This window comes from Methylomonas koyamae (assembly GCF_019669905.1).
In the GTDB taxonomy this organism is placed as follows: domain Bacteria; phylum Pseudomonadota; class Gammaproteobacteria; order Methylococcales; family Methylomonadaceae; genus Methylomonas; species Methylomonas koyamae.
In genome coordinates, this window is the sequence record NZ_AP019777.1 from 169,676 (window position 1) to 398,963 (window position 229,288).

The 229,288-nt window shown below is 57.3% G+C and carries 207 protein-coding genes, 1 pseudogene and 3 riboswitches (2 of these 211 cut by a window edge); of the genes and pseudogenes, 98 read left to right on the forward strand and 110 right to left on the reverse strand.

The window, feature by feature from the left end:
• Window positions 1-468: the beginning of a phosphomethylpyrimidine synthase ThiC gene (thiC, locus tag MKFW12EY_RS00825; RefSeq protein WP_221053834.1), read on the reverse strand. 1,401 nt of this gene lie to the left of the window's left edge; 468 of the gene's 1,869 nt are visible here — the first part of the coding sequence; it begins with the start codon at window positions 466-468; its stop codon lies beyond the left edge, outside the window.
• Between the two features lie 33 nt (window positions 469-501).
• Window positions 502-607, reverse strand: a riboswitch (TPP riboswitch).
• A gap of 154 nt (window positions 608-761) precedes the next feature.
• On the opposite strand from thiC, the gene recD reads away from it, so the two are divergent.
• Together recD and MKFW12EY_RS00835 are read left to right on the forward strand one after the other, a co-directional pair.
• Window positions 762-2,402 (forward strand): exodeoxyribonuclease V subunit alpha, encoded by a 1,641-nt coding sequence (recD, locus tag MKFW12EY_RS00830; RefSeq protein WP_221053835.1) that lies wholly within the window; start codon window positions 762-764, stop codon window positions 2,400-2,402.
• Window positions 2,399-2,812, forward strand: a complete 414-nt coding sequence (locus MKFW12EY_RS00835) for a hypothetical protein (RefSeq protein ID WP_221053836.1) — start codon at window positions 2,399-2,401, stop codon at window positions 2,810-2,812. The genes recD and MKFW12EY_RS00835 overlap by 4 nt, the downstream gene beginning before the upstream one ends.
• Here MKFW12EY_RS00835 and ispB read toward each other — a convergent pair.
• Entirely contained in the window at window positions 2,809-3,813 is a 1,005-nt protein-coding gene (gene ispB, locus MKFW12EY_RS00840) for an octaprenyl diphosphate synthase (protein ID WP_064028408.1), read from the reverse strand. The genes MKFW12EY_RS00835 and ispB overlap by 4 nt on opposite strands.
• Window positions 3,814-4,016: 203 nt before the next feature.
• On the opposite strand from ispB, the gene rplU reads away from it, so the two are divergent.
• The 4 genes from rplU (at window position 4,017) to proB (ending at window position 6,846) form a co-directional block, all read left to right on the forward strand.
• Window positions 4,017-4,328, forward strand: coding sequence for a 50S ribosomal protein L21 (rplU, locus tag MKFW12EY_RS00845; protein ID WP_054759526.1), 312 nt, complete (start codon window positions 4,017-4,019; stop codon window positions 4,326-4,328).
• A 15-nt stretch (window positions 4,329-4,343) separates the two neighbouring features.
• Entirely contained in the window at window positions 4,344-4,601 is a 258-nt protein-coding gene (rpmA, locus tag MKFW12EY_RS00850) for a 50S ribosomal protein L27 (RefSeq protein ID WP_054759493.1), read from the forward strand.
• A gap of 78 nt (window positions 4,602-4,679) precedes the next feature.
• Window positions 4,680-5,738: an Obg family GTPase CgtA gene (cgtA, locus tag MKFW12EY_RS00855; RefSeq protein ID WP_054759494.1), complete on the forward strand. Its 1,059-nt coding sequence runs from the start codon at window positions 4,680-4,682 to the stop codon at window positions 5,736-5,738.
• Entirely contained in the window at window positions 5,725-6,846 is a 1,122-nt protein-coding gene (proB, locus tag MKFW12EY_RS00860; protein ID WP_221053837.1) for a glutamate 5-kinase, read from the forward strand. The genes cgtA and proB overlap by 14 nt, the downstream gene beginning before the upstream one ends.
• A 43-nt stretch (window positions 6,847-6,889) precedes the next feature.
• On the opposite strand, the gene apbC is transcribed toward proB, so the two are convergent.
• Entirely contained in the window at window positions 6,890-7,981 is a 1,092-nt protein-coding gene (gene apbC / locus MKFW12EY_RS00865) for an iron-sulfur cluster carrier protein ApbC (RefSeq protein ID WP_054759496.1), read from the reverse strand.
• A gap of 350 nt (window positions 7,982-8,331) precedes the next feature.
• Here apbC and MKFW12EY_RS00870 point away from each other — a divergent pair, with 350 nt between their 5' ends.
• Window positions 8,332-9,675, forward strand: a complete 1,344-nt coding sequence (locus MKFW12EY_RS00870; protein WP_054759498.1) for a L,D-transpeptidase family protein — start codon at window positions 8,332-8,334, stop codon at window positions 9,673-9,675.
• A gap of 369 nt (window positions 9,676-10,044) precedes the next feature.
• On the opposite strand, the gene MKFW12EY_RS00875 is transcribed toward MKFW12EY_RS00870, so the two are convergent.
• Entirely contained in the window at window positions 10,045-10,677 is a 633-nt protein-coding gene (locus tag MKFW12EY_RS00875; RefSeq protein WP_054759500.1) for a PilZ domain-containing protein, read from the reverse strand.
• A 94-nt stretch (window positions 10,678-10,771) separates the two neighbouring features.
• Here MKFW12EY_RS00875 and MKFW12EY_RS00880 point away from each other — a divergent pair, with 94 nt between their 5' ends.
• Window positions 10,772-11,362: a transglycosylase SLT domain-containing protein gene (locus MKFW12EY_RS00880; protein WP_064028419.1), complete on the forward strand. Its 591-nt coding sequence runs from the start codon at window positions 10,772-10,774 to the stop codon at window positions 11,360-11,362.
• Between the two features lie 110 nt (window positions 11,363-11,472).
• The gene (gene bamJ, locus MKFW12EY_RS00885; protein ID WP_064020109.1) at window positions 11,473-11,952 is read left to right on the forward strand and encodes a BamJ family beta-barrel-assembly machinery protein; all 480 of its coding nucleotides are present in this window, start codon (window positions 11,473-11,475) and stop codon (window positions 11,950-11,952) included.
• 79 nt (window positions 11,953-12,031) lie between these two features.
• On the opposite strand, the gene MKFW12EY_RS00890 is transcribed toward bamJ, so the two are convergent.
• The 13 genes and pseudogenes from MKFW12EY_RS00890 to MKFW12EY_RS00950 form a co-directional block, all read right to left on the reverse strand.
• On the reverse strand, window positions 12,032-13,261 hold the full coding sequence (locus MKFW12EY_RS00890) for a glycosyltransferase WbuB (RefSeq protein ID WP_221053838.1): 1,230 nt from the start codon (window positions 13,259-13,261) through the stop codon (window positions 12,032-12,034).
• A 292-nt stretch (window positions 13,262-13,553) separates the two neighbouring features.
• Window positions 13,554-14,468 (reverse strand): glycosyltransferase family 2 protein, encoded by a 915-nt coding sequence (locus MKFW12EY_RS00895; protein WP_054759527.1) that lies wholly within the window; start codon window positions 14,466-14,468, stop codon window positions 13,554-13,556.
• 24 nt (window positions 14,469-14,492) lie between these two features.
• On the reverse strand, window positions 14,493-15,452 hold the full coding sequence (locus tag MKFW12EY_RS00900) for a nitroreductase family protein (protein WP_221053839.1): 960 nt from the start codon (window positions 15,450-15,452) through the stop codon (window positions 14,493-14,495).
• A 29-nt stretch (window positions 15,453-15,481) separates the two neighbouring features.
• Window positions 15,482-15,637, reverse strand: a pseudogene (locus MKFW12EY_RS23235) (LbetaH domain-containing protein); the annotation flags it as partial.
• A gap of 390 nt (window positions 15,638-16,027) precedes the next feature.
• Window positions 16,028-17,170 carry a polysaccharide pyruvyl transferase family protein gene (locus tag MKFW12EY_RS00910; protein ID WP_054759506.1) on the reverse strand — a complete coding sequence of 381 codons (1,143 nt, stop codon included), beginning with the start codon at window positions 17,168-17,170 and terminating at the stop codon, window positions 16,028-16,030.
• A 59-nt stretch (window positions 17,171-17,229) separates the two neighbouring features.
• Complete coding sequence (locus tag MKFW12EY_RS00915; protein ID WP_054759508.1) at window positions 17,230-18,375, reverse strand: glycosyltransferase; 1,146 nt, start codon at window positions 18,373-18,375, stop codon at window positions 17,230-17,232.
• Window positions 18,372-19,520 carry a glycosyltransferase family 4 protein gene (locus MKFW12EY_RS00920; RefSeq protein WP_054759510.1) on the reverse strand — a complete coding sequence of 383 codons (1,149 nt, stop codon included), beginning with the start codon at window positions 19,518-19,520 and terminating at the stop codon, window positions 18,372-18,374. The genes MKFW12EY_RS00915 and MKFW12EY_RS00920 overlap by 4 nt, the downstream gene beginning before the upstream one ends.
• A gap of 104 nt (window positions 19,521-19,624) precedes the next feature.
• Entirely contained in the window at window positions 19,625-20,626 is a 1,002-nt protein-coding gene (locus tag MKFW12EY_RS00925; RefSeq protein ID WP_054759512.1) for a glycosyltransferase family 2 protein, read from the reverse strand.
• A gap of 98 nt (window positions 20,627-20,724) precedes the next feature.
• Entirely contained in the window at window positions 20,725-21,975 is a 1,251-nt protein-coding gene (locus MKFW12EY_RS00930) for a polysaccharide biosynthesis protein (protein ID WP_221053840.1), read from the reverse strand.
• A 261-nt stretch (window positions 21,976-22,236) separates the two neighbouring features.
• Window positions 22,237-23,631: a hypothetical protein gene (locus tag MKFW12EY_RS00935; protein ID WP_054759516.1), complete on the reverse strand. Its 1,395-nt coding sequence runs from the start codon at window positions 23,629-23,631 to the stop codon at window positions 22,237-22,239.
• 43 nt (window positions 23,632-23,674) lie between these two features.
• Entirely contained in the window at window positions 23,675-25,747 is a 2,073-nt protein-coding gene (locus MKFW12EY_RS00940; RefSeq protein WP_157199203.1) for a hypothetical protein, read from the reverse strand.
• A gap of 136 nt (window positions 25,748-25,883) precedes the next feature.
• Window positions 25,884-26,300 (reverse strand): VanZ family protein, encoded by a 417-nt coding sequence (locus tag MKFW12EY_RS00945; protein WP_054759520.1) that lies wholly within the window; start codon window positions 26,298-26,300, stop codon window positions 25,884-25,886.
• A gap of 345 nt (window positions 26,301-26,645) precedes the next feature.
• Window positions 26,646-28,067 carry an undecaprenyl-phosphate glucose phosphotransferase gene (locus MKFW12EY_RS00950; protein ID WP_221053841.1) on the reverse strand — a complete coding sequence of 474 codons (1,422 nt, stop codon included), beginning with the start codon at window positions 28,065-28,067 and terminating at the stop codon, window positions 26,646-26,648.
• Between the two features lie 437 nt (window positions 28,068-28,504).
• Here MKFW12EY_RS00950 and pyrF point away from each other — a divergent pair, with 437 nt between their 5' ends.
• From pyrF to MKFW12EY_RS01000, 10 genes are all read left to right on the forward strand, one after another.
• Window positions 28,505-29,230, forward strand: a complete 726-nt coding sequence (gene pyrF / locus MKFW12EY_RS00955) for an orotidine-5'-phosphate decarboxylase (RefSeq protein WP_054759522.1) — start codon at window positions 28,505-28,507, stop codon at window positions 29,228-29,230.
• Window positions 29,231-29,478: 248 nt separating this feature from the next.
• Window positions 29,479-30,024, forward strand: a complete 546-nt coding sequence (gene aroK / locus MKFW12EY_RS00960) for a shikimate kinase AroK (RefSeq protein WP_064020123.1) — start codon at window positions 29,479-29,481, stop codon at window positions 30,022-30,024.
• Window positions 30,005-31,087, forward strand: a complete 1,083-nt coding sequence (gene aroB / locus MKFW12EY_RS00965) for a 3-dehydroquinate synthase (RefSeq protein ID WP_221053842.1) — start codon at window positions 30,005-30,007, stop codon at window positions 31,085-31,087. The genes aroK and aroB overlap by 20 nt, the downstream gene beginning before the upstream one ends.
• Window positions 31,077-32,663 (forward strand): AAA family ATPase, encoded by a 1,587-nt coding sequence (locus MKFW12EY_RS00970; protein ID WP_221053843.1) that lies wholly within the window; start codon window positions 31,077-31,079, stop codon window positions 32,661-32,663. Before aroB ends, MKFW12EY_RS00970 begins: the two co-directional genes overlap by 11 nt.
• Window positions 32,664-32,683: 20 nt before the next feature.
• Window positions 32,684-33,757, forward strand: coding sequence for a uroporphyrinogen decarboxylase (gene hemE, locus MKFW12EY_RS00975; protein WP_054763719.1), 1,074 nt, complete (start codon window positions 32,684-32,686; stop codon window positions 33,755-33,757).
• A 27-nt stretch (window positions 33,758-33,784) separates the two neighbouring features.
• Window positions 33,785-34,204, forward strand: coding sequence for a secondary thiamine-phosphate synthase enzyme YjbQ (locus MKFW12EY_RS00980; protein ID WP_054763718.1), 420 nt, complete (start codon window positions 33,785-33,787; stop codon window positions 34,202-34,204).
• Between the two features lie 10 nt (window positions 34,205-34,214).
• On the forward strand, window positions 34,215-34,679 hold the full coding sequence (locus MKFW12EY_RS00985; RefSeq protein ID WP_054763717.1) for a DUF411 domain-containing protein: 465 nt from the start codon (window positions 34,215-34,217) through the stop codon (window positions 34,677-34,679).
• 66 nt (window positions 34,680-34,745) lie between these two features.
• The gene (locus MKFW12EY_RS00990) at window positions 34,746-35,705 is read left to right on the forward strand and encodes an NAD-dependent epimerase/dehydratase family protein (protein WP_054763720.1); all 960 of its coding nucleotides are present in this window, start codon (window positions 34,746-34,748) and stop codon (window positions 35,703-35,705) included.
• Complete coding sequence (locus tag MKFW12EY_RS00995; RefSeq protein ID WP_310757622.1) at window positions 35,705-36,733, forward strand: MraY family glycosyltransferase; 1,029 nt, start codon at window positions 35,705-35,707, stop codon at window positions 36,731-36,733. The genes MKFW12EY_RS00990 and MKFW12EY_RS00995 overlap by 1 nt, the downstream gene beginning before the upstream one ends.
• Complete coding sequence (locus MKFW12EY_RS01000) at window positions 36,730-38,559, forward strand: polysaccharide biosynthesis protein (protein WP_221053845.1); 1,830 nt, start codon at window positions 36,730-36,732, stop codon at window positions 38,557-38,559. The genes MKFW12EY_RS00995 and MKFW12EY_RS01000 overlap by 4 nt, the downstream gene beginning before the upstream one ends.
• A 17-nt stretch (window positions 38,560-38,576) precedes the next feature.
• Here the strand turns inward: MKFW12EY_RS01000 and MKFW12EY_RS01005 are convergent, their stop codons facing one another.
• The 6 genes from MKFW12EY_RS01005 to MKFW12EY_RS01030 all read right to left on the reverse strand — a co-directional run bounded on the left by MKFW12EY_RS01005 (window position 38,577) and on the right by MKFW12EY_RS01030 (window position 45,821).
• Window positions 38,577-39,347, reverse strand: a complete 771-nt coding sequence (locus MKFW12EY_RS01005) for a hypothetical protein (RefSeq protein ID WP_221053846.1) — start codon at window positions 39,345-39,347, stop codon at window positions 38,577-38,579.
• Window positions 39,348-39,374: 27 nt separating this feature from the next.
• Window positions 39,375-40,334 (reverse strand): flagellar motor protein MotB, encoded by a 960-nt coding sequence (gene motB / locus MKFW12EY_RS01010; RefSeq protein ID WP_221053847.1) that lies wholly within the window; start codon window positions 40,332-40,334, stop codon window positions 39,375-39,377.
• A 13-nt stretch (window positions 40,335-40,347) separates the two neighbouring features.
• Entirely contained in the window at window positions 40,348-41,193 is an 846-nt protein-coding gene (gene motA, locus MKFW12EY_RS01015) for a flagellar motor stator protein MotA (RefSeq protein ID WP_064020133.1), read from the reverse strand.
• Window positions 41,194-41,288: 95 nt separating this feature from the next.
• On the reverse strand, window positions 41,289-43,955 hold the full coding sequence (locus MKFW12EY_RS01020; protein ID WP_221053848.1) for an MMPL family transporter: 2,667 nt from the start codon (window positions 43,953-43,955) through the stop codon (window positions 41,289-41,291).
• Between the two features lie 2 nt (window positions 43,956-43,957).
• Window positions 43,958-44,932, reverse strand: coding sequence for a calcium/sodium antiporter (locus MKFW12EY_RS01025; protein ID WP_054763364.1), 975 nt, complete (start codon window positions 44,930-44,932; stop codon window positions 43,958-43,960).
• A gap of 61 nt (window positions 44,933-44,993) precedes the next feature.
• A complete protein-coding gene (locus MKFW12EY_RS01030; RefSeq protein WP_221053849.1) occupies window positions 44,994-45,821 on the reverse strand; it encodes an undecaprenyl-diphosphate phosphatase in 828 nt (275 codons plus the stop codon).
• A gap of 258 nt (window positions 45,822-46,079) precedes the next feature.
• Here MKFW12EY_RS01030 and MKFW12EY_RS01035 point away from each other — a divergent pair, with 258 nt between their 5' ends.
• The 3 genes from MKFW12EY_RS01035 to MKFW12EY_RS01045 all read left to right on the forward strand — a co-directional run bounded on the left by MKFW12EY_RS01035 (window position 46,080) and on the right by MKFW12EY_RS01045 (window position 49,249).
• A complete protein-coding gene (locus MKFW12EY_RS01035) occupies window positions 46,080-47,651 on the forward strand; it encodes a bifunctional aminoglycoside phosphotransferase/ATP-binding protein (RefSeq protein WP_221053850.1) in 1,572 nt (523 codons plus the stop codon).
• Window positions 47,652-47,653: 2 nt separating this feature from the next.
• Window positions 47,654-48,637, forward strand: a complete 984-nt coding sequence (locus MKFW12EY_RS01040; protein ID WP_221053851.1) for a zinc-dependent alcohol dehydrogenase family protein — start codon at window positions 47,654-47,656, stop codon at window positions 48,635-48,637.
• A gap of 177 nt (window positions 48,638-48,814) precedes the next feature.
• Window positions 48,815-49,249 (forward strand): hypothetical protein, encoded by a 435-nt coding sequence (locus tag MKFW12EY_RS01045; RefSeq protein WP_221053852.1) that lies wholly within the window; start codon window positions 48,815-48,817, stop codon window positions 49,247-49,249.
• Between the two features lie 96 nt (window positions 49,250-49,345).
• Here MKFW12EY_RS01045 and MKFW12EY_RS01050 read toward each other — a convergent pair whose 3' ends face one another.
• The 8 genes from MKFW12EY_RS01050 to nikR form a co-directional block, all read right to left on the reverse strand.
• Window positions 49,346-51,670, reverse strand: a complete 2,325-nt coding sequence (locus MKFW12EY_RS01050) for a TonB-dependent receptor (protein WP_157199398.1) — start codon at window positions 51,668-51,670, stop codon at window positions 49,346-49,348.
• Between the two features lie 183 nt (window positions 51,671-51,853).
• Entirely contained in the window at window positions 51,854-55,819 is a 3,966-nt protein-coding gene (locus MKFW12EY_RS01055; protein ID WP_221053853.1) for a cobaltochelatase subunit CobN, read from the reverse strand.
• On the reverse strand, window positions 55,806-56,141 hold the full coding sequence (locus tag MKFW12EY_RS01060; protein ID WP_054761954.1) for a DUF2149 domain-containing protein: 336 nt from the start codon (window positions 56,139-56,141) through the stop codon (window positions 55,806-55,808). Before MKFW12EY_RS01060 ends, MKFW12EY_RS01055 begins: the two co-directional genes overlap by 14 nt.
• On the reverse strand, window positions 56,119-56,724 hold the full coding sequence (locus MKFW12EY_RS01065) for a MotA/TolQ/ExbB proton channel family protein (protein ID WP_054761940.1): 606 nt from the start codon (window positions 56,722-56,724) through the stop codon (window positions 56,119-56,121). Before MKFW12EY_RS01065 ends, MKFW12EY_RS01060 begins: the two co-directional genes overlap by 23 nt.
• A 217-nt stretch (window positions 56,725-56,941) precedes the next feature.
• The gene (locus tag MKFW12EY_RS01070; protein ID WP_221053854.1) at window positions 56,942-58,039 is read right to left on the reverse strand and encodes a HupE/UreJ family protein; all 1,098 of its coding nucleotides are present in this window, start codon (window positions 58,037-58,039) and stop codon (window positions 56,942-56,944) included.
• 10 nt (window positions 58,040-58,049) lie between these two features.
• Window positions 58,050-60,272, reverse strand: a complete 2,223-nt coding sequence (locus tag MKFW12EY_RS01075; protein WP_245006402.1) for a TonB-dependent receptor — start codon at window positions 60,270-60,272, stop codon at window positions 58,050-58,052.
• A gap of 8 nt (window positions 60,273-60,280) precedes the next feature.
• Window positions 60,281-61,648: a HupE/UreJ family protein gene (locus MKFW12EY_RS01080; protein WP_221053855.1), complete on the reverse strand. Its 1,368-nt coding sequence runs from the start codon at window positions 61,646-61,648 to the stop codon at window positions 60,281-60,283.
• 152 nt (window positions 61,649-61,800) lie between these two features.
• The gene (gene nikR, locus MKFW12EY_RS01085) at window positions 61,801-62,268 is read right to left on the reverse strand and encodes a nickel-responsive transcriptional regulator NikR (protein ID WP_054761934.1); all 468 of its coding nucleotides are present in this window, start codon (window positions 62,266-62,268) and stop codon (window positions 61,801-61,803) included.
• Window positions 62,269-62,413: 145 nt separating this feature from the next.
• On the opposite strand from nikR, the gene MKFW12EY_RS01090 reads away from it, so the two are divergent.
• The 6 genes from MKFW12EY_RS01090 to MKFW12EY_RS01115 all read left to right on the forward strand — a co-directional run bounded on the left by MKFW12EY_RS01090 (window position 62,414) and on the right by MKFW12EY_RS01115 (window position 65,784).
• Entirely contained in the window at window positions 62,414-62,992 is a 579-nt protein-coding gene (locus MKFW12EY_RS01090) for a hypothetical protein (RefSeq protein WP_054761932.1), read from the forward strand.
• A 16-nt stretch (window positions 62,993-63,008) separates the two neighbouring features.
• The gene (locus MKFW12EY_RS01095; RefSeq protein WP_221053856.1) at window positions 63,009-63,419 is read left to right on the forward strand and encodes a hypothetical protein; all 411 of its coding nucleotides are present in this window, start codon (window positions 63,009-63,011) and stop codon (window positions 63,417-63,419) included.
• Between the two features lie 10 nt (window positions 63,420-63,429).
• Window positions 63,430-63,819, forward strand: a complete 390-nt coding sequence (locus MKFW12EY_RS01100; RefSeq protein ID WP_221053857.1) for a copper resistance CopC family protein — start codon at window positions 63,430-63,432, stop codon at window positions 63,817-63,819.
• Complete coding sequence (locus tag MKFW12EY_RS01105) at window positions 63,816-64,439, forward strand: hypothetical protein (RefSeq protein WP_054761930.1); 624 nt, start codon at window positions 63,816-63,818, stop codon at window positions 64,437-64,439. The genes MKFW12EY_RS01100 and MKFW12EY_RS01105 overlap by 4 nt, the downstream gene beginning before the upstream one ends.
• Before the next feature lie 81 nt (window positions 64,440-64,520).
• Window positions 64,521-64,994 carry a hypothetical protein gene (locus tag MKFW12EY_RS01110; protein WP_064026459.1) on the forward strand — a complete coding sequence of 158 codons (474 nt, stop codon included), beginning with the start codon at window positions 64,521-64,523 and terminating at the stop codon, window positions 64,992-64,994.
• Between the two features lie 82 nt (window positions 64,995-65,076).
• Entirely contained in the window at window positions 65,077-65,784 is a 708-nt protein-coding gene (locus tag MKFW12EY_RS01115) for a DUF2490 domain-containing protein (protein ID WP_221053858.1), read from the forward strand.
• A gap of 77 nt (window positions 65,785-65,861) precedes the next feature.
• On the opposite strand, the gene MKFW12EY_RS01120 is transcribed toward MKFW12EY_RS01115, so the two are convergent.
• From MKFW12EY_RS01120 to aroG, 18 genes are all read right to left on the reverse strand, one after another.
• Window positions 65,862-66,230 (reverse strand): hypothetical protein, encoded by a 369-nt coding sequence (locus MKFW12EY_RS01120; RefSeq protein ID WP_054761928.1) that lies wholly within the window; start codon window positions 66,228-66,230, stop codon window positions 65,862-65,864.
• Window positions 66,231-66,340: 110 nt separating this feature from the next.
• Window positions 66,341-66,907, reverse strand: coding sequence for a HupE/UreJ family protein (locus MKFW12EY_RS01125; RefSeq protein ID WP_221053859.1), 567 nt, complete (start codon window positions 66,905-66,907; stop codon window positions 66,341-66,343).
• Window positions 66,908-67,440: 533 nt separating this feature from the next.
• The gene (locus MKFW12EY_RS01130) at window positions 67,441-69,720 is read right to left on the reverse strand and encodes a TonB-dependent receptor family protein (RefSeq protein ID WP_221053860.1); all 2,280 of its coding nucleotides are present in this window, start codon (window positions 69,718-69,720) and stop codon (window positions 67,441-67,443) included.
• Window positions 69,721-69,850: 130 nt separating this feature from the next.
• The gene (locus tag MKFW12EY_RS01135) at window positions 69,851-71,173 is read right to left on the reverse strand and encodes a sensor histidine kinase (RefSeq protein ID WP_245006403.1); all 1,323 of its coding nucleotides are present in this window, start codon (window positions 71,171-71,173) and stop codon (window positions 69,851-69,853) included.
• Complete coding sequence (locus MKFW12EY_RS01140; RefSeq protein WP_054761919.1) at window positions 71,173-71,838, reverse strand: response regulator transcription factor; 666 nt, start codon at window positions 71,836-71,838, stop codon at window positions 71,173-71,175. The genes MKFW12EY_RS01135 and MKFW12EY_RS01140 overlap by 1 nt, the downstream gene beginning before the upstream one ends.
• 13 nt (window positions 71,839-71,851) lie before the next feature.
• Window positions 71,852-72,289 (reverse strand): hypothetical protein, encoded by a 438-nt coding sequence (locus MKFW12EY_RS01145; protein ID WP_245006404.1) that lies wholly within the window; start codon window positions 72,287-72,289, stop codon window positions 71,852-71,854.
• A 204-nt stretch (window positions 72,290-72,493) separates the two neighbouring features.
• Window positions 72,494-73,282 carry an energy transducer TonB gene (locus MKFW12EY_RS01150; RefSeq protein WP_221053862.1) on the reverse strand — a complete coding sequence of 263 codons (789 nt, stop codon included), beginning with the start codon at window positions 73,280-73,282 and terminating at the stop codon, window positions 72,494-72,496.
• A 139-nt stretch (window positions 73,283-73,421) separates the two neighbouring features.
• On the reverse strand, window positions 73,422-74,540 hold the full coding sequence (locus tag MKFW12EY_RS01155; protein WP_054761220.1) for a HupE/UreJ family protein: 1,119 nt from the start codon (window positions 74,538-74,540) through the stop codon (window positions 73,422-73,424).
• 5 nt (window positions 74,541-74,545) lie between these two features.
• Window positions 74,546-75,199, reverse strand: coding sequence for an LPXTG cell wall anchor domain-containing protein (locus MKFW12EY_RS01160; protein ID WP_054761222.1), 654 nt, complete (start codon window positions 75,197-75,199; stop codon window positions 74,546-74,548).
• A 12-nt stretch (window positions 75,200-75,211) separates the two neighbouring features.
• Window positions 75,212-75,616, reverse strand: a complete 405-nt coding sequence (locus MKFW12EY_RS01165) for a copper resistance CopC family protein (RefSeq protein ID WP_231914826.1) — start codon at window positions 75,614-75,616, stop codon at window positions 75,212-75,214.
• Window positions 75,613-76,833, reverse strand: a complete 1,221-nt coding sequence (locus tag MKFW12EY_RS01170; RefSeq protein WP_221053863.1) for a sialidase family protein — start codon at window positions 76,831-76,833, stop codon at window positions 75,613-75,615. The genes MKFW12EY_RS01165 and MKFW12EY_RS01170 overlap by 4 nt, the downstream gene beginning before the upstream one ends.
• Window positions 76,834-76,955: 122 nt before the next feature.
• Entirely contained in the window at window positions 76,956-78,359 is a 1,404-nt protein-coding gene (locus MKFW12EY_RS01175; RefSeq protein WP_221053864.1) for an ATP-binding protein, read from the reverse strand.
• Window positions 78,359-79,018: a response regulator gene (locus MKFW12EY_RS01180; RefSeq protein WP_054761226.1), complete on the reverse strand. Its 660-nt coding sequence runs from the start codon at window positions 79,016-79,018 to the stop codon at window positions 78,359-78,361. The genes MKFW12EY_RS01175 and MKFW12EY_RS01180 overlap by 1 nt, the downstream gene beginning before the upstream one ends.
• Window positions 79,019-79,111: 93 nt before the next feature.
• Window positions 79,112-79,432, reverse strand: coding sequence for a hypothetical protein (locus MKFW12EY_RS01185; protein WP_054761228.1), 321 nt, complete (start codon window positions 79,430-79,432; stop codon window positions 79,112-79,114).
• Between the two features lie 5 nt (window positions 79,433-79,437).
• The gene (locus MKFW12EY_RS01190) at window positions 79,438-79,638 is read right to left on the reverse strand and encodes a (2Fe-2S)-binding protein (protein ID WP_054761230.1); all 201 of its coding nucleotides are present in this window, start codon (window positions 79,636-79,638) and stop codon (window positions 79,438-79,440) included.
• A gap of 144 nt (window positions 79,639-79,782) precedes the next feature.
• Window positions 79,783-80,001, reverse strand: a complete 219-nt coding sequence (locus MKFW12EY_RS01195; protein WP_054761232.1) for a hypothetical protein — start codon at window positions 79,999-80,001, stop codon at window positions 79,783-79,785.
• 9 nt (window positions 80,002-80,010) lie between these two features.
• The gene (gene thiS / locus MKFW12EY_RS01200; protein WP_221053865.1) at window positions 80,011-80,988 is read right to left on the reverse strand and encodes a sulfur carrier protein ThiS; all 978 of its coding nucleotides are present in this window, start codon (window positions 80,986-80,988) and stop codon (window positions 80,011-80,013) included.
• 4 nt (window positions 80,989-80,992) lie between these two features.
• Window positions 80,993-82,072, reverse strand: coding sequence for a 3-deoxy-7-phosphoheptulonate synthase AroG (gene aroG / locus MKFW12EY_RS01205; protein ID WP_054761235.1), 1,080 nt, complete (start codon window positions 82,070-82,072; stop codon window positions 80,993-80,995).
• A gap of 107 nt (window positions 82,073-82,179) precedes the next feature.
• Here aroG and MKFW12EY_RS01210 point away from each other — a divergent pair, with 107 nt between their 5' ends.
• Window positions 82,180-82,974 carry an RMD1 family protein gene (locus tag MKFW12EY_RS01210; protein WP_221053866.1) on the forward strand — a complete coding sequence of 265 codons (795 nt, stop codon included), beginning with the start codon at window positions 82,180-82,182 and terminating at the stop codon, window positions 82,972-82,974.
• 196 nt (window positions 82,975-83,170) lie between these two features.
• Here the strand turns inward: MKFW12EY_RS01210 and cobD are convergent, their stop codons facing one another.
• The 4 genes from cobD to MKFW12EY_RS01230 all read right to left on the reverse strand — a co-directional run bounded on the left by cobD (window position 83,171) and on the right by MKFW12EY_RS01230 (window position 87,575).
• On the reverse strand, window positions 83,171-84,157 hold the full coding sequence (cobD, locus tag MKFW12EY_RS01215) for a threonine-phosphate decarboxylase CobD (protein WP_221053867.1): 987 nt from the start codon (window positions 84,155-84,157) through the stop codon (window positions 83,171-83,173).
• Window positions 84,150-85,067, reverse strand: a complete 918-nt coding sequence (cbiB, locus tag MKFW12EY_RS01220) for an adenosylcobinamide-phosphate synthase CbiB (protein WP_054761237.1) — start codon at window positions 85,065-85,067, stop codon at window positions 84,150-84,152. The genes cobD and cbiB overlap by 8 nt, the downstream gene beginning before the upstream one ends.
• 91 nt (window positions 85,068-85,158) lie before the next feature.
• Window positions 85,159-85,734 carry a hypothetical protein gene (locus tag MKFW12EY_RS01225; RefSeq protein WP_054761239.1) on the reverse strand — a complete coding sequence of 192 codons (576 nt, stop codon included), beginning with the start codon at window positions 85,732-85,734 and terminating at the stop codon, window positions 85,159-85,161.
• 17 nt (window positions 85,735-85,751) lie between these two features.
• Window positions 85,752-87,575 (reverse strand): TonB-dependent receptor domain-containing protein, encoded by a 1,824-nt coding sequence (locus tag MKFW12EY_RS01230; RefSeq protein ID WP_221053868.1) that lies wholly within the window; start codon window positions 87,573-87,575, stop codon window positions 85,752-85,754.
• Window positions 87,576-87,694: 119 nt separating this feature from the next.
• A riboswitch (cobalamin riboswitch) is annotated at window positions 87,695-87,916 on the reverse strand.
• A gap of 137 nt (window positions 87,917-88,053) precedes the next feature.
• On the opposite strand from MKFW12EY_RS01230, the gene MKFW12EY_RS01235 reads away from it, so the two are divergent.
• Window positions 88,054-88,500 carry a GNAT family N-acetyltransferase gene (locus MKFW12EY_RS01235; RefSeq protein ID WP_054761241.1) on the forward strand — a complete coding sequence of 149 codons (447 nt, stop codon included), beginning with the start codon at window positions 88,054-88,056 and terminating at the stop codon, window positions 88,498-88,500.
• Window positions 88,501-88,527: 27 nt separating this feature from the next.
• Here MKFW12EY_RS01235 and MKFW12EY_RS01240 read toward each other — a convergent pair whose 3' ends face one another.
• Genes MKFW12EY_RS01240 through MKFW12EY_RS01260 form a run of 5 tightly spaced genes read right to left on the reverse strand, consistent with a single transcriptional unit; the run spans window position 88,528 to window position 92,529 of the window.
• Window positions 88,528-88,773, reverse strand: coding sequence for a YfhL family 4Fe-4S dicluster ferredoxin (locus MKFW12EY_RS01240; RefSeq protein WP_054761243.1), 246 nt, complete (start codon window positions 88,771-88,773; stop codon window positions 88,528-88,530).
• A 2-nt stretch (window positions 88,774-88,775) separates the two neighbouring features.
• A complete protein-coding gene (gene coaD, locus MKFW12EY_RS01245; RefSeq protein WP_054761263.1) occupies window positions 88,776-89,261 on the reverse strand; it encodes a pantetheine-phosphate adenylyltransferase in 486 nt (161 codons plus the stop codon).
• Window positions 89,262-89,286: 25 nt separating this feature from the next.
• Window positions 89,287-89,871: a 16S rRNA (guanine(966)-N(2))-methyltransferase RsmD gene (rsmD, locus tag MKFW12EY_RS01250; RefSeq protein ID WP_221053869.1), complete on the reverse strand. Its 585-nt coding sequence runs from the start codon at window positions 89,869-89,871 to the stop codon at window positions 89,287-89,289.
• Window positions 89,871-91,169, reverse strand: a complete 1,299-nt coding sequence (locus MKFW12EY_RS01255; RefSeq protein ID WP_221053870.1) for a M16 family metallopeptidase — start codon at window positions 91,167-91,169, stop codon at window positions 89,871-89,873. The genes rsmD and MKFW12EY_RS01255 overlap by 1 nt, the downstream gene beginning before the upstream one ends.
• A complete protein-coding gene (locus MKFW12EY_RS01260; protein ID WP_054761245.1) occupies window positions 91,159-92,529 on the reverse strand; it encodes a M16 family metallopeptidase in 1,371 nt (456 codons plus the stop codon). Before MKFW12EY_RS01260 ends, MKFW12EY_RS01255 begins: the two co-directional genes overlap by 11 nt.
• Before the next feature lie 107 nt (window positions 92,530-92,636).
• On the opposite strand from MKFW12EY_RS01260, the gene cyoE reads away from it, so the two are divergent.
• The 5 genes from cyoE (at window position 92,637) to MKFW12EY_RS01285 (ending at window position 97,245) form a co-directional block, all read left to right on the forward strand.
• Window positions 92,637-93,527, forward strand: coding sequence for a heme o synthase (cyoE, locus tag MKFW12EY_RS01265; RefSeq protein ID WP_064020176.1), 891 nt, complete (start codon window positions 92,637-92,639; stop codon window positions 93,525-93,527).
• Window positions 93,524-94,522, forward strand: coding sequence for a glycosyl transferase family protein (locus tag MKFW12EY_RS01270; RefSeq protein ID WP_221053871.1), 999 nt, complete (start codon window positions 93,524-93,526; stop codon window positions 94,520-94,522). Before cyoE ends, MKFW12EY_RS01270 begins: the two co-directional genes overlap by 4 nt.
• A gap of 43 nt (window positions 94,523-94,565) precedes the next feature.
• Entirely contained in the window at window positions 94,566-95,798 is a 1,233-nt protein-coding gene (locus MKFW12EY_RS01275; RefSeq protein WP_221053872.1) for a TIGR03862 family flavoprotein, read from the forward strand.
• 151 nt (window positions 95,799-95,949) lie between these two features.
• Window positions 95,950-96,276, forward strand: coding sequence for a hypothetical protein (locus MKFW12EY_RS01280; protein WP_221053873.1), 327 nt, complete (start codon window positions 95,950-95,952; stop codon window positions 96,274-96,276).
• Between the two features lie 123 nt (window positions 96,277-96,399).
• Window positions 96,400-97,245 carry a restriction endonuclease gene (locus MKFW12EY_RS01285; protein WP_054761246.1) on the forward strand — a complete coding sequence of 282 codons (846 nt, stop codon included), beginning with the start codon at window positions 96,400-96,402 and terminating at the stop codon, window positions 97,243-97,245.
• Between the two features lie 172 nt (window positions 97,246-97,417).
• Here the strand turns inward: MKFW12EY_RS01285 and MKFW12EY_RS01290 are convergent, their stop codons facing one another.
• A complete protein-coding gene (locus tag MKFW12EY_RS01290) occupies window positions 97,418-97,897 on the reverse strand; it encodes a DUF805 domain-containing protein (RefSeq protein ID WP_245006405.1) in 480 nt (159 codons plus the stop codon).
• 455 nt (window positions 97,898-98,352) lie between these two features.
• Here MKFW12EY_RS01290 and MKFW12EY_RS01295 point away from each other — a divergent pair, with 455 nt between their 5' ends.
• Both MKFW12EY_RS01295 and MKFW12EY_RS01300 read left to right on the forward strand, forming a co-directional pair.
• Entirely contained in the window at window positions 98,353-98,574 is a 222-nt protein-coding gene (locus MKFW12EY_RS01295) for a hypothetical protein (protein WP_157199339.1), read from the forward strand.
• The gene (locus MKFW12EY_RS01300; protein WP_221053874.1) at window positions 98,558-99,067 is read left to right on the forward strand and encodes a hypothetical protein; all 510 of its coding nucleotides are present in this window, start codon (window positions 98,558-98,560) and stop codon (window positions 99,065-99,067) included. Before MKFW12EY_RS01295 ends, MKFW12EY_RS01300 begins: the two co-directional genes overlap by 17 nt.
• Before the next feature lie 146 nt (window positions 99,068-99,213).
• On the opposite strand, the gene MKFW12EY_RS01305 is transcribed toward MKFW12EY_RS01300, so the two are convergent.
• Entirely contained in the window at window positions 99,214-99,822 is a 609-nt protein-coding gene (locus tag MKFW12EY_RS01305; protein ID WP_221053875.1) for a discoidin domain-containing protein, read from the reverse strand.
• A 294-nt stretch (window positions 99,823-100,116) separates the two neighbouring features.
• On the opposite strand from MKFW12EY_RS01305, the gene fabV reads away from it, so the two are divergent.
• From fabV to mepK, 11 genes are all read left to right on the forward strand, one after another.
• Window positions 100,117-101,307, forward strand: coding sequence for an enoyl-ACP reductase FabV (fabV, locus tag MKFW12EY_RS01310; RefSeq protein WP_221053876.1), 1,191 nt, complete (start codon window positions 100,117-100,119; stop codon window positions 101,305-101,307).
• A gap of 64 nt (window positions 101,308-101,371) precedes the next feature.
• On the forward strand, window positions 101,372-102,379 hold the full coding sequence (gene trpD / locus MKFW12EY_RS01315; RefSeq protein ID WP_054761254.1) for an anthranilate phosphoribosyltransferase: 1,008 nt from the start codon (window positions 101,372-101,374) through the stop codon (window positions 102,377-102,379).
• A 78-nt stretch (window positions 102,380-102,457) separates the two neighbouring features.
• Window positions 102,458-102,745: a BrnT family toxin gene (locus MKFW12EY_RS01320; protein WP_054761256.1), complete on the forward strand. Its 288-nt coding sequence runs from the start codon at window positions 102,458-102,460 to the stop codon at window positions 102,743-102,745.
• On the forward strand, window positions 102,738-103,061 hold the full coding sequence (locus MKFW12EY_RS01325; protein ID WP_054761258.1) for a hypothetical protein: 324 nt from the start codon (window positions 102,738-102,740) through the stop codon (window positions 103,059-103,061). Before MKFW12EY_RS01320 ends, MKFW12EY_RS01325 begins: the two co-directional genes overlap by 8 nt.
• Window positions 103,058-103,231, forward strand: a complete 174-nt coding sequence (locus MKFW12EY_RS01330) for a type II toxin-antitoxin system CcdA family antitoxin (protein WP_172680277.1) — start codon at window positions 103,058-103,060, stop codon at window positions 103,229-103,231. Before MKFW12EY_RS01325 ends, MKFW12EY_RS01330 begins: the two co-directional genes overlap by 4 nt.
• Window positions 103,232-103,718: 487 nt before the next feature.
• Window positions 103,719-104,192, forward strand: a complete 474-nt coding sequence (locus MKFW12EY_RS01335) for a hypothetical protein (protein WP_221053877.1) — start codon at window positions 103,719-103,721, stop codon at window positions 104,190-104,192.
• 70 nt (window positions 104,193-104,262) lie between these two features.
• Window positions 104,263-104,892, forward strand: coding sequence for a DUF2971 domain-containing protein (locus tag MKFW12EY_RS01340; RefSeq protein WP_054761260.1), 630 nt, complete (start codon window positions 104,263-104,265; stop codon window positions 104,890-104,892).
• Window positions 104,893-105,422: 530 nt separating this feature from the next.
• Complete coding sequence (gene trpC / locus MKFW12EY_RS01345) at window positions 105,423-106,220, forward strand: indole-3-glycerol phosphate synthase TrpC (protein ID WP_221053878.1); 798 nt, start codon at window positions 105,423-105,425, stop codon at window positions 106,218-106,220.
• A 47-nt stretch (window positions 106,221-106,267) separates the two neighbouring features.
• Complete coding sequence (locus tag MKFW12EY_RS01350) at window positions 106,268-107,254, forward strand: phosphotransferase (RefSeq protein WP_054761496.1); 987 nt, start codon at window positions 106,268-106,270, stop codon at window positions 107,252-107,254.
• Window positions 107,255-107,256: 2 nt separating this feature from the next.
• Complete coding sequence (locus tag MKFW12EY_RS01355) at window positions 107,257-108,153, forward strand: inositol monophosphatase family protein (protein ID WP_054761494.1); 897 nt, start codon at window positions 107,257-107,259, stop codon at window positions 108,151-108,153.
• Between the two features lie 293 nt (window positions 108,154-108,446).
• A complete protein-coding gene (mepK, locus tag MKFW12EY_RS01360; RefSeq protein ID WP_054761492.1) occupies window positions 108,447-109,412 on the forward strand; it encodes a peptidoglycan L,D-endopeptidase MepK in 966 nt (321 codons plus the stop codon).
• Window positions 109,413-109,482: 70 nt separating this feature from the next.
• Here the strand turns inward: mepK and MKFW12EY_RS01365 are convergent, their stop codons facing one another.
• Window positions 109,483-111,252: a L,D-transpeptidase family protein gene (locus MKFW12EY_RS01365; protein WP_245006406.1), complete on the reverse strand. Its 1,770-nt coding sequence runs from the start codon at window positions 111,250-111,252 to the stop codon at window positions 109,483-109,485.
• Window positions 111,253-111,448: 196 nt separating this feature from the next.
• Window positions 111,449-112,168, reverse strand: a complete 720-nt coding sequence (locus tag MKFW12EY_RS01370; RefSeq protein ID WP_054761484.1) for a hypothetical protein — start codon at window positions 112,166-112,168, stop codon at window positions 111,449-111,451.
• A gap of 155 nt (window positions 112,169-112,323) precedes the next feature.
• Here MKFW12EY_RS01370 and MKFW12EY_RS01375 point away from each other — a divergent pair, with 155 nt between their 5' ends.
• Complete coding sequence (locus tag MKFW12EY_RS01375) at window positions 112,324-115,914, forward strand: hydantoinase B/oxoprolinase family protein (RefSeq protein WP_221053879.1); 3,591 nt, start codon at window positions 112,324-112,326, stop codon at window positions 115,912-115,914.
• A gap of 28 nt (window positions 115,915-115,942) precedes the next feature.
• Window positions 115,943-116,392, forward strand: coding sequence for a thiol-disulfide oxidoreductase DCC family protein (locus MKFW12EY_RS01380; RefSeq protein WP_245006407.1), 450 nt, complete (start codon window positions 115,943-115,945; stop codon window positions 116,390-116,392).
• Between the two features lie 31 nt (window positions 116,393-116,423).
• On the opposite strand, the gene MKFW12EY_RS01385 is transcribed toward MKFW12EY_RS01380, so the two are convergent.
• The 10 genes from MKFW12EY_RS01385 to moaB form a co-directional block, all read right to left on the reverse strand.
• Window positions 116,424-116,888, reverse strand: a complete 465-nt coding sequence (locus tag MKFW12EY_RS01385; protein ID WP_054761482.1) for an RNA recognition motif domain-containing protein — start codon at window positions 116,886-116,888, stop codon at window positions 116,424-116,426.
• Between the two features lie 309 nt (window positions 116,889-117,197).
• The gene (hisI, locus tag MKFW12EY_RS01390) at window positions 117,198-117,584 is read right to left on the reverse strand and encodes a phosphoribosyl-AMP cyclohydrolase (RefSeq protein WP_054761480.1); all 387 of its coding nucleotides are present in this window, start codon (window positions 117,582-117,584) and stop codon (window positions 117,198-117,200) included.
• Window positions 117,581-118,354: an imidazole glycerol phosphate synthase subunit HisF gene (hisF, locus tag MKFW12EY_RS01395; RefSeq protein ID WP_221053880.1), complete on the reverse strand. Its 774-nt coding sequence runs from the start codon at window positions 118,352-118,354 to the stop codon at window positions 117,581-117,583. Before hisF ends, hisI begins: the two co-directional genes overlap by 4 nt.
• Before the next feature lie 13 nt (window positions 118,355-118,367).
• Complete coding sequence (gene hisA, locus MKFW12EY_RS01400) at window positions 118,368-119,111, reverse strand: 1-(5-phosphoribosyl)-5-[(5-phosphoribosylamino)methylideneamino]imidazole-4-carboxamide isomerase (protein ID WP_064020193.1); 744 nt, start codon at window positions 119,109-119,111, stop codon at window positions 118,368-118,370.
• 67 nt (window positions 119,112-119,178) lie between these two features.
• Window positions 119,179-119,820 carry an imidazole glycerol phosphate synthase subunit HisH gene (gene hisH, locus MKFW12EY_RS01405; protein ID WP_054761477.1) on the reverse strand — a complete coding sequence of 214 codons (642 nt, stop codon included), beginning with the start codon at window positions 119,818-119,820 and terminating at the stop codon, window positions 119,179-119,181.
• Between the two features lie 48 nt (window positions 119,821-119,868).
• The gene (hisB, locus tag MKFW12EY_RS01410; protein WP_054761475.1) at window positions 119,869-120,462 is read right to left on the reverse strand and encodes an imidazoleglycerol-phosphate dehydratase HisB; all 594 of its coding nucleotides are present in this window, start codon (window positions 120,460-120,462) and stop codon (window positions 119,869-119,871) included.
• A gap of 48 nt (window positions 120,463-120,510) precedes the next feature.
• Window positions 120,511-123,153, reverse strand: a complete 2,643-nt coding sequence (gene pepN, locus MKFW12EY_RS01415) for an aminopeptidase N (RefSeq protein WP_054761472.1) — start codon at window positions 123,151-123,153, stop codon at window positions 120,511-120,513.
• 3 nt (window positions 123,154-123,156) lie between these two features.
• Entirely contained in the window at window positions 123,157-123,687 is a 531-nt protein-coding gene (locus tag MKFW12EY_RS01420; protein ID WP_082409804.1) for a phosphate-starvation-inducible PsiE family protein, read from the reverse strand.
• Window positions 123,688-123,700: 13 nt separating this feature from the next.
• Window positions 123,701-124,060, reverse strand: a complete 360-nt coding sequence (locus MKFW12EY_RS01425) for a DUF423 domain-containing protein (protein WP_054761471.1) — start codon at window positions 124,058-124,060, stop codon at window positions 123,701-123,703.
• Window positions 124,060-124,581 (reverse strand): molybdenum cofactor biosynthesis protein B, encoded by a 522-nt coding sequence (gene moaB / locus MKFW12EY_RS01430; protein ID WP_054761498.1) that lies wholly within the window; start codon window positions 124,579-124,581, stop codon window positions 124,060-124,062. The genes MKFW12EY_RS01425 and moaB overlap by 1 nt, the downstream gene beginning before the upstream one ends.
• A 154-nt stretch (window positions 124,582-124,735) precedes the next feature.
• Here moaB and MKFW12EY_RS01435 point away from each other — a divergent pair, with 154 nt between their 5' ends.
• Window positions 124,736-125,800, forward strand: a complete 1,065-nt coding sequence (locus tag MKFW12EY_RS01435) for an AI-2E family transporter (RefSeq protein ID WP_054761470.1) — start codon at window positions 124,736-124,738, stop codon at window positions 125,798-125,800.
• A 30-nt stretch (window positions 125,801-125,830) separates the two neighbouring features.
• On the opposite strand, the gene MKFW12EY_RS01440 is transcribed toward MKFW12EY_RS01435, so the two are convergent.
• The 8 genes from MKFW12EY_RS01440 to ubiA form a co-directional block, all read right to left on the reverse strand.
• On the reverse strand, window positions 125,831-127,189 hold the full coding sequence (locus tag MKFW12EY_RS01440) for a cytochrome P450 (RefSeq protein ID WP_221053881.1): 1,359 nt from the start codon (window positions 127,187-127,189) through the stop codon (window positions 125,831-125,833).
• Between the two features lie 116 nt (window positions 127,190-127,305).
• Complete coding sequence (locus tag MKFW12EY_RS01445) at window positions 127,306-128,274, reverse strand: nitrate- and nitrite sensing domain-containing protein (RefSeq protein ID WP_221053882.1); 969 nt, start codon at window positions 128,272-128,274, stop codon at window positions 127,306-127,308.
• 11 nt (window positions 128,275-128,285) lie between these two features.
• A complete protein-coding gene (locus MKFW12EY_RS01450; protein WP_221053883.1) occupies window positions 128,286-129,467 on the reverse strand; it encodes a methyl-accepting chemotaxis protein in 1,182 nt (393 codons plus the stop codon).
• A 192-nt stretch (window positions 129,468-129,659) separates the two neighbouring features.
• Window positions 129,660-132,773 (reverse strand): efflux RND transporter permease subunit, encoded by a 3,114-nt coding sequence (locus MKFW12EY_RS01455; protein WP_221053884.1) that lies wholly within the window; start codon window positions 132,771-132,773, stop codon window positions 129,660-129,662.
• On the reverse strand, window positions 132,770-133,882 hold the full coding sequence (locus MKFW12EY_RS01460; RefSeq protein WP_064020200.1) for an efflux RND transporter periplasmic adaptor subunit: 1,113 nt from the start codon (window positions 133,880-133,882) through the stop codon (window positions 132,770-132,772). Before MKFW12EY_RS01460 ends, MKFW12EY_RS01455 begins: the two co-directional genes overlap by 4 nt.
• Complete coding sequence (locus MKFW12EY_RS01465) at window positions 133,879-135,411, reverse strand: efflux transporter outer membrane subunit (RefSeq protein WP_221053885.1); 1,533 nt, start codon at window positions 135,409-135,411, stop codon at window positions 133,879-133,881. The genes MKFW12EY_RS01460 and MKFW12EY_RS01465 overlap by 4 nt, the downstream gene beginning before the upstream one ends.
• Entirely contained in the window at window positions 135,401-136,069 is a 669-nt protein-coding gene (locus MKFW12EY_RS01470; RefSeq protein WP_221053886.1) for a CerR family C-terminal domain-containing protein, read from the reverse strand. Before MKFW12EY_RS01470 ends, MKFW12EY_RS01465 begins: the two co-directional genes overlap by 11 nt.
• A gap of 393 nt (window positions 136,070-136,462) precedes the next feature.
• On the reverse strand, window positions 136,463-137,323 hold the full coding sequence (gene ubiA / locus MKFW12EY_RS01475) for a 4-hydroxybenzoate octaprenyltransferase (protein WP_054760473.1): 861 nt from the start codon (window positions 137,321-137,323) through the stop codon (window positions 136,463-136,465).
• 251 nt (window positions 137,324-137,574) lie between these two features.
• On the opposite strand from ubiA, the gene glyQ reads away from it, so the two are divergent.
• From glyQ to MKFW12EY_RS01495, 4 genes are read left to right on the forward strand one after another with little or no spacing between them, the layout of a single operon-like run.
• On the forward strand, window positions 137,575-138,489 hold the full coding sequence (glyQ, locus tag MKFW12EY_RS01480; protein ID WP_064023322.1) for a glycine--tRNA ligase subunit alpha: 915 nt from the start codon (window positions 137,575-137,577) through the stop codon (window positions 138,487-138,489).
• Between the two features lie 2 nt (window positions 138,490-138,491).
• Window positions 138,492-140,561, forward strand: a complete 2,070-nt coding sequence (glyS, locus tag MKFW12EY_RS01485; protein WP_221053887.1) for a glycine--tRNA ligase subunit beta — start codon at window positions 138,492-138,494, stop codon at window positions 140,559-140,561.
• Window positions 140,558-141,106, forward strand: a complete 549-nt coding sequence (gmhB, locus tag MKFW12EY_RS01490) for a D-glycero-beta-D-manno-heptose 1,7-bisphosphate 7-phosphatase (RefSeq protein ID WP_221053888.1) — start codon at window positions 140,558-140,560, stop codon at window positions 141,104-141,106. Before glyS ends, gmhB begins: the two co-directional genes overlap by 4 nt.
• A complete protein-coding gene (locus tag MKFW12EY_RS01495) occupies window positions 141,066-141,824 on the forward strand; it encodes a lysophospholipid acyltransferase family protein (RefSeq protein WP_054760471.1) in 759 nt (252 codons plus the stop codon). The genes gmhB and MKFW12EY_RS01495 overlap by 41 nt, the downstream gene beginning before the upstream one ends.
• 66 nt (window positions 141,825-141,890) lie before the next feature.
• Here MKFW12EY_RS01495 and MKFW12EY_RS23150 read toward each other — a convergent pair whose 3' ends face one another.
• The 4 genes from MKFW12EY_RS23150 to MKFW12EY_RS23155 all read right to left on the reverse strand — a co-directional run bounded on the left by MKFW12EY_RS23150 (window position 141,891) and on the right by MKFW12EY_RS23155 (window position 144,614).
• Window positions 141,891-142,013 (reverse strand): hypothetical protein, encoded by a 123-nt coding sequence (locus tag MKFW12EY_RS23150; protein WP_256360698.1) that lies wholly within the window; start codon window positions 142,011-142,013, stop codon window positions 141,891-141,893.
• Window positions 142,014-142,196: 183 nt separating this feature from the next.
• Complete coding sequence (locus MKFW12EY_RS01500) at window positions 142,197-142,334, reverse strand: hypothetical protein (RefSeq protein WP_197484941.1); 138 nt, start codon at window positions 142,332-142,334, stop codon at window positions 142,197-142,199.
• Between the two features lie 100 nt (window positions 142,335-142,434).
• Window positions 142,435-144,342, reverse strand: coding sequence for a DCC1-like thiol-disulfide oxidoreductase family protein (locus tag MKFW12EY_RS01505; RefSeq protein WP_054760470.1), 1,908 nt, complete (start codon window positions 144,340-144,342; stop codon window positions 142,435-142,437).
• Window positions 144,343-144,485: 143 nt separating this feature from the next.
• Window positions 144,486-144,614: a hypothetical protein gene (locus MKFW12EY_RS23155; protein ID WP_255189959.1), complete on the reverse strand. Its 129-nt coding sequence runs from the start codon at window positions 144,612-144,614 to the stop codon at window positions 144,486-144,488.
• A 227-nt stretch (window positions 144,615-144,841) separates the two neighbouring features.
• On the opposite strand from MKFW12EY_RS23155, the gene MKFW12EY_RS01510 reads away from it, so the two are divergent.
• Window positions 144,842-145,246 carry a hypothetical protein gene (locus MKFW12EY_RS01510; RefSeq protein ID WP_231914829.1) on the forward strand — a complete coding sequence of 135 codons (405 nt, stop codon included), beginning with the start codon at window positions 144,842-144,844 and terminating at the stop codon, window positions 145,244-145,246.
• Window positions 145,247-145,297: 51 nt separating this feature from the next.
• On the opposite strand, the gene MKFW12EY_RS01515 is transcribed toward MKFW12EY_RS01510, so the two are convergent.
• Window positions 145,298-145,489, reverse strand: coding sequence for a DUF2970 domain-containing protein (locus MKFW12EY_RS01515; RefSeq protein WP_054760468.1), 192 nt, complete (start codon window positions 145,487-145,489; stop codon window positions 145,298-145,300).
• A gap of 77 nt (window positions 145,490-145,566) precedes the next feature.
• Between MKFW12EY_RS01515 and metH the strand changes: the two genes are divergently transcribed.
• Window positions 145,567-149,238 (forward strand): methionine synthase, encoded by a 3,672-nt coding sequence (gene metH / locus MKFW12EY_RS01520; RefSeq protein ID WP_221053889.1) that lies wholly within the window; start codon window positions 145,567-145,569, stop codon window positions 149,236-149,238.
• A 39-nt stretch (window positions 149,239-149,277) separates the two neighbouring features.
• Window positions 149,278-149,514, forward strand: coding sequence for a glutaredoxin family protein (locus MKFW12EY_RS01525; RefSeq protein ID WP_054760466.1), 237 nt, complete (start codon window positions 149,278-149,280; stop codon window positions 149,512-149,514).
• A 16-nt stretch (window positions 149,515-149,530) separates the two neighbouring features.
• Here MKFW12EY_RS01525 and trmB read toward each other — a convergent pair whose 3' ends face one another.
• The 4 genes from trmB to MKFW12EY_RS01545 form a co-directional block, all read right to left on the reverse strand.
• Entirely contained in the window at window positions 149,531-150,220 is a 690-nt protein-coding gene (gene trmB, locus MKFW12EY_RS01530) for a tRNA (guanosine(46)-N7)-methyltransferase TrmB (RefSeq protein ID WP_221053890.1), read from the reverse strand.
• 102 nt (window positions 150,221-150,322) lie between these two features.
• Window positions 150,323-151,462, reverse strand: a complete 1,140-nt coding sequence (locus tag MKFW12EY_RS01535) for a hypothetical protein (RefSeq protein WP_221053891.1) — start codon at window positions 151,460-151,462, stop codon at window positions 150,323-150,325.
• A gap of 190 nt (window positions 151,463-151,652) precedes the next feature.
• The gene (locus MKFW12EY_RS01540) at window positions 151,653-152,099 is read right to left on the reverse strand and encodes an NfeD family protein (protein ID WP_054760459.1); all 447 of its coding nucleotides are present in this window, start codon (window positions 152,097-152,099) and stop codon (window positions 151,653-151,655) included.
• A gap of 2 nt (window positions 152,100-152,101) precedes the next feature.
• Window positions 152,102-153,022 carry an SPFH domain-containing protein gene (locus tag MKFW12EY_RS01545; RefSeq protein ID WP_054760458.1) on the reverse strand — a complete coding sequence of 307 codons (921 nt, stop codon included), beginning with the start codon at window positions 153,020-153,022 and terminating at the stop codon, window positions 152,102-152,104.
• A 102-nt stretch (window positions 153,023-153,124) separates the two neighbouring features.
• Here MKFW12EY_RS01545 and MKFW12EY_RS01550 point away from each other — a divergent pair, with 102 nt between their 5' ends.
• A complete protein-coding gene (locus MKFW12EY_RS01550; RefSeq protein WP_054760456.1) occupies window positions 153,125-153,388 on the forward strand; it encodes a hypothetical protein in 264 nt (87 codons plus the stop codon).
• A gap of 8 nt (window positions 153,389-153,396) precedes the next feature.
• Here MKFW12EY_RS01550 and MKFW12EY_RS01555 read toward each other — a convergent pair whose 3' ends face one another.
• The 3 genes from MKFW12EY_RS01555 to MKFW12EY_RS01565 form a co-directional block, all read right to left on the reverse strand.
• The gene (locus MKFW12EY_RS01555; RefSeq protein WP_221054552.1) at window positions 153,397-155,349 is read right to left on the reverse strand and encodes a transglutaminase TgpA family protein; all 1,953 of its coding nucleotides are present in this window, start codon (window positions 155,347-155,349) and stop codon (window positions 153,397-153,399) included.
• Between the two features lie 2 nt (window positions 155,350-155,351).
• Window positions 155,352-156,191: a DUF58 domain-containing protein gene (locus MKFW12EY_RS01560; protein WP_342394027.1), complete on the reverse strand. Its 840-nt coding sequence runs from the start codon at window positions 156,189-156,191 to the stop codon at window positions 155,352-155,354.
• 107 nt (window positions 156,192-156,298) lie between these two features.
• Window positions 156,299-157,204 (reverse strand): AAA family ATPase, encoded by a 906-nt coding sequence (locus MKFW12EY_RS01565; protein ID WP_054760454.1) that lies wholly within the window; start codon window positions 157,202-157,204, stop codon window positions 156,299-156,301.
• Between the two features lie 136 nt (window positions 157,205-157,340).
• Between MKFW12EY_RS01565 and MKFW12EY_RS01570 the strand changes: the two genes are divergently transcribed.
• The gene (locus MKFW12EY_RS01570; RefSeq protein WP_054760453.1) at window positions 157,341-157,682 is read left to right on the forward strand and encodes a TraR/DksA family transcriptional regulator; all 342 of its coding nucleotides are present in this window, start codon (window positions 157,341-157,343) and stop codon (window positions 157,680-157,682) included.
• A 92-nt stretch (window positions 157,683-157,774) separates the two neighbouring features.
• Here the strand turns inward: MKFW12EY_RS01570 and yihA are convergent, their stop codons facing one another.
• Window positions 157,775-158,386 carry a ribosome biogenesis GTP-binding protein YihA/YsxC gene (yihA, locus tag MKFW12EY_RS01575; protein ID WP_054760452.1) on the reverse strand — a complete coding sequence of 204 codons (612 nt, stop codon included), beginning with the start codon at window positions 158,384-158,386 and terminating at the stop codon, window positions 157,775-157,777.
• A 110-nt stretch (window positions 158,387-158,496) separates the two neighbouring features.
• Between yihA and MKFW12EY_RS01580 the strand changes: the two genes are divergently transcribed.
• The 4 genes from MKFW12EY_RS01580 to MKFW12EY_RS01595 all read left to right on the forward strand — a co-directional run bounded on the left by MKFW12EY_RS01580 (window position 158,497) and on the right by MKFW12EY_RS01595 (window position 162,989).
• Entirely contained in the window at window positions 158,497-159,174 is a 678-nt protein-coding gene (locus tag MKFW12EY_RS01580; RefSeq protein WP_054760451.1) for a c-type cytochrome, read from the forward strand.
• Between the two features lie 214 nt (window positions 159,175-159,388).
• Window positions 159,389-159,994, forward strand: a complete 606-nt coding sequence (locus tag MKFW12EY_RS01585) for a thiol:disulfide interchange protein DsbA/DsbL (protein WP_054760450.1) — start codon at window positions 159,389-159,391, stop codon at window positions 159,992-159,994.
• Between the two features lie 122 nt (window positions 159,995-160,116).
• Window positions 160,117-161,655: a GGDEF domain-containing protein gene (locus MKFW12EY_RS01590; RefSeq protein ID WP_054760449.1), complete on the forward strand. Its 1,539-nt coding sequence runs from the start codon at window positions 160,117-160,119 to the stop codon at window positions 161,653-161,655.
• Between the two features lie 11 nt (window positions 161,656-161,666).
• The gene (locus tag MKFW12EY_RS01595) at window positions 161,667-162,989 is read left to right on the forward strand and encodes a GGDEF domain-containing protein (RefSeq protein ID WP_054760482.1); all 1,323 of its coding nucleotides are present in this window, start codon (window positions 161,667-161,669) and stop codon (window positions 162,987-162,989) included.
• A 56-nt stretch (window positions 162,990-163,045) separates the two neighbouring features.
• Here MKFW12EY_RS01595 and MKFW12EY_RS01600 read toward each other — a convergent pair whose 3' ends face one another.
• On the reverse strand, window positions 163,046-163,729 hold the full coding sequence (locus tag MKFW12EY_RS01600; RefSeq protein WP_054760479.1) for a hypothetical protein: 684 nt from the start codon (window positions 163,727-163,729) through the stop codon (window positions 163,046-163,048).
• Window positions 163,730-163,962: 233 nt separating this feature from the next.
• Complete coding sequence (locus tag MKFW12EY_RS01605; RefSeq protein WP_342394028.1) at window positions 163,963-165,546, reverse strand: glycoside hydrolase family 17 protein; 1,584 nt, start codon at window positions 165,544-165,546, stop codon at window positions 163,963-163,965.
• A 374-nt stretch (window positions 165,547-165,920) separates the two neighbouring features.
• Between MKFW12EY_RS01605 and MKFW12EY_RS01610 the strand changes: the two genes are divergently transcribed.
• Entirely contained in the window at window positions 165,921-167,645 is a 1,725-nt protein-coding gene (locus MKFW12EY_RS01610) for a multicopper oxidase domain-containing protein (protein WP_054760448.1), read from the forward strand.
• 60 nt (window positions 167,646-167,705) lie between these two features.
• Here the strand turns inward: MKFW12EY_RS01610 and MKFW12EY_RS01615 are convergent, their stop codons facing one another.
• Window positions 167,706-169,358 (reverse strand): multicopper oxidase family protein, encoded by a 1,653-nt coding sequence (locus MKFW12EY_RS01615; protein WP_221053894.1) that lies wholly within the window; start codon window positions 169,356-169,358, stop codon window positions 167,706-167,708.
• A gap of 241 nt (window positions 169,359-169,599) precedes the next feature.
• Here MKFW12EY_RS01615 and MKFW12EY_RS01620 point away from each other — a divergent pair, with 241 nt between their 5' ends.
• Window positions 169,600-172,236 carry a UPF0182 family protein gene (locus tag MKFW12EY_RS01620; protein WP_064020226.1) on the forward strand — a complete coding sequence of 879 codons (2,637 nt, stop codon included), beginning with the start codon at window positions 169,600-169,602 and terminating at the stop codon, window positions 172,234-172,236.
• A gap of 22 nt (window positions 172,237-172,258) precedes the next feature.
• On the opposite strand, the gene MKFW12EY_RS01625 is transcribed toward MKFW12EY_RS01620, so the two are convergent.
• Window positions 172,259-172,705 carry an Rsd/AlgQ family anti-sigma factor gene (locus tag MKFW12EY_RS01625; RefSeq protein ID WP_245006408.1) on the reverse strand — a complete coding sequence of 149 codons (447 nt, stop codon included), beginning with the start codon at window positions 172,703-172,705 and terminating at the stop codon, window positions 172,259-172,261.
• Between the two features lie 230 nt (window positions 172,706-172,935).
• On the opposite strand from MKFW12EY_RS01625, the gene MKFW12EY_RS01630 reads away from it, so the two are divergent.
• On the forward strand, window positions 172,936-173,622 hold the full coding sequence (locus MKFW12EY_RS01630) for a nucleoside phosphorylase-I family protein (protein ID WP_221053895.1): 687 nt from the start codon (window positions 172,936-172,938) through the stop codon (window positions 173,620-173,622).
• A gap of 79 nt (window positions 173,623-173,701) precedes the next feature.
• Here the strand turns inward: MKFW12EY_RS01630 and MKFW12EY_RS01635 are convergent, their stop codons facing one another.
• Genes MKFW12EY_RS01635 through MKFW12EY_RS01645 form a run of 3 tightly spaced genes read right to left on the reverse strand, consistent with a single transcriptional unit; the run spans window position 173,702 to window position 175,661 of the window.
• Window positions 173,702-174,184 carry a hypothetical protein gene (locus tag MKFW12EY_RS01635; RefSeq protein WP_231879430.1) on the reverse strand — a complete coding sequence of 161 codons (483 nt, stop codon included), beginning with the start codon at window positions 174,182-174,184 and terminating at the stop codon, window positions 173,702-173,704.
• Between the two features lie 56 nt (window positions 174,185-174,240).
• Entirely contained in the window at window positions 174,241-175,074 is an 834-nt protein-coding gene (locus tag MKFW12EY_RS01640; protein ID WP_221053896.1) for an SDR family oxidoreductase, read from the reverse strand.
• Window positions 175,071-175,661, reverse strand: a complete 591-nt coding sequence (locus tag MKFW12EY_RS01645) for a DUF4124 domain-containing protein (protein WP_054760446.1) — start codon at window positions 175,659-175,661, stop codon at window positions 175,071-175,073. The genes MKFW12EY_RS01640 and MKFW12EY_RS01645 overlap by 4 nt, the downstream gene beginning before the upstream one ends.
• Before the next feature lie 79 nt (window positions 175,662-175,740).
• Here MKFW12EY_RS01645 and recC point away from each other — a divergent pair, with 79 nt between their 5' ends.
• From recC to MKFW12EY_RS01705, 12 genes are all read left to right on the forward strand, one after another.
• Window positions 175,741-178,839 carry an exodeoxyribonuclease V subunit gamma gene (recC, locus tag MKFW12EY_RS01650; protein ID WP_221053897.1) on the forward strand — a complete coding sequence of 1,033 codons (3,099 nt, stop codon included), beginning with the start codon at window positions 175,741-175,743 and terminating at the stop codon, window positions 178,837-178,839.
• The gene (gene recB, locus MKFW12EY_RS01655; protein ID WP_221053898.1) at window positions 178,829-182,353 is read left to right on the forward strand and encodes an exodeoxyribonuclease V subunit beta; all 3,525 of its coding nucleotides are present in this window, start codon (window positions 178,829-178,831) and stop codon (window positions 182,351-182,353) included. The genes recC and recB overlap by 11 nt, the downstream gene beginning before the upstream one ends.
• A gap of 549 nt (window positions 182,354-182,902) precedes the next feature.
• A riboswitch (cyclic di-GMP riboswitch) is annotated at window positions 182,903-182,982 on the forward strand.
• 62 nt (window positions 182,983-183,044) lie between these two features.
• A complete protein-coding gene (locus MKFW12EY_RS01660) occupies window positions 183,045-183,875 on the forward strand; it encodes a hypothetical protein (protein WP_082410030.1) in 831 nt (276 codons plus the stop codon).
• A gap of 74 nt (window positions 183,876-183,949) precedes the next feature.
• Window positions 183,950-184,741, forward strand: coding sequence for a hypothetical protein (locus tag MKFW12EY_RS01665; RefSeq protein WP_245006409.1), 792 nt, complete (start codon window positions 183,950-183,952; stop codon window positions 184,739-184,741).
• The gene (locus MKFW12EY_RS01670) at window positions 184,738-186,420 is read left to right on the forward strand and encodes a hypothetical protein (protein WP_221053899.1); all 1,683 of its coding nucleotides are present in this window, start codon (window positions 184,738-184,740) and stop codon (window positions 186,418-186,420) included. The genes MKFW12EY_RS01665 and MKFW12EY_RS01670 overlap by 4 nt, the downstream gene beginning before the upstream one ends.
• Before the next feature lie 18 nt (window positions 186,421-186,438).
• Window positions 186,439-187,017: a cohesin domain-containing protein gene (locus MKFW12EY_RS01675; protein WP_221053900.1), complete on the forward strand. Its 579-nt coding sequence runs from the start codon at window positions 186,439-186,441 to the stop codon at window positions 187,015-187,017.
• 130 nt (window positions 187,018-187,147) lie between these two features.
• Complete coding sequence (locus MKFW12EY_RS01680) at window positions 187,148-187,366, forward strand: hypothetical protein (RefSeq protein WP_054763594.1); 219 nt, start codon at window positions 187,148-187,150, stop codon at window positions 187,364-187,366.
• Between the two features lie 200 nt (window positions 187,367-187,566).
• Window positions 187,567-188,331 carry a hypothetical protein gene (locus MKFW12EY_RS22960; protein WP_054763593.1) on the forward strand — a complete coding sequence of 255 codons (765 nt, stop codon included), beginning with the start codon at window positions 187,567-187,569 and terminating at the stop codon, window positions 188,329-188,331.
• A gap of 125 nt (window positions 188,332-188,456) precedes the next feature.
• On the forward strand, window positions 188,457-189,290 hold the full coding sequence (locus tag MKFW12EY_RS01690; RefSeq protein ID WP_221053901.1) for a hypothetical protein: 834 nt from the start codon (window positions 188,457-188,459) through the stop codon (window positions 189,288-189,290).
• Between the two features lie 124 nt (window positions 189,291-189,414).
• The gene (locus MKFW12EY_RS01695) at window positions 189,415-191,625 is read left to right on the forward strand and encodes a cytochrome-c peroxidase (protein ID WP_221053902.1); all 2,211 of its coding nucleotides are present in this window, start codon (window positions 189,415-189,417) and stop codon (window positions 191,623-191,625) included.
• Window positions 191,626-192,313: 688 nt separating this feature from the next.
• Window positions 192,314-193,453 (forward strand): XRE family transcriptional regulator, encoded by a 1,140-nt coding sequence (locus MKFW12EY_RS01700; RefSeq protein WP_221053903.1) that lies wholly within the window; start codon window positions 192,314-192,316, stop codon window positions 193,451-193,453.
• A complete protein-coding gene (locus tag MKFW12EY_RS01705; protein ID WP_054763672.1) occupies window positions 193,450-193,941 on the forward strand; it encodes a DUF4411 family protein in 492 nt (163 codons plus the stop codon). Before MKFW12EY_RS01700 ends, MKFW12EY_RS01705 begins: the two co-directional genes overlap by 4 nt.
• 154 nt (window positions 193,942-194,095) lie before the next feature.
• Here MKFW12EY_RS01705 and MKFW12EY_RS01710 read toward each other — a convergent pair whose 3' ends face one another.
• Complete coding sequence (locus tag MKFW12EY_RS01710; RefSeq protein WP_157199655.1) at window positions 194,096-194,281, reverse strand: hypothetical protein; 186 nt, start codon at window positions 194,279-194,281, stop codon at window positions 194,096-194,098.
• Between the two features lie 115 nt (window positions 194,282-194,396).
• On the opposite strand from MKFW12EY_RS01710, the gene MKFW12EY_RS01715 reads away from it, so the two are divergent.
• The 10 genes from MKFW12EY_RS01715 (at window position 194,397) to MKFW12EY_RS01760 (ending at window position 204,220) form a co-directional block, all read left to right on the forward strand.
• The gene (locus tag MKFW12EY_RS01715; protein WP_221053904.1) at window positions 194,397-196,262 is read left to right on the forward strand and encodes a M48 family metallopeptidase; all 1,866 of its coding nucleotides are present in this window, start codon (window positions 194,397-194,399) and stop codon (window positions 196,260-196,262) included.
• 141 nt (window positions 196,263-196,403) lie between these two features.
• The gene (locus MKFW12EY_RS01720) at window positions 196,404-198,290 is read left to right on the forward strand and encodes an ATP-binding cassette domain-containing protein (RefSeq protein WP_054763674.1); all 1,887 of its coding nucleotides are present in this window, start codon (window positions 196,404-196,406) and stop codon (window positions 198,288-198,290) included.
• 2 nt (window positions 198,291-198,292) lie between these two features.
• On the forward strand, window positions 198,293-198,799 hold the full coding sequence (locus MKFW12EY_RS01725) for a hypothetical protein (protein ID WP_054763675.1): 507 nt from the start codon (window positions 198,293-198,295) through the stop codon (window positions 198,797-198,799).
• A 14-nt stretch (window positions 198,800-198,813) separates the two neighbouring features.
• Entirely contained in the window at window positions 198,814-199,257 is a 444-nt protein-coding gene (locus tag MKFW12EY_RS01730) for a universal stress protein (RefSeq protein ID WP_054763676.1), read from the forward strand.
• Window positions 199,250-199,777 carry a bifunctional adenosylcobinamide kinase/adenosylcobinamide-phosphate guanylyltransferase gene (gene cobU / locus MKFW12EY_RS01735; RefSeq protein WP_054763677.1) on the forward strand — a complete coding sequence of 176 codons (528 nt, stop codon included), beginning with the start codon at window positions 199,250-199,252 and terminating at the stop codon, window positions 199,775-199,777. Before MKFW12EY_RS01730 ends, cobU begins: the two co-directional genes overlap by 8 nt.
• Before the next feature lie 8 nt (window positions 199,778-199,785).
• Window positions 199,786-200,826, forward strand: a complete 1,041-nt coding sequence (cobT, locus tag MKFW12EY_RS01740) for a nicotinate-nucleotide--dimethylbenzimidazole phosphoribosyltransferase (protein ID WP_221053905.1) — start codon at window positions 199,786-199,788, stop codon at window positions 200,824-200,826.
• A 128-nt stretch (window positions 200,827-200,954) separates the two neighbouring features.
• Window positions 200,955-201,368, forward strand: coding sequence for a TM2 domain-containing protein (locus MKFW12EY_RS01745; protein ID WP_054763848.1), 414 nt, complete (start codon window positions 200,955-200,957; stop codon window positions 201,366-201,368).
• 2 nt (window positions 201,369-201,370) lie between these two features.
• Entirely contained in the window at window positions 201,371-202,093 is a 723-nt protein-coding gene (locus tag MKFW12EY_RS01750) for an adenosylcobinamide-GDP ribazoletransferase (protein ID WP_221053906.1), read from the forward strand.
• On the forward strand, window positions 202,090-202,746 hold the full coding sequence (gene bluB / locus MKFW12EY_RS01755) for a 5,6-dimethylbenzimidazole synthase (RefSeq protein ID WP_064020251.1): 657 nt from the start codon (window positions 202,090-202,092) through the stop codon (window positions 202,744-202,746). The genes MKFW12EY_RS01750 and bluB overlap by 4 nt, the downstream gene beginning before the upstream one ends.
• Entirely contained in the window at window positions 202,736-204,220 is a 1,485-nt protein-coding gene (locus MKFW12EY_RS01760) for a cobyric acid synthase (protein WP_054762831.1), read from the forward strand. Before bluB ends, MKFW12EY_RS01760 begins: the two co-directional genes overlap by 11 nt.
• Here MKFW12EY_RS01760 and MKFW12EY_RS01765 read toward each other — a convergent pair.
• From MKFW12EY_RS01765 to MKFW12EY_RS01790, 6 genes are all read right to left on the reverse strand, one after another.
• Window positions 204,209-208,837 carry an EAL domain-containing protein gene (locus MKFW12EY_RS01765; protein ID WP_221053907.1) on the reverse strand — a complete coding sequence of 1,543 codons (4,629 nt, stop codon included), beginning with the start codon at window positions 208,835-208,837 and terminating at the stop codon, window positions 204,209-204,211. The two genes, MKFW12EY_RS01760 and MKFW12EY_RS01765, sit on opposite strands and share 12 nt — an antisense overlap.
• Before the next feature lie 65 nt (window positions 208,838-208,902).
• Window positions 208,903-209,535 carry a tetratricopeptide repeat protein gene (locus tag MKFW12EY_RS01770; RefSeq protein ID WP_245006410.1) on the reverse strand — a complete coding sequence of 211 codons (633 nt, stop codon included), beginning with the start codon at window positions 209,533-209,535 and terminating at the stop codon, window positions 208,903-208,905.
• A 117-nt stretch (window positions 209,536-209,652) separates the two neighbouring features.
• Window positions 209,653-210,126 carry a CYTH domain-containing protein gene (locus MKFW12EY_RS01775; protein ID WP_054762841.1) on the reverse strand — a complete coding sequence of 158 codons (474 nt, stop codon included), beginning with the start codon at window positions 210,124-210,126 and terminating at the stop codon, window positions 209,653-209,655.
• Window positions 210,127-210,291: 165 nt separating this feature from the next.
• Complete coding sequence (gene lspA, locus MKFW12EY_RS01780) at window positions 210,292-210,771, reverse strand: signal peptidase II (protein WP_054762843.1); 480 nt, start codon at window positions 210,769-210,771, stop codon at window positions 210,292-210,294.
• The gene (gene ileS / locus MKFW12EY_RS01785) at window positions 210,764-213,595 is read right to left on the reverse strand and encodes an isoleucine--tRNA ligase (protein ID WP_221053908.1); all 2,832 of its coding nucleotides are present in this window, start codon (window positions 213,593-213,595) and stop codon (window positions 210,764-210,766) included. Before ileS ends, lspA begins: the two co-directional genes overlap by 8 nt.
• A gap of 228 nt (window positions 213,596-213,823) precedes the next feature.
• On the reverse strand, window positions 213,824-214,033 hold the full coding sequence (locus tag MKFW12EY_RS01790; protein ID WP_054762846.1) for a hypothetical protein: 210 nt from the start codon (window positions 214,031-214,033) through the stop codon (window positions 213,824-213,826).
• Between the two features lie 109 nt (window positions 214,034-214,142).
• Here MKFW12EY_RS01790 and MKFW12EY_RS01795 point away from each other — a divergent pair, with 109 nt between their 5' ends.
• Both MKFW12EY_RS01795 and MKFW12EY_RS01800 read left to right on the forward strand, forming a co-directional pair.
• On the forward strand, window positions 214,143-214,745 hold the full coding sequence (locus MKFW12EY_RS01795) for a nitroreductase family protein (RefSeq protein ID WP_221053909.1): 603 nt from the start codon (window positions 214,143-214,145) through the stop codon (window positions 214,743-214,745).
• A gap of 34 nt (window positions 214,746-214,779) precedes the next feature.
• Window positions 214,780-216,153, forward strand: a complete 1,374-nt coding sequence (locus MKFW12EY_RS01800) for a sensor domain-containing diguanylate cyclase (protein ID WP_054762848.1) — start codon at window positions 214,780-214,782, stop codon at window positions 216,151-216,153.
• 5 nt (window positions 216,154-216,158) lie between these two features.
• Here MKFW12EY_RS01800 and MKFW12EY_RS01805 read toward each other — a convergent pair whose 3' ends face one another.
• Window positions 216,159-217,220, reverse strand: coding sequence for a TIGR03790 family protein (locus tag MKFW12EY_RS01805; protein ID WP_245006411.1), 1,062 nt, complete (start codon window positions 217,218-217,220; stop codon window positions 216,159-216,161).
• Between the two features lie 315 nt (window positions 217,221-217,535).
• Here MKFW12EY_RS01805 and MKFW12EY_RS01810 point away from each other — a divergent pair, with 315 nt between their 5' ends.
• The 5 genes from MKFW12EY_RS01810 to MKFW12EY_RS01830 all read left to right on the forward strand — a co-directional run bounded on the left by MKFW12EY_RS01810 (window position 217,536) and on the right by MKFW12EY_RS01830 (window position 226,031).
• Window positions 217,536-219,056 carry a fumarate hydratase gene (locus MKFW12EY_RS01810; protein WP_425334035.1) on the forward strand — a complete coding sequence of 507 codons (1,521 nt, stop codon included), beginning with the start codon at window positions 217,536-217,538 and terminating at the stop codon, window positions 219,054-219,056.
• Between the two features lie 204 nt (window positions 219,057-219,260).
• On the forward strand, window positions 219,261-220,664 hold the full coding sequence (locus tag MKFW12EY_RS01815) for an efflux transporter outer membrane subunit (RefSeq protein WP_221053910.1): 1,404 nt from the start codon (window positions 219,261-219,263) through the stop codon (window positions 220,662-220,664).
• Window positions 220,661-221,827, forward strand: coding sequence for an efflux RND transporter periplasmic adaptor subunit (locus tag MKFW12EY_RS01820; RefSeq protein ID WP_245006412.1), 1,167 nt, complete (start codon window positions 220,661-220,663; stop codon window positions 221,825-221,827). The genes MKFW12EY_RS01815 and MKFW12EY_RS01820 overlap by 4 nt, the downstream gene beginning before the upstream one ends.
• A complete protein-coding gene (locus MKFW12EY_RS01825; RefSeq protein ID WP_221053911.1) occupies window positions 221,824-224,928 on the forward strand; it encodes an efflux RND transporter permease subunit in 3,105 nt (1,034 codons plus the stop codon). Before MKFW12EY_RS01820 ends, MKFW12EY_RS01825 begins: the two co-directional genes overlap by 4 nt.
• A gap of 140 nt (window positions 224,929-225,068) precedes the next feature.
• A complete protein-coding gene (locus tag MKFW12EY_RS01830) occupies window positions 225,069-226,031 on the forward strand; it encodes a hypothetical protein (RefSeq protein ID WP_054762393.1) in 963 nt (320 codons plus the stop codon).
• 270 nt (window positions 226,032-226,301) lie between these two features.
• Here the strand turns inward: MKFW12EY_RS01830 and MKFW12EY_RS01835 are convergent, their stop codons facing one another.
• Both MKFW12EY_RS01835 and MKFW12EY_RS01840 read right to left on the reverse strand, forming a co-directional pair.
• A complete protein-coding gene (locus MKFW12EY_RS01835; RefSeq protein ID WP_054762391.1) occupies window positions 226,302-226,544 on the reverse strand; it encodes a hypothetical protein in 243 nt (80 codons plus the stop codon).
• 121 nt (window positions 226,545-226,665) lie between these two features.
• Entirely contained in the window at window positions 226,666-227,202 is a 537-nt protein-coding gene (locus MKFW12EY_RS01840) for a J domain-containing protein (protein WP_054762389.1), read from the reverse strand.
• 51 nt (window positions 227,203-227,253) lie between these two features.
• Here MKFW12EY_RS01840 and MKFW12EY_RS01845 point away from each other — a divergent pair, with 51 nt between their 5' ends.
• Both MKFW12EY_RS01845 and rep read left to right on the forward strand, forming a co-directional pair.
• Window positions 227,254-227,544 (forward strand): hypothetical protein, encoded by a 291-nt coding sequence (locus tag MKFW12EY_RS01845; protein ID WP_221053912.1) that lies wholly within the window; start codon window positions 227,254-227,256, stop codon window positions 227,542-227,544.
• 56 nt (window positions 227,545-227,600) lie between these two features.
• A protein-coding gene (rep, locus tag MKFW12EY_RS01850) for a DNA helicase Rep (protein WP_054762386.1) crosses the window boundary here: on the forward strand, window positions 227,601-229,288 show its 5' portion. Its footprint extends 322 nt past the window's final position; the window shows 1,688 of its 2,010 coding nt (coding positions 1-1,688); its start codon is at window positions 227,601-227,603; its stop codon lies off the right edge, out of view.

Below are 229,288 nucleotides of genomic sequence, written 5' to 3' on the forward strand. Positions count from 1 at the left end.
GATCGCGATGTATTCCATCTCCGGGGTGATGATGCCTTTGCGGGCGTAATGCATCTGGCTGACGTTGTGGCCGGATTTGGCGCGGCGCGGATTGCGGGTCAACTCAAAACGCAGGTGCGCGGTTTTCGGGTCGTGCAGACGTTCGTGGCCGAATTTGGAGGTTGGGCCGCTCAAGACTTCGGTATCGCCGCGCTCTTCTATCCATTTGCCGCGCACCGAGCCCAAGCCTTGATGCAGGTTGATGTCGACGTTGGGGTCGGTGTAAGGGCCGGAGGTATCGTAGACGAAGATCGGCGGGTTTTTCTCGGCGCCGAAATGGGCCGGCGTGTCCGACAGGTTGATCTGCCGCATCGGCACCCGCATGTCGGGTCGGCTGCCCTGGATGTAGACTTTTTCCGAGGCGGGGTAGGAATCGATTCTTACGCTACTGCCGGTGTCGGTAGTAATTTCATTGCGGACAGCGCTCATGCTTATCTCCAAAAATCAGAATAAATCGCGAGCGCAGGGAAGGATTGGCTTTCCTACGCCGGCATTAACCGGATCAGGTTCGAAGGGTTTTTCTCAGCTTCCGCACTGGAATTGGGCGGAAACACCCCTAGCCTTTTAGGTGGGTCGGTACGTTAAATGATAATCCGGCCAATTGCAAGCGCGGATAATACGCCAGTCGCCGCAAAAAGCTTATAAAACAATAGGTTTTATCGCGCCGTCGCCAATCGCCAGCTAATTGCTATGATAAACCCCATCTAGCCAGCCATTCTGCCATGACCGACGAACAAGCCTTTACCGATCTCGACCGCGGTTTCGCCCGCTTCCTTGCCGAACGCAGTCGCTTGAGCGGCGCGAACAAAAACCGTTTCGAAGCCTTGCTGCTGCAGTTATCGGCCCAGCAGAGCGCCGGCCACAGTTGCATTGCGATCGGTGCGGAAGATCGGGAAATTGTGCTGGCTTCCGGGCTGGCCTCCGCCGACCGGGCCACGCCGTTGATCGCCGAAGCCGAGCGCTTGTATTTACAGCGCTACTGGCATTACGAGGAACGCCTGGCTCGGCAACTTGGGGCGCTGGCCCGGCAACAATTCGATGCCGGGCATCTCGAAGCTTGTCTGGACCGCTATTTTCCGAGCCAAGGCGACGAAATCGATTGGCAGAAAACCGCGGCACAAGCAGCCGTCGGCCGAGCTTTGAGCATCATTACCGGCGGCCCCGGAACCGGCAAAACCACGACGGTACTGAAAATTTTGGCATTGCTGCTGGAAACCAGTCGCCAATCGTTACACATAGCCTTGGCCGCCCCCACCGGCAAAGCCGCCATGCGCCTGCAAGAGTCGATTGTCGCCAACAAGCCCGGCCTGGATTGCGCGGCCGAGGTCAAAGACCGGATTCCGGAGCAAGCCAACACGCTGCATCGATTGCTCGGCGCCAAGCCTCCCACGCCTTATTTTCGCCACGACGCCGGCAATCCGCTGCCTTACGACGTGGTGGTGGTGGACGAAACCTCGATGGTCGATCTGGCGTTGATGAGTAAATTGGTCGATGCGCTGAAACCAGGCTCGCGTTTGATTTTACTGGGCGACAAAGACCAGTTGGCCTCGGTCGAGTCCGGCTCCGTCTTGGCCGATCTTTCCGCCGGCCTGGCCGAAAACACGGTGGAGCTGCAGAAATCGCATCGATTCCAGGGCCAAATCAAACAACTTGCCGTAGCCGTGAACCGCCAGGATGCCGAACTAGCCTGGCAACTGCTGCAAGAGCCGAATTCTGCGGTTCGGCGCCTGAACGGCGACCCGATCGACTGGATCATTGAAAACTATGCCGAATATTTGCAAGCCATTGCGGACGGCGCGGACCTAGTTCGAATTTTCGCAGCCTTCAACCGCTTTCGGGTGCTTTGCAGCAATCAACGCGGCCACAACTCGGTCGGCGAGATTAACCGGCGGGTAGAGCAGGAATTGGCAAGCCGCGGCAAAATCCGGTCCGGATCGATATGGTATGCCGGCAAGCCGGTCATGATCACCGCCAATCACGCCGGCATGCAGCTTTATAACGGCGACATCGGCTTATGCTTGAACGACGCTGAACACGGCGGCCAGCTCAGGGTGTTTTTCCCGCGCGGCGAGCAATTCCGAAAATTGTTGCCGGCCCGGTTGCCACCCTGGGAAACGGTGTTTGCGATGACGATCCATAAAAGCCAGGGCTCGGAGTTCGAAAACATCGTGATTGCCTTACCCGATGCCGTCAATCCGGTTCTGAGCAAGGAGCTGCTGTACACGGCGATTACCCGCGCCAAAAAATCGGTCGCCGTCAGCGCGGAGCAGGCCATCTTCGATGCCTGCGTCGGCCATCGTGTCGCCAGATACAGCGGTTTAGCCGCAAAATTGCAAACTTACGCTTCCGGACCAAGCCGATGAAATCGATTAAAAAACGCAGCAAACGCTTATTGGCTGAGATCGAAGCCGCAGCGGACCGGTTAGTGGCTCTGAGTGCAGATTTGGACCTTTTCCAAGGTTTATGCGAAACGGCCGGCCAGATTGGTGCATGCGCGGTTGCGCTGGCCGAACAAGTGTCCGCGGCCGATAAGTCCGAAGCGGCGCTGGTACTGGTTCAGTCGCCCGAGTTGGCTCGGCTGGCGGATTTTGCCGATCTGGATGCGATCAGTTTGCTGGAAGAGCGCATGTTTGCCGTCCAGGCCGATCTGGAGCAAGGTGAGGTCGGCCGTTTTTTGCAACAGGTGTTGGAAAAATCCGAGAAGCTGTATGCCGCGCTTTTGCAAAGCATCCAGCAACTGCTGGCGCTGGCGGAAGCAGCTGAACAGAATTAGTGGCTGCGTTGCACCGAAAAGTGGGCTAAGGCTTCCAGGGCTTGCCTATATTCCGAATCCGGCAGGCAGTCCAATGCGGCAATCGCCAATCCCGCCGCGCGTTCGGCGCATTGCTCGGTATATTCGATTGCATTGGTTGCTTTGACGACTTCGTAAACCTCGTTGAACGCTTCGCGCGAACCCTGTCTGATCGCATCGACCACGATTTGCGACTGGCGTTCGTCGCCGTGCTGGATGGCGTAAATTAGCGGCAGGGTCGGCTTGCCCTCGGCCAGATCGTCTCCGAGATTTTTGCCTAGCTCCTCGCTATTGGCCTTGTAATCCAGTGCGTCGTCGATCAATTGAAACGCTACACCCAGTTGTTGGCCGTAAACTGCCAAAGCTTCTTCGGTGGCGGCGTCCGCCCCGGAAACCACGGCGGCCAATCGAGTTGCCGTGCTGAATAGAATTGCGGTTTTGCGGGCAATCACTTCCAGGTACTTGGCTTCGCTGGTCTCCGGGTTGTTGCAATTCAACAGCTGCAACACCTCGCCTTCGGCGATTGCGGTGGTGGTCTTGGACATGATGTCCATCACCCGCATGTTGTCGGTCCGTACCATCATTTCGAACGCGCTGGAATATAAGTAGTCGCCGACCAATACGCTGGCGGCATTGCCCCACACCGCATTGGCCGATTCTTTGCCGCGGCGCAATTCGGACTCGTCTACCACGTCGTCGTGCAACAAGGTGGCGGTATGGATAAATTCGATCACGGCCGCCAGCGTCAAATGCCGCTCGTCGATCCGGCCCAGGGCTTTTGCCGCCAACAACAACAACATCGGCCGCAACCGCTTGCCGCCGTTGCCGATGATGTAATGGCCGATTTGATTGATCAGCACAACATCGGAGCTCAGTTCGTTTAAAATTAACCGGTCGACGGCCAGAGTCTCGGCGGTGGTTAAATTTTTAATCGAATCGAAATCTATAGGGGCTGAAGCTGGCGTTGAAACTTTAGCTATCATGAAGTTTTTGGCTAATCGCCTGTCGACGCGTGACGTAAATAACCGGTCATGCTATGAACAATCGCAGATAGTGTCAATAGCATCCTGCCAATAGGGAATGGTCGCCGTAGTATTATCAGGAATTTAGGTTTGACGTAAGCCTTGATAAAAAATATAATCTGCTGTTCACTTTTAACAGATTATGCTTGATGGAGCTTACGCTGATGTATGCGGTAATTCAAACAGGTGGTAAACAGTATCGTGTCGCAGAGGGTACTACCTTAAAAATAGAAAAACTTGAGTTGGGCGCCGGCGACAGCGTTGAGTTCGATAAAGTGCTGATGGTTCAATCCGGCGACTCTGTAAAAGTAGGCCAGCCTTACGTCGACGGCGGCAAAGTGACTGCAACGGTAGTCTCGCAAGGCCGGCACAAGAAAGTCAGAATCATTAAATTCAGAAGACGCAAGCACCACATGAAGCAACAGGGGCATCGTCAATATTACACCGAAGTGCAAATCACCGGCATTTCAGCATAATCAAGAGGTTAGAAAATGGCTCACAAGAAGGCAGGCGGTAGTACCCGCAACGGTCGCGACTCTAATGCACAACGACTGGGCGTCAAACGTTTTGGCGGCCAAGTCGTAAAAGCTGGCAACATCCTGGTTCGCCAACGCGGCACCAAATTCCACGCCGGCGACAATGTCGGTATCGGCAAAGACCACACTCTGTTCGCTTTGACCGACGGCAAAGTGGTTTTCGTCGAAAAAGGCCCGCAAAACCGCAAATACGTCAGTATTGCAGCAGCGTAAATTCTGATTGTGCTCTGGCACATTCGACCCGAAAAGCCTCGTTTTACAGCGGGGCTTTTTTGTTTATACCGGTAGATTATGAGATTTGTTGACGAAGCGGAAATCCGCGTGGAAGCAGGCGATGGCGGCAACGGCAAAGCCTCGTTTCGCCGTGAAAAATATATTCCCCTGGGCGGCCCGGACGGCGGTGATGGCGGCGATGGCGGTAGCGTCTATCTGGTCGCCACCGAAAACGTGAACACTCTGGTCGATTTTCGCTACCACTCGGTGCACCGCGCCCAACGCGGCGAAAACGGCGGCAGCCGCGACTGCACCGGCAAAAAGGGCGAAGATTGCTTCGTCGCGGTGCCGCCGGGAACCATCGTCTACGAAGCCAACACCGGCGAGAAAATCGGCGACTTGACCAAGCCCGGCCAACAATTGCTGGTCGCCAAGGGCGGCTTTCATGGCTTGGGCAACACCCGCTTCAAAAGCAGCATAAACCGGGCGCCGCAACAAACCAGCAAAGGTTCGCCGGGCGAGCATCGCATGCTGCGTTTGGAACTGATGGTCATCGCCGACGTCGGCTTACTCGGCATGCCGAATGCCGGCAAATCCAGTCTGATTCGCACCGTATCGTCGGCCCGGCCCAAAGTCGCCGATTATCCGTTTACCACGCTGCATCCCAATTTGGGCGTAGTCCGGGTCGACGATTTGCGCAGCTTCGTCATTGCCGACATCCCTGGCGTCATCGAGGGCGCCGCAGAAGGCGCCGGCTTGGGTTTACAGTTCTTGAAACACTTGTCCCGCACCGGCTTGCTGCTGCACATGGTCGACATTGCGCCCTACGAAAGCGACGAATCGCCGGTCAGTGCCGCCCGCAAAATCATTCGCGAAGTTGAGAAATGGAGCGACGAGCTGGCGCACAAGCCGCGCTGGCTGGTATTGAATAAAATCGATAACGTGCCGGACGACGAAGTCGAATCCCTCAGCCAACAAATTGTCGAGGAATTGGGCTGGACCGGTCCGGTGTTCCTGATTTCCACCCTGAAAAATCAGGGTACCCAAGCCCTGATGTACGCCATCATGGACTTCCTGGAACAACAAAGAGCCCGCACAGAAGATACGCAACAGGAGTTGCCCAGTGAGCCGTTCTGATTTTTGCCAAGCCAAACGCGTTGTCGTCAAAATAGGCAGCTCCCTACTGACCGACGGCGGCCGCGGCCTGAATAAACCCGCCATCGCCGGCTGGGTCAAGCAAATGGCCGCACTGCGCCGGCGTGGCGTCGACGTGGTACTGGTTTCGTCAGGCTCCGTGGCCGAGGGCATGGTGCGATTAAAACTGAAAGCCCGGCCGAAAACGCTGCACGAACTGCAAGCCGCCGCCTCGGTCGGACAAATGGGCTTGGTGCGCCGCTTCGAAGACGAGTTCCAGCTCCACGAACTGCTTGCCGCCCAAGTGTTGCTGACCCACGATGACCTGTCCGACCGCCAGCGCTACCTGAACGCCCGCAGCACCTTGCTGACCCTGCTGCAATTCGGCGTGGTGCCGGTCATCAACGAGAACGACGCCGTCGCTACCGAAGAAATTCGCTTTGGGGATAACGACACGTTGGGCGCGCTGGTCGCTAACCTAGTCGAAGCCGACTTGTTGATCATCCTGACCGACCAGACCGGTTTGTTCGATGCGAATCCCAGCCTGAATCCGGACGCCAAACTGATTTCGGAAATCAGCGTCAATGCAAGCTTGCTCGACGAAGTCGCCGGCGGCAGCATCAGCGGTCTGGGCCGCGGCGGCATGTTTACCAAGGTTCGGGCGGCGCGCCTGGCGGCTCGCTCGGGTGCCGCCACCGTCATCGTTTCCGGCAAAATCGACAACGTGATTCCGGAAGTATTCGACGGCGCCGAGCTCGGCACCTACTTGATTCCGAACATCGCGCCGCTGGCGGCCCGCAAACAGTGGCTGGCCGGCCAGTTGCAACTCAAAGGCAGCGTCACCCTGGACGACGGCGCCGTCAAAATCCTGAAAGAAGCCGGCAAGAGCTTACTGGCAGTCGGCGTCAAGGCGGTAAACGGCAGTTTTCAACGCGGTGACCTGGTCTCCTGCCTGGACCTGCAGGGCAATGAAATCGCCCGCGGCTTGATCAATTACGGCGCCGAAGACGCTGTCAAAATCGCCGGCAAGGCCAGCAGCGAATTCGAAAGGCTGCTCGGCTACGCCGACGACGCCGAATTGATTCACCGCGACAATCTCGTGTTGGTCTAGCCTGAAAACGGCTTGGCGCCAGCACCAAGCCGCGCCCCGCCGATCAGGTATTTTGAATGACGATATTCGGAAACCTGCCACTGTAGTCCCTGGCGCGCATCGCCAGCTTGGCCGCCATTTTCCGAGCAATCGCCTTGTAAATTTGTGCCGCCCGGCTGTCGGGATCGGCGACTACCGTTGGCCGGCCGCTATCGGCGTATTCGCGGATATGGATGTCCAGCGGCAATGCTCCCAGTAAATCGACATTATTTTTCGCCGCCATCGCCACGCCGCCGCCCTGGCCGAAAATCGCTTCTTCATGGCCGCAATTACTGCAAATGTGCATGCTCATGTTCTCGACCAAACCCAAAATCGGCACATTCACCTTTTCGAACATGCCCAAGCCGCGCTGGGCGTCGATCAACGCAATGTCCTGCGGCGTCGTTACGACCACAGCACCGCTGACCGGAATTTGCTGCGCCAGCGTCAGTTGAATATCGCCGGTGCCCGGCGGCAGGTCGATAATCAAATAATCGACGCTATCCCATTGGGTTTGCGTCAGCAATTGCTGTAGCGCGCCGGTCACCATCGGTCCGCGCCAGATCATCGGCTGGTCGGGATCGACCAAATAACCGATGGACATGGTCTGGATGCCGAAAGAAATCTTCGGCTTCAGCATCTTGCCGTCCTCGCTGTCCGGCTTGCCGGATAAGCCCAGCATGGTCGGGATACTCGGTCCGTAAATATCGGCGTCGAGAATGCCGACGTTGGCACCCTCGGCGGCCAACGCCAGCGCCAAGTTCACCGAAGTAGTGGACTTGCCGACGCCGCCCTTGCCCGACGCTACGGCGATAATGTTTTTTACGTTGGCGAGCGGTTTCAGCGTCTTTTGTACCGAATGGGACACGATGTTGACGCTGACCGTGACATCGATCTTGCCGATGCCGGGCAGGGCTTGCAGGCGCTGAGCCAGCGTCTTCCGCAGTTCTTCCAGATAGCTTTTGGCCGGATAACCCAACTCGATCACCACGCTAACGTCTTGTCCTTCTACGCTGATCTTTTTGACCGATTTGGCCGAAACCAAGTCGGTTTCGACATTCGGATCGATGAAACTTTTCAATAAATTTTCGACAACCGCCTTGTCAATGCTCGCCATGCAGAACTCCGGATCAAATGGATAATAACCGAGTAGTTTACTGCGAATTCGTTACCGCTCAAGACCTTTATCCCGCGTCGGCTCGACAAATATTGCCCGCAACCCAAGCTGCTACGCATCCGGACGCTCCAAGCCGGCCAGCCTCCGAGCCAACGGCACATCAGTCATCAGTTCAAACAAAGCGCAGCAGCATAAAAATAAATTTTACTTTTATAATAAAACGTTATAGAAATATCCTAACGTTTAAAGTTAATTTTATTCATCTTAATACGCTCTTAATCACGGCCTCATCTGACTTTAATTTGCATCGTTTAGTGTCAATCACCTGATTTTGAACATTTAACAGACACATGACTCAACCCGCCGCCACGCCACACCGCATCGCATCGCCTAAAGCGTTAGCCGCCTCGGCGCTGCTATTGAGCCAATTGCTGGCCGGTTGCCAAAGCTTGCAGATATTCCAGCAGCCCGAGCCGGAGACTATCGTCTGGAACAGCAAAGCCGAAGACGTAGCGATACACGAATTCAGCCTGAGCCCCGGCCAAAACATGGTCGGTGAGCTGGCCAGCATCACCAGCGCCGAAAACGACACGCTGTCTGACATCGGCCGCCACTACGGCCTGGGCTTCAACGACATCGCCAATGCCAATGCCGGTGTCGACCCTTGGACCTTAACCGTCGGCCAAAACGTATTGCTGCCGCTTAGCTTTATCCTGCCGGACGCCCCGCGCAAAGGCATCGTGCTGAACTTGGCCAATATGCGCATGTTTTATTACCCGAAAAACGCCGCCAACAGCGTTTTGACCTATCCGGTCGGCATCGGCCGCCAAGGCTGGCATACGCCGCTGGGGCAAACTCAGATCGTCGCCAAGAAAGCCAATCCCGATTGGACCGTGCCGGCATCGATCCAACGCGAGCACCAGGCGCAGGGCACCCCGTTACCCAAAGTAGTTCGTTCCGGGCCGGATAATCCGCTAGGCGATTACGCCATGCCGCTGGGCTTCAGCGGTTACCTGATTCATGGCACCAACAAGCCCTACGGCATCGGCATGCAGGTCAGCCACGGCTGCGTGCAACTTTATCCGGAAGACATCGAAACCCTGTTCGGCAAAGTCGACATCGGCACCCCGGTCAATATCGTTCACCAACCTTATCTGGCTGCCTGGCGCGACGACATGCTCTATCTGGAGGCGCATCCGCCGCTGGATAAATGGGATAAGCAAAAAAAGCAGTTGCAAAAAGACATTCGCAAGAAATTGCAACAACTGGCCGTGGCCAAAGGTGCCGAGGTGGATTGGGGCAAGACCGACCGCATCCTGCAACGGGCCGACGGTATTGCTACCCCGGTACTGGCCGGTAGCCCGGACCTGGCGGAACTGAAAGCCAATGCGATTTCGCTGGCCCGTCCCGAGCAGCTATACGGCCAACCGATCCCGTCGGAACTGAGCGATAGCGATTGGGCCATTCTGGCGGCCATATTCGATAACGAAACCGACGCGCAGAAACTGGCGGCCATGTTGAACCACCAAGGCCCGCCGATCCCGGCCCGCAAAGTCGCCAAAGACGGCAATTATCAAGTCGTGGTGGGACCGCTGAAGAACAGGAAAGAGGTGAAAAGCGTCGCGCAACGCATCAAACAGAATTTCGATATGGACGTTACCACGCTAGCGCCGCGACAGCCGGCGAAAAACTGACTGCGCTGCATGCCGGAAAAGCGATACAAGCCGTACGGCTATCGCCCTAGCCCAGTCTACCCTCAATGCCGTTAAGGAAGCCTGGCTCCCCCTTTGGAAAAGGGGGATTGAGGGGGATTTATTTGAACAATCTCCCCCAGTCCCTTTTATACCCTTGGGTGCTTTTTCAAAGAGGGGAGCGGCAATCGTCTCATTCCGAACAATTTGGATTTCGGGAAGTTATTTACGTCCATATCCTTAGTGGCATTGATCCTACGCTGAGTAGATATAAGCCGGTCCGGTTCTACACCGGCTTGTGCCTGGTGCAACTTGGTCTCGCTCGATAGAACCTAACCCAACAATCGACGCTGAAACAGAAAGACCGGGCCGTTACGCCAATTTCAGAATTGGTTGTGTGAATTTCGGTACGCCGACGATTTCGCCGCGACGCAAATGCAAATATTGCAAACCCATCAGCGTCGAAATCTCGTCGTATTCGACCCACACCACTTTGGCTTCGCCCTCTACGCCGAGTTGATGAAAATCGAAACTCGCAACCGTACCTTCCTCGACGGCTATTCTGCCCAGCATGCGGATCATGATGCCGTCTATCGACACGTTCTCGGTATTGAACGCATAATCGGTATCGTTGAACACGATATGGCCGGCGGCGGAAATGTTTTTCCGGTAGGCGCGGCGGCTGTAGAGCAAATTGTCGACATCGTAAGACAGGTTACGGAATTCCACGGCAATCTGAAAGCCGGCGTCGACCGACTCTGCCCTGACCACTTCGGCTTCGCCTGCCAGATTCATGTCGGGCAGATAAAAGTCGATCAGAGGCGAAACTTGCAAGGCGCGAAAAATGTCCTTGATGCCGGCCAACGACGGGTTAACCTTTAACAGCGCCAACAGACCGGTTATCGACAGATTCACAACGACGATTTCATGCTCCGCCAAGCCTAGGTACAAAAGTCCGTGGCTGGCGAGGCTTTTTCGGTAGGCGCGATTTTCGGTAGCGAACATGTTGTAATCCTTGCCCTCGGCCGTGCGTTCCGGACTGGTTAGCTCGGAACACCGTCGCCGGACCTTATGTATTTGTTATGGATTGAGACCGGGTATGTTAAACAGATTTTTTTGTCTGGCAAGCTTAGCCGCTTTGTCGGCCTGCGCAAGCCTACCGCCGAAAAACCCCGAAAACATCTGCCAAATCTTCCGCGAGAAAGAAGACTGGTACCAAGCTACGCTCAGCTCCGCCCGCCGTTGGGGCGTACCGATCGCGGTGCAAATGGCGATTATCCGGCAGGAATCCAGCTTCGTCGCCGATGCTCAGCCGCCGCGGCCGCTGATTTTAGGATTTATTCCCTGGTTCCGCTCCAGCAGCGCTTACGGCTATCCGCAAGCCAAGGACGAAACCTGGGCCGACTACCAAAAGCAAGCCGGCAACTGGTGGGCAGACCGCGAAGACTTTGCCGACAGTTGCGACTTCGTGGCCTGGTACTGCGCCACCAGCAACCGCAAACTCGGCATCCCGACCTCGGACGCGCAAAAGCTTTACTTGACCTACCACGAAGGCTTGGGCGGCTTCCAGCGCAGCAGCTACCTGTCGAAACAGTGGCTGATGAATACTGCGCAAAAAGTGCACCAACGCGCGGTGCGTTACGACGCGCAATTGGCCGGCTGCCGGCAAGAGCTGGAAGCCAAAAACTGATAAACTAGCCGCCCCTTTAATCCGATTCCGTCAAGCCAAGGCGTGCGCTTGCCGCTAACCCGGCTCAGCCGCCTTGAATTTAACGGCTCCACCACCTCACCGGAGTATTCATGAAGTCTATGAAACAACGAGTTATCGCCACATTAATCGCATTTATCACAGGATTCGTTATGTTCTCACTGGCCAACGCCAACACCCCCGCCGAAAACAAAGCCGCCGGCGAAAAATACCTGGCCGACAACGCCAAAAACGCCGGCGTAACCACCACCGCCAGCGGCCTGCAATACCAAGTATTCACCGAAGGCACCGGCGCATCGCCCAAAGCCAGCGACAACGTCACCGTCCATTACAAAGGCACTACCATCGACGGCAAAGAATTCGACAGCTCCTACAGCCGCGGCGCACCGGCCACCTTCCCGCTGAACAGAGTCATCCCCGGCTGGACCGAAGGTGTCCAGTTAATGAAAGAAGGCGCCAAATACCGCTTCTTCATTCCTTCCAACCTGGCCTACGGCGAACGCGGCGCCGGCCGCGACATCGGTCCCAACGCGGCGCTGATTTTTGATGTGGAACTGATTAAAGTTAACTAAACAGCATCCGTGTTGAAAGAGGCTGGGAGCCAATCGCTACAACAGTTGGCCTCCCGGCTAAACCGCAGCATTCCCAACCCTACGCCATTGACGTAGCCAACCGCTCGACTAGCCGACTAAGCACCGGTACTTTTTCCAGGTTATCCAAAGCAAATTGATGTGCGACCGGATTGTAGCGGTCCAACTTACTTTCTAGCATTTGCTTCAGCGCGTCAGCCAGCACATCGCTATCCTCCGGCTCGATGCAACGTGCAATACCCTGATATTTTTGACACAGCAAGCCTAATTCAGTCTCATCCTCGGCGGTAATGACCGCTTGGCCGCCGACCGCTAAAATCGTACTGAGTTTGGAAGGCAACACCGCGTCGGCCGCCCCCTTTTTTTGAATAACCAAATGAATATCCGCCAGCGCCATTAACGCCGGCAATTCCTCGTATTTTTGCAAGGGATAGAACCGTAAGTTGGCTAACTGCAATTGCTGAGCCTGTTGCTTTAAATCGGTTTCGGCCGCGCCGGCACCGACCATTAAGAACAACACATCCTCACGGCTTTCCAATGCTTTAGCGGCCTGCAACACAATTTCCAATCCTTGTTTCTTACCCATATTCCCAGAATACAAAACAACGCGCGTCGTATCGGGAATGTCCCAGCGCTGCCTAAATAAATCGGCATCGACACCCGGTTTCAGAAAATGGGTATCCACCCAATTGGGAAAATAAAATAATTTCTCCGGCTGCGAGGTTTTTGACTCGGCATTGCGCAACATGCTGTAGGAAATACTGGAAACGATGTCAAACCCGCGCATAAACCAACGCTCCACCGCTTTGGCAAAACCGGCGATAACGCCCGCTTTCCCCATCCCTAATCCCAGCATCGCATCCAGTTCATAATCCTGAATATGCAGCATCGATTTAGTGCCGCGCAATTTGCAAAATAACAATGCTGTCGGTACGCAAAAAAAGGTCGGCTCTATACAAATAACCACATCCGGCTTCCAGAACCATTGCCTGAATACGACCGGCAGACTGGTGGCGGCAAAACTCATCAAATGCAGCAACCGACTCAGAGTTGACGGTTGCTTCGGAACGAAAAGAGGACAACGCCAGACATTAACGCCATTGCGATGTTCTGCCCGATATTGCCCACCGTTATAGCCGGCGCCAACCTGCCATTCGGGATAATAGGGCGGCGCACAAACAACTCGAACCTCGTGCCCATTTGCCGCCAACCATTCGCACATTTCGCCGGAATATTTACCGATGCCGGTTAACTCCGGTGCATAATTAATACCGTATAGGAGAATTTTCATTTCTTGACTCTAACGTAGATAATCCGGCGAGTTAACGGATCAATTAAGCTCTCGGCATTATTGATCAGGTAATTAGATAAACTTTCTGGGGCAGCGCGTTCACGATATCGGTTCGCCCCTTGGTTGTTTCAACTATTCGCGATGAGCTTAATAGATGCACCTGAAGCCTTTTGACAGGCTCAATACGAAGCATAAAGGCGAACGGATCTTAAAACTTCGCCAGAAAAACAAATTAATGCCGGAATGACGCTTGAGAACAAAAATCCAACAGCGAAGCGCTAAGCGAATAAATTTAATTGCCGAGCTTCAATCCGGTCAATTTCTCAAGTCGGGCAATTTTCTCTTGCCTGGAATCGGCGTCTTTGATTAGCTGCTCCGCCTCTAGGCACTTTAAATCCACCAAACAGCGATACCACAAACCTTGCATAAAATGATAAGCAAAGCCCTCTTTTCCGTCTAAAAATCCCAATCTTAAAAAGTATCTATATAAGAAATACAGCACCGGTCTAACAAATATCGGTAAACGGTTGTACAGCTTTTCCTTGATAATTCTTTTAACTTTAGCCTGACCGGTTTGAGACTCTTGAATAGAATCGTCGTGTCCAAATAATTGATATTTATTATTAAGAACTTCAATCATCTCGCGGCTAGCGTACCGGTTGTGCTTAGCTATAAACCATTCGACAGTATTGAGATTATCGTCAACGAAATCGTATTCGAATATAACCGACTTGCCGGAGTCCAGCACAATATGCTCGTCCATCCAGCGATTTTCAATATGCGCTTGTCCGGTTTTCCAGATGCGAAGTAATATCAACGGATACCGGTCGCCATGCCTTATCCATCGGCCTAAAAAATAATGCCGACGCTTTAAAAATATCCCATTTATACCTTCAGCAAGATTAGGTAGCCGCGTGCTAATTTCATCGGCCAAGTCAGGTAACAGATATTCATCGGCATCCATGCGCATAATCCAATCTGTCTGAATTGGACAGTTATCCAAAGCCCACTGAAATTGAACAGACTGATTTACAAATGTATTCTGAAGTACTTTACAACCCAAAGACTCCGCGATTTCTATTGTTTTATCGGTAGAATAAGAATCCACCACAAAAATATCTCGGACAATTGGCGGCAAGCTTTTAATGCACCGCTCTATATGCAATTGCTCGTTATAGGTAAGTATGATAACGGTTAAGCCATGCATGTTTACATTCACCATCCGCAATGACTAATGCTTAATCAGCAAATCGCTGACAGGCATCCGCTCCGATCGAGCTACAACCAGATCGACCGGCTCAGGAAAACCAAAAGCAATCATGACTATCAATCGCTCCCCAGTGGATATATTGCCTGCTTTGCAAATCGCGAGCTCCCTCTTATTCGATACCGCAAGATTTAAAGGACAAGCGCCGAGTCCCAGTGCCTGACAGGCGTTCAACACTTGCATGGCCAATAATGCACCGTCAACATATGCCTGGCTCCTAGCTTTGAAACCGCTCCATGCGCTAATTTCCGAAGAAATGACGAATAAATTATGAACCGACTCCCTGAAGCCCTCCGCCCCTCCCTGTAAACGAAGTAACTTGGAAATATCCTCGGGATTCGAATAATAATGTATACGACCGGACTGCCTATTACATTGGGAAGGAGTTCTTTGTGCAATTTCAATCACTCGGCTGAGAAGTCGGTCGTCCACCTTCAACGGCAGATATCTCCGACAACTAAACCTAGATTTCAAAAACATCTCGGCCTGAACGTTCTCGACTACGGACGAATTAGAAATACTTTTAGTACCGCCTTTTGGGGTAATATTTAAACCCTGACATCTAGCGATAAAATCCTTTATTCTGACGCCAAAATCTCCTAAGTCGACGTCTTTGCTTTCATGCCATTTGATATAAGCTTCCAAGCAACCGTAACTTTTTTCGAGCGGAAAAACACCCCAGTTATGATCATATTTATCAAGGCAGTCCAATAACTTTGTTATCTTTTCTCTGCCGAACTTTATTCTGGGCTCAGATATACTCAAACCTTTTTCAACAGTATGAGCGAGTAACAAAATGTCGTAGTGCAATTGTTTATTTCTAGGGCACGAAGGAGAAGATTTACTCCAGCGTAGTGCTCTTAAAAAATCAAACGAGTACTCTACAGGAATTAACAATACGTTTAGCAGTTCCTTTATCGACATTCTACCTCCTCATGCTCGGAAGTAATCTTCCGAGGCTTGATGAAAACCGCCGGATTTCCGGCTACCACACTCCACTCAGCCACATCCTTGGTTACCACGCTGCGAGCAGCCACAACGGCACCGTTACCTATTTTCACACCGGGAGAAACAAAGGCTTCAGCGCAAACCCAAACATGGTCGCCGATTGAAATCGGTTTAGTAACCAGCGGCCGAGTCAGAGAAGAAATATCATGAGTTCCCGTGCATAAATAAGTACGTTGACTTATAGCCACTTTAGAGCCCAATTTGATTCGGGCCATATTATAACAATCGACATCATCCGCCAGCACTGAATAATCGCCCATCTCCAAATTCCAAGGCGCCCATACAAAACAGGAAGGGGAAACCCTATTGCCCACACCGAGTTTTGCACCAAATAGCTTTAGTAAAAAAATTCGCCAAGAATTCAAACACCAACGTGGGGTCGTTCTAAAAAACAACCACCATATCGTATTCCAAATTAAGCGCAAAAATTTAATTTTGGCAGGTATAGTGTCGACATACTTATATTTTGAAAACTGACTAGCCATGTACTTTTAGTGCGCAAAAGACAATTCTGCCGATAAATAATTACTTCCTACAGCGCGGAGCTCTGCTACTCGAGCGTTTACTTCATCCCAATTTATCGGGTTCAGTAATAAACTATCCAATTTAGATGAGTCGTGCTTTTCCAAAAAGCGATCAGATAGGCCGACCAGGTTTAAAAGATTCAGCGCTCTAGCATTGAAACTAGCCTTGCCTTCTTGAAGCCCAACCACAACAAACGGCTTATTGAGTAAAATACTTAATGCGGTACCGTGAAACGAATTCGTGACAACAAACTCGGCATTGTGCATAAGAAATAACCATTGCCGGGGACAAGGATAAACCGTTTCTCCGATTTCCTTCCAGCGGCGATGCGCGTTATAAGGAGAATAGAGTTTGGCGTCGAAATGTCCCGCAACGGCTTCCGCAACATCGCCGATAACCGCGCGGGACCGTAAGCCGTAGCAGAAAACATATTTTCCGGGACTCAGAGGATATTCCGCCATAACATCGGAATAGTCCGATAGCAATATGGTCGGATCGGGAACACTAGGTACCTCCTTATTAATCAAATCCTTAATAATGGCAACCCCGGATTGCTCGCGCACCGAGACGCTATCTAATTTACCGATTAGCGCTGCCAATCCCTCTTTGTATTTAGGATCAATTTCGTTTCTGCCGAAACTAGGCGCATACGAAATGCGGCGCGTAGTTTTACTCGCTGTAGCGAAGTCCAAAAAATAAACCGGATCGATGCCAAAATGCTCAGAGGGATTCCATATTTGATCGCTACCGCAAACCAGTAAATCATACCCAAGACCGGCATTTTCCAATTCCGTCAACGTTTTATATTCCGGGCCGGATATGCCCAAAAAGTCCCGTCGAAAATTGACAAAATTGTCTTGCATCTTCTTGTTTCCAAACCACTGGCTTTTAAGCTTTGTCAGTTTGAGATAAATGACTTTGATATTCTTCTTTGAAAAAAAATGATCAAACTGTATTGAGCCGCCCGCTTCAATATGATCAGGGTGGTAATTAATAAAATCCGCTTCGCATCCTTGATTCAAAAACCAACGACGAAGAGCATAAGCCTGAAACAATGCCCCATAATTATCACTAAAATGATATGTCAAAATACCAACCTTCATAATCATCCCTTACATGCAAAATAAATCTAAGAATCGCTTTATCGGCCTAAAAATCGAGAATTGATCTAGCCGGATAAAACATCCAATAAACTGTTGGCGGCTTTATTGATTTCAAAGCGTTCCATAAAGCAACGCCTAGCATTGGCTCGCAGCGCTGCTTTATCGGATTCGGCCATTGACGACCAACCTGCCAGTAACTGATTGCAACCGGACAAAGTGTCGTCGGCAACAAGGCCGGCCCCATCTTGATCGATCTCGTACCAAATATTGACTTTGTTACTAATTAAGACCGGCAGCCCGCAAGAGAGCGACTCGGCCACCACTATGCCGAAATTTTCCTGGTGCGAAGGCAATATAAATGCGTCAGCGGCCGCGTAAGCTCCCCATTTCAGATCGCCACTTAACATCCCGGTCCAAGTAATATTATCCGCAACTCCCAATTCTACCGCCTGCTGTTCCAGCGATTTCTGCCAACCGATTTGGTCCGGACCGGCGATGACCAACTCGAACGCGGGATTTTCTCGGTGACTCGATGCGTAAGATTCAATCAGCATATCCAACCCTTTTTTGGGATGAATACGGCTCAGATACAACAAGAATTTTTTGTTTTCAAGCCGCGGAAATCGATTTAAAAACAATGCGCGCTGCTCGGCTAAATCCCCTGTATGACCCGCGGTACCAAAATTAACTACCTGCTCATTTGCCTTATAGGGCCGAAACGACTGTCTCGCTAAGACCTTTTCCTCTTCACAGGTAAACAAAACTTTTTTCGCATCGCGAATGACCGGATACTCGCCCCAGAGCCAATACAAATATTTTTTTAAATGCTTTAACGGATACTGGCGCTTAAACCAAGGGTCCAACATGCCGTGAGAAAATAGATAATAAGGCTTACGCAATTGGTTTAGAACGCTGTGTGCAGCAAAGCTATGGTATTGCCAGAGGCCGTGAATAATTACCGCGTCGTAATCCGAAACGTTGGCTTTCAACCAAGGCTTAAGATTTTTGCAGTAGCCATAAATCCCTAATTTTGGCCCCAGTGGGTAAACGGTAAAAGGAAAATCAGCTAAATAGGAAGCAGACGGTAAATCCAAGCTTACAATTTCGACACCGTGCCCTTGTCTAACCATCGCATCCGAAAGCTGCCTTACGGCTTCTATAGGTCCGCCGCTTTCTGGGTTCACCGAGCTGATAACATGAAGAATCTTCACGACGCCGCTGCCTCCGTTTCGATTATTGAACGGTATAAAGCAAGGTAACCGGCAATCATTTTTTCCGTGGTAAATCGTTCAACATTTGATGCCATTTCAGCTTTAACTGTGTTCGTCAGCTCCGGATTATTCAGCGCCTCAAGTATTGTGGCGGCAGTTTGCTGGTACGATTCAGGATCGATGTAAATTGACGCGTTACCCCCCACTTCCGTCATAGGTTCTCGATTACTGGTAAATACCAACGTACCGCACGCCTGGGCTTCCAGAATTGGCCAACCAAAACCCTCGTATAGCGACGGAAAAACAAATGCCTCTGCTAGAGAATACAGCGCACCTAGCTCTTCAGTAGAGACGTCTGCAGCTTGTATTACCCTATCCGCCAAATCATATTCCTGAACCAAGGCTTTTAATTCGTCATTAAATGGCTTGCCTGCCATAACCAATTTCAAATCAGTATCAGGCTGCTGAGCGACTATTTGTCCAAATATTGCCAACATACCCTTTCTATTTTTGTACCACTGATTTCCTCCAACATGTAGAAGGAATTGCATGTTTTCAGAAATCCCATGCTTTCTCAATACTTCAAGGGCCTCACCGCGGGCAACCGGTTTAAAAGGATAATTGAGCCCGTTATAGACGACACTGACTTGCGCTGAAGACGGTTCGATCAAGCGCAAAAGATCTTGCTTAGTGGCATTAGAAACCGCAGCAATGTTTCTAGCATTTTTCAAACTTTTTAGAATCCATTTCTGCTGTAATTGGCCAGTTTTACTAATATTTTTATTATGATGAAACTCCCCAAAAGCCGATCTAGTTGCCATCATATCGTGACACGTAATCAAATATCGACCATGATCAAAATATTTGGTGTACATGGCGTTGGAATGATCGCAGATGTGGATTAAATCAGCTGATTTCGAAAGCCTGATTAGCATCAATGGAAACACAAAATATTTATCAATATAGCCCAGCCATTTGGATAGGCCGTTTGTTGTGGAATCAGACCAATATCCCAAGATAGGTTTTGGTTTGCATACACTTACATCCACGCCCAATCGTAACAATTCCTGATAAAGACAGGCGCAAAACTTCTGCATACTAAACTGATGATCTTTATCGTAGTTACCTATAAGCAAAACTTTCATTAAAATCCTCTATTAATCAACACCTAGAACACACAAACTAACTCCGTAATCACGAGAATTAAACGAAAGCTCTTATAGGCTACAAGCCGACACCTCTAAGGTAATCATAAAACTTTTGCTGGTAAACCTGGAGGCTCGAGCTTGAAATTACTAGCCATTCGCAAGCCATCGAAAAACCCAGACCAACCACCTAACAACATACCTGGCAAGCTAGATGGTCTTTTTGCAAGACTGTGACAAATAAAATATAACCCAGGGCAATAACGCTGACCTACAAAAAAATGATAAAAAATATATTTAAGCTTAGTCATATTTGACGCGTAGGCCAACTCAACCGCTGTAACATTAAAAGCGTTCTCGTAACATTTCAATCTACCCCAATTTCCTCTCCCATGATCATGTTGAATCGCTGGAAAATGGTCCACCATCGCCTTTGGATCAAGCACAATTCGCCATCCATGGTGCCTCAAATTAAGACAAAACCAGAGTTCATTGGCTACCTGCGCGCCTTTACCTTTTAAACGTACGTCAAAATGCAAGCTTCCAATTGCGGACCTTCTAACAATCCAGTTACATCCTTTTACTACCACTACATCCCTAGGCTCACCAACGACACGATGGTGATTGCCAATAACAATACCCCAATAATTAAAATAGGCAGCCTTATCGACCTCATTCTGTGGAAGAACCCCGCCATCATGCAGAAGATCACGACCCCCAGCTGCGCCTACATTTTTGGCATCAAAATGACGCAACAGTCGAACTAGCCAATCAACTTTCGGAACCGCATCATCATCAAGGAATGCAATGAAATCAGAACTTGCTACTGCCAGGCCAGCATTTTGCGCAGCGACTTGCCCGGTCACAAATACGCTAACTGGCTTTAAGTTCGGATATTCCAACTTCGCAAAATTGTTTAGCCATGTTGCAGTTTCTGGGTCGTCCTCAGGCCTATGCACTACAACAACCTCTTCTGGAACGATCTCCATATCGTAGATGCCTTTGATACATTTCTTCAAAATATCTAATCTTTTAAACGTCGGCACTACAATTGAAACAGTTTGTTTTTTGACCATTTCTCCTTTCTCCAAGTGTTGTTTAGCCATGAAACTATAATATGAAGTCGAGCAAAAATGTAGCGCTTCAAAATTGTATTAAGCAATGCCAATAATTAAACGGCACGATAATTAAAAAAATATTATTTTTACTTCTCCGGTTCACGCAGAAGCTCTCCTCTCAATCGTGCAGCAATCAACTCGACAATTAACGCAACCATCAGCCCGATTGGAAATCCGGCTTGAAACCATAGTAAATGGTCGAGACGTTTCATATCCAAATACAAGGGAACGATTGCGCACCAAGCAATAAAAACCGGTACCTGAAGCCATGCCCAATAATTCCATCCCTTGTTGGCAACTAGCTGCCACGAATTTGCAATCGCAGCACTAAATGCCGAGCCAATTGAAAAAATAAATACTTCATAAGTTAGTTCAGAATAATTTGGACCTATTAAGAACAATAGAACTGCTGGGTACCAATAGGCTACCAAAACAAGTACCAGTCCTGGGGCTCCACCAAATATCGACCACAACAGCCAATTTCTAAATACATTTTGTCTTTGCGCGCTAAACCGTGGGACTGCAAATGCATTAGTGACTGCTTGTACAGGCAATAACAATTGCCCGATCCTACTAAGAGCGCCTACATAGGCTGTTTGATTTGGACTTCCAGCCCAAGCCAAAATTAATAAGACAACTTGGGATTGAAAAACAAAAAAAACTTCCAACGGCAATTGACGGCGACTAACGCGTCTAATTTCTCGCCTATCATTTAAGCAACATTCGATATTATCTGTAGGCAATTCTAGGCGCAGCCAGCGCAGAATGAAAGGCACCCTTAACCCCGCTGCTAAGACATTTATCAAAATTACGGGCACCGGCTGCAAAACAGAATATATTTTTAATAAAAAAATACCTATAAGTCTTAATATAGATAAGAATGTATCTAGTGTTTGAATTGTTGGCGCAAGTTTGGCAAATAAAAGAATTTGATCTACTACTCGAGTACGCATATCAAATTCCCATTGGATTAGCAATAGGAACAATAATAGTGCAATTTGTTCATATGTGGCATGGTTTTTAAAAAGAAGCCAGCCTGCAATAGCTAATATAGCTGGAACTAGAATCAACGAAATTAGCCGCCTTTCCTTAATTGCTGCCTTCATCGCTTGTGCGGCGCGATTACGATCAGGCCAGACTCTGCCAATAATTGCCGTAAAACCGAAATGAACCCCGCCTTTAGTTACTAGATTCATCGCTCCGGTAATAACGATCATTACCGTAAATAATGCGTAATCTTCGACATCCATCCATCGAGCAATTAGTAACCCCGATATCGCTGAAACGCCTTGAGTAGCTATTGCACCCAAAAAAAACTTAGCAAGTTGCGCCAGCATAATAGTAAATACCCTTTAACAAAATCAATCAAACAACCCTATATAAGGACACTCAAAATACACGCGCCCAATAATGTTCAGTGCGAAAGTTCGCAATCAATATTCATCATGTACGAATTAACCAGCATATTTGGTCAGCTATAGAAAGAATTATATTTATAGAGCCGATCACTCGAAAAAATACCTGTGAACTGCAATATTGGAAAATCACTAAATAAGTTTATAAATCAATCTAGCTAAAGAAATATGATAACTAATGCTTTATTGTTTGCTTCTCTGTCGCCCAATGACGCTCGGGAGTAGATAAGAACCGCTATTTTTCAACTGAACACTTTCTGCGCCATCTTCGTTCTTACAAGAAGCCATTATCAATCCGACAAAAATCCAGGTATAGCCATTGAGAGTGCCCTGTAATGTTATTTGTCCTATAAAAATGTAAAATCCAATGAAGCCGATTAATATAATGGGGAGCATGTTCCCATTTCTTTTCACACTCTTAACGCCCATCCGGCTTATATAAAATGTCACCAAAACCCTAAATAAAATATACGTAGAGCCAAAAAAAGGCCCAAGCTCTTGAATAATCCTTGACCATTCATCTTCAGCTAAAACATATTGTTGAGCCTTGCCTGTAGCAAGCAAAGCACCGCCATTAGTACCAATTCCCATGCCATATCCTAAGATTGGACTAGAAAGAACATATCGAACAAATATAATCAAAGGCGCAATTGCACGCATAAAGGGGCTACCTTCTACGGCCTGGGCACTTTCAAAACGGTATGCAATTGCCTCAAATGAATCCCTAAAAGGCCCAAGAAACATTATGCTTCCTACAACGAACAAAGCAATAATAAAAGCGATGCCCCTTATTTTTAGTCTTATGCTATTGCTAATAAACAAACCAAATAATGTAGAGCTTATAATCAAGCCGGTAATGAAAAATGCTGTTCTGCTTCCCGACAACAGTAATGAGACCAAGCTTGAAATGGTGCAAACGATTAGTAATGGCGTTTTGAGAACGGGATACCTATCTCTTTGAATCCAACTGAAAACAATCATGGATATAATGCTGCCCACGAACATATACTGCCCTGCGGTAAAAGTAAATGTTCCAGTTGTTCTTACTATTTCGCCCGCAACCAAAAAAACTTCACCTGAGCCATATCCTGCATTAATGAAGCTATATGGAGGGGATGTAAATTGTACATAAACCAAAATTGATATTGGGATGCTAATATAAAGTGTTCTACGAATTAGGTTCATTATGTCTGATGGATAAAATGCCTCCTTAATAACGAATGCCAGAGGCATATAATAGCAGTACATCCTCCAGCCGTACCCCAATACCAATGGATTAACATTAAGGGTCGTGAGTTGTATGAACAGCAGCAATATATAAGCTGCAGACAATAAGAAGCCTATTGTTAAAACGATATTTCTACCGAATAGTCCAGCCCTGAATGCCTTGATGTAAATAAAAAGAACAATAGGGTCTCGCAAAAAGAAAATAACATGGTTGTATTCGGGGAAAAACCATTTTCTCAAGGCCCCCTCAAAAATCAGTAACCAATAAACTAAAAAAACGTAACTAACTATGCTTTTTCGAGAAAGCTCAGCCCGAAGTCCGCCTGGATAACTATCATTCGCATTAATCATAAATCAGAAGAAGCTTTAATTCTCGTAATTGAGTTAGCCTTGATTATTTCGTTGAGTTATTTACCGCTATTCCTGAAGAAAACTTCAACTGCCCAGAGTTGCTTATTTCTGGACTTATAAACACCTGCCCCTTGCTGGATTCCCGTGTTATCTTGGAGTTGTTCGTTAGATTGTCGAATCGGCAGTTATTACAAAAAGCGTTGTCACCAAAAATCACCGTATTTGGCTTGTTGGTAGAGAAGTATGACCTCAAAAAACCAACCATGGAATTGCTGCTTATACTTGGATCTCCAGCGTTATCTAGAAAAATACTATTTGCAAAAAAAGTTACATTATTGCTCGACTGATTCAAAATCTTATCATTCCCTTTGAATAGAGAGCTTATAAAGGCATTAAGGTTGTTCGCCCTTTTTGCAGGCCAATCTATAGCTAAATTATTATCCATAAACCGGCAGCCGTAAAAAACGTTCTTGTCCAAATAATTCATCCCTGCCTTGTCTCCACCAATATATTTTGCATCTGGTCTTTGCATTATTCCGGTTTTGTTACGAGAAAACTCAACATAGTCAATATAGTTATTATCCCATGCATATATTTGCTTAATCTGAATAGCCGCATTAGCCATGTCTCGAATTGCAACATGAGATAATGTAATAAGATTGTATTGAGCTCTATCCCCAGAGCCATCCGGATCGTGATTTATACCATTACGACCTCCCTGGAGGGTTATATCTGCTAATACAAATTTAATTGGCTTGGTTTTGCCCGAAACATAATCGCCGCCCACAATTACATCCATTTCATCAGACTTGGCTCTGATTATTGTTTTATCAATACCTGCACCGATAAGGCCTTGACCATTCTTCAAAACAAGAGGCTTAGAAATATAGTATGTGCCGGCCTCTAATTCGGCTATTCCATTCTGTTCTATTTGAGCCTGAATTAGTTCTGAAGAATCAGGTTGATTTACCCTAATCGATTTCCACCCAAAGTCAGCGGGCGATTCAAGGTTTTTAAACTCTGGTGGCGCCCAAATATTATAGATTTGTTTCTCTGTCGCCACGGCGGAATTTAGGGGCTGAGCAGACAAAATACTTACAGCATTGGGTTCCGCTAATGATTGGTTTACAAAAAACTCTGGTTTACGGTTGTAAAAAAAGTCAATAACCTGTGTCGATGGATTACTCTTCAACAATCCGATGTTCATTGACTTAAAGGTAAAGAGATTTTCAACCCCATTTCCCAATATAATTCCTGGATTTTTACTGGCAGCCATTAAGACTCCCTGTAACAAAATATTTTTTGCGTCTAAATTAAAAAATTGCCCAGTCCTTTTGGCGTAATCTCCCCCGCTCGCCATAAAAATTGATAAAAAATCGGTGTTATATACATTTAACATCCCTTTGTGTTGCGCTTTGTTTTCGATATTCCACGATTCACCTTCAATCCCTAAAAATGAGATATCTCGTTGATTTTTTATAATAATGGAATCGCCTCTTGGAACAAGTATGTTTGTCCAAACAAATAAATTACCTGACGACTGTTTTTTTTCGTCGCCAATTATTTTTATGCCTGGGTAAGCAGCATGAACCATCGTCCTAATGAATCGATTACCAACCAAATATCCGCCCCTTGAATTATCAATATCTATTCTTATATTGCTCAGATCGGTAAATAGATTATTAACTAGGGATGTGTTGGCGACCTCAATTGTTGTATTAACAATCCGATTTACACAGCTTTCTTTGATGATCCCTAAACCTTCAAATCTTATTTTTTCTGGGCTGACTCCACTTAAAATCGCATTATTCGTTCCTTGCGGAATCACTACTTTAGGTATTTTAGTTCCCGCCAATCCATATAGTTCTTGGTTTGATTTAAGCTGAATTGACACGGACTTCCGATAATTGCCGCCTGGCTTTAATCGCACGACTCCGTATCGATCCAGTGTTTTTTGTAACTCCATGGCTTGGCTCTCCGGCAAAAAAAACGCATCCTTGGGTATCGCGTATTCAGCCAACTTCGCCTCGCAAAGCAACGGGACTGCCGCTACAGATCGGCTAAAAATAACCACGGCAAACAGCAGCCAATATAGGATTTTTATTTTATTTCCCATTGCTCCCCCTTACACTTAAAAAGTGAATCGAGTTATAAACATTACCTTTAACGGCTTTTTCGTCCATTTATTTCTCCGCGCAGATAACGGTCCGCGCTTCTCCTAAATCGTGACGCCCCTTTTGGGCGCTCCCAATCTAAACAGAGTTAGTTTCGAACCAGGCTTTGATGCGCAGCATAAGGCAACTGCGCTTGATTGCGACCATCGCTATTGTTGCTCCGGCTATATCGGCCAATAAATCCAGTACGCTACCCGTTCGACTCGGCACTAATATTTGGTAGCCTTCCTCGGAAAGCCCAACCAGTAACGTTAGCCAAAACGGTAGGGAAAATAATGAAATGGCTGGGTTGCCACTCCAAATGAAAACAACAAAACAAATTAGCAGCGTTAAAATCGCAAACGCGATGAAATGAGCGACTTTGTCTAGTCCCGGAATTTCGCCCATTATTCTGGGCGGGGAGTGTGACGATTCGACGAACAACGCCACGACCCAACCGACACTCAACAAAAAAATTAATATTGCAAGTTTGCGATTGCCTTTAAATTTCGTCATTGCCTAGGTATTTTCGATCACTGATTCGGTCGGTTCTAATCGCTTGCGCGAGCAGAGGGCGTTTGTTCGGCAATTTTTACCGAAGCAGGTGCCAAGAATTCCTGTTAGAGAAACTCATAATTGCCCTCTGGTTTAAATTGAACTTGGGGAGGAGCTGAGGCCCAATTCCTCCTATTCGTCAATGTCGTCTGCTTTTACTTTCGTATGAAGGAAAGAAGCACGTTTATTGGAAGCTAAATTTGGATGATTTTCTGGTAAGGACAATAGCTTGAATTTAGGTTGTTTTTATTGCTGCCAAACTGTCCTTATTTTCAAATAATCCAAGCAATATCCGAGTCAATAGACCTAATACGCCTGCTGCCCAACAAACCCCTTGAAGATCGTGATAATCACGATCTTGATATCCAAAATCACAGACCAATTGCGGATGTATTCCAGATCGTGGTGGATGCGGGCTTCCATTTTGTCGATGGTTTCGGTTTCGCCGCGGCAGCCGCTGATTTGCGCCAGGCCGGTAATGCCGGGCTTCATTTTATGGCGCAGCATGTAGCCCTGGATTTGCTTGCGGTAGTATTCGTTATGGGCGATGGCGTGCGGGCGCGGGCCGACCACGGACATGGTGCCGGCCAGCACGTTCAGAAATTGGGGTAGTTCGTCCAGCGAGGTGCGGCGCAGGAAGCCGCCGAGCGGCGTGACCCGGCTGTCGTTGGCGGTGGCTTGTTTGACGGTGTCGCCGTTCTCGCACACCGTCATCGATCTGAACTTCCAGACTTCGATCGGTTCGCCTTTTACGCCGTAACGCAGTTGCTTGAAAATCACCGGTCCCGGCGAGGTCAGTTTGATGGCGATGGCGATGAGCAGCATCGGGATGGCAATCAGCGGCAGAATGATCGCGCATAAAAATAAGTCTTCCAGGCGTTTGGCGGTGCCGTCCAGCGACGAATTCAACGGCGTGTCGAACACGCTGACCACCGGTATCCCCTTGACGCTGCTGAGCTTGGATTGCATCAGGTTGAACGTGAAAAAGTCCGGCACGATATTGACCGATACGGTGCTGTCGGCCAGTTCCTGCACCAACTGGTTGATGCGTTTTTCCGCGCGTAGCGGCAACGTGATGTAGATATGGTCGATTTCGCCGTGTTTGGCCCGGTCCAGCAGCTCCTTGAAATCGCCGATGATGTTGTCGACCATGTCTTCCTGTTCCCGGCGCTGCTTGTTTTCGATGCGGTCGTCGAAAAAGCCGATGAATTGATAGCCCAGCCAGGGCATTTCGGTCAAGGCAACGTTCAGGCGCCGACCCAGGGCATTGCCGCCCAGGATGGCGTAGGTGCGGGTGTTTATGCCGTGCAGGCGCAGATAGGACAAAGCGGAGCGGCGCAAGGTATGCAGCACGATGATGCTGAGCGGCGCCAGCGGCAGCCACAGCTCCATGACCTCGCGGGAATATTCGAAGCCGAAGTCGAACACGAAAAAACCGCCGGCCACCAGGGCAAAGGCAAAAATCCAGGACAGCAGGATACGGATCGCATCGTCGAACATCGGATCGCCGCGCCAGCCGTGGTAGATCTCCTGATGCTCGGCAAAAATACCGAACAACACGGTACAGACGATGAACAAGCCCAGATATTCTTTGCCGAACGGCTCGCTGTAAACATGTAGCGACAAGTAAAGCGTGATGAAGATCAGCGCGGTATCGGTCGCACGTTTGATGCTTTGCAATTCGGGCCGCAGCGGCCGGATAAATCCTTTTGTGCGATATTGAGTCATATCAAATTTACTGATTTAGCCAAGTTAACTTCACGTGTCTGCCTGAATTATAGAACCATACACCCGGCTTATTTCGGCTTAATGAAAGCTTAATGAAACTTGGGTGATGTTCTTTGCTCGCTCTGCAGGCCGCTAATTTGCCGGGCCGTTTGCGGTTTTTCGCCCGCGGCTGGTGCCGTGGGAACCGCAATCTCCTTGTCGTTTTTGCGCCCTCGCCAATGCGGGATGCGTTTTTTATGAGGACCAACGGATCGGAAAACGGCTATGGTCGCCGCACTCCGTCGGACAGGTTATAACCGCTAACCGGGGCGCGCGTCCAGTGCAAACTTGTGCGGCAATCGGCGCGAGCAGTTGCCGCCGGCCGCGAAAATTTAGGATAGGCGGCGTTCTTCTGTTATTTTTTATCGCTTTTAGAACTACCCCAGCTAATAGCCGCCATGAGCAATTCTTTCATTTCGCAAAAACCCATTCCGGTCCGCGACCGCCTGATCATGGCGTTGGATGTCGCCAGCATCGCCGAAGCCCAAGCCCTGGTCGAAGAACTCGGCGACGCGGTGGTATTTTATAAAGTTGGCATGGAATTGTTCATGTCCGGCGACTATTTCGGTTTCATCGAATGGCTGAAGGCGCGCGATAAAAAAGTCTTCGTCGATCTGAAGTTTTTCGACATTCCGGCCACGGTCGGCCGGGCAATCAAAGCCTTGAGCAATAAAGGCGTGGATTTGGCGACGATACACGGCAACGATTCGATCATGGAAGCCGCCGCCGCCGCCAAAGGCGATTTGAAAGTACTGGCCGTGACCGCATTGACCAGCCTGGACCGCGGCGATTTGGACGATTTGGGTTTTCAATGCGACGTCAAAGAATTGGTGTTGTCGCGCGCCAAGCGAGCGCTGCAAATCGGCTGCGACGGCATCGTCTCGTCCGGTTTGGAAGTGGCGATGATCCGCGAGCAGCTCGGCGAAAAACTGCTGGTCATCACGCCCGGCATTCGCCCGGTCGACAACCGCGAAGACGACGACCAAAAACGCGCGGTCAGCGTCGAACAAGCCATCCAAAACGGCGCCGATTACATTGTCGTCGGCCGCCCGATCCGCGACGCCGCCGACCGCAAGGCGATGGCGGAAAAAATCCAAGGTCAGATTGCGGCGCAGTTCGCATAAGCTTTGGCGCCGGTTTGCTCCTACAGCGGGACGATACGGTTAAGTATGGTAGGAGCGGGCCCTGCCCGCGATCAAACGCCTTCAGTCGCAGGCATGGCCTGCTCCCACAGAAAATGACATCAGGACGATAGTTGGGGGATTAACAGCCGGCATAGGCCCGATGCGCGCCGCGCGCATCTTAAAATTTCACTCGCCGGCAAAAGTGGGCATAATGCTCCGGTTTTTTAGTGCGCATAATCAGCCATGCAATGAAACCAGCGGCCAATATTTATCTGATCGGTTTGATGGGCGTCGGCAAGACCACCATCGGCAAGCAGCTAGCCAAAGCGTTGCAGTGGCCGTTTTACGACAGCGACAAAGTGATCGAGGAGTGCACCGGGGTCGATATCCCGACCATTTTTTCCTACGAGGGCGAAGAGGGCTTTCGGCTGCGCGAGCAGGCGGTGATCCACCATCTTTCTCTGAAGCAGGGCATCGTGATGGCGACCGGCGGCGGCGCCGTGATCAAACCGGAAAACCGCCAGGCCTTGATCCAGAACGGTTTCGTGGTTTATCTGCAATGCTCGATCGACAAAATCCTGCACCGCACCAAACACGATACGCAACGGCCGTTATTGCGTACCGAAAATCCGCGCCAGCGCTTGCAAACCCTGCTGGCCGAGCGCGACCCGCTGTACCGCGAGTGCGCCGATTTCAAAATCGATTCGGGCGTACTGCCCACCAAAACCGTCGTCAAAACCATCTTGCAGCAATACCAGGCTGCTCTGGAAGACCATGAAAGAATTGCGAGTTGATTTAGGCAACCAGCGCAGTTATCCGATCTACATCGGTTCCGGGCTGTTGCAACAAGCCGAGTTATTGCGTCGGCACATTCGTTCCAAACAAGTGCTGGTGGTCAGCAACGAAACGATTGCGCCGCTGTATTTAAACCAAGTTTTGGCCAATCTGGCCGATTACCAGACCGAAGCCGTGATTCTGCCGGACGGCGAGCAGTACAAAACCCTGCACTATCTGGAAAAAATCTTCGACGGCTTGCTGGCCAATAAATTTAGCCGCAACGCCACGTTGATCGCGCTGGGCGGCGGCGTGATCGGCGACATGGGCGGTTTTGCCGCGGCCTGTTACCAGCGCGGCATCGCCTTCATCCAGATTCCGACGACGTTATTGGCCCAAGTCGATTCGTCGGTCGGCGGCAAGACCGGCGTCAACCATGCGCTGGGCAAAAACATGATCGGCGCCTTCTACCAGCCGCAATGCGTGATCGCCGACGCCGACGTGCTCGACACACTGGACGACCGGCAATTGTCGGCCGGCCTGGCCGAAGTTATTAAATATGGCCTGATCCGCGATCCGGAATTCTTGCACTGGCTGGAAGCCAATTTGCCCAACTTGCTGGCCCGCGACAAGGCCGCGTTGGCCTATGCCATCGAGCGCTCCTGCATCAACAAAGCCGAGGTGGTCGGCGAAGACGAATTCGAATCCGGCGTGCGCGCCACGTTGAATCTGGGCCACACCTTCGGCCATGCCATCGAAACCGGCAGCGGTTACGGCCATTATCTGCACGGCGAAGCAGTCGCGATCGGCACCTGTTTTGCCGCCGATTTGTCGCGCCGGCTGGGTTGGTTGCACGATGCCGACGTGGCGCGCATTATCGCTATCTTCAAAGCCGCCAACTTGCCGGTGACGCCGCCGGCCGACATGATCACCGAGCAATACGTCGATTTGATGGCGGTCGACAAGAAAAACATCGATGGCAAGATTCGGGTGATTTTGTTGGAAGCGCTCGGCAAGGCGTCGTTGCCGGTCAACGTCGATTTGGCCCAGTTGCAAGCCACGTTAAACGGTTATGCTGGATAACGACGACCTGACCTACAGCTACCAACGCCGCTCGGTCAACAACAGCCCGGAGCGGGCGCTGATTACGCTGGAACGCTCGCAAAAACTGGATTTGTTGGTGCATTTGCTGGCGAACCTGCAGCAGTCTTTGATCGTCTGCGGCCCGGACGGCATCGGTAAAACCACGCTATTGGAAACCGTCCGCCAAAACCGCAAGGACTTGTGGGACATCGTGCTGCTACGGGCCACGCCGAATTCGAGTTTCGAAAGCCTGGTCGTCGAACTGCTGCGCGGCCTGAATCTTAAAACCGCATCCGCTTTCGACATCAACGCCTTGCGCGACGCCTGCACCCGGCAAAAAGTGGTGTTGCTGGTCGACGATGCCGGCGACTTGAGTCCCGGTCTGCTGACGATGCTGATCGAACTGGCCGACTCGATTCCGGGCTTGCGTTTGGTGTTTGCGATGAGCCACGACCAATTCCATATCAAGAGCGGCACCGACAAAGTGGTCGAGGAATGCCACTTCATCGAATTGCCGCCGTTGAACCGAAAACAATGCGGCGAGTATTTGCAAAACCTGTCGGCGCAACCCGGCGCGGTATTGTCGTTCAATGCCGTCACCGATAACCTGGTCGAGCAAGTGTATCGCGACACCCACGGCATTCCGGGCAAGATTCTGGCCGAATTGCCCAAGTTGGCTCACTACCAGAGCCGTAAAACCGCCCGCACCGGGTTGTGGCTGGGCATCGCCGCGATTGCAGCCGGAGCCGGTTATGTGGCGCTCAAGCTAATGCCGTCCGAACCAGCGCCACCGCCGGAACCGGCGCCGCTTGCCTTGGCCGAGCCCGCGAAACCGGCCGAGCCGACGGCTGAGGCTGCGTCGCCAGCGCCAGCCGTTTCGGCACCGGAGCAGCCTGAACCGGCGAATCCGCAGCCGCAGCCTGCCGCGCCGGCAATGCCTGCCGCCGCAGCGTCGGCACCGGCCCAGGTTCAAGCGCCTGCGCCCGTACATGCCCCGGCATCGGCACCCGCAGTAACCGCTGCGGTTCCCGAATCCGCCCCGACGCCGGTCAAACCCGAATCGGCCGCCGCGGTAACCGCGCAAGACTCAACCGGCCAAAGCGCCGCGCCAGCTTCGGTTAACGCCGATGCGGCGCCGAAACCGGCCGCAGCCGAACCCGCCGCCGTTGCGGCAAGCGCCGAATCCGCGCCCGCTCCGGCCGCTGCCGCGGCTCCGGCTCCGGCAATAGCGCCGCCGGCCCCGGCAAAACCGGCGGAGCGCAAGCCCGGCAAACCGATTGCCGAAGGCGGCGACTACGATTGGATCATGGCCCAGCCGCCGAATAACTTTACGTTGCAGGTGATGGTGCTGTCCGATAAAGCCGCGGTAACCCGTTTTCTGAAAAAATACGCCGATTACCGCGATGCGTTAACCTACTATCCGATAAACAAAGGCGAACAGGAAAAATACGTGCTGATCTACGGCTCGTTTGCCACGGCCGCCGAAGCTCAGCAATTCAAAGCAGTGATGCCCAACGATTTTAAACAGGCGCTGGAAAAGCGTTTTAGAGCGGTGCAGAAAGAAAGCCGCCGCTGATCAATCCTACCCACCGAAACATGAGCCAACTACAAAACGATTTATTTCTGCGCGCGCTGTTAAGACAACCGGTCGAGCGCACGCCAAGCTGGATGATGCGCCAGGCCGGGCGTTATTTGCCCGAATACCGTGCGGTCCGCGCCAAGGCCGGCAGTTTCATGCAACTGTGCACCAATCCGGAATTGGCTTGCGAAGTGACCATGCAACCGCTGGAGCGCTACGGCTTCGATGCGGCGATTTTGTTCTCCGACATCCTGACTATCCCGGACGCGATGGGCCTGGGCCTGTCGTTTTCGGAAGGCGAAGGCCCGCAATTCGCCCGCCCGGTCCGCACCGGCGCCGACATCGCCAATTTGGCGGTGCCCGATCCGGAAGCGGAATTGCGCTACGTGATCGACGCGGTGCGCCTGATCAAAACCAATCTACAGGGCCGGGTGCCGCTGATCGGTTTTTCCGGCAGCCCGTGGACGCTCGCGACCTACATGGTGGAAGGCAAGAGCAGCAAGAGCTTTCAAAAAGTCAAAAGTCTGATGTTCGAGCAGCCGCAACTGATGCACCAAATGTTGGACACTTTGGCTCAGGCGGTAGCCGCTTATTTGAACGCGCAGATTGCCGCCGGCGCCGATGCGGTGATGGTGTTCGACACCTGGGGCGGCATGCTCAGCCACGCCGATTATTTGGAGTTTTCGTTGCGCTATGCCCGGCAAGTCAAGGACTTGTTGCAAACCGAACGCGACGGCCGGCAGATTCCGACCATCCTATTCACCAAAGGCGGCGGCTTGTGGCTGGAAGCGATGGCCGACACCGGCTACGACGCGCTGGGCCTGGATTGGCAGACCGATATCGGCCAAGCCCGGGCCAGAGTCGGCGACCGGGTGGCCTTGCAAGGCAATATGGACCCGATCACGCTGTACGCCAAGCCCGACGTGATCCGCGCCAAAGTCGGCGAGGTGCTGGCCGGCTTCGGCCATGGCTCGGGCCACGTGTTCAATCTGGGCCACGGCATACTGCCGGATATCGATCCGGAGCACGTTAAGGCCATGGTCGATGCGGTCCGCGAATTGAGTCCGCAGTACCACGCTGCCGGCGCCTGACGCGGCGCGCTCGGTCAGGATTGGGCAATGTGGTTGCAAAGGCGCATTCAATTGGCCGCCAAACCGCGCGGCTTCCATCTGGTGACCCGCGAGATTTGCGGACAGTTCCCGGAACTGGATCGGATCGAGATTGGCCTGGCCCACTTTTTTCTGCAACATACGTCGGCTTCGCTGGCGATCAACGAGAATGCCGACGCCGACGTGCGCCGCGATTTGGAAAGCTATTTTTCCCGTGCCGTTGCCGAAAATGAACCCTATTACCGGCACACGCTCGAAGGACCGGACGATATGCCGGCGCATATCAAAACCGTCATTCTGGGGAGTTCTTTGAGCATCCCCGTCAGCGACGGCCAACTGGCGCTCGGCATCTGGCAAGGGATTTATCTATGCGAACACCGTAACCACGCCGGCAGTCGCAGCGTTATCGTCACGCTGCACGGCGAATAAAGAGGTATTTATGAAATTATTCAGATCGACGGCAATCCTGGTTTTGGCATCATTCGGTTTTTCGGCCTGCGCCGAGCAAACGGCGGCCGGCGGCCCGGAAATGACTGTCTACCGTAGCCCGACCTGCGGTTGCTGCGGCAAATGGCTGGAACACGCCAGACAAAGCGGTTTCAAGATCAACGATGTGATCAGCGACGACATGGACGCGATCAAGGCCCGCTACGGCGTTCCGGAAAAATTGGCGTCCTGCCATACCGCGATCGTCGACGGCTACGTCGTCGAAGGCCACGTGCCGGCTGGCGACATCCAGAAAATGCTGCAAGCCAAACCTCAAGTGGCCGGCTTGGCCGCGCCCGGCATGCCGATGGGTAGCCCCGGCATGGAAATGGGCGGACGCCAAGATACTTACCAAGTCGTGTCGTTCGACAAAGCGGGTAAGGCCGAGGTGTTCGCCGAGCATGGCGACAATCGCTAATTCCGCCACCGACCGAAACAGCCGTGCCCGGGTCGATTTCTACTACCTTTAACGCGCGGAATGCCGATGGCCGAAAATAAAGTGCTGGTGACCGGTGCTACCGGTTTCATCGGCTCCGTGCTTTGCCGAAAACTCGAACAAAGCGGTTATTCCGTGGTCAGCGCCGGTCGTTCCGCGGCAAGCGATTTTTATTGGGACTTGGCCGCGGCCGGAAGCTGTCCCTCCGCGCTCTGCGCCGGTGTCGGCACTGTGTTTCACCTGGCCGGCAAAGCCCATGCCCTGGCCGAGAATCGGCAGGACGCGGCGGAGTACCGGCAAATTAACAGTACGGCCACGCGCGAATTGCTGGCAGCGGCGCAACGGACCGGCGTTAAACGCTTCGTCTATTTCAGCAGCGTCAAGGCGGTAGCCGAGACCGAGCGGCAACCGATGGACGAAACCGCCGACCTGCCGGCCGCCGACCCTTACGGCCAATCCAAATACGCGTCGGAACAACTGGTACTGCACGGTGGCTATGTGCCGCATCCGGTCGTGATCCGGCCTAGCATGGTCTACGGCTGTAGCGACAAAGGCAATCTGCCGCGGATGGTCAACGCGGTTCGGCGCGGCATTTTTCCGCCGTTGCCGCAGGGCAACCGGCGCTCGATGGTGCATGTCGACGACGTCGCCGCCGCGGCGATACTGGCCGCGGAACGGCCGCAAGCCGCCGGCCAAATCTATATCGTGACCGACGGCCAATGCTATTCCACCCGCGACATCTACGACATGATCCGCGCCGCGCTCGGCAAACCGCCGCTAAACGGGTCGGTTCCGCTCGCGTTGTTGCGGTTGGCGGCCAAATTCGGCGACTGCTTCGGCCGTTTGGCCGGGCGACGGTTTCCGCTCGATAGCGACAGTTTGGATAAATTAACCGGTTCAGCTTGGTATTCGTCTGATAAAATCCGCCGCGATTTGGGCTTCGAGCCCGAGCATACGCTCCGCGACACCTTGCCGGAGATCATTCGTTATTTAAGCTATCGGGCGTGATGCTACTTTTCTGCATTATCTTAGCGTTGTCGGCGCTGCTGACCGGCCTGATCCGCCGCTACGCGCTCAGTAATCAAGTTCTGGATATCCCCAACCAACGCAGTTCCCACAGCGTACCGACTCCGCGCGGCGGCGGTTTGGCTATCGTGCTCGGTTTTTGCGCGGCGGGCCTGTGGCTGTTCGCAACCGCGCAGCTCGGCTGGGAGCGCTTGGCGATGCTGGCCGCGGCGCTGCCGGTAGCCGCTGTCGGCTTCTGGGACGACCACGGCGGCGTTGCCGCCCGCTGGCGCTTTGCTATCCATCTGTTGGCTGCCGCAATCGCGGTCGGCCTGTTGCAAGGCTTGCCGCCGTTGTTAATTCCGGCGCCGTTCGACGCCGTCCTCGGCCGGCGTTTTGCCGATCCCGGTTGGCTAGGTTATCCGCTCGCCATATTATTTCTGGTCTGGGCGCTCAACTTGTTCAATTTCATGGACGGTATCGACGGCATCGCCGCGTCCGAAGCCATCTTCGTCGGTCTGGCGCTGGCCGGCTATCTGCTGTATATCGACCGCGCGCTGTTTGCGTTGGCGGCCGGCCTGGCCGCGGCTAGTGCCGGCTTCTTGTGCTGGAACTGGCCGAAAGCCAAAATCTTTATGGGCGACGTCGGCAGCGGCTTCGTCGGCCTGGTGCTGGGGCTATTGATCTTGCTGGCCGCGCAGCAGGCTGCGGTGTTGTTGTATTGCGGGCTGATTTTGTTCGGGCTGTTCGTGGTCGATGCCAGCTATACCTTGGCCTACCGCCTATGCAGCGGCCAGCAATGGTACGCGGCGCATTGTTCGCATACTTACCAGCACGCCGCCAAGCGCTATGGCCATTTGCCGGTGTTGTGCGCTTGCTGGGCCATCAATCTGGGCTGGCTGCTGCCGTGCTCGGCCTGGGCCTTTTGGCATCCGTCCCACGCCTTGGCTGCGCTGGCCGCCGCCTATCTGCCTTTACTCTTTCTGGCCTTCCGCTTCCGGGCCGGCCGCAGCGGGTTCGTCGTTTCGTGACATTCAATTTCCGCTCGCGCACCACCATTTTCCTGCACGACCTGGGCATGATCCCGTTGGCCTGGTTCGGTGCCTATTGGTTGCGCTTCAATCTGCAGCAGATTCCGGACGATTTTTTTTACCCGGCTTTGCTGTTTCTGCCGCTGGTCATGGCGATTCAAGTCACGCTGTTTTGGGTGTTCGGACTGTACCGCGGCGTTTGGCGCTTTTCCTCGCTGCCGGATCTGATTCGGATCGGCAAGGCGGTATTGACCGGCATCTTCCTGATCGCATCGGCCCTGTTTTTGTACGACCGGCTGGCGGGCGTGCCGCGCTCGGTGGTGCCGCTGTACGTGCTGACGCTGTTTTCGCTACTGAGCGTGCCGCGCCTGGTCTACCGGTTCTGGAAGGAGCGCGCCTTCGTCGACCGGATCGGCCGCCGGGCCCTGATCGTCGGTGCCGGCGCCGCCGGCGAAATGCTGATCCGCGACCTATTGGCGACGCCGGACAGCGGCTACGTACCGGTCGTGTTCGCCGACGACAATCCGGCCAAATTCAAACGCGAAATTCGCGGCATCCGCGTCGCCGGCAACGTCGGCCAGATTCCGGCCCTAGTTAAACAATGGGATATCGAGGTGGTGCTGATCGCGGTGCCGTCGGCCGGCGACGCGCAGATGCGCCGCATCGTCGAGGTCTGCGAGGCCTGCAACGTCGAATTCAAAACCCTGCCGTCGGTTAAGGAATTGCTCAACGGCACGGTGGCCCAGACCGCATTGCGCAGCGTATCGATCGAAGACATTCTGGGCCGCACCCCGATCAAGCTGGATTGGGTCGGCATCAAGGCCCACATGCAGGGCAAGACCGTGCTGGTCACCGGCGGCGGCGGTTCGATCGGTTCCGAGCTGTGCAAGCAACTGGCCAAGACTCAGCCGCGCAAGCTGATCGTGTTCGACCAATGCGAATTCAACCTGTACAAAATCAACGCCGAATTGCAGCGGCGTTTTCCGGAATTGCCGCGCGCCGCCGTGCTCGGCGACGTTGCCGATCCGGTCGCGGTGCAGCGGGCGATTCGCGAACAAAAGCCGGAAATCGTGTTTCATGCCGCCGCTTACAAGCACGTACCGTTGTTGCAAAACCAGGTGCGCGAAGCGCTGCATAACAATTTGATCGGCACCAAGATACTGGCCGAAGCCGCCATCGCCGCCGGCGTGGCCCGCTTTGTGTTGATCTCGACCGACAAGGCCGTCAACCCGACCAACGTGATGGGCGCCACCAAACGCGCCGCCGAAATCCTGTGCCAGAATCTGGACCGCCAAGGCCATACCCGCTTTACCACGGTGCGTTTCGGCAACGTGCTCGACTCGGCCGGCAGCGTGGTACCGCTGTTCCGCGAACAAATCCAGGCCGGCGGCCCGGTCACGGTGACCCATCCCGACATCACCCGTTATTTCATGACCATTCCGGAGGCCTGCCAATTGATCATGCAGGCCGAAACCATAGGCCGGGGCGGCGAAGTCTTCGTGTTGGACATGGGCGAGCCGGTCAAAATCAGTTATCTGGCGGAACAGATGATCCGCCTCAGCGGCAAACGTCCCGGCACCGACATCAAGATCGAATACGTCGGCCTGCGCCCCGGCGAGAAGTTGTACGAGGAGTTGTTCCACGAACAGGAGCAATTGTTACCGACCGGCCACGAAAAGCTGCGTCTGGCCAAGGCCAGAATTTACGACAGCGCGGAATGGAGCCGGCAGATCGAGGGCTTGCAACAGGCCTGCGCCTGCCGCGACAGCGCCGCGCTGTTGGCCGATTTGCAGCGCCTGGTGCCGGAATTCGAGTGCCGGCCTTAGCCGGTGCGGTTATCGGCTTATCCCGGAAGGCCGGCGTTGGCTTGGCAACGCTGATCGCCGATCCGGTAACAGTACAAACGGGTGCCGCGCCGGTCCGCCAAGCGGATTTCGGCGCTGAGCGGCCAACCGGGTAGCGGAAACGACGACGACACGAACAGGCTGCCGGGCCGCATTTCCCGCTCCAGTTTCCGGCCCAGACGCGGCATCACCGCCGGCGACAGGAAGGCAAACACCAGATCGAACCGGCCCAAATTGCAATCCCAGAAGCTGCCGCCGGCGACGGCGGCATTAGTCAAGTTCCGGCAACGCCAACGGGCCAGCAGATACGGCAACGGCGCCCGTTCCAGCGCCGTGACCTGCAAGCCGGGCATCGCCGCGGCCAAAGGCGCCGCCACGCTGGCGACGCCGGCGCCGAGATCGATAAACGACTCGGCCCGTTCCCGCACCGCAATTTCCTGCAAGGCCGCGGCCACCGCCGGAGAGGATAAAAACAGCGGTACGTCGCCGCCGACCGTGCCCCAAAATACCAAGGCCATCAGCAAGCCCGCCCCCAGATAAGCCCAGGCCGGCAACTGCAGGCTGATCGCGAACAACACGGCCGGGAAAAACGACAGATGGATAGGCAACCACCACAACGGTTGCCGTAACAGGCGGGATAACAACGCGGCGCCGGCCGCTTGCAGCACCGGCGCCCAGCGCGGATCGAATACCCCCGGCCAGCCGCGCAGCGCCAACCAGACGCCGGTCAGCGCCAGCAATTGGCTGAGCGCCGCTTTCAGCAATTGCACGGGGTTCGGCGCGGGTGGGGGAAGCGGCTAATGCGCGGCCGGTTGGCCGGTGACTTTGATGTTTTGCTGCACTGCCGGCGACACGCTGGGCAGGCTCGGCGCCGCCTCGGAGGCGGTCGGATCGGCGCCGTCGTGCAGCACCTGGTTTTCGGTTTTCTTGTTCATCACCACAATCGAGATGCGCCGGTTCATCGGATCGTTCGGATTCTCGGTTTTATACGGGATGCTCGACGCCAGACCGACCACGCGCAATACCTTGTCGTCGCTCAGGCCGCCCTGGTTCAATTCGCGGCGGGCGACATTCGCGCGGTCGCTGGACAATTCCCAGTTGGAATAACCGGTGCGGTTGCTCGGAAACGGCAGCGCATCGGTATGGCCGTTGATCGATACCTTGTTCGGCAATTCGTTGATCACCGGTGCCAGCTCGCGCAGAATGGCTTGAGCGTAACTCTCGATGCCGGAACTGGCCAACTTGAACATCGGCCGGTTTTGGGCGTCGACGATCTGGATTTTCAAACCTTCCGGCGTCGATTCGAGTTTGATCTGATCCTTGTATTCGCTGAGCTTGGCATTGGCGTCCAACATCTCCTCGATCTTTTCCTGCAATTCTTCCAGCTTCTTCTTTTCCTGGGCTTCGGCCATTTTTTGGATATCTTCCGGCGTCGGTTCCGCCTGCGGCGCTTCGCCTTGGTGCACCTGGCCTTCGTCCAGCGACTTCAAGTCCTGGCCGCCGGCCTGGATGATGTTGGTGCGGTCGCCGGTGCCTTCGCCGCTACCGGTGGTAATCGCTACGCCGAACGGATTCTGGAAATATTCGGAGATGCCTTTTTTGGTTTTTTCGTCGGTCGTGCCGAGCAGCCACATCAACAAGAAAAAGGCCATCATCGCCGTGACGAAGTCGGCATAGGCAATTTTCCAGGCGCCGCCGTGGTGGCCGTGCCCGCCTTTTTTCTTGATTTTCTTGATGATAATCGGTTGTTCGGCCATGCTCGCTTACCTCTTATTTACCGGCCTTCAAGGCTTCTTCCAGCTCGGTAAAGGTAGGCCGGGTGTGGTGGGGGATCGTGGTGCGCATGAACTCGACGGTCATGGCTGGCGAAGTCCCCTTGGCGCAGTTCAGCAAGCCTTTCTGCGCGCAACGGTAGGAACCGGCCTCTTCCTCCAGCCGATCTTCCATCACCGCCGCCACCGGCGCGACGAAACCGTAAGACACCAGAATACCGAGGAAGGTACCGACCAGCGCCGCGGCGATCAATTTACCCAGTTCGGCCGGCGGAATCCCGACCGATTCCATCGTGTGCACCACGCCCATTACCGCCGCGACGATACCGAACGCCGGCATGCCGTCGGCGATCCGCTGCACGGCTTTGATCGGCGCGTGGCCGTCGGCATGGTGCACTTCGATTTCGGCGTCCATGATGTCTTCGAGCTGATTGACGTCGACCCCGGTCAGGATCAAACGCAGTTTGTCGCAGATGAATTCCATCAGATGGTGGTCGTGGACGATCTTTTCGCCGAAGATGGAACTGCCTTCCGGGTCGTCGACCACCTTTTCCAGCGACAGCAAGCCTTCCTTCCTGGCCTTCTGGCTCAGCGCGTTAAAGCTCATCAACAGTTCTAGGTAGTATTCCTTGGTGAAGCGGCTGCCCTTCAAGGTGCCCATACCGCCGGCAACCGCGCCCTTGATGGTGCTCATGGTGTTACTGGCGAAAAATGAGCCCAGTGCCGCGCCGACGATGATCAATACCTCCACCGGCTGCCAAAGTACGCCCAAATGCCCGCCCGCCATTAGGAAGCCGCCCAACACGCAGCCCAAAATGACCACATAACCGATGATTACAAACATGGTTGCCTCTACAACAAAAAGTTAAATCGAATTGGCCGGCGCCCAACGGCCGGCCGCGACCGGCTAAGTCTAGCCCAGCTTGGCCGGGCTTGCGCTTAGGCCAAGCGGTCGGCCTTTTTCAGCACTAATTTACTGATCGCCGGCAACACGATAAAGGTGCAGGTCATAATCCAGAAAATGCCGATCGTAATGACCAAACCCATGCTGGAAATCCCCTGGTGCGGCGAAAACGCCAGGCCGACGAAGCTGGAAATTGTAGTCAATGCGCCGTAAAACATGCCGCGTGCGGTGCTGGATTGGTAAATATTTTGTTCTTCCGACAAGGAGTGGTGCAGTTTTTCCACCATATGGATCCCGTTATCGACACCCAGGCCCATTAATAAAGGCAGGGCGATGATATTGGCGAAATTGATCGGCGTGCCGGTGAAGACCGTGGTCGCCATCGTAAACAAACCGGCCAGAACCAGCGGCGCCATCACCAACAGCGTATCGACCACGCTGCGGCGGATGAACATCAGCAACAGCGCAATTGCCACCAGCGCAATGATGATCGCTTCCTGGAAGGCGCCGATCACGGCCTTCATCGACTCCCAATACATGACCGGCAAATCGGTCGCGTTCGGCGCTACCGCCTGCACGTCGACGATGAAACGCTGCAAATTGCTCAGGTCGTTCAAATCCTGTTTCGGGAAAATCTGTATCCGGTACAGGCCGTCCTTACTCAGCCAGCGTTCCCTGATCTCGTCCGGAATGCTTTCCGGTACGATTTCCGCGGCATGGAAACCGGTCAGCAATTCGTTCATCACGGTCGGCAGCGTGCCGAGCAACGAGGTTTGGATTTTCTCGATGAAGACGCCGCGGTCCGGCTGCATCCGCGCTTCCAGTTCCAGTTGCACGTCGAGCAGTTCCTGCTTGAAGCGGGTCAGTGATTGGATGTCGGCCGGCTTGGTTTTCTTCGGCAGATTGGCGTCGATTGCCGCAATCATGCGCTTGATGGCCGGCAACGGATCGACGCCGCTTTTCAGTTGCGGAAACGACTGGCTCTGCGGCCCCAGCGCCAGCGCCATATCGTCGATCACGCCCAATTTTTCTTCCTGGTCTTCCGGGACGAAATCGAACAGGCTGACCGTCTTATCGACCGTCGGCAATGCCGCCAGTTTGCTTTGCATGGCCTTGGCTTCGGTCTCGCTCTTGACCAGTACCGTCAACGTCATCGGCGAGGTGTCCCGCTCCTTCATCAGTTCCTTGAAGGCGATGACCGATTCGGTATGCGGATCGCGCAGATTCAGCGGATTGAAATCGGTCTTGACCTGGAACACGAAGTAAATCGCCACGACCGCACCGACCAAGGTCAGAAACGAAATCGGCTTGGCGTAGTGCAGCGTAAAGTGGGCCAGGGCCAGCGACAATTTCGAGGCGCCGGGCTGCTCGCCGTGCAGATTGTGGTAGGGCGGGTTCGGCAGCACTTTTAGCAGCACCGGCAGCACCGTCAGCGTGACGAACAGGCAGATGAATAAACTGGTACCGGCCAATAAACCCAGTTCGGAGATGCCTTGGTAATCGGTCGGGATGAATGCGTACAGGCCGATCGAGGTGGTGCCGGCGCATAAAATCAATGACGGGCTGGTGGCCAGCAGGGCCGAGCGGATCGCCTTACTTTTATCGCTGCCGTGCAAATCCAGATTGTCCCGGTAACGCAAGCAGAAGTGGATCGCGTATTCGACGCCCAAACCGATGTTGGACACGGCGAAGGCGACCGAAATCAGGTTCAACTGTTTCACCGCCACCGAAGCGAACAGGCCGCAAAACACCATGCCCAGCGCCAGCGTCAGCAGCGTCGCCAACATCAGCAGCCAGGAGCGGTAGGCCACCAGCAAAATGCCGCAGACCAATATCACCGAGAAAATACTGGCGGTGAAGGTGCCTTCGCTCATGCCGGCCATTTCGTCGTGCTCCAAACCGACTTCGCCGGTAATCCAGACTTTGACGGCCGGCATGTTCGGGTCCTGGATTTTGTTGGCGGCGTGGCGGATGACGTTGATTGCCGGCTCGACCGGCAGGATTTGGCTGAAATCGAATTTAGGCGTGACGAAAATAAAGGCTTTGTCGGACTGCTCTTCGCTGATCTTGTTTTCGGCGATTAATTTTTGCCAGGACAGCAAATCGGTCTCGCCGTTCAGCGTCTTGTGCAGCGAATCGCTGACCTTGTCGATCAGCGACATCAAATCGATAGGCACTTCCTCGGTCTTGGTTTCGGCGTTCAGCGCGTCCTCGAAGATCGAGAAAAAACCGTTCAGGCTCGGGTCCTGCGAAATTCGGCCGATGAAAGGCTGGGCTTGCGCCAGCGTGATCGAAAAATCCTGCAATTTGTCGGCATCCAAATAAAGCAGGCCGTTGCGTTGAAAGAATTCGTTTTCGTCGGGCCGGTAGACCTTGGTGAAATGTTCGGTATCGGCCCGTAACTCCCGGCTCAGGCGCCGCGCCGCGGCTTTGGTCAATTCCGGACTTGACGATTCGATCACCAGCAACAACGTGTGCACTTCCTGGCCGAACTGTTGCTCGAACTTGCGCCGGTTTTGTTGAAACGGCGCATCCGGCGCGATCAATTCGGCGGTATCGGTATTCACGGTCAAGTGGTTGCCGGTGTACTGCACCGCCCAATAGGCCAGCAGCACCGAAGCCAGCAACACCAGGGTCGGGGAGTACAACAACCAGTTGCCCCAGCGGTAGGCGAAATGCCCCAAACGGTTTTCCAAAGACATGTTTACGCGCTCACCACGGTGTTGATCAAATACAGTGTGTAAGCGGCGTAAACCGCCAACAGGATGCCGCCTTCGACCCGGTTGATCCGGCCTTGTTCGCGTTTGCCGGCGTAACCCAGCGCAAACAGCGAGGCGGTCAGCATGGCCATCAACGGCCAATCGCGGTTTACGATTTCCAGCGGAATCGACATCGGATGGATCGCGCCGGCCAAACCGACCACGGCCAGCGTATTGAACAAATTGGAGCCGATGATGTTGCCCAGGGCCAGGTCGTGTTCGCCTTTGCGGGCCGCCGCTATCGACGAAGCCAATTCCGGCAGCGAGGTACCGATGGCGACGATGGTCAAACCGATGACCAAATCGCTGACGCCGAGGTTTTGTGCAATCGTCACCGCGCCCCACACCAGCAGCCGGGAACTGATCATCAACAGCAACAAACCGCTGACTAGCCAGATCGTGGCCTGGGCAAACGACATGCGGTGTTCTTCCAATTCCTCTTCGACCTCTGCGGCCAACACGTCGGCCTTTTGTTTCAAGCCCTGGCGCACCATCCAGGTCATCACGCCGGCAAACACCGCCAGTTCCAGCAAGGCATCGGTTCTGGACAAGCTGCCGTCGTACAACTGGCCGAAGGCGAACACGGTCACGCCCATCAATACCGGCAACTCCTTCTTGACGATTTGCGAGTGGACCACGATGGGGCTGATCAAGGCCACCGTGCCCAGAATCAAGGCGATGTTGGTGATGTTGGAACCGTAGGCGTTACCCAAGGCGATACCGGGACTGCCTTGCCAGGCCGACAGTGCCGATACCGTCAATTCCGGCGCCGAGGTCCCGAAACCGATGACTACCATACCGATCAATAACGGCGACATGCCCAGGAAACGCGCAATCGCCGCGGCGCCTTCCACAAAAATATCGGCACTCCAAACCAATACCACCAGACCGATGACTATCATCAACAACGGCAACGCCATAAACTACCCTTCACTGTTAAAGATCAAAAAACCAAACCTGCCGAACCCGTGGCGGAAAACCTCAATCCACGGTCCACTGCACCACGCCGCTATAGGCCGTGGCCAGCACGACGACACCGAACACAATCCGGTACCAGGCGAAAATAATGAAATCGTGGTGGCTGATGTAGCGCAGCAAGCCTTTCACCGCCACCAGCGCGCTGACGAAGGCGGCGGCCAGGCCGATCGCAAACGACAACGCGTCGTTATCGGCTTGCAGCAAATCGCGGTGTTTGTACAAATCGTAGGCGCTGGCCACCACCAGGGTCGGAATCGCCAGAAAGAACGAAAACTCGGTGGCCGCTTTGCGCGACAAGCCGAACAGCAAGCCGCCGATAATGGTCGAACCGGAACGCGACATGCCCGGAATCAGCGCGAAGGCCTGGGCAATTCCCAGTTTCAACGCATCCAGCGCCGACAAGTCGTCGACGTTTTCGACCCGGATTTTGTGCTCGCGCTTTTCGGCCCAAATAATAATGAAGGCGCCGACAATGAAGGCCAGCGCCACCGGCACCGGCTTGAATAGCGTCGCCTTCAGGATTTTGCCGAACAACAGTCCCAACGCCGCCAACGGCACGAAGGCGATGGCCAGATTCAACACGAACTTCTGCGCCTGGCGTTCGGTGGTCAGGCCGCTCAGCACCGAACCGATCTTGGCCCGGTATTCCCAGCAAATGGCCAGGATCGCGCCGACCTGAATCACGATGGTAAACAGCTTGGCCTTGTCGTCGTTAAAATTCAGCAAATCGCCGGCCAGAATCAAGTGGCCGGTGCTGGAAATGGGCAGGAATTCGGTCAAGCCTTCGACGATACCGAGGATCAGGGATTTGACGAGTATTGAGATATCCATATTGAGTCAGCGCTGAGTGCCAGCCGGCACGGGGGTTGGGATCGGCAGACGATGCGGCACAACCAAGCCGTTGCAGCCGCAGCAAAAGCCACGTAAACGGGGCGGGATTATAGTCGAAAACTCAATAATCCCGTAACTTTAGCCGCTGTAGTTCAAGCAAATACGGCGCAAGTCCGGCGGCGCAATCGGTTTTGCCCCGATTCCTCCGATCTGGCAGAATCGGCCGTAACCCGCTGCAGCTCCCGGAGATATTCCGCAATGACCGCAACTTATCCGCCGCTAATCCAAGCCCTGCGCGATCCGGGCCGCTACCCGCACCCGGTAAGCAAGGTCGAAGTGCTGGAGACCCATATCTCCTGGGTGTTGCTGTCCGGCCGTTACGCTTACAAAATCAAGAAGCCGGTCGATCTTGGTTTCCTGGATTTCAGCGACCTGCAAAAACGGCGTTTTTTCTGCGACGAAGAACTGCGGCTGAATCGGCGCCTGGCACCGTCGCTGTACCTGGCAACGGTAAGCATCGGCGGCACGGCCGAACGGCCGGAAATCGGCGCCGGACCGGCCATCGAATATGCCGTGAAAATGCGCCGCTTCCCGGTCGCCAACACGCTGGACCACCTGTTCGGCCGCCACGGCCTGCAGCCGCGGCATATCGATCTGCTGGCGCAAACCGTCGCCGGCTTCCATGCCGCGCTGCCGGCCGCGGCTGCCGACTCGATTTACGGCACGCCGGCCCAGGTAATGGCGCCGGCCAGGCAGAATTTCCGGCAATTAAGAGCATTACTCGAATCTGCGGATTTGCCGATGCTCGACCGGCTGGAAACCGCCTGCGAAACCGAATACGCTGCCTGCGCGGCCCTGATCGCCGACCGCCGCCAGCAAGGCCGTATCCGCGAATGCCACGGCGATCTGCACCTGGGCAATATCGTATTGTTGCGCGGCCGGCCGGTTCCGTTCGACGCCATCGAGTTTGCGCCGGAACTGCGCTGGATCGACACGATCAACGATGCCGCCTTTCTGGTGATGGACTTGCTGCAGCGCGGCCGCGGCGATTTGGCCTACCGCTTTCTGAATGGCTACCTGGAATCCAGCGGCGATTATGCCGGCCTGGGGCTGCTGCGGTTTTACCTGAGTTATCGGGCGGCGGTACGGGCCAAGGTCGCCGGCTTTCGCCTGGCGCAAACCGGCGACCCGGCGGCCAAGTGCGAGTGTTTGGCCTATCTGGAGCAAGCCGTGGCCGGTTTGGCGCGGCGCAAGCCGGTGCTGATTTTGATGCATGGCCTACCCGGCTGCGGCAAAAGCCACGTCGCCCAATTGCTGCTGGAACGCTACGGCTTGATTCGGCTGCGCTCCGACGTCGAGCGCAAACGCCTGTTCGGCCTGAGTCCGCTGGCATCCAGCCTTTCCGCAACCGGCGGCGGCATCTACCAGGCCGACGCCAGCCGACAAACTTACGGCCGATTGTTGGAATTGAGCCGCGGCTTGCTGGCCGACGGCTTCGGCGTGATCGTCGATGCCGCGTTTCTGCAATACGACCAGCGCCGGCCGTTTCGGGAACTGGCGGCACAGCTCGGTGCCGGTTTCGCGCTGGTGGCGGTCCGGGCCGAGCCCGCGACCTTGCGCCGGCGGATAAGCGAGCGTCAGGCCGCCGGCAACGACGCGTCCGAAGCCGGTCTGGAGGTTCTGGAACACGCCAGCCGGAATCTGGAACCGTTGCAGGCCGACGAAATGTCGAGCTGTTTGCAATTCGATAACGATGCCGAGCCGGCGGCGACGGACGATAGTCGTCCGTTCTGGCGGCAATTGGCGGAATTGGCCGCGTTGGGAGATTGACCATGAAAGCGATGATTCTGGACCGCGCCGGGGCGCCGTTGCGCCTGGCCGACTGCACCTTGCCGGCACCGGCGGCCAAGCAAGTGTTATTGAAAGTCCGCGCTTGCGGCGTCTGCCGCACCGATCTGCACGTGGCCGACGGCGAGCTGGACCAAGCCAAGTTGCCGCTGATACCCGGCCACGAAATCGTCGGCGAAGTGGTCGCCAAGGGCGGCCTGGCCCAGCGTTTCGCCCTCGGCCAGCGCGTCGGCGTGCCGTGGCTGGGCCATACCTGCGGCAGATGCCGGTATTGCCTGAGCCAACGGGAAAACCTGTGCGAGGCGCCCGGTTTCACCGGCTACACGCTGGACGGCGGTTACGCCGAATACGCGGTCGCCGATCAGGATTACTGCTTCGCGCTGCCGGAGCGATACGGCGACGCCGAAGCCGCGCCGTTGCTCTGTGCCGGCCTGATCGGCTACCGCGCGTTAGTCGCCGCCGGCAGCGCCGAAACTCTCGGCATCTACGGCTTCGGCGCAGCCGCCCACATCATTGCCCAGGTTGCGGTCTGGCAAGGGCGGCGCATATTTGCCTTCACTAAACCCGGCGATAGTGCCGGCCAGGATTTTGCCCGGCAACTCGGCGCCGAGTGGGCCGGCGATTCAAGCCAACCGCCGCCGCGGGCGATGGATGCGGCGATCCTGTTCGCCCCGGTCGGGGCATTGGTGCCGCAAGCGCTGCGCCACGTCGCGAAAGGCGGTACTGTGGTTTGCGCCGGCATCCATATGAGCGAGATTCCGGCCTTTCCCTATTCGATCTTGTGGGGCGAACGCAGCGTGCGTTCGGTTGCCAACCTGACCCGCCAGGACGGCGAAGCGTTTCTGGCGATTGCCGGGCAAGCGCCGCTGAAAACCCATGTCCGGACTTTCGCGTTGGCCGACGCCAACCAGGCCCTGGCCCAATTGAAAAACGGCCAAATCCAGGGCGCGGCGGTGTTGATCCCCTGATGACGGCCGCCTTTATCCGTTTGACGCAAAAAGGAAATTCCTCGCGCCGCCGCTTGGACATCGGCCAAATCGAGGTAAATTAGCTTTCGCGGGCCGGCATTTCCTAGCCTAGGCGATCTTTGTTAGAATCGCTGCCGATCCAAAGAAAAAACACCCTATAAAACACCACCCTAAGCCATGAACAAAAAGAAAATTATAATATTCGCCGTCTGTCTGGCCGGTCTGCTTGCCATCCAAATCAAGTTCTTCCTGCCCTTCATGTACGACATCGCCGCATCCGACCTATTTTTGGTGGAAAGCAAAGACGCCGCCAATCCGATGTCGGTCAGCACCGACATGACCGCGATGGCCTTCAGCCATTGCAACAACTTCATCAAGAAAAATGCGGAGGAAGACCAAAACCTGGCGTTCGCCGCGCAGCCGACCAACGCCTGGAGCTTGGGTAATTACGAATACATCGTCAATGCCGACGTCGAAATTAGCGGCAAGGATAGCCCGGCGGTATTGCGCCACTACGCTTGCCGGATTCAGTACGAAAAGGGCGACGACACCTCAGGCGCCGCCGATTTCGAAAACTGGTCGGTGGAAGGCGTCGGCGGTTTGACCGACTGAACCGAATAACTAAAGTCGGACAACGCCAAAAAAAGCCCGCCAGGTTCCGGTACCTGGCGGGCTTTTTTTATCGGGCTGGAGCGCTAGCGCCGGCGCTCAGAAGCTATATGAAATCTCCCCATACACCGTCCGCCCCGCTTGCAGGTAAAACGCCGAATATTCCCGGTCCAGCAGATTGTTGACCGAAAACGAAAGGTCGATGTTTTTCGTGGCCTGGTAGGCGATGCGGGTATCGACCAGGAAATACGGATCGTAACTGCCCGGTACGCCGGTAACCTGGTCCAGGTTCTGGTCGTTGAAGAACGGCTGGCTGACGTAACGGCCGATAATGCCGCCGCTCCATTGCTCGTATTTGATGTCCAAGCCGCCGCTGAACATGGTTTCCGGCAATTGCACCATTTGTTTGCCGACGATCAAGGGATTGGCGGTGTTTTCGGTGATGACCGAATCGTTCAGCGTGTAAGTGCCGTTAAAGTGCAGCCAATCCCAATACAGTTTTTGCCGCAACTTGACTTCCACGCCTTCCACTTCGGCCTTGCCGGCATTCTGGCGTTCGGTCAGGGTTTGCAGCGCGCCGGTCGGTATACCGCTTTTCGCGTAAATCAGGTCGCTGATGTAGTGGTGGAAATAGCTGGCCGCAATTGTGGTACCGGCAATCGGCGTCGCTTCGCCGCCGACTTCCCAGGAATGCATGGTTTCCGGCGACAAACCAGGATTCGGCTCGGTAATTACGCTCGAGGTCTGGGTATTGCCGTACAACTCGAAGTTGGTCGGCGGCCGAAAGGCCCAGCCGGTCGATGCGAACAGCTTATAGCCGTCGGCCGGCAGCCAGGTCAGGCTGAACTTGGGGTTGAATTGGCCGACCGAACGCTCCTGGTAGATGCGGGTAAAGGACGGGCTGGTGCTCTGGTTCATGCCGGAAGTGGACCAGTCGTCGTAACGCACGCCCAGGTGAGCGATCAGATTCGGCAAGATCCATAATTCGTCTTGTAAATAGGCCGAATAAATGCTGGATTCGCCTTTACCCAGCGCGGTGCGGGCGGTCGTCGAATCCCAGTTGCGCCAGTTGCCCAGCGCATAACGCGATTGGCCTTCCAGCTCGCTGTGGTTGGCGCCGAAACCGACGGTCAGGAAGTTGCGTTGCTCCCACAGAAACGGAAAGCGCAAGGCGACGTTGGCGTCGATCCGGTTGCTCGGCGTCACCGTCAACTGGCCGGTGCCGCCGGTCAGCGAATCCGAGGCGGCGTTGGCGAACGGCGAGTAGGTTTCGTGCTGCATGTACTGAAAATCGATATTCAGTTTGATGTCGTGGCCGAAGTCGTGTTTCAGGTGGCCGAAATAACGGCGGGTGTCTTCGATCGACGGCAAGGAATGCAGAAACAACTGTTCGTAGACGTTCAGCCGGGCGCCGCCCACATTTAGGTTATTGCCGACGTTGCCGGACGAGCCGACGCCGATGGCCAGCGGCGTACCGTCGGTCCTGGTCAAATAACTGTTGTAGCTGCCGGTATCGCTGACTTCGCTGCGGCTCCAGGCCATGCCGCCGTCGATTTGGGTTTGCGGCGTCAGGTCGTAGTACAAATGCAGCGAGGCATTGTTTTGCTCCCAGGGCCGGCGGCCTTTATCGCCGACGATGAAACGGCGTTCGCCCTGGTTGGTCGTGGTCGGGATCGCACCCAGGACCGGCGTCGTCGCCGCGCCGGACGCGGTCGCTACCGTCACGTAGTCGGACACCGCCCAGTTGTCGCTATCCATGTGGTTGAACGTCAACGAAATGCCCAGACCGTTTTCGAAGCGGTCGCGGTAACGGCCTTTGATGCCCCATTGCTCGACTGCCGCGCCGCCGGCGCCGATGCTGAGCCGGCCTTCGCGCTTGGTCGGCACCTTCGAAATCACGTTCAGCACGCCGCCCATCGCCCCGCTGCCGTATAAGGCCGAGAACGGCCCCGGCACGTACTCCACCTGCTGGGCGTCGTCCATGTTCATGATGTTCCAGTCGACGTTGCCGTTGCTGCCGGTGTTGACCGGCAGGCCGTCCACCAGATACAGCGAACGGTTGGCGCCGCTGACGCCGTGAAAACTGGACGAGGCGACGCTGGAGCCGGGAAAGCTGGTGCCGTAGGCGCTGCCGCGCAGGTAGACGCCGGGGATGTCCTTCAACGCATCGCCGATGCGCTGCACCAGACGGTTTTCGGTGTTGTCGGCGGTAATCACGCTGACGTTGGCCGGCGCCAACGCTGCCTGCATTTCCGAGCGGGTAGCGGTCACCAGCGTTGCTCCCAGCGTTTCTTCGCTGTCCTTGGTTTTGTCCTTCTGTTGGGTTTCGGCAGCGTTATCCGCCTCGGCGTCCACGGCCCAAGCCGCTTGGCTTTGAATCAGTCCGGCCAACGCCAGAACAGCCATGCTATTTAAACGAGACAATTTCAGTTCCTCCTGTGTCCTTATCGCGTGGTTTGCGCGTATTTTGTCGGAATAATATTTAATTCTTCTTACATCGAATGCGGGTTTTGCCGTATTGATGCACCGATTTTCGAAAGTTTGTGCCGGCCCTGGCCGGCGCGACGGCGGCAAACTTTGCCTGCCACCGTCGCGCTCAATCGGCCATCACTCGCCGGCTTTGGCCTCGGCTTGCTTGCGCTCCAGGTAGCCGCGCCAGTAACCGGCCGCGAACAAGGCCAGCACGCTGAGCAACAGCCACCAGTTCTGTTCCGGGCTCAGCGCCTGTTGCTGCTCGCCTTTGTCGTTGGCGACTTTCTTCTCTTCCATCTCGTAGCCTTCAAGCGGCTGGTTGGCGTTCGGCGCGGCTTGGGCTTGAGCTTGAGCCGGCTGTTGAGCGGGTGGCGGTTGCTGACTCTGACTTGCCTGCGGTGGTTGAGCGGCGGCGGCTGCCGGTGGCTGGGCTTGTGCGCCCGGCGCGGCGGCTTTGGCAGCCTTGGCCGCATCCTGTTGCTCTGCCAGTTTGGTGATCTCCGGACTGCTACAGGTATCCTTGTTGCAAGCCACGCCGGCCTTGGCGATCACTTCCTGATTGACCTGTTCCAATTTGGCTTTCACCGCCGGATCGGCCTGCCAGTAACCCTTGTTGATCGCCACCAGCATTCTGTCCACCATGGCTTGATAGGCCAGCAGGTTGTCGGCCTGCTCGAACTTTTTCTGGATGTCTAGCTGGTATTTGTCCTCGACGTAGGTTTCGTACATGGCTTGCCATTTCTCGGCGCCGACCGCTTCCGGCACCGTCACCTGCCAACCCCACAGGTTTTCCGCAACCATGTTGATGAAGCGGGCGCCGGCGTAACCTTCCTTCAACATCGACTCTATCCACTTCGGGTTCAGGTAGCGGCTTTGCATTTCCCGGCCCTGGTAGCGCTCCAGACTCATGGTTTTAGCGGCGGTAGGATCGGCCAGATCGGCGACTAGCACTTCCGGCGTCTTGCCGTTGACCTGTCTTGCCGCCATCGCGGTGCCGCCCAGATATTGGAAGAAGTCGTCGCCGTCCAGCGTGGCGTAGACGTTGCTGGAGCGGCTGTGGATCACCGCGTCGGTGCCTTTCAACGACAATTTGAACAAGTCCACCGCCAACGTCGCGTCCTTACTGGCAGCTTCGCCCCAATGGCCGCGGCCGTAGACGTGGTGCATGCGATTGAAGAACACGTCGGCCAGTTGTTTTTCGTCGGTCCAAGTGTTGGACAGCGGAATCGCCCGATCCAGATTGGTGCCGTAAGCACCCGATGGCACGCTGAACAAGCGCGCCGAAGCCATATCCAGCGCTTCTTCGGGCTTCAAGCCGCGTTTGACCAATTCGGCCTGGGTTTCCTGGATATGCCGGCGCAACGGATTATCCGGCTCGTCCTGTTCCTGAGCCTTGGTTTCGGCCTGATCCAGCAGCTTGATGACAGACGCAAACAAATCCCGGTACAAGCCGGACGGAATGATGGTGACATCGACCCGGGGCCGGCCCAGTTTGTCTCGGGCGATCACGTCCACGCCCTGAGTGCGGCCGCGTTCGTCCCAATGCGGTTTGACGCCGAGCAGATGCATGATTTCAGCTTCCATCACGCCTTCATGGCGCGAGCTCTCCACGCCCCACAGATTGAACACCAAGCGTTCCGGGTAGTGGCCGTGCTGCTTTTTGAAATCGGCGACCACTTGCTCGGCCAAGCGCGCGCCTTCGTTGTAAACCGCCTCGCTGGGAATCCGCGACGGATCGAAGCCGTACAAGTCCTTGCCGGTTGGCAAGGCGTCCGGGTTGCGCAATGGATCGCCGCCGCTGCCAGCCGGGATGTAGCGGCCGGCCAGCGCATCGATCAGTGCGTTCATTTCGGCGTTGGCGCTATCGCCGATCAGCTTGGACGTGGCCTGGACGTTTTGTTTCAGCGCCTCGCCTTTTAGCTTGGGAGCGCGGGCAACGATGGCTTCGGCGAAACGCTGTCTAACCGCTTCATCCGGCGCCTTGCCGAAGGTATGCAAACCCATCGGCACCTTTTTCTCCCGGATTTCCTTTAGGTAATGCTCCAGTTCTTCCAACTGATCGCCGGTTTCGGCGCGTTCCATTTTCAGGTCTTTCAACAACCCGGCTTTGGCAGCGATCTGGTTGATCTCGTCCAGCCTGATCTTGGCCAGTTGTTCGCTTTTCTGCGCGGCGACGTTGTAGTCGTCCAATAAACCGGCTAGTTTGGCCAGTTCCGGATTCAAGTCGGCCTTGTCCAGCGGTGGCGTCATATGCGAAATAATGGTCGCCATCGCCCGGCGCTTGGCCTGCAAGGCTTCGCCGACGTCGTCCATGATATAGGGGTAAATTTGCGGCACGTCGGCCATCAAAATCTCGCCGGGATCGGCGGCGGTAAAACCGACTTCCTTACCGGACAGCCATTCGTGGGTGGCGTGGGTGCCGAGATGAATCATCGCGTCGGCGCGGTAGCCCTTTTGCAACCACAGATAAAACGCGACGTATTGATGATGTGGCGGCATGCTCACGTCGTGGTACAGCTTTTTGACGTCTTGCTCCCAGCCGCGCGACGGTTGCGGTGCCAGCAACAGATTGCCGTATTGCAGGGCCGGCAGGATCAAAAAGCGCTGGCCTTTGTTGTCGGTCCAGGCGCCGATTTTGCTGTCTTCCGGCTTGCCCCAAGCTTTCAACATCGCGGTTTTAAACGTTTCCGGCAGTGCGTCGAACCATTTTTGGTAATCGGTAATCGGCAGCAACACTGCGCGGCCGCTGGCGGCGGCCTCGGCAACCGCGCCCGGCTCCCAGTTACCCAGATTGATGCCGTGGTTCTTCACGGCGGCTTTCAACGCTGCGCCGTCGGTCGGCGCGTCACCCAATTGGTACCCCTCCTGGCGCATGCGCTGCATGATGTTCAGCAGCGATTCAGGCAGAACGTTCAAATACGAGGCGCCGATATTTTCCTTGCCTGGCGGGTAGTTGTAATACAGCAGCGCGACCTTTTTGTCGGCGTTGGCGGTATGGCGCAACTTGGCCCATTTGTCCAGACGGTCGGCGTAGCGGGCGATGCGTTCCGGGATAGGCACTTCGCGGACGAAATCCTGGCCGGTGGCTTTATCGTGCATGCTTTCCTTGCTGGCGACTACGGTCGGCGCGATTTCGCCGGCGAATTCCGGCAATGCCACTTGCCAGGCCCGTTCCATCACATCCAGACCGGTGGCGGATTCGCTCCATTGCGCCTGGCTTTGGCTGTTCAAGGCGATACCGTTCAGCACCGGCACGCCCAAGCGCGTCAGTGTGGGAACGGTCTTGTCAGGACTCGCGCCGATTTTCAAGGCCAGTGCTGCAATGGCCTCGACGCGGGACTTGCCGTTACCGTCGACCAGCATTTTTTCCAGCGTCTTGTCGTAGGGATAGCCGAATACCGGCAGCACGTTGTAGCCCTTGGCTTCCAATTGTTCGGCCAGCGTTTTTACGGTATCGGTCTGGCCGGACAAAGCCGATGAGCGGTAAAACAAAATCGCGATCCAGGGCTGGCCGGCTTTATAACCGGCGTAGGCTTTTTGGTAGCTGTCGAAGTCGGCGAACAATTGCTTGCTGCGCACGTCGAAGGCGCCGATCTCCGGCTGGGCTTGCGGCGGTGCGATGTTGGCCTGGACGTTTTTGAATTTGACCAAGGCCAATCGGATCATGTTGGCGGCATTGTCGGCGCCGCCTGCCGACATATAGGCTTGCAGGTCTTTATCCAGTTGCAGGCCGTAGTCGGCGAAATCGGCGTCGTAACTCAAACCCACCGCATACAGCTTGCCGCCGCGCGCGGCGATCTGTTTAAACACCTCGCCGCCTTCGCGCAGAATGCTGCGGCCGGTGATTTGCGCCAATACCAGATTGGACTGTTGCAGCTCGGTCTGGTCGGCTTGCGCCAGCTTGGAGCTGGAATACACCCGTAACTTGACGCCTTGCAATAATGGGTCGTTTTGCAGTTTGACGGTGGCCGCGACGGCGGTTTGCGAATCCAGGTCGCCGAGGATCAGGCTTAGATTGAGCGGCGTTTCGGCTGCGGCCGAGCCGGCCGCTACCCATAGCAGCAGGGTCAGCAGCCAAGCCCAGTATTTATTCAGGTACATAAACCACCTTGCCGTCGTTCAACCGGTACGCGGTGCCCAAACGCTCGCCGGAACCGCTGAGCTTGCGGTCGGTGACTTTGGATACCTTGATTTGCGAGCCTTTCTTGCTGACGATTTCCATCGTGCCGTCTGCGTTCTGCTTGGTCATCGTCACCGTCGATTCCGGGTTCATCAAATCCATCATGTTGTAGGCCATGAACAAGGCCACCATCATGCTGACGATGAACACCACGCTGGCGTCGAACAGGTTGGCGACGCCGGCGATCGGATCTTCCAACGGCTCGCTGTTTCGGTGCAGATTAGAGCGTCTCAGATAGCGCATGGCCGTCCTCCTCGATTGCCAAATCCTGCACATCCAATACCCGGCTCGCGGCCAGTTCGGCTTGATGGCGCATCGCCGCAAAATCGGCACGCAACCATTGCTCGCGCACCAACGCCACCATGTAGGCGATCACGCTGCAGCCCAGGCCGGTCACGGTGGCGGTAAAGGCGGTGACCATGCTGCTAGCCATGCTGGGAATATTGCCTTGCGCCAAAGCCGCCAGCGAAATGCCCATCGGAATCAAGGTGCCCATCAGACCCAGTGCCGGACCGAGTTTGATGACAAAACGGATTTGGTCGAGCTTGACCAATTGCCGGTGCTCGTGTGTTTGCAGCAACAGCTCCAGCTCCACGTCCAGCGGCGCTTCGGAACGGTTCTTTTTACCCAGCGTCACCGCCAGATCCAGACTGAACAGGCGCACGGTACGCGAACCGGCCTGGCGTCTATCCAGCCATTCCTGCAGCAATCGGCCGCTGGCGTAGACCGAATAGGCCGCCAACGCTGTGACGATCAGCAATACCGGCAGGTATAACGATGACGAAATTTGGTACAGAATGGTTTCTAATAAGTGGGTAAGTTCCACGGCCTTCCTCCTCAAGCATTTTTGTAGTTGTTGTAATAAAACTTTTTAAATTCAATTCGTTATCAACCGGTCGGCGTTTGCCTGTGCCAAATCGCAGGCAATAGCCATCCCAGGCTGGTAACAGCCTTTTTTTCGGATCGGAAATCGGTCCCGGCCGCAAGGCGCCGGGTAAGTAAAACTTTCGGCGGACTAAAACGCTGCCGCCGGTCGGCGCCGGTTACAACATGGTTCGCTCCACCAGCCAGAAGGCGCCCATCAAACTGACCGCGACCGAGCCGCCCTTCAAAAACCGGGCGGCGGTTGCGACCTGGCTGTTCAACCACCAGATCAGCGGCAGGACCAAGGCCGCGACGGCAATCTGTCCACTTTCTATCCCTAAGTTGAACGCCAGCAGCGGCACTAAAATCCCGCTGTCGGCCGCCGAGATGTTCATTTCCTGCAACACGCCGGCGAAGCCGAAGCCGTGGATCAAACCGAAGCCGAAGGTCAGCCAATGCCGGCCCTTGGGATGGTCGCCACGGATAATGTTTTCGAGGCCAACGTAGATGATCGTTGCGGCGATGAACGGTTCGACGAAACTGCCGGGCAATTCGACCAGCCGCAAACCGGCGCAGGCCAAAGTGATGGAGTGGGCGATGGTGAAGAAGGTGATGATCTTCAACGCCGGCCACAAACTATGCGTTACCGCCAGCAATGCGAACAGGAACAGCAGGTGGTCGTAGCCGGTCAGGATATGCTCGATGCCCAACTTGAAAAAGTCGCCGAACGCCGCGAACGCAGCTTGGGGGGCTGCCGAGTCCGCGGCGGCGGCGAGCGTCAGGTCGAGTTGGTCGTCGTTGCGGCCCAACATTTTTTCGGCCAGGGTTTTGCCGGCGGCGTCGCGCACCGTCAGATATTGCTGGTGGCCGTCCGGCAGCAATCCCAGAAAGCCGGATTGCAGCCGTAACTGCCGCTGCGCCGCGGCCGGATAAACCATCTGCACTTGAGCGTTGTTGCGGCCGTCGAAACTGGCCTGGCCGGGCTGGCTCTGCAGCTCGGTGCCGTCTGCGCTGATACGCAACTGTTCGGCCAGCAGTTTGGCGATGGCGGGTTTGGCCGCTTCGCGCTCGGCGTCGCTAACTTCGGCGTCCAGATCGCTGTCCATCGGTACGAAGGCTTCGATATCCTGCAACGCAAACGTGGCAGTTGCCTCGATATGGTCCGGTTTTAGCGCCAGATCCAGCGAACTGAGTCCGGGCGGGTGGGCGTGGGCGCGCCCGGCGGCCAACGCCAGCAGTAACAGTGGCAGCCGGGAAGCCGTAATTCGAATTGCCATGTCGCCGACCTCAGAAATTGATCGTTATCGTGCCGCGGAACATGCGCGGCTCGACCGGATGCTTCAACAGGCCGAACTGGTTGGCAGAACCGTTCGGATATGCCGACTCGTAGGCATAGGCGATGTCGTTGCTTTGCGAACCGAGGATGTTGAATACGTCGATCTCGAATTTATAACGTTTCTGTTTGTAGCCCGCGCTGAGGTTGACGATGTTGGTGTCGCCGGACCAATAATCGACGTTGGTGTTCGGATCGCGGTCCAGATAGACCCGGCCGAAGTGACGCAAGCGAATCGAGCCGAACAAGCCGTTCGGAGCTTCGATAGTGGCGCCGGTGGACACCACGCGGCCTACCGAGTTCGGGATGTACAGATTGCTGTCGGCGTATTTGGCGGTGGTCAGCGCAAAGTCGGCATCCAGCGTCAGCCAGTCGAACGGTTTGTAGTAGTTGGTCAGTTCGACGCCGTAACGGTGCGATTTGCCTGTGACGTCGGTAGTGCCTTCGTCGCCGACGAACACCAGCTCCTGGCTGGATTCCAGCCACCACAGCGCGAAGGTGCTGTTCAGGCCCGGCACGTAATTGCTGCGGATGCCGGCCTCGCCGCCGCGCGACCAGGCGGCAGGGCGTATCCGAGCGGCGGCCGCATCCACCGGACTGCCATCGTTCGGATTGGCTTGCAACGTGGTGCCGCGCGCATCGTTGGAGTGGTAACCGTAACCGGCGTTAAAGAAAAACTCGGTATCCGCCCACGGCCCCAAAACCAAGCTGATTTTCGGGCTGACCATAACCTTGCCGCGGCTGCCGGAGTTGGCGGCGTTGATTGCCGGGTCTTGGTTACGGTTGTCCAGCACCTCGACGTCGTTGTTGATGAAATCGCCGCGCAAACCGGCGATGGTGCGCACCTTGTCGTGCCAATGGGTGGTGTTTTTGAAATAAGTGCCGACCGTGGTCACGCCGACGTTGCTGCGGCTGACGGTGTTCATAATCCGCCTCGCCTCGGTTTCGTAAAGCCCCAGGCCCATGATCTGGTCGTTGCGGAATTGCAGGCCGACGCTGTTATCCATCTCGAAACCGAACAATTTGTTGTAACGGGTATGCTCGAAATGGCCGCCGGTCTGTACCCGTTGTTCGGTTTGCAGAATCTGGTCGCCGCCGGCACCGCGGGTAAAGCCGCTGAAATTGGAATACAGGTCCAGGTCGGTATACAGCGCATAGATATTGGCGTCGTTTTTCCAATTGTCGCCTTGGTTCCAGAAGCTGCCGGACAGGCTGTAGCGATTGGTTTTACCGCCGTCGGTCGGGTCCATGGAGCCGTAAAGTCCGAGGCTGCCGTTGTCGATTGCCGCCTGCGGAATCTGGTTGGTGGCGGTCCAGCTGTTGGTGTAGGCCTTACCGTTGATCGATAAGCCCCAATCGTCGCCGCCCAGCGTGTAACGCAACTGGCCGTTGAATTTCTTCGAGTCTTCCGGCACTTGCCAGACGCCGTCGTACAGGTTGAATTCGCCGGCATAGAGTAAATCGCCGTCGCCGACTTTCATCGAATTGGCGACCAGAGTACGGTAGTAATCGAACGAGCCGGCGGTGAATTTCAAAATGCCCTGATCCAGTTTGTCCATCGTGAACATCTTGGCGTAACCGGCGGCCGAGAAGTCGCCGACCTCGGCGTAATACGGACCCTTGCCGTATTCGACCTTTTTCACCAACTCGGGAATGATGCTGTTGATGTCCATGTAACCCTGGCCGTGGGCGTGGGTGGTCATGTTCATCGGAATGCCGTCGACGAAGGTGGTGAAGTCGGTACCGTGGTCCAGGTTGAAGCCGCGCAGGAAGTATTGGTTGGCCTTGCCGGAGCCGCTGTGCTGGGTCGCGATCGCGCCGGGCACGACTTCGACCAGTTCGCCGTTGCGCGAGAACGGCCGGTTTTCGAATTGCTTCTGGCTGACCTCGCCTTGCGAGGCCGAGCCGGCGATGCCGATCAGATTTTTGCCGCGGCCGTCTTCCTCGACTTGCACGGCTTCCAGTTCTTCGGACTTTTCCGATTTTTTGCCTTTGTTGGCGGCTTTAGTTGCCGGCTTGACATCTTCGGCTGCGGCCACGATTGCGGTATCGGTCGTTTCCGGCGCCGGCTCGGCCATTGCGTCGGCCCAAGCCAAACCGAGGGCAACTTCCAGGCCGACGGCCAACAGGGTTTTCGGGAACAGCGCGGCGCGCCGGGCAGAGCGTGGTCGGTACATAGTCGTCCTCATAGTGCGAATATCGTTGCGGTCGTTTTTGTTGTTAACACCGGTCTTATGCCGGTTTGGAGTTTGGATGCGTTGGCGCTTGCGGCGAATACGCCGGCGAGCGAATGGTTCAGGGATAAGGCGGCGTCGGCTGAATCGTCGGCTTGGCTTTGAAATAGCGTGCGGCCTGAGCCTGTCGTAAGCGGCAGGCCGGCAACAGGCGCGGCGGGGGGTATAAATGCGCCAGGCAGAACCATGGCAGGCGTCGGGCCGGCGCAGGTAAATAAATTTGGCTTCGGGATGGCGCGGAAAGAACCGGCGCGGAGTTGCTGAACGGCTACAGCGGATAGAGCGGGGATACAGCGAAATGCGGAGAAAATCGGGGCGAGGCGGGCGGAAACGGCAAACGGCGGCGAGGTGCGACCGACACCGCTGCTGAGCAATTGGGTACCCGGAGTTTGGTTGATATCCGGAAAGCGTTGTTTGAATCCGCTCAGACCGTTGCCGGCCAAATCGGCCCACTCCGCCCAGTAAACACCCGCCGCCGGCAATACGCTACGCGCGACCGAAACGACATGAGCGAATGTGCCGGAAACCCCGGCGGCCGCTTTAACTATCGGCGCGTTGGCGCGATGGCTCGCCACGGCGCTGGTGCAAGCCTGGGAATCCCAGGCGGCGCCGGCAGCGTCCAGCCCTCGGCCGCGGTAGCCGGCCGGATTGGCGGAGTAAAACGCCGCGTCCGCGCTCCAATGGGCGACATCCGTGGGTTCCGCCGTTTCGGCCGGGCCGGCTTTGGCCCATACGGATTGCGAAAACATCGCGGTCAGCAGAAAAGTGGCGGCCAACACCGCCAATTTGGCGACCAAAATCCCGGCGCCGTGCAGCAGCAAAGTCGCCAACATAAAGCCCAGCGTATAAGAAATCAGGCTGGCGGAAGTCGAAATTTCCTGGCCGTGGGCAAAACCGTGGAAGAAGGCGAAGAAAGCGACGATCAGCACGTTGATTTTGCTGCTGAAGCGAATCTTGCGCGTAATCAGTAGCGCGAATACCGCGCAAGACAGCAGAATGATGCCTTCGACGCTGGGTATCGTTATTCCGGCCGCGCCGGCCAAACCGCCCAGACTCATCACGCCGACGAAGGCCAGCGGCAGCATCCAGACGGCTTGGCCGCGCAATTGTGCGGCCCAAATACCGACCGCCAACATTGCCAGTAAATGGTCCCAACCGGCCAGCGGATGGTTGAAGCCGTTGCTCCAGCCCAACGTATCCAAGCCGAAAAAATGCTCACCGAATAAGGCCGCGACCGCCAGTAACGGCAAGCCGAAGCCGAGCAGCCGCAGCCATGAGGGCGACAATTCGGATCGGGTGCGGGAACGGCGTAATGTCATGGTTTAACGACGGAAAAAGCCTTAAGAATTCAAATCAAATGCCGGTTAAGACGAATAGGGAGCGAATCATACGACACCTATCACATTTTTAAAAATTATGAATAATAAATAAAATGTCTTATCATGCGCCGAACTCGCGCTGCCGAGCCGGCTCAACTGTGCGGATGCATGTGGGAATGGCTGTGGCCGTGGTGGTCGTGCTGGTGGCTGACTGCGGCCATTTTGACCGGTACCAGGTTCAGCGCGGCATGACGGACGCCGGTTTCGGCGGACAGCTTGTCGGCAAACGCCCTAATGCGTGCGGTCAGGCCGCGCAGAAACAAGCTTTCCAGGCAGTCGTCGTGGTCCAGGTGGACGTGCATCGACGATACGACCAGATCGTGGGCATCGTGCTGGTGGCTGGTCAGGCGTTCCGCCAGGTTGCGTTCGTGGTGGTTGTAGACGTAGGACAGCGTGGCGATGCTGTAAATGGCCTCGTCGCGCACCAGGCGCTTGGTTTCGATTTCCTTGCGCAGCAGGTCGCGGACGGCTTCGGAGCGGTTGGAATAGCCGCGGGCCGCGATCCATTGGTCGAACTCGGCGGCCAATTCGTCGCTGAGAGAGATGGTAAAACGTTCCAAGGTCGGCTCCTCTTATTATCGTTATATAGGAACCGGCGATTATAGCCCAAGCGTTGCCGGCACAAGCGGCCGCGGCGGGATGGCGGCGGCAACGCCCAATTCGACAAGAGCCGGTTAACGGCCGTTTATTCGCGGGAGAGCATCGATGTCCGCCGGACATTACACGCACGACAATTTCGGCAAAACCGTGATGCGCAGCCAGGTTGCGATCGCATTATTACTGTTGCTGTGTTTGCCGCTGGCGAACTTCTGGTTTCCCAGCGCTTACAGCATCAAGGCCGGCATCCACGGCCTCAGTGCGATTTCGGCGCTGGCCGTCGGCACCTATCTGACCCATCGTGCCTTGCCGTTGGTCAAGGGCATGCAGGTGCAACTGCAATCGTTGCGACGCTGGGTATTGGCCGCAACTCTGTTGAACCTGGCCGGGGCGATCAGCGGCAACTGGATTTACATGCGTTACCGCGGCCAGGACGGCCCGCGCGACTGGATTCTGGAGCGGGTGCCTGCCATCCACAACGTGCTGATGGAGTTCAAGGAGTTCGTCTCGTTGTTTCCGTTTCCGTTGATGCTGTCGGCCACCGCGCTGCTGTATTACTACGGGCTGCCGATGCAGACTCGCCGCGACCTGTGCCGCTTTGTCGGCATCACGATCCTAGTGTCGTGGAGCTTCCTGCTGCTGGGCTTCGTCGTCGGCCTGGTACTGGCCAAACTGCGCTTTGTCTGAACTGGCGGAACCTGATATGCAACACCCAACCGAATCGAATTCTCAAGCGCTGCATTCCGGCCCGGTCGTGGCAGCCAGTTTGGCTCTTTTGCTGGCATTTTTGACCTTGATGGTCAGCCACCACATTTCCCGGCTGTCGCCCGGCCTGGATAAGCTGGTGCACAGCTACGGTTACTGGATCCCCGGCTCGCAAGGCAAAGGCCCCGACGGCAGCATCGGCTCTTACACCGGCAAGGAAACTCTGGCTATCGGCGTCTGGCTGTTGAGTTGGCTGGCGTTTCACCTGATGTGGCGCAAGCAGGATTTGGATTTGGCGGCCTGGACCCGGATTTTTGTCATCAGCCTGGTCGCGATTACGCTGGGTTTCTTCCACCCGTTGTCCGATCCGCTGGTGCTGTTCATCGCCGGTTTTTTCGGTCTACCCTGAGTAAAAAACCATGCCTAAATTAATAAAGCTAGCCGTCTCGGTATTGTTGGCATTGGCCAGCCCGGCCAGCATTGCCGAGGGCGTATTGCTGAAGTCCGACCCGAAACACAACGCTGAAGTGGCCAATTTCGACGGCACGGTCAAATTCTGGTTCAGCGGCAATGTCGGCGAGCGCTCGCCGTCGGTGGTTGTGGTCGATGGCCAAGGCAAACGGGTCGACAACGGCGACACCCGCCTGGTTTTGGGCGAGCGCCACCGGCTGACGGCGACGACGCAGCCGCTGCCCCCCGGTCCTTACGCCGTCCGCTACCGGGTGATCACCGAAGACGGGTTGGTGGTCAGCGGCATCTCCAAGTTTACCGTCGTCGCCGCAGCGGCGAGTACGGAGGCCAAACCATGAAACTATTAGCCGCGTTGATACTGGCCGTTACCGCCGTCGGCCAAGCCCAGGCTTCGGTACCGCTGGGCGGCAACCGCAAAGGTGCGGACGGCAGCTACGACCTGTACGGGTGCATGCTCAGCAACGACTACTACGTCGTCAACTTTGCCGCCTACCAGCTCGACCCGAATCAGGCCAAGGACGACAAATCCATACCGCAAGCCGAATGCGTCGATCTGCCGCGGCTCGGCAAAACCCAAATCGCCGTCGACCTGCTGGACCTGGACGTGCGGAAGAAACCGGTCGGCCTGAAGATTTTGCGCGAAGACGGCCAAACCATTGCCGAAGTGCCGATGGCCGTCGTCAAGCAAGGCGTATTGACCGCCAGCGTCGATTTCAAAACTGCCGGCAAATACCAAGCCGTGTTGTTGGTGGAAGACTCCGATCTGCACACGCCGGCGGACACCAGCGCGTTGCACATGCCGCTGACGGTGGCTATGGCCGTGGCGCCGTCGGCAGCCAATGCCGGCAGCGGCAAAGGGTTGGGCGTGGTGTTCGGCGCGCTGGGCCTGTGCCTGGCTTTGGCCGCCTATTACATACCGCGTCTGCTAAAACCGCACGGCGAAAGCAGTCCGCCGTAACCGGGCGCCGCCGCTGCGCCGACGGTTCCGCGTCGGCCCGGCCTTGCGCGTCCGGCCTCCATCCACCAACAGGGAATCACTATGAGAGCGACACCAACCAAACCGATTATGGCGCTGATGCTGGCAAGCCTGCTGGGCGCTTGTGCTCATCCGGGCCACCATGAACGGGAGACGGCCGGCTTTGTGCCCGGCCTGGGCGAAATCATGGCCCAAACTTCCACTCGCCATGCCAAATTATGGTTTGCCGGTCAGGCGCAGAATTGGGCGCTGGCCGCATACGAAGTCGACGAACTGCACGAGGGCATCGAAGACGCCGGCAAATACCATCCGACCCACAAAGACATTCGCCAACCCATTCCGGACTTGCTGGCGCAGTATTTGGACCAGCCGCTGGCCGCGCTGGACCAAGCCGTCAAAGCCAAAAATCAACAGGCATTTATCGCGAATTACGATAAGCTTACCGCTGCCTGCAACGCCTGCCACCAAGCCACCGAATTCGGTTTCAACGTCGTGGCGCGCCCCAGCTTCAACCCGTTCGCCAACCAGGCGTTCTGAGGTACGGCCTCGTTCGTTTAGCATGGGCGGATGCCGCGGCCGGGCGTAGCGGTAATTCACCCATATTCAGCAAGCGAACACTATGTCTAACTTTTTACCGCGCCGGATTGCAGCCTGCCTGCTGCTGCCGGCTACTTTCGCCGCCACGGCCGGCCCGGTCCGCGACGATTTCGGCGTCTGGATCAGCAACACCTACCAAACCGACTTCGGCGGCAGTCCCTATCTGGCATTTCTGGAACTGGCGCCCCGGACCAAGACCGATAACGACCAGTTCGCCCAAATCATCGTCCGGCCGCTGATCGGTTACAAGCTGACAAATAAACTGCAACTTTGGGCCGGTTACACCTGGCAAGGCGAATACAGCGAGCAGACCGACTTCGAATTGGCGACCAACGACGCGATGCAACAGTTGCAGTGGGTAGACAACTGGTCGCCGGAGTGGAATTTTCAGTACCGTTTCCGGCTGGAACAGCGCTTTTTCTCCGAGGAAGACAACGTCGCCCACCGGATGCGGCACCGTTTTCGTTTGGTGTACTCGATACCCGACAGCAAAGCCTACCTGATCGGCATCGACGAGCTATTCGTTTATTTCAATTCGCTGGACGACGGCCGTCTAGCCCGTTCGGTGCAAACCGGCATCAACCAGAACCGCAGTTATGTCGGCGTGGGTTATAAATTTACGCCGCAACTGAACGTCGACACCGGCTACCAACTGCAATACGTGCACAACTACGGCGCGCCGGATTTGGTCAACCATGTCTGGTTTACCAACATCAACGTCAATTTCTAATACTTTTCCTGCGCGCAAAAAAAGGGCGGCTCAGGCCGCCCTAGTCGATACATGAAACAGAAATCTCTGTAACTCTGTTACTGGAATTTGGTCAGACCGGCAAAGCCTTCCCGAGCTTCTTTCAATTCCTGTTCGGCGCCGGCGAAATCGGATTTTTTAGCCAGTTCTCTGGCTTTTTTCATTTTCAAAACCACTTTGTCGCGTTCGAACTCGAACTTGTAGTTGGCGCTCAATTCGCTAGCGCTTTCTGCTACTTCTTTGATCAGGCTGGCGACTTTTGCCGAATCAGCGGAAGGAATTGCATCCAGAGCTGCCTGGATTTTGGCATCCACTTCTTTCAATACTTCAGGCACGCTCTTTTTGACTTCTTTTGCCAGCGTAGCGCCGGAAAAGCCTAAGATCGAAAAAAACAGTGTGAAAGCGATAAATACTTTTTTCAATGACATGTGTGTTCTCTTGGTAAATAAAACGTATTGGGTAAAGCGAATTTTTCGGGTTTGCGATTGAACTTTGCTGACGGGTAACTCCTTTGGTTGAAATATTTTTTACTGTGAGCTTAATTTATTCGGGTTGAGCTCCGCCGGGCTTGCCCGGCCAGTAACGCCGCGATGCCGAGATTTGCGGCAACGCCGATGGCCAACAGCATTAAAGTCGCCACTGTAAAGCCGGCGGTATAACCCAGTGCATCGGCATCCAGCCAAATATCGTAGGTATGGACATAACCGTGGCTTACCGCGACGCCGCTAATCACCGGCAAAGACAGCGCCCAGTGCAATTTCCGCCCCGACGCCAGTAGCAGCCCCAAAACCAAAACGCTCGCGTACATCAGCGTTTCAGCGTGGGCAATCTCCAGCGGAATTAAAGCCAGACCCGCGCCCAACAACAGCAGCATCAGGAACGCCGACCCCAGCGATACGACAGCTCGGCCACCGCCGCTGCGGCATATCCACAAACCGACCGCAAGCATCGTCAAAAGGTGGTCAGAGCTGGAAAAAGGATGCAGCAATCCGCTGTCGAAACCGATGGATTCGCTTGCCCAATGGAAAGGGTGCGCATAGGCCGGCATCGAGCCGGCCGAAAACGTTGATATCGTTAGCAAGAAATGCTTGAGGGACTTATTCATGGTGGCCTCTGCCTGCGACGGGTTACGGTGGACGCTGAACGCTAGCGAACAACGCTCTCCAGCGAAACGATGGTTTGGCGGCGCCAGCCCGACTTTGGAGGGCATCGGCGCTGGCACCACGCAAACGAGGCTATCTTAACAAAAATATGAACTTTTAATAATATTTCATATTATGGGCGTAAGCGCACCCGATAGAGGAAAGTTTGCCCGAGCACTATTACGTTTTTCGACTGTGCCGCCGGTAAACGTACGGTTGCTGAAAACCAATCGGAACAACGCGAGTTAGGGTTTGGCTTGGCGCCGGCGGGCTATATCGATTCGGCCGGAGTGATGGCCGAGCGAGGCCATCCCGAGTCGAGCGCTCGCGTTTTGTTACCCTGGGTTACAAATTTTGGTCCTCACGCGCTCCGGCAGCATTGGAAACAAACACGACAACCGGGTAGCCATAAGCGCAGGAGCGGCACTATTAATCCGAGTGGATGACCAATACATCCTTGGCCGCCGATTCGGCGTCATCCAATTTCAAACCGCGATTAAAACTCGTACTTGAACCCGGCCTGAACCAGACGCGGCATGCCGGGCTGGATGCCGCGCACCCGGTCGACGATGTAAGTATTGTCGAGCAGATTTTTCATCGACACGTACAGGGTCAAATCTTTTTGCACTTTATAAGAGGTCGCGAAGTTGACCACCACGTAGTCGTTGATCTTGCCGTAACTGCCGCCCAAAGCCTCGTTGCTGGCGGCACCGTTGGGATGGTCGGCGCCGTTGTCCAGATTCAGAAAGTCGGCGTATTGCTCGCTGACGAAGGCCGCTTCCAGATGGGCGTCGAAACCCGTCGGATGCGAATAACCCAAGGTCGCGGTCAACAGGCTTTCCGGCGCGTAGGGCGCGCGCTTGCCCGGCGCGGAGCCGAACACATTGCCGCCAGGGCAACTCGCCGGATAGGCGCCGCTGGACAACGGCACGCAGCGGAAGGCTTGGGTGGTCTCGGCGGTCGGCAGCCACATGTAGGCAATCTGCGCATAAGGATTGTGAGTCCAGTTGAACACATCGCCGAAGTCGGCCCGTGCCATCAATTCGATACCTTCATACAAGGCCTTGCCTTGCGCGACCGGCACGGTACCGCCGCCGACCGTACCCAGTACGGTTAGGGAGTCGAAGTCGTTGTGGAAATAGGTCAACTCGGTTTTGACGCCGTGCAACGGCCTGGCCCTGATGCCGAACTCGGTGTTCCAACTGATCTCCGCGCCGACTTCCGCCGAGCCGCCGGTATCGTTGTAAACCGCATCTTCCACTCGGGGCGGGGCGAAGCCGCGGTGAATGCCGAAAAACAGCTCGGCGTTATCGATGGGTGAATAAGTCATCGCGAACGACGGCAGGATTTCGGTCAGGCTGCTTTGGCCTTGCGCGCCGTTCAGCAAATTCTTGCGCTCGTAACTGACCGACTCGACGCGAACGCCCGGCGTGAAAGTCCAATCGTTCCAGATGAATTTGTTTTGCACAAAGCCGGAGTAGGCGTCGGCAAACCGCTCGTTATTCTCGGTCAGTTGGCGGTAAGTGCCGCCGTTGGGATTGCTCGCGTCGCGTGCATCCGCCGTACTGCCGCGAATAAAGCGCCGATATTGATTCTCGAAATGCGCTCGGAACCCAGCGTCCAACTGGCTTTCGATGCCGAACAGGTCGTGCTTGGCGTGCAAGGTCGGTGCCACGCCCCAGGTTTCGTAGTTGCGCAAACGGCCTGAGTTGTAGTTGCACAAATCCATATCGACCGGAATACCGTTTTGCCGATCCGTCACATAACTGTCTATGCCTCGCCCCACGCACTGGTTCTCGGTTGGAAATTCGTTCTGCTGCCGCCACCAGTTGCGCTCGTAAGCCGACCAGTAAAAACTGGCTTCCAGCGTCACGTCGTTGTTGAAACTGTGCTCGTAAGTAGCCGAGGTGGACCAGCGGTCGTTAGTAAAATTGGCGTTCTTGTCCGGGTTGTAACGCGCGCCCAGCTTGCGGTATTCGGCGTCGGTCAAACCAAAGGCCGCGCCTTGTTCGTCCTGATGATAGAAATCGCCGCGCAGGGTCAAGCGGTTGCGGGCGTCGAAGTCGATGATGCTTTTCAGATTGGCGTCGTCGACCACGGCAAAGGTATTGTCGTGGCTTTCCATGCCCTCCTTGTGAATATAATCGGCCACGCCGCCGATGGCATCCAGGCCCTGAACGTTCTTGACCATCCCGCCGTAGCGGGTGTGGCCGTTCAGATAATCGCGGTTGCCGCCGGTAAAACTGACGAAACCGCCCGGCGTGGTGGGTACCTTGGGCGTCAGATAATTGACCGCGCCGTTGATGGTTTGCGGGCCGAACTGGGTCAAATCGGCGCCCTTGTAAATCTCGATGCCGTCGTAACGTTCGACCGGCGGGTGATAGTAGATGTCGTTGTCGCCGTAGGGCGCGAAGTTGAACGGAATGCCGTCTTCCAAAAACAACACCTTGGTGGAACGGAACGGATTCTGGCCGCGAAAGGCAATGTTCGGCCGCAAACCAAAGCCCTCCTCGTCGCGCACATAGACGCCGGGGGCCTTGCGCAAGGCTTCGTTGACGGTGAATACCTGGTCGCGTTCCAAAGTGTCTTTGCTGATTACCGAGGTCGAGCCGGAAAAGGTCGCGGCTTTCTCGACGCTTTCCACCACCTCAACGCTGGTTAAAGTATCGGCCTGATTGCCGGACGAGTTGGTTTGCGGGTCGGGTTCGGCTGCGGCAACGCCTTGAGCCATCAGGCTCAACAGCAAAGTCGGCAGCCATCCATGTTGTTTTTGCATAGGATTCACTTCGGTTCAAAATGGGCTAACACTGCATCCAAGCTCCAGCGGGTGGAGATGGAGCACCGCCGCGCAATGTAACCAAGCAAGCTGAATCGAAACTGAAAATCCCGGCGCAAGGCCGAGACGGCTAGCGGTGCAAGGGCAAGGTCACCGTCGCCAAAAATCCGCCAAGCGTTTTGCTGCGGCCGAATGCCAGCGAACCTCGATAACTGCCGACAATGTCCGCGACAATGCCCAAACCCAGGCCGTGGCCTTGCACCGACTCATCCAGGCGCCGGCCGCGTTGGGTCAGGTAGGCCAAGTCGTCGCTTCGGCAGCCGGGGCCGTCGTCGGCGACCCGTATCGCCACGCCGCCGTCCAGCGCCAATTCGACATCAATCCGTTGCCTGGCCCATTTGCAGGCGTTATCCAACAGATTGCCGAGAATTTCCATCATGTCTTCCCGATCGAAATGCAGCAGTTGCTTGGGCGCGGTGATCTGAATGTCCAGCGGCTTGTCGGCGTATATCGCCCGCAGGGTCTTTTTTAAGGCGATGATTTCGCTATGCGGGTTGAAGGCCGGCGCCGCCTGCTGGTCGCCGGCGATCCGCGCCCGTTTCAACTCGCGTTCGATGCAATGGCGAATGGCCTGGCTTTGCTCGTCCAGGCGCGCACGCAGGTCCGGTCGGCCATCGAAATGCGGGTCTTCGCCGGTTCTCAGCAATAGGGCCATCGGCGATTTCAGCGCGTGCGCCAGATTGCCCATCGCGGTGCGCGACTGTTGCAGGCGGCGCGCCACCAATTCCAGCAAATGGTTGATTTCCTCGACCAGCGGTTGGACTTCCGCCGGCACCTCGCTGCCGATATGTTGCCTGCCGCCGCCGGCCACCTGCTCCAGTTCGGCGCGCACCGTGGCCAGCGGACGCAGCGCGCGCTGGATGTCCCAGCGCAGCAAGCCGATGGCGCTGAACAATATCAGCAAGGTCAAACCCAAATAGGCCACGCGAATGGCGGTGATGTCGTGGTCAACCGCCGACAGGTCTTCGGCCACGCTGATGTTGATCCGATGGCCGAAACGGACCGCGCCCAAGGTCAAGACCAGCAGCGGCGTTTGCTCGGGGCCGGCCGCATGGTAAAGCATCGACTGCTCCGGTCCGACGGGTTCGACCGCCAACGGAAAATCCAGCAAAGACGGCGACGGGTAGCCCTGGGCATCGACCTTGACCAGATAATAATGGCCGGACAACCGGCGGTTGTAGACCGAACTGATGTGAACGCCGTGGAAAGTGACTTGCTCGTCGTCGCTGTAGCCCAAAGACTCCAGCAGCGAGTAGCCGTCGTCGGCCAAGCGGTTGGCCATTTGCTTTTCGGCGGCGCTGCGGATGATCCAGTCGGCAGCTAGCCAATGCAGGATAAAAATCGCCCCCAACACCGCGATCAGGCCGCGGCCCAGGCGCTTGCGCAAGGACATCACGGCTTGAGACCGAACAGATAGCCCTGGCCGCGCCGGGTGTGGATTAAATCGTTGCCGACGATCTTGCGCAGGCGTTTGACGTAGACTTCCAGCACGTTGCTGTCGGGTTCGGCCGATTCGCTGTAGACGTGTTCGCCCAGTTGCGCCTTGCTCAGCACCTTGCCGGCATTCAGCATCAAATAGCGCAACAGCCTGAATTCGATAGCGGTCAGCGGCTGGGCCTCGCCACCGGCAACCATGGCGGTTTGTTCGTCTTCGTCGAGTTCGACGCCGAACACCTTTAATTTGGCCTGGTTGAAGTGGTGTACCCGCTTCAACACCGCCTGCAGGCGGGCCAGCAATTCTTGAGGGTGGAAGGGCTTACAAACGTAGTCGTCGGCGCCGGCTTTAAAGCCGTCGACTTTTTCGTGCCAGGCATCGCGGGCGGTCAGGACGATGACCGGCATGTGGTTGCCGGCGTCGCGCCAACATTTCAGCACCTCCAGGCCGGCCAGTTTGGGCAGGCCCAGGTCGAGAATCGCGGCATCGTAGGGTTCGGTCGCTCCCAGAAACTCGCCCTGCGCGCCGTCGGTTGCGGTGTCGACGATATAGCCGGCACCACGCAAGTCGGCGGCCAACGGTTCGAAGAAGGCCGGGTCGTCTTCGACCAGTAGCAAGCGCATGCAGCCGGCCGGCTTACATCGCGTGCATTTTGTAATCGACGCGGGGGTAACCCTTCTTGTCGCGCGGATCTTGTTGTTCGGCATCGCTGTCGTCGGTGCGCTGTTTGCCGGATTCGGCAAGCAGTTGTTCCCAACTTTCAAGCTTCGCATATTTCGGGTCGCCGGCGGATTTACGCGAGCCGAACGCGGCTTTGCCCAGCGCGATCAGTTGCGACGGCGCTTTGCCGTCTATCGCTTTCAGAAAATCGGCTTCGTTTTTGACCTGTTCCCGCACCAACCAATAGGCCATCTCGAACGGCAACCGGTCGTCTGGCGGCAGGTGTTGTTTGATGCGGTTCATCGATTTGTGGGCGGCTTGCAAATTCCTGGCGTTTATTTGGTCCGGGGCGCCGCAGCCGGCCGTCAGTAACGCCACGAAAACCAGTCCGAATCCCAATTTCACTATATTCACAACGCCCCCAAACCGGCTAACGCCAGACTATCCGAATTAATAAAGCGCGCGAATCGGCGATCCGCGCCCTGAGCCCCGCCCCTTCGGCGGAGCGGCGATCTTAACATGGATATGAACAAAAATAAGTTTGTCATACGCGCTCGCGCCGTTGCCCATTCGGGTAGGCGTAATAGCGGACTGGGAATGGAATGCAGCGGGGCGCCGTCAGGAAAGCGGCGGATCGTCTTGCAGCGAGAAAATGATCGGCACCAATACCGAGCTGGCGACGGCGATGTCGTCGCGCTTGGCCGGCACGAATCGCCATTGTTTGACGGCCTCCAGCGCCGACTCGTCGAGCATGTCGTGGCCGCAACTTTGCTCCAGCGCGACGGCTTCGGCGCGGCCCTCGGCGTCCACCTGCACCCGCAGCAAGACCTTGCCCTGCCAGCCCCGGCTGCGGGCAATGCTCGGATATTCGGGTTTCGGGTTGTGTTGATAAGCCGCGCTCAAGTAGGCCTCGGTGAACGCCGGACGTTCGCCGCCGGCGGCGGCATCCGGGGCAAGCTCGGGCCGGCTGATGGGATTTTCGGTTTTCGGGGCCTGATCCAGGACCTGATCGAACGCCGAAAAATCGGAGGCCGGCGCTTGGGGGACGATGGTTTTCAGTTTGGGCTTGGGTTGCGGCTTTTTCTTGGCCGGTTTGGCCGCTTGCGGCGGCGCTGGCCGGGCCGGCGCCGTCTGCGCCGCCCGGATCTTGATGGTGGAAACTTGCATCGCTATCGGTTGCGCGACCGCCTGGGCCATACTGGGGCAGAACAAGCAGCGGACGCCGAAAAAATGCATCGCGGCCACGGCCGACAGGATCGCCGCCAAAACCGAAAGGTTAGACGAACGCTCCTTGTGGTAGTCACCGGCGGCGGGCGCGGACTCGCTCCGCAGACCTTTGGCGGCGAACGGCGCCGGCGGGTTTCGAGCAATAACAAATCCGTTTTGGTCAGCTCTGGGAGTTAGCACGCAACTGCTGTTTGACTTAAGAGAATTTCAAAAATTGTCCGATAAACGCAAAGAATTAGCCAGTCACGCAGCCTGCGGCCAATTGCCGCATCGATGCCGGGGCCGGACCGGGCGATTCTTGCGCCGTCGCCGCGGCGTATTACAACAGCGTGCGCTCGATAAACCAGTATGCGCCCACCAGGCAAACCAGCGCCGAGCAGCCCTTTAAAAACTTGTCGGCGTAAGGCTTGTTGTTCAGCCACCAAATCAGCGGCAATACGATAGACGCGACCGCGATTTGGCCGGCTTCGATGCCGAGATTGAACGACAGCAACGGCAGCAAAATGCCGCTATCGCCGGAGCTGATATCCAGCTCGCGCAACACGCTGGCGAAGCCGAAGCCGTGGATCAAACCGAATCCGAAGGTCAGCCATTGCCGGCCTTTCGGGTGCTCGCCGCGCACCAGGTTTTCGACGGCGACATACACAATCGTCGCGGCAATGAACGGTTCGACGAAACTGCTCGGCAAATCGACCAGATTCAAACCGGCGCAGGCCAGCGTGATGGAATGGGCTATCGTGAAAAAAGTGACGATTTTGATCGCCGGCCAGAAGCTGTGGGTCACCGCCAGCAGCGCGAACAGAAACAGCAGGTGGTCGTAACCGGTCAGGATATGTTCGACGCCCAGCTCGAAAAAGTCCGAAAAAGTCGAACTGGTGTGGTCTGAGCCAGCCTCCGCTCCACCGGCTTCGCCGACGTTCGCTTGCAATTGGTCGTCGTCGCGGCGCAGCATTTTCTCGGCAACCTGGTTGCCGGCGGCGTCGCGCACGGTCAAATGCTGTTGGTGGCCGTCCTGCAGCCAGGCCAAAAACTTGGATTGCACCGAAAATTGCCGTTTAGGCGTCGGCTGGTAACTGAATTCGACATGGGCATTGTTTTGGTCGTCGTAATTCACGATTCCCGGTTCGGTCGGCTGCACATCGACGCCGTCAATATTGACGCGGGTCTGCTCGGCCAACAGTTTTGCTACTGCGGGCTTAGCCGCCTCGCGTTCGGCGGCGCTGACCTCGGCATCCAGGTCGGTATCCATCGGCGAGAAGGCTTCGATGTCCTGCAAGGCGAAGGTCATTTTGGCGACGACGCGGTCGGCTTGCAACGCCAGTTCGATCGAGCTCAGCCCCGGTGCGTGTGCCGCAGCGACGCCGGAAAGCAACGCCAAAGCTAACGCCAGCCAAACCCTGATGCCGGCTAAGGCCGGCATTTGCCTGATTTTAGCCATCGGCTTTATTCCTGTTCTGCGGCGGCTTTACGTCGGCGGCGGATCAAAAAGATCAGAAAGGTCGCCACCAGTGCGATCGCGGTAGCGACGCCGCCGATCGCCAACCACGGCGTCTGCGAACCGCCCGGCGCCACGCCGACTTCCAGTGCGACGCGGAATTTATCGTCTTCCTCTATCGCATCGCCGATCAGCAGGTACAACACGTAATCGCCGGTTTTATCGACATCGGCCTGGGCTTCGACGGCGCCTTTCGGATACAGCTTGGCCGGGATTTCGGTCACGGTGCGAATTTCGCGAATGTCGTCCGGCGCTTTCTGCCCGGTTTTCTCGACTTCCACCAAGCGAATGCCGATCGGTGTACTGCGGATGTCGCGGTCGATCAAATCGGCGGTGAAAAACATTTTGCCGGCGCGCGGGATTTGCTGGCAAAACGGCACGAAAGCGGCTTTGGCGTCGGCGGTTTTGTCGTTCTTGTCAGGCTGCAGATAAGCGCTGAAGTGGACGGCGTAAAAATCGTTGGCGATGATGCAGTCCAGGTCCGGTCGGTTGCCCAAGGCATTGGATTGTTTGGCGCCGAAACCCAGTTTGTCGCAACCGCTCAGTAACACGGCGCAGAGCAGCGCCGACAACCAAAATGCGGGAAATCTGAGATTTGTCATGAGGATAGCCGGTTAAGGTTTGATGGTGAATTCGAATTTGCCGGTGACGATATGGGTATCTTCGGACACCACGCGGTAACGCACGGTATAGACGCCGGGCGCCAGCGTCGGCACGGTGGCGTGGATATTGGCGCCGTTGGTCAGGCTTTGCTCGACGTCGTGGTTGTCGACCCGCTTGCCGGTGCTGTCGATTACGGCCAGCGCCTTGTACTCGCTACGCACCGCGTCGTTGAACCACAAATCGATTTGTTTCGGCGACTCGGTCAGCGTCTCGTCCTTGGCCGGTTGCGACTTCACCAGAATCGCGTGGGCAAAGGCCGGTAGCGGACTCAACAGCGCAAGCGCCAGCAAGCCGGGTTTTATTATTGTTGTTATGTCTAACTTGGGCATGACCACCTCTTGAATGCGTAAAATCATTGTAAAACTGCTGCAGACCATTGTTTGCCGGTCGGGGACTGTTCCAGCCACATCGCTAAAAAACCGTTCGGCGTGGCGACGATGCGCGGAAAGGATGCCGAGGCGGGCGCTAATTGTCTAGCCGGTAACCAGTTCCGGCCGTTATCGGCCGATTCGCTGATATAGACCCGCGAACCCTCCGGCCCCAACGCATCCCACACCGCCACCAGCCGGCCGGCGCCGGCGGCGATATCGGCATGGAACGCCGGGCCTTCGCCCAAGCGTTGCGGCGGCGTCCAACTGGCGCCGTTATCGCCGGACTGCATATGATACAACCCAACCCGGTTTTCCGCGCCGGTCCAGACCACGCTGTGCAGCGATCCGTCGCCGGCCAGCGCCAAACCGCCGCCGTTATGCGGGCAACCGTCGAACTGCCAACCGAAAGCGCCGACCGTACTGGCCCGATGCCAACTCGCGCCGGCGTCGGCCGACTGCGCCAAAGCCATGTCGCGCGGCACCATGTCCCGGTACAGCGTATTGATGCTGCCGCCAGCCCCCGTCGCCAAACGGTTCCAGCAACAGGAACAACTGGTGTCGTCTATGGTTTGCGCCAACTCCCAATGTTGTCCCGCGTCGCTGGAGCGGGCGTAACGCAGCCCTTGGTAGCCGTTTTCGTCCCGGTCGTCCAGCCAGACGGCGTGGAAGCGGCCGTCGGCGTCGGCCAGCAAATCGGGATGGGATTGGTCGGCGTCGCTGCCGGTCGGTTTGGCGCCGGCCGTCCAGGTTTGCCCGCCGTCGGTGGAATACGCGCTGGCCAGCGGCCCCATGCCCGGCAGTTCGCCGGTGGCTTGCCAAACCGCCAGCAGTTTTTCGCCGCTGGCGGCGATTTGGATGTCGTTGCCGGCTTTGGATTCGATGGGGCGGCCGGCGGCCGGCGCGATGGCTTGCGGCGACGACCAATGCCTGCCGCCGTCCTCGGAATACACGTACGCGGTATAGAGTGTTTTAGTATCGGCGGCCGTGGCGACGAACGCGGCGTGCACCGTATTCCGGTCCAGGTAAACATCGAAACTGGCGACGCTTTGCAAATGCAAGCCTTGCAGATCGACAGGTACGGATGCCGCCGCAGCCAGCGGCTTTGCGGCGGCCGGCCCAAGTTCGAGCGGCTCGCCGCAACCGGACAATACCGCAACGGCCAATAACGGCATCCAACAAAAAGCGGCCGGCGAATTCGACATGGCTTTATAACTCGTTGATCGAAAACCGCCGATTACACCACATTGCAAGCGAAAGCAGAATCGGCAACGCGCTGTTTTCGGGCGCGTGCGAACGTGTTTCCGCCAACGCCGCCGCGACCGCGCTAAGTCGGCCCATCCGCTGCAACCAAACGCAGCCGGGCTTGCAAGCCGCCCAGCGCCGATTTGGCGAAGCCGATCTCGGCGCCGTGCAAGGCGACGATGCGCTGGGCAATCGATAAACCCAAACCGCTGCCCTCGGCGGTGTTCGCGGTTTCTATGCATCGGTAAAAACGCTGGCTCAGGCGTTCGTATTCGCTATCGGCCACACCCGGCCCGTCGTCGTCTACCGTAAGGCAAACCCAACCATCTTCGCGGCGGCAACTTGCCCGCACCAAACCGCCTTCCGGCGTGTATTTGACGGCGTTATCCAGCAGGTTGCGCAATAAGATTTGCAGCAATTGCGGATTCGCTTCGACCGCCAGGCCCGCTTCGCCCTGCAATTCCAGGTCGATGCGTTTGGCGTGCGCCAGATGGTCCAGATCGGCAATGGTATCGGCCATGGCCTGGTAGGCGTCGACCCGCTGCATCGCAATCCCGGCCTGGTGTTGCACTCGCGACAAGGTTAACAGTTGTTGCACCAGATGCGTCATTCGGACTACCGCCTGCTGTGCCTTGGCGATAGCCTGGGCGCGCATGGCGGGGTCGACGGTTTTTTGCGCCACCTGCAATTGGGTGTGCAGGCCCGCCAACGGCGTGCGCAATTCGTGCGAGGCGTCGGAGGTAAAATTGCGTTCGTTGGCGAAGGCTTGCTCCAGCATGGCGAACAGGCTGTTGATTTGCTGCACCACCGGCCGAATCTCGTCCGGTAAGCTCTGTTCCGACAACGGCTGCAGGTAGCCGGCCTCGCGGCTGGCCAATTCCCCCCGCAAGCGGTTGACCGGCGACAGCGTGCGGCTGACGATCCACCAGATCACCGCGCCTAAGATCGGCAATGCAATCAGGAATCCGACGATTTGCTGGCCGGCGATGCTCTCCACCAGTTGCCGGCGGATGTCGTCGCGTTGGCCGACGTGGATCACATACTCGCCGTTTTCGCTGCTCAGGCTGAATACGTGCCAGAGCTGTTCGTTGATTGCCGTTTCGCTGTAGCCGTTACGGACCAGCGACAATGCAAATTCGGGTGCGCTTTCCGAACGCAGGATCACGCCGTCCTTGACCGAGCGTAACTGGAAGGCAATTTTGCGTTCGTATTTGTGGCCGAGAATCGGGGTATCGAACAACTCCGGGGTTTTCTCGCGCTCCCACAGCTTGGTCAACGCCCGCTGACGCAGCATGTTTTCGACGAAGGCGTGCACCACCCGTGCCGATTGCGCCAATTCTGCATTGAACAGCTCGGCGATTTCGTCGCGGGTCTGCCGGTAATTGACGTAAGCGGTGACGCCCCAGACCAGCACTAGAGAAGACAGCAGCGACAGCAACAACTGCTTTTTCAACGAACGCGGCGCCAGCCGCAGACGCTTGGCCATCAGTTGTCGTCGATGATGTAACCGACGCCGCGGATGGTCCGAATCAAGTTGGTGTCGAGTTTTTTCCGCAAATGATGGATATGCACTTCGACCGCGTTACTTTCCACCTCGGAACCCCAAGCGTATAGCGCTTCTTCCAGACGGGCGCGGGAAATCACCTGGCCGACGTGGCTGATCAGATAACTGAGCACCTCGAATTCCTTTTGCGCCAGATCGACCGGCTGGCCGTGGTAAAACACCTGGTGCGCGGCCGGATCGACGGTGACGCCTTTGTGCTCCAGCAGCGGCAGGCTGTGGCCCTCGTGGCGGCGGGCCAGCGCGCGCAAGCGGGCGCAAATCTCGGCCAAGTCGAACGGCTTGGCGACGAAATCGTCGGCGCCGCTATCCAGCAAAGCCACCCGTTCGGCAACGCCGTCGCGGGCGGTCAACACCAGTACCGGCGTGCTGTCCTTCCGCCGGCGCAGGTTTTTCAAAACCGTCATGCCGTCCATCCGCGGCAGGTTAAGATCCAATACGATCAGATCGTAATGGTTCAGTTTCAATGCCTCGTCGGCCTGAGCGCCGTCGGTCAGCCAATCCACTGCGTAACCTTCCAACGTCAAGCCGGCCTTCAGGCCGTCGCCTAAAATGGCATCGTCTTCTACCAACAACAATCGCATGATTCATCCACCTGTGCCGGATTTAATTGCGCGGCATTGTAGCAAGGAATTTACCGGCAATCGTGCGGCCGGTATCGGGAAGAGAGGACGGGCTTAGCGTTGCAACTGAGCCAAGCGGGCTTGGGCTGCGGCGGCGAATTCGCTGCCGGGTTGTTTGGCGACGATTTGTTGCAGCACGGCGACGCTGGCATTCTCCAACAACGCGATGGCGTGCAGCCGGACCGAGGCATGGTGTGCGTTCAGCGCAGCCAATTCGGTCAGATAAGGACTGGTGCCGTTCAGTAATTTCAAAATGACCCGTTCGGGGTCTTCGGTGAACAGGTCGCGCACCAACTCGCCGTATTGCTCCTGCAAACGAATCAGTTCCCGGCGGTCGAGTTTTTTCGGTTCGGTAGGGTCGTCGCAGCAGGCCATCGCTATCAGGCTGCTTGGTTATGTTCGGCGATCAATTGTTGAAATTCGTACTCGCAGCCGCCGCAACCGGACGCGGCGCCGGTGATGCGGGAGATGCGCTCCGGGTCGGTAATGCCGTCGTCGAGCAGTCGTTTGATTTGCTGCGAGGTGGTGCCGCTGCAGTAGCAGATTAAGTCGTTGTCGGTATCAGGTTTTGTAGCATTCATGGGGAATTATGTCGATTACGGTAGTCGCTCCAGGCAGTATGTCGAGTTGGCCTATCGGATAAAGAAGCAAACCCGGATATGCTTGGTATTGCATGGTTGGACCGACTCAGCGGGCCAACTCTGCCTACTTTCAAGACCTTACGTCTAAACCAAGCCGGCTTTAATCGCCAAGAATTTCTTAATCAGCAGAGCGGCCAAGCTCAACAGGAAAAATGCCAGTAGCAACCAAGCCAAAGCATTCACCAGCTTCGACGCTCTCTGTTCGGAAAAGCCCGCTTTCCTTAAGATGAATTTCAGGCATAACCCGACAAACTCGATCAGCGAGATCAATAGATCCAGAATGATCGATGCTGCTTCGAACACCAGCCGGCGCTACAAAAACAACCCGTCAATTGGCGAAGACGCCGAGGCAAAACGTTTGCGCGGCATGCGTCCGGCCAGGAAAGCTTCGCGGCCGGCTTCGATGCCTTTTTTCATGGCCGAGGCCATCAACACCGGGTTTTTCGCAGCGGCAATCGCGGTGTTCATCAATACGCCGTCGCAGCCCAGTTCCATCGCGATTGCCGCATCGGAAGCCGTACCGACGCCGGCATCGACCAAAATCGGCACCTTGGCGTTTTCGACGATGGTCAGAATGTTGTAGGGGTTACGGATACCCAAGCCGGAGCCGATGGGTGCGGCCAACGGCATCACGGCGACGCAACCGATGTCTTCCAGCCGCTTGGCGGCAATCGGGTCGTCGTTGGTGTAGACCATCACGTCGAAACCGTCCTTGACCAGCAATTCGGCGGCAACGTAGGTTTCGGCAACGTCGGGGAACAAGGTTAATTGGTCGGCCAACACTTCCAGCTTGACCAGTTTATGGCCGCCCAGCAACTCGCGCGCCAGCCGGCAGGTGCGTACCGCGTCGTCGGCGGTGTAACAGCCGGCGGTGTTGGGTAGGATCGTGTATTTGTCCGGCGAAATGACATCCAGTAAGTTGGGTTCGCCGGGATTCTGACCGATGTTGGTGCGGCGGATCGCCACGGTGACGATTTCGGCGCCGCTGGCTTCGGTCGCTAGCCGGGTTTCTTCCAAATCCTTGTATTTGCCGGTGCCGACCAATAAACGCGAGCGGTATTGTTTGCCGGCCAGCGTGAAAAAATCGTCCTGGCCGCCGCCGATGGCTTGGACGATCTCCAGCCGGTCGTCGGCTTGCAGCCGCTGGGTTGCGTGTTGGGTAAAGGGCAGAATTTCTTTGTTCAATTCGACCGCGATACGTTTGCCGGCCAAGCCCAGCTCGGCAATCAGGTCGGCAACGGTAGCGTTTTCGCCGATTTCCCGGCTATCGCCGTTAACCAGTATTTTCATGGATTCAAACCTTGTGTGTATGGGCGGTGCGGCGGCGTTGCACGGCACCGGCCAGATGATGTAACAATTCGGCGCTGTCCTCCCAGCATAGGCAGGCATCGGTGATGCTCTGACCGTAAACCAGCGGCTTGCCTTCTTCGACGTCCTGGCGGCCGCCGACCAGATGGCTTTCCACCATCGCGCCGATAATGCGTTTGTCGCCGCCGCGGATTTGGTCGGCCACATCTTGGCCCACCAACATTTGCCGTTCGTATTTTTTCGAGCTGTTGGCGTGGCTGAAGTCGATCATGATATTCGGCCGCAATCCCGCCGCGACCAAACCTTCCGCGACCTGCTCGACGCTGACTTCGTCGTAATTCGGCCGATTGTTGCCGCCGCGCAGAATGATGTGGGCATCCTCGTTGCCGCGGGTAGAGAAAATCGCCGAGCGGCCTTCCTTGGTCAAAGACAGAAAGTGGTGCGGGCTCATCGCCGCATTGATGGCATCGATCGCGATTTTGATGCCGCCGTCGGTCGCGTTTTTGAAGCCGACCGGGCAGGACAAACCGGATGCCAATTCGCGGTGCACCTGGCTCTCGGTGGTGCGGGCGCCGATCGCGCCCCAGGAAATCAGGTCGGACACGTATTGCGGCGTGATCAAGTCCAGGTATTCGGTTGCAGCCGGTACGCCCAGATTATTGACGTCCAGCAATACCTGGCGCGCCAGGCGCAAGCCCTTGTTGATGTTGAAACTGGCATTCAGATCGGGGTCGTTGATCAAGCCTTTCCAGCCGACCGTGGTACGCGGTTTTTCGAAATAAACCCGCATGACGATGACCAAATCGTTTTGCAGTGCATCCATTTCCCGTTTCAAACGTTGTGCGTATTCGACTGCGGCCTGTGGATCGTGGATCGAGCAGGGCCCGATGATGACCAGCAGCCTGTCGTCTTCACCCGTCAGAATGTTATGAATTGCCGCCCGCGTTTTCAGAATATTGGCTGCCGCGAATTCCGTCATCGGAATTTCTTCATGAACCTGAATCGGCGCCACCACGTCCTTGGTTTCGCAAATTCTCAAATCATCGGTGTTATAGTTGGTAGACATGACGCTTAGCAATGAGCTTTTCTGTAGGTGAATTTAAACGGTTATTTTAACCATTTTGCCGGCAGGATGTTGCAAACTAAGCTCGATCCGACCCGAGAATTCCAACTATGACAGAAGAAAGAGCCATTAAACGCTGCTTGACGGTTTGTTTGGCGCAATCGTTCCGTTTTTCGGCGCTACGGGAAAAACTGCTGGAAACCACCCGCGCCCAGTTGTTCCGCAATACATTGATCGTCGATTACAAAACCGGCTACGCAATCGTGTTCGCTTACGGCGTGATGGTATGCTGGAACCTGAATCTGGACGACCGGCGCAGCCTGCAGGAGTTGTTGCTGGATTATGCGATCAAGCCGGACGAGGAGCCGCAAGAGGACAATTTCAGTTACGAAGTCGGTTGCGAGCAGGACCGCTTCCAGCACGACCATATCGAATTGCAGTCGGCGGACGTTAAAGTGCTGCTGGCCTTGTCGCATGCGATGGCGCAGTCGATCAAGTTAGCGTCTTACGAAGGTCACGCCATCGACACCATCCGCGCCACCGCCCATTTGCCGCAATCGCTGGCCCGAGACGGCAAGATCAAACTGAATCGCAAAGCCATGGCCAAGATCCGCGGCAAATTGTTTCTGACCAAGAGCGACATCATCCTCAACTACGACCTGCTAGATACGCCGGAATTTTTCTGGGAACATCCGGAATACCAAGGCATTTATTCGATGGCGGCGAATTATCTGGAGATTCAGCCGCGCACCGACGTATTGTCAAAAAAGCTGGAGACAATCCACGAACTGCTGGAAATGCTGGCCGACGAACAAAAACACCAGCATTCGTCGACTTTGGAATGGATCATCATCTGGCTGATAGCGGTGGAAATCGTAATGTCGATTTTGGATAAGGTGTTTTGATTAGTTTCAGGTATAGCGCTTGTGATCATCGCTTTCTTCAATGCCAGCCTGATCAACAACAAACTGCCCATCCCGTTTCCAACATCTTTTTACAACTTGCCAGACCCTCGGCACCTGCTCTTCGAACTCGACCGCAAACTGGGCGACAAAACAAACTTGAGCGGCATCGGCGCGACTGCCAACTCGGAACGCACCATCAGCTTAGCCTGCCCAACTCCGCAGCCAAACGCAACCAGCCGGCTTCGCCCCCAGGCAAGCCGAAGCGTAAGCTGGATGGGGAATCGAACAAACGGGTTAGAATCCCTTGCCTGGCCAATGCATCGTGCAACGATGCTGCATTTGCATTGGCTACCCACTGAAACAAATCGCAGCCGCCGGCCGGCGTAAAACCGGCGGCATCCAGCAACTGCCGCAAGCGTCGGCCCTGTTGCTTCAGCTCGAGAGTATTTTTCTGCTGCCAGCCGCTATCCGCCAACGCCGCTGCGGCCACGTAGCGGCTGGGGTAGCTGATCGGCCAAGGCCCTAGGGCTTCTGCCAGCCGCGCCAGCAGCCTGGCTTCGGCGATGGCAAATCCACAGCGGATCCCGGCCAAGCCGAAAAACTTGCCGATAGAACGCAACACAACCAGCCCCGGACGTACCGGCAACGCCGACAAACTGTATTCCGGCATAGTGTCGATGAAGGCTTCGTCGACAATCAACCAGCCGCCGCGCCGGTGCAAATGGCGATGCCAACTCAATAAGCGGTCCGGCTCCCACAGCCTGCCGGTCGGGTTATTCGGATTGACAACGATCAAAACGTCCAAATTGTCCAGCGCCTGCTCGACAGCCTCGGCTTGTGCTGCCAATTCGATCAAGTGATGGCCGGCGTGGCGCCAATTTGCGGCGTGCTCGGCGTAGGCCGGAGCCAGTACGCCAACCCGCGACTGGCGACGCAACTGCGGCAGAGTTTGAATCGCCGCTTGGGAACCGGCCACCGCCAGTATCGAGGCATTCCGATAGTAAGCCTGTGCTGCCGGCATTAATGCGTCGTCGTCTTCCGGCAAGCGCTGCCAACACTCGGCGGGCACTGCCGGCACCGGCCAGCCGTTCGGATTGACGCCGGTCGAGAGGTCCAGCCATTGCGGCAATGGAATGCCGTAACGGTTCGCCGCCTGCCGCAAACGGCCGCCATGCTCAAGCAAACCCGCCTCCGATCGCGATCAGAATCAACCACAGGCCCAGTACGCGATAGACCAGGCCGCCGGCGCGGGCGATGTCGCCGTTCTCCGCAGTCTGCTCGCCGCCGAACCAGGGCTTGGCTTTCAACTGGCCGCGGTAGACCGCGGGGCCGCCTAAGCGCAGATTCAGCGCCGCGCCGCCCGCCGCCATGACCGGGCCGGCATTTGGACTTTCCAGCAAGGCGGCTTGCTCCTTCCAGGCCAGTAACGCCGGGCCGGTGCGGCCCAGCAAGGCATAGCCGAACGCCGTTAACCGGGCCGGAGCCCAGTTCAGGACATCGTCCAACCGAGCCGCGGCCCAGCCGAAATATTGGTAGCGGCGGTTACGGTAACCCCACATCGCATCGAGAGTATTGCTGAAACGGTAGAGCAATGCGCCGCAAGGACCTGCAACGATGAACCAGAAAATCGGCGCAAACACCGCATCGGCGCCGTTCTCCAATACCGATTCGATCGCCGCCCGCCTGACGCCGGCTGCATCCAAATCGGCAGTTTCGCGGCTAACCATGTAGGCCACTCGGGACCGAGCCAGCTCCAGATCCCCCGCCGCCAATGCCGTCCGCACCGCTTCGGCATGCTGTTGCAGGCTGCGCGGAGCGATGCAGAAATACAGCAATATGATGCCGAACAAGGTTTGCCATGCTTCGGTAAGCAGCAATAGCGGCAACGCTGCGGCGCAAGGCAGCAAAGCCAACAGCAATGCGCAAACGCCGGCAATCTTTTGCCGTGCCGGGGTCTGCTCGGGTATGAGCAGGCGCTGCTCCAGCCAAGCAGCCCAACGGCCGAAGGCGGCTAGCGGATGGTAAGTATTGCCCGGCTCGCCCAAAACATAATCCAAGGCGACGGCCAGTAGCACAATCGAGAACAACGCCATTCAACAATGCAAACACGGGAGCCGGCAACGCCAATCCGGCGCACTGGCTATCGGGAAGGGAACGGGGCGGGCCAAGCCGCCCCGGATCGATTTAAGCCGCGTGCCGCGCGGCTTTAGAGGCGAGCATGGCTTTGCCGGCTTTAACCAAGCCGAAAATGACTACGCCGTAAATCAAGGTTGACGATAAGTGCGGCAGATAGTACATCGCCGCCCGCTCCAGATATTGGCCGAACGACGGCTCGGGATAACGGCCGGACAGCCAGTAAAAGCTACCGTTGGAGATCAAAAACGCTACTGTGGCGGCGGCCCACAATGCGGCGAATTGCTGTGCGGCCGACACCGCGGTCAGCGTCGTGAATTTGCGGCACCAACGGCCGCCCAACCACATCGCCGCATAAGAGCCGATCAAAAAGCCGTAGGCGTTGGAGACGCAAAAATCGCTGACGCCCAGCTTGGTAATCGCCAAATAGTCGATCAAACCGGCTTCCAACAGCAGCAGTGCGAACAAGTAGCGGCCGCCCAACCACAGGCCGGCGCAGAAGAACACCGCCAGCGATGCGTCGGGCAGCGCAAACGGAGTACCGAAATGGTGAAAACGGGTCGCGGCCATCAACGCCATCAACGCCACGGCGCCGGGTTTCACGGCCAAAAATCGATTCGAGTTCATAGTAGTCTCCGAAAAAGTCAGTAATTGTAATGGATAGAGAAAAAGAAATTTCTACCGAAATTGTTGTAAGTGCTGAGGGTTTGGTATTGCTGGTCGAGCATATTATTGAGTTTGGCGCTGAACATCCAATGTTTATCGACATGGTAAGCGGCGCGAACATCGATCGTCATGAATGCGCCCAAGCGGACCGTATTGGCCGTATTGTCGAAACGTTCGCCCTGAGCCAGCACCGCAGCACCGACATCGAACGCTGCGAAACTGCGCGAAACGTCGTACGACAAGGTCTGGGTGGCGCGCCGCGGCAAGCGCAAATTGTTGGCCCGGTCTTTTGGCGTCAGCAAATTCATACTCAACTTGTTATGCCAACCGAGTAAGTCGCCGGAGATTTCCGCCTCGATGCCGTCGATCTGCGCCTTGCCGATGTTTTGCGCCGTCAACGGCCGGCCGCTGAATACGATCAGCTGGTCGATGTTGCTATGGTAAGCGCGAATTTCCCATTGCATCCAACCATGGTTGCCGGCCAAGCCGCCTTCGAAATTGGTCGACTGTTCGGCTTGCAGATGCGGATTGCCGAAGCCCGGAAAATACAACTGGTTGAAGGTCGGGGCCTTGAAGGCGTTGCCGAAGCTGGCGAACGCGCTCAAGCCGTGGTCCCAATTGAAACGCCAACCGAAGTTTCCGGTCAGACTGCTGCCGAAGGCCTGGTTTTCGTCCCAACGCAACGAGGCATTGGTGAAATGCCGCTCGAACCAACGGCTGTGCAATTCGATAAAACCGCCGGCATCGTAGCGCGAATTTTCCGCATAACGCGTCGTGCTTTCGACTTGGTCCAGCCGGTAGTCCGCCCCCAGCGTCAATTGCTGGGTCTTGTGCAGATTGAGCTGGTTCAACCAGCTTGCGTTCCAGCGCGTGGTATCGAAGTTAGTGGCGAATGCGCCGGAATGGCGGAACTGGTCGGCCTCGTCCAGACTCTGGCCGACCCGCAAAGTCGAACGCCAGACGTCGTTGAGGTCGGCGCTGGCCGATGCGCCCACCGTTTGATTGATGAACAGCGTCGTGCTGCTGGTGGCGTTATCGATTTCGGTTTCGCCCTCGGCGCGCAAAAAGAATGCCTCGAGCTCGGCGCCGTTATCGAAGCGATAGCCGGCCTTGGCATTCAAGCCGGTATTGTTGTAGCCGTCGCGATCCGGGTTGAAGCCGTTGGCTACCGTGGTACCGCTCTGGGCATTGATCCCCTGGCTGCCGAACTGCGAAGCGCCCAGGCTGTACCAGGCCCGCCCCCATTTGCCGTTGATTGCCGCGGAGCCCTGGTAGCTATCGTAAGAACCGCCGCCGGCTTCCAGCGCAATATTTGGCCGCGCGCTATTGCCGCCTTTACGGGTAAAAATCTGAATCACGCCGCCGATGGCTTCCGAGCCGTACAAACTGGATTGCGGCCCGCGAATGATCTCGACCCGTTCGACCTGGTCGACCGGAATAAATTGAAACGGCGTCGTGCCGGTGGTAACCGAACCGACCTTGATGCCGTCGACCAACACCAGTACGTGGTCGGCATTGGTGCCGCGCATGTAAACGTTGGTGTCCTTGCCGTAACCGCCGCTTTGCACCATGTCGATACCGGTCGACCCTTTCAACAGCTCGGGCAGAGTTCTGACTTGCAAACGTTCGATATCCTGCCGGGTATAAATCGTCGTCGCGGTCGCCAGTTCGTTTTGGTTGCTGTCCGAGCGCGTCGCCGTCACGACGGTTTCGGGTAAATTGGCGGCCTGCTCGGCGGCAAAGCCGGGTAGAAACGCGCCGATGCCGGCCAGCGGCAAAGCCATGATAATTTTGTTTTGCATAACGTCCTCTGCGCCCACCGCGCATCCGGGTAAAAAATGACAGAGGAGAAATCGGCGAGAGAATAGGCGGAGAACGGGCTGGGCGCGGGCTCTGACCATTCCGTAACAGCCCTCCGCTGTCTCGAATGATCTTCCGGGCCAGTCTCCGGGCTCATAAGCGGCTTGAGGGCCTAAACCGCGCACCTTCCCATGCGAAACGCACAGTGGCAAAAACGCGGTTCTTTACTTATCTACCGTTGCGGGGGCAGCGTCGGCATGGGCAAAACGAAATTTGCCGCACCGACTTCCTGTTTAAGTTTGGCCGAGATTTCGGTACCAACACCTGAAAGAAGGTCGGGGATTGTAGTGGATCGAGAAGGGTCAGGCAAGGCAAGCCGCCTGCCAAGTTCTATCCGAACCAACGATAGGCCGAAATTAACGCGGTGCGGCGGCTTGGGTTAGACTGGTTCAATTTATCGCAGCAGGTAGGAGACCGGACATGCAAGTCGTTACCGCTACCGAGGCCGACATTCCGGCCCTGTGCCGCCTGTTGGCGCAATTGTTCGAACAGGAAGCCGAATTTGTCGCGGACGAAACCGCGCAACGCCGCGGCTTGAGCCGAATCATCGCCGATCCGCAATTGGGCCGGATTTTCGTGGCGCGCCGCGACGGCGAAATTCTGGGCATGGCCAATCTGCTGTTCAGCGTATCGACGGCGCTGGGTGCGCCGGTGGCCTGGCTGGAGGATATGGTGGTGGATTCCGGCTTTCGCGGTGAGGCGGTCGGCTCGGCATTGTTGCAGCATGCGGTCGAGTTCGCCCAACAACGGGGCTGCCGGCGGATCACGCTGCTAACCGATGCCGACAACAGCGCCGGGCAACGTTTTTACCGGCGCCACGGCTTCGAGTTGTCGCCGATGCGGCCGATGCGGCGGCTGTTGCCGTAAGGCCGCGCCGCATCGGCTAAGGCAAGATCAAGCGGTCAGTTTCAGATACTTGCGGTACAACGAGTCCTTGTCTTCGGCATGGTCCGGATCCTTGTCGATGCAGTCCACCGGACAGACTTCCATGCATTGCGGCTTGTCGTGGTGGCCGACGCATTCGGTGCATAAGGACGGGTTGATCACATAAATCTCGTCGCCCTGGGAAATCGCGCCGTTCGGGCATTCCGGCTCGCAGACATCGCAGTTGATACAGTCGTCGCTGATGATAAGCGCCATAATTACTCCTCGGAAAATTTTTCGGTTAAACGTTGTTTGACCAGGTCGGGCACGAAACTGGAAACATCGCCGTGCAATTGGGCGATTTCGCGAATCATGCTCGACGAGATGAATTCGTATTGTTCGGCCGGGGTCAGAAACACGGTCTCGATGTCCGGACACAAACGCCGGTTCATACCGGCCAATTGAAATTCGTATTCGAAATCCGATACCGCGCGCAAGCCGCGGATGATGACGCTGGCCAGGTGTTGGCGAGCGCAATCCACCAACAGCGTGTCGAAACCGATCACGCTGACATTGCTGAATTCGGTGACCACATCGCGAATCAGCGCCACCCGCTCGTCCAACGAAAACAGCGGCTTTTTACCCCGGCTGACGGCAACTGCGACGATTACATGCGGATAAAGCCGGGAGGCGCGGTGAATCAAATCCAGATGCCCGTTGGTAATCGGATCGAAGGTACCGGGATAGATTGCGGTGATATTCATTGGCTTGGCAAACGGCAAAAGGGACTCATTCTAAACCATTCGCCGAATTAAAAGCAGCGGGCTGCCTTTGCAGTAGCCGATAACAGACTTCGCCGGCCACCTTTTCCTTCAATAAGCCCCAGTTTGCCGGCAAATCCGCCGTTTGCCAGTTTTTTTCGCTTTCCAGATAAATTTTTGCGTAATCCTTCAGCCAGCCTTGGCTTTCCAGCAAGCGGCAAGCGGACTCCAACAAACCTTGGCCGAACGGCGGGTCCAGGAATACCAGATCGAATGCCTGGGCCGGTCCGGCCAGATAGGCGGCGGCGTCTTGCTGCACCACCTGAATCTGGCCGGCCGCCAAGCGGGCGATATTCTCGCGCAAGCGTTTGCAATTGCCGGCGCTATCCTCGACCTGCACCACCAATTTGGCGCCGCGCGAAGCGGCTTCGAACCCTAACGCGCCGCTGCCGGCAAACAAATCCAGGCAGCGGCTGCCGTAAATATCGGCCTGCAACCAATTGAACAGCGTCTCCCGCACCCGCGACGGGGTCGGCCGCAGTCCCGGCGCATCGTCGAAAACGATTTGCCGGCTGCGCCATTCGCCGCCGATGATGCGGATTTGGTTAGCCATCAGGATTTTTGCCCTACCGTGACGGTTTGCAGCAATTCCGGTTTGACCCGGCGTTTGAACGCGTCCTTGATCTGCTCGACCGTGACCGCTTCGACCTTGCTTTGGAAGGTGTCCAAATAATCCAGAGGCTGTTGGTAAAAGCCGATCATCGCCACGTAATCGCTGAGCTTGCTGTTGGTATCGAAACGCATGGCAAAGCCGCCGGTGATGTTTTGTTTCGCCGCCGTCAACTCCTTGTCGGTCGGGCCTTTTTCCAAAAATTCGGCAAAAGTTTTGCGCAACACGCCGAGCGCTTGCTCGGTTTGGTCGTTACGGGTCTGCAGGCTCATCATGAACGGGCCCTGCCGATACAGCGGCGCGAACACGCTATAAGCGCCGTAGGCCAAGCCGCGCTTTTCCCGGACTTCCTCGAACAAGCGCGACACCATGCTGCCGCCGCCGAGGATGTGGTTGCCGACGTACAAGGCAAAATAATCCGGGTCCTTGCGGTAGGTGCCGGGCAAGCCGACCAGCACGTGGGTTTGGCTGGATGGAAATTCGATATGCTGGGTCGTAGTCTGGCTCGGCATCGTCACCGGCGGAATTTCCGCCGGCTTGCTGCCGACCGGCAGTTTGCCGAGCAATTGGTTTGCGGTGCGTTCGGCCTGCTCGCGGCTGACGTCGCCGACGATGACGACGATGGCGTTGGCGGCGACGTAATACTTTTGGTAGAACGCCTTCAGATCGTCAGCCGTGAAGCCGGCGACGGTCTGGACGATGCCGGTTTCCGGATGCGCATAAGGATGTTCGCCGTATAGCGCTTTGCCGAAGGCGATGCTGGCCAATTCGCCGGGCGATTCTTCCCGGTGTTTCAAACCGGCCAGGGTTCTGGCTTTTTCGCGTTGGAAGTCGTCTTCGCGAAACGCCGGCCGGCTCAACACGGTTTCGAAGGTTGCCAAGGCCTTGTCGAACAAAGCCTGCTCGGTCAAGGTGCGGACCGACAACCAAGCCATATCTTCGCTGACGCCGGCCGAATATTGGGCGCCGACCGATTCGAAACGCTGGGCGATGTCGTCTGCGCTCCAATCGCCGGCGCCGCTGTCCAACAAGGCCGAAGTCAGCGCGGCGACGCCGAATTGGCTGTCATCGCGCGCGCTGCCGGCATCGAACACCACCCGCACGTCCGCCATCGGCAAGCCGGCGGTGCGCACGTAGTAAACCCGGCTGCCCTGCGCGGTTTGCCAATGTTCGATTTTGGCCGCCGGCCAGGCCAATTGGCTGAATGCCAGCAACAACAGGCCGATTAAATTAAAACGCATGGTGAACTCCTGTCAGTTTTTTCGGTTTGGCGGCTTCGGTGATCGGTTGCGGGTCCAGGTAGGCCACCGTCAGCGTGTCTTCGATCAGGTATTTGCGCGCGACTTCGCGTACTTGTTCCGCAGTGACCTGATTGATTTTGGCGACGTATTCGTCGGCGCGTTGCCAGCCCAAACCGACCGTTTCCAGCGTACCCAACTGCATGGCTTGGTAGAAGTTGGAATCTTTCTGGTAGACCGAGCTGGCCAGTACCTGGGCCTTGATCCGCTGCAACTCGTCCTTGTCGATCAGCTCGTTTTTCAACTGGTACACCTCGTCGAGTAGGGCGTATTCCAAATCGAACACGGTTTTGCCGTCGGCGGGCGTGCCTTCCAACAGGAACAACTCGGGCAGGCGCGAAGTCAGGTCGTAACCGGCACCGGCCGACACCGCGATCTGTTTGCCGCGCACCAAGCGCGACGGCAAGCGGGCGCTGTCGCCGCCGTCCAGCACGCCGGCCAGCACTTCCAAGGCGTAAGCTTCCCATTCCGGCTTGGCGGAGTTCAACACCGGCACTTTGTAGCCCATCATCAGGTAGGGCAATTTGGCCGGCGCCTTGACCGTGATCCGGCGCACGCCGCGCTGTTCGCTTTCGGCCTGCGGCTTGACCGGCTTGATCGTGCTGGGTTGCAGCGGTGCGAAATATTGTTCGGCCAATTTCTCGACCTGTTTGGCGTCGACGTCCCCGACCACGACCAGGGTGGCGTTATTCGGCGCATACCACTTTTGGTACCAGGCTTGCAGGTCTTCGATTTGGTAATTGGCGATGTCGGACGGCCAGCCGATCACTGGGTTCTGGTACGGGCTGTTGGTAAACGCCGCCGCCATGAATTGCTCGTGGACTTTGGCTCGCGGCTGGTCGTCGGTGCGCATCCGCCGCTCTTCGGTCACCACTTCCAGCTCTTTCTTCAACTCGTCGGCTTTCAGATTCAGGTTACGCATCCGGTCGCTTTCCAGCTTGAAGCTGATCTCCAGTCGCGACTTTTCTAGGGTCTGGAAATAGGCCGTGTAATCCTGGCCGGTAAAGGCGTTTTCGTTGCCGCCGTTCTCGGCGATGATGCGGGAAAACTCGCCGGCCGGATATTTTTCGGTGCCTTTGAACATCATGTGTTCCAGCATGTGCGAGATGCCGGTAATGCCGCCCGGCTCGTAGCTGGAGCCGACTTTATACCAAACCTGGGATACCACCACCGGCGAGCGATGGTCTTCCTTTACCAGTAGTTTCAAGCCGTTAGCGAAAACATGTTCGTACACCTTACTGTCTTCGGCGTGCGCCAGCACGACCGGACAAAGCAGCGTCAGCGCTGCAAGCCTGTGTTTCATAAATCCCTCGTTGACTAAAAGACGGTGAGCGCCTGTGATTGTTTTAATAATCATTGGTTCACTGTTATTCTATATGTTTGAACGCGTTCCAATCCAACTGCTACTCGATGCCAGACACCACCGCCCCGCTTTCCTGGAAAGACTACTACGAGCTCTGCAAGCCCAGAGTCGTTGCGTTGATCGTGTTTACCGCCATCGTCGGCATGTTGTTGGCGGTTCCCGGTATGCCGCCGTTGGCCAATTTCCTGTACGGCACGGTCGGCATCGGCCTGGCGGCGTCTTCGGCGGCGGCGATCAACCATTTTCTGGACCAGAAGGCCGACGCCGAAATGGCCCGCACCCGCAACCGGCCGCTGCCGACCGGGCATTTGCAGCCGCGCCAGGTCTTGGTGTTCGCCAGCGTGATCGGCTTTATCGCAATGGCGATCCTGACCATCAAAGTCAATCTACTGACGGCTTTTCTGACCTTTTTGTCGCTGATCGGCTATGCCTTGATCTACACGGTTTACCTGAAGCGGGCGACGCCGCAAAACATCGTAATCGGCGGCGCGGCCGGCGCGGCACCGCCGGTATTGGGTTGGGCCGCGATCACCGGCGAAGTGCATCCGCACGCCTTGCTGCTGTTTCTGATCATCTTCGTCTGGACCCCGCCGCACTTCTGGGCGCTGGCGATTGCGAAACGCGACGAATACGCCAAGGTGGCGATTCCGATGCTGCCGGTGACCCACGGCGTCGAATTCACCCGGCTGCAGATTCTGCTCTACACCATTCTGCTGTTGATTTCGACGCTGCTGCCGTATCTGACCGGCATGAGCGGCCTGATTTACCTGGTCACCGCGTTTCTGCTGGGCCTGGGCTTTATTTATTACGCGATCCAAATGATGCGCAAAAAGGACAATAAAACCGCGATGCGCACTTTCGGCTATTCCATCGTTTATTTGATGCTGATCTTTGCCGCCTTGCTCATCGACCATTACTTCCCGCTGTCCCTCTCATGACGCTAACTACCGCAGAACATCCGTTCGCCGAATTCATCAAAATCCTAGGCAAAGGCAAGAAAGGCGCCCGGCCGCTGACGCAGGACGAAGCCTACCGGGCCATGAAAATGATCCTGGCCGACTGCCAAGTCGAACCGATCCAGCTCGGCGCGTTTCTGATGCTGATGCGGGTCAAGGAAGAAACCTGCGAGGAATTGGCCGGTTTCGTCGCGGCGGCGCGGGAAAGTTTTGCCTTCGATAACAACGTCGCGGTGGACTTGGACTGGTCGTCCTATGCCGGTAAGCGCCGCCATCTGCCGTGGTTTTTGCTGTCGACCTTGCTGCTGGCGGAAAACGGCATCAAAGTCTTCATGCACGGCGCCGGCGGCCATACCCAAGGCCGGCTCTACACCGAAAACGTGCTGCGGGCGCTGGGTATCGACGCCGCCCAGTCAATTGCCGAAGCCGGCCAACAGATCGAACGCACCAATTTCAGCTACCTGTCGCTGGAACACATCTGCCCGAAACTGTACGACATGATCAATCTGCGGCCGGTGATGGGCTTGCGCTCGCCGGTGCATACCCTGGTCAGATTATTGAATCCGTTCGATGCTACCGCCAGCATCCAGGGCATTTTCCATCCCAGCTACCGCCAGGTGCACCAGAAAGCCGCGTTGTTGCTCGATCAAAAACACATGGCGGTATTGAAAGGCGAAGGCGGCGAAACCGAACGCAACCCGGACGTAGAATGCCTGGTGCAAAGCGTACACGACGGCGAACTCAGCGACGAAATCTGGCCGGCTTTGTTCGAACGCCGCCACATGAAAGCCGAAGAACTGGAGCCGCAACTGCTAGCCCAGGTCTGGCGCGGCGAGCTGGACGACGAATTCGGCCAAGCCGCCGTGATCGGCACAGCCGCGATTGCTTTGAAACTGCTGGGCAAAGCCGACGACCAGGCGCAAGCCGAAGCTCTGGCCGCCCGGTTCTGGGCCGGACGCGACCGCAACCGGTTTTAAGCCCTACTCAACCCTACGCCCCGCGCGTATCTCGAAACTCAGCATGCCCGCCGGCCCCGCAGCAAAGGTCGCCATCGTCGGCGCCGGCCCGGCCGGCCTGATGGCTGCCGAAGTCATCAGCCAGGCCGGTATCGCCGCCACCGTATACGACGCCATGCCGTCGGCCGGCCGCAAATTCCTGATGGCCGGCAAAGGCGGTATGAACATCACCCACGCCGAAGCCTTCGATGTATTCTTATCCCGCTACGGCGCGCGCCGTGCCGAACTGGAACCGATGCTGCACGCCTTTACGCCGGACGATTTGCGGGCTTGGGTCAAAGAGCTTGGCATCGATACCTTCGTCGGCAGCTCCGGCCGGGTATTCCCGACCGAAATGAAGGCGGCGCCGTTACTGCGCGCCTGGCTGCATCGCTTACGAAGCAACGGCGTGCAATTTCGGATGCGCCACCGCTGGCTGGGCTGGGCCGACGGCGGGTTGCGCTTCGCCACGCCGGACGGCGAGCGCCATGTCCAGGCCGAGGCGACGCTGCTGGCGTTGGGCGGTGGCAGTTGGCCGCAACTGGGTTCGACCGGGGGCTGGACCGAAATTCTGGCCGAGCGCGGCATCGGCTTATCGCCGCTACGCCCGGCCAATTGCGGCTTCGAAACCAAGTGGAGCGACGTGTTCCGCCAACGCTGCGCCGGCCAACCGCTCAAATCGGTGGTCGCGACATTCCGCAATAACCAAGGCGAAACGTTCAGCCAGCAAGGCGAACTGACCGTCGCCGATTACGGCCTGGAAGGCGGCTTGATCTACGCCCTGTCCGCGCCATTGCGCGATGCCATCGAAACGACCGGTGCGACAACGCTATGGCTGGACTTGCTGCCGGACCGCAGCCCGGAAAACATCGCCGAACGTCTGGCCAAACCGCGCGGCAAGGACAGCCTGAGCAACCACCTGCGCAAACGGCTAGCCATCGACGGTGTCAAAACTCTGCTGCTGCGCGAAACCCTGCCCGCCGCCGAACTCAGCGACCCGGCCAAACTGGCCGCCGCACTCAAAGCCCTGCCCATCGTCTTGCATCGCCCGCGCCCCATCGCAGAAGCCATCAGCAGCGCCGGCGGCGTCGAGTTCGCCGAACTGGACCAAAACCTGATGCTGCGTAAACTGCCCGGCACCTTCTGCGCCGGCGAAATGCTGGACTGGGAAGCGCCGACCGGGGGCTATTTGCTGACGGCTTGTTTGGCTAGTGGGCGGACGGCGGGGTTGGGTGCGGTCGGGTGGTTGAGATCGTGACGGGTATATGGAGTCTTTACTAACCAACAGGTTATCGATTGCTGGGATGATATACAGAAAGGGAAAACCCCTTGTGGTCCGCTAATTTATTGAGGGGAAGCAGGATTCGCGGTAGATGTGCAGAAACTATCTAATTCCTAGTTAGGCTGGCATGAGTTTAAAGATGAATCGATGGAACATCCCGGATTGGTTAGAGAAAGCTGTCTGTGAAAGGGATAAGTTCTGTATTTACTGTGGTATTGATTTTAATGTGCCAAATTCATCAAGAGGCATGCGTCCTTCTTGGGAGCACATTATCAATGATGCCAAAATTGTGACAATTGAAAACATTGCTCGTTGTTGCATTTCATGTAACGCAAGCAAGGGGCAAAAGGTTCTGGCTGATTGGCTTCAATCAAACTATTGCAAGCGCAAAGCCATTACTGAGCAAAGCATTGCTGCGGTAGCTAGGGCTGCGCTGTCTGGCTATCGCAGTTAAACCACGTAAAACAAAAGCTGGGATTAAATAGGGGGCGCCTAACAAGTCGTTCAAGCGGACGCCGCTACGCGGCGCCGCTTAACTCCAGCGTTACAAAATCAATAAATCACCACTGAGGCATGAATGAAAGGCCCACATTTCTTGAATTATGTTAGACCTCTTGTAGAGGTTCTACGGAATATTGGTGGCTCGGGAGCAACTGCTGACGTAATTGATCAAGTAATTTCTTACATGAAAATTCCCGACTCCGTAGTTGAGGAAACAATTTCTTCTGGTGCATCTCGCGTAAGAAATCAAATTCAATGGGCAAGAATGTATCTTGTCAAAGCAGACCTAATGGACTCATCGCAACGCGGTGTTTGGAAACTTACAGAAAAAGGCTATGAAACTGAAATAACCGAAGAATCGGTTTATGCTTTGTTCAAAAAAGTTCAGGGAAGCTTTGTAGAAGAGCCAAAGAAACAAGAGTCGGTGCCAGTAGAGGAGGCTGAAGAAGAAATTGTTGCTGACGAAGCTCATGGTGAGGCTCTTCTCAGCATTTTAAAAAATCTTTCACCTGCTGGCTTTGAAAAAATATGCAAAAGGTTATTATCTGAAGTTGGAATTCACGACGTTCAAATAACTGGTGGCTCCGGAGATCAAGGAATTGATGGTACGGGCGTTATAAAAGTAAATGAAGTTGTTGGGTTCACAATTATTTTTCAATGCAAAAGGTACAAGGACTCTGTGGTTCCGCATCATGTACGTGACTTCAGGGGCACAATGCAAGGTCGTGCAGACAAAGGAATTATAATTACTACCGGTCGTTTTACCTCTGAAGCAAAAAAAGAAGCAGTTAGAGATGGTGTGCCACCAATTGAATTAATTGACGGTGAAAGGTTGGTTTCGTTATTTGAAAAATATCAACTTGGTTTGAAGCCAAAAGTCGTTTATGACTTGGTTCCTGACTTTTTTGACAACTTCAAGTAGCTCGCATAGGGATTGGCAAAGCGTAATCGTACGAATCTTAATTTCGTTCCTCCAATTACGCTGCGCTAATACCTGCCACCAAAAAATACACCTATTTAAGAAAGCCAATAATCCGTTAAGCCAAAAATTTGCGAAATAGATTAGACGGTCGGAAATAAAAATTAAATCAAACTCAACTCGGAGTGCCGTATTTATTGTTTCCTTCGTCACCTTTGCTTGCCAGCCATATTATTAAAGGAATAATTCCAATTATTGTAATGGCGATGAGTTGCCACCAGCCGCTTCTGCCCGTGTCGTGCAAACGTCTCGCGCCGGCGGCGATAGAAGGCAAGAAAAGAGCTAAATTAACTAATCCTGAAACAATTTGTGTAGAATCTGAATAAGTCGAAGAATCCACTAGCATGCCGCCCCAACTCAATAAAATGGTAAAAAGATAAAACCACCAATATTCAGGGCGCGACGCTCTGCCACCAAAATCAATATATTTCGATAAGCAAGTAGAAATCGATTTACTGAAGGTCATTTCTTCTTTCTTGTTTATATAAGCTGCTTTATTTTGCGGCGGCAAGGCTTCGGTACTTGCACCGCAACTACTACAAAATTTCGATTCTTCTGGATTTTGTTTACCGCAATTCGTGCAAAACATTTTCATTACTCCCACTCTTAGTCAAAGCCAAGAGTTATTGAGGTTAATATTGTAAAAACAATAAGAGTCTAGCATCTTATCCAGCACCTTCAATCAGTGGCCGTATATTTGATGTATGGAAATTATCTAAAGCCCGCGTAGGTACGATTAGCGAAACGTAATCGTACCAATGGACTTGCTCAAATTGGTTGGGGCTTATGGCTAATCAGTAAAAGCTTTGTCACGCGAGCCGTCTGTGTTAGCGTCTGCCCCAGATCAGGTCGGAAAGAGGCGTTGATTCCTGTCTTTCGTATATGGGGAGCGCTCGACCGGCGCTGCGCTGATGCCGAGTTCGGCCGCTACGGCTGACTTATGTTGCTAATCGGTCAACCTTCTAGTGGCGCCTGTTCGAGGTAAGACCGGATTATTTTACTTGGCGCATAATAGATTATCTTCAGGTGACAACAAAGGAAGGAGTGGCAATGATACAACTCAGCAAATTCGATCAATCTGATTTGCTCAAGGCATATAAGCAACAAACCGGCATCGACAGTCTGGGTATTTGTATGCGGTTGTCGTTCAAGTGGTTGGCCTGTCGCTACGTCGGTGGTGTGTTCAAGTATGAGAAAGTGAACGTCAAAAAGATGAGCGAAAAAATGGACGCTTATAGCCAGGAAGCTATAAGGTATGCTAAGGGCTGCTGACTTTGAGGGAGACAAGCGGTTTTTCGCGTCAAAATACGTGGTGACCGATTTGTTGAAGATCAAGGACTACATCAACAAATGGGGTGTAAATGTCACGGATGCGAACAAGGTCGTCTACAACAATATTTACTGCGCTGATTCCATGCGAACATCGCTGCCGGACTATATTGCGTCGCGTTTGGCAGTAGTTCCCATTAAAGATATGGCGCTCATGATCACTTTTTACATGACCATGACTAAGCAATCGGTGCAGGAAGCACTACCCCAGGTTAAGTTCGAAGGGCCTGACTCGCGTATCCTCATGGCAGGGCACGCGGTGGCTTATTTTGGCGGGGACAATACCTTTTTCGATCCCAATACCTGTGTTTGGCAGGTCGAAAGTTCAAAGCCAAAAGAAATTGCGGAAGAAATTGAAAAACATATTGCGGATGGGTATCCAGTGACCGGCAATAATTCAGATCGCGCGATATTGCGGATAGCCCAACGCGATTGAAATCTGCAGCGAAGCTCGCGTAGGTACGATTAGCGAAGCGTAATCGTACGAATGTTAATGTCGTTGCTCCAATTATGCTGCGCAAATAGGAGCAACGCCCCGTCCTTGGTTCAAACTGCTTCCACGAATCCCATCCAATCTATTCGCTAGACCGTAGCCGAGCCAAAAAAACGGCGTCTCATCGTGTAAAGCAAACCGGACAGCATTAGCAGCGATGCGGGAGGTAGCGGAACTTGAGAGACCGGTTGGACCCAGTCGACTCGTGGCTTCTGGTCGCCTAGCGCGGTCCAACTGCTACCGCCATATGCGACTATTTGTAAATACCGTCCGGAGGCGGCAGCGAACTCCACCTCGTGGGTTTCAAAATGCGGTCCGAATCCTGAAGTACCTATCCAATCCGAGAACGTCACTACTGGGGTTAAGCTGTTGTAACTGTTGCCTATCGCTGCATTTGACAGGTAAATCCAATATTGCGCATTGGTGGCGGGTGCAACCGCAGCAGTGATAACCACTTTCGACAGGGTTTGACTGCCCCCCATATCCGCCTGGATCCAGTGCTTGCCGTAAGTACCCGCATTCCACACCCCTCCATTGAACGCGGCCTGTGCGGAAGTGCCGGGATAGGATAAATCGGCACTGTACTGGCCGCTAGCCAAATCGGCAGCAAACGGCGAAATGATAGGCGCCGCGTTTACATCGACAGCAAGCGTTAATCCTAATACTGCCAGTATCGATGAAAGGTTTTTATTGGGCATCAAATACTCCTCAAGATATTTTGGTCTAAAAGTGGGTTGGTTAGTGGCGATATTTTATTCTGGAAATACCACTGTTGGCGTATTGTCCAGAAGTCCAGCTCGCCTGGGCATATTGAACAAAGCCTGATCGTACGCTTGTATTTCAGCTCCTCTGATTACGCTGCACTTTCCACCAAATCTCACCCACAACACTTTCAATTCCCACCTGCCGAATCCCGGCCCGGTTTGTTATCATGGGCAGCAAACGCGTTCCGGCTCGGGCGCGGCAAAACAACAATTACATTGAGGAGCACCATGATCATCAAACCTCGCGTCCGCGGCTTTATGTGCGTCACCACCCATCCGACCGGCTGCGCTGCCAACGTTAAACAACAGATCGATTACGTCAAAGCCAAAGGTGCGGTCGCTGGCGGCCCGAAAAACGTGCTGGTGCTGGGTGCGTCGACCGGGTACGGCTTGGCTTCGCGGATCGTGGCTGCGTTCGGCGCCGGCGCCAAAACCCTGGGTGTGTTCTTCGAAAAAGAAGGCTCGGCCGACAAACCCGGCAGTGCCGGCTGGTACAACTCGGCGGCATTTCACCAATTCGCCGAAGCCGAAGGCCTGTATGCGAAAAGCATCAACGGCGACGCCTTTTCCGACGAAATCAAACAACGCGTGATCGATGCGATCAAACAAGACATGGGCAAGGTCGATCTGGTGGTTTACAGCTTGGCCGCGCCGCGCCGCACCCACCCGAAAACCGGCGTGACCCATAACTCGACCCTGAAACCGATCGGCAAAGACTTGGTGCAAAACGGCGTCGATACCGACAAGGAAATCATCAAGGAATTCACGCTGACTGCCGCCACCCAGGAAGAAATCGACAACACCGTGGCGGTGATGGGCGGCGAGGACTGGCAAATGTGGATCGATGCGCTGGCCGAAGCCGGCGTGCTGGCCGAAGGCGCCAAAACCACCGCGTTTACCTATCTCGGCGAAAAAGTCACCTGGGACATCTACTGGGACGGCACCATCGGCGCGGCCAAAAAAGACCTGGATAAACGTGTGGTCGACATTCGCGCCAAACTGGCGGCGCTGGGTGGCGATGCCCGCGTCTCGGTATTGAAAGCCGTGGTCACCCAGGCCAGTTCGGCGATTCCGGTGATGCCGTTGTACCTGGCCTTGTTGTTCAAAGTGATGAAGGCACAAGGCAGTCACGAAGGTTGCATCGAACAAGTCGACGGCCTATTCCGCGACAGCTTGTACAGCGCGACGCCGATTCTGGACAGCGAAGGCCGTTTGCGTGCCGATTTGAAGGAACTCGATCCGAAAGTACAGGACGAGGTCAGCAAACTGTGGCCGCAAGTCACCAGCGAAAATTTGAACCAACTCAGCGATTTCGCCGGTTACAAACGCGAGTTCATGAAATTGTTCGGTTTCGAAGTGGACGGCGTCGATTACGAAGCCGACGTCAATCCGGACGTGGCGATCAACAATTTGGGATAAATTCCGTCCTTAGGCAATGTTGTAGGGTACGCAATGCGTACCCTACGCCTACATCAATCTAACCATGTCCATCCAAACCACGCTGCAAAAACTGCTGGATCGTCAAGACCTTAGCGCCGACGAAATGCGCGCCGCGATGCGGGCCATGATGAACGGCCAGCTGAGCGACGCGCAAATCGCCGGCTTTTTGATTGCCTTGCGCTGCAAGGGCGAAACCGTCGACGAAATCGCCGCCGCCGTCGGCGTGTTGCGCGAACTGGTGCATAAGGTGCCTATCGACGGCGAGCACGTCATCGACACCTGCGGCACCGGCGGCGACGGCGCCAACACCTTCAACATCTCCACCACCGCGGCTTTCGTCGTTGCCGCAGCGGGCGGCAAGGTCGCCAAGCATGGCAATCGCTCGGTATCCAGTTGCTGCGGCAGCGCCGATTTGCTGGAGGCCGCCGGCGTCAACCTGGATTTACCGGCCGAGCAAGTGGCGCAATGCGTCAACGACATCGGCGTCGGCTTTCTGTTCGCCGCCAAGCACCACAGCGCAGTGCGGCATACCGTCAGAGCCCGCAAGGAAATGGGTGTGCGCACCTTGTTCAATCTGATTGGCCCTCTATCCAATCCGGCCAACGCACCGCATCAATTGATCGGCGTGTTCGACAAACAATGGTTGGAACCGGTCGCAGCAGTGTTGAAACGCTTGGGCAGCCGCCATGTATTGGTCGTCCACGCCCGCGACGGCCTGGACGAAATCAGCATCGCCGCCCCGACCGACGTGGCTGAGTTGGTCGACGGCATCATTCATAGCTACACCGTGACTCCGGAGCAATTCGGTCTGCAGCGCGCCAGCCTGGATTCGTTGTCCATCGGCAGTGCCGCGGACAGCCTGGCCATCGTCAAAGCGGTGCTGAACAACCAACCGGGCCCGGCCCGCGACATCGTCGCGCTGAACGCCGGCGCCGCGATCTACGCCGCCGACTTGGCCGACTCGCTGGACGCCGGCATCCGCCGCGCGCATCAGGTTTTGGCGGATGGGAGTGCGTTGGCTAAGTTTGAGGCGTTGATAGAGTACCGTTGAGATTCCGGCCTTTCTTGCGCAAAGGATTTGACTACGGCTCCAGGTGACAATAGGCACACGTCGGCGTACACTCCGGCCATGAAACCGTTTCGCTGGAATCATCAGAAGAACGAACTGTTAAAGAAAGATCGCGGAATCTCTTTCGAAGAAATAGTGCTGGCTATCGAGGCCGACGGATTGCTCGACGAGTTGCGGCACCCAAACCAGGACAAGTATCCCAATCAATCCATCCTTGTGGTGGCACTTGATGTCTACGTATATTTGGTGCCATTTGTAGAGGAAGAGAATTACTTTTTCTTGAAAACGGTTATTCCAAGTAGAAAGGCAACCCGCGATTATTTACGCAGGAATAAATTCAATGAATAAACTCGACGAATTCGAACAAGAGATTTTGGATGCTTATGAGCAGGGCGAGTTGGTGTCAAATTCGCCGGCAAAAACCGATTTGTCTAAATTCAAGGCCGCGGCCAGCGCGACTTTTATCAAAGACAAGCGAGTCAACATTCGTTTGTCTTCACCCGATTTGATGGATATTCAGGCGCGTGCGCTGGAAGAAGGCATTCCCTATCAGACCTTGATTGCCAGCGTGCTACACAAGTATGTTTCCGGCCGATTAGTGGACAAACCTTCGAATTTGAATACACGCACCAACCGCCGCGGCGTCGATGAAACGGGAGCATGAAAGCAGGTGATTTTGATCGGAAATTTGACGATGTAGTTGATATTTCCGCTTGGTTGGATTTATCGAAGGCGAAGCGAGCAGAACGCGAACCCCTTTGCTCGCAGGAGCATGCCAGATTTATCGAGGCCTATAACCAGAGTTTGGAGCAGGATGGTTTGCCGCTGGGGTAATATCGGGGCTTTTGAGGGTGGTGTTTTTTATGTGTCGCTGTCGCGACCGGTTTGTTTATAAATCGGTTCGCGGACCGACAGCCGCGATACTTTCTTTTGTTTGGCCAAAAGAAAGTATCCAAAGAAAAAGCCACCCCATGCCGCTTGTACCCTGCGCTCCGCAGGCTTTGAACGGGGTTTTTCGAAAGGGCATCCCAGCCCTTGCGAAAAACGCGCGGCATCCCTGCCGCGCCCCTGCGGGCAAATCCGCTCAAAGCCTCCGGTGCTCGGCGCGGCAACAGGGGCATTAACCCCGTCTTGTTTATCAGATTTATCGCAAGAATTTTTAAACAGTGATTAAAGGGCTATTGTAGTATGCAGCCGATTCTACGAGGCGCATTGATCGCGACTGATGCGCTTCACTTCGTTCAGCACATCTAACAGTCCTAATTATCGTGTAGCCTATTGGTTTTAATGATCATTGAATGCGAAATGATCGATTAATCAGATGTTCATTAAGGCAATTAAACATCCCATAGTCATGAAGTTAAATAAAAATAGTGATATAAAAAAACTACAGTGGAGATTAATTGCTATTTTATATTTCGTATTCAGTATGGGAAGTTACCACAACATTTATGCATATACCAATACAGAGAATAGCTCTGAAGCAACAGCATCTAATGAGGCAGAAAAATACAAAGATTCGCAAAGTGGTTTAACTTGCAAAGAAGTAGGTGAGTATGCAAAGTGGGCCATGAATGTTTGGCAATATGATGCTCCGATGATAGATTTTCTAATGAGTAGAACTCCAAGCCAGAAAAAAGTTGCGCTGCTGGCTATAGAGTATTCTTCAACCTTTCCTAAGAATGTAGATAAATGGCACAAAAACCATTATGTCAATAAGGCAGAAGTTGATTTTTCTGTCTGGTGTAAAAGCGGTTTCTTGTGGGCATTACCAGAAAAATTAAAGTCTCGGTAAACTCCTACTGAAGCTAAGAAACCAGAGTGGCTGAGATTACACTGTCGCTAATCTTACCTGAGGCCCTGCAATGCCAAAAATGATAAAAAAGCCGATGAGAGCATACAAGTTTAGAACCTTGAACAATTTTGAAAATATCGCGGATATTTTTTGTAACAACAGATTTTATGCGGCCCATCATTTAGAACTTAACGATCCAATGGAGGGAATGATTAGATTTGAGGCTGACGTTCAACAAGAAGATATAAATCTAGTTAACCAATTCAATGAAAATATAAGAATATGCTCGTTTTCAAAATCATTTGATAATCTACTGCTTTGGGCTCATTACGCAGATGGTTTTAAAGGAATATGCATCGAATTAGAACTCAATAGTTCCATTGTTCCTCTGGCAGAAGTTAGCTATCTAGATAGTTTTGTTGTTGGCAATGACATACTAAAAATTAATAAGGATTTACAAATCGCAGCCCTTCTAGTTAAAAACAACGCTTGGCGATATGAAAAGGAAATCAGGGTTATCACAAAGCAGCAATTTGTTTGTGATCCTGGGGTTAATATAAAATCAGTTTTATTAGGTGTAAGAACACCTGACAGTATTAAGCAAATATTGCGTCAAACACTTCCTTCACAGATTGACGTTTGGGAAACAACTATTTGTGAAAAGAACAATAAAGTTAAAAAAACACAAACAATTACCTAGCAATTAGTCTGGATGAAGCGTAGCGGAATCCGGGATAATTGAAGCCCTCAAAACCTCGATTTCGTTTCACTCCATCGAGGCTACCTGATTTGCAGACCATACGATTTATAATTCCGGGATGGTTTTCTCCCCTATGCCGCGCCGAGCATCGGAGGGTTTGGGCGGAATAGCCTGTTAGCAGGTTGGTGAAAAACTCATTTTTACAACCAATCGAGCCTATATTTAGTGCCGCCAGGTTGGTTTTTATACTAAATAAAGGCCTCTTCCAGCTGAATTAGTGACCAGAATATGGTTTTTCACCAACCTGTTAGGGGCGACGCATGGATGCATCGCGTTGCATGAAGGGGCTGGGAAGCCCCTTCAGACAACCCCGTTCAAACCCTTCGGAGCGCAGGATCAAAGCAGCATCGGGGTGGCTTTTTCTTTGGATACTTTCTTTTGGCCAAGCAAAAGAAAGTATCTCGGCTGTCGGGCCGAGAACCGACATTAAAATAACAGTCGCGATAGCGACACAAAACCTAACTAGAGCAATGACAGATACACCAGACATCCTAAAAACCATCCTTGCCAAAAAAACCGAAGAAGTCGCCCGCCGCAAAAGTAACACGCCGATTTCGGTGTTGCAGGAAATCGCCGGTAGCGTGCAAGGGCCGCGCGGCTTTTACCAGGCCTTGCGCAACAAGGCGGATCAGCAAAAACCGGCGATCATCGCCGAGATCAAGAAAGCTTCGCCTAGCCAGGGCGTGATCCGCGAGGATTTCAAGCCGGTCGAAATTGCGGTCGATTACGCCTTCAACGGCGCCACTTGCTTGTCGGTGCTGACCGACAAGGAGTTTTTCCAAGGCTCGGAAGCCAATTTGCAGATGGTGCGGGAAAGATGCCCGCTGCCGGCGATCCGCAAGGATTTCATGATAGACCCCTACCAAATCCACGAATCGCGGGCGCTGGGCGCCGACTGCGTGCTGCTCATCGTGGCGGCACTGGACGACGCGATGCTGAAGGAACTGGCCGATACCGCCACCGGTTTGGGCATGGACGTGCTCGTGGAAGTGCACGATGCCGAGGAACTGGAGCGGGCGCTGCGGCTGAACACCCACATGATCGGCATCAATAACCGTAACCTGCGCACTTTCGAGGTTTCGCTGCAAACCACGCTGGACCTGAAAAACACCATCCCGGCCGACAAGCTGATTGTTACCGAAAGCGGTATCCACACGCCGGCCGACGTCAAATTGATGCAGGATAATGGCATCTTCACCTTCCTGGTCGGCGAAGCCTTCATGCGCGCGCCGTCGCCGGGCCAAAAAATGCGCGAACTGTTCTTTTAAGCGCATGCTCCGGGCCGAATCGGCCCGGTTTGTTCCGATTCCTTTCAATGGAACGCCGCATTTGCGATTTGATACTACGCGCCACCGCCGCGGCCGCGATTACCGAAACCGAACCGGTGCAGCGGTTGTGGAGCGGGTACGGCCACATCGTCCGCTGCCGTTTGCGCGGCGGCGACCGCGCCAGCGTAATCGTCAAACACGTGAAATTGCCCGCGCAGCGCAGTAGTTCGCGCCGAACAGATACCCTTTCCCACCAACGCAAACTGCGCTCCTACCAAGTCGAAACGGCCTGGTACGGCCAGTGGAGCCGGCGCTGCGGCGTGGAGTGCCGGGTTCCGCTCTGTCTGGGGGTCGAGTCGTTCGGCGAGGAGATTTTGATCGTGTTGGAAGATTTGGACGCTGCCGGATTTCCGCAACGGCGCTCCCGGGTGGGTGCCGGCGAAATCCGCGCTTGCCTGGACTGGCTGGCCAATTTCCACGCCACTTTTCTTGGCGCGCAACCGGACGGTTTATGGCAAATCGGCACCTATTGGCACTTAGCGACCCGGCCCGACGAATTGCGCGCTCTGTCCGATTCCGCGTTAAAACGCGCGGCCGCAGCGATCGACCGCAAACTTAATTCCGGCAATTACCGGACTTTGGTCCACGGCGACGCCAAATTGGCCAATTTTTGTTTTTCCGCCGACGGCCGGCAAGTTGCTGCGGTCGATTTTCAATACGTCGGCGGCGGTTGCGGCATCAAAGATGTGGCCTACTTTATCGATAGCTGTTTGGACGGCAACGCCGCCCAGAGCCGGGAAACCGAGTTACTGGATTTCTATTTTCAGGCTTTGCGCCACGCCCTTCGCGCCAAAGGCAGCGAGGCCGATGCGCATGATCTGGAGCGCGAATGGCGGGCGCTGTATCCGCTAGCCTGGACCGACTTCCATCGTTTTCTAAAGGGCTGGAGCTCTCAGTATTGGCCGCCGGACAGTTATAGCGAACGGCTGGCGCGGCAAGTGATTGCGGAATTGGCGGATTGCCCGGATCAATGACGATGCGCTTATCTGCAAACGACTTGAACTTGCTCTGCCAATGCGCGATTGCCGCCGCTTACCAAGCCGGACATATCATTGAAAGTCACGCCGGCCGGCCGGTTGCGGTCGGTAATAAAACCGGCGGCGCCAGCCTGGCCGCTCAGGTGGTGACCGAAGTGGACCACCTCAGCCAGCAGGCGATTTTGCAGGCCTTGCAACCGGCCTGCGACATGTTCGACTTGGCGGTGTTGTCGGAAGAGCAGGCCGACGACGGCAGTCGGCTGCGCAAAGACTATTTTTGGTGTATCGATCCGCTGGACGGCACCTTGCCGTTCATCGAAGGGGTGGCGGGCTATTCGGTGTCGATCGCGCTGGTGGACCGCGCCGGCAGCGCAATAATCGGCGTGGTCTACGATCCGCTGGCGCGCAACTTGTATAGCGCTGTGCAAAACGGCGGCGCCTGGCGCGACGGACAACGGTTAGCGCTGCCGATAACGGCATCGCGCGGCAACATCCTGAAATTTATCACCGATAAGAGTTTCGCCGCCGATCCGCTCTACCAAGCGGCTGAGGCCGGACTGGAGCGGCTGGCACTTGGTTTGGGTTATGCCGGTGCGGCACTGGTATTGCAGGGCGGCGCGGCAATGAACGCCTGCCAAGTGTTGGTCGATGCGCCGGCCTGTTACTTTAAATTCCCTAAACCGCAGGCCGGCGGCGGTAGCGTTTGGGATTATGCGGCCACGGCGTGTTTGTTCCGCGAGGCCGGTGCCATTGCCTGCGATATGTTCGGCAACGATTTGGAATTGAATCCCCAAGGGTCCTTGTTCATGAACCGTTGCGGCGTGTTGTACTGTGCGGATCGCGAGTTGGCGCCAGCTCTGGTCGAGCTGTACCGGCAACTGCAGAACTCTTGTTAAACTGCTCTGTAAACACCGTTTTTAGCTATGCCATTGGGTGCCGAGGCATTGGATTATCCCGCACGGAGCAGCGGCGATGAATGGCGGCCTGGCTAACAAATCCGCCGGGCGGGCCGGCGCGGCGGGCTGATTATGCACCTTCAGGCAATTGTAATATTACCGACAATCGGCGGCCGTTTTTGGCTTTACAGTCGCTTCTGTGTGATAGACTGCTATAATCGAAACGACTTACTTTTGGATTTTAACCTTCGGAATCAATCACTATCCGTAAGATGTTAAACAGGAGATTATGGATGCTGAGACATAACTTAGAGAATGATGGCAACAAGCAGGGCGAAGTGGAGCTGTCGCGACGCAGCTTTTTCGGGCGCTTGGCGGTGGGCGCCGTTTTATCTATCGCAATGCCCGGCGTGGTTCATGCTGCCAAAAGTGCGGCGGTTAAAGCCGACAAGAACCATAGAACCGGAAAAGCGGCAAAAAGTGCGGCACGCCTGCCCAAGCACGAAGCGATTCAAGCCGCTAAAGCCGCGCGGCACGGCGATAAAGCGGTAACTGCGCATAACGGCCATAAATCGGCGCTAACCCAGCACGGCCGGATACAACTGGCGCACGCTGAGCGCCATACGCAATCCCAAGCCAGAGTCCGCGACGTTTACCATGGCAAGAAGCACGGCTTCACTACCGCCCAAGTCAGCCACGGCCATGACAGCGGCGGTAGAGTCCATTCGGTGATCCGTCCCGGCCAACGCGAACCGATCATCACGCTGGACCAGCAACCGATGTTCGTGGCCGACCGCGGCAGGATGACCTCGCACCGGGCGCTGGCATTTCAAAATCCGCACACCGGCGACAAGTTGAATCTGACTTATTTCGAGAAAGGCCGCTATCTGACCGATGCGCTGGAGGAAATCAGTTTCTTGCTGCGCGATTACCGTACCGACGACGTGCATCCGATCGACCCCGAGTTGCTCGACCAATTACACGACTTGAAGCAAATGTTGGGCTTGCAACAACCGTTCGGCGTGATCTGCGGCTACCGTTCGCCGTTGACCAACGCCAAACTGCACGCCGAACATACCGGCGTCGCCAATAACAGCTTTCATATGCACGGCCGCGCGGTCGACATCCGGATCGAGCGCTTCGATTTGCGCCGGATCCACAACGCGGCGGTAGCGATGCATCGCGGTGGCGTCGGTTATTATCCGGAGTCCAATTTCATCCATCTGGATACCGGGACGTTCCGTACCTGGACTTTCTAGCTCGTTCGCGCTCAGCCGCATAAAAAAGCGCCGTTTCCGGCGCTTTTTTATGCCCGCACCGTTCCGGTCGCTACTGGCTGGCTGTCGCTCCTGCCATTTTGCCGCTTGCCGCCAACTGGTTGCTGCCGGCGCTGGGCGCCTGCAATTTGTTCAAGGCTTTCTGCAGCAGCTCGTCCTGGCCGTAAATGTCCGGATAAACGTGCAGTTGATTGGTGTGGTCGACAAAGGTGGTCGCGTAATAAAACAGCACCGGCACCGACCGTTTCAACGTGACGTGGCGGGTTTTCGGTGCCGACATGGCTTGTTCTATCGTGTCCTTGTCCCAGCCTTGTTGGTCGCCCAACACGAACTCGGCCAGACGCTTGGGCTCTGACACTCTGACGCAGCCGTGGCTCAGATCACGCCGCGGCCGGTTGAACGCCGCCCGGCTGGGGGTATCGTGCAAATACACGTCGGCGGTATTCGGAAACACGAATTTGACCCGGCCCAACGGGTTCTTTTTGCCGGGGCGCTGGCGAGCCCGCATATAACTGCCGCCGCCTTTCTCTTCGCTGTTTTGGTGTTTGACCAGCTCTATTTCCTGGCTGGCCAGATAACCTTGGTTATTGGCCGCTTTCGGCAGGATTTCCTTTTCGAAAATATTTTTCGGAATATTCCAGTAGGGCATGAATTCCAGATATTTCATTTCCTCCCACAGCACCGGCGTTTGCTTGTCCGGCGATTTGCCGACGATGACCTTCATATTGATCGGATTGGCGTCATCGGGCGAATTGAAGGCCCATAATTCGAAAGCCGGGATATTCACTAAAATCATCGGGCCGTCGCTCGGATCGGGAATCCAGCGCGAGCGCTCCATCGCCAATTCCAACTGCGCCAGTTTTTCCTGCGGTGGCCGGTTGAATAAGGCGGCAGTGGCGCTGCCGATCACGCCGTCGGCTTTCAGACCCTGCTGTTGCTGGACTTTTTTCACGGCTTCGGCCAGGTCGGAATCGTAAATCTTGCTGTCGGGATTAGCGTTATCGGCAATCGCCCCCATTGCCAGCAGGTTTTGCCGTAGGTAAACGATGTGCGGATGCTTGTCGCCGGGTCGCAGTTGTTTGCCGGGCTTGAATTCGTGCATCGCGGGCTGGCCGGCCAAAGGCTGCAGGCGGTTCCAAATCTGCTTCAACTGCTGGTATTGCCTGGCTTTGGGCTCGAACACGGTTACCAGCTCGCCCAGCGTCTGCGCTTCCAAATGCTGTTTCAACAAGCCGGCGATATCCAGTGCAGGTTTGGGCGCGATATGTACCGGGTATTCGACGTCGCGCGGATCGACCCTGCCTTGGCGCAAGTCGTGCAGAAAACGCACCAGCGATACGGTCAGGGCCACGTCGTAGCTGGCTGCCGTCGCATTATCGGGCAGCGGAGCGGCGACCCATTGTTTCAAGCGCTCGACATCGTAAGCGGCAGGAATCAATGCATTGCCTGGCGCGTTGTCCAATATGCCGAATAAATCGGTCAGGTTTTTTTCGGAACGGTTGGCGTTAAGCCAAATCGGTTGAAAATTGCTGGCTTGGTAAATTTGCACGACATAGTCGCTGATTCGGCTGAAATCGGGCCGAGCCAGCAGGGGATGTTGCCGGCTGAGCAACAGGTTACCGATAGGATTGTCGGCCGGAATGAAACTGGCGGCGGGGGTGGCCTCTATTGCCGCCGGCAGCGGTGCCGCGACCTCGGGCAGCGCGGCAGGCATGTCCGCCGCCAATACCGGCTCCAGGCCCGCGTAAGAGATGCAGGCCGCCAACGCAAAGCAGGCGCGGCTTGGACGCGAATCTTTCAAGGCATTCGGTAGGTTTATCATGATTAGGCGGATTGTGTTCCTGAATGAAGGCTGCCGCAGGCGGAAGCGTACCCATTTCCGGTCAAAGTATATTGCAAACGGCTAATATTGCTTTTTTTCGGAGACGGTTGAATTTTAAACCAGTTGCCGGCAGAAGCCAGGCGAAATCGGCATTTCGCCAATAAAAACCGCTATTGCCGATTGCTTCGCAGCCCGACTAAGCCAATTCAGCTAGATAATCCGCCAAAGCGGCTGCGACCAACTGCCGATGATGGCGGCTTAAGACGCTGTCGCTTGGCACGGGGCCGTAGTTTTGCTCTATCAGGTGGCGGGCATTTGCCAGAAAATGGCGTTTCAGTACCGAGTCTTCCGGGATGGCCGCGCTTGTGCCGGTTGCTTCGGTCGCTTGTGCGACCGCTTCCGGCTGCATGGCGGTTAAGGCGGCAGCGTGCGTCGTTGGGTGCAGGCTCGCCGCCTGGATTTGCCGGTAATGGCGCAGCAATACCGAGTCGGTCGGGTAAGGCTGTGCTAGCGCGGCGCGTTCGGCGGCGCGTTGCGCCCAATAATGCCGATTCAATACCGAATCCTGCGGTGCTTGCGAAATTTCAGTGACCGCGGAAATAGCGGCGTCTCGCTCCATCGCTTGCGGTTCTGCCGCGGCCGCAGTTTCCGTCTCGACGAGTTGCGGTTCCTGAGCCGCGTCCGTCAGGTCGGCGATTGGTTCGGGTTCGACCACGGCCGGTTCGGATGGCGCAAATGCCGGAGTTTGCGGGGTTTGCAGGCCTTGCCCGGCCTGCTCGCCGACCAATCTCTTTACGAACATCGAGCCGCGGCTGGAAAAAATTTCCCGGTCGGTGACGACTTCCGGCGCAGTCAAATAAGCTTTCGCCCCGTACAAGGCCGCCGCCACCAAAACCAAATCGAACAAAGTTTCCACGCATTTCCCCCCTATGTAATTACTATTTGCTGCGCACCGCCCCGGCGTCTGCGTTTTCCGGGCCGGAGTCAATTAAAATGCCATTGACCAAGAATGGCTATCATTACATAAAGTTAGCAAAAATTTGATTAGTAATTTCTAGTAAGGTTTTTTCGATGGCGGCGGGCTGGCAATTTTGGATCGACAGAGGCGGTACCTTTACCGATATCGTAGCCTTGGACCCGGACGGCAAGGTGGCGGTGCGCAAGTTGCTGTCGGAAAATCCGGAACAGTATCCGGACGCCGCGTTGCACGGCATAGGCCGGATTCTGCAGGAATTCGGCGCTGGCGGGAAGGTCGGGATAGCCGCCGTCAAAATGGGCACCACGGTCGGTACCAATGCCTTGCTGGAACGCAAGGGCGCGCCGGTCGCTTTGGTTACCAATCGCGGCTTGCGCGATTGCCTGTATATCGGCTACCAAAACCGGCCGGATATTTTTGCATTGCAGATCCGCCGGCCGGAACCGCTGTACCGGGCGGTGGCCGAAATCGATGTCCGCGTCGGCGCGGACGGCCGGGTAGTGCAAGCGCTGGACCCGGATCAGGCGAACGCCGAATTACGGCGGATTTACGACCTGGGTATCCGCAATCTGGCGATTGTGTTGATGCATGCCTGGCGCTACCCGCAACACGAATTGGCGTTGGCGGAACTGGCGGCCGGGATCGGCTTCGAGCATATTTCGCTGTCGCATCGCGCCAGTCCGCTGCCTAAATTCGTCGCCCGCGGCGATACCGCGGTGGTCGACGCCTACCTGTCGCCGGTGCTGCACCGTTACGTCGCGCAAGTCGAAAACGGCTTGCCGGCCGGCGCATCGCGCCCGGGCCTGTGGTTCATGCAATCGAACGGCGGATTGGTGCGGGCCGCTGTCTTTCACGGCAAGGACAGCATATTGTCGGGTCCGGCCGGCGGCATGGTCGGCGCGGTTGCCGCGGCCAAACGTGCCGGTTTGGCCAAGATCATCGCTTTCGATATGGGCGGTACCTCTACCGATGTTGCCCACTACGCCGGCGAACTGGAGCGCAGCGTCGATAACGAAATCGCCGGCGTCCGCATCCGCTCGCCGATGGTGGCGATTCATACCGTCGCCGCCGGCGGCGGCTCTATTTTGCATTTCGACGGTTTGCGCTGCCGGGTCGGGCCGGACTCGGCCGGGGCCAATCCCGGTCCGGCCTGTTACCGGCGCGGCGGGCCGTTGACGGTGACCGACGCCAATCTGCTGCTCGGCAAATTGCCGGATTTTCCGGCGGTGTTCGGCCCTAACGGCGACTTGCCGCCGGACCGAGTCCGGGTAGAGGTCTTGTTTGCGGAGCTGGCGGAGCGGATATCGGCGGGCGGCGAATCCCGCAGCCCGGAACAAGTCGCCGAGGGTTTTTTGGAAATTGCCATCGAGCATATGGCCGAGGCCATCAAAAAAATTTCGGTGCAAAAGGGCTACCCGCTCGCCGACTACGCCTTGTGCTGTTACGGTGCGGCCGGCGCGCAACACGCCTGCCTGTTGGCCGAACGGCTGGGCATGCGCAGGATATTGCTGCACCCGTTGGCCGGTGTGCTGTCGGCATACGGCATCGGCTTGGCGGATTTTCGGGTACTGAAGCAAGCTGCCGTGGAACGCTTATGGCAGGAAACCGATGCAGACGAGTTACACCGCCGCTTCGCGGAGTTGGAACAAGCCGCCCGCCGCGAACTAGCCGAGCAAGGCCTGGATCGGTTGCCTATCTCCAGCCGCTGGAGTCTGGCCTTGCGTTACCAAGGCAGCGATACTGCGTTGACGCTAGCCTACGCCGATCCGGCCGCGCTGCCGGAACGTTTCGCCAGTGCCTATCGCCGCCAATTCGGTTTCTGTTACCAGCGTCCGGTGGTGATTGCCAGCTTGCAGGTCGAAAGCGTCGCTTGCGATGCGCAGCCCCCCGATATGGCGCCAGCCGCCTCAGGTTGCCGTAGCGGCCAGCCGCAACGCCGGACGCGTCTGTTCAGCCGCGGCCGCTGGCTCGATGCGCCGGTATACCGCCGGCAACAACTGGGCGTCGGCCAAATTGTGTCCGGTCCGGCCGTCGTGCTGGAGCCGACTTCGACAATCGTGGTCGAACCCGGCTGGCAGGCCCGTTTGCAAAGCAACGGCGATCTGCTGCTGACCGGAAACGCTAGCGAATTTACCCCTACTGCGTTAGCCGCCGGCCCCGATCCGGTGTTGCTGGAGATTTTCAACAAGCGTTTCATGTCGGTGGCCGAGCAGATGGGTTTCGTGCTGCAAAACACCGCGCATTCGGTCAATATCAAGGAGCGGCTGGATTTTTCCTGCGCAGTGTTCGATGCCGGCGGCAACCTGATCGCCAATGCTCCGCACATCCCGGTGCATCTGGGCTCGATGGGCGAGAGCGTCAAGGCTTTGTTAGTTAACCAGCGAGACAGTCTGCAGCCCGGCGATGCTTATTTGCTGAACTCTCCTTACGCCGGCGGTACTCATCTGCCGGATATCACCGTGGTGACGCCGGTATTCGGCGCCGAGCGGCAGTTGCTGTTTTTCGTCGCCTCGCGCGGCCACCATGCCGACGTCGGCGGCATTTCGCCCGGATCGATGCCGGCCGGCAGTCGCCATATCGACGACGAAGGCGTGATTAGTGCCGGCTTGAAAATCCTCTGCGCCGGCCGGTTTCGAGAAGCCGAGATACTGAAATGGCTGGCCGGCAACCGCCATCCGGCGCGCAACCCGCAGCAAAATCTGGCCGATCTGCAGGCACAAATCGCTGCCAATCAAAAAGGCGGACAAGAATTATTGGCCATGGTTGCCGATTATTCGTTATCGGTGGTAACGGCTTATATGCAGCACGTGCAGGACCACGCCGAGGCCTGTGTGCGCCGCTTATTGCAAACGCTGGCCGGCGGCAGCTTTGTTTACCCATTGGACCAAGGCGCCAGCATTGCCGTCACTGTCGCCGTTGACCGGGACTCGGGAGGTGCGCGCATCGATTTTTCCGGCACGTCGCCGCAATTGGCGGACAATTTCAATGCGCCGGCGGCGGTGTGCAAGGCCGCCGTGCTGTACGTGATTAGGACGCTGGTGCAAGACGACATTCCGTTGAACGCCGGCTGCCTGAAGCCGCTGGAGATCGTGATTCCGGCAGGCTGTTTGTTGAATCCGCACTATCCGGCCGCCGTGGTGGCCGGCAACGTCGAAACCTCGCAATACGTCGTCGATGCCTTATACGGCGCATTGGGGATCATGGCTGCGTCCCAGGGGACGATGAACAACCTGACCTTCGGCGACCGCGATTACCAATATTACGAAACCATTTGCGGCGGCGCCGGAGCTGGAGACGGTTTTGCCGGCAGCAGCGGCGTGCATACTCACATGACCAACTCGCGCATTACCGATCCGGAGATTCTGGAACAACGCTTTCCGGTGCTGTTACGCGAATTTTCGTTGCGCCAAGGTAGCGGCGGTGGCGGGCGTTACCGCGGCGGCGACGGCGTGGTGCGCCGCATCGAATTTTGCCGGCCGATGTCGGCGGGTATTTTATCCAGCCATCGACGCCAGCCGCCGTTCGGCATGCACGGCGGCGCGCCCGCTGCGCCCGGCGTCAATCGGTTGCTCAAGGCCGGCGGCGAGATTGTAGAGTTAGCCGGCTGCGCCGAAATTCAAGTCGCCGCCGGCGACTGCATCGTGATCGAAACGCCGGGCGGCGGCGGTTTCGGCGCCGACGGCTAGAAATCGCCGAGACCTTGCAGATTCGGTTTTGCCCGGTAGCTTAACCCCGAGAACCTTGCTATCCAACGCTCACGCCAATCCGATCATGACGACAACTGCCGAATTCACGCTGATTTACGATAGCCACTGTCCGATTTGCCGCCGCGAGGTGGCTTGGCTGCAATCCAGGAATGCCGCCGGCTGCATCGCGTTTCAGGATATCCATGCCGACGGCTTCGTGCCGGAACGTTTGGGCGTTACCGAGGCGGAGCTGATGGCGGAAATTCACGGGGTGCGGGCCGATGGCTCGTTGGTAAAGGGTATAGACGCGTTTTACGCGACGTATCTCTTGGTCGGATTGGGTTGGCTGGCCGCGCCTTTGCGCTGGCGTTTGACCCGGCCCCTGTTTGCCAGGCTCTATGCCGTTTTTGCCCGCTACCGTTTGCCGCTGGGCGCCTTGTTGGCGCGAAAGCGCTGTCAAACCGATTGCCGGGTTTGAGCACGCCGCCCGGCGTTAACGGATCAAGTCGTCACTCGTCGTAAAGTTCGTTCCGCGCCCGGCGGCTGACTTGGTAGACGTTGCGGGCATCGAATACGTTGGCATAGGGTTGAACTTGATTGGAATGTTTGACGTGGCAACGGCGGTCGCCCTTGCGTTGCTCCAGAATTTCGACCGTGACGAGCTGCTGGCCGGCGCGGCGGTCGTTTTTGCCGGATCGAATGAAGTATTCGCGAACTTCGACGACTTTGTTGTTAAAGCGCTTGCCGTGCAGTTTTTTGATGGCCTGGCGCCCGGCTTTGTCGTCGTCGATGAAGACTCTGCCGTGAAACGCCAGCCCATTGGTTTTCGGGTTTTTCAGGCAAAAAATATCGGTCTTCAAAATATGGCCGATTTTGAACGGCAGCCAAAAGCAAAAGCGCAATGCCGGTGCGACGAAATCGGCCAATTCGTCTTCCTGGGAAGCGGAAGGAATATTTTTTACGATCAGTATCATAAGTGCATACCGCGATAATTCGCGCCCAACGCGTTGCCGCTCGCAGAAAAACCCGTCTCGAGCTTAGCCGTTGCAGGGCTGTTGTCCGTTAGTTAGCGTCAATCCCGAGGATTACTTTAACCCTACATATGACTTCCGGCCAGTGGAAAAAATCCCTAGGTTTGGTAGCGGAATTCGGCAACGGAAAGTGGGAAGTTTTGCGCTCCCGATTAGCGAAAAATCGGCATCGGCTTTGTATGGTCGGGCGATACCGAGAGTTGGCCCGGAAACGGCAGGCCGGCCGGCGGCATAGGCTAAACGGCCTGCCGCCTAACGGTATATCGCTTTCGGGTCTTTTAATACCGCTTCGCTGACCTGCCAATCGCCGTCTTTAAAGCTGCGGAAGAAACAGCTTTCCCGGCCGGTATGGCAGGCGATACCGCCTTCCTGCTCGATTTTCAATAGAATCACGTCGCCGTCGCAGTCCAATTGCAAATCGATAATTTTTTGGCGGTGGCCGGACTCCTCGCCTTTGCGCCACAAGCGTTGCCGGGAGCGCGACCAATAGACGGCGTAGCCTTCGGCGACGGTCAAGGCCAGCGATTCGCGGTTCATCCAGGCAAACATCAATACTCGGCCGCTGCTGTGGTCCTGGGCGATGGCCGGCACCAAGCCGTCCGCGGTCCACTCGATTTGATCCAGCCAGGCGGCGTTCATAAGCGCACCTCGATCCCGCGCGACTGCATGTGGCGTTTGGCCTGTTCTATCGTATATTCGCCGAAATGGAAAATACTGGCTGCCAACACCGCATCGGCCTTGCCTTCGAGAATGCCGTCCGCCAAATGGTCCAGGTTGCCGACGCCGCCGGAGGCGATGACCGGAATGCTGACGGCTTCGCTGATCGCACGGGTCAAGGCCAAGTCGAAACCGGATTTGGTGCCGTCGCGGTCCATGCTGGTCAACAGAATTTCGCCGGCACCGTATTCTTTCATGCGCACCGCCCAGGTCACGGCATCGATGCCGGTCGGTTTGCGGCCACCGTGGGTAAAAATTTCCCAGCGTTCCGCCTCGCCGTCCTGGCTGACTTTTTTGGCGTCGATCGCGACGACGATGCACTGCGAACCGAACTTGTCCGACGCTTCCTTGACGAATTCGGGCCGGAATACTGCGGCACTGTTGATGCCGACTTTATCGGCGCCGGCGTTCAGCATGCGGCGGATATCGTCGGCGGTACGGATGCCGCCGCCGACCGTCAACGGGATGAACACCTCGCCGGCGACTTGCTCGACGACATGCACCATCGTCGCCCGGTCGTCGTGGGTGGCGGTAATGTCGAGAAACGTGATCTCGTCGGCGCCTTCGCGGTCGTAGCGGCGGGCGATTTCCACCGGATCGCCGGCGTCGCGGATATCGACGAATTTGACGCCTTTGACGACGCGGCCGTTATCGACGTCCAGGCAGGGAATGATGCGTTTGGCTAGGCTCATGGCGGGGTGCGGCTCAATCCTCGCCGCCGAAGGACGCGGCCAGTTTCGCGCCTTCGGCGAAATCGAGCGTACCTTCGTAAATGGCGCGGCCGGTGATCGCGCCCATGATGCCTTCGTGGGCCACGGCGCCCAACGCGCGGATGTCGTCCAGATTGGTGATGCCGCCGGAGGCAATGACCGGGATGTGCACCGAGCTGGCCAACTTGGCGGTGGCCTCGACATTAACGCCCTGCATCATGCCGTCGCGAGAAATATCGGTATAGATAATGGCGGCGACGCCGTTGGATTCGAATTTTTGCGCCATATCGATCACATCGTGGCGCGACAATTTGGACCAGCCGTCGATGGCAACTTTGCCGTCGCGGGCGTCGAGGCCGATGATGATGTGGCCGGGAAATTCGATCGAAACGTCGCGGACGAAATGCGGCTCGCTGACCGCTTTGGTGCCGATGATGACATATTGCACGCCGGCTTCCAGATAGGCCTGGATGGTGTCTTCGTCGCGAATGCCGCCGCCGATTTGGACCGGCACTTGTGGATAGGCTTCGACGATGGCGTGGATCACGTCGGCGTTTTTCGGCTTGCCGGCAAAGGCGCCGTCCAAATCGACCAGATGCAAACGCTTCGCCCCCGCTTCAACCCAGCGCCCCGCCACCGCTACCGGATCGTCGGAGAACACGGTGTCGTCTTCCATACGACCCTGGCGCAAGCGGACACATTTTCCTTCCTTCAAGTCAATTGCGGGTATCAGCAACATATCTAAATCTCGACAGTTTAATCACTATTTCAAAGGGTTAGTAAAGCCAGCGTTGGGATGCCGGCGGTTACACCGTCCCGTCCCAGGCTAGGAAGTTTTGCAACAACTGCAAGCCGACCGTCTGGCTTTTTTCAGGATGAAATTGCACGGCAAACAGATTGCCATCGGCCAGTGCACAGGTGAAGGTTTGCGGATAATCCGCGGTGGCGGCGGTATGGCGCGCGTCGTCCGGCACCGCGTAATAGCTGTGCACGAAATAGAATCGGCTGCGGTCCGGGATGTTTTTCCAAAGCGGGTGCGGCTTTTGCTCGACTCGATTCCAGCCCATGTGTGGAATTTTCAGTACGTTGCCGTTATCGTCGCGCAGATCGTCGGCAAAACGCCGGACATGGCCGGGCAATAGGCCGAGACAGGCGACGCCGCCGTTTTCCTCGCTGTCGGTTAACAAGGCTTGCATGCCCAGGCAGACGCCCAACAACGGCTTATCGGCGGCCACTTCGCGAATGACCTCGGCCAAGCCGCTGCCGTGCAAAGCGCTCATGCAATCGCGGATCGCGCCGACGCCGGGAAACACTACCCGGTCTGCGCGGCGGATGGCTTCCGGATCGGAGCTGACCAGTACTTGGCTGCCGCTATCGGCATGTTGAAGCGCTTTGGCAATGGAATGCAGATTACCCATTCCGTAATCGATGACGGCAACTGATGGCATAACAGTTAGAGTTTTCGGGTCAAGGGTTCGCAGCGGCTAAGAAGCGGTTTACAGAGTGCCTTTGGTGGACGGCATGATGCCGGCCATGCGCGGGTCGGGGCTGATCGCCATCCGTACCGCCCGGCCGAATGCCTTGAAAACGGTTTCGGCAATGTGGTGGGCGTTGCCGCCTTTCAGATTGTCGATATGCAAGGTCACGCCGGCATGGTTGGCGAAACCCTGGAAAAATTCCTTGAACAGGTCGACGTCGAAATTGCCGATCAGCGCGCGTTTGAATTCGACATCGTAAAACAAGCCGGGACGGCCGGAAAAATCTACGACCACTCGCGACAACGATTCGTCGAGCGGGCAGTAAGCGTGGCCGTAGCGGTAGATACCTTTCTTATCGCCGAGGGCTTTGGCAACCGCCTGGCCCAAGGTGATGCCGATATCCTCGACGCTGTGGTGGGCGTCGATATGCAAATCGCCGTGCGAGACGATTTCCATGTCGATCAGACCGTGTCGGGCCACCTGGTCCAGCATGTGGTCCAAAAACGGCAGCCCGGTAGTGAACGCGGCTGAGCCGGTGCCGTCGAGATTGACCGATATCTTGATCTGGGTTTCGAGGGTGTTGCGTTCAACCTGAGCGGTGCGTGGGTTCATGCTAATGCGGGTAACTGGGTCCGGCGCTAGTTTACGTGATTGTTACGGCTACGCCAAACTCTTGCTGGCGATCTCGTAGACATCTTTAGACAAATGGTCGGTGGCGACGATACGCTGTAATTCCTGTTTCATCAAGCTTTGCCGGTTGGCATCGTAACGCCGCCATTGCGCCAGTCCGCTAACCATGCGCGAGGCAATTTGCGGATTCAGCGCGTTTAGTTCGATCACGCGGTCGGCCAAAAACCGGTAGCCTTCGCCGTTGGCGGCGTGGAAATGTAACGGGTTGGACTGGCTGAAGGCGCCGACCAGGGCTCGGACCCGATTCGGCGTTTTCATGTCGAAAGCCGGATGCCGCAGCAGGTTCTGCACCTTGGCAAAGGTGTTCGGCATGCTGCTGGTCGCCTGCAATGTGAACCATTTGTCGATGACCAGGGCTTCCTGCTGCCACTGCCGGTAAAAACTGTCCAGGCAATCGTCTTGGTCGGGATGGCGGCTGTTGACAATCGCAGCCAATGCTGAAATTTGGTCGGTCATATTGCGGGCGGCGCGGAACTGCTGCTCGGCCAGACGGTGGCTGTCGGGCGTTTCCAGTTTGCTCAAGTAGCTCAGGCAGGTGTTTTTCAGGCGGCGGCGGCCGACCGCACCGGCATCGAAGCAGCCGGATTCGTCGCGGTGGTATTGCCGGTAAAGTTCCAGAAACTGCTCCGCCAAATTCTCGGTCAGCGTTTTTTTGACGAACTCGCGGGCCTGGTGCACGGCTTCGACGTCGATAACCGGCATCTGGCCCGACAAGTAACTTTCCTCGGGCAACGCCAGCAGCAAGGCTTGGTAAGACAAGTCGCCTCCGGCATCGGCCAGCACTCTGCGGTAGGCATCGACGACGACAGGTTCCAGTTGCAAAGGCCGGCCCAGTTCGATGCTGTCGATCAATTGGAAAATGGCCTGGGTCGCCAATTGCTGGCCGGCCTCCCAGCGGTTGAAGGTGTCGCTGTCGTGGCTGAGCAGGAAGGCCAGCTCGTCCAGGCTGCGCGGCATTTGCAATGTCACCGGCGCGGAAAAGCCGCGCAGCAACGAAACCACCGGCTTGCCGGCCAGATTGCCGAAGCTGAAGCTTTGTTCGGCCTCGGTCAGGTCAAGCGTGACTTCGGAATGCCGTTGGCCGGCGAACTCGAAAGTGGCCGGCGAGCCGTCCGTATTCAGCAAGCCCAGTTTTACCGGGATATGTAACGGTTGTTTGACCGGTTGGTTCGGCGTCGGCGGACAGCTTTGGCGCAGCGTCAGTTGCAAGCGGCCGTTGGTTGCATCGTAGTCTTGTTCGACCGTCACTACCGGCGTACCGGCCTGCGAGTACCAGCGGCGGAATTGGCCAAGTTCGACGCCGTTGGCATCTTCCAGCGCCTTGACGAAATCTTCGCAGGTGACGGCCTGGCCGTCGTGGCGTTGAAAATACAAGTCGCAGCCCTTACGAAAACCTGCCGCGCCGAGCAGAGTATGCAGCATGCGCACCACTTCCGCGCCTTTTTCGTAGACGGTCAGCGTGTAAAAGTTGTTGATCTCGATATAGGCTTCCGGCCGCACCGGATGCGCCAAAGGTCCGGCATCCTCGGCGAATTGCCGGGTACGCAAGGCATTGACGTCTTCGATGCGTTTCACGGCCGGCGAGGTCATGTCGCCGCTGAATTGCTGGTCGCGAAATACGGTAAAGCCTTCTTTCAGGCTTAACTGGAACCAATCGCGGCAGGTCACCCGGTTACCGGACCAGTTATGGAAATATTCGTGGCCGATCACGCCTTCGATATGTTCGTAATCGCTGTCGGTCGCGGTATCCGGCCGGGCCAGCACGAACTTGGTGTTGAATACGTTCAAACCCTTGTTTTCCATCGCGCCCATGTTGAAATGGTCGACGGCGACGATCATGTACAAGTCCAAGTCGTATTCCAGGCCGTAGGTCTGCTCGTCCCAACGCATCGCGTTTTTCAGCGATTGTATGGCGTGGCGGCATTTATCGACGTTGTGCTGTTCGACGAAAATCTGCAAGTCGATGCGCCGGCCGCTCATCGTCACGAACTGGTCGGCGACGCACGCCAACTGCCCGGCGACCAAGGCGAACAGATAGCACGGTTTGGCGAACGGATCTTCCCAACTGACCCAATGCCGATTGTTCTCCAACTCGCCGCTGCCGGTTTTGTTGCCGTTGGACAGCAATACCGGGTATTTGGTCTTGTCGGCCACCAGCGTGGTTTTGAAGCGGCTCATTACGTCCGGCCGGTCCAAAAACCAGGTAATTTTGCGAAAACCCTGGGCCTCGCACTGGGTGCAGAGCATGCTGCTGGACAGGTACAAGCCTTCCAGAGCGGTGTTGGCTTGCGGGTCGATCAGGTTTTCGATCAGGATTTCGAAAGGCCTGTCCTGCGGCGCTTCGTGCACGATCAGCGCTTCGTCGCCGACCACAAATTCGTTCTCCTGCAGCGGCCGGCCGTCGATGGCGATACTGAGCAATTGCAATTCCTCGCCCCACAATTTCAGAGCGACACTGTCGGCCGAGCTGTGCGGATTGCGCCTGACGTTCATTCTGGCTTGCACCCGGGTGCGCCGCTCGTCCAATTCGAAATGCAATTCGATTTGGTCGATCAGGTACTCCGGCGGCGTGTAATCTTTCAGGTAGACGGTTTGCGGGCTGGCATCGCGCATTGCTTATCGCTCTTCAGTTTTGACGGGTTGCGGTTTATAGGAAATCAACCAATAGGTTAGGCCCAGAGACACGATCACCGCCGCAATCGCGACGATGTAAGCCGGGTCCAGGTCCTTGAAATCCAACATGATCACTTTTCGGGCTACGGCCATTAGCGCCGTGGCGATGACCATTTTAATCGGCAGCGTATCGTGTTTGATGTACAGCGTGATGTTGATGAAAATCTCGATCGCGATCAGTACGGCCATGAACGAACCGAAAATCAGCAGTATGTCCGAGACCGTCAACATCATAAACGGTTCCGCGACCAAGCGTTGATAGATCACGTACACCACGTCGGCCACGCCCCACAATATGACTAATACCATCAGCACCGCCAGGATGCGGACGGCGAAATGGATCACCGCATGCAATACTTTCAACAAGCCGTCTTCGGCGACCGGCGGCAATTTGACTTCCGGCTCGTCGCGCAGAGTGCGGCTGGCGCCGGGCCGCGACGGCGGCGAAGGGCGAACGGGCGGTTTGGATTCCATCGGTGTCTCCTGCTTATTCGCGAAGCGCGGCGTAGGCCAACAGGCCCCAGGCCGCCAGAAACGCCAGGCCGCCCAGCGGCGTAACCATACCCAGCCATTTGATATCGAATATCGCCAGCAAGTATAGACTGCCTGAAAACAGCAGGATGCCGAGCACCAATAACCTGCCCGCCCAGCGCAAGGCCGGCCGTGCCGGCAATTGCGCCACCAGGCCCAGCGCCAAGCTATGCCACATCTGGTAATTTACCGCGGTTTTGTAGATGTCCAACTGGTAGTCGCTCAGCAGATGTTTCAAGCCGTGGGCGCCGAACGCGCCCAACGCTACCCCGGTAAAGCCGCCCAGCGCGGCCAACGTTAAAAATGTCCGGCGCATTATTTCTCCAGCAAACGCGGCATCAGTTGCACCAGATTGCAAGGCCGGGTGCGGTAATCCAGTTGGTCTTTGATCAGCGATTCCCATGCCGTGCGGCAGGCGCCGGACGAACCCGGCACGCAGAATATGTAAGTGGCGTTGGCGACGCCGGCGACCGCCCGCGACTGCATCGTCGAACTTTTGATGTCCTGGTAGGACAGCATGCGGAACACCTCGCCGAAGCCGTCCAGTACCTTGTCCAGCAGCGGTAACACCGCTTCCGGGGTACCGTCGCGGCCGGTCACGCCGGTGCCGCCGGTCGTGATGACGGCATTGACGTTCGGATCGGCGATCCATTGGCTGACGGCGGCGCGGATCTGGTAAATATCGTCGCGGACGATTTTTTTCTCGGCCAACCGATGACCGGCCGCAAGCAAACCTTCGGCCAACACGCGGCCGGAAGTATCGTCCGCTTCGCTGCGGGTATCGGACACGGTCAATACCGCGATATTGATCGGAATAAATTCACGGGTTTCGCTCACGCCACAGGCCTCCAAATAATCGCTGCCGCATTCTAGTGAATGCGTCGCCGGCCAAGCAAGCGCTGATTGCGCGCTAACCGGCCATACCGGCGCGCTCGATAATGCCGTAAACTCAGGATTCGGATTCTTAAATCGGCGCAGGCGCCCAACCAGTATGCAAAATTCGCGTTACGAAAAAGCCGCCAGTCTGGCCGCGTTGGGCTTGTTGTTGTTTGCCTGCTACCAGGTATTGCAGCCGTTTGTGTTCGACTTGTTGTGGGCGGCCATCTTGTGTTTCGTCACCTGGCCGCTGTATTCCCGCTTGCGGGAATGGCATTTCAGCGCCAATCGCGCCGCCGCCACCATGGTGCTGCCGATCGGCATCCTGCTGTTGACGCCGTTCGCCACCGCCGGATTCAGCTTTACCGAAGACATCAACCGCTTGCTGCAATGGCTCAACCAAAGCGTGCACACCTGGCCGCCGGCCCCGGAATGGCTGGAACGGCTGCCATGGGTCGGCGATAGGGCCAAATCGGCTTGGCAAAGCATAGGCGAAGACACCAGTCGGCTGGTGAATCTGGCCCGCCCTTACGCGCTGGGCGCCGGCACCTGGATTTTGCAGCAAGGCATCAAGCTCGGCGGCCAGTTGATGCATATGGGCCTGAGCATTCTGGTGCTGTTTTTTTTCTACCGCGACGGCGAGCGGGTTGCCGAGCACGTGGTGGTTGCGGTGCGGCGCTTGGCCGGCGAACGCAGCCAGCGCATTCTGCACATCGTCGGCTCCAGCTTGCGCGCCGTGGTTTACGGCATCATCGGCACCGCGCTGGTTCAGGCCTTGGCCTCGATGCTCGGCTTTGTCGTCGCCGAGGTGCCCTACGCCTTCGCGCTGGGCGTCGTCGCCTTCTTTTTGATGTTGATCCCGGCCGCCGGCACCGTGGTCTGGCTGCCGGTTGCGCTATGGCTGCTGGTGGAAGGCGAAACCGGCCGGGCGGTTTTTATCGCGCTGTGGTTCCTGCTGTTCGTCGGCACGATAGATAATTGGTTGCGGCCGATCCTGATCAGCCGCGAAGTCGAATTGCCGTTCGTCCTGATCGTATTCGGTATCTTCGGCGGCCTGCTGGCATTCGGCTTCATCGGCGTCTTCATCGGCCCGACCCTGCTGGCGACCAGTTACGCCCTGGTGCTGGATTGGCTAATCAGCAACGAAGACGAGGATATCGCCGATGCCGGCGGCGATTGACGCGGTAAGCGAACCTCCCCGGCACATCGGTTAAGGTTTAGCCAACCGCTTGAGCCGGACCGGCAAGCCGCCTATCGGCCGCAGGCTAACCACCATTTCCATCTCCGCTTCGCCGGGATCGAGCAATTCGATAGCGTAATTGCGCACGATCAGGCTCAACAGCAACTGGCTTTCCAGCAATGCGAAGTGGTTGCCGATGCAAATCCGTTCGCCGGCGCCGAACGGCATAAAGGCAAAGCGGCGGCTTTGGTTGCCGAGAAACCGCTCCGGCTCGAACCGCTCGGGATCGTTCCAGAATTGCGGATGGTGATGCAAATTGAAGATATTGATCAAGGCCAGACTGCCGGCCGCGAGTCGGTAACCTTCGACTTCGGCGTCTTGGCGGATTTTGCGCATGATCACGCCGACCGGCGGCCGCAAGCGCAGCGATTCGTGCAGCACCGCCTTGCAGTATTCCAGCGTTTGCAGGTCGGCAAACTGCCAGTCCTCCTCGGCCGGCAAGTCCTGCAACTCCCGACGCAAACGGCCGAGTGCGTCCGGGTGCCGGGCCAGCAAGTACAGTGTCCAGCTCAGTAAATTCGAGGTGGTCTCGTGGCCGGCGCTGAAAATGGTCAGCACTTCGTCGCGCAATTGGCGGTCGCTCATGCCGGCCCCGCCATCTTCGCCGCGCGCCTGCAGCAGCATGTCCAGCAAATCGCCGCCGGCCGCCGCCGGATTGGCGCGGCGATGTTCGATGATGTCGTAGACCACGCCGTCCAAGGTTGCCATGGCCCGGTTGAAGGCGCGATTGCCCGGCGTAGGTACGAACGGCGGCAAGGCTAGCGGATTCAGCAGCGACGCGGCGGCATGGCGCAACGCCGTATCCAGCGCCGGGGCAATGGCCTCGATCCGGTCCAGGACGCTGGTACCGAACATGGTTTGGGTGATGACTTCCAGCGTCAACCTCATCATTTCGCTGCACAGATTGACCTGCGCGCCGTCGCCCAATCGGTGCCAGCGCCGCAGCATCTCGCGGCCGGCGGCGACGATTTGCGGTTGCAATGCGCTCAGGTTGCCGCGTTGGAACATCGGCTGCATCAAACGCCGCTGGTTGCGCCACAAGTCGCCGCGGCTGGTAACCAAACCCTGGCCGAGCACCAATTCCAGCCCTTTGGGTTTTTGCGGATCGTACATTTTGACGAACTTGTCGGCCTGGCGCACCAAAGCCTGTTCCGCCATGTCCGGATGGCTGAGCATATAAAACTGCCGGGTCAGCACGCGAAAGCCGACCGCGTCGCCGTAGTCGTGCCACCAGGCGGATAAGGTCCGGAACGGATCGGCGGCAAGCGGCCGCAGATGGCCTAACAGGAAATCGCCTTTGGCTTGCGGTACGGGTCTGGTGTTAGGCATCGGAATTCGCGAACTGGGCCGGTAGGCGCCGTTCCCGGCGAGCGGGGCGGGCGGAAACTGCGCCACTGTAACGGCTTATCCCGCCGTTACACAAGCCGTTCCGGCCGGACGGCGGCTTACAACGCCAGCGGTAGAATGCCGGCGGCGGCTGTTGTCACCCCCAATAGCAACGTCGCCAACGATTGGCGACCCAGCCGGGCGGCGCCGGCCAACCGCGTTTGCAGCTCGCGGTTGGCGGCCGCTTCGGCCCGGTCGTACAGGTCGAACACGCCGTTCAATGTCTGGGTGGCGTGCTCGAAAAAACCGGCCGGGTCGATTGCGGGGCGTTCGCTTGCCAGCAATTGTTGTTCGATATCGCCGACCAAACTATCGATGCGTTGCCGTACCTCGCCGAAGCTGTGCCGGAACTCGGCGCCGGCCATTGCCGACGGGGTCCGGGCGATGCCCGATTCGAGACGCTCGGCGGCATTGCGGATACGGGTCAGCAAATAGCCCAGCTTGATACGTTCGGTACTGAGGCTGCGCCCGGCGGCGGCGATACCGGTACCGATCGCCCGGGTTTGGCCGATCGCTTCGGCGGTGTCCGGCAACAAATGCCAGACGATCTCGACAAAACCGAACGGACAGGCGCTATCGCGGTGCAATTGGCTGCGTTCGGCGATGTCCCGCATCAAGTCCAGCACGGCGGCAATCAGTTGACAGTGGTTGTCGAAGCTTTGCTCGCGGGTGCCTTGCAATACGGTTGGGCTCAAGCTGCGCCAGCGGGATTCAATCGCCTCGAATCCGTCGCGATGCGCCGGCAAAGTATGCAAGCGCTTGGCGATCTGTTCTGTTTCGCGGCCGATTTCGGCTTGCAACGCCGAAATTTTATATTTGAAACTGGCATCGCCGTTCAGATAGCCGCTGGCCATGCCGCGATGCTGTTGGATTTTGCCGAGCAGTTGCTTCAGTTCGCGGTTGATGGCGATGCTGGTCTGCTGGCCGGCCAAGTGGGCGAGCCGGGTGCGGTTGCGGCAATGCCAGAGCGCGGCCAACACCGAACCGGCAGAGCCGGCGGCGCATAACAAGATTAAGGTATCGGTCATCGGCAGGCCTGCTATGCGGGTTTATGGACTACGACTTGCGCCAGTTTCGACAAATGGCGGGCGATTGCCGCCGATTCCTGGGCGGCTTTGCTGTTTTCTTCGACGTGCTGGGCAATACTTTCCACGTTGCGGCCGATCTCCAGGCTGACCTGGCTTTGCTGTTCGGTACTGGCCGCGATCATCGACACATTGTCCAGCGCGCTGTCGGCATATTCCTTGATGCCGGCCAGCACGCGTTCGACGCTGTAAGCCTTGTCTATCCCCTGTTCGGTGCGCTGTTGAGTGGCGTCTATCGACCGTACGGCGCGGTCGATTTGCTCGCGCACCGCTACGGTAGTGCCGGTGATCTCCTCCGCCGACAGCCGGACCCGCTGCGCCAATGTCCGCACTTCGTCGGCGACCACGGCGAAGCCGCGGCCGTATTCGCCGGCCCGCGCCGCTTCGATGGCGGCGTTCAGCGCCAGCAAATTGGTTTGTTCGGAAATGGCCTTGATCATCTCCGAGATTTGCGAGACCTGTTGGGAATGCTGTTCCAGGTTGCGCATCAAACCTGCCAATTCCTCTATTTCCCGGAACAATTGTTTGATGTCGGCAATGAAACTGTCTATCGAATGCTGGCCTTGCAGCGACAGTTGTTGCGTGGTCGACGAAATTTTCTCGGTTTCCCGGCATTGCCCGGCCACGCCCAGAATGCTGGCCGACATTTGCTCGATGGCCGCGGCCATCATCGTCGTGCTTTTGCGCTGCAGATCCAACTGGTCGGCAACTTGGCCGGAACCTTGGTGCAACTGGTCGGCGGCGTAAGTCACCTCCTGGATCGACGCCTGCACCTGGCTCATCCGCCGACCCAGTTCGCGTACCGTATCGTTAAAACCGACACACAGCTCGGCCAGTTCGTCGCGGCCGGCATACTGCAAGCGGACGCCGAAATCGCCGCTCGCAAGTTGGCGCTGTGCGCCGAGCAGGCTGTGCAAACCGTTGCGCAACCCGGCGTAGAGGCCGTATAGCGCGATCATCCACGGCAGTTGGCCGGCCGCGGCCGCCAGCCACAGCCCCGGCGACAGGCCGGAGGTGTAGTTGGCGACCAGGGCGGCGGTCGCCAAGCCCGGAAGCGCGATCAGACCGGATAGAAACAGAAATTGGTGGCTAAGCCGGTAATTACCGAGAACGGCGGAAAGCAACGAAGCGGGCATGGCGGACTCGTCGAAAGTGGACACGGACTATGTGTCCAGCAAATTTCCCGCCAGTCTTGTCGGCTCGGAAATACTGCCGGTATTTGCCCGCGCCCGCACCGGTTTGGATCGTTTGCCCGCCGCGTTAAGCCGCCATGCACCATTTGGAATCGCGCAGCCGGCTGTGCCGGCTAGCGCGGTGCTGCGTCGCTGTCAGTTCGATACCTGAGTCCGGCCGCCGGCGGTTTTATCGCTAAAACAGCGCCGCCACAGGGCCAACGCCCATTGTTTGCCGTCGTCCAGATAAGTAAACGCCACCGGAATTACCAACAAACTGAGCAAGGTCGACGTAATCAAGCCGCCGATCACGGCAATCGCCATCGGGCTGCGGAACGAGGCATCGGCGTCGCCGCTGCCGATTGCGATCGGCAACATGCCGGCCCCCATTGCGATGGTGGTCATCACGATCGGCCGCGCCCGTTTGCGGCAGGCGTCGAGCAAGGCATCGAAGCGGCTCATGCCGTGGTCGCGGCGGGCGACGATGGCGTATTCGACCAGCAGAATCGAGTTTTTGGTGGCGATACCCATCAACATCACCAAGCCGATCAACGACGGCATCGAGAAGGCCTTGCCGGTCAGCAGCAAGGCCACGAAGCCGCCGCCGAACGACAACGGCAGCGCCGCCAGAATCGTGATCGGCTGGATAAAGTCCTTGAACAGCAGAATCAATACCACCAGGATGCAGAGCAAGCCGGTCAGCATCGCCAAGCCGAAACTGGAGAACAGTTCTTCCATCATCTCGGCGTCGCCGATGCTGATGCGTTTGACGCCGGCCGGCAGGTTGCGGATGCTGGGCAGATTGGCGACTGCGGCAGTGACCTCGCCCAGCGGCTGGCCGGACAGCTCGATCTCGAAATTGACGTTGCGCGAGCGGTCGTAACGGTCGAGTACGGCCGGGCCGCTGGACAATTCCAGCTTCGCCACCTGGCCGACCAAAACCGTGCCGCTGCCGCTTTTCGCCGACGGTACCGCCAGCCGTTCCAACACCGCCAGATCGCGGCGGCCTTCGGCGGCCAGTTTGACTACCATCGGCACCTGACGCTGGGCCAGATTCAGCTTGGACAGCGACCAGTCGTAATCGCCGACCGTGGCGATGCGCAGCGTTTCGGCCAGCGCGGCGGTTGTGACGCCCAGATCGGCGGCGCGGGCGAAATCCGGCCGTACCGCAATCTCCGGCCGCACCAAGGCGGCGCTGGAGGCAATGCTGCCCAGGCCCGGAATCGTCCGCAAATCGCGTTCTACGGCGCGGGCGGCGCTAGTCAGGGTTTGCGGATCGTCGCCGCTCAATACCAGCACGTATTTCTCGCCGGACGCGCCCAGGCCCACTTTGGTGCGCACGCCGGGTAATTTCTCCAGGGCCTGGCGAATCTGTTGCTCGATAACCTGTTTGCGCACCGGCCGGTCGCGGCGGCTGGCCAATGTGACGGTCAACGTGGCTTTACGCACCTCGCCGGCGCCTTGGGCGCCGGCCATCGGGTCGCTGCCCGCCGAACCGGCGCCGATGGTGGTGTAAACCGTTTTCACGTACTCGATGTCGGCGACCAAACGCCGTGCGGCTTCCGCCACGGATTGGGTCTGGTTCAAGCTGGCGCCCGGCGGCAATTCGACGAATACCTGGGTTTGCGGATTGTCGTCGGCCGGAATGAAGCCGGTCGGCAGCAGCGGAATCAACAGCAACGAGCCGACGAAAAACGCCGCCGCGCCGCCGATGGTGGCCAGCCGATGCCTTAGGCACCAGGCGGCCGCCCGAAGGTACCAACGCATCAGCGGCCCTTCGCTAATTTCCTGGTGGCCGGTGTTTTTCAGCAGGTAGGCGGACATCATCGGTGTCAGCATCCGCGCCACCACCAGCGACGCCATCACCGCCAGCGCCGCGGTCCAACCGAACTGCTTGAAAAAACGGCCGGCTACGCCGCTCATGAACGCGGTCGGCAAAAACACCGCAACCAGGGCAAAGGTGGTGGCGACCACGGCCAGGCCGATTTCGTCGGCGGCTTCCATCGCCGCCTGGTATGGCGTTTTGCCCATCCGCAGATGGCGGACGATGTTTTCCACTTCGACGATGGCGTCGTCGACCAGAATCCCGATCACCAGCGACAAGGCCAGCAGGGTAATCACGTTCAACGAAAAACCGAACAGATCCATGCCGATGAACGCCGGCACCACCGACAGCGGTAAGGCCACGGCGGAGACGAAGGTGGCGCGCCAGTCGCGCAGAAACAGCCAGACCACCAACACCGCTAACAAGCTGCCTTCGTACAGCATCGCCATCGAACCTTGAAACTCTTCCGCTACCGGATCGACGAAATTGAAGGCTTCGTTGAATTCGATATCCGGGTTGGCGGCTAACAATTCGTTCAGCGCTTTTTTGACGCCGGCGCCAACTTCGACTTCGCCGGCGCCGCGGCTGCGGGTGACCTCGAAACCGACCACCGGCTTGCCGTCCAGGAAAGCGGCGGCGCGGCGTTCGGCCACCGAGTCTTCGATGCTGGCCACTTGGTCCAGGCGGATGTGGCGGCCGTCCGCCAGCGAGAGTTGCAGCGGCCGCATTTCGTCCACCGACAATACGTTGGCCAGCGTGCGCACCGGTTGTTCGCCGCTACCCAGATCGGTACGGCCACCGGCGCTTTCGCGTTGCATCTCGCGTAATTGGCGGGAAATATCGGCCGCGGTCGCCCCCAAGGCTTGCAATTTGACCGGGTCGAGCGCAATCGTCACTTCCCGGCTGACGCCGCCGACCCGCGTCACGGCGCCGACGCCGTTCACTGCCAACAGGCGTTTGGCGACGGTGTCCTCGACGAACCACGACAGCGCTTCGTCGTCGCGCTGTTCGGAGCGCACGGTAAAGGCCAGAATCGGCGAGCCGGCCAGGTCCAGTTTATTGACGATGGGGTCGCGCAAATCGCTGGGCAGGTCGGTACGCACTTTGGTTACGGCGGAACGCACGTCGTCGACCGCTTCCTGCACCGGTTTTTCCAGGCGAAATTGGGCCGTAATGATCGCACTGCCGTCCTGCACCTTGGTGATGATGTGTTTCAACCCCTGCAGCGTGGCGATGGCGTTTTCGATTTTTCGCGCCACTTCGGTTTCCAACTGCGCCGGCGAAGCGCCGGGCAGCGTGGCCGTGACCGTGACGGTGGGCAAGTCCAGATCCGGGAAGTTCTGGATCTTCATGGTCTTGAAGCTGTGCAAGCCGCCGAACGACAGCAGCACGAACAGCATCAACGCCGGGATCGGGTTACGGATGCACCAGGCCGAGACGTTCATGGCGCCACCACCCTGACGCTGTCGCCGTCGGCCAGAAAGGAGGCGCCTCTGGCCACCAGGCGGTCGCCGGGGTTGAGGCCGGCCAGCACTTCCAGCACGTCGCCGGCGCGGCGGCCGAGTTGGACTTTGACTTGCTCGACCTTGGCCCGGTCGCCGTTCTGCTCGGCCACGCGAAACACGTAGCTGAAACCTTCGCGTAGCGACAGCGCGTCTTGCGGTACGGTCAGGCCGGCGCTGGAGCCGAGATGGAATTCGCCGCGGCCGAACATGCCGGCGCGCAAGCCGTTTTGCGCCGCATTGGGCAAATCCACGTAAACCAGGCCGTTACGGCTTTGTTCGTCCAAGGTCGGCGCCAAAAAGCGTACCGTGCCGCGAATGCGGCCGACGTTGGGTACTTCGACCGTCGCTTCGACGCCGGGCCGCAATTGCGTCATTTCGGCGGCGGTGACTTCGCCGCGCCATTCCAGCCGGTTTTGTCGGATCAATTTGAACAACTCCTGGCCTTTGGCTGCGACGGCGCCTAACGTCGCGCTGCGCGAAGAAATCACGCCGTCGTCGCTGGCCAGCACCTTGGTGTATTTCAAGCGCAACAGTTGCGCGTCCAATTGCGCCTTGGCCGATTGCAGTTTGGCTTCCGCGGTCTTGGCTCCGGTCAAGTATTGGTCGACCTGCTGCGCGCTCAACGCGCCTTTTTCCAGTACTTTGCGCGCCCGCTCGGCATTGGCCCGCGCCTCTTCCAGATTGGCTTGGGCCTCGGCGACGATGCCGCGGCTTTGGGCAATGTCGGCCAGCACGCTTTCGTCGGAAAAAGTTGCCAGTACCTGGCCCTTTTTGACCGCTTCGCCGACCTGGACATTGACCGCGCTGAGCCGCAAATCGCCGATTTCGGCGCCGATCACAGCTTCCTGCCAAGCCGCGATCGAGCCGTTGGCGGTCAGCGCGATCGGCATGTCCAGCCATTGCGGTTGCACCGTCGTCACGCTGAGCGCGGGATTGGCGGCCGCTGCTGCTGCCGGTGCGGTTTCCCGGCTATTGCCGACCGCCAGGCTGATTAAGCCGAGCGGCAGTATTACGGCGCTTAGCGATAGGATGGTTTTTCCGTGCTTCATGATTTTCCTCCGTTGAAAGAGACCTGTTGAATCGGTAAGGAATCGGGGCTAGCGTTAACGTCGCTTTGGGCGGCGGCTTCCGCGTTTGCGGTCCAGCCGCCGCCGACCGCACGGTACAGCGCAATCCAGGCGGAGACGCGCTCCTGTTCCAGCGTTTTCAGCGCGAGTTCGGCGGACAACAGATTGCGGCGGGCGGTTTCGACGTCGAGCAGACTGCTCAAACCGTTTTGATTGAGCGCTTCGAGCGAGCGGTAGTTGGCGCGGTAACTGTCGACGGCGGCGCGGCCTTCCGGCAAGCGCAGCCCAGCGCTGTTCAGGCGGACCAGAGCTTCTTCCACCTCCTTGACCGCCGTGCGCGCCTTGTCGCGGAAACGGCTTGCGGCCGCCAGGTATTGTTGCTCGGCCACCGCCACGTCGGCGGCACGTTTGCCGGCGTCGAACAAGGGCAAACTCAGGGTTGGGCCGATGGCCCAAGTCTGGGCCAACATCAGCGCGGCGGCGTTGATGTTTTGCAGGGTAGGAGTAATGTTGCCGGACAGGCTCAGTTTCGGGAACTGTTTGGCCCGCTGCACGCCGATGTTGGCGCTGGCTTCGGCTACATCGCGCTCCGCGGCGGCAATATCCGGGCGTTGCAGCAACACCCCGGCCGGGATTGCGTCGATCCGAAACGCCGGCGGTTCCGGCAGTTTCGCTGCCTGTTCCGCGTCGGTGCCCAACAAGCCGCGCAGTTCGGATTCGTCCAGCGCCGTCAACGCCGCCAGGCCTTTTACCCCGCGCTCGCATTGGGCCTGCTGTTGCAGCACATTGCTACGGGCTTCGGCCGCGCCGGCCCTTGCCAAGGCAACATCGCCGGCGGGGCGCAAACCGCTGTCGCCGGCGATTTCGATCAGCCGCGCCGATTCGCTACGCGATGCCCGGTCGGCCTGCAGAATTTGTACTTGGCTTAGGCAATAGCGGTAAGCCAGGTAGGCATTGGCGGTTTCAGCGGCGACGGTGACCCGGGCGTCGTGCCAGGCTGCGCTTTTCGCGGCCAACTGGCCGAGCGCAGCTTGCTGCTGCCGGGCCAGGCCGCCGAACAAATCGATTTCCCAACTGGATTGCAGGCCGGCGCTATATTGGTTCCAGACGAAAGGTTCGCCGCCGAAAGATGCCGAAGAACGCTTGCCGGCCAAGCTGGCATCCAGATTCGGCAACAGCGCGCCATCGGCCCCGGCCAGATTGGCGCGGGCTTGTTCGACGCGGGCCTTGGCCTCGGCTAGCGAAGCGCTTTGCCGTTCGGCGGCGTCCAGCAGGCGGGTCAAGGTCGGGTCGTTAAAGCGTTCCCACCAACGGATCAAGTCGCCGGCTGCGCCGCCATGGGCCGACCGGGCGACCGGGCCGGGCTGCGGTTCGTGCCAGCCGGTTACCGGCGGCAGCGGCTCGGCTTGGTAATCCGGGCCAACGGTGGCCAGTAAACCGCCCCCACCGCAGGCGGAAAGCAGCGGCAAGGGCAAGCTCCAGCCCAATGCCCGCCAGCGCTTATGCCGCATGTTCGCCTCCTTGCGCCCGCCGCGCCGCTTCGCCGGCGACCATCGACACGGCGTAGCCGGCCAAACGTTCGGCCAGCGTGTCGACCGCTGCCGGCGTGTTCAGCAGCGGCGCCGAAACCGTTGCGATGACGTCCTGCCCGACGTAGAAATGCACGGCCATGCCGGTGATCGCAAACGCCAAGCGGTGCAGATCGTCGTCGGCGCGGTCTAGGCCCAGATGCGTTTTCAGCAATACCACCAGGCCGTCGTGTTGCGGTTTGATCTCGGCCTCTATCTCCTGTTGCCAGGCGCCGGTCGGTTCGATCATTTCCCGGAAATGCAGCTTCATGACCAATCCCAATTCTTCGCCCTTCTTTAACGGTTCCAGAAATTCGGCGAAGAAGCGGTGCAATACCTCCGGTAAGGGTAAATCGGCGTACTCGGCGATATTCGCACCGCAGGGCGATTCGCCCATAGGTTCGGTGAACGCGGCGCGGTACAGGCCGGCTTTGTCGCCGAAGTAATAGCGGATCGCCGAAATGTTGACGCCGGCGGCCTCGCAGATCTCGCGGGTGGAGGCGCCTTCGTAGCCTTTTTCGGCAAACAGCCGTAATGCGGCGCTGACCAATCGGCTGCGTGCGTCGCTGGTTTCGGTTTCGGCGTGAGGGGTTTTAGCCATGGTGCTCCAAAAATGCTGAATATTAAATCAATCGATTGATTTGCAAATTATCAATCAATCGATTGATTGTCAATCGTCGACATCGAAATGCCGACAGCCGCGGTTAAACCGGAAGCACGGCGAATACAAAACCGGCACCGGCCGCGACCGGCAAATACTTAGCGAGAAGTGCTTCAGATCGGGCCAGCGAGCGGGTTGTTGCGGATCAGTGAAAACGGGAGAAGTTCAGGCAAGCCTTGGCACAGCCGTTTCGGCAAAGTCGGCGGCCAAGTACGGCGGCGTTGCCGGCTTCAGCTCCGGCGAATCCGGTGTTGGGCTGGGATGGGCGAACGGGTTCGCCTGGGGAAAGGTAGAAAGTCCGAGAGTTTGCCGGCGGCAACGCCCCCGGCAAGGTTACAGATACGCCAGAACCAGCCCGGTAAATACGGCGAGGCCGAACCAGTTGTTGTTCAAAAACGCCTTGAAACAATTGGGCTTGTCGAAATGGAAGATCAGCTTTTGTTGGTAAACCGCAAAACCGGCCGCGGCCAGTAGCCCGGCATAATAGGGCCAGGCTAATTGGCGTTCGTGGCCGATCCAGAACAGCAAGCCCAGGATTACCGCCTGCAGGCCGCCGGTGATTTCCCGCACCCGGCTGCCGAACAAAATTGCCGTCGATTTGACGCCGATTTTCAAGTCGTCGTCGATGTCGACCATCGCATACATCGTGTCGTAGACCAAGGCCCACAGCAAAACCGCAAGATACAAAATCCAGCCGACCAACGGAATGCTATCGGTTTGCGCGGCAAACGCCATCGGTACTGCGAAGCCGAATGCGGCGCCCAGATAAGCTTGCGGCAAATGGGTATAGCGTTTCATAAACGGGTAGCTGGCCGCCAGAAAGGCGCCGACGAATGATAGCGCTATCGTGTACCAGTTCATCAGTAATACCAGGCTGAACGCGGTCAGGCACAGGACCGCGAATACCAGCAAGGCCTCCTTGGGCGAGACGCGGCCGGCGGCGATAGGTCGTTGCTTGCAGCGGTCGACATGGGGGTCGAAATCGCGGTCGGCATAGTCGTTGATCACGCAACCGGCCGCCCGCATCAAAACCACGCCGGCGACGAATACCGCCAATACCAACGCATCCGGCTTGCCGTTGCCGGCAATCCATAACGCCCACAGGGTCGGCCACAACAAAATGAAAATGCCGATGGGTTTGTCGAAACGGGCTAAAAGCCAATATTGGCGCAGGCGCTCGGTAATTTTATTCATCGCTGGGCTAAGAGTCGGGGTTTACGTGGGCAGTCGCGGATCGTGACGGCGCATTCTAATGCAAAACCGGCGAACGGCGGTTTTGGCCGAGTTGCCGCACGGTCGCCGAACCCGATTTGACACCTTAATATTAAGGCGGCCAACCCTTTGCCGACCGGGGTTGCCGCGCATCGGCGAGCCGGCGCCCTTCCGCCCTGCATGGCGATTTCGGATATAATCGGGCCATTTTTACCAAACGAGTGGCTCTCAACGTGTCGACTAGCAAAAACGATGTCTCAACTTTTCAGGGCCTGATTCTGACGCTGCAGGAATACTGGTCGAATCAGGGGTGCGTGTTGTTACAGCCTTTGGATCAGGAAGTCGGCGCCGGCACCTTTCATCCGGCGACGTTTTTGCGGGCGATAGGCCCGGAGCCTTGGAACTCGGCTTACGTGCAACCGTCGCGCCGACCGACCGACGGCCGCTACGGCGAAAACCCGAACCGCTTGCAGCATTACTACCAGTTTCAGGTGATCATGAAGCCGTCGCCGGACAATATCCAGGAGCTGTACCTGGGCTCGTTGCGCCATTTGGGGCTGGATCTGCTGGAACACGACATTCGCTTCGTCGAGGACAATTGGGAGTCTCCGACTCTGGGCGCCTGGGGCTTGGGCTGGGAAGTCTGGCTGAACGGTATGGAAGTGACCCAATTTACCTATTTCCAACAAGTCGGCGGTCTGGAATGCCGGCCGGTGACCGGCGAAATTACCTATGGCCTGGAACGCATCGCGATGTATCTGCAAGGCGTCGAATCGGTATTCGATCTGGTCTGGACTCAAGGCCCGCAAGGCGTGGTGACCTACGGCGACGTGTTCCACCAGAACGAGGTCGAGATGTCGGAGTTCAATTTCGACCTGGCCAACGTCGATTTTCTGTTCAACTGCTTCGATACCTACGAACGCGAATGCTTGATGCTGCTGGAAAAAAACCTGCCGCTGCCGGCCTACGAAATGGTACTGAAAGCCTCGCATTCGTTTAACTTGCTCGACGCCCGCCACGCCATTTCGGTGACCGAGCGCCAACGCTACATACTCAGGGTGCGCAATATGGCCAAGTCGGTCGCCGAAGCGTATTACAATCGCCGGGAAGCGCTGGGCTTCCCTATTCTCGCCAGACAGGGAGCGTAACCATGACAGCGACCAACCATTTTCTATTCGAATTGGGCTGCGAGGAATTACCGCCCAAATCTTTAAAGCGGCTTAGCCAGGCTTTACTGGACAGCTTACTGACGAGTTTGCAGGATGCCGGCTTGAGTTACACCCGGGCCAGGGCTTACGCGACGCCGCGGCGCCTGGCGGTATTGATCGACGATTTACAGACTTTCCAGGCCGATAAAATCGTCGAAAAACGCGGCCCTGCACTGCAGGCGGCGTACGGACCTGACGGCGCACCGAGCAAGGCGGCGCTGGGTTTTGCCGCGAGTTGCGGCGCCAGTTTCGAGCAATTGGAGAAATTGGAAACCGACAAAGGTTCGTGGTTGATTTTCAAACAAGCGGTGAAAGGCCAAGCGACGGCCGAGTTATTGCCCGACATCATCCGCAAAGCATTGGCCAATTTGCCGATTGCCAAGCGCATGCGTTGGGGCAGTTTCGATGCCGAATTCGCCCGGCCGGTGCATTGGGCCGTCCTGTTGTTCGGCAGCGAAATCATCGTCACCGACATTCTCGGCCGTACCACCGGCCGGATCACCCGCGGCCATCGCTTTCACGCGCCGCAGGATTTGAGTATTCATGACCCGCACGAGTATCTGGATGTTTTAAAGCAGAAAGGCAAAGTGTTGGCCGATTTCGAGGAAAGGATGGCCGTAATCCGAGACGCGGCGAACCAGGCGGCGGAAAAAGTCGGCGGCGTCGCCCATATCGAGCCAGACCTGCTGGAAGAAGTGGCCGCACTGAACGAGTGGCCGGTGCCGGTGGTCGGTAATTTCGACGCCCGCTTTCTGGAGTTGCCGCAGGAAGTGCTGATCACGACGATGCAGGCCAACCAGAAATATTTCCCGGTCAAAAACGCGCAAGGCGGTTTGCTGCCGCATTTCATCACCTTCGCCAATATCGAAAGCTCGCGGCCGGATTCGATTCGGGCCGGCAACGAGCGGGTGGTCTTGCCGCGCCTGGTCGATGCCGAATTTTTCTGGAAGCAGGACAGGAAGCAATCCTTGGCGGAGCGGGTGGACAGCTTGAAAACCATCGTGTTCCAGAAAGACCTGGGAACCTTGTTCGACAAAACCGAACGCGTGGCGAATCTGGCCGGTCTGGTTGCCGAACAACTCGGCGCCGACGCCGGCTTAGCCAAGCGTGCGGCTTTGCTGGCCAAAACCGATTTGATGACCAATATGGTCGGAGAGTTCGCCAACCTGCAAGGCACGATGGGCCGTTATTACGCGATTGCCGACGGCGAAGATTTGGCTGTAGCCTATGCATTGGAAGAGCAGTATTTTCCTAAGCAGTCCGGCGGCGAAATCCCGCAGACGCCGGTCAGCGTCGCGTTGGCTTTGGCGGAAAAGGTCGACACATTGGCCGGTATTTTCAGCGCCGGCCTGATTCCGACCGGCGATAAAGACCCGTATGCCTTACGCCGGGCTGCGATAGGTATTTTGCGGATACTGGTCGAAAACGGCTTGGCGCTGGATGTTGCGGAATTGCTGGATGCGGCGCTGGCCCAATTCGGCCACGCTTTCGACCGGAGCGAAACCCGGCAAAAACTGGTCGGCTTTATTTTCGACCGCCTGAAGGGCTATTGCCTGGACCAGGGCTTCTCCAGCGACGAATTCGAGGCGGTGTTGGCGGTAAATCCGACCCGGCCGTTCGATTTCTGGCAACGCCTCCGCGCCGTGAAAGACTTCCGCGCCCTGCCCGAAGCGGAAAGCTTGGCCGCCGCTAACAAGCGGATCGGCAATATCCTGAAAAAATCCGAGCAAGCGCCGGCCGAGCAGATCGGTATGTTGGTCGAAACCGCGGAGAAAAACCTGCTTGCCGCCGCCGAACAGTCGGAGGCGGATATCGGGCCGTTATTGGCGGAACAGAATTATGCGCTGGCGCTAAGCCGTTTGGCGCAGTTGCGCGACAGCGTCGACGCTTTCTTCGATAATGTGATGGTCAATACCGACGACCCAGCGCTGCGTAGTAGCCGTCTGGCGCTGCTGGCCAAATTGTCCAACCAATTTTTACAAATCGCCGATATTTCCAAGCTGCAATCGTGACCGGGCGTTACGTGATTCTGGACCGGGACGGCACCATCAACGTCGATTCCGACGAGTTCATCAAATCCGCCGCTGAATGGCTGCCGTTGCCCGGCAGCCTGGAAGCCATAGCGATGCTGAACCGCCATGGTTTTCGCGTTGCGGTGGTCAGTAACCAGTCCGGAATTGCCAGAGGCTTATTCGATTTGGCAACGCTGGGCGCAATTCACGCCAAAATGTTGCAACTTACCCGTGCCGCCGGCGGTGAAATCGAGGCGATTTATTATTGCCCGCACGGCCCCGACGACCATTGCGATTGCCGCAAACCCAAAGCCGGCTTGTTTCGCCGCTTGGCCGACGACAAGCGCATCGATTTGAGCGCGACCTTTGCCGTCGGCGATTCGTTGCGCGACGTACAGGCCGCGGAGACGGCCGGCGCCAAGCCGATACTTGTCAAAACCGGCAAAGGTTTGCAAACCCTTAACGACAACCCACAACTAGACGTTCCCGTTTTCGACAATCTTTATGACGCAGCCGCATATATCGTCTCGGAAAGCCGACTTTAGAGTTTATCTGGGCTCTACCTTATTGTTCATCTACATCGTAATCTCGACGCTGATCGTCGGGGTGGCGATTTTAGGCGGTTTTTTTCTGCCGTTTCATTGGCGTTATAAATTCGCCGATATCTGGATCGATTGCCTGCTCTATATGCTGAAGTTGTGCTGCGGACTCAGCCACGAGGTTGAGGGCCTGGAGCACATTCCGCAGGTCGGCGCGGCTATCGTGCTGAGCAAGCATCAATCGGCTTGGGAAACCGTGGCGCTGCGGCAATTTATTCGGCCGCAAACCGCGGTCTTGAAAAAATCGCTGCTGCAGATTCCGTTCGGCGGCTGGGCGTTGGCAACTTTAAAGCCGATTGCCATAGACCGGCAGAACCAAAAGGAAGCCTTAAAAATGTTGATCGATCAGGGTATCGAGCGCTTGCAGGAGGGGTTGTTCGTCGTGGTGTTTCCGGAAGGCACCAGAGTGGCGCCAGGCGCGCACAAAAAATTTAATGCCGGCGGCGCTATGCTTGCTCAGAAATCGGGGTTTCCGGTGATTCCTTTAGCGCACAATGCCGGTGAATTTTGGCCGCGTAACAGCTTTTTGAAGTATCCCGGCGTGATTAAAGTGAAAATCGGTCCGCCGATCAGCACCGTCGATAAAAAGTCGAAAGATATTAATGCCGAAGCCGAAGCGTGGATAACGCAGGCTATGGTGAAAATCGAAGCGGAAAAAAATTGAGGTTTATTTTTCGCCGGCCACAAAAAAGGCCCGGATGCAACGGGCCTTTTTGTTAAGCAAGTTTGTTTACAGCTGTACTGATGAGGTAGCGCTGGAAACTTTTTGTTTAGATGCATCAGGATTGTCCATGCATCCGCTCAGGCCGGCAATCATCAGGGTCATGGCCATTAATGACAGTACTTTTTTCATAATTCCTCCAAATCAAAAATTTTAATTTTACGTGCTCGGCAATCGAACACGGGAGTTCTTATAACACGGCTAAAAACCGATACGCAAATCGAGCCTCATTATCAAATTGTCAAGCCCCGTAACGAATAAGGCCCGCAATTGCGGGCCTTACATCAGGAGTCTGAAATCCTGTAACGGCTACGATTATTTTGCACCGCTGCCTTGTTGGTTAGTAGAGCCGTAACCTTTTGGTTTTGGGTTGCCTTGGTCTGGATCGTCCATGCAACCGGCCAAGCTCACCATAACCATAACCATAGCCAAAACAGAAAATACTTTTTTCATAACATCCTCCAGATTTAATGGGTTTTTATAATTTTGAGTGTACTTAAACGAAGCACGCAAAATTTATAGCATGACCAATCTGCGCATGCAACACTCTTTTTCATATTGCGTCGATGTCCATAGGTAAGCTGATTTTGATTTCCTTGCCGGTCCAGCGCGCAGAGCCTATCACTTGCCAGCTACCTGATAAATTATTGTTTCTTAAGTCTTTCTCCCAGGTAAATGGGGCTCTGGTTTTCTTCATTTTAATGATGAATTGGGTGTTTTCCAGGCTCAGGCCGGCCTTGAGGCCCCAAAATGCGGTGACTTTCATGATGAATTTTTTTAGGCGCAATTCGTCGATATTCGGCGTGACTGCGATGTTGGCCCACATAGAATGGACACGCCCCCAGTTCGGAGCCAGCAGTCGGCCCTGCTGGTCGACGAACGGCAGCCAACGCTCGTTACCGTCGGTATCCAGGTAGGTAATCGCCAAGATATGGTCGTAGCCTTCGAAATGGTCGTGCAGATACAAAGCATGCGGCGTGATACCGATAAAGGTATGCGACATCATCAATAACGCATTACTCATGCTGTTCAGCATGCTGGTCAGCGGCGATTGCCGGGTATCGACGTGCAAACGGTAAAGCAGGCCGTAGTGTATGCTGCTGTTGAGCTGAAACAGGATCAATACCAGCAGCACTTTGCTGATCTTGTGGACGAAACTTCTGGCCGGGATCGCATGTTCCGCTTCGAATATGCGTTGGTAAAAACTGCTTTCGGCGGCGTCGGCAGCCGGCGGAGCGCAACTGGCGTCGCAGACTAAGCGTTGGCGATTGTCGGCAATCGCCCGATAACGCTTGCATATCCATCCGTAAAGCAACGGCAAGCGCATCATCCAGCCGACCGGGGCAGAGTAACCCATCGCCACCAGAATTTGCGAATAGGTGTCGACGCCGGCGTAAACCCGGCCTTGGCCGTCGACCGCATACAGATCCGTCATCAGTTGTTGCTGGCCTAAATGGGACAAGGCCGGATAGTCGGCGGCAAAGATTTGCGCGGGCTTAAAATCGACCCGGCGCAATACGTCGAAGTGGTTTAAGGTCAACACCGTGCGATTGCAGAGCGGACATTGTTGGTCGTAAAACACGGTCAAAACCGCCTGCTTGGCACGCAACCACGCTCCGATGCGGCGGTACCAGCCAAACGGCATGACCAGTGCGTAAAAAATCAACATGCCCATGCCGAACGGATAGATGTTGAACGACAGCGTGATGCCGAGATGCAGCGACAATCCCAGCAGAAAATACAGCCAGCGGAAACGGCGGCGGGAATATAAAAACAGGAAACTGAATTGAAAAACGATGATGGTATAGCCGATGGCCTTTTGCAGGAGCTCGATGTTCAACAGCCAGGACATATCGAGCGCCGATATGTAGTACGGCATGGAAGACGGCAACCAGGCGCCGAGGCCGTTGCGCCAATGCTCGGCGAACATTTTGTGGATTGCCGAATCGAAATACAAAAATCCGAGGCAAACGACGACCGGTAAATGGTACGCCAAGGCCGAGACGGTTTCCGCCCCGTAGTTAGAATAATGGACGAAGGGGTTGCGCAACTTGCGGCGCAGGCCGTCGATGGCAAACGCGCGATCGAGCGGCATGAAGATCAGGAAAAAATTCGCGCCGGTCATGAACAAATCGAAGCCGCCGTCGAAATCGCGTTGCATTGGCGTGAAATTGACGAACACCAGCCAAAACAGGTAATTGGCGATGCTGTTGGCTTGGCAGCGGTAACCCACGGCCAGACAGAAGGCTGTTGCCGCCCACAGCCAGAGAAAGAACGGAATCATCGGAAATTCGACATCCAGGAACGGAATTGGATCGAAAATCAGATGGTTGAAATACAGCAGGAAAAATACTTCCTGCAGCGTCACCAGGCCGAACAGTAGCCGGAACAGCCCAATACCGGTTGCAGGTGCCTTTTCGGAATAAAGCCTATTGATTTTCAGAACTAACGATTTGTACATGGCGGATCGGCAGGCCAAAAGGTTACCGATTATAAGGGATTTTGCCGAAAAGCCGGATTGAAGGCCAAAAAAAAGCGGCTACGGGATCTGTCCGTAGCCGCTTTTTCCAGAAAAGCTTTGTAAGCGCGAGCAGGAAACGTTGCTTATTCTTCGTCTTTAGGTTCAGCGAAAACCCATTTTACGAAGAAATAGCCAGCAGCGATGATTACTACCGCGCCGATCATGCCAGATGGTTCTTTCAGCATTTCTGTTAAATCTAAGATCGCTCCCATGGGTGCCTCCTACCTTAAAGTTAGTTGTTATAAAATGTGCCATTTCGTTGGCGGTCGAAGTTCATATGTTACTTTAGCCACCTTCAAAGTCAAGCAATTCGTGGCTGTTCAGTAAAGATAGCGGCGCAATTGCTATCCGGACCGAATATGGTAGTATGCCAGCTCAACCTGAATTTTTAGAACAATAAAAAAGTACAAGGGGAATAAATATGATCGGTGGCATTGTAATGGTTTTGACCGCTATCTGGGTTTACCAGAGCATGATGAAGGCGAAAAAGCCGAATGTATTGATATGGGTGGCAGCTTGCGCCGCGGCGTTTTTCGCGGTGGAATTCGTAGCCCAGATTTTCTGCATCGAGATTATTGATGCACTGGGTGGCAAAGACATTGGCGACAGTTACGACCGCGACTTGGCTAGCGTCAGCGACAGAAGAACCCAGGAGAATGCCGGAGGATTTTTCGTCAACAGCCTTTGCGAATTGTTTCCGTCCATTGCCGGTTTCCTTGTCGTCGCTGTCGTCCGCACCTTGATCATTTTGAAAGAAGCTTTGACACCAGCCAATTTGTTTAGCGGCGTCAAAGAGATGTTCATCAGCATCAAAGACAGCTTCAAAACCTCGTCCGGCAACTAAGCCGTTCCGATGCGTAAGCCCAAGGCAACTTGGGCTTACGCCGGCAACGCTTCAATCGCCGATAACGGCAGACACGATACCGACTATCGTAAAAATAAACAGCACCGTCGCAATTAAGCCGACTACCAAGTAGGCCGGTAACGAGCCATGCTGAAAATCAATCTCCCTGTTCTTGTTGCTTTGTATGCCAATCGCGGCGGCAAATACGCTTTTGACGACGTGCAGTAGGCTGGGTTTAGACATGATTTCCCTCAAAAATTGGTTTGCCGAAATTTCCGGTTAGCCGCCGTTCCAATATTACCTTTCGATAAACTGTCCGCATGAATAGCTCTCAAAGATTACACCAGCTTCTGTCACAGCGAATATTATTTCTGGATGGCGCCATGGGCACCATGATACAGAGCTACAAGCTGGAGGAAAAGGACTATCGCGGCGAGCGTTTTGCCGATTGGCCGGTCGATTTGAAAGGCAACAACGACCTGTTGTCGATTACCCAGCCCGATGTGATTCGCGCTATTCACAAGGCTTATCTGGACGCCGGCACCGACATTCTGGAAACCAACACCTTCAACTCCACCAAGGTGGCGATGGCCGATTACCGGATGGAGGAATTGGCTTACGAGATCAACGTCGCCTCGGCCCGAGTCGCTAGACAAGCGGCCGATGCAGCGACCGCTGTGACTCCGGACAAACCGCGTTTCGTGGCTGGAGTACTAGGGCCTACCAACCGCACCTCGTCGATGTCGCCCGACGTTAATGATCCCGGTTTCAGAAACATCAGCTTCGATGAATTGGTTGACGCATACAGCGAAGCCACACGCGGTCTGATTGACGGCGGTGCCGATATTATTTTGATCGAAACCGTATTTGATACCCTGAACGCCAAGGCGGCGATATTTGCCGTGGAATCGGTGTTCGATCAACTCGGCTACAAGCTGCCAGTGATGATTTCCGGCACCATTACCGATGCCTCCGGCCGCACGCTGTCGGGCCAGACCGCCGCCGCGTTTTGGACTTCGTTGAAGCACGTCAAGCCGATTTCTATCGGCTTCAACTGTGCCTTGGGCGCTCAGGAACTGCGCCAGTACATCGAAGAATTGTCCAACATTGCCGACACCTACGTCTCGGCCCACCCCAACGCCGGCCTGCCCAACGAATTCGGCGAATACGACGAAACTCCGGAAATGATGGCCGCCGAGCTGGCCGACTGGGCCGCCAGCGGTTATTTGAACATCATCGGCGGTTGCTGCGGCACCTCGCCCGACACGATACGCGCCATTGTCGCCGCATTGAGTAAATATCCGCCGCGCAAGATTCCCGAGCTGGAAAAACGTTGCCATCTGGCCGGCCTGGAAGCGATGAGCATCGGGCCCGAGACCTTGTTCGTCAACGTCGGCGAACGCACCAACGTCACCGGCTCTGCGGTTTTCAAGAAAATGATTGTCGAAGAGCGTTACGAGGACGCGCTGGAAGTCGCGCGCCAGCAGGTCGAAAACGGCGCCCAGATCATCGACATTAACATGGACGAGGGCATGCTGGACTCGAAAGCGGCGATGGTGCGCTTTTTGAATCTGCTGGCCGCCGAACCGGACATCGCCAAAGTGCCGGTGATGCTGGACTCGTCGAAATGGGAGATTTTGGAAGCCGGCCTGAAATGCATCCAGGGCAAGGGCATCGTCAACTCGATTTCGATCAAGGAAGGCGAAGCCAAATTCATCGAACAAGCCAAGCTGGTGCGGCGCTACGGCGCGGCGGTGATCGTCATGGCCTTCGACGAAGTCGGCCAGGCGGATACCATGGCGCGTAAAATCGAAATCTGCTCCCGCGCCTATAAGATTTTGACCGAGCAGGTCGGTTTTCCGCCGGAAGACATCATCTTCGACCCCAACATTTTCGCGGTTGCCACCGGCATTGAGGAACACAACAATTACGGCGTCGATTTCATCGAAGCCACCCGCGCCATCAAGCAAAATCTGCCGCACGCCTTGATTTCCGGCGGCGTCTCCAACGTGTCGTTCTCGTTCCGCGGCAACAACCCGGTGCGGGAGGCGATTCACGCGGTATTTTTGTACCACGCCGTGCAGGCCGGCATGGACATGGGTATCGTCAACGCCGGCCAGTTGGCGATCTACGAAGACATTCCCAGGGAATTGCGCGATGCGGTCGAGGACGTGATCCTCAATCGCACGCCGGAAGGCACCGAAAAATTGCTGGAAATCGCCGAAAAATACCGCGGCAGCGGCCAAGCGGCCAAGCAGGAAACGTTGGAATGGCGCGAATGGCCGGTCAACAAGCGTTTGGAGCATGCGCTGGTCAAAGGCATCGCCGATTACATCGAAGAAGACACCGAAGCCGCGCGATTGGAGGCGGAAAAACCGCTGCACGTGATCGAAGGTCCGCTGATGGACGGTATGAACGTGGTCGGCGATTTGTTCGGCGAGGGCAAGATGTTCCTGCCGCAAGTGGTCAAATCGGCGCGGGTCATGAAAAAAGCCGTGGCCTATCTGATGCCGTTCATGGACGCCGACAAAGACGGCGCCGCCCGCGAAACCAACGGCAAGGTGCTGATGGCTACCGTTAAGGGTGACGTGCACGACATCGGCAAAAACATCGTCACCGTGGTGTTGCAGTGCAACAACTACGAGGTGATCGACATGGGCGTGATGGTGCCGGCGGAAAATATCTTGAAAACCGCCCGCGAGGAAAAGGTCGACGTGATCGGCTTGAGCGGCTTGATCACGCCGTCGCTGGACGAAATGGTGCACGTCGCCAAGGAAATGCAACGCCAGGGCTTCGAAATACCGTTGCTGATTGGCGGCGCCACCACCTCGCGCGCCCACACCGCCGTCAAGATCGAACCGAATTACCAGCACCCGACCGTCTACGTCACCGATGCCTCGCGCGCGGTCGGCGTGGTCGGCTCGCTGTTGAGCCAGGATTTAAACGCCGATTTCGTTGCTAAAACCCGCGAGGAATATGCCTTGGTCCGCGAGCGCCATAAAGGCAGGCAAGCCAAGAATCCGCAACATCCGCTGGAAGCCGCCCGGCGCAACCGTTTCGACCACGCCGGCCACCAGCCGGTGAAACCTAAGTTCCTTGGCACCAAGGCCATCGACGACCTCCCGCTGGCAACGTTGGTGCCATACATCGACTGGACGCCGTTCTTCCTGACCTGGGAATTGTCCGGCCGTTATCCGGCTATCTTGACCGATGCGGTCGTGGGCACGGAAGCCAGCAAGTTGTTTCAAGACGCGCAGGACATGCTGCAACGCATCGTCAGCGAAAACTGGCTGACTGCCAAAGCCGTGATCGGCTTCTTCCCGGCGAACAGCGATGGCGACGACATCATCGTTTACAACGACGACAGCCGCACCGAGCCGCTCGAAGTGCTGCACCACCTACGCCAGCAGAACGTCAAAGCGCCGGGCCGGCCGAATTATTGCCTGTCCGACTTCATCGCGCCGGTCGGCAGCGGCATAGCCGATTACATCGGCGGTTTCGCGGTGACGGCAGGCATCGGTATCGAAACCAAGCTGGCCGAATTCGAACAAGACCACGACGATTACAGCGCCATCATGCTGAAGGCGCTGGCGGACCGTTTGGCCGAAGCCTTCGCCGAGTACATGCACTTGGCGGTGCGTAAGGATTATTGGGGCTATGCCGAGGATGAAAGCCACGACAACGAGGCGCTGATCGAAGAAGCCTATCGTGGCATCCGTCCGGCGCCCGGTTATCCGGCCTGCCCGGACCACACCGAAAAAGCCAAGTTGTTCGAATTGCTGAACGTCACCGCGACGACCTCGATCGCCCTGACCGAAAACTTTGCGATGTATCCGGCGGCGGCGGTCAGCGGCTGGTATTTCTCGCATCCGGAGTCGCAATATTTCAATGTCGGCAAGATCGACCGCGACCAGTTGGAAGACTATGCCCGGCGCAAAGGCATCAAACTGGAAGTGGCTGAGCGCTGGCTGGCGGCACATTTGAACCACTAACGGCTTACCGGCCCGTACGCTTAGATCAGGCAGGCACAGATGGCGGATTTTATCTTGTACGGCACGGAAGGCTGCCATTTATGCGAAGAAGCCGAACAGATTGTCCGGCTGGCCGGCCTCGTCTTCGACAAGCAGGACATTATCGAAGACGAGGCCTTACAACAACGTTACGGCGTAAAAATACCGGTGTTGGCGCACCGCGACGGCGGGCTGGAACTGCACTGGCCGTTCGGCCCGGAACAGGTACTCTGGCTTGCCGCCCAAGTCCGGGCCTGATCTCGGTCGCGATTCGTCAAAGCTTGGCGAAAATCAAATCCCAGACGCCGTGGCCCAAACCCAAGCCGCGATTCTCGAATTTGGTTAACGGCCGATAAGCCGGGCGCGGGCAAAAATCCCCGCTCGGGCTGGTATTTCGCAATCCGGCGCCTGCCGACAAAATCGCCAGCATGTCCTTGGCGTAATGCTCCCAATCGGTCGCAGCATGAAAATAACCGCCGACCGCCAATTTCTTATTCAGCAAGTCGACAAAACTGGGGCGGACGATGCGGCGTTTATGGTGGCGGCGTTTTTGCCACGGGTCCGGAAAAAACAAATGGATGCCGGCCAGACTGTGGTCGGCAATTTTGCGCTCCAATATCTCGATCGCGTCGTGGTGGTAGATGCGAACGTTGTTTATGCCCTGCTGTTCCAGCAACATCATCAGATGGCCGACGCCGGGCCGGTGAACTTCGATACCTAAATAATTCAAATGCGGATTGGCTGCCGCCATCGCCGCTAGGCTGTCGCCGTTGCCGAAACCGATCTCGACGATCAACGGCGCTTGCCGGCCGAAGGCTTGCACCGGATCGAAGGCCTGCTCCGGTACCAGGCAGTATTTCTGCCAATGGTGCTCCAGCGCGAACTTCTGGCCGGCGGTGGCGCGGCCTTGGCGGCGGATAAAGCTGCGGATTTTGGAAGGGTCGATGCGTTGCGGTTCGGTCATTGGGTCAGAAGGTAAAAGCGGAACGAATGCGGTCAGGCCAAGGCGCCATCCACCGAGTCAGGCCGAAGCGTAAGCGGCTGCCGGGGCGGAGCGAGGCGGCGGTTAGCCGCCAAGATCGACTTTCGACATCGCGATGGCGCTTTCCATGACAATTTTAAGCGCAATGCACGGGTCGATCACGGATTTTCCGCTATGGATGGCCTCTTGTATCGCCAAACCGAACAGAATCGGCCAATGCGCCGGGTGCGGGCATAGCATGCGTATGGTCGGCAGCAGGTTGGGCCACAGGGCTTTTAAATAATTTAAAGGCCGATCGGCCGGAGATTTTCGTAACGGTAAGCGCAGCCTGCCGAATTCGCCGCTGCCCAAGGTATTCGCACTATGGCTGAACATGGCCTTGAGGTCCGGCAAAGCTTGGCAGCCAGATTTTTGCGCCGCCGCCGCGGCCAGTCCCCATACCGAATATTGCGATTCCGCCAGCGGCGAGTTGACCGCGTCACCGTAAAAATACTGGTTACCGTCCGCATCTTCGATCTGAACCAAACCGGCATCTTCGGCCAGCCCTAGCGCCAGATTCCGTTGTCTGACGCTGGCCTGGCAGGCATAGCCCGCCAACGCTCCCAATGCACACAACAGCGATTCGGCATGCACGCCTTTATCGTTTTGCATTGCCGCGGTCAGGCGATGGTATACCTCCTGAGCGGCAATCTTGGCGCCGGCAAGCGGATCCTCTTTGCTGCGTTCGCGAATTGCGGCCACTAGCGATTCGACGGCCGGCGGCGTGGTCTTGGCGTGTTGGGCGCGGCGCCGCTCGAGTTGCACGAGAAATTCGGCGAACTCGCCTTCCAGCGCGAACCAATCGGAGCTGACGCGGGATTCGCCGAAAGCCGAAACCACGACGGCCACGCTATGGCCGGACAATTTGAGCACGCGGATTTGTTTGATTGCCGAGTAAGGCATGCCGATAAACGCTAAAGCCAGAGTAGCTTTGGGCAACAACGCCTCTTCCGCCCGCAGTTCTATGAAATTCTGTTTGGCCAGCGCTCGGGCAACAATCCATAGCGGCAAAATAGCCAATAAACCGCTGGCGGCCGCCAACCAAACCAATAAGCCGGCATACTTCGCAAAAACGCCGCAACCGGCGAGATAAGCCAAGCCGCCGGGCGGGGCCATCGCCAAAAACAGCAGCCACGCCGCAAAGCGGGCGGGTAACCGATAGCGGTAGCGGATTATGTCGGCCATGGCCTTACCGGTAATATTTGGCTGAAAGTCGGTTTCATTAGTATCAACCCTCCGCAACGCGAGTCTGGCCGAGGCCGTCTTGCCGCTAACTCTCGAGTTATGCTGCCCGATTGCGGCATTTTCAACGCCGCGAGTGTGGATCGCCGAAAACCGATCGGGGCGGACTAATCCGGCGTATGCATCGATCGGGCTATTGGCAAACCTGCACCTCGAACACAGTGCCCTTGATGGCCACGACCTTGACTTTTGTTCCCAGCGGCGTGTCGGGGCCGTGGACCTTCCAGATCGTGTCGTCGACCTTGATTTTGCCCTGGCCGTTTTCGATCGGCGCGATCAGATTGAAAGTACGGCCGATGTATTGGGCGCCACGCCGGTTCAGCAATGGGTGGTCGCTGACTTCCGGGGTGCGGGTGCGGGCGTATTTGCGCCAGGCCAGCACCGACGACACCGCCAGTAACGAAAACAGCAAGATCTGGACGTTGAACGTGGTGGTTTCGATCAGCAACACCACCGCGCCGACGATAAAGGCCGAAACCGCCAGCCACAGGAAGAAGAAGCCGCTGGCCAGGATTTCCAACGCCAGAAAGCCGACCGCCAGCACCCACCAATACCAAAACACGATGCCTTGTTCCAACATGTTCAGCCCTTCTTCTGCAATGCTTCTTTGGCCAGCTCGCCGATGCCGCCCAACGCCCCGATGACGCTGGAGGCTTCCAGCGGAATCATGATTAATTTGCTGTTATCGGCAGAGGCGATCGCTTTGACCGATTCGATATATTTTTGCGCGACGAAATAGTTGATGGCCTGGACGTCGCCCTTGGAGATGGCCTCGGAGACCATTAGCGTGGCGCGGGCTTCGGCTTCGGCCAGCCGTTCGCGGGCCTCGGCTTCGCGAAACGCGGCTTCCTTGCGGCCTTCCGCTTCCAGAATCGCGCTTTGTTTCAAGCCTTCGGCTTTCAAAATTTCCGCCTGGCGCAAGCCTTCGGCTTCCAGAATCTGGGCGCGTTTTTCCCGCTCGGCCTTCATCTGCCGCGCCATCGAGTCAACCAAGTCCTTGGGCGGCGCAATGTCCTTGATTTCGATACGGGTGACTTTAATGCCCCACGGCGAGGTGGCATCGTCGACAACGGTTAGTAAGCGGGCGTTGATTTCGTCGCGGCGCGACAACAATTCGTCCAGATCCATCGAGCCCATTACGGTGCGGATGTTGGTCATCACCAGATTGATGATCGCCACGTCCAGATAATTGACCTCGTAGGCGGCTTTGGCGGCATCCAGGATTTGGTAGAACACCACGCCATCGACCCGCACCATCGCGTTGTCCTTGGTAATCACTTCCTGGGACGGCACGTCCAGCACCTGTTCCATCATGTTCAGCTTGCGGCCGATATTCTCAACTATGGGCATGATGAAATCCAAGCCAGGAGTGAGTGTTCGGGTATATTTGCCAAAACGTTCGACGGTATACTCCATCCCTTGAGGTACCGATTGCACACACTTGTAAACCATCAATATTGCAAATACCAACGACACAATTCCCAATAACTCAAAGCCGCCCATAGCGCCCCCTTAAGGTGATGATTAATTTTGTATATTGCCAAGGCCTGGTAGGCTAATAATAATGTATGTCTTATCAACTTGCTGGAAACAGGACCCGGTTACATGAATACCTTGATCTACTACAGTTTTAACGTAATGATTCTTGCCGTCGTAATTTTGATCGTCGGGATGGTCAAACCCAAGTGGATACTGTTGTGGATGGATAAACCGGGGCGCCTGCCGATCGTTGCCATTGCCGGCGCGATCTTTATGGCTGCCGCGGTGATGTTCGGCGAGGGCAACAAGCAAATACAAGCCGAAAAATCGAAACAAGTCCAAGCGCAACCCCAGCAAAACGCCAAGGAAGAAGTACCGGATCTGCACTAAGCTCTGGCTCAAACCCGCAAACTGCCGATCAGCGTTTTCAAGACGCGCAAGTCTCCGGCTTCGGCGCTGGGTTCGTAGCGCAGCCGAATAAATACCGCGACGATCCGTTCGATGGTGTCGGCCAAATCCGGCCTTACCGCCTTGGCGCGTTGCGCCAACGTTTGCGGACCGTCGCCGGGGCCGAAATCGACGCCGGCCTTGCGCAGTTTGCCGCAAAATTGGCGGTAGGCCTGCAACACCGGATCGCGCCGGCGCCGGTTGGGCCGCAACAAACGCCAGGCCAGTAAGCCGCTGAACCCGCCCACGCTGAGCAACAGCCAATAACCGAGCTTGACGAAATCGTCGATTCCTAAGTTTTGCAACAAGGCCTTTTGGTTATCGGTATCGTAATTGATGACCCAGCGCTGCCATTGGTAATCGACGTTCTGCCATAGCTGTTGGCTGCGTTGCAGCCAGGTCAAGGTCTTGGCGTCGAACTGGATCGGGCTGAAATTGGCGGCGCCGCTGGCGATCTGCAAATCGACGTTGACTCCTTGCTCGATGCGTTCCGGCGCAATCGCGGCGGTCGGGTCAAAACGCACCCAGCCCTTCCCGTCCAACCAGACTTCGGCCCAGGCATGGGCGTCGGCTTGGCGAATTTCCAGAAAACCGCCCACTGTGTTGAAGCGGCCGCCTTGGTAACCGCCGACCACACGCGCCGGAATTTCGGCGGCTCGCAGCAGATAAACGAAAGCCGTGGCGTAATGGCTGCAAAAACCGGCGCGGCGTTCGAACAGAAAAGTTTCGACCTGGCGCTCCGGCATCGGCTCCGGATTCAAGGTGTAGCGAAAATTCTCGCGGTGGAAGTGCTGCAACAGATTAGCGATCAACGCCTCGGGCGATGCCTCCGCACCGCGTAACTGGGCGATCAGACTGCGAATCCGTTCGGAAGGTTTGCCGGGCAATTGCAGGCTTTCCCGCCGCTCCGCCGGGTTGATGCCGCCGGTATTGTAGGACGGCACCGAAGAAATTCGATATTCGGCGCGGTCGCCGGGATTTTTATTCGTGGTTAATTGGTACAACTCGTTGCGGCGCAAGCCGGCGGGGAATGCGCTGGGCAGTTCCAACGCAAACACCCAATTTTGTTTTTGTGGCTCCATCATCAGCGTGTAATCGTAAGCCTTGCCGTCGAATACCGGTTGGTCGGGGTTGGCCGCTCGGAACAAGGCCGGTGCTGCCTTCCACGCCGAACCGTCGAAAAGGGTGTAAACCGGGCCGCGCCAATAGCGCTGGCCCGGCGGCGGCAGATCCCCGTCGAACTTGACCCGAAATACCAATTCCGCCGACAAGCTCAATTCGGCAATCGAACCGGGTTCCAGCGTATCGCTCAAGCCGCTTTTGGCCTGATTGTCGGCATCCAGCCAACTCCAGCGCGGCGCTTCCAGCCTGGGGAACAGCACAAACAACACAGCCGTGATCGGCAGGGCTTGCACGATCAGTGTCGCGGCGGTTTTCAGGGCCGGAACGGTTTGCGGCGAAACGCTGTTTTGAGTGACCAGCGTCGCTAACAGCACGGTGCAGACCAGCAGGATGTAAAGCGCCATCAAGATGCTTTCTTCGTACAAAAACTGCGTCGCCGCGACAAGGAAGGCCAGATAAACGATGACGTAGACGTCGCGTTTGCCGTGAATTTCGAGTAATTTCAGCCCCAAGGCCACGACAAACAAGCCGGTACCGGCATCGCGGCCGAACACGCCGCGATGTTGGCTGTAGGCCAAGCCGATACCGGCCAGCGTCAACGCAAACAATCCCAACCGGTTCGGCAACCAGGCCGGCCGGCTAATCGCCAGCAGCCGCCACAGCCACATCAGGCCGAAAAAGCCTATCAGCAGCGGCGGCATATGCCAGGCGTGCGGCAATGTGATCAAGCCTATCGAACCCGACATGAACCATAACAGCCGCGGCGAAGGCTGGCCGTTCACGTTCAAAACAGCGCCAGGGCTTGCAGGCATTGGCGGTAATGGGCGGCCCCGGTGTCCGGCGGCACGCGCAGATTGGGCAGAACCAGGCCGTAACGCAATCCGGCCTTTTCCGCATCGACGATCCAGCGGCAGAGTTGGCTCAGGCGTTCCTCGCTGTTGTGTCCCGGCGCCTGTTGATAATCCAGCCACAATTCGCTCGATCCGGCGCCGGCATATTGCTTGCTGAACACGCCCTGGCCTTTGGCGAAGGTCTTCCAATGGATTTGCCGGATCGCATCGCCGCGTTGGTAGGGGCGCAAGCCGTAAAATTCGTCGCCCTGGCGCCGGCTCAGTCCCTGGGCGACTTGGCCGTCGCCGCTTTCCGGAAACGGCAGTTGCCGCTTGGCCGGTTTGGGGTAGACCAGCAACGGGTTGTCGAAACGCAGCGGCGCCCAGGCTCTAAACAGCCCCAGCGGGTACAAGCTGGAAACGGTCAGAGTCTGCGGTTGCAGCCAGCCGCGCCGCGCCGTCGTCTGGTAGAGCGTAGCGGTTCGGGTTTCGGCCGGCGCCAAACCGATGGCCAGCTCGCTCTGCAGTGCCAAGTGCACCGCATAACGGCTGTGGCGGCCGGGATTGCCGATTTGAAAATTAAAGGCGCCGGCTTGGCCGGCAAACACGGCGGGTTGACGGCCGGCTCTGACGGTCAAGCCGGCCAGGGATTTGAAGCTGTGCAAAATCGCGACGAAAAAGATGCTGGCCAATAAAAATCCCAACAAATAGGCCAGATTGTTGCTGTAGACGAAGCCGACCAGTAGCAGCAACACGATCAATAGCACGAAGGCTAAGCCGCGCTGGGTCGGCAAGATAAATATCCGGCGGTGTCCCAGCGAGATCGGAGCGGAGGTCGGCGCCTCGCCCCGGAAAAAGCGCGACAGCCGAAAGCGGTCCGCCAACGATAGCGGTGCCGAGCTCAATGGACCGGTACTTGCGCCAATATCGGCGCGACAATGCCGACCGAGTCGCTGGAGCCGGCATTCAAACGGTGGCCGGCCACGGCGGGTAATACCGCCTGCAGGTCTTCCGGCAACACCGCCTGGCGTTTGCCGACGAAGGCCCAGGCCTTGGCCGCCGCCAGCAAACCCAGTCCGGCGCGCGGCGACAGGCCGTTGACGAAATCCGGCGATTGTCGGGTATAGGCCAGAATCGCCTGCAGATAATCCAGCAAAGCGGGCGAGGCATAAACGCCGGCCGCGGCCTGTTGCAGTTCGACCAGTTGCGTCGGACTCAAGGCCTCCGCCAGACCGTTGATCAACAGGTGGCGGGGTTGGCCGGCCAACAACTCGCGTTCGGCCTGGCGGCTGGGGTAACCCAGTTCTATCCGCATCAGAAAGCGATCCACTTGCGATTCCGGCAGCGGAAAAGTACCGATTTGGTTCGCCGGATTTTGGGTGGCGATGACGAAAAACGGTTGCGGCAACGGATAGGTTTGGCCCTCGACGGTGACCTGGCGTTCTTCCATCGCTTCCAGCAACGCACTCTGCGCCTTGGGCGTGGCGCGGTTGATTTCGTCGGCCAGGATCATTTGCTTGAAGATCGGCCCGGGGTGGAAGCTGAATTGTTGCTTATGCGTGTCGAACACCGTCGAGCCGACGATGTCGGCCGGCAGGATGTCGCTGGTGAATTGGATGCGTTGGTATTCCAAGCCGAACAAGCGCGCCAAGGTATGGGACAGCGTGGTTTTGCCGACGCCGGGAATGTCTTCGATCAGCAAATGGCCCTTGGCCAGCAGGCAACAGACCGCCAGTTGAATTTGCCGTTCCTTGCCGAGAATGATTTGGTTGGCGGCGGCGATTAGCCGGTCGAGTGCAAGGTCCATCGTGCGAAATACCGTTAAGAAGCGATGGACCGAGTATAGACCAGCTTGGTTGCGCCGGCATCCGCTTCGTTGTATAAACCCGGAAGGGCCGGCGCCGGCCGGACTAAAGCCACGCTGCCTCGCTGCGGAGATAGAAATGAAAGAATATCAAGACGTTCGCGACCAATTGCTGAACATGCTGGAAGATCTCGACGACCGGCTCGGCAAGATCACCGCCGATGTAAAACACATCGACCACCCGCTGGACAAGGATTTCTCGGAACAAGCGGTCGAAACCGAAAACGACCAAGTACTGGACGCCCTGGGCAACGCCGCCCGCGACGAAGTCGAAAAAATCAAGCAGGCCATTTTCAGAATCGATGCCGGCACTTACGGAGTGTGCGCCACTTGCGGCGAGCCGATACGCAAGGAGCGGCTGGCGGCGTTGCCGTTCGCCAACCAATGCCTGCGCTGCGCGGAACGCAGCCAAGGCCGCTAATAGCGGTTTATGCGCGCGGCAGCCCGGGCAATGCCTGGCTCAGCGCGGTAACCAGCCGATAGCCCTGTCGGCGAGCCGATCCGCGGCGAAATTTACGCGGCCGCTTCGGAAAATCCGAACCACTCGTCCAGAATCTGGTGCACGTCGTCGACTCCGACCTTGTTCAAAGCCGAAAATAACTGCAGGGTCACGACAATATCGGCCCGGCTCAATTCCCGTTGCACTTGCAATAACGTGGTTTTAGCGGCGCCGAAATTAAGTTTGTCGGCCTTGGTCAATAGAATGTGCAGCGGCAATTTGCGGTGCTCGCACCATTCGACCATCTGCCAATCGAAATCGGTCAACGGGTGGCGGATATCCATAACCAACACGATGCCGCACAAAGCCTGGCGCTGGTTCAGATAGGTCTCCATCATTTTTTGCCATTCCAGCTTCATCGCCTCCGGAACCTTGGCATAGCCGTAGCCGGGCAAGTCCACCAGTTTGCGCTCCGGATCGATTTCGAAGAAATTCAGCAATTGCGTACGTCCCGGCGTCTTGCTGACGCGGGCCAAGGCGTTTTGCCTGACCAGCGTATTGATTGCGCTGGATTTGCCGGTATTGGAGCGGCCGGCGAACGCAATTTCCTTACCCTGGTCCGGCGGCGCATCCTTCAGTTTGGGGGCGCTGTTGATGAACTTGGCCTGGTGGTAGATCGGATTCATCCAGTCTCGCTTACAGTGATTAAATCGGTTAGAATCCGGCCATTATAGCGCTTGGCGGCTGATGCCAACGCGCTTTATGTCGATCAACTTTTCCTGAACAGGGGCCCATAATGACAAGAAAATTGCTGACTGTTTCCATCTGCCTGGCGTTGGCATCCGCTAGCGGTTACGTCCATGCCCAAGGCAATGCCAGCGCCGGCAAAGCCAAAGCGGCCAGTTGCGCGGGCTGCCACGGTGAAGACGGTAACAGTACGATGCCGAGCTTTCCGAAGTTGGCCGGCCAGCACCAGGGTTATCTGGCCAAGCAATTGCAAGCGTTCAAAAACGGTACCCGTAATTCGCCGATGATGGCGCCGCTGGCCGCCGGCCTGGACGACCAGGCCATACAGGAAATCGCAGCTTACTATGCCGGCAACAAGATTTCGGCTAATCCGGCGCCGACGCTGCCGGCCGGCGATGACGACGACGCACCGGCCAAAACCGAGGAACAGAAAAAGGCCGAGCTGGCGGCGTTGATTGCCCAGGGCAGCGACTTGTACCGCAACGGCAACTTGAGCCGCGAAGTTTCGGCTTGCGTCGCCTGCCACGGCCCATACGCCGAGGGTAACAAGCCGGCCTCATTCCCGTCGCTACATTCGCAACATGCCGACTATCTGATCAAAACCTTGACCGATTTTAAGACCGGCGCGCGCAGCAACAATCGCGAAAACATGATGCATATGATCGCCACCAAAATGACCGACGAGGATATCAAAGCCGTTTCTTACTACATCTCGACGATGAAGTAAGCGCCTAGCCTCTTCTCTATTCGCCCGCCGGCGGTCTTGTCGAGGCCGGGCGATTTGATGTAAAACGCCGGATTGCTCGTTATCTGCCATTGCCGTCCTGGCGCTGCGGTTTTCCGGCCAGCCAAAGCCGATTGGCGAGCGGCTTTTCGGAACTTGCCAGCGTATTTCGGTTCGGACGTATTTTTATCGGGATTACTTTTTACGGAGAACTTTGATGTTAAAAATTATTGCGTTGTTGGGGTTAATGGGATTATCCACATTGGCCAATGCGGAAGGCGGCTACGATCCGATCTCGCCGGCGCAACCGGTGCAGAATCCGGACAAAGTCGAAGTTATCGAATTTTTTTGGTACGGCTGCCCGCATTGCTACAGCCTGGAACCGGCCATGGCCGAATGGCTGAAAACCAAGCCGGCCAACGTCGAGTTCATCCGCCAACCGGCGGTATTCAGCGATCTGTGGGGCAAGCACGCCAAAGCCTATTACACCGCGGAAGCCTTGGGCGTGCTGGATAAGGTCCACGCCGATCTGTTCGACGCGATCCAGAACAAAAAACAAAAACTGACCGACGAAAACGACTTGGCGAAATTTTTTGTCGAACACGGCGTGAAAGACGAAGATTTCCGCGCGGCATACAACTCGTTCCTGGTCGACGCCAAATTGCGCCAGGCCGAATCGATAGGGCCGCGCTACGGTATTACTGGTGTGCCTTCGCTGGTGGTCAACGGCAAGTACAAAGTGACTGCGCAATCGGCCAAATCGCAGGCCAACATGCTGAATGTGGTCAATCAGTTAATCGCGCAGGAAAGCCCCAAGAAATAATGCCCCCATTCCCCCGCGCATTTCACGGGGACGTGGGCGCTCGCGCCGCAATCGTAGGCTTCGCAATCTCGACGATAGTCTATAATTTGACCGGTAAAAGTTTCGATATTGAGGCGTAATTCATGGTTTTTTTTAAGAACAAGGAAGAAGGGCCGGAAAAGTGGAAGGAGAAATATCTCCGGCTGTTGGATGACCAGGAACAAAGCGAAAAACAGTTCAAAGCCAACGAAGAATTACTTTGCAAGACCATCGTCCGTTTCGCATTGGCGGTGAAAGGCCTTAACCGGCAACTGGACCCGCATTTGAATCGGATCCGCAGTCTGCTGAAAGGCGGCCTGCAGAGCCAACAACTGCAGAAAGAACTGACCGCGTTTTCCGCCGCGCTGGCGAAACTGGAAGACTCGTCCGAGACCAGTCTGGCCGACGCCGCACTGCTATTCGAATTTCTGGGTAAGCGATACCCGCTGCTGCAAGACCAACTGGACCAAATCCGCGACAACTACGAAAGCCGCAAGTTTGCCAACAACCAAGGTTTGTTCCTGGCGCTGCTGGAACTGATCGAAGCCGACAGCAAACCGCAACCGCCGCTTGCGGTAGGCGTCGGGCTTGCACCCGGCGACATCGACGTCAACGCTATCCATATCCAACTGATTCGGTTGCTCGACAACGCCGAGATTCCGCTGTTTTTTGCCGAGGACGCCGAGCAGTTAAAACAACGGATCCAAAGCGAACAGCAACCGTTGAGCCGGGTGTTCGACGACACCATCAGTTTGCTGCTGTCGATCAAAAAACACCTGGAAGCCGAACAGCGCGAGATGGCGATGTTCCTGGCCGCATTGACCGAACAGTTGACCGAGCTCGGCATCAAAGCCACCGGCGTCAACTCAGCCGCCGAAAATAGCTTGAAAAAGCGCAACCTGCTGGACCGTTCGGTCTCCGAGCAAATCCAGGAATTGAAGGAAAAAACCGAAAACGCCACTCAATTGGAACCGCTCAAGCAAGTCGTCAGCAGCCGGCTCAGCGCGATCAGCGAACAAATCCAGGAGCATAACAGTCGAGAACAAAAGGAGCGCGACCGGGTCCGGCAGGAAATGCAAGCCTTGGCCGCCAAGCTGAGGGATATGGAATCCGAATCCGGCGAATTGCGCTCGCGGCTCGATGCCGCACAGCAGCGGGCAACCCGCGACCCGTTGACCGGTTTGCCGAACCGTTTAGCCCTCGAAGACCGGCTCGCCGACGAAATTGCGCGTTGCAAGCGCTACCAATCGGCTTTGACCATGATCGTTTGGGATGTGGATTTGTTCAAGGCCATCAACGACAATTACGGGCACAAATCCGGCGACAAAGCCTTGGTAATCATCGGCAAATTATTGTCCGAACATTGCCGGCAGACTGACTTCGTCTCCCGTTTCGGCGGCGAAGAATTCGTGATGCTGTTACCGGACACCGACGCCGTAGCCGGTTTACAGGTCGCGGAGAAATTGCGCGGCACGGTGCAAAACTGCAGTTTCAACGCCAACGGCAACAAGGTAAATATCACACTGTCCTGCGGCTTAAGCCAATACCGCAACGGCGATACTACCGAGTCGTTGTTCGAGCGTGCCGACGCCGGCTTATACAAGGCCAAGCAATCCGGACGGAATTGCTGCATCGTGGTTTAAGCGCCAGCACGATGGCTACCCATTCCCCTTATTCGGCTCCGGTCGATATCGAAAAATTCCTGTACAAGCTGGTGATTCAGCTTTTGATTTTCAGCCAAGGCAGCCACAAGCTGTTGGAGCCGCATTTGGTGACGATAGGCGCCAAATTGCGTAGTGGCGCCAACTTGCATGACTTGCTGCAGGAATTACAGTCGGTATCGAAAACGTTGTTGCAGATATCCAAGCAAACCAAGGAAGATTCCGGAGCCGACAGCGGTGCCGCCTCCGGCCAGGCCCAGCCCGATTATGTAATGCAGCGCCTCGAAGAACTATTGACCGCAGCCGAGGTTCCGCTACGTTTCGAGCAACAGACCTCTATGCTCAGGCAGCGCATCCGCGCCAGACAAACCGGACAAGCGTATAAACGGGTGATCGACTCGGCAATCGAGTTGTTGTTGAACATCAAAGATTACGGTGCCTCCGAAAAACAAGACCTCGACTTGTTTCTGGCCGACTTGACCGGCCAACTCAGCGAAATAGAGCAACACGCCGAAAGTGCGGGCGAGTCCAACATGTTGTCGATCGACAATCGGCATGCGCTGAGCCACGAGATTTCCCGCCAGGTCGGCGATTTCAAGGATTCCACGCAATCGGCGGCGGAACTGGCCGAATTGAAAACTCAGACCAGCGAGCACCTCGATCGCCTGCTGGAGCAGTTGCTCGAACACAAGCAAATGGAGGACGAGCGCCAACTCGAAGCGCAACAGAAAATCGAGATGATGACGCAAAAGCTGCAGGCCTTGGAAACCGAGACCGAAACCTTGCGCACCAAGCTGAAAATAGAACACGACAAGGCTTTGTGCGATTCGCTGACCGGCTTACCCAACCGCTTGGCCTACAACAACCGGGTGGAAATGGAAGCCAACCGCTGGAAACGCTACCGGGCGCCGCTGGCTTTGGTGATTTGGGATATCGACCATTTCAAGCAGATTAACGACAACTACGGCCATAAAGCCGGCGACAAAACCCTGGCGTTGGTCGGCCAATTATTGTCCAGCAATTGCCGGGAAACCGATTTCGTGGCGCGTTACGGCGGAGAAGAGTTTGTCATGCTGATGCCGAGCACTACGGAAGAGCAAGCCCTGGAAGTGGCGGATACCATCCGCGACATCATCCAGCACTCCGGATTCCACTCCAACGGCGAAGACATTGATTTGACGTTGAGCTGCGGCGTCAGCGGATTCAAAGAAGGCGATCAGCACGACGACGTATTCGTCCGAGCCGACCAAGCTCTGTACCGGTCAAAACAACTCGGGCGTAACCGTTGCACTTTATTCGCCGACGATCTCCGCTAGGATGCGGAAACCGCCGCCTGCATTATCTAACGCAATTGCAGGGCGGCGAATCGAAGTTAATTGAAGAAGAAAGGGTAGCGGGCCGAACGGTATGGCCGGGCGGCGGCCAGGCAACGATCGAACACCGTGATAGCCTGGTCGCAGGAAATCACGGCTTGCTGGCTGTCCAGGATGTAGTGCGCCAAATTCAGAATGCATTTCCAATGGCGGCGGTCGTCGATAAAACGAAAAGCCTCAGCCAGCAATTCCTGCATTTTTTTCTCGCGTTCGACGCGGCAGGAAATGAAGTGCTCCAAATAGCATGAGGCTTTTTCCAGGTCGCTGTATCCGCCGTAGTTGTGCAAGGCATTGAAATTGATCAGATTCAGGTTGAAGACCTCGTCGTCGCGGATCGCCACATATTTGGCTTCGGCCAACGGCCCGGCCAAAAGATTCACCACGTCCGCTTCGTAAGCCCGTTGGCAACTGTGTTGCGGATGGTCGGCAAACGCCGAAAAACTTTCGACTACGGCGATCGGTAAATTCTGGATCAGATTGCCGTCCACGACTTTGGCGAAAAACTGGTCTTTGTCATCGTCGGGCCGTTGGACGTGGATTTCGAAAAACACCGGCGGCAATTGCTTTTGCCGGTTGCTGAGGTAAATGGCCGCTGCGTGGCCGGCCTCGTGAAAGGCAGTACGTAAGTCCAGTTCGGCTGGATGCACGAATGTAGACGTAGAAGACTGGTAGTTTCTTTCCATATTGACGACCTCATCCAAAAAAAGATGCGGCGCTAAGGCCGCATTGAGGAAGGATATTAAAACTCTTTACCCTTTAGGAGAGGGAGCGCATACATAAGAGTTGCGTGTAGTTTACTGGCGGGCTCGGAATTTGAGAATGTGACAAATTGCCGCGCGGCAAACTGTCGCTCGATGCCGGAACTGCCGAAAAGCCTTAGCCGAGGCTACCGTTCCGGCGCGCGCAGTATCTAGCGTTAAACCTTAGCGTTCTGCGTTTTGCCGGTCCAAAACGGCAGCGATAGCAGCGCAAGATAAATCAGCCATGTGGTCAATTGCCCGTTTTTCAGCGTATAACTCAGCGCAACCGGCACACCTTCGGCAATGCCGGGGTGGGCCTGGATGAAATCCCTTCCCACCATAAACGCCAAGCTCTCGCCGACCACCATGCCGACTATTGCGAAACTCAATAAATAGGCGGCTACGCGGTCGCGTTTACAACTCAATTCCCAACCGATTAAGCCGTCGAAGGCCGCAAAGCGGTCGGCCGATTGCCCAGGGCTGAGCCACCGGCATGCCGATAGCGCGACTATGCCAAAAACCGGAATCGAAAACTGTTCGATCGGGAAGCTCAAATAGCGGCCATTGACCGCCAAACCATAAGTTTTGTACAACGCCAGGCCGATAAAAATCAGATATGCGGTGCGCAGCGCCTTTGCCAGCTCCAGCGTCCCCGGTCGTTCGGCCAGGATTTGCTGCGCCCGGCCGAGCAACAACCCGGCTAAAGCCGCATTGGCCAATACGATTAATAGGGTATATAACCTTTGCCAATCGCTGTAACTGGTGTACCAAAGAAAATCGGCCAGAGTGACCAGGCTGGCGCTAAAAGTCTGGGTCATCGCCAGCACCAGCAATAACCTCGGCCAGGGCAGGGCCTGCAAAGTTTTAAAATAAGCGCCGACAACCGTTAAACCGAGCAATATGGCTGCCGCCAAGCGCCACGGCCAGTTCGGCGTTTCCAGCACCGGCCCGGTCAATGGGAATACCGGCTTGCGGTCAGCCGAGAACAAGCCCCAGTTGGCGCCGACCACGCCTTCCAGTTCGCTTTTCCAAGGTTGGTTGAAGGCTTCGACGATGTTGTAATCGAAATTGTGGCGTTTAGCGACCTGGATCATGCCGCGGATGAACTTGGCTTCGTTGACTACGCTCGGTACTGCCAGCCCGCGCTGGCGCCCGGCGCTGGGCCAACCGGACTCGCCGATCAAAATCGGCTTGCCGGGGGCGATTCCACGCGCTTCGTCTTCCACTTGCTTGACGATTTTTTCCAAATGTTGCGTCGCATTTTCCACCGAGATCGGCTCGTCCTCCCAATAAGGCAGGATATGGATGGTGATGAAGTCGACCTCGTTGATCAGTTGCGGATGCTTCATGTACATCGACCAGACATCGGCATAGGACACCGGCTGCTTGACCGCCTGCTTCACGGCGCGGATGTAGCCGATCAAACGGTCGACGTCCATTTCGCCGCGCAACAAGACTTCGTTACCGACAATGACCCGTTTCACGACATCCGGATTCGCATTCGCCGATTTAATCAACGCCTCCATTTCCCGCTGGTTGTCCAGATAAATCGCATCGATCCAGCAGCCTTGGATCATCTGCAAGCCGTATTTTCGCGCCAATTCCGGCGTGGATTGCATTCCGCCCAAGCTGGAGTAAGTGCGAATGGTTTGGGTCTTGTCCGCCAGCAGGCGCAAGTCTTCGTCGACATGCTCGGCCAACGGAAATTTTTCCAGCAACGGGCTGAATCCTTCGCGGAAAGGCGCGAAAGACAGGCTCATCAGTTTGCCGGCGGGAACGTCGGTGCCCGCATCCTGCGGCCGGTTACTGAGCCAGGCGTAGCCGCCGTGAACTGATAAAATAAGGAGCAAACAAAGCAGGAGTCGGAGGCTGGGCATAGTGTCGCGTGCTGAATTAACGGGCAAAAATGTTGTCCGACGATTAGCAAAAAGCGCCGGTTATGGAATTATAAGGCATAGCTGCTGTGGCCGATTGTAACCTTTTGCCGGCTGGCGAACCGAGCCGCCTCGACGGCAAAATTGTTAAATAATTTCTGTACTTTACCCATGGGTTCTGGTTACAGTATCGCGCTTTTTCTGATGTCCGGATGCCCTGTCGAGCCATCCGCTAATTTGTCTGTTTTATGAGGTTTTGTATGCATAAAAAGGTTATCCCCATGCTGTGTGGCGCCATGTTGCTGTCCGGTTCGCAGTGGGTTTTGGCGGCGGCGGACAAGCTACCGGCAAGCACGAACGTCAAATTGGGGGCGGCGGAAGAATTTTGTTCTGAATTTACCGATCCGAAGTGGCGCGAAGCGCAAGTGATAGACGGCGTGGAAATTCAGGAATCGCGGATGTGCAATCCGGACAACCCCGCCGAAATTGCCGCGTTCGTTAAGGGTACCAACAATATCTCGATGGCGACGCTGATGGAAACCCAATTGGCGGCCGATGCGATTACCGTCGGTAACGACATGGACGGCGACGGCGACCCCGACCATTACATCATCAAACTGGAAATTGCCGAGCTGAACGGCCATTCTCCCGACATGAAGGAACCGACCACGACCTTCGACATCGCTCCCGGCATCCAGCCCACCTTCTGGGTCTACGCGCCCAAAACCCGCGATATGTCGACTCTGAGCTTGTACGAACCGGTGGCTAACCCGCTGTTGCGGGCGCCGTCGCCGGTGATTCGCGTCGAACAGGGCGACATCGTCTGGATCGTGTTGGAAAACAGCCATTATTTCCCGCATTCGATCCACTTACACGGGATCGACCACCCCTATATGGACCATGGCGGCGAAGGCAACGACGGCGTCGGCCAAACCGGGCAAATGGACGTGATGCCGGGCCAGAGCAAAACCTACGTGATCAAGCCGCGCCAACCGGGCACGATGTATTACCATTGCCACGTACAGCCCCACACCCACATCCCGATGGGCTTGCAGGGCATTTTCATCGTCGAGGAAAACCGGCCCAACAACTGGGTGCAAGTGTTTAACGTCGGTGCCGGCCACGTCCGTCACCCTTCGGTCGCGGTCAAAGAGAAATACGCGGCGGAATACGACTTGCATTACCAATCCGCGGATAAGGAATTGCACGAAATGGTGCGTTCCGCCAATGACCCGCGCATTATCGCCCGGCGCATGAACCAGGAATACGATATCACCGAAGCCAAGCCGGACTACTTCATGCTGAACGGCCGCTCGTTCCCGTATACCTTGCGCGAATCGTTGATCCTGATGGAAGAAAACAAAAAGGTCAAAATCCGCGTGTTGAACGGCCATGAAGAGGAATTTGCATTGCACATCCACGGCCATAAACCGATGGTGACGCATTACGACGGCGTCGATAACGGACCGTCCTCTTATATCAAACGCGATGTGCACGCGATGGTACCGGCACAGCGCTTGGATCTGGAGTTGAGCGGCGTCGACGACGGCTTGAATAGCTTCGGACAAGGCGTCTGGATGTTTCACGACCACGTCGAAAAATCGTTCACGACCAACGGCATCGGCGAAGGCGGCGACATCAGCTTGGTGGTTTACAAAGGTTACATGGACGAGCGCGGCATCCCGAAAGTACACGGCATGAGTCTGGCGCCGTATTTCACCAAGGAATTCTGGCAAGGCAAATATCCGGCTTGGCAGGATTACGACGCCTGGAAAAGTTTAGGTTTGCCGGAAACTTCCAACAAGAAACAGGCCGCTTTCGTACCGCCGCCCGCGCCGGCTAAAGCCGATGGCACTGCACAACCGACTGCCGCGGAACAATCGTCATTCTTCGGCCAGTTGTTTACCGGTCTGGTTCTGGGGGGCCTGGGTTATGCCGGTTTCACCAACCGGCAACGCATCTTGGAACTGTTCGGTAAAAAATAAACCGAACCTGCCACCATAACGCGCCGGTGTCGAGCCAGCCTCGGCACCGGCGTTTGTTTGTCAGCTGATATAGTACTGGCGCATCATGCCCAAATCCTCGTGTTCCAGGTTGTGGCAGTGGTACAAAAATAAGCCTTTATAATCCTGAAACGGCTTGACGATGTTGACTTCCTCGCCCGGCATCACCAATACCGTATCTTTCCAGCCCGAATCGATAAAACCGTCCTTGACCGTCGCATAATCGGCGGCGTCGGTTTTAGCGGCGTTGCGGGACAATATCTGGTATTGCTGGCCGTGCAGATGTATCGGGTGGGCCATGTCCATACTCATGCCGCCCATTCCGCCCATGCCCTGGCCGGCCTCATCGCCGCCGCGGCGCATACCGCCCATCCTGCCCATACCCATGCCTGTAGCGTGTTCGCGACCCGCTCCGCCATGATCGTGAAAGATTCGGATTTTCTTGATCGAGCCGAGGGCGACCTTCTCGTAATCCGTCACTCTATCCATGGAAAACGACAAGCCGTTCAATAGCGGCCGCATATGGCGGATGGACAAGGCAATCGGAATCGGATTGTCCCGGTTGTCGGTGTCAGCTTCGCTCAGGCGCTGAAACGGTACCAACGTTTGCGGCAATTTCGGCGAGTCGCCGACTTTTTCGTTGATGTTGAATACCGCGATCGGAAACTTCGCGCCTTGCGCCAACTGTGCTTGCATCATGTCCATGCCGCCATGCATGCCGGGCAAGGCGCCGGAATAAGCCAAACTGTACAAGGTCAAACGCGAGCCGACGGCTCGGCCACTGAAATCCAGCCATAAATCGACGCGCTCGCCGGGGGCCAGCATGATGTAAGGCCGGGTTTCCGGTTTTGCCAGCAGTGCGGCGTCGGTGCCAATCGCGATCAACGGTGTGCCGTCATCCCAGCCCAATTTGTAGATTCTGGAGTTGGAGCCGTTGACGGCACGAAACCGGTAGGCCCGCGTTTTCACGCTGAACTGGGCTTGCGGCTTGCCGTTGACCAGGATCGTGTCGCCCAGAAAGCCCATCATCCGCTCCGGCATCGCATGCAAATACTGCAATTGGCTGCGGCCGTCGAAGCGCCGGTCCTGGATCACCAAGGGCAGGTCGTATTCGCCGCGCGGCAAATCCAGCTTGGCTTCGTCGGCGTCGTTGACCACGATCAAGCCGGCCAGGCCGCGGTAAACCTGTTCGGCAGTCAAATCGTGGGCATGCGAATGGTAAAAACTGGTGCCGGCCCGGTTCAGCACTTCGAATTCGTACACGTATTGCTCGCCGGGCTGAATCGTGTACATCGGATGGCCGTCGCTGTGCTGCGGTACATGCAAGCCGTGCCAATGGATGATGGACGGTTCGTGCAAGCGGTTATTGAAAAATATCCTAACCTTTTGGCCTTTTTCTAAGGTCAATATCGGCCCGAGATAATTGTCCGGCAATGCCCGCAACGTATTCGCCGGCCCCTTCAGTAGCTTAGCGCTGTAGCTCTGTACCCGGGTTGCCGGCCCGCCGCCGATTATGGTTGCTTGCGACGCTTGCGCGGCAAATTCGATTTCGACATCGGCAATAAATCCCGGCGAGGCCTTGCGCAGCAGACTGCCGCCGGTCGCCGCCGACATCGCCGGCATGGCGGCGAAAGCCGCCCCAGCCGCTGAAATTTGCAAAAACTTCCGCCTACTGTAGTTGGTTCGATGCGTCATTTTCCCCTCCCCCTGTATTAGCCCTATGAAAAAGCTCATTGTTATTGGGTTTGAACATACTCCAAATTCCAGTGCCCAACAACTTGCAGTTACCGGTCGCGGCCGGCCCCAGCCAAGCCGATCACAATCCGGATTTGGGTGTTAGAATGCTCGGCGATCGATACGCAAACGCCCAACCGAGCCGATTTCAACCCGGCCGGGGCAATGGCGGCCAATCGGAAACCCAAGCAAAGAGGACATTATGCGTAACTGGAAACTGTTGCCGGCGCTGATGGCGGCAACCCTGGTAGTAGCTGCTGTTTTGTACGTGGCGTTCTACTTCGTGTTTCTCGATTTTTTCGTCGACTTGTGGTGGTTCCGCTCGTTGGAGTTTGAAACCTACTTTTGGTTGAAACTGCTCTACCGTTTTATCTTTTCCGGTGCGGTAACCACCTTCTTCTTCGCGATCTTTCTGTTCCATTTCTGGATCGCCTCCCGTTACCTGGGCTTGAACCCTCCAGAAGACATTTTGATGGACGACGGCAAACGCCGCCGTTTCCAGCGTTTTGCCGACGTCTTCATGACCGGCTCGGCCAAGGTCTACACACCGGTTTCGCTGGTTTTGGCCATCGTTATCGCGATTCCGTTTTATTTGCAATGGGAACAAGCGCTACTGTTCTTCTTCGGCGAAGCCGCCGGTATCACCGATCCGGTGTACGGCAACGACGTCAGCTTCTACATGTTTTCCTATCCGATTTACATGCTGATTCAAAAGGAATTGCTGACTACGGCTTCGCTGGTGCTGTTAGCGACCGGCGTGTTGTATTGGCTGGAACACGTATTCGTTCCCAACCAAAGCAAGGAGTTTCCGGTTGGCGCCAAAATCCACCTGGCGGTTCTGTTCGGCTTTGTCGTGCTGTTCGTGATCTGGGGATTCCTGCTGGACCGGTTTTCGCTGCTGTACTCCGATCAAAACGAGCCGGTGTTTTTCGGCCCGGGATTTGTCGAACTGCATTACCAATTGCCGTTGATTTGGTTGGAAATATTTTTCATTGCCGCGATCGCGGTCTCGATCGTGTTTTACGCATTTTCGGAGCGGCACCGCAGTAAAGCGCCGACCATCGTTGCCGTGCTGGGTTATCTGGCGGCCTGGGGACTGAGCGGCTCGCATACCATTCCGGAAATGATCGAGAAGTTTATCGTCAAGCCTAATTTCACCCGTACCGAAGGCGATTCGATGTTGCACAACATCGATGCGACGATGGCAGCCTACGACCTGAACAACATTAAAGTCGTCGATTTCAAAGTCAATCTCGACGCGACCAAAGACATCGAAGCCTGGTCCAACGTCAAGCATTTCGAAAACATTCCGGTTTGGGATCGCGAGTTTTTGATCGACAGCTATATGCAATTGCAAGGCTTGCGCTCTTACTACGTGTTTCCTACCGTCGACGAAGACCGCTATTTCATTAACGACCACCACCAGCAAGTCAATCTGGCCGCGCGGGAAGTCAATATCGAGCGTATGCCGAAAGAAGCCCAAAACTGGGAAAACGCCCATCTGCGCTTTACCCACGGTTACGGCGCGGTGGTGTCGCCCGCGGCGCAAGATGCCGGCATTCCTATCGTCTGGTATCTGCGCGATTTGAACATGACCTCCGATGTCGGCTTTTCGGTCAAATATCCGGATATTTACTACGGGCAGGAAAAGTACCGTTATGCGATTGTGCCGAACAAGCTGGCGGTATCCGACATCTCGACGTCGGCGCCGGACGAGGGCAAGGATTACCGTGGCAATACCGGCATTCCGATCCCGTCGTTGTTTAGAAAGATGCTGTTCGCCTTTTATCTGAAAGACGAAAAAATCTTTTTCTCGCCGAATATTTCCAACGACAGCAAATTATTGCTGCGCCGCAATATCGACGAACGCATCAGCGCATTGACCCCGTTCTTGCATCTGGACAAAGACCCTTACCTGGTGATCGACAAGGACCGCTTATACTGGATTCAGGACGCCTACACGCTGTCGAAATACTATCCAGTCTCGAAACCGGCCGCCGACGATTATTTGGACGGCAGCCACGAGTTCAATTACATCCGCAATTCGGTCAAAGTGGTGGTCGACGCTTACGACGGCAGCGTCGACTATTACATGTCGAACCCGGACGACCCCATCATCAAGGCGTATAGCAGGGCCTACCCAGGACTGTTAAAAAACCTGAAGGAGATGCCGGACCACTTGTTGCAACATTTGCGCTACCCGCGCGATTTGTACTTCATGCAAATGAAGATTTACGCCAAGTACCATCAAAACACGCCGGAGCTGTTTTACGAGCAGGCGGAGACTTGGCAATACGCCACGGTCGACGGCCAATCGGTTCTTCCGTACTTCATCACGATGGATTTCAACCGTTGCAACGATACGGAAGAATTCGTCATGATCAATCCGATGACGCCGATCCGCCGCGACAATCTGAGCATGGTCGGTCTGGCCGGCACGTTGGACGAAGTCAACTGCGGCCACGCTTACAAACCGGGCATTACCATTTTCAAGTTTCCTAAGGATGTGCAAGTCAACGGCCCGTCGCAGGTCAACGCTTTGATCGACCAAAATCCGGAAATCGCCGCCCAATTCACGCTATGGAACCAACAGGGCTCCGAAGTCAAAAAAGGGCGGATGGTGATTTTGCCGATGGGCAATTCGATTTTATATGTGCAGCCGATTTACATGCTGGCGACCAAAACCAAAATCCCGGAATTGGCTCGCGTCATCGTTTCTATCGGCAATCAGGTGGTGATGGATAAAACGCTACAGGCCGCGTTCGACCATTTGAAGGCCCAGTTCATCAAAGGCGCTAACGGCCCGACATCGGGCATTTCGGCCACCGAAAGCAAATAAGCCTTCGGCGGAGCCTTTCGATTCAATGCAACAGCATGGAGCAGAGCCGGTCTTCCAGCTCCATGCGTTCGGCCAAGTGTTCGCCGAGTACCGATAAATCCTGTAGCAAATTGTCGGTCCTGAATTTGCGCCGGCCTTCGTCGTAGGTGTCGCTGAAGGATACGGCCGAGGCGGTGATCTTGGAGAATGCCGGATAAATCCGCTCGGCATAGCTCAGCGCAGACGATTGCTCCGGGCGGTCGGTTAACAGATGTTCGTAGATACCGAAATGGCCGAGCGAAATGTAATCGATCAACAACTGCGAGAATTCGGACAACGCCGATCGCAAATTACCGTCGCCGTTGAGCGGTAGCATGTTGCCAATCTTGCAGTATAACGACCAAACTGCGGAACGTTCTTCCAATAAGGTTGCAACCCAATGTTGGGCGTTGGCGCTTTTCTCGCTTTGGCAGACATTAGACTCGATCACGACGGTTCTCCCATTGAAAATGACGAGGCTTAAATTTATGTCACTTCTCAACAATATTCAACAAGGCATTAAAAATTAACAATTTTCGCTTGAAAAGTGTGATCGATTTGGCACCTGTTAATTTCATATTTGTGGCTTTGCCCTGCGAAGCCAGGCCACTGATAAAGGCGTGGAACCTTAAAAAAATAACGCAAAAACAAGCGTTTGCCAGCTATGGCAACGAATTCGCCGTGTTAACGGTCAGTGGAATCGGCAAAGTGGCCATGGCCGGGGCAGTGGCCTATACCCTGGCGCAATATCCCGACGTTGCCGAACCGGTCATGTTGAATATCGGCATAGCCGGGCACAACCGGCTGCCGGTGGGCAGTTGCCTGCTGGCGGATCGAATTGCCGACGCAGACAGCGGCCGGCGTTTTTATCCGCAATTGCCGTTTGCTGCACCTTGCCCGACACGCGGTTTAACCACGTTCGCGCAAGCGGCTGCGGAATACTGCGGCGATTATCTACGCGACATGGAAGCCTCGGCGTTCTACGAAACGGCCGTCAAATTCAGTTCCAGCGAATTGATCCATTGCCTGAAGGTCGTCTCCGACAATTCCGAGTCGCCGTTGGCAAACGTCACCGAAGATGCGGTGGCGGACTGGATCGGTGCTAGTTTACCGGTCGTGGAAGCTTTATTAACGCGATTGGCGGAATTGGCAAACTCGCAGCCTACATCTGACCGCAAACTGTACCGGGAAGCCTTGGGCCAGTTTCATTTCACGGCCAGCAATGCCGCAAAATTGCAATCCGTATTGAACCGTTGGCGCTTGGTGTACGGAGAGCCTGCCGATTTGAACCGGATCGACGCGAAAAATGCAAAGGACTTGCTTGCGCAAATGGAAGCGCTATTGGCGGAAAAACAGTTTTATTTGTAGCGGATCGGATGGGTGCCCCGGAAGGGCGAATCGGGCGGGGTAAAAAACAGGGCGCCGAAGCGCCCTGCCGCAAAAACAATTACAGCAATTTTTTCAAGCCTTCGACGCCTTGCTTGCCGGCAGCTAAGTGCTCTTTTGTTTCTTGCAAGTTGGCGGCTTTAGCTGAGGTAATCGCAGCTTTCAAGTGGCTCCGCGCTTTATCTGCAGCTCTGGCAACTTTATCGTTTGCGTTGAGTTCTTTGATAAAGTCAGCAGCTTTTTTGATCGAATCAACAACTGCGTCGCCTTCTGCACCGTTATTGATTGCGGTCTCGGCGGCTGTGATACGCGTAATCACTTCATTGATCACGTCGATAGGTTTATAAGAAACCCTACCCGGATCGGATTCAGCAACCGCAGCGGTAGAGAAAGAACCCATAGCGGCAGCCAAAGAAAACGCGATAACAGCACTTTTTAAAATTTTCATGTATTGAACCTCACAGTTATTTTTATAAGAACATATAGCTGCTAACCCAACCGTTTTAGCCACCACATGTTGGGCCGGGATAATAGCATAGTTCATGGGCATTGCTAGCCTGTTTGTTGGCGAAAATCAGGGTTTATACCGCCCGTTTCGCCTCACTCGACACTGGCCAGCAACTTATCCATCCAGGCCGCCGGCAGCAGGCGTTTCAGCCAAGCAAACAGATGGGTGGGGACGGTCACCCGATAGCGGATTTTCGGCCGCTGCGACTCTAACGCCAACGCAACTTTTTCGGCCACCGCGCTCGCCGGCAAGGTAAACGGCGCAGCCGGGCCCTGCTTTTGCAGACGGGCTTCCATGGCACGGTAGGTGTCCCGATGGAAGCTGTGTTCCGGGTCGATGTTTTGTTGGTACAGCTTGAATGCATTCTGCCGGAAACGGCTCTCGATCGGTCCCGGTTCGATCAATACCACGTGCACGCCGCTACCGCGCAATTCCAGGCGCAAGGTATCGGCCAAACCCTCCAGCGCAAATTTGCTGGCGTTATAGGCGCCGCGGAATTTCATCGCAACGAAGCCCAGTACCGAGCTGTTGTAAATGATTCGGCCATGGCCTTGTTTACGCATCGCCGGCAACAGTAAATTCGTCAATTCGTGGGTGCCGAACAGATTGGTCTCGAACTGCTGGCGCAACACCTCGCGGCTCAAATCCTCGACTGCGCCCGGCTGGCCGAACGCGCCGTTATGAAACACCGCATCGAGTTTGCCGCCGGCCATCGCCAGCAACTCGGCAACCGCGGCGCGAATGCTGTTCGAATCGGCCAGATCCAGTTGCAGGCATTCGTAACCCTCGCTCCGCAAGCGTGCGACATCCTCCGCTTTGCGCGCCGAGCAGATCACCCGGTGGCCGCGCAATTTCAGGTACAACGCGGTGCTGTAACCAATGCCAGACGAGCAACCGGTAATGAAGATGGTTTTGCCTCGGTTCATGGCTGGCTCAATTCGCTTTCGCTGAAAGTAAAGGCTTTACCGCTGCTGCAGTTGATCGAGAACACCAACTGGTCCAATTTGCTTTTACCGCTCAGTTCGTCGGCCTCGACCCGCTGGCACTCGCCGCCCGCCAACGCCTTTTGCGCCGCCAAACGCCGGAATTTCTCGACATCGGGCAACCGGGTTTCGAACGGCTTGATTTCCGCCGGCAATTTGTCCGGATCGTAGGGCGGCACGGCAAAGGCGGAAAATTGCAGCGGATTTTGCTTGATCAGCGTTTGCGTCTGTTCGCTCTGAATCCTGGCCGCCTGCTTGGTTTGCGCAATCAGATCCAGTTTGGCCTGTTGTTCGGCCCGTTCCTGTTCGGATTGCATTTTCTTCAACTCGGCTTCCTCGGCCTGTTTCTTTTCCTGCGCGGTGATATCGACGCTGCTACCGGTCTTGGTATTCATTTGCACCGCCTTGTGTTGTTCGGTACACGGCGACGACTGGTAGTTGGTATGGCCGCTCGCATCGGTGCACTTATAAACGCCCGCCCAGCCGTCGCAAGACAAGCACAGGGCAAAAACAAAGAACAGATTTTTCATTGTATTCCTGTCGGTTAAACGCTACTGTAAAACTATCACTTAGCTTGCCGTTACTGTAAACAGATTTTTCAATCCGCCGATGTTCGTCCTGCACAGCTCCAACAAAACCGAAAACCTGCTGGAGCATTTGGTCACGGTCATTAGCGCCGCGCCGCTGTCGTCGCCGTTTGCCGCCGAGTTATTCTTGATCCAAAGCCAGGGCATGGAGCGCTGGTTGTCGCAGCAACTGGCCGCGCGGCTCAAGGTTTGGGGGCATTTCAGTTATCTGTTCCCGGCCAAATTCTTTGCCGAAATCGCCGCGACGCTGCACGACGAATTGTGCGAAGCCAGCTTCGACCGCCATTGGATGTTGTGGCGCTTCGAAGCGCTATTGCGCGATCTCGACGGCGAAGTGTATCAGGCTTTACGGCAATATCTAGTCGGCGAAAACGCCGAGCTTAAACGTTACCAATTGGCCCAGCAATTGGCGCGCGTCTACGACCAATACCAGATGCTGCGCCCGGACCTGCTCGACGCCTGGCAAGCGCGGCGGCTGTTGTACGGTAGTCCGGCGGAAGCCTGGCAAGCCGAGTTGTGGCGGGCCGTCGTCGCCGAAATCGGCCCGCGCCACCGCGGCGCACACTGGCTGCAAGCGATCGCCAAGCTGCAGCGTGCCGAAGCCGGCGCTTTCGCCGGGCAATTGCCGGAACGGGTGTCGGTATTCGGCGTCAACAGCTTGCCGCCGTTAATGCTGAACTACCTGCAAGCCTTGTCCCGCTATTGCCAGGTACACCTGTATCTACTGAATCCGGTCCAGGGTTACTGGGCCGACCTGCCGCCGAAGCGGCTGCTGGCCGAATTGCAAAATTTCGACGGCCACCCGTTGCTGGTGCGGCTGGGCCAGCAAGGCCGCGAATTCCAGCAAATGCTGCTGGAGCAGGCCGAGTTCGCCTTCGAGCCCAGCAGCTTCGAACCCGCACAGCCGCAGAGCGTGTTGCAATGCCTGCAAAACGACATCCTGGCCAACCGGCTGCAGCCGCAAACCCGGCTGGAGGCGGACGCTTCGATTTCCATCCACGCCTGTCACTCGCGCTTGCGCGAAGTGCAAGTTTTGAAAAACCAACTGCTGCAAACCCTGGAGCAAAATCCCGATCTGGATTTGCGCGACATCGTCGTCATGGCGCCGGACATCCAGGCCTATGCGCCGTTCATCAGTGCCGTATTCGACGACATTCAGCATGCCGTCGCCGACCGCAGTTTGAAAATCAGCGATCCGCTGCTGGACGCTTTCGTTCGTTTTCTGCAACTGTCGCAAAGCCGCTTGGGTTGGCGCAGCGTGATGGATTTACTGGAGCAGCCGTTGATTCACGCCGGTTTCGGTCTGGCGGCCGCCGATCTGGAATTGATCGCGTATTGGTTGCGGGAACTGCACGTGCGCTGGGGGCGGTCGGGCAACGCCAAACAGGGGCAAGGCCTACCGCCGACGCCGCAGAATACCTGGCAAGCCGGCCTGGAACGCCTGTTCATGGGCTATGCGCTGGCCGCCGACGAATTCGTCGACGACATCCTGCCGTATCCGGATATCGAAGGCTCGGCGGCGCAAGCGTTGGGCGGCCTGAACGCTTTCTTGCAACTGCTGTTCCGCGCCGGCGACGAATTGGCGGCTGCCAAAACCCTGGGCGAATGGCAAACCTGCCTGAGCCGTTACGCCGACGGCCTGTTGGCCGCTGCCGACGCGGCGCAACGCCAAGCATTGAACGAACTGTTGGCCGAACTGGCCGAGATGGCCGCGATTCACGACCGGCCGCTGCCGCTGGCCGTCATCGTGGCCTGGCTACAAGGCCGGATGGACGAGACCAAATCCGGCGCCGGCTTTCTGCGCGGCCAACTGACTTTTTGTTCGATGTTGCCGATGCGCTCGATCCCGTTTCAGGTCATCGCCTTGCTGGGCATGAACGACGGCGAGTTCCCGAAAATCGAGCGCCATCCGACCTTCGACCTGCTGGCGGCCCAGCCACGGTTGGGCGACCGTTCGCGCCGGGCCGACGACCGTTACCAATTTCTGGAGATATTGTTGTCGGCCCGCCGGCAATTGGTCATTACTTACCTGGGCCAATCGCTGCGCGACAACAGCGATATTCCGCCGTCGCCCATCGTCAGCGAATTGCTCGACGTATTGCGCGACGGCTATGCGCTGGACGGCGTCGTGGTGCGCCACCCGCTACACCCGTTCAGCCGGCGCTATTTTCTCGGCGACGATCCCCGCTTGTTCAGCTACGCCCGCCACGATTGCGACACCGCCCGTCGCCTGCGCGGCGAGAAACCGGAGCCGCAGCCCTGGTGGTGCGGCGAGTTGGCGGCCGAAACCGATCGCGTGGTCGAAATCGACCGCCTGCGCCAGTTTTTCCACCACCCGCAACGCTATTTTTTCCGCCATTGCCTGGAATTGCAGTTGCCCAGCCTGGCAGCCGATGCCGAAGAACGCGAACCGTTCGCGCTGGACAGCCTGGAGGATTATGCCCTGGCCCAGGAATGGCTGGAGGCCGAATTGCAGGGTAAAGCGTTTTCGCTGGCAAAACTGCAAGCCCGCGGCTTGTGGCCGGCCGGCGCCGCCGGCGAAATTGCCTGGCGCCGGCGCCAGCCGGCGATTGCCGCGTTCGCCGCAACCATCGTCGGCAAACAACTGGGTGCGGCGCTGCCGCCCCAGCTAATCGATCTGGAGCTGGACGGCTACCGGCTGGTCGGCAAATTGGGGCGCCTATACCAAAACGGCGGGCTGGTTTACCGCTTCGGCCGCTTGAAAGGCCGCGACTTTTTCGGCGCTTGGTTGCAGCACCTGATCGCCAACCAACTGGCGCCGCAAACCACCCACTTGCTGTGCCTGGACGCGGATTTGCGTTTTCCGGCCCAGTCCAGCCCCGGCGCCTTGCCGCAACTACTGGAGATTTTCCAGCGCGGCCAACAACGACCAGATGCATTTTTTACCGAAGCGGCACTGGATTTCGTGCAGCAAAAAAATCTCGACACGGCTCCGGCGGTAGTGGCCAGACACCTAATGGAAGACATCGAAAAAGGTTACGAAGCCGAAATCGGCCAACTGTTTGCCTACCGCGACCTCGAAGAATTGTTCGGCGACGAATTCCGCGGATTCTGCCGGGAATGGCTGGAACCGGCCTGGAGGGCGGCGCATGGCAATTAAGGCCTTCGACGCGGTCGGCGGTGCGCTGGAAACCGGCATCAACTTGATCGAAGCCAGTGCCGGCACCGGCAAGACTTACACCATCGCGATGCTGGTACTGCGCTTTGTCGTCGAACGCGAACTCGACATCAAGCAACTGCTGGTCGTCACCTTCACCAAAGCCGCCAGCGAAGAACTGAAGGAGCGTATTCGCGCCCGCCTGGCCGAAGCCCGGCGCATCCTGCTGAATCCGGCGGCGGGCGACGATCCGGCCGTCACCGGCTGGCTCGGCTGGCTCGGCGGGCTGGCCCTGGACCAAAACCTTATCCGCCAACGCCTGGAGCTGGCGCTGCTCGATATCGACCAGGCGGCAATCTTCACGATCCACGGCTTCTGCCAGCGGGTGTTGGCGGAACACGCGTTGGAAAGCGGCCAGTTGTTCGATTGCGAATTGAGCGGCGATGTGGCCGAATTGAAATTGCAGTGCGCCGACGACTTTTGGCGCCGGCAAATCTACCAACGCCCGCCCTGGCAAGCGGCGTTACTCACCCAAACCTATCCGACGCCCGATGCGTTGCTGCAGAGCGTGCTCCGTATCGATCTGCAGCAAAACGCTTATCCGCAGGACACCGACCTCGAGGCCGAACTGGCGGCGTTGCCGAGCTTGCGCGCAGAGGCTGCCGCAGCTTTGCCGGCGGCTGCCGCAACCTTGAATAACGCGTTCGCCAACGGCTGTTTTACTCCAAGTTTCGCTAACGGGTTTTCCGCTCGGGTCGAGGCCCTGGCCGCTTGGCTGCACGACCCGGACCACGATTTGCCGGATTTCGACTGCCTGAATCCGGCCACGCTGTTGGCCGGCCTGAACGGCAATAAATTCCGCGCCGGCAAAACCAAGCCGCTGTCTGCCGAACAACAAAAGCAACAATACCTGGACAGTCTGAACATCGATTGCGCGCCGTTTCAAGCGCTGGCCGACGCGGTGCGGCGGCTGCCGGTCGCGTTTCGCGCCGCACTTCTGGCCAGCTTGCGCGTCGAGCTGGACCGGCGCCTGCTGCGGGAAAACGTGCTGTCCTTCGACGATTTGATTACCCGGCTGGCGGCCGCGCTAGACGGCGACAACGGCGCCTTGTTGGCGACGGAATTGCGCTTGCGTTTCCGGGCGGCGTTGATCGACGAATTTCAGGACACCGACGCCAAGCAATGGCGCATTTTTTCCGGCGTGTTTGCCAGTGCGGAACATTACCTATATCTGATCGGCGATCCGAAGCAGGCGATTTACAAATTCCGCGGCGCCGATATTTTTTCCTACTTCGCCGCCCAACAACGCGCCGACCGGCGCTACACCTTACTGCACAACTGGCGCTCGCATCCGCATCTGGTGCAGGCCGTGAACCGCTTATTCCGCCGCGAAAAACCGTTCTTGTTCGATGCCTTGGATTTCACGCCGGTCAAGGCCGGCCGCCAACCCGGCGACGGCAGCATTGCCGGCGGCGCGCCGCTGGTCTTGTGGCAGCTCGACAAGAATCCCGGCAAGCAGGAACATTGGACCGCGCGCAAAGGCGGCTCTGGCGAAGTCTCGGCGCGGGTGCTGCAGGCCGTGGTCGGCGAAATCCGCCAGTTGCTGGCGGCAGGCCGCATCGCCGAAAAGCACGGTAACGAGCGGTCGGTGCAAGCTCGGGACATCGCGGTTCTGGTCCGCAGCAATGCCGTTGCCGCCGACTACCAGCAGGCGCTGCTGCAAGCCGGCATACCGGCCGTATTGAACAGCAAGCAATCGGTGTTCGCCTCGGCGCAAGCCTTCGAGTTGTACTACGTGTTGAGCGCAGTGGCCGCCGCCGGCCAGGTTAACGTGTTGAAACAGGCTTTGGCGACGCCGTGGTTCGGCTTGGACGGCCAACAACTGTACCGGCTGAGCCGCGACGAAGCGGAGCTGGACGCGTGGGTGTCGCGTTTTCAGGACTATCTGCAGTGCTGGCGCAACCAGGGCCTGCTGGCGATGGTGCAACAACTGCTGCGGCGGGAACGGGTCGAACAGCACCTGTCGGCGCAAACCCAAGCGGAACGGGTGTTGACCAATATCCACCATTTGGCCGAACGCTTGCAGCAGGCGGCCATCGACGAGCATCTGGCGATCAACAAGACGCTGGACTGGCTGCGGCGGGCGATCCAGCAATCGGCCCAAGACAGCAGCGAAGACCGCCAATTGCGGCTGGAAAGCGACGAGGATGCGGTCAAGATCGTCACGCTGCACAGCTCCAAGGGCCTGGAATATCCGCTGGTGTTCTGCCCCGACCTGTGGCGGCGCAGCGACCGCTTGAAAACCGAAACCGCCTTGGTGCAATGCCACGAACACGGGGCGATGGTCGCCGATTTGGGCTCGGCACAATTCGGCGAACGCCGCGAACAAGCCTTGTTCGAAGAATTGGCCGAGGATTTGCGCTTGTTTTACGTGGCGCTAACCCGAGCCAAGTACCGCTGCTACCTGAATTGGGCCGACGTCCGTACCAAGGAACGGGCCAACGATTCGGCGATGGCTTATTTATTCGAATTTGCCGACTGCGATTTCGCCGGCCAGCAGCGTGTGCTGCAAGCGCTGGCTACCGCCGAACCGGATTTATTCGAGTATCGCCTGCTGTCGGCCGTAGCGGCCGGCGAGCCGGCCGAATTGTCCGGCGTGCGCCGCGATCCGGAATTGCCGTTGGCCTACCGCAGCCAAACGCGCAGCTTGCACAGCATCTGGCAGATGAGCAGCTACACCGCGCTGGCCGCGCTGAGCCTGGACCAGGCGCCGGAGCTGCCGGCCGATAAAGCCGAAGAAAGCCACGACCGGCCGGCCGCCGACGAGGCTCTGCCGCGCGGTGCCCACACCGGCAACGTGATCCACAGCCTGTTGGAAACCGTCGCCTTTGCCGATTTGGCCGCAGGCCGCGACATCGGCCGCGCCAGCGCCCAAGCCTGCCTGCGCTACGGTCTGAAGCTGGCGCAACCGCAAATTTTGAGTGAAGTGCTGTACCGCGTAGCCGCCACGCCGCTGGAAGACGATGCCGGGTTTTGCCTGAAACATCTGGACCCGGCGCAGTGCATCAAGGAAATGCCGTTTTACTTGTCCATGCCGGGTAGGGTGGACACCGCCCGCATCAACCAAGTCCTGGCCGCCTGTCCGGCCTACCAGGCGCTGGATGCCAAGCAAATCAGCGGCTATCTGACCGGCTTTATCGATCTGGTCTGTTGTTACGGCGGCCGCTACTACATCATGGATTACAAAACCAATGCCTTGGCCGACTACGCGCCGTCGAGCCTGCTGCAGGCCATGCGCGAACACAATTACGGCCTGCAATATTGGCTGTACAGCCTGGTCTTGCACGAATACCTGGGCCAACGCCTGCCGGATTACGATTACGCCGCGCATTTCGGCGGCGTCAAATACCTGTTCGTACGCGGCATGCATCCCGACCGCCCGGCCAGCGGCGTGTTCGCCGACCGCCCGGAACCAGACCTGCTCGCCGAGTTGGCCGAGGTGTTTTTTCGAGCCTAAATAGCCCCTTCCCACTGCGCAGAGGGCGTTAGCGTCTTCATTGTCACCTGCGGTTAGCGCGCGGCGAATGTCCCTATCCGGTACGATCCGGTGCCGCCGACCGCTGCCGAAATATGTTAAATCACCGAAACCGATATCGGGATTTGCCGCCATCGAAAATAAAGGTGTTTTCTTACAAGCGCTTATCGACGGCGATTTAATTTCCAATTGGGTTATATCGCCGGTTTTTGGTTACCGCTTCTTGCCGGTGGCCGCCGCCGCGGACTCCGGCCGCAACCGGCGGCCGCCAATCCAATGCCCCTGCCAACATCTTGTCTGCCTGTCGCCAACCCACTGCCGCTGCGCCTCGCAACCGCTCGGCGGCGGCAGTCGTGCGATTTTCCGTGCCCTTTGTCCGGACTGCATGCAACTGGCACACAATCTGCAAATTCGACCGCAGTGACCGTAACGCATCCCGGCCGGCAATTGCGCCCGGATCGGCGCGTTAGCGGGCAGCGCAGACAGCAAGGAATGCGCCGTTCGGATGCGATCCGTTACGGCCTCAAGGAAGAGACGCTTCGCCACATCCGCCGCAAGACGGAGCCGGAAAGCCGCGGGTCTTGCTATGCCGAGACAGCCGGGCCGCCTCTCGAACGAGAGCCATCGGCGGCTTGAATCCGCCAATTGTATCTTTCAATTTAAGGAAAAAATTATGCAACAGACTGGATCGAAATCGCTGCGGCTACGCTGCTTCCTGGCCGCCGCCGCGCTGGCATTGGCGAACGCGGCAAACGCCGGCACCTTGAACGGCGGCGTGTTCAACATTTCCTTCGACCATCCGGACGATTTGTTGTCCGGCTTGACCCTGGGCGACGGCGCGCTCACCGGTTATTACGTCGCCAATTATTTCGACAAACCGGTGGCCGACACCATGGACGCGTCGCAGATGGTAACTGTGCCGACCGGCAGCTACCCGGCGCCGGCCACGCTGTCGTTCGAGATCAACCCGTCCAGTTTGGCCGGCACCGGCATTCCGTTCGGCAGCGGCGGCCGTAACAACAAAGCCACCACGCTGGCCTGGGACAGCAGCCAGGATGCGTTGGCCAATGCTTCCAGCTTTACTGCCAGCGGCGTCGCCGGCTTGAACGGCGTGGTAATGACCCGCGGCAGCTTCACCGGTACCTTGCTGTCCGGCGATTACCAATTCGGCTACGTCGCGGCGCGCAACAACGGCGTCAATAGTGGCTGGGCTTTGACCAACAACGTCAGCTTTGCCTCCACCACTTTCGATACCCGCAACATTAGCGTGACGACCGACGGCGACAAACTGCTGTTTACCGGCGAACTGTGGTGGTCCGCCAGTACCAGCGCCTTTCTGTTCGGCGGCGACGGCCTCAGCCAAGCCGGCCGTGCCGGTAGTTTCAGCCTGGTTTCGCCGGCTCCGGCCGCGGTTCCGGTGCCGGCTGCGGCTTGGTTGTTCGGCAGCGGGTTATTTGGCGTCATGGCAGCCGTTAGTCGCAAACGCGCGGCCCTTTCCGCTTGAGCCGGCTAACGCACCCGGGCTAGTGCGTCCGGGTGCGTTTTTACAGACTTCGTAAGCTTATTCCACCCGCGAACATGATGAACATCCAGTTAGTTAGATTATTAACCTCCCGTTTAAGCGCAGGCGCGCTGCTGGCGGCGGCAATCTCGGCGCCGGCCGCGGCCGCCACAGTCTCCGGCGGCGCGATGACCGTAAATTTCGACCGCAACGCGCTGGCGGCAGCCATCGCGATCGACGAAACTCCGGCTCCGGCCATGTACTTGGAGGAGTTTTTCGACGCGCCGGCGTCGCGTAGCCGCAGCTATAACCAGATTCTGGAAGACCACTTGGTGCCGGGAGTCAGCGAAATCCCCGCCAACGGATTGGCTTTGGCCGTCAACCCCGGCCAGGTCGCCAATTTGACCGGCCGCCGCAGCAAACCGACCACCCTCGATTTCGACCCGGCCAACTTCGCGGCTTCCGTCAGCGGCGCGATCGGCTTGGCCGGCGTGTTCCGCTTCCGCGTCGATACCGGTACCGACTTCAACCGCATATTGTCCGGCGATTACACGTTGGAATACGATGCCGCCAATATCGACGCCGTCAGCGGCCGCTCGGGTTGGAGCTTGTATAACCATGTTTCCTTCCGCGCCGAATCCTTTAATTTGTTTAATGTCGTGATGGGGCTCGATTCGGACAGTTTCAGCCTTTCCGGCGATCTGGGGCTGGGCGAGGGCTACGACCATTTGAACGGCCGCCGCGGCGCCATAGTCGGCAACTTCAATTTACAAACCGCGGTGGTGCCGTTGCCGCCGGCGTTCCTGCTGTTCGCGGCGGGCTTGGCCGGTCTCGGCATCGGCCGTAGCGGCGCAGGCCGCAACGCGTGAGCGCCGTCCGCTACCGCGACGGCCGGTCCGGGCCGGAACATGCCGCCGCACGCCGAGCACTGGCCGTCGCGGTGCTGGCCGCTTGCTGGCCGTGGGCTGCGGGGGCCGAGCAATATCGCCAGGGGGTTTACCTCAGCAGCCAAGTCAATGTCGCCGCCGACGGCCGCAATATCGTCGGCGATGCGGCCAACGAACCCAGCCTGGCGCTGAATCCGCTGGACCCCGCCAATATCGTGGTTTCCTGGCGCCAATTCGATTCGGTGGCGTCGTCGTTTCGCCAAGGCGGATGGGCTTATACCGCCGACGCCGGCAAACATTGGCATTTCGCCGGCACGATTACGCCGGGCGAGGGCCGCAGCAATCCGACGCTGGATGTCGACGCGCTGGGGCATTTCTATTACCAGAGCCTGCATTTCGACCCGAGCTACACCTTCGTGCAAGACATACAAGTCATCAAGTCGCTAGACGGCGGCCGCAGCTGGGAGGCACCGGTGTTCGCTTACGGCCAGGGCGGCGATAAGGCGCAGATGGCCGTGGACCGCAGCGGGACCGCCAGCGACGGCCACGTTTATCTGGTCTGGCGCGATTGCCTGGCGGAAAAATGCTTCGTCCGCTCGACCGACCGCGGCGCGAGTTTCCAGCCGCCGCTGGCGATTCCGAGCACGCCGACCTTCGGCACGATGCGGGTCGGCAACGACGGCGAGTTGTATCTGGCCGGCCGGCTGGAGCCGCCCGAGTTCGACCCCGAACAGCCGGACCGCAATTTGCATCGCCACCTGTTTTCCCGGTCGCTGAACGCCCGCGACCCGGCGCAAATCCCAACCTTCGATAGCCGGGAAGTCGATCTGGGCGGTTTGGCGCCGCTATTTTTGTTCAAACAAAACCCGAACCAATACGGCCCTGTCGGCGACGTCCAAGTCGGCGTGGACGCCTCGACCGGTGCGATGCGCGGCCAGCTCTACCTGTTGGCGACGGTCGATCCGCCCGGCGAGGACAATCTGGATATCAGCTTTGTCCGCAGTCTCGACGGCGGCGATAGCTGGAGCGCGCCGGTACGCATCAACGACGACGGCCGCAGCCAACACCACTGGAATTGGTTCGGCATGATGGGCGTGGCGCCGAATTCGCGCATCGACGCGGTCTGGTACGACACCCGCGACAGCGCTAGCTACAAAGTCTCGCGCCTGTATTACAGCTATTCCTGGGACGGCGGCCAAACCTGGAGCAAGAACGTGCCGGTCAGCCCGGCCTTCGATACCACGCTGGCCTATCCGCACGCATCGACCAAGATCGGCGATTATTCGACCCTGGTGTCCGACGCCAACGCCGCGCATATCGCCTACACCGCCACCTTCAACGGCGAGCAGGACGTGTATTACCTGCAGGTATTCCCCGATTGCAACCAAAACGGCCAATCCGATGTGGCCGATATCGCACAGCGCCGGGTCGGCGACACCAATGCCAACCATCTGCCGGACGTATGCGAAGCGATACGGGTGCTGGGGGATATCGACGCCGACCGCGACGTCGACCAGGCCGACATCGATCGGGTATTAGCCGGCCGCGGCCGCCGCGCCGCGCCGGGCGATCCGCGCGACATCGACGGTAACGGCGCCATTAACGTGCTGGATGCCCGCAAGCTGGCGGCATCGTGCACCCGGCCGCGTTGTGTCATGTAATAAAAGGAGATTGGACAAATGCACAAGCGCTTTAGCTCGGCCCTGATCGGGGCATGGCTGTTATCGAATTCGGCAGCGGCTGGCGCCGCGATCGGATTGAACCTGGTGCCGATCGCTCACAGCGCATCGGCACTGAGCGTCGCGATCTCGATATCGGGATTGGGCGCCGGCGCTGCGCCGTCGTTGGCGGCCTACGACTTGGACCTGCTATTCGACGCCGGCCTTTTGGCTTATGTCGGCACCGCATTCGGCGATCCGGCCTTGGACAACCAACTGGACCCGCTCGACCTGGGTTCGAATCCGGCTACTGCGGCACTGGCCGGCACGGGCCGGCTGAATCTGTTCGAATTATCGTTGGATACCGCGGCGGAATTACACGCGTTGCAGGCCGACAGCTTCACGCTGGCCGTGGTCAATTTCGACGTGCTGGCCAACGGCAGCAGCGAATTGAGCTTGAACGTCAACGCGCTGGCCGACGCCAACGGCGACCCGCTGCCGGCGAACGTGGCGCCGACCACGATTACAACGGTGCCGCTACCTCCGGCCTGCGCGGCGATGGCCGCCGGCTTGGGTTTGCTGTACCGCCGCCGGGCTTAGCCTGGCGACATCCGTACTCCGCGCCGATATTGTCCGGCGGCGGTTATGGCCGCCAAGCCGAAGCGGTTTCCTGCTTTTCCGGTAGGGAATCGCTTTTGCGCTGTTACGGGTGCCAGCTCTGGCGCCAAAGATGCTGGACTCGTTTGCATTCCTGCTGTCCGGATACCGGAAATCCCTGCCGATGGCGGCTTGGCTTAACGGCATTTGCGCCGAAGCTATGGCCAAACCGGCGGTAAACGAATCAGTTGCCAAGCTTGATCCACGCCTGGGCGGCAAGCGGCTATTGGCCGGTCGCCGAAACGTGAGCCAAATCACACAAGTTTTGTGGAAATCCCTTTTCTTAACATAGTTCAATTAATTCAATGCATTTAACAGATTGATATTTAAAGGCATTCAATAAAGGCACACTAATTGTAATAGTAATTACGCCAAGCTCCGTTAGCGCGGACATTAGTCAGTGTCCGCCCGCAGCGACGTATCCGGGAAGATACGCGCGGATGCGGAAAATACGGTAACCGGCGCAATTTTTCGTTTTACAAAGGATTAACCATGCACAACATCGATAAAAAAACTCCGCTTCTCCGCCAATCCCTGCTGGCATTGGCGCTATCGGCCGCAGCCGTCTCCAGCGCCCAGGCCGCCACCGTCAACGGCACCATTCATAAAGCGACCGATCCGGTGCTGGGTGCCGGTACGACCGTCGACTATTGGTCGTTTACGCTGAGTGCGGCCGCCAACGTGATCATCGACGTGCGCGCCAACGAAGGCTACAGCAACGGCTGGGGCTCGCATCCCGGCTCTTACGTCGACCTGAATGGCGACGGCGAAATCACGCTGGCCGACACCCAATTCCGGCTGTACCAGGATTACGTCTCGCTGGACACCGAAGTCACCAGCGCCGACGACGGCTCCAGCTACACGCCGCCCGGCAACACCAACGGCTGGGCCGACGGTTCTTTGATGTCGCGCGACTCCTACCTGGCGACCGCACTGGATGCCGGCCACTACGTGATCGCATTCGGCGATTACAAGCTGGATATCAACGACGCAGTGGCGGGCTTTAACACCGGCGACGCCATCACTGCCGCCACCGGCACCAATCCGTTCACCGGCGCCACCGGCCAAGACCATTTCGACTACCAACTGACCTTCCTGGCGACCGATTACGACACCGGCGCCAATCTGGACCTTAACCCGATGCAAGTCACGGTCGGCGGCGAACCGGTGCAACCGGTACCGGTACCGGGCGCGGTTTGGCTGTTCGGCAGCGCGCTGGCCGGCTTCCTGGGCTTGGGCAAACGTAAAACCGCCTGATACGGCCCGACAAACGGGCGGCCTTTGCCGGGTAACCGGCGGCAGGCCCGCCCGACAACGCATTTTTACCCAATTCGGAACCATTCCGGCGCCGCTGTAGCGGTGCCCAAATAGGAGTATGTAATATGGCATTCAATAAAATTTTCAAAACCTCGATGCTGGCCTCGGCCTTGACTTTGGCGGCCGCACAACCGGCGGCTGCGGCTTGGACCGGCGGCGACAACAGCGTCGAGCTGGGCACCACGATCACCAATGCCGCATTTAACGGCAGCACGGTCGGCTTTTCCGGCAACGCGGCCCTGACCTACGATGCCTGGGGCATGCAAGGCGCGTTTACCAACTTCTATCTGCCGACTTCGGCGCAAAGCGTGACGATAGACGCCCGCTCTTCGGCCGGCAATTTTCCGGCGTTTTCTATTTTCAGAACCAACGTCGCTTATTCGGGCGATACCGTCGGCCAGGACACCCCGGCCGAATTGACCGGCCAAATCCATAAATTCAACTCGGTCGGCCAGGCCGGCGATCCGGGCATCATCTGGGCTACCGGCACCAACGGTATCGTCGAAACATTGGGTTACGCCAGCTCGTCGGCGAACAACTACGTCAACTCCTACGGCGGCCAGGTCAATTCCGGCGCCCACGACATCAGTATCGACAACTTGTTCGAAACCGGCGTCAGCGGCAGCATCGGCGTCACCGGCAATCCGGCCTTTGCTACCAGCAAACGTTTCGCCACCTTGACGCTGAACGATTTGCAAGCCGGCTGGTACGCCTTGTTCGTCGGCGGCGCGGATGCGGCCGGCACCGGCGGCGACATCACCGTCAAAGTCACCGCGTCGGCCCTGGCTTCAACCTACACCCCGCCGGCAGCCGTGCCGGTACCGGGTGCGGTCTGGTTGTTCGGCAGCGCACTGGCCGGCTTCCTGGGCCTGAAACGCAAGTCGTCTCTAGCCGCCTAAACCCTAGCGGACCAGGCCTCGCCGGCCCACGTTCGGCGAGGCCACCGCCGCCTTAAAACGGCGGGCTTCATCAATCTAATCGCCCGTTCGATCCGTTTCGTTTGCCAATCCCCCGAGTAAGACCATGCGCACATTCCGTAACTGTTCCCATCCACTGCTGGCGGCCGCCATGCTGTTTGCCTCTATGGCAGTCTTTGCCGCCGAATTGCCGCTCGGGCCGATGCCGATCAGCCTGAAATATTTGCCGGTGCCGCCAGTGCCGGGCCTGGCCGACGGCAGCGATCCGATTGTGGTCAATAAGCCGGCGGCGATTGCATTGGGCAAGGCCTTGTTCTGGGATAGCAACGTCGGCAGCGACGGCATGGCCTGCGCTTCGTGCCATTTTCAAGCCGGCGCCGACGGCCGCAGCAAAAACCAAATTTCCGCCGGCGGCCAATCCAAACCGGTTGCCGAGCAAATCTTCGCCGACAGCAGCGACGCTACGCCGCTGGGCCCGAATCGCACGCTGAGCCTGGCCGATTTTCCATTGCATCAGCGGCTGGACCCGCTGGCGGATTCCGCAGTGGTTTTCGATACCGATAACGTGGTCGGTTCGGCCGGGACGTTCGCCGGCGAATTCAAAGGGGTCAACCGCTTCACCAGCGGCACCGACATTTGCAACCGGGCGGCGGATCCGGTGTTTCGCGTCGGCGCCAACGGCACCCGCCGCGTCACGCCGCGCAATGCGCCGACCGTCATCAACGCCGTGTTCAACCACCGCAGTTTTTGGGACGGCCGCGCCAACAATGTTTTCAACGGCAGCAGCCCGTGGGGAGACCGCGACCCGGACGCCGGGGTCTGGGTCAAAACCGGCCCCAGAAACGTGCAAAAACAACGCCTGCACCTAATAAACTCGTCGCTGGCGTCGCTGGCCGTGGCACCGCCGGCCAACCATACCGAAATGAGCTGCAGCAACCGCTCGCTGCTGGACGTCGGCCGGAAACTGCTGTACCGCGCGCCGTTGCAAAACCAATTGGTGCACCACGCCGACAGCGTGCTCGGCCCTTACAGCAACAGCAACCCGGAAAAATTGAATCCGGGCTTGAGTCTGCCTTACGGCTCGCTGGTGCGGCAAGCGTTTAACGCCAAGTACTGGTCGTATTCGGGCTCGGTGCCGCTTGCCGTGCCGGCCGGCCAAGCGCCGTACACGCAACTGGAAGCCAATTTTCCGATGTTTTTCGCCTTGGCGATTCAGTTGTACGAAAGCACGCTGATTTCCGACCAAGCGCCGTTCGACAACAGCGCCCGCGACGCCAACCACCAGCCGGTCGATCTCAGTGCCGCGGAATTGAACGGCTTGAAACAGTTCCGCAAAAACCAGTGCGCGCTATGCCATTTGGGGCCCAATTTCAGTTCGGCCTCGATTGCCGCCAATGCCGCCATCGCCCAAAGCCATCCGGAAGCCTTCGGCGAGCCGACTTTTCGTATCAGCGCCAGCACCAACGTAGTCAACCGGATTCCGTTGCTGGTCGGCGGCTTGCCGGTCACGGCGTTTTACGACACCGGCTTCTCGTCCAACGGCGCCAGCCGCGAAGCCAACGATATCGGTGCCGGCGGCGTCGACGATTTCGGCAATCCGTTGTCGTTCAGCCTCCAATACCTGCAACTGTTGGCCGGCAACGGCGCAGCGGTACTGGACAGCGAAGTCAACGCCGTGCGTGCCTGCGATTTCCAGGACGCGGTGGCGACCAACCTGAAATTGCCGTATTCGTTGCCTAACCTGTTTACCCAAATCGACGGGCTGATGCCGCAGCCGCAATCCACGGCAAATTGCTTCCTGCCGCTGGTCAACGCCTTCTTGCCGACGCCGGCCGCGGCATCGGCCGAACTGAACAAGGCGGTGAACCGGAAAATGGTGGCCGCCGTGACGGCGACCTTTAAAACGCCGTCGCTGCGCAATATCGAACTGACCGGCCCATACATGCACAATGGCAGCATGGCGACGCTGGAGCAGGTGGTCGAGTTTTACAGCCGCGGCGGCAACTTCAAGAACGACAGCAAGCACGTGACGCGGGTATTTCCGCAACCGACGCTGCAAACCGATGCCCAAAACCGGGCCGATCTGGTGGCCTTCCTGAAAACGCTGACCGACGACCGGGTCCGCTACCAACGTGCGCCGTTCGACCATCCGGAGCTGAAGATCCCGCACGGCCACAGCGGCGACGAAGTCGCGACCGTCGCCGGCAATCCGCTGCACGCCAGCTTGTCCAAAGACGAGTATTTACGGTTGCCGGCCGTCGGCGCGGAAGGCGCGGCCGAACCGCTACCGGCGTTCGAACAGCGGCTGGCGCCCTGAGCCCGGTTGTTGCGGTATCGGCCGGTAACCTGTGTCGGATCGGCAGCGGCATAATGCCCGGTTCGATCAAACCGCAAACCATGCCGCTCCCGCCTTGCGGCCAATGCGCGCTGCGGCCGCCGGGCACATCCGGCGTCGCGTCGCTCGGGCTGTAACTGAGCCAGTGTTTGCGGGCGTGCGCTAAAAACAACACCAGATCGCCGGCCTGTAAACGCAACTGCTCCGGCTAGGCCGGAGAATGCACCCAGCCGCAACTCTTGGTCAGCAAATGAAACCGGATTGCCTGTTCGGAATTGTGGTCCAGCACCCAGGGCCGCAAAGACCGCCCGCAGGCTCAGGTTGTGAAAAATGCAACCAGGCCATCCATACGTCAGTCTCGGTTAATCGGCCGGTTTTGGTAACTGCGTCGGCCTTTACGCCGCCGGGACATGAAAGGGCGGTTTTCGGGCTGCACGCAAAGGTTTGCCGGGAGGGAAAGTCGGATGGGGTTTGTCCTAATGATCGGAAAGAAACATAGCGTATCAGGCCGGCATGGTAAGATTGGAGCCCGACTGACGCTACAGGTGCCCTTATCACGTTGTCGATAATAAGCCCCTACTGATCTCCTCACGTCTGCGCGCGACATCATCAAAAGATTCTCGGTATGCGTTATGTTTTAGTACTCTTTCGTTAGAAGAAAAATAGACTCATGACCACCGCTAACATCAATACGAACATGCTGACCTGGGCGCGTGAGCGCTCCGGTATCGCCGTGTCTGAATTTGCCCGGAAATGCGGTGTCAGCCAAGATAAACTCAGCGAGTGGGAATCCGGCCGCCGGCCGTTGACCTTCAAGCAAGCTATGACTTACGCCGAAAAGGCGCATATCCCCTTCGGTTATTTGTTTCTAACCCGGCCTCCAATCGACGAATTGCCTATTCCCGACTTAAGAACCGTCGATGGCCAAGCCAACCGTAAACTCAGCGCGGAATTGCTCGACCTGATAAAGCTGATGCAACAGCGCCAGGAATGGTACAAAGACTACTTGCAACAGCATTTCGTCGGTCCAAATCCTATCGTTGGCCGCTTTGCCGTCAAAGATGAGGTAAGCTCCATCGTCCACGATATGCGCATCGCGCTAGGTGTAGGCAATCATCCGCAACGCGGCAGTTGGGAGGATTACTACCGCGATTTGGTCAACCGTATCGAGTCTGTCGGGGTTTTGGTGATGCGGCAAAGCGATGTGGGCCACTACACGCGACCATTGCGCGTCGAAGAGTTTCGAGGTTTTGCAATTGCTGACGATTACGCGCCGATCATTTTCGTCAACCATGCCGATGCCCTAGGCGCACGGCTATTCACCTTGATCCACGAACTCTGCCATATCTGGATCGGCCAGTCCGGCATTTCCGATGCCAATACCCACACGCATCGCGAAGAAGAAATACTTTGCAATGCCGTCGCCGCAGAATTTTTAGTCCCGGCATCTGAATTTGAAACTCTATGGCAAACCGACCTGGAAAGCTGGCAGGCCAATTTGCCGATGCTGGAAGCACATTTCCACGTCAGCACGTGGACCTTGGCGCGTCGCGCGTTGACACTGAATTTCATCGCCCTGGGCGAATACCAGCGATATATCAACGCCCAACAAGCAGTCTATCGGGATCGCGAAGACAGCGGCGGCCCCGGGTATTACCGCACCAAAAAAGCTCAAATCAGCCAGCGTTTTTCTCGTGCCGTCGTTAGTCAGGCGCTCTGCGGACAACTTTTACTCCGTGAAGCTAGCCAGTTATTGGGCGGCATCAAACCTAACAAAATTGCCACCTTTGCCAAGGAGTTGGGCGTTTGAAATATCTTTTGGATTCGAATACTTACATTCAAGCCAAGAATTTCTATTACGGCATGGACATTTGCCCGGCCTATTGGGATTGGCTGGATCGGCAATTTCAATTGGGCTTGGTCGCCAGTGTGCAGATGATTGGAAAAGAACTCAGAGACGGTGACGACGAACTGGCCGAATGGGTCAAGTTCCGTCCGGAACATTTCATCGACAACGATGACGCCGAAACTCAGTCGGTTTTTTCCGTTATTGTCCAAAGCGTCGCAACCGGTGATTATAATCCCGGCAACCGCGATAACTTCTTAGCGAAAGCCGATCCCTGGCTCATCGCCAAAGCTAAAACCCTGGGTGCGACAGTGGTTACTCACGAAGCTTTGCTGGCTCCGAATACCAAGAAAGTCAAAGTTCCCAATATTTGCCGCGAATTCGGCGTGCCGTGCCTGGACACGTTTCAGTTTCTGCGGGAATTGAATGCCAGGTTTGTTTTGGAGGGTTAATTTTCAGCGAATTAGAGAAGCAGGGCCGTAGGCTGGGTGGAGCGGTAGCGATACCCAGTTTTAATGGCTTTAGCTGGGTTTCATTATCATTCAACCCAGCCTACTTCCACAAACGCAGATTCAGCTTATGATCCATTACCGGTCATTTGAAAGTTCAACCCACTGTCTCTGTCGGGTCGATACCGCTCATTCCCTCGCACTCCATCACCATAGCTCTCCAATCCCATTCCCGGCGGATATCTGCTTGCTGGAATTGAAAGTATTCGGCCAAATCGACAATACCGCGCAAGGCGGCAAAGGCATCGTTCGAAATCGGCGTTCGGCTATTGGCGGCGTCCATTCCTCCGAGATTAACCGCACAATCTTTCCGTTAGGTTGGTTATGATATCCGGGCCGCCATAGCGGCGGCTTTTTGCCGATGCCGCTAACCCAACCTTCTCAGTACGGAGCCTGCGATGAAAACCACGACCGAACGCCGCGAACACCTGGAAGCCTTGATCTGCCGCGCGGAGCGGGAGGCGTTGCAACGGCCCGAGCTGTACCGGGCCAAAGTCGGCCTGATGGCCTTACTGGGTTATCTGGTGATCTTCGGCGTGTTGTTTACCTTGTTGGCGCTCAGCGTCGGCATCGGCTGGGCCGCGTTGGCCAGCACCACGTTTGCAATTCTGTTGCTGAAGAAGAAATTGATTTTCGTGATTTTGGGCATGATCTATGTGCTGCTCAGGGCGCTGTGGGTCAAGTTCGAAGCGCCGGACGGTTACCGCCTAACCGCCAAGCAATATCCGCAACTGTTCGACCGTTTGAAAACCCTGAGCCGGCAACTGCGCGCGCCGCGGATTCACCAAGTGATTTTAACGCCGGAAGCCAACGCCGCCATCGTACAAACTCCGCGGCTGGGCGTGTTCGGCTTTCCGAAAAACACGTTGATCCTCGGCCTGGAATTGTTGATGAGCCTGACGCCGGCTCAGGCCGAAGCTGTGGTCGCCCACGAATTGGGCCATTTGTCGGCTGCGCATGGCCGTTTCGGCGGCTGGATTTATCGGGTCAGGCTGGGCTGGCAACGCATCGTCGAAGGCCTGGAGCAGCAACAAAACATCGGCGCAAGCTTGATGCGGCGCTTCTTCGATTGGTATGCGCCGACCTTTGCCGCCTATTCGTTCGCGTTGGCCCGCAGCAACGAATTCGCCGCCGATGCCGTTGCCGCGCAATTGACCAGCCGCGCCGATGCAGCGCAGGCTTTGGTCAACAGCTATGTGGTCAGCGATTTGGTCTCAGAGCGGTTCTGGGCGCCGTTTTTTCAGCAGGCCGATTGCAACGAACAACCGGCCGCGCCGTTCGGCCCGTTGCGGGATTTCCTTAGCCAAGCGCCGTTCGCGGCCGACGAGTTGCAACGCAAGTCCGCCGAAGCGTTGGCGATTGCGACCGGCCACTACGATACCCACCCGGCTTTGAACGACCGCTTGCAGGCGCTGCAAGCCGGAACTCCGCTGCCGAAACTGCCTGCGCTGTCGGCGGCTCAAGCTTGGTTGGGCGAGCGTTTGCCAAGCGTGTTGGCCGATTTCGACCGGCTCTGGCTGCAACGCCACGGCGAAAATTGGCGGGAACGTTTCCGCTATTGCCGGCAAGGCCGCGAACAACTCGCCGAATTGGCGCAGTTGCCGGCCGAACAGCTCAGCGCCGAACAACACTGGCGCCTGGCGATGCTGACCGAGGAGTTTATGCCCGACACCGATCCGCTGCCGCTATTCCAGCGCTACCGCGCCGCCCACCCCGACGCCAACGCCGATTTCGTGATCGGCCGGCTGTTACTGAAACGCGGCGATCCGGCCGGGGCGGACTCGATCCAGGCGGCGATGCAGGCCAAGCCGGAACTGGCCATCGACGGTTGCCGCTGGCTGGAATATTTCCACCGCAGTCGAGGCGACGCCGGCGCAGCCGAGCAATGGCTGCGCCGGGCGGAACGGCAGGCCGATATCGACCGCGCCGCCGAACTCGAACGGCAAAACCTGACGCGCAAAGACGCGTTGGCCAGCCCGCAAGCCGATGCCGATACCTTGGCCGCAGTGCGGACGGCCGCGGCAAACATCGCCAGCATCAAGCGCGTCTGGCTGGCGGAAAAACCGATGCAGCATTATCCCGCGGCCAAATCCTACGTCGTCGTGTTTGCCAAAGGCTGGTTTGCCAGCGAGAAAAAATTGACGCAACGGCTGGTTGCCGAACTGCGGCTGCCGCAAAACCTGTTTGTGCTGTGCAAGTCCGGCGCTCACGCCGCCATCGCCAAACGCGCCATCAAGGCCGGTAGCGAAGTTTACCGGCGCTAGCCGGCTCGGCCGCAGCCCGCAGCCGATTACGCCGGTTGCGACCGCGGCGCGACAAAATCCGTCACACCCAGGGCACCATCCCGCGCTAAAATCGCCGTCCCGGTTCGGCATGTCGCCGAACCGAACGTTTTTGCCACCACCATGCTCAATTTCAAAAACATCGCGATACGCCGCGGCAGCCGCCAACTGTTTAACGGGGCGTCCTTTACCATTCATAAAGGCCAGAAAATCGGTTTGACCGGAGCCAACGGCGCCGGCAAATCCAGCCTGTTCGCCTTGTTGCGCGGCGAATTGCACGCCGACGAAGGCGAGTTTTCGCTGCCGCCGAATCTGGAGATCGCCCATGTCGCCCAGGAAACCCCGGCACTGTCCTGTTCGGCAATCGATTACGTGCTGGACGGCGACCAGGCCTTGCGCCGGTTGCAGGCCCAGTTGGCTGCGGCGGAGCAGGCGCACGACGGTTTGAAACTGGCGGAATTGCATGCGGCCCTGGAACACGCCGGCGGCTATACCGCCCAGGCTCGCGCCTCGCGGCTGCTGAACGGCTTGGGTTTTACCAGCGAGCAGGAAGCCCGGCCGGTCAGTTCGTTTTCCGGCGGTTGGCGGATGCGTTTGAATCTGGCGCAAGCCTTGATGTGCCGCTCCGACGTGTTGCTGCTGGACGAGCCGACCAACCATTTGGATCTGGACGCGGTGATTTACTTGCAGGATTGGCTGGTCAAATATCCCGGTACGCTGTTGCTGATTTCGCACGACCGCGATTTTCTGGATGCGATCACCGACCACATCGTCCATATCGAACAAGGCAAGGCCGAGATTTATACCGGCAACTATTCCGACTTCGAGCGGATGCGGGCCGAGAAATTGGCGCAGCAACAATCCGCCTTCGAAAAGCAGCAGCGCGAGATTGCCCACATCCAAAGCTTCATCGACCGCTTCAAGGCCAAGGCCACCAAGGCTCGTCAGGCGCAAAGCCGGATCAAGGCGCTGGAGCGGATGGAAATCATCGCCCAGGCCCACGTCGATTCGCCGTTCGGTTTCGCTTTTCCGCCGCCGAAACGGATGCCGAATCCGCTGCTGAAAATCGAAGAAGCCGACATCGGTTACGGCGACAAGGTCGTGGTCAAAAATGCCAGCCTGTCGATTTCGCCCGGCGACCGCATCGGCCTGCTCGGTCCCAACGGCTCCGGCAAGTCCAGTTTAATCAAAGTTTTATCCGGGCAAATGCCGCCATTGGCTGGTAAGCTGCAGAGCGCCCAGGATTTGAATATCGGTTATTTCGCCCAGCATCAGCTCGAATTGTTGCGGCTGGACGAAAGCCCGCTGTGGCATTTGCAGCAACTGGACAAGCAGGCTACCGAGAAGGATTTGCGCAATTTCCTGGGCGGTTTCGATTTTCGCGGCGACAAGGTCAACGAGCCGGTCGGGCCGTTTTCCGGCGGCGAAAAAGCCCGGCTGGTGTTGGCGACGCTGGTGTACCAGAATCCCAATCTATTGCTGCTGGACGAACCGACCAACCACCTGGATCTGGAAATGCGCCACGCCTTGAGCGTGGCCTTGCAGGAATACCAGGGTGCGCTGGTTGTGGTGTCCCACGATAGGCACTTGTTGCGTTCGGTCACCGACCAGTTGCTGTTGGTGGCCGGCGGCAGATTGCAGCCTTTCGACGGCGATCTGGACGATTACAAGCAATGGCTGGCCGAGCAGAAAAAAGGCGACGACGCGGCCGCCGGCGCGGATTCGGCCAATAACGTGTCGCGCAAGGACCAGCGCAAACAGGATGCCGAACGCCGCCAACGCTTGAAGCCGCTGCTGGATGCGGTCAAAGCCGCCGAAGCCGCGGTGGAGAAGTTTCACCAGCAACAACGGGATCTGGAAGAACTGCTGGCGGACCCGGCGATTTACGCCGAACAATATAAGGAACAACTGAAACAGCTACTAAGCCGCAAAAGCCAGATCGACAGCGCACTGGAACAAGCCGAGATGGATTGGCTGGCCGCGGAGGAAAACCTACAACAAGCGGAGTGACCATGTATCAACTGATCGTGTTGTTTTTCGAGATTACCATCCTGCGCAAAGGCCCGCAGGATGTGCCGGCCGCTCCGGTGGTGTACCGGCTGGTGTTCGTGCCGTATATCGGCGTGAATCTGTTGGTTCTGCTGTTGGACGGCTCCTGGAACAAGGCCATTGCCCAAATCGCGGTGGAAACGGCCTTGCTGGTCGGGTTTTGTTATCCGCTGCTGTATTTTGCCGGCAAAACCGCCCGGTTTCCGCAGACCTTCACCGCCTTGCTCGGTACCGACGCCATAATCAGCTTATGCGCGATTCCGGCCGTAGCCAGCCTGCAAACCCAGATCGGCGATTTCGCCTTCATCGCGGTGATGGGCATGATGCTCTGGCATTGGCTGGTCAACGGCCACATCTTCCGCAATGCGCTGGACCGGCCCTTCCTTTTCGGTTTGGCCTTGGCGTTTTTATATATACTGATTTCCTCGCAAGTTATGACCTTATTATTCGCCGGCCCCGCCGCCGATTAACCTGGAGCGCATTTATGACTCTGTACAAACACATCTTGCTGGCTGCCGACTTTTTCGAACACGGCGGCCAAGTCGCGGAAAAAGCCAAACGGATTGCCGAGCAAAACCAGGCCCAGCTCAGTCTGGTGCATGTGGTCGACAACCTGCCGATTACCGATCCGGCCTACGGGCCGATGATTCCGTTCGACGTCGATTTGACCCAGGAACTGATCGAAGCCACCAAAAAACGCCTGGCCGAGCTGGGCCAGAAACTGGAGGTACCGGTCGAGCGGCAATGGCTGGAGATGGGCAGCCCGAAATTGGAAATCGTCCGCGTCGCCGAAGAACGCCAGGTCGATCTGATCGTGGTCGGCTCGCACGGCCGCCATGGCCTGGCCTTGTTGCTGGGTTCCACCGCCAACGGCGTGTTGCACCACGCCAAATGCGACGTGCTGGCGGTGCGCCTGGCCGATGATTGAGTTGGTGCTGGGCGGCGCCCGTTCCGGCAAGAGCCGCTACGCCGAGCAACAGGCCTTGGCCAGCGGCCTGCCGGTGGTTTATCTTGCTACCGCCGAAGCCGGCGACGGCGAAATGAGTGCGCGCATCGCCCACCACCGGCAGCGCCGGCCGGCAGAATGGACGACGCTGGAAGAGCCGGTCGCGTTGGCCGAAGCCATTACCGCACAGACCGGCCGCGGCCAATGCCTGTTGGTGGATTGCCTGACGCTGTGGTTATGTAACGTACTGTTCGACAAGCAAGGCAATCTGCACGAGGATCGTTTTCGCCGCCACAGCGCAGCGCTGTTCGACGCCCTCGACGCCAGCGGCGAACGCATCATCCTGGTCAGCAACGAAGTCGGTATGGGTGTGGTGGCTGCCGATGCGATGACGCGCCGCTTCGTCGACGAAGCCGGCTTCCTGCACCAAAAACTGGCGCAACTCTGCGACAAAGTGGTACTGGTTACGGCCGGTCTGCCGCAAATTCTGAAACACGTTTAATCCCGCCGATGAATTGGATCTTCGAGCCGATTGCCGCGCCCGCGGCCGACTATTACCTGAAAGCCCAGCAACGCCAACAGCAATTGACCAAGCCGCCCGGTTCGCTGGGCGTCCTGGAGGAATGCGCCGCCCGCTTGGCGGCGATGCAACGCAGCGCAGCGCCGGGCATCGACCGTATCTATATCAGCGTATTTGCCGCCGACCACGGTATCGCCGAAGAGGGCGTATCGGCGTTTCCGCAAGCGGTGACCGTGGAAATGGTGAAAAACTTCGCCGCCGGCGGTGCTGCGGTCAACGTGCTGGCCCGGCATATCGGCGCGCATTTCGAAGTGGTCGATGCCGGCTTGCGCCAGCCGGTGGCGCTGCCGAACGTGATTGCCGACCGCGCCGGCGCCGGCACGGCCAATTTCGCGCACGGCCCGGCGATGGCCGCCGCACAACTGGAATTTGCGCTGGCCGCCGGCCGCCGCGCGATTGCCCGCGCGCTGGACCACGCGGCGCAGTTGTTCGTCGGCGGCGAAATGGGCATCGCCAATACCACCAGCGCCAGCGCCTTGGCGGCGGCCTGTCTGCAACTGCCGGCGAGCGAGATTACCGGCGCCGGTACCGGTCTGCTGCCCGAGCAAATCGACCGTAAAGCCGCGGTGATCGCGGCCGCGCTGCAAAGCCACCGCCCGCGATTGGATACGCCGCTGGCCATCCTGCAAACTTTGGGCGGCTTCGAGATTGCGGCGCTGGCCGGCGCCTATATCGCCGCCGCGCAGCAGGGTTTGCCGGTCCTGGTCGACGGCTTTATCAGCAGCGTCGCCGCCTTGCTGGCGGCGCGGATCAATCCGGGCTGCGCAGCCTGGTTTTTCTTCGGCCATTGCTCGGCGGAAAAGGGTCACAGCCGGGTGTTGCAGGCGCTCAACGCCCGGCCGCTGTTGACGATGGACATGCGTTTGGGCGAGGGCAGCGGCGCGGCGTTGGCGGTGCCTATGCTGCAAATGGCCTGCCGGCTGCATAACGAAATGGCTACCTTTGCCGAAGCCGGAGTGTCCCAGGGCTGAGAACCGGCAACGGTTGCGGACGATGGCAGGCCATGGCGCTTTCCCGTATCATGGCCGGCGCTGCGCACACCCGCTTCGATCCGGCGCGGCACCATAATAAAAGCAACTCAAACCACTGCGGATTAGCCATGCTAGGACATATCGAGAGTTACGACGAAAGATGCCAAACCGGCGTCATCAAATACCAAAACCAGTTTTACGAATTCCATATTGACCAGTGGACCTCGCAAGAGCCGCCTAAATCCGGCGACGACGTCGATTTCGACCATGATGACGGCAAAGTCAGTGAAGTCAGCCCGGTCGGCGCCTACCTGATGGAAGTCAAGCCGGTGAAGAGCCGGATGCTGGCGGCCTTGCTGGGCATTGCCTTCGGTGCGATCGGTTTGCACCGGATTTATCTGGGTTTTTATATGCTGGGCTTGCTGCAAACCCTGGTCACGTTAGGTACCGGCGGTTTCGGCGTGATGTGGGGCTTTATCGAAGGCGTGCTGATTTTTACCGGCCATATCGATAAAGACGCCAAGGGCCGCCATTTGAAATAACCGTGCAGGCATTTTGGCTGGCGTTACAGTTTTTGACCCGCATTCCGGTCCCGGATACCGGGCCGGCCGCGCCGCGCCGGTTGGGCCAATCCGCGCTGTATTATCCGGCGGTCGGCCTGCTGGTCGGCTTACTACTGGCGCTGCTGGCGGCGGCGCTGGCCGGCGGCCCGCACCTGGTCGGCGCCGCGCTGGTGCTGGCCGCTTGGGTGTTAGTGACCGGCGGCTTACATCTGGACGGATTGGCCGATTGCGCCGACGCCTGGGTCGGCGGTTACGGCGACCGCGAGCGCAGCTTGCGGATCATGAAAGACCCCAGCTCCGGCCCGATTGCGGTTTGCGTCTTGCTATTGCTGTTGCTGCTGAAGTTCGCGGCGATCGAGGCGATGCTGGCCGAACAACGCTATGCGCCGTTGCTGTTGGCGCCGGTATTGGGCCGGGCGGCGATCTTGCTATTGATGTGTAGCACTGCTTACGTCAACCCGCACGGTCTGGCCGCCAAACTGCTGGAGCAGTTTCCGGCGGACGCGGCGCGCTGGCCTATCGCGGCGAGCGCGGTATTGGGCTGGGCAGTATTGGGTTGGCCGCCGTTATTGGCCGCCGGCCTAGTGCTGGTTTGGCTGCGCCGCAGCGCCATCGCTCGCGTGGGCGGCTGCACCGGCGACGTTTACGGCGCCGCGGTGGAATTGGTGGAAACCGCAGTCATCACCGCCGCCGCATTCCAATGAAGCCGTCGCCTTACCGCTTTGCCGAGCCGGAACTGAACGGCGTTTACCGCGCGATTGCCGAACGCCGCGACATGCGCCATTTCCTGAACCTTCCGGTCGATCCGCAAATCTTGGCGCGCTTGTTACAGGCCGCGCATCAGGCCGGCAGCGTCGGCCTGATGCAACCATGGCGGTTTTTACGCATCAGCGACCGCGAACTGCGCCGGCAGATCCATGATCTGGTCGAAGCCGAACGCCGCGCTACCGCCGAAGCGTTAGCGGAACGTCACGACGAATTCATGAAACTGAAAGTGGAAGGCATCCTCGACTGCGGCGAATTATTGGTGGTTGCGTTGCCGGACCGGCGCGAACGCCATATTTTCGGCCGGCGCACGCTGCCGGAAATGGATTTGGCCTCGGCCGCCTGCGCGATCCAGAACCTGTGGCTGGCGGCCCGCGCCGAAGGCCTGGGCCTGGGCTGGGTATCGCTGTTCGAGCCCGACGCGCTGGCAACATTATTGAACATGCCGGCCGGCAGCCGGCCGATTGCGATTCTGTGCCTGGGCCACGTCGCCGAGTTTTACCCGAAACCGATGCTGGAATTGGAAAATTGGGCCGCACCGCAGCCGCTGTCGGCGTTCGTCTACGAAAACACCTGGCCCGATGAAACCTAGCGCGCCGTTCCCGGCCTTGATGGTGCAGGGCGCCACGTCCGACGCCGGCAAAAGCACTTTGGTGACCGCTCTGTGCCGTTACTACCGGCGCCAGGGCATCAGCGTGGCGCCGTTCAAGCCGCAAAACATGGCCTTGAACAGCGCCGTGACGGTAGACGGCGGCGAAATCGGCCGGGCCCAGGCGGCGCAGGCTGCCGCCTGCGGCCTGGAGCCGCACAGCGACATGAATCCGGTGTTGTTGAAGCCCAATTCCGATACCACAGCCCAAGTCGTCATCCACGGCAAGGTCTTGCAAAACCAGTCGGCGGCCCAGTACCACGACTATAAAAAAGTGGCGAAACAAGCGGTGCTGGAGTCGTGGCGGCGCCTGACCGCGCAATACTCGATGGTCGTGGTCGAAGGTGCCGGCAGCCCGGCCGAAATCAATTTGCGCGCCGGCGACATCGCCAACATGGGCTTTGCCGAAGCGGTGGATTGTCCGGTGATTCTGATCGCCGACATCGACCGCGGCGGTGTGTTCGCCCATCTGGTCGGTACGTTGGAATTGCTGTCCGCCAGCGAACGGCGGCGGGTGGTGGGCTTCGTCATCAACCGCTTCCGCGGCGATATCGCTTTGCTGCAATCCGGGCTGGATTGGCTGGAAGCCAAAACCGGCAAGCCGGTGCTGGCCGTGCTGCCGTATCTGCACGATCTGTATCTGGAAGCTGAGGATGCGCTGTCCACCAGTCATGCCTGCAGTGCAAATAACGCTGCATTTCATATCGTCGTGCCGCATCTGCCCAGTTTCAGCAACCATACCGATTTCGATCCGTTGCAATTGCATCCCGGCGTTCAGGTCAGTTTTGCCAAGCGGCCGGAACAGGTCGCCGGCGCCGACCTGATCGTGCTGCCAGGCAGCAAAGCGGTGCGCAGCGATCTGGCGCAACTGCGCGAGCGCGGCTGGGACAGCTTCATTCGCCGCCATCTGCGATACGGCGGCAAGTTGCTGGGCATTTGCGGCGGGTTCCAGATGCTGGGTCAGGTGATCGCCGACCCGCTCGGCCTGGAAGGCGCCCCCGGCCAAGCCGAGGGCTTGGGACTGTTGGATATGGCGACCGAACTGCAAGCGGAGAAATGCCTGAAACGCACGGCCGGGAGGTTTTACCGGCAGAGCACGCCGGTGGCCGGCTATGAAATCCATCTGGGGCTGAGCTCCGGTCCGGCTTTGTCGCAGCCCCTGTTCGAATTAGCCGACGGCCCGGACGGCGCGGTTGCCGCCGACGGCCAGGTCGCCGGCAGCTATCTGCACGGCTTGTTCGACTTGCCGGAAGCCTGCGACGCCCTGCTGGTCTGGGCCGGTTACCGCGCCGAATCCGCCGTCGATTTCAATGCGCTGCGCGAGGCCGGCATCGAGCGTCTGGCTGACTGTTTGGCCGAGCACTGCGACTTCGCCAAGCTGGAAGCCGGCGTTCGCCGGTTCCGCTCAGAACAATAACTCGCAGTGCTCCAGTAACTGGACGATCTCCAGATTCACTTCCAGTAGCTTTTTAAACTGCTCGCCGGCTTCCGCGGCGCGGCCCTCTTGCCGGCTGCGCCACATCAGTTGCGCCAGCCGGTGTTGTTGTTCCTGCGCGCTTTCCAGGCGCTCCAAGATTTGCCGGTCGACGCTGCGTTCGCTTTTCTGCCGCTCCAGCCAGCGGCCCAGATGCGACTTTTTCGCCGTCGCAACCGGCCAGCGCGGTTGGGTTTCGATGTTGTCGCCATGCAGGCACTGCTCCAGCCGGCGCAGCCAATATTGCTGTTGCAATTTCAGCAATTCCAGCTGGCCGTGCCAGGCGTTGCGCTCGGTTTTGGCGCTACGGTTCCAGGCCGGCGGATGGCGGTAGTTGGCGACCCAGCCCAACACCGCGTCGGCCGGCATCGGCCGGGCAATGCCGTAACCTTGGGCGATGCAGCAGCCCAAATCGATCAGAAACACGCCGTGCTCCAAATCTTCGACGCCTTCGGCCACCGCCTCGCGTTTAAAGGCTTTGGCGAGGGCGATCACGCTCTCGACGATGGCCATGTCGTCCGGATCGTCGATCATATCGCGGACGAAGCTCTGGTCGATTTTGACGGTGTTGATGGTCAGATGGCGCAGATGGGCCAGCGACGAATAGCCGGTGCCGAAATCGTCCAGCGCGCACGGCACGCCCAGTTCGTGGTAGCACTGCTTCAACACCTCGCCGACCGAAATCAAATCCTCCAACACGCTGCTTTCCAGAACTTCCAGTTCCAGTTGCCGCGACGATATCTGCGGGAATTCGGCCAGCAGCGTCTCCAGCGTCTTGATGAAATCCGGCCATTGCAAATGCCGCGGCGAGATGTTGACGCTGATTTGCTGGTTCAGCCCCTGTTCGCGCCAACTTTGCAATTGCAGAAAGGCCTGGCGCAACACCCAGTTGCTGACGTCGATTTCCAGCGGCGTGTTTTCGATGATCGGCAGGAATTCGGCCGGCGGCAACAGGCCGCGCTCCGGGTGGCGCCAGCGGATCAGCGCTTCCATGCCGACGATCTCGCCCGATTTTAAATTGACCTTGGGCTGGTAATACAGGCGAAGCTGGTTTTGCGCCAACGCCTGGCCCACTTCGGCCAGAGCCTGTTCCAGCCGGCTCGGACGCTGGCTGGAGACGTTGCTCGGCTGCGCCAGATGTTCGTAAAGTTTGAAGCGGTTGCGGCCGTCGAGTTTGGCCTGGTACATGGCCTGGTCGGCGTGGCGCAGCAGAATGTCCGGGTCTTCCCGATCCAGCGGGTAAATCGTCACGCCGCTGCTGGCGGCGATGCGGACGTGGCGTTCCGCTAATTCGAACGGCTCGGCCAAGGCCTGGTGGATCCGGCTCAGCGTGTCTTCGCATTGCTGGATAGACTGTATATTCTCGAACAGCAAGGCGAATTCGTCGCCGCCCAGGCGGCACACCGTGTCGCCCTCGCGCAGATTCATTTTGATGCGTTTGGCCACCTCGACCAACAACTGGTCGCCGGTTTCGTGGCCGAAATGGTCGTTGACCTGCTTGAAACCGTCCAAATCCAGATAACACAATGCCAGCAGCGACTCGGCGCGCTTGCTGTGGGCGATGGCCTGGGCGAAGCGGTCGGCAAACAGCGCCCGGTTCGGCAATTGGGTCAACGGATCGAAATGCGCCAGCACCTCGAGTTCCTGCTGCTGCTTTTTGGTCTCGGTGATGTCGGAAAACAAGCCGATGTAATTGATGACGGCGCCGGATTCGTCGCGTAGCGCCGAGATGGTCAGCAACTCGGCGTACAGTTCGCCGTTCTTGCGCCGGTTCCAGATTTCGCCGCGCCAGTGCCCGCTCTGGCCCAGGGTTTGCCACATCTGCGTATAAAATTCGTTGGACTGGCGGCCGGATTTCAGAAACCGCGGATTTTGGCCGACCGCTTCGTCGCGGCTATAGCCGGTGATTTCGCTGAAGGCGGTATTGACGTCGATGATCAGCGCGTCGACGCCGGTAATCATGATTCCCTCGTGGGCGTCGGAAAATACCCGCGCCGACAGCCGCAGCTTTTCCTCGGCTTTTTTGCGCTCGCTGATATCGTGGACGATGCCGCGCATCCGCACCGGCTTGCCGGAGGCGTCGCGTTCGGCCTGGCCGACCGAGCGCATCCAGCGCCGCTCGCCGCCGGTAGTTTGAATCCGGTATTCGACCTCGTATTTGGCGCCGGTTTCGATATGGCGCCGCGTCGCTTCCAACAGTAACGGCCGGTCTTCCGGGTAAACCACGGCCAGAAAATCGGCCCAGGTATGGATGTCTTTGGCCGGAAAGCCCAGTTCTGCGGTGACGATTTCGGACCAGAACTGGCGGTTGGTTTGCAAATCCGACTCCCAGGTGCCGATGCCGCCGTAGATTTGGCTGATGCGGAACCGCTCTTCGCTTTGCTTCAGCGCCAGCTCGGTCCGCTTGCGTTCGGTAATGTCCTGCATCAGCACGACGAAACGGTCGTGGCCGGCCTTGTAGCTGTCGATCGCATACCAGCGGTCGATTTGGGCCACATGGTTTTCGAAGCGTTTCGGTTCGCCGCTGGTGTCGAGGTCGTCGAAGCTGCCGATCCAGGCCGCTTCGGTATGCGGCAACACCTGCTTGACGGTCTTACCGATCCAGTTTTCGCGGCCCAGCCCGGTCATTTTTTCGAAGGCCGGATTGATATCCAGATAACGATAGTCGACGATCTTGCCGCCGGGGTCGCGAATCACCTGATGCAGCGCAAAACCCAACGACATATTGGTGTACAAGCGCGCCAGATCGGCTTCGCTGGACTTGCGGGCCCGAATCTCGCGGCGTAAGCGGTACACCCAGTAGACGCAGAACAGCAAGACCAGCAGCAAGGCCAGCGCCGGCCTGGCCAGCGCTTTGACGTCGAGGCCGGCATCGGCTTGCATGCTCAGCCACCGGTTGGTGATTGTCTCGCGCTGGGCCGGGTCGATCGCCGCCAACGCTTTTTCAAGCAAACTCAGCAATTCGGGATGCGCCTTGGCTACTGCCAGCCGGCTTTCGCTGATATAACCGGTTTGGCCGACGATGCGTAGATTGGCCAAATCCAACTGCTTGATCGCATAACTGGCGGACGCTGCGTCGCCGATGTAAGCGTCGACTTTGCCTTCGGCCAGCAGCCGCAAACAATCCTGCACCGATGCGGTGACGGTCAACTGCAATTCGGGGTAGTCGCGGCTCAGCAATTCCTGGACGAAATAGCCTTGTTCCACAGCCACCCGGCGTCCGGACAACATCTGCAGTGAGCTGATGTAGGTACTGGATTTATTGCCGATAATGACCGCCGGCATCGAGACGTAGGGCTCGGTGAAATTCAAGTATTGTTCGCGGTCCGGCGTTTTTACCGCGGCGCCGATCATGTCCAGCTCGCCGCGCTTGGCCATATCCAGCACTTCCTGCCAGGATTTGTTTGGCACCGGCACGAACTTGATGCCCAGGCGCGCTTCCAGCAGCTTCAGAAATTCGGGAATCGCACCGATGTAACGGCCTTCGGCATCCAGTTTTTCGTAGGGCATGAAGTTGGGGTCCACGCCGAGCCGAATCGTCGGATGGGCCTGCAACCATTGCCGTTCCGCTTCGGTGATGGCGATACCGTTCAAGCGGCCGCCGCTCTGGATGAAACCGTCTAATTCTCTGGCTTTCAACGGCCGGATCAATTTCAGATTAGCGTAAATTTCGGCGACTCGCCGCAGCCGGCCCACCTCGATTTGGCCGAGCGGAATCGTATCGGCTTGAATCCGCTTGCGGGTTTCTTCCGCTTCGAAGCGCAATTGTTCCCGGCTGAGCGTGCTGCGGTATTTGCTGCGGATCAGTTCGATGACTTCATCGGGATGTTCCAGCGCATATTGCCAGCCTTTCAGGCTGGCGCGGCGAAACGCCTCGCTGCGTCCCGGATGGTGGTCCTGCTCGGCGATGGTGGTAAACAGGATGTCGCCGTAGAAATCGATGCCGTAACTTTGCGGCGAAATCAGGTTGAATTTGACGCCTTTCTGCCGCAACAGGAAGGGTTGGTCGGTCACGTAACCGGCCATCACGTCGACTTTATTGCGGATCAAGTCGTCGTTGGAGAAGCTTTGCGCCACTTTTTGAAAACGGCTTTCGTCGAGATTGGCTTCGGCTAACAGGGCGCGGACTTGGGCGTTATTGTCGCCGGCCAGATCGAACATGATGCGCTTGCCCGCCATCTCGTAGGGGCTGAGAATGCCGGAGGATTGCTTGCTGAACAACGCCAGCGCGTCGTGTTGGAAGATGGCGGCCAACGCCACGACAGGCTTGCCGGCGGCATAATGCGCAATCAGGCCGGAGTCGCCGACCCCGTATTCGGCTTGGCCGGAAACGACCTGGTCAACGAAATCTTGCTTGGGGTCGCGTTCGCGGATCTCGACCTGCAAACCTTCGGCGGCGTAGTAACCTTGTTCGAGCGCGGCGTAGTACCCGGCGAATTGAAATTGATGGAACCATTTCAATTGCAACGCTACCGGTTCCGGCGTTGGCCCGGCCGCGAAGGCGACGGCACTGAACGACACGGCGCAAACCGTTGCCAGCCGAATAAAGCTTGTTTTCATGGGGCAGCACGCCGGAACGAAAGTAGGGTTATTCTACATCCAAAAATCAAATGCCCCAGCCGGATTTAGTCGGCGTTGTAGGTCGCGGCAGTAAAGATTGCTTGAAACTTATTCTTGCCGGTATTCGATTTGCGTTGCTGGGTGCTGGCCAGGGCCAGTTTGGCCTCGTTTTGCAATTGGCTGTCGGCAAAATACTGGTTTTTGCGCAACGGCGCTTGTGCCGCTTTACGCAAATATTCTTCGGCTTCGGCGCTACGGTCTTGCTGCAACAAATAGTCGGCGTAGAAATAATTGGCGTCGATGCCGTCCGGGTTGATTTTCAGGCTGGCTTGCAACATTTGCTCGGCCAACTGGTTGTCGCCGAAAGAAATTGGCCAGCCCGGCGCCATGTAATACAGCGTTCCCAGTGTGACGTAGGCGGCTCCGTCCAGCGCTTCCGGCTTTAAGGCAATCGCTTCTTCTAATAGCCTTTTGGCCGTCTTCAAGCTGGACAGCGCCGCCAACGAGGGCTGAAACGCGGCATTGGTGGCAATAATGGTTGCCTGCCAGATTTTCGGTTCCGCAGCGCGCGGGAAACGCCTGCCCAACTCGGCGGCCTTGTCGATCAAACCCGGATAGGCCTTCCGCTGCAGACTCTCGTCGCTTTGGTAATAAACCTTGGCCCACTCGCTTTCCAGGCTATCGATAGCCGCGGCCAAGTCCGAAGCGAAACTCGGTGTCGCGAAAAGTATCAAAAAAACAACAACAGAGGCTCTGCTCATACAGAAAATATAGAGCATTGCAGTCCGCTTTTCAATACGTCCTGTAAATTATTGTTATTTATCCCAATCCTTGAATGGGTTTTTCGCCAAATTATTGTTGTAATAGCGCAAATCGTCGGTCACTTCTTGTCCAAGCCAGGCCGGTTTTGCAAAAGATTCGCCAATTTGCGACAGCTCGATCTCGGCCACGATCAAGCCTTGGTTGTCGCCGAGGAATTCGTCTATCTCCCAAGTATGCGGGTCGCGCCGCACGAAATGGCGGACTTTCTCGATCAGCGGTTTATGACAAAGCTCGGCGAGCAATTGTTCGGCATCCGCCAGCGGAATCTCGTACTCGAATTCCAGGCGATGGGTACCTATCGTCGCGCTTTTAATGTTCAACCAGGCCTGGCTGGCGGAAATTCGCACCCGGATCGAACTGAGCGGGCTGCCGCTCAGATAGCCCTGTTTGTATATAACCGAATCCTCGACTTCGTTACGCCAAGCGTCGTTAGCCAACAAAAATTTGTGTTCCACTTCGAGCGCCATATTGTGTTTCCTCGCGGCAAAAGCGCCATGATAATGGCTAAGAGCGGACTTTTCAGGACTTCGGAACCGAGCCGGGCTTAGCTGCCAGCGTGAGGAGGGGAAACTTGGAAAGGGCAGCGCCGCCGGTTTGCCCGGCAGCGCTTTGCGGATTGAGGCGGTTGCCGATTATTCCGGCGATTCGGTATTGCTGCGGCCGACGCCGAAGCTTTCCAGCAACATCAGGCCCACGCCGATACAAATCGCCGAGTCGGCGATGTTGAACGCCGGCCAATGCCAGTCTTGATAGTAGACATCGAGAAAATCGATCACGTAACCGTAGGCCACCCGGTCGATCAGGTTGCCGACCGCGCCGCCCAGCACCAGCGACAAGGCCCAGGCCATCAGCGTTTCGTGCGATTTCAGCCGATACAGCCAGACGCCGATGATGCCGCTCATCACCACCGCCAAACCGGCGAACAGCCAGCGCTGCCAACCGCCCGCCTGAGCCAGGAAGCTGAACGCCGCGCCGGTATTACGGGCGTAAGTCAGGTTGAAATACGGCAGCAGCGGAATCGACTCGTAGAGTTGCATCGTCGCGTCGATCGCCAATTTGCTGGCCTGGTCCAATACCAACACCAGCGCGGAGACCCACAACCACTTAAGCATACAAGCGAGTCTCGCCGGCACCGGCTACGTTCTCCACGCAACGGCCGCACAGTTCCGGATGCTCCGGATGTTCGCCGATGTCGTAACGCTGGTGCCAGCAACGCACGCATTTTTGTTGTTCCGAGACGCTGACCTTGACCTTCAAGCCGTCGATGTCGGTCGTGACCGCATCGTCCGGGCAGAATTGCATGTCGGAAACGCCGGCGTTCGAAGTAATGAAGACGAAGTGCAGTTCCTTGCCCAATTTGTTCAATTCGGTGGCGTAGACCTCGTCGCAATACAGCTCGACTTCGGCATTCAACGACGCGCCGATCGCGCCGTCCTTGCGCAAACTTTCCAGTTCCTTGGACACCGCCGCGCGCACCGCCATGACTTTGTCCCAAGTGTCGCGGTTGATCGCGGCGTCGGCCTCCAGCGGGAACAGGCCTTGGTACCAGGTTTCCAAAAATACCGACTCGCCGCGTTGGCCGGGAATGACAGACCAGATTTCGTCGGCGGTGTAGCTGGTGATCGGCGCCAGCCAGCGCACCATCGCCTCAATGACGTGGTACATCGCGGTCTGGCCGGAGCGACGCGCCAGGCAGTCTTCCTTGGCGGTGTATTGCCTGTCCTTGACGATGTCCAGATAAAAGCCGCCCAAGTCGATGCTGCAGAAGTTCAGCACTTTTTGGTAAATGACCTGGAATTGGTATTCGTCATAGGCAATCTTGATTTCTTTTTGCAACTGCCAGGCCTTGTCGACCACCCAGCGGTCCAGCGCCAGCAGATCGTTTTTGCCGACCAAATGCTGAGCCGGGTCGAAGCCGTCCAGGTTTGCCAGCAAAAAGCGCGCGGTATTGCGCAAGCGGCGGTAGGCGTCCGAGGTCCGTTTCAGAATCTCGTCGGAGACCGACATTTCGTAGCGGTAGTCGGTGCTTGCCACCCATAGGCGCAACACGTCGGCGCCCAGCGATTTCATCACCGTTTGCGGCAGTACCACGTTGCCCTTGGATTTGGACATTTTCTTGCCCTCGGCGTCGACCGTGAAGCCGTGGGTCAACACTTCTTTATATGGCGCGACATCGTTCATGGCGACGGAAGCCATCAACGACGACTGGAACCAACCGCGGTGCTGGTCCGAGCCTTCCAGATACAGATCGGCCGGAAATTTCAGTTGTTCTCGGCGTTCCAACACGGCGGCATGGGTCACGCCGGAGTCGAACCACACGTCCAGAGTATCGGCGACTTTTTCGTAGTGTTCGGCCTCGGCGCCGAGCAGTTCCGCCGCATCCAGTTCGAACCAGGCGTCGATGCCTTGTTGCTCAATGCGTTGCGCGACCTGTTCGATCAATTCGGCGCTGCGCGGATGCAATTCGCCGGTCTCTTTATGCACGAAGAAGGCGATCGGCACGCCCCAGGTGCGCTGACGGGAAATGCACCAATCCGGGCGATTGGAAATCATCGCTTCGATCCGGGCTTGCCCCCAGTCGGGAATCCAATCGACACGTTTGACTTCGTTCAATGCCGTGTCGCGCAAGCCGTTTTGGTTCATCGAAATAAACCATTGCGGCGTCGCGCGGAAGATGATCGGCGTTTTGTGGCGCCAGCAATGCGGATAGCTATGCAGCAAGGCGTGGTGGTGCAGTAACTTGCCGCGCTCGCGCAGCACGTCCAACACCTTGTCGTTGGCGCTGAATACGTGCTGGCCGGCGAACAATTCGGTGCCGGGCAAAAATACGCCGTTGCTGCCGACCGGATTGTCGACCGGCAAATCGTATTTCATGCCGACCACGTAGTCTTCCTGGCCGTGGCCGGGCGCGGTATGCACGGCGCCGGTACCCGCGTCGGTAGTGACGTGGTCGCCGAGGATGATCGGCACTTGGCGGTCGTAGAACGGATGTTGCAGCAACAAACCTTCCAGCGCGTTGCCCTTGCAATAGCCGACGATGTGGTGCTCGCCGATGCCGTAACGCAATACCGCGTCCTTCAACAGCGCTTCGGCCAACAGCAGGCGTTCGGTTTGGCCGTCGATTTCGCATTGCACGACGGCGTATTCCAGTTCCGGATTCAACGCCACCGCCTGATTGGCGGGCAAGGTCCACGGCGTAGTGGTCCAGATCACCACCGACAGCGGGCCTTGGCCTTCGCGGTCGCCGGCATGGTGGCACTTGGCCATGAAGGCATGCTCGTCGACCACGGCGAAGCGCACGTCTATGGCCGGCGAATGCTTGTCCTCGTATTCGACTTCCGCCTCGGCGAGCGCCGAGCCGCAATCGGTACACCAGTGCACCGGCTTGAAACCCTTGCTCAAATGGCCTTTGGCGGCGATACGGCCCAAGGCGCGGACAATGTCGGCCTCGAACGCGAAATCCATGGTCAGATAGGGATTGTCCCAATCGCCCAGCACGCCGAGGCGGATGAATTCTTCTTTCTGGATGCCGACCTGCTTCTTGGCATAGGCGCGGCATTCCTTGCGGAATTCGGCCGGCGACACTTTAACGCCGGCCTTGCCGACCGACTTTTCCACCATCAATTCGATCGGCAGGCCATGGCAATCCCAACCCGGTACATAGGGCGCGTCGAAACCGGCCAGGGTTTTGGATTTGACGATGATGTCCTTCAGGACTTTATTGACCGCGTGGCCGATGTGGATGGCGCCGTTGGCGTAGGGAGGGCCGTCGTGCAAAATGAATTTGGGCCGGCCGGCGCAAGCTTCGCGAATCTTTTGATACAGCTGGTTTTCGTTCCACTGTTTCAGCATCTCCGGCTCGCGCTGGGCCAGGTTAGCCTTCATTGCAAATTCGGTCTTGGGCAGGTTCAGGGTTTGTTTATAATCGATGGTCATGGTGATTTCTGCGTTGCATTCCGGCGCGCTGTCGCCGGCAACGGCCGCCGAAGCCCAACGCTTGCGCCGATTTGCCGAACGGTTCGATAACGGTAAACGCGCGATTCTAGCACCAACCGGCAAGCGCTATAAAGCGCCGGCTGCGCGAAGCAGAGAGCTGTAATGTTGAGGGAATAGCCTTGCAGGGCCGCCGTCGGCATTTTCGGCGGCGGGCGCAGGCGGCGAAACTCAGGCCCGGTTGCGCAGCCAGTACAGCCCGTACACCGCGCCAATCAGGATGCTGACGCCGATTGCCGCCAGCGGGTGGTCGTATTCGGAGGCGTTTGCCCCGGAGACCGTGTCGAACACCAGCAGATTTGCCGCCCAGGAATGCGCCGGACCGGCCGCCGCAGCCGTTGCGCAAATGCTAAATAACCACCACAGGCTTTTTTTTGGCATGATACCGCTCCCGGTTGAATTTATTGTTATAGTTTTGATTCGCTACCATGTTAGCGGCAAAACCGGGCCGCGCAAACCTTTTTTTCATTCCTGATTTCGGGTGATCCTTATGCATAGAAAACCAGCCCAAACCTCGGTAGAAATTAGCGGCCTGATCGCCGAACGCTGGAGCCCGCGCGCATTTGCCGCCGACCGACCGGTCAGCCGGCGCGACTTGACCGCGTTAATGGAAGCGGCGCGTTGGGCGCCGTCGTGTTTTAACGACCAGCCCTGGCGCTTTATCGTTTGCGACAAATTCAGCGACGGCGAAGCCTGGCAAATCGCGCTGTCCGCCGTTGCCGAAAAAAACCGGTTATGGGCGCACAATGCGCCGGTGTTGTTGCTGGCGGTAGCGATGAATAACTTCAACCACAACGGCAAGCCGAACCGTTGGGCGCCTTACGATACCGGCGCCGCCGCCCTGAGCATCTGTATCCAGGCCACCGCCTTGGGATTGGCGGCCCACCAAATGGGCGGTTTCGATGCCGATCTGGCCCGGCAAAGTTTCGGCCTGCCGGAAGACTGTACGCCGATGGCGATGATCGCGGTCGGCTATCCGGCGGATGCCTCGGTATTGCCCGAGGATTTTCAGGCCGGCGAGCGCGGCGAACGCAGCCGGGCGGCTTTGGAGCAGCGCTTCTATTGCGGACACTGGGGCAAAGCCTTCGATTAATCCGTATTCTTAATATCCAATCCGGCGGTTCGGCATGTTGGCGAAATCTGCAAAAACATCGTATGCGCGCAGCCTGATCGAGGCCAGCCTCGACCCGTTGGTCACGATCAGCGCCGACGGCAAGATCATGGACGTCAACAGCGCCACCGAAAAAGTCACCGGCGTGCCGCGTAAGGAACTGATCGGCAGCGATTTTTCCAACTATTTCACCGATCCGCAAAAAGCCCAGGACGGCTACCGCCTGGCTTTCTCGCAAGGCAAGGTCACCGATTATCCGCTGGCGATCTGCCACGCCTCCGGCAAGATCACCGAAGTTCTATACAACGCCACGGTCTACCGCGACGAAGACGGCAATATCGCCGGCATTTTCGCGGCGGCCCGCGATGTCACGGCCTTGAAAAAAGCCCAGCGCGAACTGGAAGCGGCGATCTTGCATATGCAATTGATCCGGGAAATGACCGATCTGCTGCAAAGCTGCCAGAAAATGGACGAAGCCTATCCGATCATGAAAGCGGCCTTCATGCGCTTGTTTCCGGAGTCCGACGGCGGCCTGTATATGCTGGACGCGGCCGGCAATTCGTTGGTACTGGCAGACTCCTGGGGCGATATCCGACTGGAGGCCGTGTTCAACCCCGACGAGTGCTGGGGCATGCGCCGCGGCCGCATCCATCTTGCCGGCTGCTGCAATTCGATCAATCCGGTCTGCGACCATGTCTGCGCCGATGCCGGCCCCTACCTGTGCATCCCGTTGTTGGCCCACGCCCGCGGCTTGGGATTGATCTATATCGAACCCCGTTTCGCCGACCCGAACGCCGACGGCATCGAGCGGATGCTGTCGATCGCCGAGGCGGCGGCGGACAGTGCCCGCTTGGCGCTGGCCAACCTGACGTTGCGGGAAGAACTGCACGAATTATCGATCCGCGACCCGTTAACCGGTTTGTTCAACCGCCGCTTCCTGGAAGAGGTGCTGGACCGGGAGCTGCTGCGGATGCGGCGGAGCGAGCAAATGCTGGCCGTGGCGATGATCGATATCGACCATTTCAAGATATTCAACGATAACTACGGCCATGACGCCGGCGACGAGGTGTTGAAGAAAACCGGCCATTTGCTGAACGGTTTTCGCGAGGGCAGCGACATCGTCTGCCGCTACGGCGGCGAGGAGTTCGTCGTCGTAACCACCGAAGTCGATCCGCAGAAAATTTTACGCCGTCTGGAAAATTTGCGGCTGGAAGTGGAGCATCTCAGTGTCAAGTTCGGTAACCAACAATTACCCAACTTGAGCGTGTCGATCGGCGTGGCGATTTTTCCGGCTCACGGCAGCAACCGGGTGGAGTTGCTGAACCGGGCCGACCAGGCGCTGTACGTCGCCAAGGAAGCCGGCCGCAACCGGCTGGTCGTGGCCGGTTAGACGATTTAAGGCTTCGGCCGGTAGGCGAAGGGTTTGGCCAGCGGCTCGCCGACGAAAATGCCCTGTCCCGGCTGCTGCACGCTTTTCCAATATGCTTCGATCAAGCTGCTGCCGCGCAGGTAAAAATACAGCACCACGCCGGGGTTCGGAAACTTGGCCGGAAAGTTACACGGTTCGACCACCGCGCCGTAGCTGGCGGTGGCTCCGGCGCGCAGCCATTCGGTGATGCTCATTTGGCCGCCGCCGGACAGCACGCCGCCGGTCGAGGTCAAATGGTCGGCGATCGCCCCCGGCAGATAACGGTTTTCGTCCAAATGCGGCACGTGGGTCAGGCCGGTGAAATAAAACATCACGTCCTGGCGGCCGCTGATGTAATCCTGTTCCAGATAATGCACCGGCCAGAAATTCTGCAGCGCCTCGGCCACTTTGGGAAAGGTTTGGGCACGCGAGCTGCGCGCCTTGTCCGAGGTTTTCAGCAAATAAGCCGCGCCTTGCGGATGCGAATAATCGGCAGCGACGCCGGTATCGATCAATCTCTTGGCGTCTTCGAAGGTTTTGCCGGCCACGGCCATGGTCGGCCGCCAGGCGTGGGTCTTAAACGGTTTGTCGGTTTCCGAGGTGAAATAAGGGCTGTTGCGCGTGGTTTGGCAGCCTTTGGCGCAGAAGGCCGGATCGTAACCGGCCGCGAACGCGGTCGTGATCGACATGCAATCCACCCGGAACGGCAGCAGCCAGGTCAACGCAAACGCCTGGACGTGGGCCGGAGTTTGTTGGTCGACTTGCCGCTTCAATGCCTCGAAGGTGCGTTGCGACATCACCGCCTGCCGCGGCGGAAACTGCAGATGGATAATCTGCTCGGCCGGAATTTGCCGCTGCTGGCGGTAATATTCGCCGATTTGGCGGCTCAGCGGGTCGGCGTCGTTGACGATCACCGCCAAATCCCGCCCCGTCAGCGCCGGTGCCGGCCGGTACAGCGGCGAAATCGCTTCGGCCTGCACGTTGGCGCCATGCCAGCAGGCCAGAGCCAGTACCAGTGGTAGCAATCGAATCAGTTTGGCGTAACACACGCGAGTCTCCTCCAAGATGGGCCGGCTCGGCTTGAGAGGATCGCGGCCGGCGAAACGCCGAGCATAGCCGACGCCGGTTCGATTTCAAACCTAGCCGCTGCCGATAAGCGATCCGGTCGCCAAATAATATGCCCGGCGCCGATCCGGTTCGGCCAGCGGCAGGCCGCGATTTTTGCCGACCGGCGCCGCGGCGGTTTCAAGTACAATCCGGGCTACATTGCCGCGGCCGCTTCCGCCGCATCGTTTGCAATCGGGAACGATCTCCGCCTGACGCCAAAGGCGCAACGGCGATTGCCCGCCAAGCCGAGAGCCATTATGACCACGATCCGCCAAGACGATTTCATCCAAAGCATCGCCGATGCCTTGCAGTTCATTTCCTATTACCACCCCAAAGATTTTATCGACGCCTTATATGCCGCCTACCAAAAGGAACAAGGTCCGGCGGCGAAGGATGCGATGGCGCAGATTTTGATTAATTCCCGGATGTGCGCCGAAGGCCGCCGGCCGATTTGCCAGGATACCGGCATTGTCACGGTGTTTTTGAAGATCGGCATGGATGTGCGCTGGGACGCGAAATTGAGCGTGACCGAGATGGTCAACGCCGGCGTGCGCCAAGCCTACCTGCATCCGGACAACGTATTGCGCGCGTCGATTCTGGCCGATCCGGCCGGCAAGCGCATCAACACTAAAGACAACACGCCGGCGGTGGTGCATATGGAATTGGTGCCGGGCGATAAGGTAGACGTGGAAGTCGCGGCCAAGGGCGGCGGTTCGGAAGCCAAATCCAAATTCGTCATGTTGAATCCGGCCGACAACATCGTCGATTGGGTATTGAAGACCGTGCCGACCATGGGCGCCGGCTGGTGCCCGCCCGGCATTCTCGGCATCGGCATCGGCGGCACCGCCGAAAAAGCCATGATTTTGGCCAAGCAGGCCTGCATGGGCTCTATCGACATTCAAGATTTGCTTGCTCGCGGCCCGAGCAACGCGCTGGAAGAATTGCGGTTGGAACTGTACGACAAAGTCAACGCGCTGGGCATAGGCGCGCAAGGCTTGGGCGGTTTGACCACGGTGCTGGACGTCAAAATCCTGGACTACCCGACCCACGCCGCCAACAAGCCGGTGGCGATGATCCCCAACTGCGCAGCCACCCGCCACGCGCATTTCGTGCTGGACGGTTCCGGTCCGGCGCTGCTAACGCCGCCCAAATTATCCGACTGGCCGGAAATCACCCAATCCGCCAGCAGCGCCCGCCGGGTCAATATCGATGGTCTGACCAAGCAAGACGTTGCCGACTGGAAACCCGGCGAAACCCTGCTGCTCAGCGGCACTTTATTGACCGGCCGCGACGCCGCCCATAAGCGCATCGTCGATTTATTGAACAAGGGCGAACCGTTACCGGACGGCGTCGATTTAAAAGACAAGTTTATCTACTACGTCGGCCCGGTCGATCCGGTGCGCGACGAAGTGGTCGGCCCGGCCGGCCCCACGACGGCGACGCGGATGGACAGTTTTACCGACACCGTGCTGGAACAGACCGGCTTGCTGGGCATGATCGGTAAATCCGAACGCGGCCCGCAAGCGATAGAAGCCATCGCCAAGCATAAAGCGGTGTATTTGATCGCGGTCGGCGGCGCGGCCTATCTGGTGTCCAAAGCCATCAAACAGGCGCGGGTCGTGGCTTTCCCGGAACTGGGCATGGAAGCGATTCACGAATTCGTGGTCGAAGACATGCCGGTCACCGTGGCGGTCGATAGCCGCGGCGAGTCTATTCATAACAGCGCGCCTAAGCTGTGGCAGGCCAAAATCGGCAAAATCAAGCTGGTGGCGGAGTAGGGATGGCGCGCAAGCGCTGGTTTTAAGCTGCCGCGCCGGCGCTGGCGCCTGCGCTTTGGCCGAGACGGCGCAATCGTAAAAATGCGGTAAATGCCCTATTTTTTCGAGCGCCGGTGGGGATTTCGGATTTTGAAACGTCTTAACTGACGAGGCCCTGCATGCAAGGGGCCCGCCATACCGTTTTCCACCGCCATTAACCGACGCATGCCATTACTCCGAAAACCGGCCTCGAATTTAAAGCTCTGCGCTTGGCTGGTAGCGGCGGCGTGCGCTTGCCAGCCATTGCCGCCGCGCGATCCGCAGGATTTAGCGTTTGCCGCGCCGCAGCAGTGGTCGGACCGGCCGGCCGCAGCGGAGCAGGCGGTAGCGGCTTGGCTGGATAGCTTCGCCGACCCGCAGTTGAGCGCGTTAGTGGCAGCCGGCCTGACCGGAAATTTCGATTTGCAGGCCGCCGCGGCCCGCATCGATGCCGCCCGCGAACAAGCGGTGGTGGCCGGCGCCGGGCGTTGGCCGCAAGCCTATTTCAATCCCGGTTACCAGCGCAGCCGCGATTTCGGCGTCGAATCCGGCCAGTTTTCGGCATTGTTCAATCTGAGTTGGGAACTGGACGTCTGGGGTCGGATCAAGGCCGGACAGCAGGCCGCCGTCAGTAACGCCGCAGCGGTTGCCGACGATTATCTGGCCGCCCGCTTATCGTTGGCGGCGCGGATCGCCCAAACCTATTTCGCGTTGAGCGAAGCCCGGTTACAAGCCAGCGTTGCGGCGCAATCGGTGCACGACCGCGGCGTGATCGCCAATTTGGTACGCGGCCGCTTCAACAAGGGCCTGACCCGCGGTCTGGATTTGCGCTTGGTGTTGACCGACTTGGCGAATGCCGAAGCGCAATTGGCGCAAGCCGACAACGAAGTGCAATTGTTGGCGCGGCAACTGCAAACCTTGCTCGGCCGTTACCCGGACGGGCGCATAGTCCAAACCGAAGCGAGCCGCGAATCCGGCTCGGCGCCGAAAAGCTTGCCGGAGCCGCCGCCGGGCCTGGCCGCCGGTCTGCCGGCCGAGCTGCTGCAACGCCGCCCGGACATCGCTGCCGCCTTCAAACGCTTGCAGGCCGCAGATTCGGGTTTGGAAAGCGCCGAGAAAGCCTTGCTGCCGCGCGTGACGTTGACAGCCGCCGGCGGCACCGCAAGCCCGGCCTTGGCCGAAATTGTCGATCCGCGCGCCGCGGCCTGGAATCTGGCCGCCGGCCTGGCCCAGCCTTTGTTCACCGGCGACCGCTTGCAAGCCGAGATTCGGCTGAACCAGGCCAGAGTCCGCGACGCCTACCAGCAATACCAAAGCGTGGTGTTGGCCGCGTTCCGCGAAGTCGAACAAGCCTTGGCCGCCGAAGTTCGCTTGCGCGAACAGGAACAGGCGCTACGCGAGGCCGTCGAGCAAACCGAAGCCAGCCGCAAGCTGGCGGTGTATTCCTACCAGCAGGGCTTGATCGAAATCCTGACCTTGCTGGACAGCTACCGCAGCACCTTGAACGCGCAAAGCGCGCATCTGGCGGTGCAGCGCCAATTATTGGCCAATCGCATCAACTTGTATTTAGCCTTGGGCGGCCCGGTGTGAACGATAAATCCCGTTGGTTACAAATTCTTTTGCCGGCCGCCGTATTGAGCGCGGCCGTCGGCGCCGCTTGGGCGATGATCGCCTTGCGGCCCGGCAGTTTACCGGCGCCGGCCGAGCCGCCGGTGCCGCGGGTCGAGGTCGTCGCTGCCCGGCCGCAAACCTTGAAACTGAACGTGCGGTCGCAAGGCGTGGTCGCGCCGCGCGAAGCGATAGACTTGATCGCCCAAGTCTCTGGAAAAGTTGATCGGATCCACCCGGCGCTGGTGTCCGGCGGCTTTTTCAGGGCCGACGAGGTGTTGGCCAGCATCGATCGGCGCGACTACGACTACGCCATCGTTGCCACTCAGGCCAAGATCGCCGAAGCCAAGCGGGTGTTGATCAACGAACGCGCCCAGGCCGAGCAGGCGCTGAGCGAATGGCAGGCCTTGGGCCAGGGCGAAGCCAGCGATCTGGCCTTACGCAAGCCGCAACTGGCCGAAGCCGAGGCCAAATTGCAAGCCGCAGAAGCCGATCTGGCCAAGGCCAAGCTGGACCGTAGCCGCTGCGAAATCCGCGCGCCGTTTTCCGGGCGGGTGTTGAGCAAACAAATCGGCCGCGGCCAGTTTCTACCGGCCGGTGCCAGCATCGCCCGAATTTACGCCAACGACATCGCCGAAATCCGGCTGCCGGTCGGCATCAACGAATTGGCCTTTCTGGATTTGCCGTTAAGCGCATCCGGGCCGGCGGCGCATTGGCCGGCCGTTACGTTGAGCGCGGAAGTGGCCGGCAAGCCGCAAACCTGGCAGGGCCGCATCGTCCGCAGCGAAGCCGAACTGGATAGCAGCAGCGGCCAGTTGTTTCTGGTCGCTCAAGTCGAACAGCCCGATACTAGCCGCGACGGCGGCGCGCCGCTGCTGAGCGGCTTGTTCGTGCAAGCCGAGATCGAAGGCGTGGCCCGCGCAGGTCTGTATGCCTTGCCGCGCAACGCTTTGAACAATCTGCAGCAGGTCAAACTGGTCGATGCCGACCGGCGCTTGGTTTTCCGCGACGTGGAAGTCCTGCGCAGCGAACCGGACCGCGTCGTGGTCAAATCCGGCTTGCAAGCCGGCGAGCGCATCGTGGTCTCGGACCTGCCGCTGCCGGTGGCCGGCATGCAGGTCGAAGTCGCGCCGAGCCAACCATGAGCGGCTCGCAAAGCGCAGCCCGCCTGGGCGGGCTCTTGGCTTGGTTTGCCGGCAATCCGGTCGCGGCCAATTTGTTGATGCTGCTGATTCTGGCCGGCGGCGTGATCGGCATGCTGGATGTCGATAAGGAAGTGTTCCCGCGCTTCAGTCCGCATCAGATCGAAATTACCGCGGTGTTTCCCGGCGCCGGGCCGTCCGAAGTCGAGGAAGCGGTGTGCATCCCGATCGAAGAGGCGGTGCACGACCTGCCCGGCATCAAGCATTTGCACGGCGAAATTCAGGGCGACACCTGCACGTTGGCGGTGGAGATTATGCCCGACCGGGACCGCGAGCAAATGATGGCCTTGCTGCGCGCCAGGGTACAAGCCATTCCGCGCCTGCCCAAGCAACTGGAAAAAATCGACGTATTGCCGGCCGACCGTAAGGATGACGACGGCGTGATATGGGTGGCGCTGCACGGCGACACCGACGCTTTTAAATTGCAACAGTTCGGCGACCGGATTCAGCAACAGTTATCGACAATCCCCGGCGTCAGCCGGGTGCGTAATTACGGCGAACGCAATTACGAAATCGACATTGAGGTCGCGCCGGAGCAGATGCGCAAATACCAACTGACGCTGGACGATGTGACCCAGGCGGTGCGTGCCGCGTCGGTCGATTTGCCCGGCGGCCTGGTGCGCAATCCGGACGGCGAACTGTTGTTGCGGGTGGCCGGCCGGGCCAAGGATGCCGACGCGGTCGGCGCCTTGGTCATCAAGACCTTGCCGGACGGCAACCGGCTGCGGCTGGACCAGATCGCCACGATCCGCGACGGCCTGGAAGAGCGCCTGTACGACTGGCGCCACAACGGCGAGACCGCGCAGGGCTGGGAAGTCCACACCGAGCGCGACAGCGTCGCGGTGGCGCGCAAGGTCAAGGCGGAGGTGGCCGCCATCCGCGCCGGTCTGCCGGAAGGTTTGCGCTTGATTACCTGGTGGGACGATTCCCAGGCTTACGACGAACGCATCGGCACCTTGCTCGAAGACGGCCTGAGCGGCTTCCTGCTGGTCTGCCTGGTGTTGACCTTGTTTCTGCGGGTAAGGGTGGCGTTGTGGGCCGGGGTCGGCATCTTTACTTCGGTGCTGGGCGCGTTCTGGCTGATGCCGGCGCTGGATATTTCGCTGAACATGCTGTCGCTGTTCGGCTTTTTATTGGCGATGGGCGTGCTGGTGGACGACGCCATCATCATCGGCGAAAGCGTGCACAGCCGGCAAATCGAAGGCGGCGAAACGCCGCTGCAAGCCGCGGTCAACGGCGTGCGTGCGGTGGCGCTGCCGGTCACGCTGTCCGTGCTGATCGTATTGGTCGCGTTTCTGCCGGGCCTGTATCTGCCGGGCTGGGCCGGGCAAATGATGCGGCCGATTTGCCTGATTATGATCCTGACCCTGGTGTTCTCGCTGGTCGAGGCGCTGTTGATCCTGCCTTCGCATCTGGTCGCGCCGGTGCAGGCACCGACCGCCGGCAACGCCTTGCACCGGCTGCGCACCCGCTTGAACGGCGGGCTGGACCGCTGCGTCGAGCGGGTTTATCGGCCGTTGCTGGCGCTGGCCTTGCGCTGGCGCTATTTGACCGTCGCCTTGTTCGCGGCCCTGCTGATTATCTGCTGGGGGCTGGTCGCCAGCGACCGGGTGCGGCAATCGATCAATCCGGACGTATCCAAGGACAGCTTTTGGGTCTCGATCCGCCTACCGCAAAGCGCGCCTTATAGCGAAACAAAGGCTCTGGCTACCCGGGTCGAAAATGCCTTGTTCGAATTGCGCGACGAATTGGACGGCGTGCCGCCCGGCGCCGGCAAGCGCGGCCACGATCCGGAGCATAGCGTGATCGTCGGCGTCGAAACCATCGTCTGGGAGCACGGCGCCGGCCTGTGGCTGGAACTGTCGGCGGCCGGCCGCCAGCGCATCAAGGTCGAAGATTTCATCCGCGACTGGCGCAAACGCATCGGCGAGATCAATCTCGGCCAGGTCGATTTCATTTTCAAGGAAGGCGACGAACCTTATGATTTGGAACTGACGGTCGGCGCCGACAATCCGGCCCAGCTCGGCCCGGCGGTGGAACAGCTCAAGCAACAGATCAAGGGCTTTCGCGGCGCCTATGACGTGATCGATTCCGGCGAGCCCGGCAAACCGGAAATCCATTTGACCCTGAAGCCCGAAGCCGAACGGCTGGGCATGCGCCTGGAACAACTGGCCGAGCAGGTCCGCAACGGCTATTACGGCGAGGAAGTACACCGCTTCATGCGCGGCCGCAAGGAAGTCAAGGTGATGGTGCGCTACCCGCTACGCGAGCGGCGCTCGCTGGAACAACTGCAAGCCCAGCCGGTGCGGCTGCCGAACGGTGCCAGCGCGCCGCTGGCCAGTCTGGCCGACGTGGAAGTACTGCAAGGTTACGCCCGCATCGTGCGCGAAGACCGGCAGCGGGTGCTGAAGGTCCAGGCCAGGGTCGATCCGACGCTGGCCGACGCCAACGAAGTCTACGCGGTGCTGGAACGCGAAGTGTTCCCGGCCCTGGAAAGCCGTTTTCCCGGCTTGAACCTGCAAATCGGCCAACAGCGCCAGGAACAGAAACAACTGCTGGCGGCCTTCGGCAAAAACACGCTGATCGCGCTGTTAGTGATTTACGCCTTGATCGCGGTGCCGTTCCGCTCCTACGCCAAACCGCTGATCTTTCTGCTGGCCGCGCCGGTGGCCTGGTGCGGCGCGGTGTTGGCGCACTGGGCGGCCGGTCTGCCGCTGTCGATGGAATCGTTGGTCGGCATGATCGCCGCCAGCGGCGTGGTGGTTAACGACAGTCTGGTGCTGCTGGACTATCTGCGCCAGCACGACGGCGACCAGCGGCCGGTGGACGCGCTAATTGCCGAGGCCTGCTGCTCCCGCTTCCGGCCCATCCTGCTGGCCTTCCTGACCAACTTCGCCGGCTTCCTGCCCACCCTGTTGGAAACCAGTCCGCAAGCTCAATTCCTGATCCCGATGACCCTGTCGCTCTCCGCCGGCCTGCTGATCGGCATGGCCGCCAGTTTGATTTTGACCCCGGCGTGTTATGCGTTGTTGGGGGAGAGGTGAGGTGGGTGTCGCTGAGAACCGGCACTACGCTCGGTTGCAGCCTATCGTTCAATCTGATTCAATGCTGGCAAGTTGATGTAGACCTACTCTATCTACTTGGCTCCGATATACGGAAACTATCTAATAACTAGTTAGGCGTCATGACCCGCTACCTCGACACCGTTCCCCATCCTTGGAACCACGCTGCCATTCAAACGGCGATCTTCAAGAGCTTCACGGACGCGCGAGCAGCAATCGAGGATACGGATGGAGGGCGACTTTGGCGCTCGCTTCAGGAACTCGACGAGTCCGTCTATGTACTCGAAGCGAACATCTCGGATCTACTGGATGAGATCTCGTTATTTGCGGATCGAAGCAAGAACCCCGCTTTCTGGCACCAAGGGGATGGAAGCGAGGCTGAGCGCCATACCCTTGAGGTCAAGCGCAAGTTGTCAAACTGCACAGCGGCCCTAATGGCTCTCGTCGACCATGCACGAAACTTCACGCGCACATCGCCAGTTACCAGCTACAAGGACGAGGTGAAGAAGCACTTTTCATCTGTAGGCTTGCACGACTTTCTTCAGTGCCTGCGCAACTACAACACTCACTGGCGTATCGCACAGACGAATTGGACTATTTCTCGCGGTCGGGAGGAGAACTCAAGGCAAGCACGCTTCCTTGTGACGAAGGCCGAACTTTTGGCCTGGGGCGGCTGGAACGCGAAGGCGAAGGATTACATTGAGGGCGTTGCTGAATCAGTCGATGTCTACGAAGTTTTCTACATCTACCGCACCCATGTTCAGAAATTCTATACATGGCACCGGGGCGCAGTACTGAGAGAGTACAACGCCACGCTGCGTCCGTATCTCGAGTACAAGCGTCTGTATGAGGGGATCAGCAAGAAGTACCACTGGAATCTGGTGATCTCACACCTGCCCAAGACACTGAACCCTCTTCAGTATCTTGGGCAGTACTTGCCACAACAAGCCGTTGAACGAGTTCTCGCCCTTCCTCACCAAAGCAAGCAGCAAGTGGATGAACTCATCAGACTGCTTGATATGGACGAGTTCTGTGACGAGGCGCTTCGAGACAAGGTCTATGCCTTGTTCGGCGCGGCGAAATGAGTTCTAGCGAATAAGGTTAGCCGCGTAGGGTGCGCACCGCGTACCTTTTCGCTTCGCCGCGATAACAGCCTTTAGTCCGCATCGCGTACTTTTCTGTCTTCATCTCCGGACTCCTCTTAAGGTACGCGTTGCGTACCCTACATCTGCCTAGCCAACAACCTCGATTCCGCTGACGCTGCATCGAGGCTACGCAAGGCCAGCCAGTCCGTTAGCTCGTAGGTCGGGTTAGCGAAGCGTAACCCGACCCAAACCCGGCTAGACAAGCGGCGCTTAGCCGTTCAATTCCGGAATGTTGGCGGCTAACCGGGAGCGCAACAAACTTAGCTGCCTTTGCAATTCGTCTTCGGCGTCGCCGATATTTTTAAACGCCTGCAACACTTTTTGATCGTTCAGTGCGTCCGGATAATGTGCTTCGACGAAATCCAGAATTTCGGCGTCCATTTCGCTCATGCTTTTGACCATTGCGTCCAGCTTGTCCAATACCGCGCGAAGTTCGTTTAAATCTTTAGCCATAAATCTCTCGTTAATTTAGAGGGTTATCGTTAGCCGGCCGTTCGGCGCCATGGCCTATGCGGTCCGGTCAATCCGGCATAGTCGGCCGAATTCTGTTCAGCGCCACGTCCGCCTCGATGGTTTACGAAGCTCGTTCCAGCAAGGCATTGCGGGCTTCGGTGATGCGGATGAATTGTTCGTGGCTGCCGCCGACGTCGGGATGCGCCTTTTGGGCGAGGCGGCGAAATGCGGCTTTGATTTGCCAGGCTTCGAGCAAGCCGTCGAGCGGCAGCTGTAAGGTCTCGCGATGGCGGCGGTCGCTGAATCGGCGCTCCGGACCGGATTGCCGAAAGCAGCCGGAGTTGAATTGGGCTTGATAGTCGGACAGTCTTTCCTGGGCCTCGCGCCGCAGTTTTAACGATTCCCGGCGCAGTTCCACTTGGTCTTCCTGCCATTTTTGCCGGGACATGACGGTGCAGGCCGCGAAGTTTATCCGGCCGTTCGCGACGAGATCGTCCAGGTTGAACGGTCCGACCATGTCGTAGGGTTCCTCCAACCACGCGCTGGTGCCGTGCGGACCGGCTGCGATCCGGCCGACCGCCACGGTATCGACGACGCCGAATGAGCCGTTCCAGATGACCCATAACTCTTCGTGTTCCGTTCCCGGATTGCGATGCATGGTGTTTGCCTGGTCAGCGAATAAAACAGAATGATTCGGTAACGCAGCAAAATGGATACCAAACTCGTCGGAGCCGCGAACTTGGCCGCCAGTCGGCGTTTTGGCGGTACCGACCAGCGGCTGCTCGCGTTTAAATTAAATATTCGGGAGGATTCGAGCGCCGGAAAACTTACAAACTGTCGGGTTCGAGACAAGCCGGGCGAATACGCTTGTGCCGTTCCAAGACCGGGGAGTGGGGAGTTTTGGCTTGGTAGCGGGTTGGTTAACGCGTTAACCGGCGGGCGAACGGAATTTCTTCCAGTCATGCGTTTTCAGGAAATCGACCCAATCCAAGCGGCATAAATTGCGCCGGCCTGAGATAATAAGCCCTGCGTCGTTTCTACAAATTTGCCTTATCCGTGTCTCCCAAACTCAACCCGCAACAACTTGCCGCCGTTAAAACCGTCGATCGTCCGCTGCTGGTGCTGGCCGGTGCCGGTAGCGGCAAGACCCGGGTCATTACCGAGAAAATTGCCTATTTGGTACAGCAAGGCACGCCGGCGCGGCATATCGCGGCGGTGACCTTTACCAACAAGGCGGCGCGGGAGATGAAAAGCCGGGTCGGCCGCCTGATCGACGATAAACAAAGCCGGGGGCTGCGGGTATCGACTTTCCATTCCTTGGGTTTGGATATTCTGCGCAAGGAGCACAAGGCGCTGGGCTACAAGGCGGCGATTACCTTGTTCGACGAGCAGGACAAGTTGAGTTTGTTGAAGCAATTGATCGGCCACGGTGCGGACGGCTGCGATATCGATGCCGCCGAGAGTTACAACCATAAGATAGGCCAGTGGAAAAACGCCTTCGTCAGTCCGGAACAGGCGCTGAACCGGGCCGAGGATGCCGAAACCGCGGCGGCGGCGCGCTTGTACGGACAATTCAACCGCAGTTTGAAGGCTTACAACGCGGTGGATTTCGACGACCTGATCGGCCTGCCGGTCGAATTGTTTCAACAGCATCCGGACATTCTGCAGAAATGGCAGAATCGGATTCGCTACCTGTTGGTCGACGAATATCAGGATACCAATATCACCCAATACCAGTTGGTGCGGGCGCTGGCCGGTTCCTTGGGCCGGTTTACCGTGGTCGGCGACGACGACCAGTCGATTTATGCCTGGCGCGGTGCCCAGCCGGAGAATCTGAGCCAGTTGCAGAAAGATTACAACCGCTTGCAGGTGATCAAACTGGAGCAGAATTATCGCTCCGCCGGGCGGATTCTGAAGGTGGCGAACCAATTGATCGCTAACAATCCGCATACCTTCGAGAAGAAATTGTGGAGCGAGTTGGGCTACGGCGAGCCGTTGCGGGTGTTGAGCCATAAAAACGATTTGGCCGAAGCCAAGCAAATCACCGCCGAGATCGTTCACCACCGCTTCAAGACCGGCGGCAGTTATGGCGACTACGCCATTCTGTACCGCGGCAACCACCAGTCGCGGCTGTTCGAGAAGGAGTTGCGCGAGAACAACGTGCCCTATTTCATCAGCGGCAGCGCGTCGTTTTTTTCCTATGCCGAAATCAAGGACGTGCTGGCTTATTTGCGCCTGCTGGTCAACGCCGACGACGATGCCGCGTTCTTGCGGGTGATTAATACGCCGCGGCGCGAGATTGGGCCGACCACATTGGAGAAATTGGGCGCTTATGCCAACGAGCGGCATATCAGCCTGTTCCGGGCTTGCTCCGAGTTCGGGTTGCAGCAGCGCTTGTCGGAAAAGTCGGTGCAGCGTTTGACCAAGTTTTGCGACTGGTTGCGGGAAAAGGCCTTGAAAATCGAACGCGGCGATACCTTTGCCGAAATCGAGAAAATGATCGACGAAATCCATTATCCGCAGTGGCTGGACGAAAACAGCAAAACTCCGGCGTCGGCCGAACGCAAATTGAAAAACGTCTACGAACTGATCGAGTGGCTGCGGCGCATTGCCGGTAAAGAGGAAGGCCGCGAGCAGTCGCTGGCGGAAGTGATCGCCAAGGTGATGTTGCTGGATATCCTGGACCGCAACCAGGAAGAAGAAGCCGGCGACCAGGTCAGTTTAATGACGTTGCACGCGGCCAA

What these genes read in the sequence shown, in the direction of transcription:
- recD (WP_221053835.1), top strand. Translation starts at nt 762, where the DNA reads ATGACCGACGAACAAGCCTTTACCGATCTCGACCGCGGTTTCGCCCGC.
- MKFW12EY_RS00835 (WP_221053836.1), top strand. Translation starts at nt 2,399, where the DNA reads ATGAAATCGATTAAAAAACGCAGCAAACGCTTATTGGCTGAGATCGAA.
- ispB (WP_064028408.1), bottom strand. Translation starts at nt 3,813, where the DNA reads ATGATAGCTAAAGTTTCAACGCCAGCTTCAGCCCCTATAGATTTCGAT.
- rplU (WP_054759526.1), top strand. Translation starts at nt 4,017, where the DNA reads ATGTATGCGGTAATTCAAACAGGTGGTAAACAGTATCGTGTCGCAGAG.
- rpmA (WP_054759493.1), top strand. Translation starts at nt 4,344, where the DNA reads ATGGCTCACAAGAAGGCAGGCGGTAGTACCCGCAACGGTCGCGACTCT.
- cgtA (WP_054759494.1), top strand. Translation starts at nt 4,680, where the DNA reads ATGAGATTTGTTGACGAAGCGGAAATCCGCGTGGAAGCAGGCGATGGC.
- apbC (WP_054759496.1), bottom strand. Translation starts at nt 7,981, where the DNA reads ATGGCGAGCATTGACAAGGCGGTTGTCGAAAATTTATTGAAAAGTTTC.
- MKFW12EY_RS00870 (WP_054759498.1), top strand. Translation starts at nt 8,332, where the DNA reads ATGACTCAACCCGCCGCCACGCCACACCGCATCGCATCGCCTAAAGCG.
- MKFW12EY_RS00875 (WP_054759500.1), bottom strand. Translation starts at nt 10,677, where the DNA reads ATGTTCGCTACCGAAAATCGCGCCTACCGAAAAAGCCTCGCCAGCCAC.
- MKFW12EY_RS00880 (WP_064028419.1), top strand. Translation starts at nt 10,772, where the DNA reads ATGTTAAACAGATTTTTTTGTCTGGCAAGCTTAGCCGCTTTGTCGGCC.
- bamJ (WP_064020109.1), top strand. Translation starts at nt 11,473, where the DNA reads ATGAAGTCTATGAAACAACGAGTTATCGCCACATTAATCGCATTTATC.
- MKFW12EY_RS00890 (WP_221053838.1), bottom strand. Translation starts at nt 13,261, where the DNA reads ATGAAAATTCTCCTATACGGTATTAATTATGCACCGGAGTTAACCGGC.
- MKFW12EY_RS00895 (WP_054759527.1), bottom strand. Translation starts at nt 14,468, where the DNA reads ATGCATGGCTTAACCGTTATCATACTTACCTATAACGAGCAATTGCAT.
- MKFW12EY_RS00900 (WP_221053839.1), bottom strand. Translation starts at nt 15,452, where the DNA reads ATGTCGATAAAGGAACTGCTAAACGTATTGTTAATTCCTGTAGAGTAC.
- MKFW12EY_RS00910 (WP_054759506.1), bottom strand. Translation starts at nt 17,170, where the DNA reads ATGATTATGAAGGTTGGTATTTTGACATATCATTTTAGTGATAATTAT.
- MKFW12EY_RS00920 (WP_054759510.1), bottom strand. Translation starts at nt 19,520, where the DNA reads ATGAAAGTTTTGCTTATAGGTAACTACGATAAAGATCATCAGTTTAGT.
- MKFW12EY_RS00925 (WP_054759512.1), bottom strand. Translation starts at nt 20,626, where the DNA reads ATGGCTAAACAACACTTGGAGAAAGGAGAAATGGTCAAAAAACAAACT.
- MKFW12EY_RS00930 (WP_221053840.1), bottom strand. Translation starts at nt 21,975, where the DNA reads ATGCTGGCGCAACTTGCTAAGTTTTTTTTGGGTGCAATAGCTACTCAA.
- MKFW12EY_RS00935 (WP_054759516.1), bottom strand. Translation starts at nt 23,631, where the DNA reads ATGATTAATGCGAATGATAGTTATCCAGGCGGACTTCGGGCTGAGCTT.
- MKFW12EY_RS00940 (WP_157199203.1), bottom strand. Translation starts at nt 25,747, where the DNA reads ATGGGAAATAAAATAAAAATCCTATATTGGCTGCTGTTTGCCGTGGTT.
- MKFW12EY_RS00945 (WP_054759520.1), bottom strand. Translation starts at nt 26,300, where the DNA reads ATGACGAAATTTAAAGGCAATCGCAAACTTGCAATATTAATTTTTTTG.
- MKFW12EY_RS00950 (WP_221053841.1), bottom strand. Translation starts at nt 28,067, where the DNA reads ATGACTCAATATCGCACAAAAGGATTTATCCGGCCGCTGCGGCCCGAA.
- pyrF (WP_054759522.1), top strand. Translation starts at nt 28,505, where the DNA reads ATGAGCAATTCTTTCATTTCGCAAAAACCCATTCCGGTCCGCGACCGC.
- aroK (WP_064020123.1), top strand. Translation starts at nt 29,479, where the DNA reads ATGAAACCAGCGGCCAATATTTATCTGATCGGTTTGATGGGCGTCGGC.
- aroB (WP_221053842.1), top strand. Translation starts at nt 30,005, where the DNA reads ATGAAAGAATTGCGAGTTGATTTAGGCAACCAGCGCAGTTATCCGATC.
- MKFW12EY_RS00970 (WP_221053843.1), top strand. Translation starts at nt 31,077, where the DNA reads ATGCTGGATAACGACGACCTGACCTACAGCTACCAACGCCGCTCGGTC.
- hemE (WP_054763719.1), top strand. Translation starts at nt 32,684, where the DNA reads ATGAGCCAACTACAAAACGATTTATTTCTGCGCGCGCTGTTAAGACAA.
- MKFW12EY_RS00980 (WP_054763718.1), top strand. Translation starts at nt 33,785, where the DNA reads ATGTGGTTGCAAAGGCGCATTCAATTGGCCGCCAAACCGCGCGGCTTC.
- MKFW12EY_RS00985 (WP_054763717.1), top strand. Translation starts at nt 34,215, where the DNA reads ATGAAATTATTCAGATCGACGGCAATCCTGGTTTTGGCATCATTCGGT.
- MKFW12EY_RS00990 (WP_054763720.1), top strand. Translation starts at nt 34,746, where the DNA reads ATGGCCGAAAATAAAGTGCTGGTGACCGGTGCTACCGGTTTCATCGGC.
- MKFW12EY_RS00995 (WP_310757622.1), top strand. Translation starts at nt 35,705, where the DNA reads ATGCTACTTTTCTGCATTATCTTAGCGTTGTCGGCGCTGCTGACCGGC.
- motB (WP_221053847.1), bottom strand. Translation starts at nt 40,334, where the DNA reads ATGGCCGAACAACCGATTATCATCAAGAAAATCAAGAAAAAAGGCGGG.
- motA (WP_064020133.1), bottom strand. Translation starts at nt 41,193, where the DNA reads ATGTTTGTAATCATCGGTTATGTGGTCATTTTGGGCTGCGTGTTGGGC.
- MKFW12EY_RS01020 (WP_221053848.1), bottom strand. Translation starts at nt 43,955, where the DNA reads ATGTCTTTGGAAAACCGTTTGGGGCATTTCGCCTACCGCTGGGGCAAC.
- MKFW12EY_RS01025 (WP_054763364.1), bottom strand. Translation starts at nt 44,932, where the DNA reads ATGGCGTTGCCGTTGTTGATGATAGTCATCGGTCTGGTGGTATTGGTT.
- MKFW12EY_RS01030 (WP_221053849.1), bottom strand. Translation starts at nt 45,821, where the DNA reads ATGGATATCTCAATACTCGTCAAATCCCTGATCCTCGGTATCGTCGAA.
- MKFW12EY_RS01035 (WP_221053850.1), top strand. Translation starts at nt 46,080, where the DNA reads ATGACCGCAACTTATCCGCCGCTAATCCAAGCCCTGCGCGATCCGGGC.
- MKFW12EY_RS01040 (WP_221053851.1), top strand. Translation starts at nt 47,654, where the DNA reads ATGAAAGCGATGATTCTGGACCGCGCCGGGGCGCCGTTGCGCCTGGCC.
- MKFW12EY_RS01045 (WP_221053852.1), top strand. Translation starts at nt 48,815, where the DNA reads ATGAACAAAAAGAAAATTATAATATTCGCCGTCTGTCTGGCCGGTCTG.
- MKFW12EY_RS01055 (WP_221053853.1), bottom strand. Translation starts at nt 55,819, where the DNA reads ATGTACCTGAATAAATACTGGGCTTGGCTGCTGACCCTGCTGCTATGG.
- MKFW12EY_RS01060 (WP_054761954.1), bottom strand. Translation starts at nt 56,141, where the DNA reads ATGCGCTATCTGAGACGCTCTAATCTGCACCGAAACAGCGAGCCGTTG.
- MKFW12EY_RS01070 (WP_221053854.1), bottom strand. Translation starts at nt 58,039, where the DNA reads ATGGCAATTCGAATTACGGCTTCCCGGCTGCCACTGTTACTGCTGGCG.
- MKFW12EY_RS01075 (WP_245006402.1), bottom strand. Translation starts at nt 60,272, where the DNA reads ATGTACCGACCACGCTCTGCCCGGCGCGCCGCGCTGTTCCCGAAAACC.
- MKFW12EY_RS01080 (WP_221053855.1), bottom strand. Translation starts at nt 61,648, where the DNA reads ATGACATTACGCCGTTCCCGCACCCGATCCGAATTGTCGCCCTCATGG.
- MKFW12EY_RS01090 (WP_054761932.1), top strand. Translation starts at nt 62,414, where the DNA reads ATGTCCGCCGGACATTACACGCACGACAATTTCGGCAAAACCGTGATG.
- MKFW12EY_RS01095 (WP_221053856.1), top strand. Translation starts at nt 63,009, where the DNA reads ATGCAACACCCAACCGAATCGAATTCTCAAGCGCTGCATTCCGGCCCG.
- MKFW12EY_RS01100 (WP_221053857.1), top strand. Translation starts at nt 63,430, where the DNA reads ATGCCTAAATTAATAAAGCTAGCCGTCTCGGTATTGTTGGCATTGGCC.
- MKFW12EY_RS01105 (WP_054761930.1), top strand. Translation starts at nt 63,816, where the DNA reads ATGAAACTATTAGCCGCGTTGATACTGGCCGTTACCGCCGTCGGCCAA.
- MKFW12EY_RS01110 (WP_064026459.1), top strand. Translation starts at nt 64,521, where the DNA reads ATGAGAGCGACACCAACCAAACCGATTATGGCGCTGATGCTGGCAAGC.
- MKFW12EY_RS01115 (WP_221053858.1), top strand. Translation starts at nt 65,077, where the DNA reads ATGTCTAACTTTTTACCGCGCCGGATTGCAGCCTGCCTGCTGCTGCCG.
- MKFW12EY_RS01120 (WP_054761928.1), bottom strand. Translation starts at nt 66,230, where the DNA reads ATGTCATTGAAAAAAGTATTTATCGCTTTCACACTGTTTTTTTCGATC.
- MKFW12EY_RS01125 (WP_221053859.1), bottom strand. Translation starts at nt 66,907, where the DNA reads ATGAATAAGTCCCTCAAGCATTTCTTGCTAACGATATCAACGTTTTCG.
- MKFW12EY_RS01130 (WP_221053860.1), bottom strand. Translation starts at nt 69,720, where the DNA reads ATGCAAAAACAACATGGATGGCTGCCGACTTTGCTGTTGAGCCTGATG.
- MKFW12EY_RS01135 (WP_245006403.1), bottom strand. Translation starts at nt 71,173, where the DNA reads ATGTCCTTGCGCAAGCGCCTGGGCCGCGGCCTGATCGCGGTGTTGGGG.
- MKFW12EY_RS01140 (WP_054761919.1), bottom strand. Translation starts at nt 71,838, where the DNA reads ATGCGCTTGCTACTGGTCGAAGACGACCCGGCCTTCTTCGAACCGTTG.
- MKFW12EY_RS01155 (WP_054761220.1), bottom strand. Translation starts at nt 74,540, where the DNA reads ATGGCTAAAATCAGGCAAATGCCGGCCTTAGCCGGCATCAGGGTTTGG.
- MKFW12EY_RS01160 (WP_054761222.1), bottom strand. Translation starts at nt 75,199, where the DNA reads ATGACAAATCTCAGATTTCCCGCATTTTGGTTGTCGGCGCTGCTCTGC.
- MKFW12EY_RS01165 (WP_231914826.1), bottom strand. Translation starts at nt 75,616, where the DNA reads ATGATTTTACGCATTCAAGAGGTGGTCATGCCCAAGTTAGACATAACA.
- MKFW12EY_RS01170 (WP_221053863.1), bottom strand. Translation starts at nt 76,833, where the DNA reads ATGTCGAATTCGCCGGCCGCTTTTTGTTGGATGCCGTTATTGGCCGTT.
- MKFW12EY_RS01175 (WP_221053864.1), bottom strand. Translation starts at nt 78,359, where the DNA reads ATGGCCAAGCGTCTGCGGCTGGCGCCGCGTTCGTTGAAAAAGCAGTTG.
- MKFW12EY_RS01180 (WP_054761226.1), bottom strand. Translation starts at nt 79,018, where the DNA reads ATGCGATTGTTGTTGGTAGAAGACGATGCCATTTTAGGCGACGGCCTG.
- MKFW12EY_RS01185 (WP_054761228.1), bottom strand. Translation starts at nt 79,432, where the DNA reads ATGGCCTGCTGCGACGACCCTACCGAACCGAAAAAACTCGACCGCCGG.
- MKFW12EY_RS01190 (WP_054761230.1), bottom strand. Translation starts at nt 79,638, where the DNA reads ATGAATGCTACAAAACCTGATACCGACAACGACTTAATCTGCTACTGC.
- thiS (WP_221053865.1), bottom strand. Translation starts at nt 80,988, where the DNA reads ATGAAAATACTGGTTAACGGCGATAGCCGGGAAATCGGCGAAAACGCT.
- aroG (WP_054761235.1), bottom strand. Translation starts at nt 82,072, where the DNA reads ATGTCTACCAACTATAACACCGATGATTTGAGAATTTGCGAAACCAAG.
- MKFW12EY_RS01210 (WP_221053866.1), top strand. Translation starts at nt 82,180, where the DNA reads ATGACAGAAGAAAGAGCCATTAAACGCTGCTTGACGGTTTGTTTGGCG.
- cbiB (WP_054761237.1), bottom strand. Translation starts at nt 85,067, where the DNA reads ATGGCGTTGTTCTCGATTGTGCTACTGGCCGTCGCCTTGGATTATGTT.
- MKFW12EY_RS01225 (WP_054761239.1), bottom strand. Translation starts at nt 85,734, where the DNA reads ATGAACTCGAATCGATTTTTGGCCGTGAAACCCGGCGCCGTGGCGTTG.
- MKFW12EY_RS01230 (WP_221053868.1), bottom strand. Translation starts at nt 87,575, where the DNA reads ATGCAAAACAAAATTATCATGGCTTTGCCGCTGGCCGGCATCGGCGCG.
- MKFW12EY_RS01235 (WP_054761241.1), top strand. Translation starts at nt 88,054, where the DNA reads ATGCAAGTCGTTACCGCTACCGAGGCCGACATTCCGGCCCTGTGCCGC.
- MKFW12EY_RS01240 (WP_054761243.1), bottom strand. Translation starts at nt 88,773, where the DNA reads ATGGCGCTTATCATCAGCGACGACTGTATCAACTGCGATGTCTGCGAG.
- coaD (WP_054761263.1), bottom strand. Translation starts at nt 89,261, where the DNA reads ATGAATATCACCGCAATCTATCCCGGTACCTTCGATCCGATTACCAAC.
- rsmD (WP_221053869.1), bottom strand. Translation starts at nt 89,871, where the DNA reads ATGGCTAACCAAATCCGCATCATCGGCGGCGAATGGCGCAGCCGGCAA.
- MKFW12EY_RS01255 (WP_221053870.1), bottom strand. Translation starts at nt 91,169, where the DNA reads ATGCGTTTTAATTTAATCGGCCTGTTGTTGCTGGCATTCAGCCAATTG.
- MKFW12EY_RS01260 (WP_054761245.1), bottom strand. Translation starts at nt 92,529, where the DNA reads ATGAAACACAGGCTTGCAGCGCTGACGCTGCTTTGTCCGGTCGTGCTG.
- cyoE (WP_064020176.1), top strand. Translation starts at nt 92,637, where the DNA reads ATGCCAGACACCACCGCCCCGCTTTCCTGGAAAGACTACTACGAGCTC.
- MKFW12EY_RS01270 (WP_221053871.1), top strand. Translation starts at nt 93,524, where the DNA reads ATGACGCTAACTACCGCAGAACATCCGTTCGCCGAATTCATCAAAATC.
- MKFW12EY_RS01275 (WP_221053872.1), top strand. Translation starts at nt 94,566, where the DNA reads ATGCCCGCCGGCCCCGCAGCAAAGGTCGCCATCGTCGGCGCCGGCCCG.
- MKFW12EY_RS01280 (WP_221053873.1), top strand. Translation starts at nt 95,950, where the DNA reads ATGAGTTTAAAGATGAATCGATGGAACATCCCGGATTGGTTAGAGAAA.
- MKFW12EY_RS01285 (WP_054761246.1), top strand. Translation starts at nt 96,400, where the DNA reads ATGAAAGGCCCACATTTCTTGAATTATGTTAGACCTCTTGTAGAGGTT.
- MKFW12EY_RS01290 (WP_245006405.1), bottom strand. Translation starts at nt 97,897, where the DNA reads ATGAAAATGTTTTGCACGAATTGCGGTAAACAAAATCCAGAAGAATCG.
- MKFW12EY_RS01295 (WP_157199339.1), top strand. Translation starts at nt 98,353, where the DNA reads ATGATACAACTCAGCAAATTCGATCAATCTGATTTGCTCAAGGCATAT.
- MKFW12EY_RS01300 (WP_221053874.1), top strand. Translation starts at nt 98,558, where the DNA reads ATGCTAAGGGCTGCTGACTTTGAGGGAGACAAGCGGTTTTTCGCGTCA.
- MKFW12EY_RS01305 (WP_221053875.1), bottom strand. Translation starts at nt 99,822, where the DNA reads ATGCCCAATAAAAACCTTTCATCGATACTGGCAGTATTAGGATTAACG.
- fabV (WP_221053876.1), top strand. Translation starts at nt 100,117, where the DNA reads ATGATCATCAAACCTCGCGTCCGCGGCTTTATGTGCGTCACCACCCAT.
- trpD (WP_054761254.1), top strand. Translation starts at nt 101,372, where the DNA reads ATGTCCATCCAAACCACGCTGCAAAAACTGCTGGATCGTCAAGACCTT.
- MKFW12EY_RS01320 (WP_054761256.1), top strand. Translation starts at nt 102,458, where the DNA reads ATGAAACCGTTTCGCTGGAATCATCAGAAGAACGAACTGTTAAAGAAA.
- MKFW12EY_RS01325 (WP_054761258.1), top strand. Translation starts at nt 102,738, where the DNA reads ATGAATAAACTCGACGAATTCGAACAAGAGATTTTGGATGCTTATGAG.
- MKFW12EY_RS01330 (WP_172680277.1), top strand. Translation starts at nt 103,058, where the DNA reads ATGAAAGCAGGTGATTTTGATCGGAAATTTGACGATGTAGTTGATATT.
- MKFW12EY_RS01335 (WP_221053877.1), top strand. Translation starts at nt 103,719, where the DNA reads ATGTTCATTAAGGCAATTAAACATCCCATAGTCATGAAGTTAAATAAA.
- MKFW12EY_RS01340 (WP_054761260.1), top strand. Translation starts at nt 104,263, where the DNA reads ATGCCAAAAATGATAAAAAAGCCGATGAGAGCATACAAGTTTAGAACC.
- trpC (WP_221053878.1), top strand. Translation starts at nt 105,423, where the DNA reads ATGACAGATACACCAGACATCCTAAAAACCATCCTTGCCAAAAAAACC.
- MKFW12EY_RS01350 (WP_054761496.1), top strand. Translation starts at nt 106,268, where the DNA reads ATGGAACGCCGCATTTGCGATTTGATACTACGCGCCACCGCCGCGGCC.
- MKFW12EY_RS01355 (WP_054761494.1), top strand. Translation starts at nt 107,257, where the DNA reads ATGCGCTTATCTGCAAACGACTTGAACTTGCTCTGCCAATGCGCGATT.
- mepK (WP_054761492.1), top strand. Translation starts at nt 108,447, where the DNA reads ATGCTGAGACATAACTTAGAGAATGATGGCAACAAGCAGGGCGAAGTG.
- MKFW12EY_RS01365 (WP_245006406.1), bottom strand. Translation starts at nt 111,252, where the DNA reads ATGATAAACCTACCGAATGCCTTGAAAGATTCGCGTCCAAGCCGCGCC.
- MKFW12EY_RS01375 (WP_221053879.1), top strand. Translation starts at nt 112,324, where the DNA reads ATGGCGGCGGGCTGGCAATTTTGGATCGACAGAGGCGGTACCTTTACC.
- MKFW12EY_RS01385 (WP_054761482.1), bottom strand. Translation starts at nt 116,888, where the DNA reads ATGATACTGATCGTAAAAAATATTCCTTCCGCTTCCCAGGAAGACGAA.
- hisI (WP_054761480.1), bottom strand. Translation starts at nt 117,584, where the DNA reads ATGAACGCCGCCTGGCTGGATCAAATCGAGTGGACCGCGGACGGCTTG.
- hisF (WP_221053880.1), bottom strand. Translation starts at nt 118,354, where the DNA reads ATGAGCCTAGCCAAACGCATCATTCCCTGCCTGGACGTCGATAACGGC.
- hisA (WP_064020193.1), bottom strand. Translation starts at nt 119,111, where the DNA reads ATGTTGCTGATACCCGCAATTGACTTGAAGGAAGGAAAATGTGTCCGC.
- hisH (WP_054761477.1), bottom strand. Translation starts at nt 119,820, where the DNA reads ATGCCATCAGTTGCCGTCATCGATTACGGAATGGGTAATCTGCATTCC.
- hisB (WP_054761475.1), bottom strand. Translation starts at nt 120,462, where the DNA reads ATGAACCCACGCACCGCTCAGGTTGAACGCAACACCCTCGAAACCCAG.
- pepN (WP_054761472.1), bottom strand. Translation starts at nt 123,153, where the DNA reads ATGCGCGATGCCAGCCCGCAAACCGTCTACCTGAAAGATTACACGCCG.
- MKFW12EY_RS01420 (WP_082409804.1), bottom strand. Translation starts at nt 123,687, where the DNA reads ATGGAATCCAAACCGCCCGTTCGCCCTTCGCCGCCGTCGCGGCCCGGC.
- MKFW12EY_RS01425 (WP_054761471.1), bottom strand. Translation starts at nt 124,060, where the DNA reads ATGCGCCGGACATTTTTAACGTTGGCCGCGCTGGGCGGCTTTACCGGG.
- MKFW12EY_RS01435 (WP_054761470.1), top strand. Translation starts at nt 124,736, where the DNA reads ATGCAAAATTCGCGTTACGAAAAAGCCGCCAGTCTGGCCGCGTTGGGC.
- MKFW12EY_RS01440 (WP_221053881.1), bottom strand. Translation starts at nt 127,189, where the DNA reads ATGCCTAACACCAGACCCGTACCGCAAGCCAAAGGCGATTTCCTGTTA.
- MKFW12EY_RS01445 (WP_221053882.1), bottom strand. Translation starts at nt 128,274, where the DNA reads ATGACCGATACCTTAATCTTGTTATGCGCCGCCGGCTCTGCCGGTTCG.
- MKFW12EY_RS01450 (WP_221053883.1), bottom strand. Translation starts at nt 129,467, where the DNA reads ATGCCCGCTTCGTTGCTTTCCGCCGTTCTCGGTAATTACCGGCTTAGC.
- MKFW12EY_RS01455 (WP_221053884.1), bottom strand. Translation starts at nt 132,773, where the DNA reads ATGAACGTCTCGGCCTGGTGCATCCGTAACCCGATCCCGGCGTTGATG.
- MKFW12EY_RS01460 (WP_064020200.1), bottom strand. Translation starts at nt 133,882, where the DNA reads ATGAAGCACGGAAAAACCATCCTATCGCTAAGCGCCGTAATACTGCCG.
- MKFW12EY_RS01465 (WP_221053885.1), bottom strand. Translation starts at nt 135,411, where the DNA reads ATGCGGCATAAGCGCTGGCGGGCATTGGGCTGGAGCTTGCCCTTGCCG.
- MKFW12EY_RS01470 (WP_221053886.1), bottom strand. Translation starts at nt 136,069, where the DNA reads ATGGCTAAAACCCCTCACGCCGAAACCGAAACCAGCGACGCACGCAGC.
- ubiA (WP_054760473.1), bottom strand. Translation starts at nt 137,323, where the DNA reads ATGAATAAAATTACCGAGCGCCTGCGCCAATATTGGCTTTTAGCCCGT.
- glyS (WP_221053887.1), top strand. Translation starts at nt 138,492, where the DNA reads ATGACAGCGACCAACCATTTTCTATTCGAATTGGGCTGCGAGGAATTA.
- MKFW12EY_RS01495 (WP_054760471.1), top strand. Translation starts at nt 141,066, where the DNA reads ATGACGCAGCCGCATATATCGTCTCGGAAAGCCGACTTTAGAGTTTAT.
- MKFW12EY_RS23150 (WP_256360698.1), bottom strand. Translation starts at nt 142,013, where the DNA reads ATGAAAAAAGTACTGTCATTAATGGCCATGACCCTGATGATTGCCGGC.
- MKFW12EY_RS01500 (WP_197484941.1), bottom strand. Translation starts at nt 142,334, where the DNA reads ATGAAAAAAGTATTTTCTGTTTTGGCTATGGTTATGGTTATGGTGAGC.
- MKFW12EY_RS01505 (WP_054760470.1), bottom strand. Translation starts at nt 144,342, where the DNA reads ATGTACAAATCGTTAGTTCTGAAAATCAATAGGCTTTATTCCGAAAAG.
- MKFW12EY_RS23155 (WP_255189959.1), bottom strand. Translation starts at nt 144,614, where the DNA reads ATGGGAGCGATCTTAGATTTAACAGAAATGCTGAAAGAACCATCTGGC.
- MKFW12EY_RS01510 (WP_231914829.1), top strand. Translation starts at nt 144,842, where the DNA reads ATGGTTTTGACCGCTATCTGGGTTTACCAGAGCATGATGAAGGCGAAA.
- MKFW12EY_RS01515 (WP_054760468.1), bottom strand. Translation starts at nt 145,489, where the DNA reads ATGTCTAAACCCAGCCTACTGCACGTCGTCAAAAGCGTATTTGCCGCC.
- metH (WP_221053889.1), top strand. Translation starts at nt 145,567, where the DNA reads ATGAATAGCTCTCAAAGATTACACCAGCTTCTGTCACAGCGAATATTA.
- MKFW12EY_RS01525 (WP_054760466.1), top strand. Translation starts at nt 149,278, where the DNA reads ATGGCGGATTTTATCTTGTACGGCACGGAAGGCTGCCATTTATGCGAA.
- trmB (WP_221053890.1), bottom strand. Translation starts at nt 150,220, where the DNA reads ATGACCGAACCGCAACGCATCGACCCTTCCAAAATCCGCAGCTTTATC.
- MKFW12EY_RS01535 (WP_221053891.1), bottom strand. Translation starts at nt 151,462, where the DNA reads ATGGCCGACATAATCCGCTACCGCTATCGGTTACCCGCCCGCTTTGCG.
- MKFW12EY_RS01540 (WP_054760459.1), bottom strand. Translation starts at nt 152,099, where the DNA reads ATGTTGGAACAAGGCATCGTGTTTTGGTATTGGTGGGTGCTGGCGGTC.
- MKFW12EY_RS01545 (WP_054760458.1), bottom strand. Translation starts at nt 153,022, where the DNA reads ATGGGCGGCTTTGAGTTATTGGGAATTGTGTCGTTGGTATTTGCAATA.
- MKFW12EY_RS01550 (WP_054760456.1), top strand. Translation starts at nt 153,125, where the DNA reads ATGAATACCTTGATCTACTACAGTTTTAACGTAATGATTCTTGCCGTC.
- MKFW12EY_RS01565 (WP_054760454.1), bottom strand. Translation starts at nt 157,204, where the DNA reads ATGGACCTTGCACTCGACCGGCTAATCGCCGCCGCCAACCAAATCATT.
- MKFW12EY_RS01570 (WP_054760453.1), top strand. Translation starts at nt 157,341, where the DNA reads ATGAAAGAATATCAAGACGTTCGCGACCAATTGCTGAACATGCTGGAA.
- yihA (WP_054760452.1), bottom strand. Translation starts at nt 158,386, where the DNA reads ATGAATCCGATCTACCACCAGGCCAAGTTCATCAACAGCGCCCCCAAA.
- MKFW12EY_RS01580 (WP_054760451.1), top strand. Translation starts at nt 158,497, where the DNA reads ATGACAAGAAAATTGCTGACTGTTTCCATCTGCCTGGCGTTGGCATCC.
- MKFW12EY_RS01585 (WP_054760450.1), top strand. Translation starts at nt 159,389, where the DNA reads ATGTTAAAAATTATTGCGTTGTTGGGGTTAATGGGATTATCCACATTG.
- MKFW12EY_RS01590 (WP_054760449.1), top strand. Translation starts at nt 160,117, where the DNA reads ATGGTTTTTTTTAAGAACAAGGAAGAAGGGCCGGAAAAGTGGAAGGAG.
- MKFW12EY_RS01595 (WP_054760482.1), top strand. Translation starts at nt 161,667, where the DNA reads ATGGCTACCCATTCCCCTTATTCGGCTCCGGTCGATATCGAAAAATTC.
- MKFW12EY_RS01600 (WP_054760479.1), bottom strand. Translation starts at nt 163,729, where the DNA reads ATGGAAAGAAACTACCAGTCTTCTACGTCTACATTCGTGCATCCAGCC.
- MKFW12EY_RS01605 (WP_342394028.1), bottom strand. Translation starts at nt 165,546, where the DNA reads ATGAGCCTGTCTTTCGCGCCTTTCCGCGAAGGATTCAGCCCGTTGCTG.
- MKFW12EY_RS01610 (WP_054760448.1), top strand. Translation starts at nt 165,921, where the DNA reads ATGCATAAAAAGGTTATCCCCATGCTGTGTGGCGCCATGTTGCTGTCC.
- MKFW12EY_RS01615 (WP_221053894.1), bottom strand. Translation starts at nt 169,358, where the DNA reads ATGACGCATCGAACCAACTACAGTAGGCGGAAGTTTTTGCAAATTTCA.
- MKFW12EY_RS01620 (WP_064020226.1), top strand. Translation starts at nt 169,600, where the DNA reads ATGCGTAACTGGAAACTGTTGCCGGCGCTGATGGCGGCAACCCTGGTA.
- MKFW12EY_RS01635 (WP_231879430.1), bottom strand. Translation starts at nt 174,184, where the DNA reads ATGAACTATGCTATTATCCCGGCCCAACATGTGGTGGCTAAAACGGTT.
- MKFW12EY_RS01640 (WP_221053896.1), bottom strand. Translation starts at nt 175,074, where the DNA reads ATGAACCGAGGCAAAACCATCTTCATTACCGGTTGCTCGTCTGGCATT.
- MKFW12EY_RS01645 (WP_054760446.1), bottom strand. Translation starts at nt 175,661, where the DNA reads ATGAAAAATCTGTTCTTTGTTTTTGCCCTGTGCTTGTCTTGCGACGGC.
- recC (WP_221053897.1), top strand. Translation starts at nt 175,741, where the DNA reads ATGTTCGTCCTGCACAGCTCCAACAAAACCGAAAACCTGCTGGAGCAT.
- recB (WP_221053898.1), top strand. Translation starts at nt 178,829, where the DNA reads ATGGCAATTAAGGCCTTCGACGCGGTCGGCGGTGCGCTGGAAACCGGC.
- MKFW12EY_RS01660 (WP_082410030.1), top strand. Translation starts at nt 183,045, where the DNA reads ATGCAACAGACTGGATCGAAATCGCTGCGGCTACGCTGCTTCCTGGCC.
- MKFW12EY_RS01665 (WP_245006409.1), top strand. Translation starts at nt 183,950, where the DNA reads ATGATGAACATCCAGTTAGTTAGATTATTAACCTCCCGTTTAAGCGCA.
- MKFW12EY_RS01675 (WP_221053900.1), top strand. Translation starts at nt 186,439, where the DNA reads ATGCACAAGCGCTTTAGCTCGGCCCTGATCGGGGCATGGCTGTTATCG.
- MKFW12EY_RS01680 (WP_054763594.1), top strand. Translation starts at nt 187,148, where the DNA reads ATGCTGGACTCGTTTGCATTCCTGCTGTCCGGATACCGGAAATCCCTG.
- MKFW12EY_RS22960 (WP_054763593.1), top strand. Translation starts at nt 187,567, where the DNA reads ATGCACAACATCGATAAAAAAACTCCGCTTCTCCGCCAATCCCTGCTG.
- MKFW12EY_RS01690 (WP_221053901.1), top strand. Translation starts at nt 188,457, where the DNA reads ATGGCATTCAATAAAATTTTCAAAACCTCGATGCTGGCCTCGGCCTTG.
- MKFW12EY_RS01695 (WP_221053902.1), top strand. Translation starts at nt 189,415, where the DNA reads ATGCGCACATTCCGTAACTGTTCCCATCCACTGCTGGCGGCCGCCATG.
- MKFW12EY_RS01700 (WP_221053903.1), top strand. Translation starts at nt 192,314, where the DNA reads ATGACCACCGCTAACATCAATACGAACATGCTGACCTGGGCGCGTGAG.
- MKFW12EY_RS01710 (WP_157199655.1), bottom strand. Translation starts at nt 194,281, where the DNA reads ATGGACGCCGCCAATAGCCGAACGCCGATTTCGAACGATGCCTTTGCC.
- MKFW12EY_RS01715 (WP_221053904.1), top strand. Translation starts at nt 194,397, where the DNA reads ATGAAAACCACGACCGAACGCCGCGAACACCTGGAAGCCTTGATCTGC.
- MKFW12EY_RS01720 (WP_054763674.1), top strand. Translation starts at nt 196,404, where the DNA reads ATGCTCAATTTCAAAAACATCGCGATACGCCGCGGCAGCCGCCAACTG.
- MKFW12EY_RS01725 (WP_054763675.1), top strand. Translation starts at nt 198,293, where the DNA reads ATGTATCAACTGATCGTGTTGTTTTTCGAGATTACCATCCTGCGCAAA.
- MKFW12EY_RS01730 (WP_054763676.1), top strand. Translation starts at nt 198,814, where the DNA reads ATGACTCTGTACAAACACATCTTGCTGGCTGCCGACTTTTTCGAACAC.
- cobU (WP_054763677.1), top strand. Translation starts at nt 199,250, where the DNA reads ATGATTGAGTTGGTGCTGGGCGGCGCCCGTTCCGGCAAGAGCCGCTAC.
- cobT (WP_221053905.1), top strand. Translation starts at nt 199,786, where the DNA reads ATGAATTGGATCTTCGAGCCGATTGCCGCGCCCGCGGCCGACTATTAC.
- MKFW12EY_RS01745 (WP_054763848.1), top strand. Translation starts at nt 200,955, where the DNA reads ATGCTAGGACATATCGAGAGTTACGACGAAAGATGCCAAACCGGCGTC.
- bluB (WP_064020251.1), top strand. Translation starts at nt 202,090, where the DNA reads ATGAAGCCGTCGCCTTACCGCTTTGCCGAGCCGGAACTGAACGGCGTT.
- MKFW12EY_RS01760 (WP_054762831.1), top strand. Translation starts at nt 202,736, where the DNA reads ATGAAACCTAGCGCGCCGTTCCCGGCCTTGATGGTGCAGGGCGCCACG.
- MKFW12EY_RS01765 (WP_221053907.1), bottom strand. Translation starts at nt 208,837, where the DNA reads ATGAAAACAAGCTTTATTCGGCTGGCAACGGTTTGCGCCGTGTCGTTC.
- MKFW12EY_RS01775 (WP_054762841.1), bottom strand. Translation starts at nt 210,126, where the DNA reads ATGGCGCTCGAAGTGGAACACAAATTTTTGTTGGCTAACGACGCTTGG.
- lspA (WP_054762843.1), bottom strand. Translation starts at nt 210,771, where the DNA reads ATGCTTAAGTGGTTGTGGGTCTCCGCGCTGGTGTTGGTATTGGACCAG.
- ileS (WP_221053908.1), bottom strand. Translation starts at nt 213,595, where the DNA reads ATGACCATCGATTATAAACAAACCCTGAACCTGCCCAAGACCGAATTT.
- MKFW12EY_RS01790 (WP_054762846.1), bottom strand. Translation starts at nt 214,033, where the DNA reads ATGCCAAAAAAAAGCCTGTGGTGGTTATTTAGCATTTGCGCAACGGCT.
- MKFW12EY_RS01795 (WP_221053909.1), top strand. Translation starts at nt 214,143, where the DNA reads ATGCATAGAAAACCAGCCCAAACCTCGGTAGAAATTAGCGGCCTGATC.
- MKFW12EY_RS01800 (WP_054762848.1), top strand. Translation starts at nt 214,780, where the DNA reads ATGTTGGCGAAATCTGCAAAAACATCGTATGCGCGCAGCCTGATCGAG.
- MKFW12EY_RS01810 (WP_425334035.1), top strand. Translation starts at nt 217,536, where the DNA reads ATGACCACGATCCGCCAAGACGATTTCATCCAAAGCATCGCCGATGCC.
- MKFW12EY_RS01815 (WP_221053910.1), top strand. Translation starts at nt 219,261, where the DNA reads ATGCCATTACTCCGAAAACCGGCCTCGAATTTAAAGCTCTGCGCTTGG.
- MKFW12EY_RS01825 (WP_221053911.1), top strand. Translation starts at nt 221,824, where the DNA reads ATGAGCGGCTCGCAAAGCGCAGCCCGCCTGGGCGGGCTCTTGGCTTGG.
- MKFW12EY_RS01830 (WP_054762393.1), top strand. Translation starts at nt 225,069, where the DNA reads ATGACCCGCTACCTCGACACCGTTCCCCATCCTTGGAACCACGCTGCC.
- MKFW12EY_RS01835 (WP_054762391.1), bottom strand. Translation starts at nt 226,544, where the DNA reads ATGGCTAAAGATTTAAACGAACTTCGCGCGGTATTGGACAAGCTGGAC.
- MKFW12EY_RS01840 (WP_054762389.1), bottom strand. Translation starts at nt 227,202, where the DNA reads ATGCATCGCAATCCGGGAACGGAACACGAAGAGTTATGGGTCATCTGG.
- MKFW12EY_RS01845 (WP_221053912.1), top strand. Translation starts at nt 227,254, where the DNA reads ATGGATACCAAACTCGTCGGAGCCGCGAACTTGGCCGCCAGTCGGCGT.